This window comes from Ruegeria sp. CDSC081, assembly GCF_059610485.1.
Genome location: NZ_JBXWNS010000008.1, coordinates 1 through 185,774 on the forward strand (window position 1 = coordinate 1; position 185,774 = coordinate 185,774).

The 185,774-nt window shown below is 58.0% G+C and carries 195 protein-coding genes and 1 pseudogene; 88 read left to right on the forward strand and 108 right to left on the reverse strand.

What is annotated here, in order from left to right:
• Positions 1–306: 306 nt before the first annotated feature.
• From AC2FH9_RS14935 to AC2FH9_RS14955, 5 genes are read left to right on the forward strand one after another with little or no spacing between them, the layout of a single operon-like run.
• Complete coding sequence (locus AC2FH9_RS14935; protein WP_142640087.1) at positions 307–957, forward strand: histidine phosphatase family protein; 651 nt, start codon at positions 307–309, stop codon at positions 955–957.
• Positions 958–978: 21 nt separating this feature from the next.
• On the forward strand, positions 979–1,593 hold the full coding sequence (locus AC2FH9_RS14940) for a glutathione S-transferase family protein (RefSeq protein WP_496872054.1): 615 nt from the start codon (positions 979–981) through the stop codon (positions 1,591–1,593).
• Between the two features lie 15 nt (positions 1,594–1,608).
• Positions 1,609–2,655: a saccharopine dehydrogenase gene (locus tag AC2FH9_RS14945; RefSeq protein WP_496697714.1), complete on the forward strand. Its 1,047-nt coding sequence runs from the start codon at positions 1,609–1,611 to the stop codon at positions 2,653–2,655.
• A 12-nt stretch (positions 2,656–2,667) separates the two neighbouring features.
• Positions 2,668–2,916, forward strand: coding sequence for a SemiSWEET family sugar transporter (locus tag AC2FH9_RS14950; protein WP_142640081.1), 249 nt, complete (start codon positions 2,668–2,670; stop codon positions 2,914–2,916).
• 22 nt (positions 2,917–2,938) lie between these two features.
• The gene (locus AC2FH9_RS14955; protein WP_496697717.1) at positions 2,939–4,081 is read left to right on the forward strand and encodes a saccharopine dehydrogenase family protein; all 1,143 of its coding nucleotides are present in this window, start codon (positions 2,939–2,941) and stop codon (positions 4,079–4,081) included.
• Positions 4,082–4,122: 41 nt separating this feature from the next.
• Here the strand turns inward: AC2FH9_RS14955 and AC2FH9_RS14960 are convergent, their stop codons facing one another.
• The 3 genes from AC2FH9_RS14960 to AC2FH9_RS14970 all read right to left on the reverse strand — a co-directional run bounded on the left by AC2FH9_RS14960 (position 4,123) and on the right by AC2FH9_RS14970 (position 6,501).
• Entirely contained in the window at positions 4,123–5,070 is a 948-nt protein-coding gene (locus AC2FH9_RS14960) for a tetratricopeptide repeat protein (protein WP_496872055.1), read from the reverse strand.
• A 257-nt stretch (positions 5,071–5,327) separates the two neighbouring features.
• Positions 5,328–5,645, reverse strand: a complete 318-nt coding sequence (locus AC2FH9_RS14965; protein WP_142640076.1) for a DUF3775 domain-containing protein — start codon at positions 5,643–5,645, stop codon at positions 5,328–5,330.
• Between the two features lie 79 nt (positions 5,646–5,724).
• On the reverse strand, positions 5,725–6,501 hold the full coding sequence (locus AC2FH9_RS14970; protein WP_496697720.1) for a DUF1365 domain-containing protein: 777 nt from the start codon (positions 6,499–6,501) through the stop codon (positions 5,725–5,727).
• A 147-nt stretch (positions 6,502–6,648) separates the two neighbouring features.
• Here AC2FH9_RS14970 and AC2FH9_RS14975 point away from each other — a divergent pair, with 147 nt between their 5' ends.
• Entirely contained in the window at positions 6,649–7,305 is a 657-nt protein-coding gene (locus AC2FH9_RS14975; protein WP_496697722.1) for a sigma-70 family RNA polymerase sigma factor, read from the forward strand.
• A 10-nt stretch (positions 7,306–7,315) separates the two neighbouring features.
• On the forward strand, positions 7,316–7,966 hold the full coding sequence (locus tag AC2FH9_RS14980) for a ChrR family anti-sigma-E factor (RefSeq protein WP_496697724.1): 651 nt from the start codon (positions 7,316–7,318) through the stop codon (positions 7,964–7,966).
• A 60-nt stretch (positions 7,967–8,026) separates the two neighbouring features.
• Here the strand turns inward: AC2FH9_RS14980 and AC2FH9_RS14985 are convergent, their stop codons facing one another.
• The 6 genes from AC2FH9_RS14985 to AC2FH9_RS15010 all read right to left on the reverse strand — a co-directional run bounded on the left by AC2FH9_RS14985 (position 8,027) and on the right by AC2FH9_RS15010 (position 15,338).
• A complete protein-coding gene (locus tag AC2FH9_RS14985) occupies positions 8,027–9,256 on the reverse strand; it encodes a DNA recombination protein RmuC (protein ID WP_496697726.1) in 1,230 nt (409 codons plus the stop codon).
• A gap of 52 nt (positions 9,257–9,308) precedes the next feature.
• On the reverse strand, positions 9,309–11,159 hold the full coding sequence (mutL, locus tag AC2FH9_RS14990) for a DNA mismatch repair endonuclease MutL (RefSeq protein WP_496750589.1): 1,851 nt from the start codon (positions 11,157–11,159) through the stop codon (positions 9,309–9,311).
• Positions 11,160–11,442: 283 nt separating this feature from the next.
• Positions 11,443–12,372 carry a metal ABC transporter permease gene (locus tag AC2FH9_RS14995; RefSeq protein WP_496693034.1) on the reverse strand — a complete coding sequence of 310 codons (930 nt, stop codon included), beginning with the start codon at positions 12,370–12,372 and terminating at the stop codon, positions 11,443–11,445.
• A complete protein-coding gene (locus tag AC2FH9_RS15000; RefSeq protein WP_496697731.1) occupies positions 12,369–13,574 on the reverse strand; it encodes a metal ABC transporter permease in 1,206 nt (401 codons plus the stop codon). Before AC2FH9_RS15000 ends, AC2FH9_RS14995 begins: the two co-directional genes overlap by 4 nt.
• 3 nt (positions 13,575–13,577) lie before the next feature.
• Positions 13,578–14,381: a metal ABC transporter ATP-binding protein gene (locus AC2FH9_RS15005; protein ID WP_282022375.1), complete on the reverse strand. Its 804-nt coding sequence runs from the start codon at positions 14,379–14,381 to the stop codon at positions 13,578–13,580.
• Between the two features lie 3 nt (positions 14,382–14,384).
• Complete coding sequence (locus AC2FH9_RS15010) at positions 14,385–15,338, reverse strand: metal ABC transporter solute-binding protein, Zn/Mn family (RefSeq protein ID WP_496872060.1); 954 nt, start codon at positions 15,336–15,338, stop codon at positions 14,385–14,387.
• 198 nt (positions 15,339–15,536) lie between these two features.
• Here AC2FH9_RS15010 and deoC point away from each other — a divergent pair, with 198 nt between their 5' ends.
• The 3 genes from deoC (at position 15,537) to AC2FH9_RS15025 (ending at position 19,789) form a co-directional block, all read left to right on the forward strand.
• Positions 15,537–16,535: a deoxyribose-phosphate aldolase gene (gene deoC / locus AC2FH9_RS15015; RefSeq protein WP_281973768.1), complete on the forward strand. Its 999-nt coding sequence runs from the start codon at positions 15,537–15,539 to the stop codon at positions 16,533–16,535.
• Between the two features lie 11 nt (positions 16,536–16,546).
• Positions 16,547–18,880 carry an aldehyde dehydrogenase family protein gene (locus tag AC2FH9_RS15020; RefSeq protein WP_496872062.1) on the forward strand — a complete coding sequence of 778 codons (2,334 nt, stop codon included), beginning with the start codon at positions 16,547–16,549 and terminating at the stop codon, positions 18,878–18,880.
• A gap of 177 nt (positions 18,881–19,057) precedes the next feature.
• Positions 19,058–19,789: a Crp/Fnr family transcriptional regulator gene (locus AC2FH9_RS15025; RefSeq protein WP_281996041.1), complete on the forward strand. Its 732-nt coding sequence runs from the start codon at positions 19,058–19,060 to the stop codon at positions 19,787–19,789.
• 3 nt (positions 19,790–19,792) lie between these two features.
• Here the strand turns inward: AC2FH9_RS15025 and AC2FH9_RS15030 are convergent, their stop codons facing one another.
• From AC2FH9_RS15030 to AC2FH9_RS15060, 7 genes are all read right to left on the reverse strand, one after another.
• A complete protein-coding gene (locus AC2FH9_RS15030) occupies positions 19,793–21,097 on the reverse strand; it encodes a M16 family metallopeptidase (protein ID WP_496872063.1) in 1,305 nt (434 codons plus the stop codon).
• Positions 21,094–22,434, reverse strand: coding sequence for a M16 family metallopeptidase (locus tag AC2FH9_RS15035; RefSeq protein WP_496872065.1), 1,341 nt, complete (start codon positions 22,432–22,434; stop codon positions 21,094–21,096). Before AC2FH9_RS15035 ends, AC2FH9_RS15030 begins: the two co-directional genes overlap by 4 nt.
• Positions 22,435–22,515: 81 nt before the next feature.
• Positions 22,516–23,034, reverse strand: coding sequence for a DUF3035 domain-containing protein (locus AC2FH9_RS15040; RefSeq protein ID WP_271952136.1), 519 nt, complete (start codon positions 23,032–23,034; stop codon positions 22,516–22,518).
• A 50-nt stretch (positions 23,035–23,084) separates the two neighbouring features.
• Positions 23,085–23,555 (reverse strand): signal peptidase II, encoded by a 471-nt coding sequence (gene lspA / locus AC2FH9_RS15045; protein WP_496709475.1) that lies wholly within the window; start codon positions 23,553–23,555, stop codon positions 23,085–23,087.
• Positions 23,555–25,144, reverse strand: a complete 1,590-nt coding sequence (gene purH, locus AC2FH9_RS15050; protein ID WP_496872067.1) for a bifunctional phosphoribosylaminoimidazolecarboxamide formyltransferase/IMP cyclohydrolase — start codon at positions 25,142–25,144, stop codon at positions 23,555–23,557. Before purH ends, lspA begins: the two co-directional genes overlap by 1 nt.
• Before the next feature lie 22 nt (positions 25,145–25,166).
• Positions 25,167–26,906, reverse strand: coding sequence for a heparinase II/III family protein (locus AC2FH9_RS15055; protein WP_496693042.1), 1,740 nt, complete (start codon positions 26,904–26,906; stop codon positions 25,167–25,169).
• A gap of 90 nt (positions 26,907–26,996) precedes the next feature.
• Positions 26,997–28,253 carry an RsmB/NOP family class I SAM-dependent RNA methyltransferase gene (locus AC2FH9_RS15060; protein WP_496872069.1) on the reverse strand — a complete coding sequence of 419 codons (1,257 nt, stop codon included), beginning with the start codon at positions 28,251–28,253 and terminating at the stop codon, positions 26,997–26,999.
• Positions 28,254–28,342: 89 nt separating this feature from the next.
• On the opposite strand from AC2FH9_RS15060, the gene AC2FH9_RS15065 reads away from it, so the two are divergent.
• Complete coding sequence (locus AC2FH9_RS15065; protein WP_271952127.1) at positions 28,343–28,525, forward strand: DUF1674 domain-containing protein; 183 nt, start codon at positions 28,343–28,345, stop codon at positions 28,523–28,525.
• Here AC2FH9_RS15065 and AC2FH9_RS15070 read toward each other — a convergent pair whose 3' ends face one another.
• Positions 28,526–29,383 (reverse strand): LysR family transcriptional regulator, encoded by an 858-nt coding sequence (locus AC2FH9_RS15070; protein WP_496872071.1) that lies wholly within the window; start codon positions 29,381–29,383, stop codon positions 28,526–28,528. It abuts the gene before it with no gap.
• 98 nt (positions 29,384–29,481) lie between these two features.
• Between AC2FH9_RS15070 and tmpA the strand changes: the two genes are divergently transcribed.
• Genes tmpA through AC2FH9_RS15085 form a run of 3 tightly spaced genes read left to right on the forward strand, consistent with a single transcriptional unit; the run spans position 29,482 to position 31,870 of the window.
• Positions 29,482–30,618: a 2-trimethylaminoethylphosphonate dioxygenase gene (gene tmpA, locus AC2FH9_RS15075; RefSeq protein ID WP_282022384.1), complete on the forward strand. Its 1,137-nt coding sequence runs from the start codon at positions 29,482–29,484 to the stop codon at positions 30,616–30,618.
• On the forward strand, positions 30,615–31,205 hold the full coding sequence (tmpB, locus tag AC2FH9_RS15080; protein ID WP_496709473.1) for a (R)-1-hydroxy-2-trimethylaminoethylphosphonate oxygenase: 591 nt from the start codon (positions 30,615–30,617) through the stop codon (positions 31,203–31,205). The genes tmpA and tmpB overlap by 4 nt, the downstream gene beginning before the upstream one ends.
• The gene (locus tag AC2FH9_RS15085; RefSeq protein WP_496872073.1) at positions 31,202–31,870 is read left to right on the forward strand and encodes an ureidoglycolate lyase; all 669 of its coding nucleotides are present in this window, start codon (positions 31,202–31,204) and stop codon (positions 31,868–31,870) included. Before tmpB ends, AC2FH9_RS15085 begins: the two co-directional genes overlap by 4 nt.
• 25 nt (positions 31,871–31,895) lie before the next feature.
• On the opposite strand, the gene dapB is transcribed toward AC2FH9_RS15085, so the two are convergent.
• Entirely contained in the window at positions 31,896–32,705 is an 810-nt protein-coding gene (gene dapB, locus AC2FH9_RS15090; RefSeq protein ID WP_142640026.1) for a 4-hydroxy-tetrahydrodipicolinate reductase, read from the reverse strand.
• A 91-nt stretch (positions 32,706–32,796) separates the two neighbouring features.
• On the opposite strand from dapB, the gene rbfA reads away from it, so the two are divergent.
• From rbfA to AC2FH9_RS15160, 14 genes are all read left to right on the forward strand, one after another.
• A complete protein-coding gene (gene rbfA / locus AC2FH9_RS15095) occupies positions 32,797–33,192 on the forward strand; it encodes a 30S ribosome-binding factor RbfA (RefSeq protein WP_142640024.1) in 396 nt (131 codons plus the stop codon).
• Positions 33,189–33,926, forward strand: a complete 738-nt coding sequence (locus tag AC2FH9_RS15100; RefSeq protein WP_496703547.1) for a phosphodiester glycosidase family protein — start codon at positions 33,189–33,191, stop codon at positions 33,924–33,926. Before rbfA ends, AC2FH9_RS15100 begins: the two co-directional genes overlap by 4 nt.
• Before the next feature lie 60 nt (positions 33,927–33,986).
• Complete coding sequence (gene truB / locus AC2FH9_RS15105) at positions 33,987–34,892, forward strand: tRNA pseudouridine(55) synthase TruB (RefSeq protein WP_496707056.1); 906 nt, start codon at positions 33,987–33,989, stop codon at positions 34,890–34,892.
• A gap of 21 nt (positions 34,893–34,913) precedes the next feature.
• Complete coding sequence (locus tag AC2FH9_RS15110; RefSeq protein ID WP_271952111.1) at positions 34,914–35,417, forward strand: DUF1643 domain-containing protein; 504 nt, start codon at positions 34,914–34,916, stop codon at positions 35,415–35,417.
• A 94-nt stretch (positions 35,418–35,511) separates the two neighbouring features.
• Positions 35,512–36,525, forward strand: coding sequence for a calcium-binding protein (locus tag AC2FH9_RS15115; RefSeq protein ID WP_496872076.1), 1,014 nt, complete (start codon positions 35,512–35,514; stop codon positions 36,523–36,525).
• A 145-nt stretch (positions 36,526–36,670) separates the two neighbouring features.
• Positions 36,671–36,940, forward strand: coding sequence for a 30S ribosomal protein S15 (gene rpsO, locus AC2FH9_RS15120; RefSeq protein ID WP_142640015.1), 270 nt, complete (start codon positions 36,671–36,673; stop codon positions 36,938–36,940).
• A gap of 689 nt (positions 36,941–37,629) precedes the next feature.
• Positions 37,630–37,839 carry a hypothetical protein gene (locus tag AC2FH9_RS15125; protein ID WP_142640013.1) on the forward strand — a complete coding sequence of 70 codons (210 nt, stop codon included), beginning with the start codon at positions 37,630–37,632 and terminating at the stop codon, positions 37,837–37,839.
• Between the two features lie 315 nt (positions 37,840–38,154).
• Complete coding sequence (locus AC2FH9_RS15130; protein ID WP_142640011.1) at positions 38,155–38,508, forward strand: ArsR/SmtB family transcription factor; 354 nt, start codon at positions 38,155–38,157, stop codon at positions 38,506–38,508.
• The gene (locus AC2FH9_RS15135; RefSeq protein ID WP_496786989.1) at positions 38,489–38,911 is read left to right on the forward strand and encodes an SRPBCC family protein; all 423 of its coding nucleotides are present in this window, start codon (positions 38,489–38,491) and stop codon (positions 38,909–38,911) included. The genes AC2FH9_RS15130 and AC2FH9_RS15135 overlap by 20 nt, the downstream gene beginning before the upstream one ends.
• Positions 38,908–39,276 carry a DUF1761 family protein gene (locus AC2FH9_RS15140; RefSeq protein WP_496872078.1) on the forward strand — a complete coding sequence of 123 codons (369 nt, stop codon included), beginning with the start codon at positions 38,908–38,910 and terminating at the stop codon, positions 39,274–39,276. Before AC2FH9_RS15135 ends, AC2FH9_RS15140 begins: the two co-directional genes overlap by 4 nt.
• Positions 39,277–39,512: 236 nt before the next feature.
• Positions 39,513–41,663 (forward strand): polyribonucleotide nucleotidyltransferase, encoded by a 2,151-nt coding sequence (gene pnp, locus AC2FH9_RS15145; protein ID WP_281973783.1) that lies wholly within the window; start codon positions 39,513–39,515, stop codon positions 41,661–41,663.
• A gap of 174 nt (positions 41,664–41,837) precedes the next feature.
• Positions 41,838–42,110: a PepSY domain-containing protein gene (locus tag AC2FH9_RS15150; RefSeq protein WP_496872080.1), complete on the forward strand. Its 273-nt coding sequence runs from the start codon at positions 41,838–41,840 to the stop codon at positions 42,108–42,110.
• Positions 42,111–42,133: 23 nt separating this feature from the next.
• Positions 42,134–42,664, forward strand: coding sequence for a helix-turn-helix transcriptional regulator (locus tag AC2FH9_RS15155; RefSeq protein ID WP_496750608.1), 531 nt, complete (start codon positions 42,134–42,136; stop codon positions 42,662–42,664).
• 48 nt (positions 42,665–42,712) lie between these two features.
• Positions 42,713–43,444: a glycosyltransferase family 25 protein gene (locus AC2FH9_RS15160; RefSeq protein ID WP_496872083.1), complete on the forward strand. Its 732-nt coding sequence runs from the start codon at positions 42,713–42,715 to the stop codon at positions 43,442–43,444.
• Positions 43,445–43,515: 71 nt separating this feature from the next.
• On the opposite strand, the gene AC2FH9_RS15165 is transcribed toward AC2FH9_RS15160, so the two are convergent.
• The gene (locus AC2FH9_RS15165; RefSeq protein ID WP_142639998.1) at positions 43,516–44,166 is read right to left on the reverse strand and encodes a peroxiredoxin; all 651 of its coding nucleotides are present in this window, start codon (positions 44,164–44,166) and stop codon (positions 43,516–43,518) included.
• A gap of 207 nt (positions 44,167–44,373) precedes the next feature.
• Here AC2FH9_RS15165 and AC2FH9_RS15170 point away from each other — a divergent pair, with 207 nt between their 5' ends.
• Entirely contained in the window at positions 44,374–45,813 is a 1,440-nt protein-coding gene (locus AC2FH9_RS15170) for an aldehyde dehydrogenase family protein (RefSeq protein WP_496872084.1), read from the forward strand.
• Between the two features lie 12 nt (positions 45,814–45,825).
• Here AC2FH9_RS15170 and AC2FH9_RS15175 read toward each other — a convergent pair whose 3' ends face one another.
• The 3 genes from AC2FH9_RS15175 to AC2FH9_RS15185 form a co-directional block, all read right to left on the reverse strand.
• Entirely contained in the window at positions 45,826–46,725 is a 900-nt protein-coding gene (locus AC2FH9_RS15175; protein WP_142639994.1) for a cation diffusion facilitator family transporter, read from the reverse strand.
• A 76-nt stretch (positions 46,726–46,801) separates the two neighbouring features.
• Positions 46,802–47,653 carry a bifunctional helix-turn-helix domain-containing protein/methylated-DNA--[protein]-cysteine S-methyltransferase gene (locus AC2FH9_RS15180; RefSeq protein ID WP_496697774.1) on the reverse strand — a complete coding sequence of 284 codons (852 nt, stop codon included), beginning with the start codon at positions 47,651–47,653 and terminating at the stop codon, positions 46,802–46,804.
• Between the two features lie 77 nt (positions 47,654–47,730).
• Positions 47,731–48,774, reverse strand: coding sequence for a heme-binding protein (locus AC2FH9_RS15185; RefSeq protein WP_142639991.1), 1,044 nt, complete (start codon positions 48,772–48,774; stop codon positions 47,731–47,733).
• Positions 48,775–48,984: 210 nt separating this feature from the next.
• Between AC2FH9_RS15185 and nth the strand changes: the two genes are divergently transcribed.
• Together nth and AC2FH9_RS15195 are read left to right on the forward strand one after the other, a co-directional pair.
• Positions 48,985–49,629 carry an endonuclease III gene (nth, locus tag AC2FH9_RS15190; RefSeq protein ID WP_271952085.1) on the forward strand — a complete coding sequence of 215 codons (645 nt, stop codon included), beginning with the start codon at positions 48,985–48,987 and terminating at the stop codon, positions 49,627–49,629.
• Positions 49,626–50,615, forward strand: a complete 990-nt coding sequence (locus AC2FH9_RS15195; protein ID WP_496709465.1) for an adenosine kinase — start codon at positions 49,626–49,628, stop codon at positions 50,613–50,615. Before nth ends, AC2FH9_RS15195 begins: the two co-directional genes overlap by 4 nt.
• Before the next feature lie 49 nt (positions 50,616–50,664).
• Here AC2FH9_RS15195 and trhA read toward each other — a convergent pair whose 3' ends face one another.
• The gene (gene trhA, locus AC2FH9_RS15200; RefSeq protein WP_496872086.1) at positions 50,665–51,318 is read right to left on the reverse strand and encodes a PAQR family membrane homeostasis protein TrhA; all 654 of its coding nucleotides are present in this window, start codon (positions 51,316–51,318) and stop codon (positions 50,665–50,667) included.
• Position 51,319: 1 nt separating this feature from the next.
• The gene (locus tag AC2FH9_RS15205; protein WP_496872087.1) at positions 51,320–51,805 is read right to left on the reverse strand and encodes an RNA pyrophosphohydrolase; all 486 of its coding nucleotides are present in this window, start codon (positions 51,803–51,805) and stop codon (positions 51,320–51,322) included.
• 138 nt (positions 51,806–51,943) lie between these two features.
• Between AC2FH9_RS15205 and AC2FH9_RS15210 the strand changes: the two genes are divergently transcribed.
• Complete coding sequence (locus tag AC2FH9_RS15210; protein ID WP_496872088.1) at positions 51,944–53,971, forward strand: FAD-dependent oxidoreductase; 2,028 nt, start codon at positions 51,944–51,946, stop codon at positions 53,969–53,971.
• A gap of 51 nt (positions 53,972–54,022) precedes the next feature.
• Here AC2FH9_RS15210 and AC2FH9_RS15215 read toward each other — a convergent pair whose 3' ends face one another.
• Entirely contained in the window at positions 54,023–54,631 is a 609-nt protein-coding gene (locus AC2FH9_RS15215) for a LysE family translocator (RefSeq protein ID WP_496697784.1), read from the reverse strand.
• 127 nt (positions 54,632–54,758) lie between these two features.
• Positions 54,759–55,199, reverse strand: coding sequence for a DUF4399 domain-containing protein (locus tag AC2FH9_RS15220; protein ID WP_281973795.1), 441 nt, complete (start codon positions 55,197–55,199; stop codon positions 54,759–54,761).
• Between the two features lie 228 nt (positions 55,200–55,427).
• Here AC2FH9_RS15220 and AC2FH9_RS15225 point away from each other — a divergent pair, with 228 nt between their 5' ends.
• Complete coding sequence (locus tag AC2FH9_RS15225; RefSeq protein WP_142639975.1) at positions 55,428–56,333, forward strand: LysR family transcriptional regulator; 906 nt, start codon at positions 55,428–55,430, stop codon at positions 56,331–56,333.
• Between the two features lie 57 nt (positions 56,334–56,390).
• On the opposite strand, the gene AC2FH9_RS15230 is transcribed toward AC2FH9_RS15225, so the two are convergent.
• Positions 56,391–57,308 carry a hydrogen peroxide-inducible genes activator gene (locus AC2FH9_RS15230; protein ID WP_496697788.1) on the reverse strand — a complete coding sequence of 306 codons (918 nt, stop codon included), beginning with the start codon at positions 57,306–57,308 and terminating at the stop codon, positions 56,391–56,393.
• 97 nt (positions 57,309–57,405) lie between these two features.
• On the opposite strand from AC2FH9_RS15230, the gene AC2FH9_RS15235 reads away from it, so the two are divergent.
• The gene (locus tag AC2FH9_RS15235) at positions 57,406–58,368 is read left to right on the forward strand and encodes a sodium-dependent bicarbonate transport family permease (RefSeq protein WP_496872089.1); all 963 of its coding nucleotides are present in this window, start codon (positions 57,406–57,408) and stop codon (positions 58,366–58,368) included.
• Between the two features lie 3 nt (positions 58,369–58,371).
• Here AC2FH9_RS15235 and AC2FH9_RS15240 read toward each other — a convergent pair whose 3' ends face one another.
• Genes AC2FH9_RS15240 through AC2FH9_RS15255 form a run of 4 tightly spaced genes read right to left on the reverse strand, consistent with a single transcriptional unit; the run spans position 58,372 to position 61,287 of the window.
• Entirely contained in the window at positions 58,372–59,274 is a 903-nt protein-coding gene (locus tag AC2FH9_RS15240) for an OmpA family protein (RefSeq protein ID WP_496872090.1), read from the reverse strand.
• Positions 59,271–59,843: a peroxidase-related enzyme gene (locus tag AC2FH9_RS15245; RefSeq protein WP_496694607.1), complete on the reverse strand. Its 573-nt coding sequence runs from the start codon at positions 59,841–59,843 to the stop codon at positions 59,271–59,273. Before AC2FH9_RS15245 ends, AC2FH9_RS15240 begins: the two co-directional genes overlap by 4 nt.
• Positions 59,840–60,568 (reverse strand): GNAT family N-acetyltransferase, encoded by a 729-nt coding sequence (locus AC2FH9_RS15250; RefSeq protein WP_496872091.1) that lies wholly within the window; start codon positions 60,566–60,568, stop codon positions 59,840–59,842. Before AC2FH9_RS15250 ends, AC2FH9_RS15245 begins: the two co-directional genes overlap by 4 nt.
• The gene (locus tag AC2FH9_RS15255; RefSeq protein ID WP_496709460.1) at positions 60,565–61,287 is read right to left on the reverse strand and encodes a competence/damage-inducible protein A; all 723 of its coding nucleotides are present in this window, start codon (positions 61,285–61,287) and stop codon (positions 60,565–60,567) included. Before AC2FH9_RS15255 ends, AC2FH9_RS15250 begins: the two co-directional genes overlap by 4 nt.
• Positions 61,288–61,336: 49 nt before the next feature.
• Between AC2FH9_RS15255 and sfsA the strand changes: the two genes are divergently transcribed.
• Positions 61,337–62,053, forward strand: a complete 717-nt coding sequence (sfsA, locus tag AC2FH9_RS15260; RefSeq protein ID WP_496872092.1) for a DNA/RNA nuclease SfsA — start codon at positions 61,337–61,339, stop codon at positions 62,051–62,053.
• Here sfsA and AC2FH9_RS15265 read toward each other — a convergent pair.
• The 4 genes from AC2FH9_RS15265 to AC2FH9_RS15280 form a co-directional block, all read right to left on the reverse strand.
• Entirely contained in the window at positions 61,978–62,280 is a 303-nt protein-coding gene (locus AC2FH9_RS15265) for a GFA family protein (protein WP_496697802.1), read from the reverse strand. The two genes, sfsA and AC2FH9_RS15265, sit on opposite strands and share 76 nt — an antisense overlap.
• 64 nt (positions 62,281–62,344) lie before the next feature.
• Positions 62,345–62,881, reverse strand: coding sequence for a GNAT family N-acetyltransferase (locus AC2FH9_RS15270; protein WP_496872093.1), 537 nt, complete (start codon positions 62,879–62,881; stop codon positions 62,345–62,347).
• Positions 62,826–63,284 (reverse strand): DUF6632 domain-containing protein, encoded by a 459-nt coding sequence (locus AC2FH9_RS15275; RefSeq protein WP_496872095.1) that lies wholly within the window; start codon positions 63,282–63,284, stop codon positions 62,826–62,828. Before AC2FH9_RS15275 ends, AC2FH9_RS15270 begins: the two co-directional genes overlap by 56 nt.
• The gene (locus AC2FH9_RS15280; RefSeq protein ID WP_496702550.1) at positions 63,281–63,841 is read right to left on the reverse strand and encodes a carboxymuconolactone decarboxylase family protein; all 561 of its coding nucleotides are present in this window, start codon (positions 63,839–63,841) and stop codon (positions 63,281–63,283) included. The genes AC2FH9_RS15275 and AC2FH9_RS15280 overlap by 4 nt, the downstream gene beginning before the upstream one ends.
• A 145-nt stretch (positions 63,842–63,986) precedes the next feature.
• Here AC2FH9_RS15280 and AC2FH9_RS15285 point away from each other — a divergent pair, with 145 nt between their 5' ends.
• Positions 63,987–64,688 carry a winged helix-turn-helix transcriptional regulator gene (locus AC2FH9_RS15285; protein ID WP_496872097.1) on the forward strand — a complete coding sequence of 234 codons (702 nt, stop codon included), beginning with the start codon at positions 63,987–63,989 and terminating at the stop codon, positions 64,686–64,688.
• Here AC2FH9_RS15285 and AC2FH9_RS15290 read toward each other — a convergent pair.
• From AC2FH9_RS15290 to AC2FH9_RS15315, 6 genes are all read right to left on the reverse strand, one after another.
• The gene (locus tag AC2FH9_RS15290; RefSeq protein ID WP_496872098.1) at positions 64,685–65,692 is read right to left on the reverse strand and encodes an NAD(P)H-dependent flavin oxidoreductase; all 1,008 of its coding nucleotides are present in this window, start codon (positions 65,690–65,692) and stop codon (positions 64,685–64,687) included. The two genes, AC2FH9_RS15285 and AC2FH9_RS15290, sit on opposite strands and share 4 nt — an antisense overlap.
• 12 nt (positions 65,693–65,704) lie before the next feature.
• Positions 65,705–66,940: an NAD(P)-binding domain-containing protein gene (locus AC2FH9_RS15295; RefSeq protein ID WP_496872099.1), complete on the reverse strand. Its 1,236-nt coding sequence runs from the start codon at positions 66,938–66,940 to the stop codon at positions 65,705–65,707.
• A 27-nt stretch (positions 66,941–66,967) separates the two neighbouring features.
• Positions 66,968–67,534 carry an OsmC family protein gene (locus AC2FH9_RS15300; protein WP_496692757.1) on the reverse strand — a complete coding sequence of 189 codons (567 nt, stop codon included), beginning with the start codon at positions 67,532–67,534 and terminating at the stop codon, positions 66,968–66,970.
• Between the two features lie 882 nt (positions 67,535–68,416).
• Positions 68,417–69,334: a tetratricopeptide repeat protein gene (locus AC2FH9_RS15305; protein ID WP_496872101.1), complete on the reverse strand. Its 918-nt coding sequence runs from the start codon at positions 69,332–69,334 to the stop codon at positions 68,417–68,419.
• Between the two features lie 264 nt (positions 69,335–69,598).
• Positions 69,599–70,369, reverse strand: a complete 771-nt coding sequence (locus AC2FH9_RS15310; protein ID WP_496750457.1) for a 3-methyl-2-oxobutanoate hydroxymethyltransferase — start codon at positions 70,367–70,369, stop codon at positions 69,599–69,601.
• A gap of 10 nt (positions 70,370–70,379) precedes the next feature.
• Positions 70,380–71,366, reverse strand: coding sequence for a sterol desaturase family protein (locus tag AC2FH9_RS15315; protein WP_496872102.1), 987 nt, complete (start codon positions 71,364–71,366; stop codon positions 70,380–70,382).
• A 101-nt stretch (positions 71,367–71,467) separates the two neighbouring features.
• Here AC2FH9_RS15315 and AC2FH9_RS15320 point away from each other — a divergent pair, with 101 nt between their 5' ends.
• Together AC2FH9_RS15320 and map are read left to right on the forward strand one after the other, a co-directional pair.
• Positions 71,468–72,391 carry a LysR family transcriptional regulator gene (locus AC2FH9_RS15320; RefSeq protein WP_496698153.1) on the forward strand — a complete coding sequence of 308 codons (924 nt, stop codon included), beginning with the start codon at positions 71,468–71,470 and terminating at the stop codon, positions 72,389–72,391.
• 246 nt (positions 72,392–72,637) lie between these two features.
• On the forward strand, positions 72,638–73,450 hold the full coding sequence (gene map, locus AC2FH9_RS15325) for a type I methionyl aminopeptidase (RefSeq protein ID WP_271952408.1): 813 nt from the start codon (positions 72,638–72,640) through the stop codon (positions 73,448–73,450).
• Here the strand turns inward: map and AC2FH9_RS15330 are convergent.
• Genes AC2FH9_RS15330 through AC2FH9_RS15345 form a run of 4 tightly spaced genes read right to left on the reverse strand, consistent with a single transcriptional unit; the run spans position 73,438 to position 76,038 of the window.
• A complete protein-coding gene (locus tag AC2FH9_RS15330; RefSeq protein ID WP_496697820.1) occupies positions 73,438–73,617 on the reverse strand; it encodes a hypothetical protein in 180 nt (59 codons plus the stop codon). The two genes, map and AC2FH9_RS15330, sit on opposite strands and share 13 nt — an antisense overlap.
• 24 nt (positions 73,618–73,641) lie before the next feature.
• Positions 73,642–74,289: an HAD family hydrolase gene (locus AC2FH9_RS15335; protein WP_496872104.1), complete on the reverse strand. Its 648-nt coding sequence runs from the start codon at positions 74,287–74,289 to the stop codon at positions 73,642–73,644.
• Entirely contained in the window at positions 74,270–74,830 is a 561-nt protein-coding gene (rsmD, locus tag AC2FH9_RS15340; RefSeq protein WP_496690247.1) for a 16S rRNA (guanine(966)-N(2))-methyltransferase RsmD, read from the reverse strand. The genes AC2FH9_RS15335 and rsmD overlap by 20 nt, the downstream gene beginning before the upstream one ends.
• On the reverse strand, positions 74,827–76,038 hold the full coding sequence (locus AC2FH9_RS15345) for an NAD(P)/FAD-dependent oxidoreductase (RefSeq protein ID WP_496872106.1): 1,212 nt from the start codon (positions 76,036–76,038) through the stop codon (positions 74,827–74,829). The genes rsmD and AC2FH9_RS15345 overlap by 4 nt, the downstream gene beginning before the upstream one ends.
• Before the next feature lie 99 nt (positions 76,039–76,137).
• Between AC2FH9_RS15345 and AC2FH9_RS15350 the strand changes: the two genes are divergently transcribed.
• The 4 genes from AC2FH9_RS15350 (at position 76,138) to AC2FH9_RS15365 (ending at position 77,672) form a co-directional block, all read left to right on the forward strand.
• Positions 76,138–76,623, forward strand: a complete 486-nt coding sequence (locus AC2FH9_RS15350) for a peroxiredoxin (RefSeq protein ID WP_142638675.1) — start codon at positions 76,138–76,140, stop codon at positions 76,621–76,623.
• 102 nt (positions 76,624–76,725) lie between these two features.
• Complete coding sequence (locus tag AC2FH9_RS15355; RefSeq protein ID WP_271952399.1) at positions 76,726–76,971, forward strand: glycine zipper 2TM domain-containing protein; 246 nt, start codon at positions 76,726–76,728, stop codon at positions 76,969–76,971.
• An 11-nt stretch (positions 76,972–76,982) separates the two neighbouring features.
• Positions 76,983–77,327 (forward strand): EF-hand domain-containing protein, encoded by a 345-nt coding sequence (locus tag AC2FH9_RS15360; RefSeq protein ID WP_496678396.1) that lies wholly within the window; start codon positions 76,983–76,985, stop codon positions 77,325–77,327.
• A gap of 33 nt (positions 77,328–77,360) precedes the next feature.
• Positions 77,361–77,672, forward strand: a complete 312-nt coding sequence (locus AC2FH9_RS15365) for a hypothetical protein (protein WP_496750635.1) — start codon at positions 77,361–77,363, stop codon at positions 77,670–77,672.
• Here the strand turns inward: AC2FH9_RS15365 and AC2FH9_RS15370 are convergent.
• From AC2FH9_RS15370 to AC2FH9_RS15385, 4 genes are read right to left on the reverse strand one after another with little or no spacing between them, the layout of a single operon-like run.
• On the reverse strand, positions 77,669–77,962 hold the full coding sequence (locus tag AC2FH9_RS15370) for a 4a-hydroxytetrahydrobiopterin dehydratase (protein WP_142638667.1): 294 nt from the start codon (positions 77,960–77,962) through the stop codon (positions 77,669–77,671). The genes AC2FH9_RS15365 and AC2FH9_RS15370 overlap by 4 nt on opposite strands.
• Positions 77,959–79,146, reverse strand: a complete 1,188-nt coding sequence (locus AC2FH9_RS15375; protein ID WP_496690250.1) for a GNAT family N-acetyltransferase — start codon at positions 79,144–79,146, stop codon at positions 77,959–77,961. The genes AC2FH9_RS15370 and AC2FH9_RS15375 overlap by 4 nt, the downstream gene beginning before the upstream one ends.
• A 45-nt stretch (positions 79,147–79,191) precedes the next feature.
• Positions 79,192–79,959 carry a glycerophosphodiester phosphodiesterase family protein gene (locus tag AC2FH9_RS15380; RefSeq protein ID WP_496692766.1) on the reverse strand — a complete coding sequence of 256 codons (768 nt, stop codon included), beginning with the start codon at positions 79,957–79,959 and terminating at the stop codon, positions 79,192–79,194.
• Complete coding sequence (locus AC2FH9_RS15385) at positions 79,956–80,411, reverse strand: RidA family protein (RefSeq protein WP_142638661.1); 456 nt, start codon at positions 80,409–80,411, stop codon at positions 79,956–79,958. Before AC2FH9_RS15385 ends, AC2FH9_RS15380 begins: the two co-directional genes overlap by 4 nt.
• Before the next feature lie 345 nt (positions 80,412–80,756).
• Here AC2FH9_RS15385 and AC2FH9_RS15390 point away from each other — a divergent pair, with 345 nt between their 5' ends.
• Together AC2FH9_RS15390 and AC2FH9_RS15395 are read left to right on the forward strand one after the other, a co-directional pair.
• Positions 80,757–81,527, forward strand: a complete 771-nt coding sequence (locus AC2FH9_RS15390) for an MlaA family lipoprotein (RefSeq protein WP_142638706.1) — start codon at positions 80,757–80,759, stop codon at positions 81,525–81,527.
• Positions 81,517–82,125, forward strand: coding sequence for an MlaC/ttg2D family ABC transporter substrate-binding protein (locus AC2FH9_RS15395; RefSeq protein ID WP_496692767.1), 609 nt, complete (start codon positions 81,517–81,519; stop codon positions 82,123–82,125). The genes AC2FH9_RS15390 and AC2FH9_RS15395 overlap by 11 nt, the downstream gene beginning before the upstream one ends.
• Before the next feature lie 2 nt (positions 82,126–82,127).
• On the opposite strand, the gene AC2FH9_RS15400 is transcribed toward AC2FH9_RS15395, so the two are convergent.
• From AC2FH9_RS15400 to AC2FH9_RS15420, 5 genes are all read right to left on the reverse strand, one after another.
• Entirely contained in the window at positions 82,128–82,460 is a 333-nt protein-coding gene (locus AC2FH9_RS15400; RefSeq protein ID WP_496872110.1) for a putative quinol monooxygenase, read from the reverse strand.
• A 92-nt stretch (positions 82,461–82,552) separates the two neighbouring features.
• Positions 82,553–83,650, reverse strand: coding sequence for an ABC transporter ATP-binding protein (locus AC2FH9_RS15405; RefSeq protein WP_496872112.1), 1,098 nt, complete (start codon positions 83,648–83,650; stop codon positions 82,553–82,555).
• A gap of 4 nt (positions 83,651–83,654) precedes the next feature.
• Positions 83,655–84,554, reverse strand: a complete 900-nt coding sequence (locus tag AC2FH9_RS15410; RefSeq protein WP_271952391.1) for a carbohydrate ABC transporter permease — start codon at positions 84,552–84,554, stop codon at positions 83,655–83,657.
• Positions 84,547–85,419 (reverse strand): carbohydrate ABC transporter permease, encoded by an 873-nt coding sequence (locus AC2FH9_RS15415; protein WP_142638652.1) that lies wholly within the window; start codon positions 85,417–85,419, stop codon positions 84,547–84,549. The genes AC2FH9_RS15410 and AC2FH9_RS15415 overlap by 8 nt, the downstream gene beginning before the upstream one ends.
• 56 nt (positions 85,420–85,475) lie before the next feature.
• Positions 85,476–86,720: an ABC transporter substrate-binding protein gene (locus AC2FH9_RS15420; protein WP_271952389.1), complete on the reverse strand. Its 1,245-nt coding sequence runs from the start codon at positions 86,718–86,720 to the stop codon at positions 85,476–85,478.
• A 214-nt stretch (positions 86,721–86,934) separates the two neighbouring features.
• Here AC2FH9_RS15420 and AC2FH9_RS15425 point away from each other — a divergent pair, with 214 nt between their 5' ends.
• Positions 86,935–87,672: a response regulator transcription factor gene (locus AC2FH9_RS15425; RefSeq protein ID WP_496872114.1), complete on the forward strand. Its 738-nt coding sequence runs from the start codon at positions 86,935–86,937 to the stop codon at positions 87,670–87,672.
• Positions 87,669–89,120, forward strand: coding sequence for a sensor histidine kinase (locus AC2FH9_RS15430; RefSeq protein WP_496791230.1), 1,452 nt, complete (start codon positions 87,669–87,671; stop codon positions 89,118–89,120). The genes AC2FH9_RS15425 and AC2FH9_RS15430 overlap by 4 nt, the downstream gene beginning before the upstream one ends.
• A 4-nt stretch (positions 89,121–89,124) precedes the next feature.
• Here the strand turns inward: AC2FH9_RS15430 and fliP are convergent, their stop codons facing one another.
• Genes fliP through fliF form a run of 4 tightly spaced genes read right to left on the reverse strand, consistent with a single transcriptional unit; the run spans position 89,125 to position 92,315 of the window.
• A complete protein-coding gene (gene fliP / locus AC2FH9_RS15435; RefSeq protein WP_496692770.1) occupies positions 89,125–89,853 on the reverse strand; it encodes a flagellar type III secretion system pore protein FliP in 729 nt (242 codons plus the stop codon).
• Positions 89,853–90,140 (reverse strand): FliM/FliN family flagellar motor switch protein, encoded by a 288-nt coding sequence (locus tag AC2FH9_RS15440; protein ID WP_271952383.1) that lies wholly within the window; start codon positions 90,138–90,140, stop codon positions 89,853–89,855. Before AC2FH9_RS15440 ends, fliP begins: the two co-directional genes overlap by 1 nt.
• The gene (locus AC2FH9_RS15445) at positions 90,133–90,729 is read right to left on the reverse strand and encodes a FliH/SctL family protein (protein ID WP_281995695.1); all 597 of its coding nucleotides are present in this window, start codon (positions 90,727–90,729) and stop codon (positions 90,133–90,135) included. Before AC2FH9_RS15445 ends, AC2FH9_RS15440 begins: the two co-directional genes overlap by 8 nt.
• A complete protein-coding gene (gene fliF, locus AC2FH9_RS15450; RefSeq protein ID WP_496872117.1) occupies positions 90,729–92,315 on the reverse strand; it encodes a flagellar basal-body MS-ring/collar protein FliF in 1,587 nt (528 codons plus the stop codon). Before fliF ends, AC2FH9_RS15445 begins: the two co-directional genes overlap by 1 nt.
• Before the next feature lie 119 nt (positions 92,316–92,434).
• Between fliF and AC2FH9_RS15455 the strand changes: the two genes are divergently transcribed.
• From AC2FH9_RS15455 to AC2FH9_RS15475, 5 genes are read left to right on the forward strand one after another with little or no spacing between them, the layout of a single operon-like run.
• Positions 92,435–92,932, forward strand: a complete 498-nt coding sequence (locus tag AC2FH9_RS15455) for a flagellar basal body-associated FliL family protein (protein WP_496697845.1) — start codon at positions 92,435–92,437, stop codon at positions 92,930–92,932.
• A gap of 9 nt (positions 92,933–92,941) precedes the next feature.
• Complete coding sequence (locus tag AC2FH9_RS15460; protein WP_496697847.1) at positions 92,942–93,448, forward strand: hypothetical protein; 507 nt, start codon at positions 92,942–92,944, stop codon at positions 93,446–93,448.
• On the forward strand, positions 93,445–94,020 hold the full coding sequence (locus tag AC2FH9_RS15465; RefSeq protein ID WP_496872119.1) for a MotE family protein: 576 nt from the start codon (positions 93,445–93,447) through the stop codon (positions 94,018–94,020). The genes AC2FH9_RS15460 and AC2FH9_RS15465 overlap by 4 nt, the downstream gene beginning before the upstream one ends.
• Before the next feature lie 46 nt (positions 94,021–94,066).
• Positions 94,067–94,936 (forward strand): flagellar motor stator protein MotA, encoded by an 870-nt coding sequence (motA, locus tag AC2FH9_RS15470; protein ID WP_496872120.1) that lies wholly within the window; start codon positions 94,067–94,069, stop codon positions 94,934–94,936.
• Positions 94,933–97,068 carry a hypothetical protein gene (locus AC2FH9_RS15475; RefSeq protein ID WP_496697850.1) on the forward strand — a complete coding sequence of 712 codons (2,136 nt, stop codon included), beginning with the start codon at positions 94,933–94,935 and terminating at the stop codon, positions 97,066–97,068. The genes motA and AC2FH9_RS15475 overlap by 4 nt, the downstream gene beginning before the upstream one ends.
• A gap of 122 nt (positions 97,069–97,190) precedes the next feature.
• Here AC2FH9_RS15475 and betB read toward each other — a convergent pair whose 3' ends face one another.
• On the reverse strand, positions 97,191–98,645 hold the full coding sequence (gene betB, locus AC2FH9_RS15480; RefSeq protein ID WP_496872123.1) for a betaine-aldehyde dehydrogenase: 1,455 nt from the start codon (positions 98,643–98,645) through the stop codon (positions 97,191–97,193).
• 166 nt (positions 98,646–98,811) lie between these two features.
• Here betB and AC2FH9_RS15485 point away from each other — a divergent pair, with 166 nt between their 5' ends.
• Entirely contained in the window at positions 98,812–99,141 is a 330-nt protein-coding gene (locus AC2FH9_RS15485; protein WP_496690257.1) for a hypothetical protein, read from the forward strand.
• Between the two features lie 13 nt (positions 99,142–99,154).
• Here AC2FH9_RS15485 and AC2FH9_RS15490 read toward each other — a convergent pair whose 3' ends face one another.
• Positions 99,155–99,658: a potassium channel family protein gene (locus AC2FH9_RS15490; RefSeq protein WP_281973307.1), complete on the reverse strand. Its 504-nt coding sequence runs from the start codon at positions 99,656–99,658 to the stop codon at positions 99,155–99,157.
• Between the two features lie 73 nt (positions 99,659–99,731).
• Positions 99,732–100,637, reverse strand: coding sequence for an oxygen-dependent tRNA uridine(34) hydroxylase TrhO (gene trhO, locus AC2FH9_RS15495; protein WP_496750647.1), 906 nt, complete (start codon positions 100,635–100,637; stop codon positions 99,732–99,734).
• Positions 100,638–100,733: 96 nt separating this feature from the next.
• On the opposite strand from trhO, the gene pncA reads away from it, so the two are divergent.
• Positions 100,734–101,327, forward strand: a complete 594-nt coding sequence (gene pncA / locus AC2FH9_RS15500) for a bifunctional nicotinamidase/pyrazinamidase (RefSeq protein WP_496697857.1) — start codon at positions 100,734–100,736, stop codon at positions 101,325–101,327.
• Here pncA and AC2FH9_RS15505 read toward each other — a convergent pair.
• On the reverse strand, positions 101,324–101,857 hold the full coding sequence (locus AC2FH9_RS15505; RefSeq protein ID WP_281973310.1) for a hypothetical protein: 534 nt from the start codon (positions 101,855–101,857) through the stop codon (positions 101,324–101,326). The genes pncA and AC2FH9_RS15505 overlap by 4 nt on opposite strands.
• A gap of 165 nt (positions 101,858–102,022) precedes the next feature.
• On the opposite strand from AC2FH9_RS15505, the gene pncB reads away from it, so the two are divergent.
• Positions 102,023–103,315, forward strand: a complete 1,293-nt coding sequence (pncB, locus tag AC2FH9_RS15510; protein ID WP_142638615.1) for a nicotinate phosphoribosyltransferase — start codon at positions 102,023–102,025, stop codon at positions 103,313–103,315.
• 3 nt (positions 103,316–103,318) lie between these two features.
• On the opposite strand, the gene AC2FH9_RS15515 is transcribed toward pncB, so the two are convergent.
• The 6 genes from AC2FH9_RS15515 to AC2FH9_RS15540 are packed head-to-tail and all read right to left on the reverse strand — an operon-like array spanning position 103,319 to position 110,732.
• Positions 103,319–104,770 carry an aldehyde dehydrogenase family protein gene (locus AC2FH9_RS15515; RefSeq protein ID WP_496678430.1) on the reverse strand — a complete coding sequence of 484 codons (1,452 nt, stop codon included), beginning with the start codon at positions 104,768–104,770 and terminating at the stop codon, positions 103,319–103,321.
• A 32-nt stretch (positions 104,771–104,802) separates the two neighbouring features.
• The gene (locus AC2FH9_RS15520; protein ID WP_496872129.1) at positions 104,803–106,401 is read right to left on the reverse strand and encodes an ABC transporter ATP-binding protein; all 1,599 of its coding nucleotides are present in this window, start codon (positions 106,399–106,401) and stop codon (positions 104,803–104,805) included.
• Complete coding sequence (locus AC2FH9_RS15525) at positions 106,398–107,213, reverse strand: ABC transporter permease (protein WP_496750651.1); 816 nt, start codon at positions 107,211–107,213, stop codon at positions 106,398–106,400. Before AC2FH9_RS15525 ends, AC2FH9_RS15520 begins: the two co-directional genes overlap by 4 nt.
• Positions 107,210–108,157, reverse strand: a complete 948-nt coding sequence (locus AC2FH9_RS15530; RefSeq protein ID WP_281973312.1) for an ABC transporter permease — start codon at positions 108,155–108,157, stop codon at positions 107,210–107,212. The genes AC2FH9_RS15525 and AC2FH9_RS15530 overlap by 4 nt, the downstream gene beginning before the upstream one ends.
• Before the next feature lie 40 nt (positions 108,158–108,197).
• On the reverse strand, positions 108,198–109,217 hold the full coding sequence (locus AC2FH9_RS15535; RefSeq protein ID WP_496872131.1) for a hypothetical protein: 1,020 nt from the start codon (positions 109,215–109,217) through the stop codon (positions 108,198–108,200).
• A gap of 27 nt (positions 109,218–109,244) precedes the next feature.
• Positions 109,245–110,732 carry an ABC transporter substrate-binding protein gene (locus tag AC2FH9_RS15540; protein ID WP_142638604.1) on the reverse strand — a complete coding sequence of 496 codons (1,488 nt, stop codon included), beginning with the start codon at positions 110,730–110,732 and terminating at the stop codon, positions 109,245–109,247.
• A 170-nt stretch (positions 110,733–110,902) separates the two neighbouring features.
• Between AC2FH9_RS15540 and panB the strand changes: the two genes are divergently transcribed.
• The 3 genes from panB (at position 110,903) to glpK (ending at position 114,130) form a co-directional block, all read left to right on the forward strand.
• Positions 110,903–111,742, forward strand: a complete 840-nt coding sequence (panB, locus tag AC2FH9_RS15545) for a 3-methyl-2-oxobutanoate hydroxymethyltransferase (RefSeq protein ID WP_496872132.1) — start codon at positions 110,903–110,905, stop codon at positions 111,740–111,742.
• Positions 111,739–112,581: a pantoate--beta-alanine ligase gene (gene panC / locus AC2FH9_RS15550; protein WP_496750654.1), complete on the forward strand. Its 843-nt coding sequence runs from the start codon at positions 111,739–111,741 to the stop codon at positions 112,579–112,581. The genes panB and panC overlap by 4 nt, the downstream gene beginning before the upstream one ends.
• Before the next feature lie 70 nt (positions 112,582–112,651).
• Positions 112,652–114,130 carry a glycerol kinase GlpK gene (gene glpK / locus AC2FH9_RS15555; RefSeq protein WP_496872134.1) on the forward strand — a complete coding sequence of 493 codons (1,479 nt, stop codon included), beginning with the start codon at positions 112,652–112,654 and terminating at the stop codon, positions 114,128–114,130.
• 135 nt (positions 114,131–114,265) lie between these two features.
• On the opposite strand, the gene AC2FH9_RS15560 is transcribed toward glpK, so the two are convergent.
• From AC2FH9_RS15560 to AC2FH9_RS15610, 11 genes are all read right to left on the reverse strand, one after another.
• A complete protein-coding gene (locus AC2FH9_RS15560) occupies positions 114,266–114,754 on the reverse strand; it encodes a hypothetical protein (RefSeq protein WP_496872136.1) in 489 nt (162 codons plus the stop codon).
• A gap of 163 nt (positions 114,755–114,917) precedes the next feature.
• Positions 114,918–115,394 carry an SsrA-binding protein SmpB gene (gene smpB / locus AC2FH9_RS15565; protein WP_271951849.1) on the reverse strand — a complete coding sequence of 159 codons (477 nt, stop codon included), beginning with the start codon at positions 115,392–115,394 and terminating at the stop codon, positions 114,918–114,920.
• A 46-nt stretch (positions 115,395–115,440) separates the two neighbouring features.
• Positions 115,441–115,983, reverse strand: a complete 543-nt coding sequence (idi, locus tag AC2FH9_RS15570; protein WP_496697875.1) for an isopentenyl-diphosphate Delta-isomerase — start codon at positions 115,981–115,983, stop codon at positions 115,441–115,443.
• 207 nt (positions 115,984–116,190) lie between these two features.
• Positions 116,191–116,604 (reverse strand): c-type cytochrome, encoded by a 414-nt coding sequence (locus tag AC2FH9_RS15575; RefSeq protein ID WP_496786938.1) that lies wholly within the window; start codon positions 116,602–116,604, stop codon positions 116,191–116,193.
• 113 nt (positions 116,605–116,717) lie between these two features.
• Complete coding sequence (locus AC2FH9_RS15580; RefSeq protein ID WP_496786937.1) at positions 116,718–117,734, reverse strand: P1 family peptidase; 1,017 nt, start codon at positions 117,732–117,734, stop codon at positions 116,718–116,720.
• A gap of 82 nt (positions 117,735–117,816) precedes the next feature.
• Complete coding sequence (locus AC2FH9_RS15585) at positions 117,817–118,563, reverse strand: SDR family oxidoreductase (RefSeq protein WP_496872140.1); 747 nt, start codon at positions 118,561–118,563, stop codon at positions 117,817–117,819.
• 59 nt (positions 118,564–118,622) lie between these two features.
• Positions 118,623–119,042: an alternative ribosome rescue aminoacyl-tRNA hydrolase ArfB gene (arfB, locus tag AC2FH9_RS15590; RefSeq protein ID WP_281973320.1), complete on the reverse strand. Its 420-nt coding sequence runs from the start codon at positions 119,040–119,042 to the stop codon at positions 118,623–118,625.
• Positions 119,043–119,304: 262 nt separating this feature from the next.
• The gene (locus tag AC2FH9_RS15595) at positions 119,305–119,949 is read right to left on the reverse strand and encodes a queuosine precursor transporter (RefSeq protein WP_281973321.1); all 645 of its coding nucleotides are present in this window, start codon (positions 119,947–119,949) and stop codon (positions 119,305–119,307) included.
• A 91-nt stretch (positions 119,950–120,040) separates the two neighbouring features.
• Positions 120,041–120,925 carry an esterase-like activity of phytase family protein gene (locus AC2FH9_RS15600; protein ID WP_496872142.1) on the reverse strand — a complete coding sequence of 295 codons (885 nt, stop codon included), beginning with the start codon at positions 120,923–120,925 and terminating at the stop codon, positions 120,041–120,043.
• Positions 120,898–121,761 (reverse strand): penicillin-insensitive murein endopeptidase, encoded by an 864-nt coding sequence (gene mepA, locus AC2FH9_RS15605; protein WP_271951836.1) that lies wholly within the window; start codon positions 121,759–121,761, stop codon positions 120,898–120,900. Before mepA ends, AC2FH9_RS15600 begins: the two co-directional genes overlap by 28 nt.
• On the reverse strand, positions 121,758–123,125 hold the full coding sequence (locus AC2FH9_RS15610; RefSeq protein ID WP_496709436.1) for an MFS transporter: 1,368 nt from the start codon (positions 123,123–123,125) through the stop codon (positions 121,758–121,760). Before AC2FH9_RS15610 ends, mepA begins: the two co-directional genes overlap by 4 nt.
• Positions 123,126–123,257: 132 nt before the next feature.
• On the opposite strand from AC2FH9_RS15610, the gene AC2FH9_RS15615 reads away from it, so the two are divergent.
• The 3 genes from AC2FH9_RS15615 (at position 123,258) to yaaA (ending at position 126,488) form a co-directional block, all read left to right on the forward strand.
• Positions 123,258–123,545 (forward strand): YggT family protein, encoded by a 288-nt coding sequence (locus AC2FH9_RS15615; RefSeq protein ID WP_271951835.1) that lies wholly within the window; start codon positions 123,258–123,260, stop codon positions 123,543–123,545.
• A 78-nt stretch (positions 123,546–123,623) separates the two neighbouring features.
• Complete coding sequence (recQ, locus tag AC2FH9_RS15620; protein WP_496872145.1) at positions 123,624–125,663, forward strand: DNA helicase RecQ; 2,040 nt, start codon at positions 123,624–123,626, stop codon at positions 125,661–125,663.
• Between the two features lie 33 nt (positions 125,664–125,696).
• Positions 125,697–126,488, forward strand: a complete 792-nt coding sequence (gene yaaA / locus AC2FH9_RS15625; protein WP_496872147.1) for a peroxide stress protein YaaA — start codon at positions 125,697–125,699, stop codon at positions 126,486–126,488.
• On the opposite strand, the gene AC2FH9_RS15630 is transcribed toward yaaA, so the two are convergent.
• From AC2FH9_RS15630 to AC2FH9_RS15655, 6 genes are all read right to left on the reverse strand, one after another.
• Positions 126,458–126,919, reverse strand: coding sequence for a VOC family protein (locus AC2FH9_RS15630; protein ID WP_496750664.1), 462 nt, complete (start codon positions 126,917–126,919; stop codon positions 126,458–126,460). The two genes, yaaA and AC2FH9_RS15630, sit on opposite strands and share 31 nt — an antisense overlap.
• Before the next feature lie 18 nt (positions 126,920–126,937).
• Entirely contained in the window at positions 126,938–129,145 is a 2,208-nt protein-coding gene (locus AC2FH9_RS15635) for a response regulator (protein WP_496872150.1), read from the reverse strand.
• Between the two features lie 313 nt (positions 129,146–129,458).
• Positions 129,459–131,501, reverse strand: coding sequence for a hypothetical protein (locus tag AC2FH9_RS15640; RefSeq protein ID WP_496872151.1), 2,043 nt, complete (start codon positions 131,499–131,501; stop codon positions 129,459–129,461).
• Positions 131,498–134,260, reverse strand: a complete 2,763-nt coding sequence (locus AC2FH9_RS15645; RefSeq protein ID WP_496750669.1) for a DUF4159 domain-containing protein — start codon at positions 134,258–134,260, stop codon at positions 131,498–131,500. The genes AC2FH9_RS15640 and AC2FH9_RS15645 overlap by 4 nt, the downstream gene beginning before the upstream one ends.
• Positions 134,257–135,132, reverse strand: coding sequence for a DUF58 domain-containing protein (locus tag AC2FH9_RS15650; protein WP_496694308.1), 876 nt, complete (start codon positions 135,130–135,132; stop codon positions 134,257–134,259). Before AC2FH9_RS15650 ends, AC2FH9_RS15645 begins: the two co-directional genes overlap by 4 nt.
• A complete protein-coding gene (locus AC2FH9_RS15655) occupies positions 135,129–136,136 on the reverse strand; it encodes an AAA family ATPase (RefSeq protein ID WP_271951824.1) in 1,008 nt (335 codons plus the stop codon). The genes AC2FH9_RS15650 and AC2FH9_RS15655 overlap by 4 nt, the downstream gene beginning before the upstream one ends.
• 64 nt (positions 136,137–136,200) lie before the next feature.
• Between AC2FH9_RS15655 and AC2FH9_RS15660 the strand changes: the two genes are divergently transcribed.
• Positions 136,201–136,776, forward strand: a complete 576-nt coding sequence (locus AC2FH9_RS15660; protein WP_281995727.1) for a DUF1285 domain-containing protein — start codon at positions 136,201–136,203, stop codon at positions 136,774–136,776.
• Here the strand turns inward: AC2FH9_RS15660 and AC2FH9_RS15665 are convergent.
• A complete protein-coding gene (locus tag AC2FH9_RS15665) occupies positions 136,759–137,703 on the reverse strand; it encodes a DMT family transporter (RefSeq protein WP_496697908.1) in 945 nt (314 codons plus the stop codon). The genes AC2FH9_RS15660 and AC2FH9_RS15665 overlap by 18 nt on opposite strands.
• 178 nt (positions 137,704–137,881) lie before the next feature.
• Here AC2FH9_RS15665 and AC2FH9_RS15670 point away from each other — a divergent pair, with 178 nt between their 5' ends.
• Together AC2FH9_RS15670 and AC2FH9_RS15675 are read left to right on the forward strand one after the other, a co-directional pair.
• Positions 137,882–138,637, forward strand: a complete 756-nt coding sequence (locus AC2FH9_RS15670) for a hydroxypyruvate isomerase family protein (protein ID WP_496872153.1) — start codon at positions 137,882–137,884, stop codon at positions 138,635–138,637.
• A 71-nt stretch (positions 138,638–138,708) separates the two neighbouring features.
• A complete protein-coding gene (locus AC2FH9_RS15675) occupies positions 138,709–138,939 on the forward strand; it encodes a DUF2798 domain-containing protein (protein ID WP_496786918.1) in 231 nt (76 codons plus the stop codon).
• Between the two features lie 42 nt (positions 138,940–138,981).
• Here the strand turns inward: AC2FH9_RS15675 and polA are convergent, their stop codons facing one another.
• The 3 genes from polA to AC2FH9_RS15690 all read right to left on the reverse strand — a co-directional run bounded on the left by polA (position 138,982) and on the right by AC2FH9_RS15690 (position 142,909).
• Positions 138,982–141,780 carry a DNA polymerase I gene (gene polA / locus AC2FH9_RS15680; RefSeq protein ID WP_496872154.1) on the reverse strand — a complete coding sequence of 933 codons (2,799 nt, stop codon included), beginning with the start codon at positions 141,778–141,780 and terminating at the stop codon, positions 138,982–138,984.
• Between the two features lie 70 nt (positions 141,781–141,850).
• Positions 141,851–142,318: a hypothetical protein gene (locus AC2FH9_RS15685; protein ID WP_496872156.1), complete on the reverse strand. Its 468-nt coding sequence runs from the start codon at positions 142,316–142,318 to the stop codon at positions 141,851–141,853.
• A gap of 411 nt (positions 142,319–142,729) precedes the next feature.
• Positions 142,730–142,909: a zinc-finger domain-containing protein gene (locus AC2FH9_RS15690; protein ID WP_496872159.1), complete on the reverse strand. Its 180-nt coding sequence runs from the start codon at positions 142,907–142,909 to the stop codon at positions 142,730–142,732.
• An 87-nt stretch (positions 142,910–142,996) separates the two neighbouring features.
• Here AC2FH9_RS15690 and AC2FH9_RS15695 point away from each other — a divergent pair, with 87 nt between their 5' ends.
• The gene (locus AC2FH9_RS15695) at positions 142,997–143,989 is read left to right on the forward strand and encodes an ABC transporter ATP-binding protein (protein WP_496872188.1); all 993 of its coding nucleotides are present in this window, start codon (positions 142,997–142,999) and stop codon (positions 143,987–143,989) included.
• Here AC2FH9_RS15695 and AC2FH9_RS15700 read toward each other — a convergent pair.
• Positions 143,986–144,453, reverse strand: a complete 468-nt coding sequence (locus AC2FH9_RS15700) for a DUF1203 domain-containing protein (RefSeq protein ID WP_496872160.1) — start codon at positions 144,451–144,453, stop codon at positions 143,986–143,988. The two genes, AC2FH9_RS15695 and AC2FH9_RS15700, sit on opposite strands and share 4 nt — an antisense overlap.
• A gap of 234 nt (positions 144,454–144,687) precedes the next feature.
• Between AC2FH9_RS15700 and AC2FH9_RS15705 the strand changes: the two genes are divergently transcribed.
• Both AC2FH9_RS15705 and AC2FH9_RS15710 read left to right on the forward strand, forming a co-directional pair.
• Entirely contained in the window at positions 144,688–145,050 is a 363-nt protein-coding gene (locus AC2FH9_RS15705) for a group III truncated hemoglobin (RefSeq protein ID WP_246097259.1), read from the forward strand.
• A 112-nt stretch (positions 145,051–145,162) separates the two neighbouring features.
• Complete coding sequence (locus tag AC2FH9_RS15710) at positions 145,163–146,101, forward strand: DMT family transporter (RefSeq protein ID WP_496690284.1); 939 nt, start codon at positions 145,163–145,165, stop codon at positions 146,099–146,101.
• 53 nt (positions 146,102–146,154) lie between these two features.
• Here AC2FH9_RS15710 and AC2FH9_RS15715 read toward each other — a convergent pair whose 3' ends face one another.
• Complete coding sequence (locus AC2FH9_RS15715; protein WP_496697919.1) at positions 146,155–147,267, reverse strand: S-(hydroxymethyl)glutathione dehydrogenase/class III alcohol dehydrogenase; 1,113 nt, start codon at positions 147,265–147,267, stop codon at positions 146,155–146,157.
• 130 nt (positions 147,268–147,397) lie between these two features.
• Between AC2FH9_RS15715 and AC2FH9_RS15720 the strand changes: the two genes are divergently transcribed.
• Positions 147,398–147,685 carry an I78 family peptidase inhibitor gene (locus AC2FH9_RS15720; protein ID WP_142638533.1) on the forward strand — a complete coding sequence of 96 codons (288 nt, stop codon included), beginning with the start codon at positions 147,398–147,400 and terminating at the stop codon, positions 147,683–147,685.
• Positions 147,686–147,719: 34 nt separating this feature from the next.
• Here the strand turns inward: AC2FH9_RS15720 and AC2FH9_RS15725 are convergent, their stop codons facing one another.
• On the reverse strand, positions 147,720–148,445 hold the full coding sequence (locus tag AC2FH9_RS15725; RefSeq protein ID WP_142638532.1) for an SDR family NAD(P)-dependent oxidoreductase: 726 nt from the start codon (positions 148,443–148,445) through the stop codon (positions 147,720–147,722).
• A 177-nt stretch (positions 148,446–148,622) separates the two neighbouring features.
• Between AC2FH9_RS15725 and AC2FH9_RS15730 the strand changes: the two genes are divergently transcribed.
• From AC2FH9_RS15730 to AC2FH9_RS15750, 5 genes are read left to right on the forward strand one after another with little or no spacing between them, the layout of a single operon-like run.
• Positions 148,623–149,957: an NAD(P)/FAD-dependent oxidoreductase gene (locus AC2FH9_RS15730; RefSeq protein ID WP_142638530.1), complete on the forward strand. Its 1,335-nt coding sequence runs from the start codon at positions 148,623–148,625 to the stop codon at positions 149,955–149,957.
• The gene (locus tag AC2FH9_RS15735) at positions 149,908–150,453 is read left to right on the forward strand and encodes a hypothetical protein (protein WP_246097258.1); all 546 of its coding nucleotides are present in this window, start codon (positions 149,908–149,910) and stop codon (positions 150,451–150,453) included. Before AC2FH9_RS15730 ends, AC2FH9_RS15735 begins: the two co-directional genes overlap by 50 nt.
• A complete protein-coding gene (locus AC2FH9_RS15740; RefSeq protein WP_496750676.1) occupies positions 150,453–151,676 on the forward strand; it encodes an MFS transporter in 1,224 nt (407 codons plus the stop codon). Before AC2FH9_RS15735 ends, AC2FH9_RS15740 begins: the two co-directional genes overlap by 1 nt.
• Positions 151,673–152,290 carry a DUF3833 domain-containing protein gene (locus AC2FH9_RS15745; protein WP_496692817.1) on the forward strand — a complete coding sequence of 206 codons (618 nt, stop codon included), beginning with the start codon at positions 151,673–151,675 and terminating at the stop codon, positions 152,288–152,290. The genes AC2FH9_RS15740 and AC2FH9_RS15745 overlap by 4 nt, the downstream gene beginning before the upstream one ends.
• Positions 152,287–152,829 carry a DUF3833 domain-containing protein gene (locus tag AC2FH9_RS15750; protein ID WP_496697927.1) on the forward strand — a complete coding sequence of 181 codons (543 nt, stop codon included), beginning with the start codon at positions 152,287–152,289 and terminating at the stop codon, positions 152,827–152,829. The genes AC2FH9_RS15745 and AC2FH9_RS15750 overlap by 4 nt, the downstream gene beginning before the upstream one ends.
• A gap of 60 nt (positions 152,830–152,889) precedes the next feature.
• Here AC2FH9_RS15750 and AC2FH9_RS15755 read toward each other — a convergent pair whose 3' ends face one another.
• From AC2FH9_RS15755 to AC2FH9_RS15780, 6 genes are all read right to left on the reverse strand, one after another.
• Complete coding sequence (locus AC2FH9_RS15755) at positions 152,890–153,897, reverse strand: porin (protein ID WP_496678480.1); 1,008 nt, start codon at positions 153,895–153,897, stop codon at positions 152,890–152,892.
• 442 nt (positions 153,898–154,339) lie between these two features.
• Positions 154,340–155,467, reverse strand: coding sequence for an energy transducer TonB family protein (locus AC2FH9_RS15760; protein ID WP_496872165.1), 1,128 nt, complete (start codon positions 155,465–155,467; stop codon positions 154,340–154,342).
• On the reverse strand, positions 155,464–155,841 hold the full coding sequence (locus AC2FH9_RS15765) for an ExbD/TolR family protein (RefSeq protein WP_496678484.1): 378 nt from the start codon (positions 155,839–155,841) through the stop codon (positions 155,464–155,466). The genes AC2FH9_RS15760 and AC2FH9_RS15765 overlap by 4 nt, the downstream gene beginning before the upstream one ends.
• Before the next feature lie 4 nt (positions 155,842–155,845).
• Positions 155,846–156,211: a biopolymer transporter ExbD gene (locus AC2FH9_RS15770; RefSeq protein WP_496697935.1), complete on the reverse strand. Its 366-nt coding sequence runs from the start codon at positions 156,209–156,211 to the stop codon at positions 155,846–155,848.
• Positions 156,204–156,869: a MotA/TolQ/ExbB proton channel family protein gene (locus tag AC2FH9_RS15775; RefSeq protein WP_496697937.1), complete on the reverse strand. Its 666-nt coding sequence runs from the start codon at positions 156,867–156,869 to the stop codon at positions 156,204–156,206. Before AC2FH9_RS15775 ends, AC2FH9_RS15770 begins: the two co-directional genes overlap by 8 nt.
• The gene (locus AC2FH9_RS15780) at positions 156,866–157,300 is read right to left on the reverse strand and encodes a hypothetical protein (protein ID WP_496697939.1); all 435 of its coding nucleotides are present in this window, start codon (positions 157,298–157,300) and stop codon (positions 156,866–156,868) included. Before AC2FH9_RS15780 ends, AC2FH9_RS15775 begins: the two co-directional genes overlap by 4 nt.
• 448 nt (positions 157,301–157,748) lie before the next feature.
• On the opposite strand from AC2FH9_RS15780, the gene AC2FH9_RS15785 reads away from it, so the two are divergent.
• The 6 genes from AC2FH9_RS15785 (at position 157,749) to AC2FH9_RS15810 (ending at position 166,440) form a co-directional block, all read left to right on the forward strand.
• Positions 157,749–160,952 carry an adenylate/guanylate cyclase domain-containing protein gene (locus tag AC2FH9_RS15785; protein WP_496872168.1) on the forward strand — a complete coding sequence of 1,068 codons (3,204 nt, stop codon included), beginning with the start codon at positions 157,749–157,751 and terminating at the stop codon, positions 160,950–160,952.
• Positions 160,953–161,005: 53 nt separating this feature from the next.
• Entirely contained in the window at positions 161,006–161,887 is an 882-nt protein-coding gene (locus tag AC2FH9_RS15790) for an encapsulin (protein ID WP_496697942.1), read from the forward strand.
• Between the two features lie 14 nt (positions 161,888–161,901).
• The gene (locus AC2FH9_RS15795; protein ID WP_496750682.1) at positions 161,902–162,729 is read left to right on the forward strand and encodes a DUF3237 domain-containing protein; all 828 of its coding nucleotides are present in this window, start codon (positions 161,902–161,904) and stop codon (positions 162,727–162,729) included.
• The gene (locus tag AC2FH9_RS15800) at positions 162,722–164,770 is read left to right on the forward strand and encodes a hydroxysqualene dehydroxylase (RefSeq protein ID WP_496678489.1); all 2,049 of its coding nucleotides are present in this window, start codon (positions 162,722–162,724) and stop codon (positions 164,768–164,770) included. Before AC2FH9_RS15795 ends, AC2FH9_RS15800 begins: the two co-directional genes overlap by 8 nt.
• A gap of 3 nt (positions 164,771–164,773) precedes the next feature.
• Entirely contained in the window at positions 164,774–165,844 is a 1,071-nt protein-coding gene (locus AC2FH9_RS15805; protein ID WP_496868898.1) for a polyprenyl synthetase family protein, read from the forward strand.
• Between the two features lie 131 nt (positions 165,845–165,975).
• Entirely contained in the window at positions 165,976–166,440 is a 465-nt protein-coding gene (locus AC2FH9_RS15810) for a hypothetical protein (protein WP_281973354.1), read from the forward strand.
• 511 nt (positions 166,441–166,951) lie between these two features.
• On the opposite strand, the gene AC2FH9_RS15815 is transcribed toward AC2FH9_RS15810, so the two are convergent.
• Positions 166,952–167,848, reverse strand: coding sequence for an alpha/beta fold hydrolase (locus AC2FH9_RS15815; RefSeq protein WP_496697950.1), 897 nt, complete (start codon positions 167,846–167,848; stop codon positions 166,952–166,954).
• A gap of 23 nt (positions 167,849–167,871) precedes the next feature.
• Entirely contained in the window at positions 167,872–169,122 is a 1,251-nt protein-coding gene (locus tag AC2FH9_RS15820) for an MFS transporter (RefSeq protein WP_496697952.1), read from the reverse strand.
• Between the two features lie 70 nt (positions 169,123–169,192).
• Between AC2FH9_RS15820 and AC2FH9_RS15825 the strand changes: the two genes are divergently transcribed.
• The gene (locus tag AC2FH9_RS15825) at positions 169,193–169,609 is read left to right on the forward strand and encodes a helix-turn-helix domain-containing protein (RefSeq protein WP_142638500.1); all 417 of its coding nucleotides are present in this window, start codon (positions 169,193–169,195) and stop codon (positions 169,607–169,609) included.
• Positions 169,610–169,704: 95 nt separating this feature from the next.
• Here AC2FH9_RS15825 and AC2FH9_RS15830 read toward each other — a convergent pair whose 3' ends face one another.
• Positions 169,705–170,727 carry an alpha/beta hydrolase family protein gene (locus tag AC2FH9_RS15830; RefSeq protein WP_496872172.1) on the reverse strand — a complete coding sequence of 341 codons (1,023 nt, stop codon included), beginning with the start codon at positions 170,725–170,727 and terminating at the stop codon, positions 169,705–169,707.
• Positions 170,728–170,864: 137 nt separating this feature from the next.
• Here AC2FH9_RS15830 and AC2FH9_RS15835 point away from each other — a divergent pair, with 137 nt between their 5' ends.
• Together AC2FH9_RS15835 and AC2FH9_RS15840 are read left to right on the forward strand one after the other, a co-directional pair.
• Positions 170,865–171,887, forward strand: coding sequence for a helix-turn-helix domain-containing protein (locus AC2FH9_RS15835; RefSeq protein ID WP_496750688.1), 1,023 nt, complete (start codon positions 170,865–170,867; stop codon positions 171,885–171,887).
• Positions 171,888–172,115: 228 nt separating this feature from the next.
• Positions 172,116–172,772, forward strand: a complete 657-nt coding sequence (locus tag AC2FH9_RS15840; protein ID WP_185956716.1) for a helix-turn-helix domain-containing protein — start codon at positions 172,116–172,118, stop codon at positions 172,770–172,772.
• Here AC2FH9_RS15840 and AC2FH9_RS15845 read toward each other — a convergent pair.
• Genes AC2FH9_RS15845 through AC2FH9_RS15865 form a run of 5 tightly spaced genes read right to left on the reverse strand, consistent with a single transcriptional unit; the run spans position 172,750 to position 177,112 of the window.
• Complete coding sequence (locus AC2FH9_RS15845; protein ID WP_496872174.1) at positions 172,750–173,247, reverse strand: GNAT family N-acetyltransferase; 498 nt, start codon at positions 173,245–173,247, stop codon at positions 172,750–172,752. The genes AC2FH9_RS15840 and AC2FH9_RS15845 overlap by 23 nt on opposite strands.
• Before the next feature lie 28 nt (positions 173,248–173,275).
• The gene (locus AC2FH9_RS15850; RefSeq protein WP_496872176.1) at positions 173,276–174,343 is read right to left on the reverse strand and encodes a heme-dependent oxidative N-demethylase family protein; all 1,068 of its coding nucleotides are present in this window, start codon (positions 174,341–174,343) and stop codon (positions 173,276–173,278) included.
• Between the two features lie 13 nt (positions 174,344–174,356).
• Positions 174,357–175,319: a PDR/VanB family oxidoreductase gene (locus tag AC2FH9_RS15855; RefSeq protein WP_496872178.1), complete on the reverse strand. Its 963-nt coding sequence runs from the start codon at positions 175,317–175,319 to the stop codon at positions 174,357–174,359.
• A complete protein-coding gene (locus AC2FH9_RS15860; protein ID WP_496872181.1) occupies positions 175,316–175,912 on the reverse strand; it encodes a dimethylamine monooxygenase subunit DmmA family protein in 597 nt (198 codons plus the stop codon). The genes AC2FH9_RS15855 and AC2FH9_RS15860 overlap by 4 nt, the downstream gene beginning before the upstream one ends.
• A 54-nt stretch (positions 175,913–175,966) precedes the next feature.
• Positions 175,967–177,112 carry an aminomethyl transferase family protein gene (locus tag AC2FH9_RS15865; protein WP_142638484.1) on the reverse strand — a complete coding sequence of 382 codons (1,146 nt, stop codon included), beginning with the start codon at positions 177,110–177,112 and terminating at the stop codon, positions 175,967–175,969.
• Between the two features lie 339 nt (positions 177,113–177,451).
• On the opposite strand from AC2FH9_RS15865, the gene AC2FH9_RS15870 reads away from it, so the two are divergent.
• From AC2FH9_RS15870 to glnT, 6 genes are all read left to right on the forward strand, one after another.
• Positions 177,452–178,825 (forward strand): ammonium transporter, encoded by a 1,374-nt coding sequence (locus AC2FH9_RS15870; RefSeq protein WP_271951763.1) that lies wholly within the window; start codon positions 177,452–177,454, stop codon positions 178,823–178,825.
• 11 nt (positions 178,826–178,836) lie between these two features.
• Positions 178,837–179,052: a hypothetical protein gene (locus tag AC2FH9_RS15875; protein WP_142638480.1), complete on the forward strand. Its 216-nt coding sequence runs from the start codon at positions 178,837–178,839 to the stop codon at positions 179,050–179,052.
• Between the two features lie 148 nt (positions 179,053–179,200).
• On the forward strand, positions 179,201–180,130 hold the full coding sequence (locus AC2FH9_RS15880; protein WP_142638478.1) for a class II glutamine amidotransferase: 930 nt from the start codon (positions 179,201–179,203) through the stop codon (positions 180,128–180,130).
• Between the two features lies 1 nt (position 180,131).
• The gene (locus AC2FH9_RS15885) at positions 180,132–180,815 is read left to right on the forward strand and encodes a protein GlxC (RefSeq protein WP_496678512.1); all 684 of its coding nucleotides are present in this window, start codon (positions 180,132–180,134) and stop codon (positions 180,813–180,815) included.
• A 20-nt stretch (positions 180,816–180,835) separates the two neighbouring features.
• Positions 180,836–182,164 (forward strand): FMN-binding glutamate synthase family protein, encoded by a 1,329-nt coding sequence (locus AC2FH9_RS15890; RefSeq protein WP_142638687.1) that lies wholly within the window; start codon positions 180,836–180,838, stop codon positions 182,162–182,164.
• Between the two features lie 80 nt (positions 182,165–182,244).
• Complete coding sequence (glnT, locus tag AC2FH9_RS15895) at positions 182,245–183,573, forward strand: type III glutamate--ammonia ligase (protein ID WP_142638474.1); 1,329 nt, start codon at positions 182,245–182,247, stop codon at positions 183,571–183,573.
• A gap of 431 nt (positions 183,574–184,004) precedes the next feature.
• Here glnT and AC2FH9_RS15900 read toward each other — a convergent pair whose 3' ends face one another.
• The gene (locus tag AC2FH9_RS15900) at positions 184,005–184,439 is read right to left on the reverse strand and encodes a group II truncated hemoglobin (RefSeq protein ID WP_496872183.1); all 435 of its coding nucleotides are present in this window, start codon (positions 184,437–184,439) and stop codon (positions 184,005–184,007) included.
• 139 nt (positions 184,440–184,578) lie between these two features.
• On the opposite strand from AC2FH9_RS15900, the gene AC2FH9_RS15905 reads away from it, so the two are divergent.
• Positions 184,579–185,424 (forward strand): EamA family transporter, encoded by an 846-nt coding sequence (locus AC2FH9_RS15905; RefSeq protein ID WP_496872185.1) that lies wholly within the window; start codon positions 184,579–184,581, stop codon positions 185,422–185,424.
• Between the two features lie 248 nt (positions 185,425–185,672).
• On the opposite strand, the pseudogene AC2FH9_RS15910 reads toward AC2FH9_RS15905, so the two are convergent.
• Positions 185,673–185,774, reverse strand: a pseudogene (locus tag AC2FH9_RS15910) (bifunctional methylenetetrahydrofolate dehydrogenase/methenyltetrahydrofolate cyclohydrolase); the annotation flags it as partial.

The following is a 185,774-nucleotide window of genomic DNA, read 5'->3' on the forward strand; positions in this document are numbered from 1 at the left end:
CAGCCCGCAAAATCAACCAACTTCCCACCCAACTCAACATGCAAACCATGCAAAGGCGTGCGCTTAATATCCGTCATAAATAAACCCTTTCCCAAGCCAGTTTTCCGAGGTCATCGAATAGCTTGCAACGATGAATTTGCAGGACAGTCTGATATCACCAAGGTTCCTGTGGACGGTCTTGCGAGTCAACAACAATACCGCCCGGCCAGATTCGGGGGTGAGCGAGAATAATTTCCAAACCGCAACGAACGGCTCTGGCCCCGGACCTAGACCTGTCCTAAGACTTGCCACGCAAGAGGGACCGACATGTCACATATCACACTGGTGCGTCACGGGCAGGCCAACACCACCGCGCGCGACGAAAAGAACTATGACAAGCTCAGCGATCTGGGACATCAGCAGGCCCGCTGGCTGGGGGCGCATTTGCAGGACACACGCAGCCATTTTCCCCGGGTCTATTGCGGCACCCTGATCCGCCACGCCGAGACCACCGCCAGCATGGGGCTGACTGATCCGATCCGCGATCCGCGGCTGAACGAGATCGAGTATTTCACCATCGCGCAGCTGTTCGAGGAACAGCACGGAGTGAAAGTGCCCACTGATCGCGAAGGTTTTGTCGAGCATCTGCCCCGCACCTTTGCCGCCTGGGCCGATGGCGCCATCAAAAACACACCGGAAACCTTCGAGGAATTCGAAACCCGGGTGCGCGACGCGCTGACCGATATCGGAACCGAAGGCGGCCCTGCCATTGTTGTGACCTCGGGCGGGTTGATTTCGATGGTTGTCCGGCAGGCGATGGGCCTGGATATCCCGGCCATGGCGCGGGTGGCTCTTGCCATCATGAACACGTCAATGCACCGTTTATACCCGATAGGTACTCAGCTCAGCCCGGTTCTGTTCAATGCCGTTCCGCATCTGGAAGCACCAGACCGGCAGTTTGCACAGACCCACCTGTAACCCCAAACCAGAGGCTTTGTGATGCAACTTTACTATGCCCCTCGCACGATTTCGGTCGCCGTTGCGATTGCACTGGAAGAGGCCGGGCTGGACTATGAAGCGATCCAACTGGGCTTTGCCGGTGGAGAGCAAACCAAATCCGCCTACAAGCAGATCAACCCAAAAGGCCGGGTTCCGGCGCTGGTGGTAAACGGTGGGATTTTGACCGAAACCGGGGCACTTTTGGAGTTCATCGCAGCAATGGCTCCGAAGGCCGGGCTGGTGCCTGCGGACCCGATCATGGCCGCCCGGATGCGCGAGGTGATGTATTACCTTGCCTCGACCATGCATGTGAACCACGCCCATAAGCTGCGCGGCGCACGGTGGGCCGACAAGAAATCCAGCTGGAAGGATATGACGGCAAAAGTCGCGCAGACCATGGCAGCGTCCTGCGACTATATCTGTTCGAACGGTCTGCGTGGACCGTTTGTGCTGGGCGAGGCGTTCTCACTGGCCGATGCCTATTTGTATGTGGTTTGCAGTTGGTTGGAAGGCGACGGCGTCGACGTCGCAGCCTACCCCAAGATCGTCGCCTTTCGTGAGGCGGCAGAGGCGCGCGCTTCGCTGAAAGCCGTACGTGCCGCCGGAATGCTCTGATAAAGGGGACAAAATATGACGCATCTATGGGTCCGGGCCGAACAGCGCCCGAACGAAGAACGGGTCGGGCTGACCCCTGAAGGCGCTTTGGCGCTGATCGCTGCTGGCATCCGCGTAACGGTCGAGGAAAGCCATGTTCGCGCCATCCCCATCGACGGTTACAAGGCTGCTGGCTGCGAGATCGCGCCCGAGAATTCCTGGCCAGATGCACCTAAGGACGCGATCATCTTTGGCCTCAAGGAACTGCCCGAGGATGGCACGCCCCTGCCCCACCGCCACATCATGTTCGGCCATGCCTATAAGGGTCAGCATTCCGGCCGGGCGCTGCTAGAACGGTTCAAGGCCGGGGGCGGAACGCTGTATGATCTGGAATATCTTGTCGAGGAAAACGGCCGCCGGGTCGCCGCCTTTGGCTATTGGGCCGGCTATGCCGGGGCTGCGGTGACACTCAAGACTTGGGCCGCGCAGCAGCGGGGCGCGGAATGCCCTCCGGTTGGTGTTTATCCCAGCAAGGACGCGTTGAATACCGAGCTTCTGGCTGAACTAGATGCCATCGAGGCCAATAAACCAAGGGCCATCGTCATCGGTGCTCTTGGCCGCGTGGGTACCGGCGCCAGCGACCTTTGCACGGCGATGGATGTCAGTGTCACCAAGTGGGACATGGCCGAAACCGCCGGCGGTGGGCCGTTCCCTGAAATCCTGGACCACGACCTGTTCCTGAACTGTATCTTCGCGCGCCCAGGTACGCCGATTTTTGTCCCACATGAGGCACTGGCCGCTGACCGCAAGCTGACCGCCATCGGCGATGTCGCTTGTGACCCCGACAGCGATTATAACCCTGTTCCGGTTTATGACCGAGCAACAACTTGGGACGCACCTGCCCTGCGCGTGGCGACCAATCCGGTTCTTGATGTAGTTGCAATCGACAATCTGCCGTCGATGCTACCGGTCGAAAGCTCGGAAGATTATGCAGCACAGCTTCTGCCTTCTCTGTTGACCCTGACCGATCTGGACAGCGGCGTCTGGGGCCGGGCCCGCGATACGTTCGACAACCATGTCTAGGAGTAGCCACGCATGGAACACCTGATCGGAGGCGCGGCAGCAGTTCTAGGCACTGTATGTTGGCTTCCTCAAACCCTAAAGACCTGGCGCTCCCGCGAGACCAAGGATCTGTCTATGCCGGCGAACCTGTTGATTCTGGCCACGTTGAGCCTGTGGCTGATTTACGGAGTGATGATTGCGGCATGGCCGCTGATATTGGGTAATGTGATCTCGATCCTGCTTGTCAGCGCGATCGTGATTGCAAAACTGAGGTTTGGCTGAACAGCCGTAAAGGAGTTTTCACATGACGATTCACTGGTGTGGCACCGGCCTGTCGGCCATTCCCGGCTTACGCCGCCTGATCGAAGGCGGGCAAAAGGTCACGGTCTGGAACCGGACAATCGAAAAGGCCAAGGCCGAAGTTGGTGACCTGACCAGCGATATCCGCGTTTTTGACATCGACGCCTTGGCGGCGGTGCTGGAACAGGACGATGTCATCGTTTCGATGTTGCCCGGCGATTGGCACGTGCCCTTGGCCGAGCTTGCAATCGCGAAACAGGCGAATTTCGTCTCATCCTCCTATATCGCGCCCGAGATGCGCGCATTGGACGACGCGGCCCGCGAAGCCGGGGTGGCGCTGGTCAACGAGGTCGGGCTGGACCCGGGCATCGATCACTTGATGGCTCATGCACTGATCGACGACTATCGCGCTTCGGACGCGTTCGACCCGCAGAACCACCTGAGTTTCATCTCTTATTGCGGTGGTATCCCCAGGCATCCGAACCCGTTCCGGTACAAGTTCAGCTGGTCACCGCTGGGTGTGCTCAAGGCGTTGCGTTCACCATCGAAATCAATTCGCAATTATGCTCCGCTGGACGTGGCGCGCCCATGGGATGCGATTACCAGCTATATCGCACCCCTGCCCACACCCGAAAGCTTTGAGGTCTACCCGAACCGCGACTCGATCCCGTTCATGGCGCAGTACCATTTCGAGGATCACTGGCCGGTCAAGGAATTCGTCCGCGGTACGCTGCGTCTGAATGGCTGGGCCGATGCGTGGTCAGATGTGTTTGCCGAAATCGAAACCCTGTCAGGGCCCGAAGGCGATGCACGCCTGAAGGAGATGTCGGACCAGTTCTGGGCCGAAAACGCCTATGACGAGGGCGAGCCGGACCGTGTGGTTCTGTGTGTGGGCCTGAAGGCGGAAAAAGACGGCGTTCCGGTCTGGCACAAAACCTATGTGATGGATGCCTGGGGTGACGACCGCGGCACGGCAATGGCGCGGCTGGTTTCGGTCCCCGTTTCACTGGCTGTCGAAGCCGTCTTGAACCGCGCTATCCCGGCAGGCGTTCATGCGGCCCCCAATGATCCAAAGCTGGTGCAGAGTTGGATGGCTGAAATTGACCGGCTGGCGCAGCATCTGCAGGTGGTGGATCACGCGGGCTGAAAACTAAGCCCGCACCAACCTGGATTGGCCGGGTTGGTACATCAATTCAGATGCGTATACGCGAGATCGACAAGGTTTCTACGCAATTCCGGTCCAAACAAGTGTTCAGCTGCATAGCGGTATTCTTCGGAGCCCTTATCCGAGCCCGAAAAGTAATATTCGCCACCCGAAACACACTCAAACATGGCGCTGTCTACTATCAACCTATTTGCATATTCTTTTGACGCAGTCTGCTCGAATCCGATTGCTGTGCCGAGGTAAACAACCTGCACCAGGACCTTTGCACGCCAATCACCTTGGTCGATCAGGTCATACGGCGTATCAAAACCAGCTCCGCTGTGAAAACCTGGATATTGCTCTGCAAATTGCAATGCAATGTCTTCGCAGCTAAGCTCAGCATAGCTCGCGCGTTTTTCAGGAAACAGAGGCGGGCAATCTGGGCCAGCAAGTCGGCAGGCCTCAAGGAACTTGCGGCGATCATATGCATTGTGTGGATCGGCATGTAATGCTTCGGAAAAGGCCAAAGCCGAAGGTCTATACTCCTTTGCCCGCAATCTGAAATAGCCAGCATAGCTCCAGGCCCACGGGCCCACTTTATGGTTGGCTATGGCGTCTTCAACCAGAGGCTCAACCTCTGACAACCGATCCATCCGGCGCAAGAGTTTGGCTTTTGTCTCTAGCGAATAGTCATTACCCGGGGCAATCTCCAGCGCTGCCTCAATTGCCTCCATCGCCGCTGGGTATTCTTCGGCGCGGGCGTGGGCCAGCGCCTTCCACTGCCACGGCACGCGGCTTTCAGGGTCTTCTGCAATAGCCAGATCAGCCTCGCTTTGGGCAGCCTCCCAGTCTCTATTCCACATATGTGCCCGCATCTTGTGTCGATGGATCAGCGACCGGGTTGACGGGTTATATGCCGCCCATATCAACAACGTATCACAGGCGGCCAACTTGTCTTCCAAGTCAGCCTTACTGAAGTTGCAGGTAGCCATCAGCTTTTTACGTTCTTGGCCTAGCACCAAAACCCCAACGATTGCGATCAAGACAATACCCGTTAGAACACGGGCGAGCTTCGATTTTCTGTGTCGCAAAGAAGCTGGGGTATCGGATGTCATTCATTCAACCAAAAGTAGTTCACCCGAACCTAAATCAAACCTGGCTGAAATTGTCCACGACCATCCCTTTATCCGATTAAAACGCCAGACAAGAAGGTGTGGAAAACTCTGTCCTCGATCCGTTGCGCAATCGCCTACATCAGATCGTTTTCCACATCTTCCGCCGATACCCCCAGCGCATCCAAACCATTTTCCAGATGATCTGACATGTGCGGCGTGCCGATCAGGTAATCAGCGCAGGGGGTTGAGGCTTCGGCCCTTGCGGTGGCGATGGCTTCGACCAGATCCTCGGCGAAGAAGCTTTCACGCCCGATCCACATGATAGCCACCAGTTCGGCCTGTTCGTCCTCGCTCATGTGATCAATGAACGCGCGCAACTCGCCCTCGGCCCGATTCAGCTCGCGCCCCATCAGCGCAACCTGAGCAACTTTTCTTGCTGAAATTTCCAACATGACCCGACTCCTGTGTTCGCGGCTTTCGAATGAAACAACCACTAGGCAGAGCCCGAGTCTTTGATCTTGAACAAACGCGTTAGCGCAGGCGCACACGCGAAACCGGCTGATCCGGCACCGGTGCGGTTCTGAACGGGCGAAAGGTGGCTTTTTTCACCCAAAGTTTAAGTGCCTGCCAGATGATCAGCGCAAAGGTCCGCCGCGCACCAAATGGGCGGCGCAGCAGCGACCACAGGATCACCCGGTTGGTCAGCGGACGGCGTGTCCCGGTCAGGGTGGCGATCAATCCGCCCTCGGGGCGGGTATAGTCGATCCAAACGCCAACACGTTCGGGGCGGTAGTCGAACCGGAAGGTGTAACTTCCTTCGATTTTCTGGAAGGGCGAGACATGCAGCAGCTTGTCAGCCACCATCCTGTCGGTTGCCTTGATGGGTGAAAAGCCGGGATTGTGGCACAGATAGCTGTGGCGCGTGCCATAGGTATTGGTCACCTCGGCCACAACCGCATAGAGCGCACCCTGCCCATCGAAACAGAACCAGAAGCTGACCGGGTTGAAGACATGACCCAAAACCCGGGGCTGGGTCAGCAACATCAGGCGCGCCGGTTGCGCCACCTGCATCTGATCGAACTGGGCGCGCAGCCATACGGCAGCGCCGCCTTGGCCCGGCGCCCCCCCGTGGTCCTGCGACCGCCAGTTGGTAACGTTGGCCCGGTTCACCGAAAACAGCACTGGTGTAGTCAGATCACATTCGGGGTTGAGAAGAATGTAGTCGACCGAATAGCGGAAGGCGTTTTCGATCGCCCCCTTGCGCCCGTGAAAAGTATGGCCCGCAACGTGATCAACGGTCTGTGTCATTCGATATGGTCCGACCCGCTTGTAACCGCCCGGAGGGGCGTGGTTTTCTGAAGGTTTCTGTTACTTAGAATACGGCATCCAGCCAGGATTGGATCAAAAATATCGCTTCAGAGTGATCCGGCTTGGGACACCAACCGTATTGTGGTTATGTTTACCGAGATAGACACCGTGACCTTGGACGAGCCGGCGGCTACACCCGCCGTCCTCAAGCCATGGCGCGCAAGAAAACGCATCAAGGGTAAACAGGTGAACGGAACACAAAGCAGTTGCGACACCAGGATTGAGTGGGTGGACCATGTCAGGCGCATTCGGGATGCGCAGGATCAGGCGGCTTTTGCCGAGCTGTTCCAGCATTTTGCGCCGCGTATCAAGGCGTTCCTGATGAAGTCAGGCTCGGACGCGACCATGTCCGAGGAATGTGCGCAAGAGGTGATGGCGACCTTGTGGCACAAGGCCCATCTGTTCGATCCGACCCGGGCAACGGTGGCCACATGGGTGTTCACCATCGCACGGAACAAACGCATCGACGCCCTGCGCAAGCAACGGCGCCCCGAACCGGAAGAACTGGGATGGGGCCCCGAGTCCGAACCTGATCAGGACGACGTGATCGTCTTGCAACAAGAAACCGCGCAGCTGCGCACTGCCTTGAAGGCGTTGCCTGACGCGCAAAGAGACTTGATCGAAAAGGCCTATTTCGGAGACCTGAGTCACCGGGAAATTGCGTCTCAGACTGGATTGCCTCTGGGAACGATCAAATCAAGAATTAGGCTGGCGCTGGATCGCCTGCGCCACGCAATGAACTGAGACAGAGACGATGAGCAAACAGATTAAGCATCACCTGACGGAAGATCTGCTGATGGCATATGCCGCCGGCAGCCTGCCCGAAGCGTTCGATCTGATGGTCGCGACCCATCTGTCGCTGTGTGACCATTGCCGCGCGCAGGCTGAAAGCTTTGATGCGGTTGGCGGACAGATACTGGACGAGCTGCCCTATCCTGCCCAAATGAGCGACAGCGCGCTGGCTGCGACGATGGCGCTGATCGCCCAAGGCGCACCGACCCCCAAGCCCGTGAACAAGGGCTGCGCCGTGCTACCTGCCCCCCTGCAGGACTACGTCGGCGGCACTGTCAATGACATCCGATGGCGGCCCATCGGAATGGGCGTCAGACAAGCTATCTTGCCGACGAGCGGCGACGCTTCGGCACGTCTGCTGTTCATTCCGGCCGGAACCGCAGTTCCGGATCACAGCCATAACGGTATGGAATTGACCATGGTTCTGCAGGGTGCTTTCTCGGATGAGGTTGATCACTTTGCACGCGGCGATGTCGAGATTGCCGATGAAGATCTGCATCACACCCCGACCGCAGACATTACCGCAGATTGCATCTGTCTGGCCGTTACCGACGCGCCGCTAAAATTCACCAAGCTCATGCCCCGCTTGTTCCAGCCCTTCCTGCGTATCTGATCTCTGGGACCTGACGCGGTGCGCTGGCCAAATCCGGCCAATGTCGCATCGAACAGCTTGTCAGATTTCGTGCCGCGCCAGCGGTACAACGCCCGGCGTGTCGTCAGGTGCGATCTCTTCGAAATCGAAATTGTCCAGTCGCTGCGCCCGGCGCCCTGCCTTTTCAGCGCTGATCTTGATTTCCGAGATATCCTTGGCCGCCTGCCCGAAATGACGGTCCAGATTGGAAACCCGATCGCCCAGGCGATCTACATCCTTGTGCAGCAGACCCAGCTCTTTGCGGATAGCACCCGCCTGTTCCCGCATCCTTGCGTCCTTCAGGATCGCGCGCATCGTGTTCAGCGTTGCCATGCAGGTGGTGGGCGAGACGATCCAAACGCGTTTGGTAAAGCTCTCCTGCACCAATTCGGGAAACTTGGCGTGCAACTCGGCATAAACCGCTTCAGAAGGTAGGAACATCAACGCGCCATCGGCGGTTTCCCCGTCCAGAATGTATTTCTCGGAGATGTCGTTGATATGCTTGCGCACAGTTGTTCGGAACATCTGCACCGCTGCTTTCAGCTCCGCATCATTGGTCGACCCGATCAGCGCCTCATACGCTTCCAACGGGAATTTGCTGTCGATCACAATGGGGCCTGGTGGGTTGGGCAGGTGGATCAGGCAATCTGCCCGACGCCCGTTCGACAAGGTCGCCTGCAGTTTGAAACTGTCCGAGGGCAACGCCTTGGAGACGATATCGTTCAACTGAATCTCTCCGAACGCACCGCGCGTCTGTTTGTTCGACAGAATATCCTGAAGCGACAGCACATCGCCCGACAGTTTGGTGATGTTATCCTGCGCCTTGTCGATGGCCGCCAGACGCTCCTGCAACTGGGTCAGTGACGTCGCCGTCTGTTTCGACGAGCCGTGAAGCGATTCCTTCATCCGCTCCTGCATCTCGGCCAGCGCACGCGCGGATTTCATCGCATTATCTGCCAGCCGATCGTTCATCTGCTGCTGCACCGAAGACAGGCGGGATTCAACCGTCTGGATCACCTGCAGCTGCGCATTGGCCTGCGTGTCCGAGACATGCTGCAGACCACCGCGCAGCTGCTCTTGTCCTTGTCCCAACTGCTGAACATGCTGACCCAGATGCGCCATTTGCCGCGACAGTGGCTCGGCCATCCTGGCTGACCGGTTGGCCGCTCGCAAAGACAGGAACAGCAGCAACAGGATCAATGCCACCACCCCGCCAACGACCAAGATCACGGGGTCGTTCAAGGCAAATTGGGTTCCTGCAATCTCGATCATATCGCCTCGGGTGTTCTTGTTTTATTCTTCATAGCCCGCGCACCCCGCGGGATCAACTGCGTCCGAACAAACGTTCGATATCGGTCAGCTTCAGTTCCACATAAGTTGGCCGCCCGTGGTTGCACTGGCCGGAATGAGGCGTTGCCTCCATCTCGCGCAGCAGGGCGTTCATCTCTTCGGCCCGCATTCGGCGGCCCGAGCGGATCGAACCGTGACAGGCGACACGACTGAGGATCGCCTCAATCCGCGCCTGCACCATCTGGCTTTCACCCTGATCGGACAGCTCATCCAGAATATCCAGAATCATTGCGCGGGCGTTGACCTCACCCAGAATGGCCGGGGTTTCACGCACGGCAACCGCACCGCCGCCGAAGGGCTCGAGCGTCAGGCCAAAGCGCGAAAGGTCATCTGCCACCGCCATAAGTCGCGCGCAGTCGCTTTCAGACAACTCTACGATCTCGGGGATCAGCAGCGCCTGCGCCGCCACGCCGTTCGCCGCCATCTGGGTTTTGAGCTTTTCATAGACCAGCCGCTCATGCGCGGCGTGCTGATCGACGATCACCATGCCATCAGCGGTCTGGGCGATGATGTAGTTTTCATGCACCTGCCCGCGCGCGGCCCCCAAAGGCAGGTCTTCGGTCGGCGCCTCGGAAGCGGGCTCCGCGACCGGCTCGACCACGCTGCCGCTGTAATCGCGGGTCAGTTCAGCAAAGCCCGGCGCCTGCGCCTGATAAGCCATCTGGCGCGCGGCGGGTGAGGGGCGATCCATCTGATACACCCGCGCCGGGGTGGAGTGAGACGGCTCGGGTCGCATCGCGCCAAGCGTCGCGTTTGCGACGGTCGAGGACGCCCGGTGCCCCGCTTCGGCCAGTGCGTGCCGCAGGGCCGAGACGATCAGCCCGCGTGCGACGCCGGGATCGCAGAACCGGACCTCGGATTTCGCGGGGTGCACGTTCACATCCACCAGCGTCGGATCACAGTCGATGAACAGAGCCGCCGCCGGATGCCGATCACGGCTGAGAAAGTCGAAATAGGCCGCCCGCAATGCACCGGTCAGCATCTTGTCACGCACAGGCCGTCCATTGACGAACAGGTACTGCGCCACCGCTGCGCCCCGAGAATAGGTCGGCAGAGCGGCATAGCCATACAGCCGGATACCCTCACGCGTGGCGTCAATTTGCAACGCGTTCTCGGCAAACTCGCGCCCGATCACGCGGGCCAGTCGGGCATGCAACGCGTTAAACAGATCACCATTCTCGCGGTCAGCACGGAAGGTTACGCGCCCCTCGCCGCCGCCCGAGACATCGCGCAGGGTAAAGGTGACCGAGGGCTCGGCCATGGCCAGACGTTTGACCGTATCGGCGATGGCCTGTGTCTCGGCGCGGTCGGTACGCATGAATTTCAGACGCGCAGGCGTGGCAAAGAACAGATCGCGCAACTCGACCACGGTACCCGCGCGCAGAGCCGCGGGTTTCACCGCGGACATTGTGCCACCAGCGACCTGAATCTGCGCCGCATCCGCCCCCGGAACACGACTGGTTATGGTCAAACGCCCGACCGCGCCCAGCGACGGCAACGCCTCACCGCGAAATCCGAAAGTATGAATGTTCAGCAGATCCGACCCGTCGATTTTCGAGGTTGCGTGGCGGGACAAAGCCAACGGCAAGTCCGTCGCCGCAATACCACAGCCGTCATCGGTGACGCGAATCAGCGTCTTACCCCCATCGGCGATCTCTATCGCAACCCGCGTGGCACCTGCATCAATGGCGTTCTCGATCAATTCCTTGACCGCAGAGGCCGGTCGCTCAACCACTTCGCCGGCTGCGATCCGGTTGATTGCAGCATCGTCCAACTGCCGAATTACCGGTCGAAACTCGTTGATATTGGGGTTTGCCTGCTCCATACCCCTAGACCTAGCACATGCGCACACGATTCTGCCACCGCTATGGTATTCAGATTTTGTGCAAGAGGGGGGGCGTTCGGACAATCGCGCCATGTCGGCCTGCAAGGCGACGACCTTGATCACGATTGCCCGAACAAGCCGGGGTGAGTGGTGGTCAGTTGCTTAACAATACAACAACCTTAGCACGATCTGCAGATTAAGGCTCATTAACTCTGGCCGCGCTGTTCGCGTTGGCAAAGTTCAGCCGAAATACGGCATCAGCCAACAGCAGGAATTTGCCGGATCAGACAGTGCCTGGAGCGCCCGCGCGGGTCCGGCAGGGGCCGAAAACAGCCGCAAGCGCCAGAATCACACCCGATACCGTTGCGATCATTCCGGCGGCACTCACGGCATCGCGGGCACCCAGCCATAATGGGCCATAGCCCGCCAGAACATAGCCCATCACGGCCGAAACAACGGCAAATACAACGCTCCATGCGATTTGAGTTTCCAATCGGTTGGTCATCAACCGCGCCGCAGCGGGGGGGCAGATGAACATGGCGATCACGATGATCGAGCCAACCGCGTCGAAGGCTGCGACGGCAGCTATCGCCGCTGTGATCACCAGCGCAAACCCCAAAGGACCAGTCCGAATACCAATCGTGCTGGCAAAACCTTCGTCAAAGGTCGAAATCTTCAATGGTCGCCAGAATACCCAGGTAAACAGCGAAACCCCTGCAAGTGTCAGCGCGATACGCGGCAATTCCGGGGGCAACCCTGCAAGCGCTGCCGGGTCCCACAGCGAGACCCATCCCGTTGCGTCCAGCCAGATCAGACTTTCGAGATTGCCATACAGCGCGTGTTCCACATCCAGATGCACGGTCGAAGTGTCCGTCTGCTCCAACAAAAGAACACCCGCCGCAAATAGGGTAGTAAAGACCACGCCCATTGCCGCACCGGGTTCGATCTGACCCAGCCTGCGGATCGCCTCGATCATCACCACAGCAACCACGGCAGCACCCGCCGCGCCCAGCATCATTGGCCAGGTCGAGATCGCGCCGGTCAGAAGAAAGGCAACCACGATACCCGGCAGCACCACATGGCTGATGGCATCCCCGATCAGCGCCTGTTTGCGCAGAACCAGAAAGTTCCCCGGAAGGGCGCAGGCGATGGCCGCAAATGTCCCGATCAGCAGCGGTGTCAGTGACAGGGGAACGAATTCTTCGCCGCTCATGGTGCTATCCCCTGCGGGCCGCCGATCTGGCGGTCGATCTCGGTAATCTGGTCGCGGGTCAGCGCGGTTTCGATATCGCGCAGCCCATCATACAACGCCGCTGTTGCTTCGTGGGCCTGGTCCGTGCGAACGACCTCCCACCGCTTTTCGTCGCGCAGGGCTTTGGCGGCGCGGGCCTTGCCAGCCTCGGTTGCCACGCCGTCGGGGCGGGCCAACCCGGCCCGGCGTAACAAACGCAGGGTCAGCGGCTCATAGATTTTCTGCCCTTGTGCCAACGCAAGCAAGCCCTGCCGGATATGAACCCGACGCTGGAATTGCAGGTGCCGCAACACCGCCGCCAGAACACCGCGAACCGGCGCCAACAGCAACGACAGGACAAACACGGCAAAACTGACAAGAACGATAAGCGGACCCGTCGGCAGATTGGGAGCCGCCGCCGACAGCGCCGCACCGATATAGCCCGAGACGCCCCCGATCAGACCCGCCAGCAACACTACTCTTTCGGACCGCTCAGTCCAAAACCGGGCTGTCACCGGCGGAATGATCAAAAGCGCAACGATCAGGATCAACCCGACAACTTTCAGGCCAACCACTGTGACGGCCATTACCAGACCCATCATTGCAAGGTCGATGCGATGCACCGGCAGGCCCCTGGCTGCGGCAAATTCAGGGTCAAAGGCCACGATCGTCATTGGACGGCGGATAATCATGACAAGCGCCAGCGTTGCCGCGCCTCCGATCGCAATGATCATCGCATCTGCCCAAAGCATCCCAGCGGTCGAGCCCAGCAGAAACCCTTCAAGCCCCGCCTGTCGGCCCACACCCATGGTCTGGATCACCGTCAGCAGCACAATGCCGAAACCAAAGAATACAGATAGGACCGCTCCGATCGCGGCATCCTCGGCCAGCCGCGTGTGCCGCGTCAGCCAGTTCATACATAAAAGGCCGATCCAAGCGGATATTGCCGACCCAACGAGCAGGCCGATCAGGTTTCTGCCGTCCCCACCGAGGGCCACAAGCACCATAAAGGCCAGACACACACCCGGCAATGTCGCATGGCTGATCGCATCGCTGACCAGTGCACGTTTGCGCAAGAACAGAAATGTGCCGGTTACCCCGGCGGAAATGCCCAGCAGGCTTGCGCCGATTGCGACAAGCGTGGCGTTATAGCCAAGCTGAAGGGTCAGAGCATCCCAATGCATGACTCACCCCAGCGCGCGTGAGATCTGGTCGATCTGCGCAGTAGCCAGACGGCCGCCATAGGCAGATTGCAATGTCTTGGCCGTAAATGCCTCGGCCACGGGCCCCTCGGCGACTTTGCGCGTGTTGATCAGGAAAACATGGTCGAAATAGTCGGTGACGGTCGCCAGGTCATGATGCACCGCAACCACGGTCTTGCCCGCCTCTTTCAGCGATTTCAGGACGGAAATGATGGCCTTTTCCGTTGCCGCATCAACCCCGGCAAAAGGTTCGTCCAGCAGATACAGATCGGCGGCCTGGGCCAAGGCGCGCGCCAGAAAGACCCTCTGCTGCTGGCCGCCTGACAACTGGCCGATCTGCCGGTCGGCAAAGTCACGCATCCCTACACGGTGCAGACAATCCATCGCCTGCGCCTTATGCCGGGCGCGCACCCGCCCCAACAGCCCCAGTTCGCGCGACAAGCCCATCAGAACCACGTCAATCACGCGCGTCGGGAAGTCCCAGTCCACGCTGGCCCGCTGCGGCACATATGCGATCCGGGACCGCTGTCGATCCAGCCGATCGCCAAACACCGTCACCTGACCGGACAGGGGTGAGACAATCCCCAAAGCCGCCTTCAACAGGGTCGATTTACCTGCACCGTTTGGCCCGATGATCGCTGTCATGGCACCCGGTTGCACGGTCATATCAACCGAGAAAACCGCCGGCTTCTGCCCGTACGAGACGGTCAGGCCACGAATGGCCAGCGGACTTTCTCCAATGTCGTTTTCCGAAAGGGGGATGCCCTGATGTGCCGCCAGTTCCAGCATCTCCTAAAACCCCGCCGACAAATTGCCGCTCATGCCGGTTTTGGGAATATCAGCCCCCAGAGCGCCTGCAATTACAGTGATATTGTGATCCAGCATCCCGATGTAGGTACCCTCATAGGTGCCGGGCTCGCCCATCGCGTCCGAATAAAGCTGTCCACCGACTTCAACCTGATGTCCCCTGGCCGCTGCGCCCTCGATCAGCGCACGCATCGACCGATCCGAGACCGAGCTTTCCACGAAAACTGCCGTCAGTTGCCGGTCAACCAGCGTATCGACCAATTCGCTAATCCGGTTCAGCCCCGCCTCGGATTGGGTTGAAATACCCTGAATTCCAAGCACATCGTACCCGTATTCAGCACCGAAATACCCAAAGGCATCATGTGCCGTCACCAGAACACGGTTGTTTTCCGGGACCGCTGCAAGCACTTGCTTGCCATAAGCCTCCAGTTCCGCGATCTGCGCAAGAAAGGCCTCTGTGTTTGCCGCAAAGATGTCCGCGGCCTCGGGGCGCGCCTGAGTCAGGGCTTTTTGCACTTCGATTACGACATCACGCCACAGGGTCGGGCTCATCCAAAGATGGGGATCGTATTTGTCAGCATAATTGTCATGCGCGTGCAGCTTTGACTTATCAACGCCTTCGGCTACCGCAACAACCATGCGTTTACGCCCAAGGTCATGGAAGAACTCTTCCATCTGCGCCTCAAGATACAGACCATGCCACAGGATCAGATCGGACCTGGTCATAGCGACGATATCACTGCGGGTCTGACGATAGGCATGCGGGTCGACACCGGGGCCCATAAGGCCCTTCACCTCGACCTGATCACCTCCGACCTGACGAGCGGCATCGGCAATCATACCGGTCGTGGCCACCACTTTCAGCGGCGCATCGGCCCAGGCCGAGAATGGGAATACAGCGGCGAATGCCAGCGCTGCAAGGAAACTACGACGAATCATGTCAGGCCCCAGAATTGGTATCTTGCTAAGATGAATATGAGAACCGCTCGCAACTAAGTCAATGCTATTGAGAATTATTCGCAAGAAAACGCCTATTTTGTCCATTTGGTCAAAAAATTTACCCTTCCAATGCCGGATGGCCTTCCATTTGCATCTTACCCGTGCGAATTTGATACAAACCTCCCAAAGGATGTGAAAATGGAAACGCAGAGCTCAGAAAGCCCCGTGCGCACCGCGCATCTGCCGCAAGTGACCGAGCCCCGGAACCCTGGAATGGAGCTTGATCTGGATTGGGTGCGGGCCGTACAGGTCAACACCTCGGCCGTTGAGCGCCGCGCAGCCACCCTGCCGGGTCGGCGCTCGGTGAAAAAGGACTACCAGGCGGCGTGGCTGCTCAAGGCGATCACCCTGATCGACCTGACCACCCTATCGGGAGACGATACCGTCGGCCGTGTCCGGCGCCTGTGCGCCAAAGCGCGGCAACCCGTGGCTTCTGCAACACTTCAGGCGTTGGACATGCCACCGATCACCACCGGCGCGGTCTGTGTCTATCACGACATGATCGAAACCGCTGTGGATGCGCTGAAGGGCACCGGGATTCCGGTGGCCGCCGTATCGACCGGATTCCCTGCAGGCTTGTCCCCGTTCCACCTGCGCGTGGCCGAGATCGAAGAAAGCGTCAAAGCCGGAGCCGAGGAAATCGACATCGTAATCTCTCGGCGTCATGTGCTGTCGGGCGACTGGCAGGCCTTGTATGACGAGATGAAAGCGTTCCGCGTGGCTTGTGGCGACGCGCATGTCAAAGCCATCCTTGCAACCGGCGAACTGGGCAGCCTACGCAACGTGGCGCGCGCCTCGCTGGTCTGCATGATGGCGGGGGCGGATTTCATCAAGACTTCGACCGGTAAGGAAAGCGTCAACGCCACGCTGCCCGTGTCGCTGGTGATGATCCGGGCGATCCGCGATTACTATGACCGCACCGGGTATCGTGTCGGATATAAACCCGCAGGCGGGATTTCCAAAGCCAAGGACGCACTAGTTTACCTGTCGCTGATCAAGGATGAGTTGGGCGACCGTTGGCTGGAGCCGGACCTGTTTCGCTTTGGCGCGTCGTCGCTGTTGGGCGATATCGAACGGCAGCTAGAACATTTCGTAACGGGTGCTTATTCCGCCGGTTACAGGCACTCGATGGGCTGAGGACGAAAACAATGACAGTCAAAGAGATTTTCGAGACCATGGATTACGGCCCTGCCCCTGAAAGCTCAGCCGAAGCGCTGGCCTGGCTGGTCGATCAGGGTGACAAGTTTGGTCACTATATCGACGGGGCCTTCACCAAACCGGGCAAGGGGTTCGACAGCCGCAACCCGGCGACCGGAGAGGTTTTGGCCAAGCTGACCCAGGCCAGGCAAGCCGATGTCGACGCCGCCGTATCCGCCGCCCGCAAGGCGCAGCCAAAATGGGAGAAGATGGGCGGTGCGGGTCGTGCGCGCTACCTCTATGCCGTCGCGCGCCTGCTGCAGAAGCACTCGCGTCTGTTTGCAGTGCTGGAAAGCTTGGATAACGGCAAGCCGATCCGTGAATCGCGCGACATCGACATCCCTCTGGTACAGCGCCATTTTTACTACCACGCCGGCATGGCGCAGTTGATGGAAAGCGAACTACCCAACGCCGAAGCGCTGGGAGTGTGTGGACAAATCGTTCCTTGGAACTTCCCGCTGCTGATGCTGGCTTGGAAGATTGCTCCGGCGCTGGCCATGGGTAACACGGTCGTTCTGAAACCTGCCGAATATACCTCTCTGACCGCGCTGCTGTTTGCCGATATCTGCTCACAAGCCGGGCTGCCCAAGGGTGTGGTCAACATCGTCACGGGCGATGGCGCGGTGGGTGAGATGATCGTGGCCTCGGACGTGGACAAGATCGCCTTTACCGGCTCAACCGCAGTGGGTCGGCGCATCCGTGAGGCGACCGCCGGTTCGGGTAAGGCGCTGACTTTGGAGCTGGGCGGCAAGTCCGCCTATATCGTCTTTGACGACGCCGATATCGATTCCGCCATCGAAGGGCTGGTCGACGCGATCTGGTTCAATCAGGGTCAGGTTTGTTGCGCAGGTTCGCGTCTGTTGGTTCAGGAAGGCATCGCCGATCGGTTCCACGAGAAACTGCGCGCCCGAATGGACACTCTGCGCATCGGTGATCCGTTGGACAAATGCATCGACGTGGGTGCTGTGGTCGACCCGGTCCAGTTGCAGACCATCAAGAGCATGGTCGACAACAACACCGCGGGTCACGTTTATCAGGCGGCTGGCGCGCTGCCCGAAAATGGCTGTTTCTACCCGCCAACGCTGATCTCGGGCCTCGAAACCTCTGATCTACTGATGCAGGAGGAGATTTTCGGTCCGGTGCTGGTGTCCTCGACCTTCCGTACTCCGGAAGAGGCGGTTGAGCTGGCCAACAACACCCGTTACGGGCTGGCGGCGACGGTATGGACCGAGAACGTGAACCTTGCACTGGATATCGCACCGAAGCTGGTCGCGGGCGTTGTCTGGGTGAATGCCACCAATCTGTTCGATGCCGCAGCCGGGTTCGGCGGTGTGCGCGAAAGCGGCTTTGGCCGCGAAGGTGGCTGGGAAGGTCTGACCGCTTACACCAAGCATAAAGGCAAAGGCAAGCCATTGGCCAAGGCCGAGGCCGCGATGGGCGAAGGTGCCCCGGTCGATCCGATTGACCGTACTGCCAAAATGTATGTCGGCGGCAAACAGGCCCGTCCTGACAGCGGATATTCGAAACCCGTCTGGGGCAAGTCTGGACTGCTGGGCCATGTGGGTCTGGCCAACCGCAAAGACGTCCGCAACGCGGTCGAGGCCGCAGCGGGGGCCAAGGGTTGGTCCAAGACCACCGGCCATCTGCGGGCACAGATCCTGTATTACATCGGCGAAAACCTCTCGGCCCGCGCGGGTGAATTCGCTGCGCGCCTTGATGCCATGACCGGCAGGAAAGACGGCGCGAAAGAGGTCGAAGCCTCGATCCAGCGCCTGTTCACCGCCGCTGCCTGGGCCGACAAGTATGACGGCCAGGTGCACGGCGTTCCGATCCGGGGCGTGGCCATTGCCATGAAAGAACCTGTCGGCGTGATCGGCGCGCTCTGTGCTGACGAGGCGCCGCTGCTGGGTCTGGTCTCGGCCATGGCGCCTGCGGTTGCGATGGGCAACCGGGTGGTTCTTGCGGCAAGCGAGCCTTACCCGCTGGCGGCGACGGATTTCTACCAAATCCTCGAAACCTCGGACGTGCCCGCTGGCGTGGTCAACATCCTGACTGGCAGTCACACGGAACTGGCGAAGCCGCTGGCTTCGCATCTGAATGTGGATGCGATCTGGTCATTCTCGTCTACCGATCTGTCGGCCGAGATCGAGCGGGCTTCGGCCGGGAACCTGAAACGGAGTTGGGTTAATAACGCCATGGCAACCGACTGGCACGAGGATCAGACTCGCCGCTTCCTGCAGGCTGCGACCGAGGTTAAAAACATCTGGGTGCCCTACGGCGAGTAGGGCCCCAGCCCCGGAAAACCCAGGGGTGCAAACAGTTTGTTCGGGTACAGATGGCGCGCTGCTGCATAGAGTGATCATTGAATGAACATAACGATGATTAACATGTGACATTGTTCATATACAGCGCCGCCACTATCCCTCAGCTTGGACCCAGTCTTAACAAGGTTGGATCGGTCCATGCTGAGTTTTCCATACGAGTTTCCTGAACTGGTTCAGGTCGCCACGATGATCGGCGTCTTTGGCGCGGGCCTCTACATCACCAGCTATTTTCTGCTGCAGATGGGGATCATCCGGGGCAACGGCAGCCTCTACCCCCTGCTTGTGATCGCCGCAGCCGGATGTGTTCTGTTCAGCATGTCGGAAGAATTCAACCTCGCGGGCTCGATCATTCAGCTGGCCTATATCTCGATCTCGATCCTGGGCCTGCTGCGCGGGTTTCTGTCCCGGCATCTGCTTCGGTTTTCAGATGACGAACGTCAGTTCATTGCCCTGCACCTTGAATCGCTGAAACCCCACCAAGCCCGGAAACTGTTGAACACCGCCGCCGTCAAGACCTATGAAAACGGTGACATCCTGATCGAAGAAGGCAAGACAACCGACTTTTTGGGCTTTGTCTTAAAGGGGCGGACCACGATCCTGAAAAACGGCCGGGTCATCAACCAATGTGGAGAAGATGAGATTTTGGGAGAGCTGACCTTTGGCCTTGGGCTGCCTGCCACAGCCACGGTAATAGCCACCGAACCCACCAAATGCCTGGTCTTCGACAATATCAGCCTGATGCGCTTGCTGCGGCGGAGCCGCCATATCGACGATGCATTGAAAGCAGCGCATTTCCGACATACACGGCAAAAGCTGTTGAACAGCAACAAGCACACGCTGCAGGCCCAGAGAAGACCTGCAGCGGCCTAAGGGTCAGCCGTCCAGACCTTCGGGTTTGCCAACGATGGTAAAGTGTAAACCATCTGGGTCCAGCAGTTCGGAGGCCACCCGGTTCACATCCTCAAGCGTCACTGCATTCACCTTGTCATTGCGTGTGGCGATATAGTCGATAGGCAAATCCTCCATCTGCATACCCACCATGATCCCAGCGATCTGGCTGTTGCCATCAAAGCGCAGTGGATAGGCACCGGTCAGATAGGTCTTGGCGTCGTCCAACTCCTTCTGAGTGACCCCTTCGGATGCGGCGAGCGCCCATTCGTTGCGGATCACATCAACGGCTTCGGCAATACGGTCATTGGCAGAGGACACCGACCCAAGATACACAGAGGCCAGATCCTTTGGCACCAGATAGGTCGCCACGCCATAGGTCAGACCGCGTTTTTCGCGCACTTCCTGCATCAGGCGGCTTTCGAAACCCCCGCCGCCAAGAATATGGTTCAACAGATAGGCGGAAAAGAAATCCGGGTCGTCGCGGTCGATCCCGGCATGGCCGAACAGAGCCACCGATTGCGGCGTATCGAACTCGATCACGCTCACTCCGCCAGTGATCGTCACATCGGCCCGCTTAGGGATCGGTTTGCCGGTATCCGGCAGATCAAGCAAGAGCTCGTCCAGCACCGCGCCCAGTTCCTCTGGGGTGATATCGCCGACCGCGCCTACATACAGACGATCCTTGGTAAACACGTTCTCATATGCCGTGACCACATCATCGCGGGTCAAGGCGCTGACACTCTCGATCGTGCCCTTGCCTTCGGAGCCGTAGGGGTGATCGCCATAGGCCATTTCCGCAAAGCTGCGCCCGGCAATGTCACTGGGGCTGGTCTGATCTGACCGCAGACCCGACAGAACCTGAGCGCGAACACGGTCTACTGCATCCTGATCGAAACGCGGTTCGTGAATCGTGGTCCGCAGCAGGTCAATCACCTCATCCCTGTTTTCGGTCAGAAACTGTGCCGAGATCGACACTGAATCGTCCGAGGCGCTATACCCGAACGACGCGGCCAGAGATTCCAGCTCGCGCGCATAGGTACGGGCATCCATTTCGCCAGCGCCTTCTTCGATCAGGCCGCTCATCAGATACACCGCGCCGCGCTTTGTCGGGTCGTCCAGCGACGTGCCACCGCGGAACCGCAGCTCCAGGGCGGTGAAGGGGATCGAGTGATCCTCGACCAGCCATGCGGTGATGCCACCCGGCGAGGTGACTTCTTCAATCTCGATCTCGGCCCATGCAGGAACTGCGATGACCAAAGCAATCAGAGTTATAAATATCCGCTTCATTGCGTTACCTCTTCGTCTCGCATCAGCCAGCCCGTGACCGAGGTTTCAGGCTGCAGCACCTCGCGCGCGGCGGCGATGATCTGATCACCGGTCACCGCCTGCAGGACATCAGGCCAAGCCTGTACATCTTCGACCGTCAGCCCGCTGGTCAGGGCACGGCCATAGCGATTGCCGATCCCGTCCACATTGTCACGCGCATAGGTCTGCGCGGCGCGCAGCTGCATCTTGATCCGATCCAGATCCTCTTCGTTCACACCTTCGGCGATGAAATCGGTCACGGCCTGATCCATCGCATCCTCGGCCTCTTGCAGCGACACGCCTTCGGCCGGAACAACCAGCAGATCAAATGTGGTATCGTCAAGCGACACGCCTCGGTAGAACGCACCGGTATAGACGACCTTTTGCTGCTCGAACTGCAGTTTTTCATTCAGGTACGACGTCGTGCTGCCTCCCAGTAATTCAGCCAGAAGGAACAGGGCGGCGGCTTTTTCCTGCGCACCTGCGTCCCGTTCGGGTGCAAGATAGCTGCGCTGAACATAGGGCTGCGATACGCGCGCATCCTTAAAGGTCAGACGGCGTTCAGCGGTTTGTGGCGGCTCCTGTGATCGCACCCGTTCGGGCAGGTCCGGGTTTGCCGGGATTACCCCGTAATATTGCTCGGCCAGGGATTTGACCTCGTCTGGCTCAACATCGCCGGTCACCACCAGGATGGCGTTATTTGGCGAATAGTGGATCTGATAGAAGGACAGTGCATCGTCCAGGTCCAGCGTTTCCATCTCATGTTTCCAACCGATAACGGGGACACCATAGCGGTGGTTGAGGTATTGCGCCGCGCTGACCTGTTCACCGAACAGGGCGCGCGGGTTGTTTTCGGTACGCTGGTTACGCTCTTCCAGGATCACGTCGCGCTCGGTGGCGATGTCGTCATCGGACAGGCGGATATTGCGCATCCTGTCTGACTCCATCCGCATCATCAACTCAAGCCGGTCGGCAGCAACACGCTGAAAATAGGCGGTGTAATCATACGAGGTGAACGCGTTGTCATTGCCGCCATTGGCCGCGACGGTGGCAGAAAACTCGCCCGCCTCCAGCGTGTCGGTGGCCTTGAACAACAGGTGTTCCAGAAAATGCGCCACACCGGACGAACCAACCGGCTCATCCGCCGATCCGGCGCGATACCAGACCATGTGCTGCACGACTGGGGCGCGGTGATCCTCGATCACGACAACGTCCATACCGTTATCCAGCGTAAAGGTGGTGACCGCCTCGTGCCCATCTTCGGCAAAAACCGGGGTGGCGGCGATCAGAGCAGCCGACAGTGCCAGAGCCCGAACCATGGGGCATCCTCCGTTTCGTTTCTGGTGTTCAAACTACGGTGGTGCCGCGCGGGTTCAACCCCGATGACGGAAAGTTAAGAATTATTCATTGACCGGCGGCGCCGATGGCGTTTCGATCCCAGCGTTTCGCGCAGCCTGGGTTTGCTTGTTCGGGTCGATAGCCCAGCGACGGTAAACCTGCGAATATCGGTCTACGTTGAACAGCCGCAGACGGGTCCAACGCCCCTGACGCTTGCGGAAATCCGCATCTTCTTGGTTGACGACTTGCCGTGTATTTGACGGAACGCCATATCGGCTGGAGGCCGTGACAAGCGCGCCATCAGAGGCAGGCACAGCGGTATTTGGATTCGAAGCAGCCGGATTCCCACCCAGCGCGGCAATAGCATCCCCTGTGGGATTGGCATCGGTCAGGTTGGTGCCACCCGGTGTCGGTGCGGGCAAGGAGTTGTAGTTCTCGGGCTGGGTCAGAGGTTTGACCGGCAAAATCGCAAACTCGTCCGGGCCCGGGCCCGGCGGCTCGAGGTGGCGCAGACCGATATCCGAACATCCCGCAACCGCAAGACTCATAGTCACAACAAATATGGAACGCGGCAACCGCATGAAAGTCTCCAGCCTGTTTCAGGCGCTTTTATCGTATTTCCAAACCCGCGTCACGAGGGCTTTTTCCTATCAAACAGCACCAACCCGAACGCACCTGCGAATATGAATACATCGGCCAGATTGAACACATAGGGGTTGTCGAAACCACAGCAGGACATGTTCAGAAAATCCAGCACATATCCGTACAACACGCGGTCCACCACATTGCCAAGCGCACCGCCGATCAGCAGGCCGCCACAGACCAACATGAGCTTTGAGGGGGCCGAGCGCATCAACCAAATCAACACGCCCACTGAAATCACCAGTGAAACTCCGATCAGAGCCCAGCGCGCGGCGTCGCCATTGCCCTGAAACAGGCCGAAATTGATGCCGCGATTCTCGCCATATCTGAACACCAGAAAGGGCGGTAGAACGCTGATCGGCCCTTCGGCCACGCGCATCACATGAACGACCAGGTACTTGCTGATCTGGTCGATCAGAAACGCGGTCAGCGCCGCCCAGAGGAGCAATCGGGCACGCATCAGTGACGGAAATGCCGCATGCCGGTAAAGACCATGGCCAGACCGGCCTCATCTGCGGCGGCGATCACGTCGTCATCTCGCATCGAGCCGCCAGGCTGAATCACGCAGGTGGCCCCGGCCTCTGCGGCCTCCATCAAACCGTCGGGAAAGGGGAAGAACGCGTCCGAAGCCACCGCTGAGCCGATGGTCAGCGGCTGTGGCAGGCCCAGAACATCGGCCATGCGCTCGGCCTTTTTGGCCGCGATCAGGGCCGAATCCACGCGGCTCATCTGGCCAGCGCCGACACCCACGGTCGCGCCGTCCTTAACATAGACGATGGCGTTGGATTTCACGTGCTTTGCCACCTTCCAGGCAAACAGAAGGTCGCGCATCTGTTCATCCGTCGGGGCCTTCTTGGTGACAACCGTCAGGTCATCCATGCCGACGAAACCGTTATCCTTGTCTTGCACCAACAGACCGCCCGCGACCTGACGCACGGTTTTGCCACCGGCGGTCACATCCGGCAGGCCTTCGGTCGTCAGAAGGCGCAGGTTTTTCTTGGCGGCAAAGATCGCCTTGGCCTCATCTGAGGCGCCAGGCGCGATCACAACCTCGGTGAAAATCCCTGTGATTTCCTGCGCGGTTTCAGCATCCAGCGGCTGATTCAGGGCCACGATCCCGCCAAAGGCCGAGGTACGATCACAGTCGAACGCGGCCTTATAGGCGTCCAGCAGCGTGCCTCCTGTCGCAACGCCACACGGGTTGGCATGCTTAATGATGGCACAGGCCGCACTCTTGACGGGATCGAATTCCGCCACCAGCTCAAACGCCGCATCGGTGTCGTTAATGTTGTTATAGCTCAGTTCCTTGCCCTGATGCTGAAGGGCGGTCGCCACACCGGGTCGGTTGGTACCGTCGGTATAAAATGCAGCGGTCTGATGGCTGTTCTCGCCATAGCGCAGTGTCTGTTTCAACTCGCCAGCAAAAGCGCGGCGTCTGGGGGCCTCAAGCTGCAGCGCATCGGCCATCCAGTTCGACACGGCGGTATCGTAAGCAGCGGTGCGGGCATAGGCCTTTTGGGCCAACCACTGACGGAAACCATATGCGGTCTTGCCGTAATTCTCGTCCAGCTGATCCAACAGCGACGAGTAATCCTCGACATCGACCACGACATTGACGAACGCGTGGTTCTTGGACGCGGCACGGATCATCGCTGGGCCGCCGATGTCGATATTCTCGATACATTCGTCATAGCCAGCGCCTTTAGCCACGGTCGCCTCGAACGGATAGAGGTTCACTACCAGCAGGTCGATCGCGTCGATGCCGTGTTCGTTCATCGCGGCGACATGGGTGTCATTGTCACGCAAGGCCAGCAAGCCGCCATGCACCATCGGGTGCAGCGTTTTGACCCGGCCATCCATCATCTCGGGGAAACCGGTGATCTCGCTGACATCCTTCACCTCCAACCCCGCATCGCGCAACGCTTTTGCTGTGCCGCCGGTCGACAACAGCTCGACCCCGCGGTCGGCCAGCGCCTTACCCAGCTCGATCAGCCCGGTCTTGTCGGATACGGAAAGCAACGCGCGGCGCACGGGGTGAAGATCGGTCATGGGTCCAAAGGTCCTTTTGGCGTCAGTCAAACTCGGGCTCGTCCCGGTGCAGGTCGCGCACGGCAAAGGCTGTATCCTGCGCCTTGCTCAACGTCCACCGGATGCGCGTCGCATACTCCATTGCGCGGCCAGATAGAACGATCTGTTTTGTCGCGCGTGGCTTCAAACGGCCCTTTTCAAGGTAAACACTTGGCTCGATTGACAATTTCCCCACACCATCATGGCGGAACACCCAAATCTCACCGCTTTTGAGCGCCATGGACACCGCCGCACCGCCCAAATCTATCGCCGCATCCACGTCCGGATGCAGATGGAACCGTATGTCAAAGCCGATACCAGTCAGGTTCGACGCATCCAGCGCCTTGTCAAATTGCCGCTTGGCCCTGTCACTTGTGGTAAGCAGAATATCTTCGCCGGTCAGCTCCCGCCCGTCAAAGCGCAGCTCGAACGTTCGGGCGTGGGTCAGGCCGAACACTTTGGTATAGCCATCGTGCCCGGCCATGAACCGGGTTCCCTCGAACGCGTCTTCGAACTCGACCGGAACATCCTTTGGCGCGTCGACCAGCCCTTCACGTTCCGTACCAGGAACAGCTGAGGTCAGACGCGCACTTGAAAAGCCGTCAAGACAAAGTGTCGAATGCGACGGCGTGGCGCGCCCGGCCCGACGCCATTCCAGCCCAAAGGTTTCCCCAGACCCACAATTCACAATCAGAGGTCGGCGGCCCGAGGTCAGCTCGAACGCCAAGGTCGACGCATGTGCGTTATATGACGCATCCCCTTTGGGCGGCGAACTGGCGTCAATTATCACACTGGTCCGTGCCGCATAGAGACGGGCAAATCCCATGGACAGGCCGTTCTCGCTCTGCGGTCTGACGCCGCTTTGCGCCAGAGCCTGATCCAGACGACCCTCGACCCCGCGCCCGCCCCCGTGGAAACGGGCCAGTGCACCATCCGAATGACGCAGATTACGCATGGTCGGGGCCATCCGTTTAATCGCATTCGCCTGCGCCCCAGGTGTACCCCGCCCCAAATCGCTAAGTGCTGCCGATGTCCAGGCGAGCAGCGTGAAGACTTCCAGCAGCTCCTCGGGGTTGCGCGTGGAGATACCACCTTTTTGATCTATCTGACTGTCACATTCCCGCGCCAGAGCGCGCAGGGCGGGCTCTGCCATCTGCTCAAGCCCTTCCAAAGCCAAACCAGCCTGCACCAGACCGGCTAGCGCCTCGAACCGGGGCAGGCCAGGCGTCGCAGCATGCCAGCGTTTCGACAGGAACCAGGCCTGCTGAGATAGCGAACTGAAAAAGACCTTGCTTTGTTGCTCATCCACACCGCGCAGCAAAAAGATCGCGTGATTGATCCAACGCATCACTCGCCGGCCTGTCAGATCAGGTGCCCAACCGGGCCCGTGCCCGCGCCCATGTGCTTCGATCCAGCCCCAGACCCAGCGTTGCGCCTTTTCGCGCGCCCGGATGTCGCCAACAGCCGCCAGATCATCCAGCCAGGCAAAACCGTGGCGTTCATCATCGAATCCGGTGCTGGGCGCGGTGACATCCCATAAGCCTGTATCCTGCGCCTCAACCAGATAGCCCGAGAACAGCAGGTTCCCAGCCACCAACTGACGCCCGCGCGCAAATGATCCAACCGTGCGTGGTTCCGGATCGCCCACAAATCCGGTAACGGCCTTGCGCCGCTGACTGAGCCGCGCATAAAGCCGGTTCTGAAACCGCGACCATCGGTTTGCCATGGTGTCCGAATTTGACATGACGCTCGTTACTCTGCCCCTTGCGCTCTGCTGGCGCCTGAGACCCAACGATAGACCGGAGCAATCGTCAAGTCATCGAAAAGCGTGCCTTTAGGTCGATTTCGTCAGACAGGCGATATAGAACCCGTCCATGCCGCCCGTGCCCGGCCAATAGTCAGGCCGCAGACGCAAACCGCCCTCTTCCGTGATCCAGCTGGTTTCGATCCCTGCGACCTGCAAAGCGGCCCGGTCCACCTGCATGTCCGGATACATCTGCAGCGCCTCTTCGACCTGCACCTCGCCCTCATCCGGCAGCAGGGAACAGGTGCAGTATACCAGCCGCCCGCCGGGTTTCAGCAAGGTCCAGGCATGGGCAAGCATCTGCGTTTGCAGCTCGATCAGTGCGCCGAATTCCGACCCGTCCTTGGCAAAGGGCAGATCAGGATGGCGGCGGATCGTGCCGGTGGCGGAACAGGGCGCATCCAGCAGGATGGCGTCATACTGGCCCTGGTGTTCCAGCGCGTCGCCTGCGATGACTTCGCCCTTCAGCCCGGTGCGCGTCAGGTTCTCGCGCACCCGTTCCAGCCGCGATTCCGAGATATCGAGTGCGGTTACATCCGCCCCCGCAGCCGCCAGCTGCAGCGTCTTGCCGCCGGGCGCGGCGCATAGGTCCAGAATTTTCTCTCCGGCCTTGGGTGCCAGAACACGGGCGGGCAGCGCGGCGGCGGCATCCTGAACCCACCAATCGCCGCGATCATATCCCGGCAGGGCCGAAACCTGCCCGGCATCCTTTATCCGCATTGATCCGGTCGGCAGTTCCTCACCCGGCGCAGTTGCCCCTGGCTTGACCGAAAGATCCAGCGGCGCGCCCTCGAAATGCGCCAGCTCCATGCCGGTCACGGCCTCGGCACCCCAGGCCATGATCAACGGATCGCGCAGCCACTCGGGTAGGCGAGGCACGCGCATTTTCGGCCAAGCCTCTGGCCCTTCCGCCGCGACCTTGCGCAGAACCGCGTTCACCAACCCCTTGAGCCGCCCATGCTTGCGCGAGCGACCGACAATCTCAACCATGGAATTTACGACGCCATGCGCTGCCTCGCCATGGCACAGCTCAACCGCTCCCAGACGCAGGGCATTATGCACGGTCAGGGCGGGGGTGCGGTTCAGGTGATTGTCCAACAGACGGTCGGCGCGTTCGAGCCCACGCAGCGTTTGCAACGCCAGCCGCTGTGCCCGCGCCCGGTCTTCTGGTGCCAATCGCTCCAGCGCACCTGCAGCCAGACATTCTGACATCAGCCGCCCCTCACCCAAGATCTGATCCAGAAGGTAGATTGCGCTGCGTCGCGCGGCCGTTGCGTTATCGGACATTGAATCGCCTTTGATGTGACCCTCGTCCGCATTGCCAAGGGCGGACGGGGGCGTATATCAAGCCAATGCACTGAAAGGAACCCGATGTCATGAATGACGAGCCCAAAGACCTGCCGCCTGCCGCCCAACGCGCGCTGGCCGAGGCGGAGGACCGCCGCCGCAAGGCCGAAGCCGACGCAAAAGCGCAACCCAAAGAGCTGGGCGGACGCGACGGCCCCGATCCTGCACGTTATGGCGATTGGGAAAAGAAAGGCATCGCGATAGATTTCTGATCAATCCCCGCGCAGTGCCTGCAGAAAATCCGCGATGAGCACCCGTTGCTTATTGGATTTCGCACGCTCTTCGGGCCAGGTCAGCCAATAGCCATCTTTTGCGTTCAATTCGGGCAAATCCAGTCGACGCAACCGCCCCGCTCGCAAGTCCGATTGCGCCAAGGGCATGGATCCCAACACAACGCCCAAACCCTGCCGAGCCGCCGAAATCGCATGTTCCATCGAATCGAAGCTCATTTTCGAGGGCGGCAGGTCGGTCTGAGTGGTGTTTTTCGCCCAATCACGCCAGCCGGGCCTTTCACCGCGCAGATCAATCAAGGGCGCGGACCAATCCACACCCGGCGCTGCCATCGGCACTAGCACTTCGGCCGCAATCAGTTCGGCATCTCGCCCGGGCCACGCCCCACGCCCATAGCGGATTTGAAGCCAAGTCCTTTCTTCATCCAACGAAGACCGTCGCGCCACAGAATCTGTCAGCACCCGAACTTTGGGGCGCAGGTCGTGAAAACGTGCAAGAGCGGGTATGACGAGGGCTTTAATATGGGACGACAGGCCAGCCACCCGCAATTCGCGCGGGGATTTTCCGAAAAGGTCTTCGGTATTGCGCTCGAGCGCCTGCAAGCTGTCCTGAACCAGCGGCAGATAGCTTTCGCCCTCGACTGTCAGCGATACACCGCGCGCCTCGCGCACAAACAGCGTGCGGCCCAACCAGGCCTCAAGGTTGCCGATGCGCTGACTGACGGCAGCCTGCGTTAGACCGAACTCGCGCGCCGCTGCCGAGAATCCACCCAACCGCCCCGCCGCTTCGAATACGCGCAACCAGTCCAGAGGGGGCAAGCCGATCTTCTTTTTATCCATAAGTTTTTCCAGGCCTCAGCAGTAACAAGGATTAATTGTCGTAATGCCACAGGGGGCGTATATCCTCAAGCAAAGCCCGCGCGAACAGGAGAAACCCCATGCTGCGCTCTGCCACCCATACTCCGTCAATCGTCACCGTGGAATTCGATACAGGCCCAAGTGCCCGCTTTCACGCCATCTGGCTACGCGACAACGCGCTTGATCCTGACACACGGGCACCGGGCAACGGACAGCGCCTGATCACCATTGGCGATATCCCCGCCGATACCATGGTCAGCGCTGCCTCAGTGGCCAACGGCGACCTCACTGTCACATTTCAACCCGAAAACAAGACTGTCACTTTCCCCGCCGATTGGCTGGCTGCGCATAGCTATGACCAAGAGGACAGCCGCACCTTTGGCCGCACCGCGCCCGGGATCACCACCTGGGAGCAAGGGCTCGACGCGCCCAGCGCCGACTGGAGCGACGTCCACGCCAACCCCGCAGCCAAGCGCGGCTGGCTGGCAATGGTCGCCGAATACGGGTTTGCCAAACTGACCAGTGGCCCGACCGAACCGGAATCCCTGTTGAAGGTGGCTGATCTGTTCGGATACGTCCGTCAGACCAACTATGGCCCCTATTTCGAGGTTCGAACCGAGGTGAACCCGACCAACCTGGCCTTTACAGGGCTTGGCCTGCAGGCGCACACGGACAACCCTTATCGCGACCCGGTACCGACATTGCAGATCCTGTACTGCCTGGAGAACAGCGCCGAGGGTGGCGATTCCATTGTTGTGGACGGGTTCCGGGCGGCGGAAAAACTGCGCGATCAGAACCCCGATGGATTTGCGCTGTTGGCAGGTTTCCCGGCGCGGTTCGAATACAAGGGCTCGGACGGGGTCTGCCTGCGGTCGCGCCGCCCAATGATTGAGCTATCGCCCGATGGCGAGTTGATCGGTATCCGCTTTAACAACCGCTCGTCGGCTCCGTTTGTGGACATCCCTTTCGATCTGATGGAGGCCTATTACGCCGCCTATCGCCAGTTGGGTGAGATAATCGACGATCCGGCCATGGGCGTGTCGTTCAAGCTGGAGCCGGGTGAAAGCTTCATCGTTGACAACACCCGCGTCCTGCACGCGCGTCTGGGCTATTCCGGCGCCGGATCGCGGTGGTTGCAAGGCTGCTACGCCGACAAGGACGGCTTACTGTCAACCCTGGCGGCGATGGAACTGGCGACACTGGAGGCGGCGGAATGAAACCTGATTTCTCGACCCTGACCCCCGACAATATCGTGGCCTTCATCGGGGATATCTTTGACCGCCGCGGCGGCGAGGAATATCTGGGCGAACCCGTCACCATGGCAGAACACATGCTGCAGGGCGCGACCATTGCCGAACAGAACGGCATGCCCGAAGAGATCATCGTAGGGGCATTGCTGCATGATATCGGTCATTTCACATCCGAATTCGGCACGTACCACCCCGACGACACCGAAGACCGCCATCACGAAGATGCAGGCGCCGAGGTGCTGGAACAGTTCTTTCCGTCAGTTATCACCGATTGCTGCCGCTATCACGTGGCGGCCAAACGGTATCTTTGCGCTACCAAGCCCGAATATTTCAACCGCCTGTCCACGGCTTCGGTTCATACACTGGAACTGCAAGGCGGGCCGATGAGTGCCAGAGAAGTTGCCGAATTCGAGCAGAACCCGAACCTGAAAGAGATCATTCAGGTGCGTTATCTGGACGAAGCAGGTAAACGTGCAGACATGGAAACCCCCGATTTCAACCATTTTGCGCCGATGGTGCAGCGAATGGTCGAAAAATATCAGGAGTTCACATGAACGCCCCAGAATACATTTTTGAGGCCAACACCAAACCCTCCCTGCCTTGGCACGAGGTCCCCTTGATCCGTGCTACAGACCAGTCGGTCAAGGACTATGGCTGTCTGGTCGACGACCCCGAAGAATTCGAAATTGAAATCGTCCGTTGGCCGCAACAGGGTTGGCGGTCCATCGACGAAGGTACCGGCGATGAGGCCGGTTGGGTCGAAGGCACATTTCATGGTGAGTGGAAAGGGGACGTCCTTTACGGCGAGAACGAAGCGGTCAACGGCCACAATGTCCTCGGCTGGTCCACTGATCCGCAACAGGCCAACGCCAACCGGCAAACTGCTCCGCGCGATCAGGTTCTGCTTTGGCACATGAACTATCACCCCGATGGCGGACAGATGTTCTGGCCGATCGACAACAAGCCTTTCATCATCCCTGCCGCATTGCCGGGCGACAATCTGACACCGGAAAAGGTGGTGGCCTTTTGGTGTGATGGGTCACGCGGGCTGTATATCCATCCTGGCATCTGGCACGAGGGGATATTCCCGGTTGAGGACAATCAGCGTTTTCTGGATCGGCAGGGCAAGGTTCACGCGCGGGTCAGTGCGGATATCGGCAAAGAATTCGGCGTCTATCTCGCCTGCCCTTTGCGCGCAGATAAGATCCGAGAGTTGTAGTCGGTCTGTCGGCTCCCGGGCGGTGTCAAAGCCCCAGAACGTCCACCATGTCATATTGGCCAGGCGCTTTACCCTGCCCCCAAAGTGCGGCTTTCAGGGCGCCGCGCGCGAAAATGGCGCGGTCAGTGGCCAGGTGGCGCAGCACGATGCGTTCGCCCGGTGCTGCGAATAGCACGTCATGCTCACCCACGATGTCGCCGCCGCGAATGGCATGGAACCCGATATCGCCCCGTTTGCGCGCGCCGGTCATACCATCGCGGCCCCGATCGGACACCTCAGCCAGATCTACACCACGCCCTTCGGCAGCGGCCTCGCCCAGCATCAGCGCGGTGCCCGAGGGCGCATCGACCTTGTGGTGGTGATGCCCTTCGATCACCTCGATATCGAAATCTTCATCCAACGCGGCAGCGACCTTTTTGGTCAGCTGTACCAGCAGGTTCACACCCAGGCTCATATTTCCCGCCCGCACGATCACCGCATGACGTGAGGCCGGCTCCAAAGCGGCAATCTGCTCGTCACTCATCCCGGTAGTGCCGATCACATGCACACAGCGCGCCTGCGCCGCCAACGCGGCGAATTCCAGCGTCGCCTCGGGTGCGGTGAAATCAATCACGGCCTGCGCCTGGGCAAAGGCCTCCAGCGGATCGTCGGTCACCGTAACGCCCAGCGCTGCACCGCCCATGGCCACGCCCACATCCTGCCCAACCCAATCATGACCCGTGCGCTCGACCACGCCGACCAGGCGGGCCTGATCACTGTCGGTCACGGTCCTGATCAACATCTGACCCATACGGCCCGAAGCCCCTGTGATGACGATCCCCGGAATATGGGTCATTGCGCTGGTCCTTTCGCATTGATTGGCTCAAAGCCTCCTACCCGGTTCGCACCCGCTTGGCAAAGCCCCGCTTTGCGCTTAGATCGGGGATATGGCTAAGAACAAATTCCACGATGGCCCCGGCCCGTCCCAACGACAGCTGCGTGTCGGCGAACTGATCCGCCGCACCCTGTCCGAGGTTCTGGCGCGCGGAGATGTCCACGATCCCGACCTGAATCGCATGTCAATCACCGTGGGTGAGGTGCGCACCTCACCCGATCTGAAGATCGCCACCGCCTTTGTGCTGCCCCTGGGCGGCAAAGGGCAGGAGGATGTAATCGAACTGCTGGCCCGCAACAAACACGAGCTGCGGCGCATGGTTGGTAAAAAGGTCGGGCTAAAATTCTCCCCCGATCTGCGATTCCGGCTGGATGACACATTCGACCGTTTGGATGACACCCGCCGCATGTTCGATCAGGACGCGGTGCGCCGCGATCTCGACGAGTGATCCGGGCATTTGTCACTTTGGGCGCTTTCCTGTGGGCGGCACAAACCGGGGCAGTGACATGCGAAAAGGTCACGCATAGTAACAAACGCTACACTGTCTGCGAGGTGGATGCCGCGAATGAGGACATGCGCTTGTTCCTCAATGACGAGAATGGCGACCTGCTAGGGCATTTCTCGGCGGTGAATGAGGCGCTGGAGCCCGTTGGCAAGCGTCTGGCCTTTGCGATGAACGCAGGCATGTATCACGACGACCGCTCGCCCGTCGGCCATTATGTCGAGGACGGGCAGGAGCAGATGCGTGTGATCCCGAACCCCGGTCCCGGAAACTTCGGCCTTCTGCCCAACGGGGTGTTCTGCATCCGTGAGGGCCGCGCCGACGTGTATGAGACGCTCGAGTTTATTGATCAGGCCCTCGAATGTCGCTTTGCCAGCCAATCCGGCCCGATGCTTGTCATCGACGGAGAGCTGCACCCAAGGTTCCTGCCTGATTCGACGTCGGTTTATGTGCGCAATGGCGTGGGCACCAGCGCCGATGGCACTCGCGCGGTGTTCGCCATTTCCGAGGATTACGTCACCTTCCACCAATTCGGCAGCCTGTTCCGCGATGTGCTGGAAACGCCGAATGCGCTGTTCTTTGATGGCAATATCTCTCGCATGTATGACCGGGCGAACAGCCGATCCGATGTCGGGTTCTCGCTGGGGCCGATTGTCGGTGTGGTTGAAGACACGCCCTGAAATTGACAGGGCCAGACCGATCCGCTAACTCGCGCGCCTCGGCATAGAACAAGGTGCACAATGGGACGCAAACGCAAGGGTCGCGACATTTCCGGTTGGCTGGTGGTGGACAAGCCCGCGGGCATGACCTCGACCGCCGTGGTCAACAAGGTGCGCTGGGCAATGGACGCAAAGAAGGCGGGCCATGCGGGCACGCTGGACCCCGAGGCCACCGGCGTTCTGGCCGTGGCTTTGGGTGAGGCGACCAAAACCGTTCCCTATATCACCGACGCACTCAAGGCCTATACCTTCACCGTGCGACTGGGTCAGGCCACCAATACCGATGACGCCGAGGGCGAGGTAATCGCAAGCAGCGATGCGCGCCCTTCGGATGATGACATCAAAGAGGCCCTCGCGCCCTTTATTGGTGAAATCATGCAAGTCCCGCCGAAATTCTCGGCGGTGAAGATCGACGGGCAACGTGCCTATAAGCTGGCCCGCGATGGCGAGGATGTGGAACTCGCTGCGCGCCCTCTGTGGGTCGAGGAACTGGTTCTGGTTGATCGCCCAGATGCCGACCACGTCATGCTGGAAATGACCTGCGGCAAGGGTGGTTATGTCCGATCGATCGCGCGTGATCTGGGCGCGGCGCTGGGATGCTACGGCCATGTCCGCGAGCTGCGCCGTATCTGGTCCGGCCCGTTCGAGACCAAAGACGGACTGAGCATTGAACAGATCGACGAGATGGCCAAAACCACCGCGCTGGATGATTTCCTGCACCCGCTGGAAACTGGCCTATCGGACCTGCCCGAACTGAAATGCACCCCCGAAGGTGCGACCCGTCTGCGTAACGGCAACCCTGGTATGGTTCTGGCGTCCGATGTGGAATACGGGGATGAGGCCTGGGCCTCGCTGGATGGTCAGGCGGTGGCGGTCGGCATCTATAAATCCGGCGAATTGCATCCCAGCCGGGTGTTCGTCACGTAATCTGCGTGCTAGTCGAAACCCATGATCACGCGCACACATACCAAGGGCGACGCGCCCTCGACCGCTGTTTATTCGGATTGCGAGAGATACCGCTATAGCCTGACGCGCATCTGGGATCCGGCCGGGCGCAAGGCGCTGTTTGTGATGCTGAATCCCTCCACCGCGACCGAGGTGCAGAACGATCCCACAGTTGAACGCTGCGAACGCCGGGCGCGCGCGTTGGGGTTCGGCGCGTTTCAGGTCACCAATATCTTTGCATGGCGCGATACTGATCCACGCAAGATGCGGGCCGCCGCCGATCCGGTGGGGCCTGAGAATGACATGGCCATTCTGAATGGCGTGGACTGGGCCGATCAGGTCATCGCTGCCTGGGGCACCCATGGCGCGCATTTGGATCGAGGTACCGCCGTCGAAACCCTGCTGCGCGGCACCGGTCAGCCGATGTACCACCTTGGGCTTACCAAGGACGGCCACCCCAAGCATCCGCTCTATATCGCTTACACGCAAAACCCCGAACCCTGGTGACAAAGGGTTAACCACAAGCTCAGCTAGGCTTTGACCAAAGCCCTGATTGCATGAGACATTTCACCCTCGAAGCAATGCGTTCAAGGAGGTTGTCATGTTTCTGATCGGATTGCTGAGTCTGGCGGCTGTCGGCGGGGCCGCCTATGCCATCGGCGATGTCTTTGACATAGATGAAGATCCCGGTGAGGACGATGTCGTCGACGACCAGCCTCCTGCGGTCGAAACAGGCGAATTCCTTGACGTCGGTGAGAATGTCGAGGAACCCGAAGCGCCCGAGATTTCGACCGGGACCATCATATCCGAAATCGAGGGCGACATGATCATCGCAGGTACCGAGGATCTGGACATCCTGACCGGTCTGGAAGGCGACGATCAGATCAATGGATATGCGGGCGATGACACGATTTATGGTGGCGAAGGCGATGACACCCTGCATGGGGGAGAAGGCGCTGATACGATCTTTGGCGGCACTGGCCAGGATGTCCTTCACGGAGGGGCGGGCGACGATCAAATCTCGGGCGATGAGGGGGATGATGCACTTTACGGGCATTTCGGCGCAGATCACCTGGACGGCGGGATGGGCGAGGATGAGCTGTATGGCGGGCAGGATGACGACATTCTGATCGGCGGTGAGGGCGATGACGCACTGCATGGCGGGTTTGGTGATGACCGGTTGTGCGGTGGCGAAGGCGAGGACGTGCTGTTCGGCGGTGATGGCGACGATATTCTGGACGGTCAGGATGGAGAGCACCCCGACGCGGTGGATTTCCTGAACGGTGGCGCCGGGGATGATACGATCATTGCTGAAAGCGGGGATATCGTAACCGGAGGCGAAGGCGATGATGACATCGCTGTTTCGCCCGAACCGGATGACGACGCCGTAACCGTCATGGATTTTCAGCCCGGTCAAGACAAGCTGCTGATCTCATGGGAAGGTCAGGAAAACCCCGACATTCAGATCAAGACAGACACCGAAGACGAGAACCTGACCCAAGTAATTGTCGACGGGCAGAACGTGGTGCAGCTGATCGGGGCAGACGGAGTCAGCGCCGATGACATTCAACTGATATCCTCAGGCGACCTGGCGCAGCTCAGCGCGCTGGGCTGAATTTCCAGAATCCCTTTGCCATTGACCGCAAATGCGCCTATACGCGCGCATCCGTGTCGGAATCGATGCGGTTTTCTCCATGGGCCTGCGCTGGACGACATCCCGGCCTGTGCCATCAACCCTAACCTTTTCAAAGGAGACCCCGATGTCGATTACTGCCGCTGAAAAAGATCGCGTCATGAAAGAATTCGCAACCAAGGACGGCGACACCGGTTCGCCAGAAGTCCAGGTTGCCATCCTGACCTCGCGCATCACCACCCTGACCGAGCACTTCAAGACCCACAAGAAAGACAACCACGGTCGCCGTGGTCTTCTGAAGATGGTTGCCCAGCGCCGTAAGCTGCTGGACTATCTGAAAGGCAAAGAAGAAGCACGGTACCAGGACCTGATCAAAAAGCTGGGCATCCGCCGCTAAGCGCGCGCTGCTGTTTTTGATACAGAGGCTGAAAAGCCTATAGATCATGATACGCTCGCCATTCGGCGGGCGTATTTGGTTTTGGGGTTCTCTCCGACCTTGAAGCAAAGCCTTTCGCTGCCTTCTCGATGACCGATCACGACAACATCTCGGACGATGGAAACTTTTTTCGCGCCGTGTGATCCACTTCACCGACAAGCTGCTCAAATCGCTGCAGTCTAGGAACTGTAGTGAGTAGGCGCTTATTTTTTTTCGAGCGTTAGGTTTTTCATAGTCCTCCCTTTTCAAGGCGCGCCCACAATGGGCGCGCCCGTTTTTATTGGGAGCCACGGTTCCGCCTGCTTGCACGATAGAATCGCCTCTAAAGACGGCCGCTTTTTTGCCTTCAGGACCGTTGAATTTGCCCGTGATGAACAGGTGTCAAATTGTGACGTTGCGTCGCAGAATCTCAGCGCTGGTTTAGAAAGTTGACGTAAACGTAAGCAACGTCGTGTTTTTTTATCAGAGAGTCAAAAAATGACGCGAAAGGCCAATATCTTCCCCCTTTGCACAGGATCGGTCGGTTCCTAAATGCCGCCTGTCGCTGCGGGTACACACTCACGGCAAACGGTCTTTGAGCCCTCCCACCCTCGTGGTTCGGACTGGCCCGCAGCGACAGTGTCTGACGACTATTTTACTGGAGTTAAACAATGCCTCTAAAATCAGTTTTGAACCGCGTTTTTGCAGCAAACCTTTCCCAGGCTCCTAAATCAGAAAAAAAGTCAACAATGGTCTCTGGCACAGATGGCATCGTAAAAAGAATGTCCGAGGTGGAAACTGCCGCAATCCTCCGCGGCATATTGAAAGAAGAAGAATTGGGGTCTCCCCAACCGCGTAGCAAAGAAGATTCGTTGCAATAGGCCCAGACCCGCTTTGATCCCGGATATATGAAATCCGCTTTCTGCACGATCATAATAGAATGGATCATCTTCTTTAAGCTGGAGACGCGGCCAATACGGTCCGATCTCACCTGTAGTCAGTGGCTCCACCAAAATCGTTTGCCACACATGTCCTCCCCAAATTTTACCTGACTCAGACTGTATTCGGCCACATCTGCACCGATCAGGGCCAAACCCTTATCCAAAGGGTGCATTTGGCGACTGGTCAATCAGGGTTTCAACATGTTATTCACCCAAATGGTTGACTGAAGCAGAATAAGGTTGTAATTCATCCAAATGGTTGAACGAGAGAGTCGATATGACCTCAATGCAATATTGAAGGCCGCGTCCGACCCGACCCGCCGCGCAATTCTGACGATGCTTGCGCAGCAGGGGCCATTGCGGGTGACGGACATTGCGCGGCAATTCGATATGAGCCTCAACTCGGTCTCCAAGCACATCAAGGTGCTGGAAAACGCCGAGCTGGTGCAGCGCCGGACCGAATGGCGCGAACATCTGATCGAGGTTCAGATGGCTCCTTTATCAGCCGTTGATTCTTGGTTTGCCGGGTTGCGTTCGATTTGGGCGCTTCGGCTGGACGCCTTGGAAACTGCTTTGGAGGACCCAGAAGATGACGGACCTGTCACTTGAAATAACGCGCGCCATTCCACATCCACCCGAAAAGGTGTTTGATGCCTGGCTCAACCCCGAGATGCTGGCAAAATTCATGCTGCCGGCACCGGGCATGACCGTGCCCGAAGCGCATTCCGACGCCAAGGTCGGCGGCCGGTTCAAAATCATCATGCGCGCGCCCGAGGCTGGCGATTTGCCGCATGAGGGCGAATACAAGGTCATCGACCGCCCCAACCGGCTGCAATTCACCTGGAATTCGCCCTACAGCCAAGACGATTCCACGGTCACACTGGATTTCACACCCACCGAAAAGGGTACCGAGCTGCGGCTGCACCACATCCGCTTTCCCACGCAGGAAAGCCGGGACAATCACGAGGGCGGCTGGTCCGCTATCCTTGCGGCGCTGGAGACGGCACTATGATCAACTGGCTGGCCCTCGGTGCAGGGGTGGCCGCTGCCTTTTTGTTGGGCTGGCTGGTCTACGGCCCTATGGGCTTTCAGAAACGCTGGGCCGAGGGCACCCGCATCGACCCGACGCCGCCCGAAACCCTGCCATTGGGCGCGATGGCCACACAGATCGTGTTCCTGATCCTGCTGGCTGCGGTAATCACGGTGACCGAGACCACCAATAGCCTGGGCGTCGCCCTGCTTGCGATCCTTGCGGTGGCGGCGCAGACAGCCTCGGTCGGGACATGGGCGCAAAAAAGCGGCTTCGCCATTGCGGTCGACACCGGCTATGCGCTGGGCTGTGGTATCGTCATGATCCTGGCCCACGCGATCCTGTAGGATCGCAGCGCATGCCCGACCCTCGATGGATCGGGCATGCGCCCTTTATACCCTTACTCTTCCTCGGAACTCCTGCCTTTCCAAAGCCCCCAAACTGCTGTATGGGCGGTCCATCTGAGACGTTGTGCCCTGACCCCGGCACTCGAATGGAAGATAAAGTGGGGTCGGCGGCAATGGGGCCGCCACGCAAACGGGAGACCCGCAGGGGCGGGAGTGCTCCCTTCTAGGATACGCAAATGTTTGATGTAACAAAGAAATCAATTCAGTGGGGCGAAGAGACGCTGACACTGGAAACCGGCAAGGTTGCCCGTCAGGCGGACGGCAGTGTGATTGCCACGCTGGGCGAGACCAGCGTGATGGCAAACGTGACCTTTGCGCGGAAGCAAAAACCCGGTCAGGACTTTTTCCCGCTGACCGTCCACTACCAAGAGAAATATTATGCCGCCGGTAAAGTTCCGGGTGGCTTTTTCAAGCGCGAGGCGCGCCCGACTGAAAAAGAGACGCTGACCGCGCGTCTGATCGACCGGCCGATCCGCCCGCTGTTTGTTGACGGCTTCAAAAACGAAGTTCTGGTGATGTGCACCGTGCTGAGCCACGATCTGGTCAACGACCCTGACATGGTGGCGATGATCGCAGCCTCTGCCGCGCTGACCATTTCCGGCGCACCGTTCAGAGGCCCGATTGCTGGTTGCCGCGTTGGTTTCGAGGATGGCGAATACATTCTGAACCCGACTGTGGACGACATGCAGGACCTGCGCCTGAACCCTGAACAGCGACTGGATCTGGTTGTTGCCGGCACCAAAGACGCCGTGATGATGGTTGAATCGGAGGCTTACGAACTGTCCGAAGCCGAGATGCTGGGTGCGGTCAAATTCGCACACGAGCAGATTCAGCCGGTGATCGACCTGATCATTTCACTGGCCGAAGACGCGGCAAAAGAGCCGTTTGATTTCCAGGCGCCCGATTATTCTGAGCTTTCCGCTGCCGTTAAGGCCGCAGGTGAAGAGCAGATGCGCGCAGCCTTCGCGATCACCGACAAGCAAGAGCGCACTGCCGCTGTTTCCGCTGCCCGCGACGCAATCAAGGAAGCCCTGACCGAGGAACAGCTGGAAGACGCGAACCTTGGCTCGGCGATGAAAAAGCTGGAAGCAGGCATCCTGCGCGGCGACGTCGTCAAAGGCGGCAAGCGGATCGACGGTCGTTCGACCACCGATATCCGTTCGATCGTTGCAGAAACCTCGATGCTGCCGCGGACACACGGCTCGGCCCTGTTCACCCGTGGTGAAACACAGGCGCTGGCTGTAACCACGCTGGGCACCGGTGATGATGAGCAGTTCATCGACGCCCTGCACGGCAACTTCAAATCGAACTTCCTGCTGCATTACAACTTCCCTCCTTATTCGGTTGGTGAAGCGGGTCGCGTGGGCCCTCCGGGACGTCGTGAGATTGGTCACGGCAAACTGGCATGGCGCGCGTTGCAGGCGGTTCTGCCTGCGGCAACCGACTTCCCCTACACGATCCGCATCGTGTCCGAGATCACCGAATCCAACGGATCAAGCTCGATGGCTTCTGTTTGCGGCGGTTCGCTGTCGATGATGGATGCGGGCGTTCCGCTGAAAGCACCGGTTGCCGGTGTTGCCATGGGTCTGATCCTGGAAGATGACGGCGATTACGCGATCCTGTCGGACATTCTGGGTGACGAAGACCACCTGGGCGACATGGACTTCAAGGTTGCGGGTACCGAAAACGGCATCACCTCTCTGCAGATGGACATCAAGGTTGCGGGCATCACGCCCGAGATCATGGAGAAAGCCCTGGCGCAAGCCAAGGACGGCCGGATGCACATCCTGGGCGAGATGGGCAAAGCCCTGTCCGAGACCAATGATTTCTCGGTCCATGCACCGCGCATCGAAACCATGAACATCCCGACCGACAAGATCCGTGAAGTGATCGGTTCCGGCGGCAAGGTCATCCGCGAAATCGTCGAAGTTTCGGGTGCCAAGGTCGACATCAACGACGATGGCGTGATCAAGATCGCCTCGCCCGATGGTGAATCGATCAAGAAGGCATACGAGATGATCCATTCGATCGTTGCCGAACCCGAAGAAGGCCAGATCTACACCGGTAAAGTGGTCAAGATCGTCGACTTTGGTGCTTTCGTGAACTTCTTTGGCAAGCGCGACGGTCTGGTCCATGTGTCCCAGATCGAAAACCGTCGCCTGAACCATCCGTCGGATGTTCTGAAGGAAGGCCAGGAAGTGAAGGTCAAGCTGCTGGGCTTTGACGACCGCGGCAAAGTGCGCCTGTCGATGAAAATCGTCGATCAGGAAACCGGCGAAGAGATCGCACCTGAGAAGAAAGAAAAGAAAGAGGAAGGCGCAGAATAATCTGCTCGCCCCTCTGATTTCTCGAAAGACCCCGGCTTTGTCCGGGGTCTTTTTTTTGTTCAGTCAGCATAAACCTTGGACCAATTCCGCCCAATTCAACCGAAATCCAATCGCACCACCGGCCAGGCGAACCCACGTCTCCTAAATCGACGCAACAAATCTAGGAGATGCGAAATGGAGACTTTCAAAATGCTGACTCTGGCCGGACTGATCGCGACCGCCCCGGTGCTGGCTTTTGCCAACGTGACAGTCGGGGACAAGCTGGGCACCACCGAGACCGATATCCGCACCACTCTCGAGGCGCAGGGATACCAGATCGAAGAGATCGAATTCGAAGATGGCGAGATCGAGGTTGAACTCGTCAAGGATGGCGTGGAAACTGAACTGGTCCTGAACAAGACCGATGGCGTTGTCACCGCGATCGAGCTTGAAGAGGACGACGACTGACCAGACAATCTTAAAGGAGCGCTATGAAGATTTCACAGACGTCTTTACTCTGGCTCCTTCTGGTGGTGCAGGCTGTCTGCGCCACCTTTTTCCTAACCGATGCGGCGCTAGATTGGTTTGGCGGCGAAACTGCCGGGTTTCGGCATTTGCACCAGTTCGAATTGTTCCTGTCCCTGGCTCTGATCGGTGGTTTGGTGGCGACAATCACCCTGATCCGGGCTCAGGGCTTGCGCGTGCAGGACATGCAGCGTCAACTGGGCGTGGCGCAGGGCGCCTTTTCACAGGTCATCGAAAATCAATTCACGCAGTGGCAGCTCAGCAATGCGGAACGCGATGTCGCAATATTGTCCATCAAGGGTTTGTCGATCGCAGAAATCGCCGAGCTGAGACAGACGAAAGAAGGGACTATCAAGGCACAAAGCGCTGCGATTTACCGCAAGGCGGGTGTCTCGGGACGGCTTCAACTACTCAGCTTTTTTGTCGAAGAGCTTTTGTCCGAACCTCTGGTCAACACGTCCTCGTCGTCAGAACCCGCCGACCAGGACCAGGCTTAATCCACGGTTGCTCTTTCCCCGCCTGACGCGGTGTTCTATGCACGGGGCATGCGATCCTTTGTCATCCATATGTCCTCGAGCACCGCGCGCCGTCCCAATGCTGATCAGCTCTGCGCGGCCCTGCCCAATGCTGAACTGTTTGAGGCCGTAAATGGCCGCGACCCTGACCAGATTTCCGGTGTCGAACTGCATTCCGGAAATCTGCACCGCCCGCATTACCCATTCCCCTTGCGACCCGCAGAAATCGGCGTGTTCGAAAGCCATCGACGCATCTGGCGCAAGCTGGTCGAGGACGATATCGACCTGGCCATCATCACCGAGGATGACCTGCGCATAGATCGGGCGCGAATGGAACAGGCGCTTGGGTTGCTGGCCTCAATCGCCACCCCCGATCACTATATCCGCATCCCCGTAAAACAGCGCGAAGTACCGGCAGAGGTCCTGGCAGAACAAGATGGCCTGCGGCTGATCCTACCCAAGGTGATCGGCCTGCAATGCGTATGTCAGATAGTGGGGAAAAACGCCGCCGAACGCCTTTTAGCGACCACCGACCAAATCGACCGCCCTGTCGATACCTTCTTGCAGATGCACTGGCTGACAGACCAGCCGGTTCACGCCTTGCAAGGCAGCGGAAATCAAGAAGTGGCCCAGGAAATCGGCGGCTCGACCATTCAGACAAAACCGCCCCTGTCAGACAAATTAACCCGAGAGTTCAAGCGCGCAGCCTACCGCGCCAAGCTGCACCTGCACCCGCAGCGCCCGCCTGCTTCATCTGGCTGAAAATACCTTCCGGGGGGAATCGCGCCACGAGGCGCGATGGGGGGCAGACAGCCCCCCTGACCTGGGCCGTCTTACGACGGCGCCTTGGTCTTGCGCAGATAGGGGAAGATGGTCTCGAACTCGCCAAACTTTGCTTTGGCGTCGTCGTTTGAGACAGCAGGCGGAATGATTACGTCTTCGCCAGGCACCCAGTTCGCCGGGGTAGCCACGCCTTTCGACGACATCTGCAACCCGTCCAGTGCACGCAGAATCTCGGCAAAGTTACGTCCCACAGTCATAGGATAGGTCATCGACAGCTTCAGTTGCTTATCTGGCCCGATGATAAAGACCGACCGCACGGTCGCGCTGTCGGCCGGGGTACGCCCGTCCGGCAAATAGGCCTCGGCGGGCAGCATGTCGAAGGCCTTTGAAACGGCCAGACCATCATCGGCAATGATTGGAAAACCGGGATGCGCGTTGCCATAGGCCTCGATATCCTTTTTCCACTTCTTGTGGTCTTCGACGCCGTCAACCGAAACGCCCAGGACCTTGGTGTTGCGCGCGGCCCACTCATCGCTTAGCTGCGCGACGGCCGAAAACTCGGTGGTGCAGACAGGAGTGAAATCCTTGGGGTGCGAGAACAGAATGGCCCAGCTATCCCCAATCCAGTCGTGGAACTGAATGGTGCCCTGATCCGTTTCTGCAGTGAAATTGGGGACTGTGTCGTTGATGCGCAAACCCATGAAGCATCTCCTTTGCTAATTACAAAACCGAGTCGGTTGTCCAGAACCTAATCACTTTGCGCCGATGTTAAACAGTCAGCAAGTCACTTTAGCCCTAGGCCAGACCTCAAAATTCCATTTGATCAAATCGCGCTTGCCGGTTTCCTGAAGGCCTGACACAGTGGCGCCGAACCAAGAATCCCCGTCGCATGGTCAGGAGGATGCACCATGATCGAGAAACGCAATTTTTACATCAACGGTCAGTGGGTTGCCCCATCGGTTACGCATGATTTTCAGGTCATCAACCCCTCGACCGAAGAACCATGTGCCGTGATTTCACTGGGCGATCAGGCCGATACGGACGCGGCTGTTGCAGCGGCCAAGGCGGCGTTGCCCGGCTGGATGGAAACCCCGGCGGAAACCCGCATCGCGATGGTCGAAAAGCTGATCGAGCTTTATGCCGAACGGTCCGAGGATCTGGCCCAGGCAATGTCGTTGGAGATGGGCGCCCCGATCGACATGGCGCGTAGCCAGCAAGTCGGAGCAGGAAGTTGGCACCTGGCAAATTTCATCCGCGCTGCCAAAGCGTTTCCTTTCGAGCGGCCGCTGGGCGATCACGCTCCCAACGACCAGATCATCTATGAGGCCGTCGGTGTCGCCGCCCTGATCACACCGTGGAATTGGCCAATGAACCAGGTCACGCTGAAGGTCGGTGCGGCTGCGATTGCGGGCTGCACAATGGTTCTGAAACCCTCGGAGCAAAGCCCGCTGAACGCGATGATCTTTGCCGAGCTGATGGATGAGGCCGGATTCCCACCCGGTGTCTTCAACCTTGTCAACGGTGACGGGGTTGGCGTCGGATCTCAGCTGTCCACGCACCCCGATGTGGATATGGTCAGCTTTACGGGATCCACCCGCGCGGGCACGGCTATTTCCAAAGCCGCAGCCGATACACTGAAGAAGGTGCATTTGGAACTGGGCGGCAAGGGTGCAAACGTGGTCTTTGCCGATGCGGATGAAAAGGCCGTCAAACGTGGCGTGCTGCACATGATGAACAACACCGGTCAAAGCTGTAACGCCCCTAGCCGGATGCTGGTTCAGCGTCCCATCTATGACGCGGCGGTGGAAACCGCAGCTGAGATTGCCAAAGGTGTCACCGTTGGCCCGGCGATGGAAGAAGGCCGCCATATCGGCCCGGTTGTGAACGAGCTGCAATGGGGCAAGATTCAGGACCTGATCCAAAAGGGTATCGACGAAGGCGCGCGCCTTGTCGCTGGTGGCACTGGCAGGCCCGAAGGGCTGAACAAGGGCTATTACGTGCGGCCCACGGTCTTTGCCGACGTCAACAACCAGATGACCGTCGCCCGCGAAGAGATCTTTGGACCGGTTCTGACCATGATCCCCTTCGATACCGAGGAAGACGCCATCGAAATCGCCAATGACACACCTTATGGGCTGACCAACTATGTCCAGACGCAGGATAACGTCCGTGCCAACCGCATGGCCCGCGCTCTGCGGTCGGGTATGGTCGAGATGAATGGCAAATCCCGCAGCGCGGGTTCCCCGTTCGGCGGCATGAAACAATCCGGCAACGGGCGCGAAGGCGGCGTCTGGGGGCTGGAGGATTTCCTTGAGGTCAAGGCCGTCGGCGGCTGGGCTGCCGAGTAACCCACCTGCCGTCTAACCTGTTTTCGGGGCCCGCGCGCTATCTGCGCCGGGCCCTTTAGACTCTGAATCCGGCTCGAGATGAATCACAAAAACCGATCCGGGGAACTGATCGGTCAAAGCGTCTTCGATATCGTCACAGATATCATGGGCCGTCGCCACGCTCATGCCACCGTCAACGACCAGATGGAACTCGACAAAGATCATGCTGGCGGATCGACGGCCCCGCAGGTCGTGATATTCCAGAGCCCGGCCCAGATTTGCATCGATGATGCTCCGCACCTCATCCAGTTCGGGATCAGTAAGGGACACGTCCATCAGACCGTCAATCGACTTGCGAATGACCTTCCATCCCTCCCACAGAATGTTCAGGGCGACCAGAATGGCCAGGATCGGGTCCAGGATCAGCCAGCCGGTGGCAAGGGCCAACACCAATCCGATGACAACGCCCACCGAGGTGAACACATCGGTAAAGATATGCTTTGCGCTGGCCTCAAGCGCCGGAGAGGCGTACTGCCGCCCGACCCGCAGCAACATATAGGCCCAGGCACCGTTCAGAGCGGTTGCCAGCACATTGATTGCCACCCCGGTCAGCGGGGCCTGGTCCAGATGCGACGATGACAGCGCGGCAACGGCCTCTCGCAGGATTAGAAGTGCCGCCAGCACGATCAGCACACCTTCGACAACAGCAGACAGGTATTCGGCTTTCTTGTGCCCAAAGGGGTGATTATCGTCAGGAGGTTTGCCGCCGATCGAAACCGCAAAGAACGCCAGCAAGGCCGCGACCACATTGACCACGGATTCCATCGCATCGGACAACAAGGCGACTGATCCCGTCAACCACCAGGCCAACAGTTTCAAGGCCAGAACCGCGATGGAAATCGGGATCGACCACAGGGCAAATTTCTGGATCATCGCATTGGTGTCCTGCAACCTTGGGACAGGTCTATCACTTTGTTCGATGATCCCTATGGCTTTTTCTGATCAGAAATCAAGCGTCTGCTTGTGCCGCCTCATAGGCCAGCATGGCGCGTTTCACCGGCAGGCCCCAATGATACCCACCCAGCCCCCCGGATTTTCGCAGCGCGCGGTGGCAAGGGATCAGCCAACTGACCGGGTTTCGACCCACGGCCGTCCCGACGGCGCGCACAGCTTGCGGTGATCCCACCCGTTGCGCGATCTCGGAATAGGTTGTGACCTGGCCCGAAGGGATATGCATCAGCGCTTCCCACACTTTGATCTGCAGGGGCGAGCCTATCAGATACAGAGGAGTTGGTTCCAATCGGTCGCTCATCGCGCCAAATGCACTGAGCGCCCAGGGCCGCAGGCGCATCGGGTCCTCGACGAAATTGGCATTGGGCCAACGCGACAACATATCCGCCATGGCATTTTCTTCGCCGGTTTCGGCCCCAAAGGCCATTCCGCAGATGCCCTTGTCGGTGCCCATCACCAAAGCAGGACCAAAAGGACATTCAAACCATCCCCAATAGATGGTCAAACCGGCACCCCTACGGGCATATTCGCCGGGGCTCATGGATTCCCATTTCAGGAACAGATCATGCAGGCGACCGCTGCCGGACAGGCCAACATTCAGAGCGGTTTCCAGTGTCGTGAACCGCTCGCGCAGCAACGCCTTGGCATGGCCCAGCGTCAGATATTGCTGATACCGCTTGGGCGATACCCCGGTCCAACGTGAGAACAGGCGCTGGAAATGCGCGGGGCTCATATCCATCTGCTGTGCCAGTTCCTCAAGACTCAGGGCCTCTCCGCCCTGATCAATCAGGTCAATCGCCCGGCGCATGACATTATAATGATAGCCGCTTTCTGGGGTCTGGACATTCATGGTCGCACTCCTTCGATAGACAGAAGATGGCCTGTTACCGACCAGAGTGCGACCCGATTCTTGCGCTATCTGCGCCCTCAGACCTGCGGGATAACGGTATAGGGTGCCGCCTCTTCCGGGGGTGCAACCTTTTCCATGACGTTGATGCTGACATGCGGCCAGCGGATCAGACCGGGTTTCCCGTCAAAGCGTGGGAAGAAATCCAGACCGACATTCTGCAGATACATCATCAGCAGCTTGGGTTCACCGCCAATTCCCGGCTCGTCCAGTTCCATGATCCAAAAGATCGAATCCATCACCGCCGCGTTGGCTTGTTTGACAACAAACGGAATGTTGACGATCCCGGCATCCTCAAGCGCGGTGTTGAACGGCAATATCGTGGTTTTTTTCACATTGTTCGGTATTCCAGCTGCCAGCAACAGATGCGGGTGCACAGGATCGAAGCCTGGGAACCCCGGGGCGGTCACAACGCCGTTGAACGGATTATCGTGATAATGTTTGTAGGGCGAAAGATATCCGCTGTTCAGGTCCTTTGTGGCCCCTTCGGGCAGCCCGTCGACCACCGGAATCGTTGGCGGTCCATCGATCTCGCTCGCTTCTCCAAGACCTAACAGCGAGTCGCCATGTGGCACCGTTCCCAAACGTGCAACGTTCAGATTGTTTGTGGTCAGATTGGTCATATGCAGGAACAGACCGGGCTCGTGATGGATGGCCAGATCGGCAGGTCCCGCCAGTCCGCTGTCGGGGCGATCTTCAGCCGAGAGCTGCGCGATGGACTGCTGATAATCCAGCGTGACCACAAACTGATCGGTGTTAATGGTCGGGTCTCCTGAGGCCGGGTTCGGACGCTCAATCCCGCGGTTTGGTACCGCTTTGTCAACGGTCGTGAATTGAAGCGTTTCCTCGAATTGATTAACCAGCAGACGATAGTTGAGACGGCTGCCAGGCTCGGTCGCAAACGGAAGCGCGATCATGTTCCAGCCACGTCCGCGCGTGCTGTCGCCGTTCTTCCAAACTCCGGGCAGTAATTTCAGGGGGCCGAGGTCTTCGTCGCCTTGATGGGCCAGCTCAACAGACCGATAACGGGACTGCAGTTTTGCGGCAAGATCTGGGTTCGCCATGGATCAACCTTTCAATAATTAAATAAAATATCCGCCAATGCGGGAAAAATGCGCTGAAATAAGAATTGGCTGCGCATCGCGAGAATAACACGAATCAGGCTTACCCTACGTAATCCAAAACCCACAGCTATCCGCTAAGCAGATTCTTGCTTGTGTGGTTACCCGAGCCATCGGCTTGCCCTGCGCCGCAATACGTGCATACGTCGCCGCATGGCCAAGCAACTTGATTACCACACTATCCGAGAGATTTTTACCCGCTTTCAGCAGGCTGACCCGGAACCTGAGGGTGAGCTAGAGCATGTGAATGTCTATACTCTGGTCGTAGCGGTGGCGCTGTCTGCACAGGCCACCGATGTCGGCGTCAACAAGGCTACGCGCGCCCTTTTCAAAACCGCCGACACCCCGCAAAAGATGCTGGACCTGGGCGAGGATGGCCTAATCGAGCATATCAAAACCATCGGTCTATTCCGCCAAAAGGCAAAGAACGTTATCAAGCTCAGCCGTATTCTGGTCGAAGAGTATGACGGCGAAGTTCCCAATTCCCGCGCCGCGTTGCAATCGCTGCCGGGCGTCGGGCGTAAGACCGCCAATGTGGTGTTGAACATGTGGTGGCGCTATCCGGCGCAGGCCGTGGATACGCATATTTTTCGTGTCGGAAACCGAACAGGCATCTGCCCGGGAAAACATGTGGATGCGGTTGAACGCGCAATCGAAGATAACATCCCGACCGATTTCCAACTGCACGCACATCACTGGCTTATCTTGCATGGCCGGTATCACTGCAAAGCACGCAAACCTATGTGCGGAACCTGTATCATCCGCGATCTCTGCCAATTCGAGGACAAGAACCTATGAAAACCTACCAGCTCACCGGTATTGGAAACGCCGTTGTGGACGTGATCTCTCAGGCCGATGACAGTTTTCTGGAACTGATGGGCATCGAGAAGGGCATCATGCAGCTGATAGAACAGGAGCGGGGTGAACTTCTTTACGCCGCTATGGAAGGCCGCGTGCAAACGCCGGGCGGATCCGTTGCGAACACGATTGCCGGTGCCGGCGCACTGGGCCTGAGCGCAGCCTTTATCGGACGCGTACATGATGATGCGTTGGGACGATTCTACGCAGAGGCAATGCACGAGGACGGTGTGGATTTCGTGAACCCGCCCGTACCGGGTGGAGAGCTTCCGACTTCGCGCTCGATGATTTTTGTCTCACCCGACGGCGAACGGTCGATGAACACCTATCTGGGGATTTCCTCGGAGCTTTCCTCGGCGGATGTGTCAGCCGAGGTCGCGGGTAACAGCCAGATCATGTTCCTTGAAGGCTATTTGTTCGACAAGGAAAAAGGCAAAGCTGCGTTCCTTCAGGCCGCACGGGATTGCCACAAGGGCGGCGGCAAGGCCGGGATCGCCATTTCTGACCCGTTCTGCGTTGAACGGCACCGGGTCGATTTCCTGCTGCTGATCGAAAATGAACTGGATTTTGTGATCGGCAACGAGGCCGAGATCAAATCCCTGTTCGAAACCGACGATCTTGAGGATGCACTGGCGAAAACCGCCGATATCTGCCCTCTGGTGGTCTGCACCCGGTCAGGCGACGGGGTAACTGTGCTTAATGAAGGTCAGCGCTTTGACATTCCGGTGGAAAAAATCGTTCCCGTCGACGCCACCGGCGCAGGCGACCAATTCGCGGCCGGGTTCCTGTTTGGCATGGCCACCGGGCGCGACTATGAGACCTGCGCCAAGATGGGCAATGTCTGCGCCCGTGAGGTGATCAGCCATATCGGCCCGCGCCCCAAGGCGGACATGATCGATTTGCTCAAGCAGGGCGGCTTGCTCTAATCGGATCAGGACTGGCCTATAGTTTGTGGGAGGGGCAGAGCCCCTCCCCTCACGGGTATCCCTGCACGAACAGGGCGATCCAGATGCCTACAAACATGAATATGCCGCCAAGATTGACCCAAGCGTGCCAAATCGCATAGCGGAAAGGCAGTGTCTTGCGGGAATAAAAGACCGTGCCGATCACATAGCTTGCCGCCCCGGCCAGAATGCACCACAGGACTGAAACGGGGACATCTTTCAGATCGGGTATGGCGCACAGCCCCAGCGCGCCCAGACCCAGATAGGATGCTGTTGACCATCGGGACTTGACCGTCTTGTTGGCGATCTTGTTCCAGATGGCCACCACAGTCAGCCCCCAGCACAACCAGAGCAAAGTCATGGTCCAGCCGGTACCGGCCAGCAGGAAAAAGGGTGTGAAGGTGCCGCAGATACTGGAATAGATTGCGGCATGGTCTATGCGTCGCAGCAGCTGCCGACGCTGGTGCCAGCGGGAAAAGTGATAAAAACACGAGGCCAGATTAGAGCCCAACGCACAGGCTACATAAACCAGAACCGCAAGAATAAGCCCGCTGTCGAGCATCAGGTACGATTTGCGGATCAGCGCTCCGCCAGCGGTCAAAATCAACGCCAGACCGATAAGATGCACGACCAGATCGGCGTGGCGGTGGCATGGGTCCGGACTGGGATAGGTCTGTGGGATCATGTCAGTTCAGGTGATCCGAAAACGCTGCAACCACGTGTTCATACACGTCGCGTTTGAACGGCACGATTTCGGCAACCAGCTGTTCCGGTTCCTGCCATTTCCAGCGGGTGAATTCGGGATGCTCAGTCTGAATGTCGATCTGATCGTCGCGGCCAGAGAACCGCATCAGATACCATTTCTGCTCTTGACCCCGATACCGACCTTTCCAGATCTTCGGCACGATGTCATGCGGCAGATCATAGGGCAACCACCCCTCGGTCTCGGCGATGATCTCGACCAGATCTGCCGTGACGCCGGTTTCTTCCCACAGCTCGCGCAGCGCCGCATCGCGCGGGTCTTCACCCTGGTCCACACCACCCTGAGGCATCTGCCAGGCGTCCTTGTGGCGGTCGTTGCGCTGGCCGACGAATATCTTACCCTCGGCATTCATCAACATCAGCCCGACGCAGGGGCGGTAGGGCAGTTTAGCAATCTCTTCGGGGGTCATACGCGGCCTCGTGAACATGCTTTGGAGCGTCTGTAACAAGCAGCGGGCCCAAGGCAAAGGGTATGACGTTAGGTTTCGCGTGACAAAGATGACGCGAAGGTCAATCTGGCAGCCAAATTCTATAAGGGAGAGTTCTGGATGACTGCATACCCAAACATGCTGGCCCCGCTGGATCTGGGCTTTACCACGCTGAAGAACCGCGTGCTGATGGGCTCGATGCATACCGGGCTTGAGGAGACCGGCGATTGGAATCGGGTGGCCGAGTTCTATGCCGACCGCGCGCGCGGTGGCGTGGCGCTGATGGTGACTGGTGGAATCGGACCAAATCTTGAAGGTTCGGTACTGCCGGGGGCATCAATGATGACCAACGACAAAGAAGTGGCAAACCACTCCATCGTCACCCAACGGGTGCATGAGGCCGGTGGCAAGATCGCGATGCAGATCCTGCATGCGGGGCGCTATGCCTATGGGCCGAAATGTGTCGCACCCAGCCCTGTGAAATCTCCGATCTCTCCGTTCCCGCCGACCGAACTGGACGAAGAGGGTATCGAGAAACAGATCAGCGATATCGTGAACGCCGCGGTCCTGGCCCAGAAAGCGGGCTATGACGGGGTCGAGATAATGGGGTCCGAAGGGTATTTCCTCAACCAGTTTCTGGTGACTCACACCAACAAGCGCGAGGACCGTTGGGGTGGCTCTTACGAGAACCGGATGCGCTTGCCGATCGAAGTTGTCCGCCGCACGCGCGAGGCCGTCGGCACGGAATTCATCATCATCTACCGCTTGTCGATGATTGACCTGGTTCCCAACGGATCTACTCATGATGAGGTTGTGGAACTGGCGCAGCGGATCGAACAGGCCGGCGCCACGATCATCAACACCGGCATCGGCTGGCACGAGGCGCGGATTCCCACCATTGCCACCAGCGTTCCGCGCGCGGCCTTTGCTTGGGTGACCAAAAAGCTGATGGGCAAGGTCTCGATCCCGGTCATCACGTCGAACCGGATTAACACGCCGGAGGTCGCCGAAGAAGTTCTTGCCACGGGGTGCGCCGACATGGTTTCGCTGGCCCGCCCGATGCTGGCAGATGCGGATTTCGTCAACAAAGCCATCGCTGCTGAGGCGGCGACGATTGCACCCTGCATCGCTTGCAACCAGGCCTGTCTGGATCACACATTCCAGGGCAAACTGACCTCGTGCCTGGTAAACCCGCGCGCTTGTCACGAAACCGAATTGGTGATCACACAGGCCGACAGCGTCAAGAAAATCGCCATCGTAGGGGCGGGCCCGGCAGGCCTGTCCACCGCATTGACCGCCGCGCAACGCGGCCATGACGTTACCATTTTTGACCGTGCCCGTGAGATCGGCGGTCAGTTGAACATGGCCAAGCAGGTTCCGGGCAAAGAGGAGTTCTGGGGACTGGTCGACTGGTACCGCGCCATGATTGCTGATCTGGGCATCAAGGTCGAGCTTGAGCGTGAAGTGGGCGCCGATGATCTGGCAGGCTATGACGAGGTGGTAATCGCAACCGGCGTCGTCCCGCGTGATCCGAAAATCCCCGGTCAGGACCGCGACAATGTCGTCGACTATATCGACGTCCTGCGCCACAAAACCCCGGTTGGCCAATCGGTTGCCGTGATCGGAGCGGGCGGTATCGGCTTTGACGTGTCCGAATTCCTTCTGGAAGAAGGCCACAGCATCACCACCGACCTGCCCGCCTGGATGAAGGAATGGGGGGTGACCGACCCGGCCGAGCACCGCTCAGGCCTGGCACCTGAAGGGCCACAACCTGCCGCCCCCGCGCGCCAGGTGACTTTGCTGCAGCGCAAGGCGCAAGCCCATGGCAAAGGGTTGGGCAAGACCACCGGCTGGATTCATCGCGCAACGCTGAAGATGAAAAACGTCAATTTCGTCGGTGGCGTGAATTATGAGCGGATCGACGATGACGGGCTGCATGTGAGTTTCGGCGAAGCACGCGAGAACCCGACAGTAATTGCGGTGGATACGATTGTTCTGTGCTCGGGCCAGATCTCGGACCGCAGCCTGGCCGATACGTTGATCGAACGTGGCATCACCCCACATGTGATCGGCGGCGCGGATGTTGCAGCCGAATTGGACGCCAAACGGGCCATCAATCAGGGCACGCGGCTGGCAACCACTTTCTGATATGCCTTGGCCCGGTCCAGAACCGGGCCAATCACTCTGCTGGTACTGGGGTCAGTCGGCCAGCGCCAGCTTTGCACCCAATGCCCCAAAGGCGCCGGCGAAACAGCGCCTGACCCAAGCCATGACAGTGGGCCGCTGGATCACATAGTCGCGTGCCACCGCCGCGAAAGCGCCATAGCCAACAAAGACGACAAAGGTCATGGCCATGAAGGACAAGGCCAACTTGATCAGCTCTGCTTCGGCGGCACCTGTACCGGCAGGAATGAATTGCGGCAGAAAGGCCAGAAAGAACAAAGATAGCTTGGGGTTCAACACATTGATCAAGGTGCCCGTGATTGCAATCTTCACATACCCTTTTGCGGGTTTCTGGCTCTGTACATCCAATGCTCCGCCTTGCCGGACGATCCCCCAGGCCATGTAAAACAGATACAGCACCCCAAGGTATTTTAGCACCAGAAAGGCCAGCGCGCTGGTATGCAGCAGGGCCGCAAGACCGACGATACTGGCCAGCGCAGCAGGTATGATCCCTATGGTACAGCCAATCGCCGCCGCAAAACTGGCCCAAAAGCCGCGCCCCAACCCAACCGCAAGCGTATAGATCACGCCGGTGCCCGGTAAAAGCACAACGATCAGAGACGTCAGTAGAAACTCTGTCGACATCCTAGCCCTCCCTTTCCTAGCACGCAGAATTTCCGGTTCGAAAAGAAAAGTAAACGCCATACATCACTGTGGCCCGGCGACATTCCTGAAAGCCCACCGGATACCAACGGCAGACATCTCTTATCGCTTATTCAACGGTTATCGTAATCACCTCGGACACGATGGGCGTGGAATGCGGCACATGACCTGCATCGCCCAGAACCAGCTGAAGCGTATGTTCGCCTGCAGCCATTTCCAGCGTCACCTCGGTCTGACCGCCGCCAAAATGGATATGATTGTCATCCGCGGGCAGACCATAAGACAACTCATCCGCACCGTCCTCTCCCTGCCCCAAAGGCGGTCGGTCGATCAGCAGATGATGATGCCCGGTGTTTTCCTTTTCAGTACCCGCCGGCGCGACCCCCATGCCGCTGAGGCCAAAGACCACGGTGACCGGAGATTGGACAACGTCGCCGTCAGACAATTTCACAAAATAGACCTGCGCTTCGGGGTTTGATGGTGTTTCACCCCCGGCCAGAGCAAATGTCGCCGACAGGCAGGTTGCGGCAATAGCTAAAACAGCTTTCATAATCTTCTCCGTTGTCACAAATTTGCCATCCTCATGGTAGCATGTTTCGGCCCGAAATCGAGGATACCCGTTGTCAAAAGGCTTGTGGCCCATATGGAAACCACTGTTTCAGAGTTTCCCAAGCGCAAACGATCCGATTCAAATCCCTGATATTATCCCATGTCCGCCCTGTTTCCGCCCAGATTTGACGTAAAGATCAGCTAAAGAACCTACACCTGGGGAACAAGAATGGACCGACTGACCGAAATGGAAGCCTTCGCCAACGTGGTGGACCAAGGCGGTTTCACCGACGCGGCCAAGAAAATGGGCATCTCAAAATCGGCTGTGTCCAAGCACGTTTCCAGCCTGGAAGCACGCCTGGGCGCAAGACTGCTGAACCGCACGACGCGCCGCGTGTCACCAACCGAAATCGGGCTGGCCTATTATGACCGGGCCCGCCGCGTTCTGAATGACGCGGGCGAGGCTGATGCGCTGGTCACCTCGATGCAATCTGCCCCCTCTGGTCTGCTGCGGATCAGTGTGGCGACAGATTTCGGCGTGAATCACCTGTCTCCGGTTCTGTCGGGATTTCTAGCTGCCTATCCCGACATCACGGTGAATATGGTGCTGAACAATCGCTATGTTGAGCTGATCTCGGAAGGGTTCGACGTTGCCGTGCGGATTGGTGAGCTGGAAGACAGCACATTGCGCGCCCGCAAGCTGACCGAAACCGTCAAGCGGATGGTCGCCGCGCCCACCTATATCGAGAAATTCGGGCGTCCGCAAAAGATCGACGACCTGAACGAACACAAGCTGTTACATTATTCCAGCCAGTCTTCGGGCAATGTGTGGAAACTGACCGCACCTTCGGGTGAAAAACGTCAGGTCCGCACCGCCGGGTGGCTCAGCGTGAATGATGGGCAATCCTTGTTGAACGCTGCGGTCTCGGGGCTTGGGATCGCGCATCTGCCCAGCTATCTCTATTCCGACGCGCTGAAGTCGGGCGAAGTTGTCGACGCAATGCCGTCGCTGCCCGATGAAGTGCAAGGCGTTTATGCCGTCTACCCGCCCGGTCGCTTTACGCAGCCCAAGGTGCGGGCATTCATTGATTTCCTCGTCGATGCCTTCAACGAAAAAGGTCCGATGGACTGGTAATTCTAATTTCTCCCGGTGGAAACTGAACGGCCCGCACATGTTGTGTGGGCCATTTTTTTAGTCGCTGATCACGGCCAGCCCCATACTCTGCGCGACCGTACGCAAGGATTGGATCAGGATATTCTGTCCGGGCAGATCAGCTTCTTTTCTGCGGGAAAGAAGCGCGATATCGCGGTTGGCATTTGCGATTGTCAGCGGGCGCAGACGGACCTCATCGCGGTAAATGCCCTGACGCCTTGCATAGAGGTCCGGCAATACTGCGACCCCAACCCCCGAAGCCGCCATCAGCACGATGGAATCAAGCGTGGTGCCCTCGTATTCATCCGACACCACCCCGCCGCATTCCGCCGCAAGCGCATAGACGATCCGGGACAGACGGTGGCTTTGGTCCAGGGTCAGGATCAGCCGGTCTCGCAAATCCTGGGCGGTGACACCTTGCGTATCACCCGCCAGCACATCATCTACAGCGACCCCGATCCACAGGGATTCGTTGAACAGGCGCTGCTGGATTGTGTTCGGATGGTCCTCGGGCGTGGACAGGATCAGATCGAACCGACCGGATTTCAGCCCTTGTTCCAGATCACGGGTGTTTTCCTCGCGCACGACAACGCGCAGACCGGGGCGATCCTGATGGACCTTTTTGATGACCTGAGGCAGCAGATACGGCCCGATTGAGGGCAACACGCCCAGCCTTAACCGTCCCGAAACCGGTGTCTCGCTGCTCATCGCGTGGCGCAGATCCCGGACATCGGCAAGGATCTTCTGGGCGCGTTCGATGAACTCTTGGCCTTTGGCCGTGACCTGAACACCGCCCCGGTTGCGATCAAAGATGCGCAGGCCAAGCTCTTGTTCTACAGACGCAATTTGTGCCGAGAGGCTAGGCTGGCTGACATTCAGAACCTCGGCCGCCAATCCAAACCGGCCCAGTCGGCTAACCGTAACGATATATTCCAGCTGTCTTAATGTTGGGCGCATTTCATAGCTTCTAACTATCCTAAATTTAGAAAGATAGTATTGGGATAACAAAAATAGGCAAGGCACTTAGCCCGCACTACCGGGACAGGAGCCAAAAATGCCCAGCGTGATCGAAACCCTTTCCAGCAACCTGCTGGTGCCGACCATCCTATTCTTCGTCCTCGGGCTGCTCGCGGCTTTTGCCCGCAGCGATCTGTCGATCCCCGGTGGGGCAGCCAAGTTCATGTCGCTGTATCTGCTGCTGGCCATCGGCTTCAAAGGCGGCAGCAGCCTGGCCGAGCATGGCATCCACATGGATCTGTTCCTGACTTTGCTAGGCGGTGTGGCGTTATCTTTTGTCATCCCCTTAGTGGCATTCGGCCTGCTCCGGGTCATGACGCGGCTGGACGCGTTGAATGCGGCGGCTGTTGCCGGGCATTATGGATCAATCTCAATCGTGACCTTCGTCACCGCAACCAGCCTGCTGGATCTGGTGGGTCTTGATCATGACGGCTTCATGGTTGCTGTCGCCGCCGCGATGGAGGTTCCAGCCATCCTGTCGGCCCTGTGGCTGGCGCATAAAACCAGCAGCAATGGCGTCAAGGACAAGGGGCTGTGGCGCGATCTGTTGGCAAACGGGTCGATTGTCCTGTTGACCGGGGCCTTTCTAATTGGCGCTGTTACGGGTGGCGAAGGGATGCAGATGATTGCGCCGTTCATCGTCACACCCTTCACCGGCATCCTGTGCCTTTTCCTGCTGGATATGGGCATTTCCGCAGGGCGCAGCCTGATCAATAATCGCGATAAACTCTCGCTGGGTCTGTTTGCCTTTGGTATGCTGATGCCCCTGATCGGCGCTGCGATGGCTTGGGCGGTCGGGGCGGTGATCGGCCTACCTGACGGCAGCCTGTTCCTGTTCATGGTCCTGTCCGCATCGGCCTCGTATATCGCTGTGCCCGCGGCGATGAAGATCGCGCTGCCAAAGGCCGAGGCCGGGATCTATCTGACCCTGTCGCTGGGCGTGTCCTTCCCGTTCAACATCACGATCGGGCTGCCGCTGTACCTGTGGTGGGTGATGTAGGGATCAGTTGATCAGCAGAACCGCCTCGACCCGGCGGTTCAGTTCGCGACCTTCGGGCGTTGCATTCGAGGTGATCGGGGCCAGATAGCCGATCCCCCGCGCCTCGACCCGATCGGCGGCCACGCCGTATTTCTCGATCAGCCGGGCGCGCACGGTTTGCGCCCGGCCCGTGCTGACCGAAATATTGGCCTCGAGTGCGCCGGTATCATCCGTGTGCCCGACCAGAGCCAGCCGCGTTCCGGGATTGTCCGACAAATACTGCGCAACCTTGTTCAGAGAGCCGAAAGGCCCCTCACCCAGGGTTATTTCGCCCGTGCGGAAATGCAGATCGCCCAGAATCACGTGGCCCTCTTGCGCAAGCTCTGCCAACAGCCCCTGCGCCTGATCGACCTCTTCTTCGATCACCAGCGGAGGCGCGGCCTCGGCCCCCTCAGGTGACACGCGGATCATCTGCACATAGCCATCGGGCGGGTTTCGGCTGACCAAAAGGCTCAGGACTTCGTCGCCCTTGGCAGCGGACAAAAAGCGATAGTCCTGGATGGCCACATACATGTCAGGCGTCGGGACAACCTCGGTTCCAAAGCGAAAATCGAAGCCACCGCAACTGCGGGCGTCGCAGTCAAAGAGAACCTCATACCCCTGGGCTTTGATCTGTTCCCGCAACGGGGCGAGCAGCTGCAAAGTGGTGCTGGACCCGGCCTGCAGCCGCCAGGTATAGCGCTCGACCCGCCCTTCGACCCGGCGCGCTGGGACTGCTCCGTCGACGTAGGGGCCGGTGGGCAGGTCATAGCTGTCGAGCGGGCTTGTGCGGTCGCTGACCAGACGCGCGCCCGAAGGCAGCGTCAGCTCTTGGCCGACAACGGGCGACGCAATGAGCAACAGGAATATGGCGAGGCGGCGGATCATCGGGATTGGGCGTGATACTCGGGGTTGGGGGCCATCGCGGTCGCGCTTGCAACACGGTTCGACATGTTGAAAAAGCCGGTCACATTGGCAATGTCCCAGATATCGCGGTCGCTAAACCCGGCATCGCGCAAAGCCTGTCGGTCGGGCTCTTCGATCTTGGTGCTTTCGGTGGTCATTTTAGCCGCGAAATCCAGCATGGCACGCTGCCGCTGATCCAAAGGCGCAACCCGGTAGTTCATGATCAACATTTCACCCAGCTGCGGATCACCGGACAACTGCCTGACAGCCGCACCATGTGCGACAAGGCAATAGAAACACTTGTTTATTGCCGACACGACCACCGCGATCATCTCACGCTCGAGCTTGGACAGCCCGCTATCGGCCAGCATCAGATCGTTATACATCGCGGTGAACGCGTTCAGCTTGTCGATATCAAAGGCATAGGCCCGCAGGACATTGGGCACAAACCCCAGCTTTTCGACGCAAATGTCGAAGTATTTCTGCGTCTCGGGCGGCAGCGGATCAGCCATCGGAAGGTTCAGCGCGGTGGGCAGGGCAAGATCGGTCACTTTGGGTTCTCTCCTTCAACCAGCTGACGGTAATGGTATTCTCCGGCAAGCTCCATCCCAAGCGCGCGATAAAGGCCATTGGCCCCCGCATTCGCCTTGGTGCAAATCACGCTGAGCGTCCCGGCGCCCTGATCCTGTGCCCAGAGCGCAGCCGCGCGCATCGCCCATTGGCCCAGGCCCTGACGGCGATGAGCGGGCAAAATCTCAAGTGCGTGGACCATGGCCACGTCCCCGTGCATCGCAACAAACCCGGTACCAGCAGGTTGGTCATTATGGCGAAGCAGCAGGCCGGTCTTTGGACCCGGGGCTCGCTCCATCACGGCCAGCCGCTCTGGTCCAATCCCGCCCTCGGCCCAGATCTCACGCATGATTGCCAGCGGCTCCCATATCGAGAACACCGTTACGCGGGGGAGCGGAAGATCAGTCAGATGCTCAACCGGGCAGGTGTAAATATTGACCGGATCCAACACGGAATAGCCCCGGCCTTCAAGCTGCGCATCCAGCGCCTCGTCCCCTGGCCACAGGCAAAAGATGCGCTTTTGCCCCAGTGCCTGCATCGCGACCTCGGCCGCCGCGATATCGTCATCCAAGACCGGCCCCAGCGCATTGGCTGCACTCACCCGCGATCCGCCGCCCAGACCCTGACGCACCCAAAACGGCCCCTTCCTGTCGCGATGCGCAGATGGCCAAGTGCCATCGACGACATCAGGCCAGACAACGCTCACAGACCAAGCTCTTTCGCCAACCGAGTTGAGGCTGCATCAATCTGGGCGCCCTCGGTTCCGCGGATGACAACATTGGCACCAAACACACCATTGATCTGAAACGGATAACACCCGATGGACAGATCCTGAAAATCCGCTGCGAGTGCCGCAAGGGGGGCTGCGATATCGCCTTCGCCGCGATCCACCCGCAAGGTTTGGGACAGCAGAGGAACACCGCCGGTCAGACCCGGCAATACACTCGCCACCATCGCCTGAAAGACCGAGGGCACCCCAGCCATCACATGAACATTGCCGATGGTAAAGCCTGGCGCAGTCGACACCGGATTGTCGATCAGCGTGGCACCATCGGGGATGCGCGCCATGCGCAAACGGGCAGCGTTCAGTTCCAGCCCGGATTTCTCGTAATGCGCTTCAAGCAAAGCGCGAGCATCGTCGCGGATGTCGATATGCGCGCCAAAGGCACGGGCGATGCAATCGGCGGTGATATCATCATGGGTCGGTCCAATCCCACCGCTGGTGAAGACATGATCAAAATTTGCCGACAACGCCTGAACGGCGGCTTCGATTGCAGCGGCGTCATCGCTGACCACACGGACCTCTTTCAGGTCGATCCCCTGCTTGGTCAGCTCCTGCGCGAGATAATGCATGTTTGCGTCGCGGGTGCGACCCGACAGGATTTCATCCCCGATCACCAGCATGGCTGCGGTTGGATTTTGCATGGCCTGCGCCCCCTTGATCGACCCTTTCCGCAGGTATAGGCCCTGAAGCATGCGATTTGAAACCCCTCTTGTCCCCGCCCACCTGATCCGCCGCTATAAACGCTTTCTAGCCGATTGCAGGCTTGAGGACGGGCGCGAGGTGACAGCGCATTGCGCCAATCCCGGCTCGATGATGGGACTGGCCGAACCGGGCGAGAAAATATGGTTGGAGCCCAATGACGACCCGAAGAAAAAGCTGAAATATGGCTGGCGGCTGGTCGATCACGAAAACGGGCATTTCACCGGCGTGGATACATCCGTCCCGAACCGGGCGTTGCGCGCGGCATTGATCGCGCGGGAGATCCCCGAACTGGCAATGTATGAAACTGTACGCCCCGAGGTGAAATACGGCGAGAACAGCCGCGTTGATTTCCTGCTGACCCAGCCGGGCCTTCAGGACGTTTATGTCGAGGTCAAATGCGTGACCCTGTCTCGCGAACCTGGTCTGGCCGAATTCCCCGACAGCGTCACAGCGCGCGGAACCAAACATCTAGGGGAACTGACAGCTATGGTGGACGAGGGGCATCGCGCAATCCTGCTGTATCTGGTCCAGCGCACCGATTGTGAGCGAATTGCATTGGCCGCAGATATCGACCCGACCTATGCAGCGGCGTTCGAGGCGGCCCAAGCTAGGGGTGTCGAGAAACTGGTCTACGGCACACGGATATCGCCTGAAGGGGTTTGGGTAAACGTGACCGAAAGCCAATCGTTCATGCAGAAGCGTTGAAAAGGCCCTTTGATCCCATCCTGTGAATTCGACCTTCTAGCAACGTGGGATTCTCTGCGTGAGCAAGAAAACCGGGGCGCTGGCCCTCCCTGATCTGAACACCCATTGTCTGCCGTAAGAAGTGGGATTGCGGCGAATGCGCTGCCTGTTTGCCGCTGGCACATCCGGCAATGACAACAATGTACGATCATTGGGTCAGCAGTCACGACCAGGCAGATATCTTCCATGAGTATCTGAGGAATGCTTCATTACACGCAGTGCTTTTATAATCAGTCCCCAACCTTGATCCAGTCATTGTGGGTCGAGTTGCAGGACCATGAAGGTTAGCCAATCCGCCATTTCCTCGCTGACATCATAATAGGGTTTGATCGGCTTAAAACCGAGCTTTTGATACAATCCTCGTGCCTCGATTTGTTCTGGGCCGGTATCAAGATACATTCTCGAGCACCCAAATTCGCGGGCACGGTGGGTAAGATGCGTTGCAAGAGCCTGACCTACGCCTTGCCCGTGAAATTTCGGAACGACGAACATGCGCTTCATTTCGCAATATTCTGTATCGAGTGCGCGCAGTCCGACACACCCAACGAATTCCTTATCAATGGTTGCGATTAACAGCGTTCCTGTGGGCGCTCCATATATGCAACGCAGGTCTGAGAGCTCTCGTTCAAATTCAACCGGGTCGAAATAGCGAGCGACAAGATCGCGATAGGCGTGATGGCGCACGAACAACCAATCAACCAAGGCGCGCATCATGTTTTGTATGGCGGCGATTTCAGCGGGTGTCTGGGCGGTCTTGACGACCACGCGCTGCAGAGCTGCGGTTTTCATTGGGTGTTCCTTCGCTGGTTCTGGGTGTCTCTGATCGGCGTGGCGACAGATACCAAAGCACCGCAGCCATAATGATCAGGGCTGGGATATCGCCCACCAAATGACCGATCTCCATATGGTCCCGGCTGACTTGAGCGGCCATAATCGCTGCGTGGACGATACTGGACCAAATGGTAAAACTGATCAGGCTCTTGTGGTTCTGCGGGGCTGAGGATGCCCCGATCAGGAACCATCCCAGAACCGCGTAAATACCGCAGATCATCTGGAAATAGTGCTGACCTCCGCCACCATGCCAGACCCACCCCGAAGGCCAGATAACGGCCAGTGGATAGATCAGAAAACAGATGGTCCCAAACAGGGCCAAGGCGATCTTTAATCCCTTTGCGCGGCTTTCGGGGCTCATGCTGCGTCTGCCTTAGGAGTCCATGCATAGGGCGCAAATTCCGCGTCTAGCGGCAGGTCCAGTAAGTTGGCTGTCATGTTGCTTAGCGTCTTGTTTGCAACGCCTATGATTACCTCCAGCGCCTGCTCTGGGTGATAACCTGCCGCTAAAAATCCCGCGTATTCTTCGGTGCAGTCACGACCACGGTCTGTTGTGAGTTTCCGGGCAAACCGTGCCAGAGCACCAAGACGATCGTCTTCAGGGTCGCGCCCCGCACGCATCGCTTGAACATGGCTGTCACTCAGTTTGGCATCAGCAGCAAAAGCTGTGTGACCTGCGACGCAGTAGCGGCACTTGTTGGCCACGCTAACCGCAAGTTGGATCACTTCGCGTTCGGCGGGCGACAGGCTGCTGTTCCCAAAGGCGCCGGTCAGCCCGGCAAACCCGGTCATCGCATCAGGAAGACCGCCATAGACGGCATAAACGTTAGGAACAAAGCCACGTGCCTGCGTGATCGCGTTGAATATCGGACGTGATTGTGGGGCAGCTGTCTGGGGCGTGTGTATGGATAGGGTCATAAGCACTCTCTGTTTTGCAGATCCGCAGTTGGGCTGCTTGATGTCATGAGATCTATCTGACGGCGTCCCTACGCGATGCTTTACAGATTGGAGCAAAGCACTATACCGATTGGAGTGCCTTACTACACTTTCTGGAGTAACTTTGATGTCGCACAGCTATGGCCAATGGTGCCCCATCGCCAAATCAACTGAAATCTTGGGCGAAAAATGGACCATGCTGATTGTACGCGAACTGTTGATGGGCAGCACACGTTTTTCAGAGCTCCAGCGTGGGTTGGGCGCGATCTCTCCCACGCTTTTGACGCGCAGATTGGTCACGCTCGAGGAGTATGACCTTGTCTATAAGCGTCGTATTCAAGGCGGTCGAGGGCACGAATACCTACCAACCGCAAGCTGCCGGCAGCTGCAGCCAATCCTACTGGCACTTGGAAGTTGGGGCATGGAATGGTCAAAGGCGTTTATGAGCGACGCGGATTACGACGTCGAGCTTTTGATGCTTTATCTTCAACGAAGTATTGTTCCCGAGAACCTGCCCGGCAGCAGAACGGTCGTATTGTTCCAGTTTACGGATTTCGCTGAGCAACCGAAATGGTGGATCACAGTTGAAGGTGGCAATGTTGATGTCTGCACAACCGACCCCGGTCTGGACGTGGACGTATTCATCACAACCAAGGTGCGCGCGATGGCGGATGCATGGTTGGGTCACACGACCTATAAGGCTGCCAAAGCCTCTGGCGCGATGGAGATCATCGGACCGGCGGCTCTGACACGTAATATATCAAGCTGGCTTTCCGATTGCGTTTTTGCAAGCTTGCCGAATGCCGAAGAGATTTTGGCAACACGTTAGGACAATCTTAGCGCAGCGCCGGCCTGTGCCATAATACTGTCGATAATCGTTCCAGCGGGTTCAGTGCTGTTCACCAGGCCAACGCTTTGACCTGCCCACATCGATAACGCCTCAATCTCACCGGTCATCGAATGATGGGGTGTCGTGGATTGATAGGCCTTGATTGGGGCGATGCCACGCATTGCAACCGTTTCACCGGACCGATGGCGTGTATTATTGCCGGGACGACCTTCTGCAAGCCAACGATCCGCTACCGCGTTACGCAGCACACGATGAGCGGCATTTGACCAGCCAACATTGTACAGATCGGTCTCGTAGAGTGTGTCTGAATGCTGGGCTGCAATAAGTTGCGCGATGTATTCCGAATGCGCCGCACTTTCTGCGGTTGCCAGAAAACGAGTTCCCATGACAACGCCGCTGGCCCCCAAACAGAGGACCGCAGCCAACCCGCGCCCGTCCGAGATACCTCCGGCCGCCAGAACTGGCACCGATCCTGCCACATCCACGACGGCCGGGATCAGCGGCAGGGTCGCAACGGTCCCACGAACATGCCCTCCTGCTTCCCAACCCTGTGCGACCAATACATCAACGCCCGCATCAACGGCGCATTTAGCCTCATTCGCAGACGAGACGGTTTGGATTACCAATGCCTCGCTGGCATGCACTTGTTTTACGAAGGGCGCTGCATCCCCCCAGAAGAAATGCACAGCATGAGGGCGATGCGATAGGCAAAGCTCTAATCGGGCTTCTTGCGGCATGTCAAGGCAAAGGTTTACGGCAAATGGCGCACCGGTCTTTGCCCGCAGGTTTGTAAGTTCAGCCTCAATAGTCTCTCTGCTGCTCCACGAGAAGGGCATGATCGGATAGCCGCCTGCATTGCCAACAGCAGCAGCCAAGTCGCTTTCCACGGCGCCGGCCATGGGGGCCAGCGCGATAGGGTGATCAACCGCAACCAGATCTGTAAACGCCGTCGAAATTGCGCGGGTTTTGATCGCCTTGCTCATGATTGAACTCCTTCAAGCCGCGTGGCGGTTTCGATTGGCAATAAGGTGATCGGAAACGGCCTGCGCATCACCGCCCACGCCATCAATCAGCGCCGACTTCCGACGCCGCATGAAGGGCAATCCCAGGACGTATAGACCGGGTGCAACGATGCCCTGATCGTGGACCAAAATGCTTTTCCGGTCGAACACAGGAAGCTTCAGCCAACTGAATTCGGGGGAATAACCCGTTGCCCAGATGATGGTGCAGATCGCTCCGTTTCTCAGATTGGACATGAGGTGTGGCGGGTTGGACAATAACGTCGGGGGCAACAGCTGCGCCTCGGGAAGGCCTGTAATGTTCACGCGTTCGGCCCAGTCGTCGAAATGCTTAAGAAGGCGGCCGATCTTCAAGTCCGACATGGCACAGTGATTGGCAACTGAGCCGGAAAACTGCGCCATACCGTTTTGAATGCCGACCAGTCGACCCGTTACTGCAACCCCCATCGCCTGAAGCGTATTCAGGTCAATGGAGCCTATTCCAGAATCACCCATCAGTTGGAACGAGGGCAAGCGGCGGGCGCGTTCGATATCGTCCACATCCTTGACGCGGACGTCCAGAATGCCGCTACGATCCATCCACCATTGAATATCCCGCCCACGATAACGCCGCGGCGCACGGATATGCTCCCCAACGGCAAGGGTCACAGCATGCCCCGCTTTGCAGAGTTCAGCGGCAATCTGCACGCCGCTGGCTGACCCTCCAACCACCAGCACACCGCCCTTTGCAACTTGATCAGGCGATTTATACGTTCCGAGCGACAGCTGCGTGACGCCTTCCGGAACAGCGCCCGCCAACTGAGGCAGTTTAGGCCGTGCGCAAGCCCCACTGGCGACAACGACATGGTCGCAGATCCAATCGCCCTTGTTGGTGCGAACCAGATAGTTGTTCCCGTGAGAGGTCACAGAATGAACAGCTGTGTGCTCTTCGACCGGGGCATCGATCGCATGGGCATAGTCACGCAGATAACCAGTGATCTGGGGCATGTTCATATACCCGTCCGGATCAGGTCCTTTATACCTATACCCCGGCAACCTTGACTGCCAATTTGGAGTAAGCAGCCGCAGGCTGTCCCACCTGTCTTTCATCCAGGACTGCGCCACCTCGCCCCGCTCCACCACAACATGCGCAACGGAACGGTCCGAAAGACACTTGCTCATTGCAAGCCCGGCTTGCCCGGCGCCAATGATGACAGTCGAAATATGTCGCATGACGCTCGCTCCTGTAGCAATCGCGGCCTAGGCGACGACCACATGTACGTTGGTCGGATTGGTCATAAGATCAAAAACAGTGGATCGTTTTTGTGACTGTGCGACCAAAGCGCGAATGTCATCGTCGCTTGCGTCAGCATCGATATCAAAGGTCACACGGACTGCACTGAAGCCGTTGCGAATGTCGGGGTCCATGCCCAATATCCCGCGCATATCCATATCACCCTCGACAACGCATTGTACGTCATGCAGTTGGATGCCCCGATGTTGCGCAACTGCAGCGATGCCACCGGTCAGGCAGCTCGCCAATGCGGACAATGCGATTTCCGGGGGGGTCGGCGCGCTGTCACGAGCAGCGAAAACTTCTGGATGGTCCGAGCAAATTGAAAAAGTTTCTTTGCGTGTGTGTTCTTCACCCAGGCCAAAATAGCCATTGATGGTGTTGCGGCTTTCACTGCCGTCGACCCAGTCGCAAGTGCTGCGGAATGTGAAGGACGCAGCTTTTGGCATCTCGGCAAATGCGCCCCGTGCCCCGATCAGGGCCTCGGTATTTACGCCATTTGAAACGGGCTTGTCTTGGGGTTGCGTGGTCATTGTGTTGTTCCTTTAGAAGTGTGTTGAGCTGTCTGTGCGGCTCGATACGACGACTTCTAGGGAACACGCGCTCTGCGAGATACTTCACGGTCGAAAGCAATCCACTACATATTTGATAGTAAGAAAAAGAAGCTAACGCCGCTAGCATTGCGAAGGATGGATCTGGCGAAATTGGCTATTTGCCTAGGCCGATTTGTTCTGTGCCTTTTTGCCTGTCTTGGTAGGCCGCTCCCCATGTTGTCCGGCAGTACCGTTGAGCGCTTGATGCCAAGCAGGCTTCTTGACAGGGTTCGCACCCGGGCGCCTCGCCTTGGGCTTTTTGGATTTAGGCATTGGGTGTCCTCTCTTGGTTGCAGGCAGGCATATTAGGTTTGCGACCGGATTGATACCACCGAGTTCAGGCTTGGACATGATGTTAGGCAACTGGAATCAAATCAATCCGATCGTACCCTTAAGTAGAAACTCATCAGGGATTGATTTGCCCCAACAACAAAACTGATCCTTTGTGAATGCTGCGCCATGTATCAACGGCGGCAATGGCGGGCTGCACCGCAGCATGACAGGGCCGGATCGAGTGGCTGCTCTAGGCCGTCCTCATCCAAGTAAATGTGACTGAACCCCGAATTTCCTTCTGCCTCCGAGGTCTGGTCCAGCCCTACAAAGTCGAAAGCAATTTCTATACTTAAGTTCAACTGGGCAAACCGGCTGCGCGTAGGCCAGCAGCAAGGTGTTCGAAATCATCTGGTTGCCGCTACATCGTCTGAAACCCATGAGCGAGAGTGGAAACGGTTTCTTCATTCACTCGGATACCTCGGCTCATGAGTTCGTCGCGACGCTCGGCTGTAAAATTCAACGAGGGCTGCTTCGGCCTCTGCCTGACGATCAAGCTTTGCGTAGAAGGCCGCCACGAATGCTGTCACAAGGAATTGAGCCAAGCCTCTCCCATAATCCAATCGATGGCCGGGGGGGGTGCAAAGGATCCAACTGCATTGCCTCAGATACGACGTCACGCGCCTTCTCATGCCTCCCGAGCAAAAGAAAGGCGTATCCGCACCAAGCCATGGACTCTGCCTCGTTTTCGATCAAAGACAGCGTTTTTTCAAACTGGGTCTCAGCCTCTTGCCAAAGGCCTGCGCACAAATAGGCGAAACCGAGTTGGTCCTGGATGTAGACATCCCGGTTGTCCAGTGCCGCCCTCTTTTTTGCAATGTGCAATAGATGGTTGGTCGCTTCGGTAACCGCTAACTCTAGCCAAATATCAATGACATAGGTATCTGAAAGGTACATGAACGATCGCGCGATTCTTGGGTCGAGGGCTACTGCCCGTTCTAGCAGGGCCCGTGCCTTTGCCGTATCTCGGGCATTCAGGCCCTCGCGAAGGGCTTTGCCCTTTAGCATTAGCTCGTAAGCCTTCATTTCATTTTCTGGCTTTCGGGTCGAACGATGGTCAACATCGTGCTGATCCCGCCCGGGGAGGACCGCCACGATGCTTCGTGTCACATCGTCTTGAACCTCCAAAATATCCTCTAATTCACGATCATTTCGATCCGACCACAACTGCAATCCCGAAATTGAGTCGGAGAGCTGCACCGAAACTCTGACCCGGCTCCCTGCTTTTCGTACACTACCTTCGACAAGATAGTCCGCGCCCAAGGTCGCCGCAATTTCAGCTGGATCGGCTTCCTTGCCTCTGAAGCGAAAAGAGGCGTTCCTTGAGACCAACTGAAGCGTGCAAAAGCGCGACAATCCTGTGATGATGTCTTCTGTAATACCATCACTGAAAAAACTGTTCTGGATCATCGCTCAGGTTGTGGAATGGCAAAACGGCGATTGTGGACGAATTGCCATGGCCGCAGATATCGACCCGACCTATGCAACGGCGTTCGAGGCGGCGCAGCTAGGGGTGTCGAGAAACTGGTCTACGGCACGCGGGTTTCGGCTGAGGGGGTCTGGGTGAACTTAGCCGAAAAACTATCGTTCATGCAGAAGCGTTGAAGGGGTAGTTTGAGCCCAAACTTCAAAATGATGCGCGGCAAATGAATGGCCGCTTTGAAGCATTCGAGTTTACGTCTCCAAGACTTTCGCGAGTGTCTCATCGTCAATGTTCACGATTTGGTTGGCGTTAGGAAACCCTCCGTTCGTGACGTCTGCGATATATTCACGGTAGGCGGCGACACGTTCATCTTGCAGCCTGTCCCTCTCCGCGGCGAAGTTACGGTAGGTTTTGGCATGGCGCGGGATATGGCCACGGTTTTCGCCCAACAGATCAGCCGAGAACAGATATTGCACATCACATCCACCGCCCGAACCCAGCGACATCGTGAGCATTGATGTGCGTTTGGTGATCTCGGTTGCAAGACCTGCGGCCACGATCTCCATTTCTACGGCGAACGCACCGGCGTTCTCGAACTCCTGAACTTGCGTCCAGATCATCTTGGCTTGTTCCAGTGTCTTGCCGACAGCTTTTAAGCCGCCTGTCCATGTGGCTTTGGGTGGCACAAGTCCGACGTGGCAAATGACGGGAATACCTTCGCGAACAAGTGCCTCGACTATCCGCGGGCTGTAGCCGCAATAGACCGACTGCGCACCTGCCATCATTGCGTCCATAGCATCGCGCAAAGCCTCTGTCGCATCTGCATGTTTGCCCCATGGCAGGCCAAATTGGAAATGCGTTTCAGGCACAGCTTTGGCGAATTGGGACCGCTCTGACACAAAGGCTGTGCCAATCATGTCCATGCTTGCCTGCGCCGCCGCAATCGCTTCTTCCTCACGGGCAACTTGCACATATGCAATTGTGCGTTTGCCTTTAGCGTCCAGTAGGTCCTTAACCGTCATGCCACCCGTATCATTTGGCCCCGTTTGTAAATTTCTTGCGGCGTTCGCGGATTTTCGCGTCAGATTCGACAGTGCCATCATGGAACGAGCCAAACCACTTGTCCCACGGCAGTTCGAGCGATCCGTAGTTACATTCAAAATAACGGTGGTGCATCTGGTGATGGAACGTCCCCAACTTCAGGCGGTTCTTGTCCTTTACCAGCATGCCTTCAAAGCCCGTATGTGTTGTCGCAGCCGTCAGCGCGTAGTATTGCAGGTGAAACAGGATGTGGAGCGGGTGTGCGGCAACCACAAAATGGATCAACACTGACCCAAGGAAAATCAGGTGTTCGACGGGATGCATCGCCATGCCTGACCATGGGCCGACGTTGATGTTACGGTGGTGCAACGCGTGCACGTGCTTGTACAAGAACGGGATGTGCAGAAACCGGTGAATCCAGTAGAAATAAAAGCTTTCCCAGACCGGTATCAGCAGGAACAGGGCAATGAACCAGATCGGGTGCGCGGCCCATGTCAGCATAGGGGCATAGCCATTGGCCATCGCCCAAAACATCAGCACCTCATAGAATGTCCAAATTGTCACGCCACTGGCGATGGTCCAGAACATGTTGTCGCGGATTTGCCCGCCTAGCGTGAACTGCCGCCCATTTTTCATCAGGGGGCGCGGGTCGTACTTCAGCTTCTGCCCCTGTTTGGTGAAGGTGTAGAAATAAAGATGCAATCCTCCGGCCACGAGAGTCATCAACGCAACATTGCGGATGAACATCTGTGCAACCCACCCGAAGGCAAGCGTTTGCGTTTCTTCTAACGGTGGCTGAAACCAATAGAACGATATGAAGGCGATCGCGACCACGATCAATCGTTCGGTGATGAAGAACCAAGAGTTCCAGAACCACTTCACCATCGCCATTGGGCGCTGCGGCCAACTGAAAAAGGGTGACACTTGAAGCGGCACGTTTGGCGTGTGGTTCCAGCCTTTGAGTGGTGCGTCAGACATCAGTCGCCTCCGATATTAACAGCACGTATATTTTTGCACGATTTGTTTCGACGGAAAAATAGTATTAAAAGATCATCATTATCACAAATTCAGAGATAGAAATGCCACTGACCCTTAAAGCAATGGAGTATTTCACGACTGCCCTGCGTCATGGGAGCATCGTAAAAGCGGCGGCGGAGCTGAACATCGCGGCCTCCGCAGTTTCCAGCGCGATTGATCAGGTCGAAGCGGAATTCGATCTGACCCTTGTGATCCGCCAGCGCGCGCGAGGAATCCAGGCGAATGCGGCTGGGCGAGATGTGGCGCGAAAATGCGAACACCTATTGGAGGACTATCGGTCTCTTCTGATTGAAGGAACGGAGCTGAAACAGTCGCAAAGCGGAACGTTGAAGATTGGTTACTATGCTCCCATCGCGCCCGCGTTCCTCCCGCAAGTTTTTGATGCGCTCTTGCCAAACCGAGCTGATATCACCCTTGAGCTGGAAGAATGTAACAATGATGAGGCACAGGATGGGCTGCTCAAGGGGAGATATGATGCCATTTTGTTTGTGGCTGAAGGTGTTCGGCCTTCCATCGAATTTGACACTTTGATTGCGGCACCCCCGTATTGCTTGCTGCCAGAGTCCCATCCATTGGCAGGCCAGGATGCAGTCACGATGGCTCAGATTGCAAAGGAACCCTTGATCGTGCTGAACCGTCCCGTGGCCGCCTCCTATTACGAAGGTCTGTTTCAATCTGGAACACGGCAAGCGCCCGTCTCGGCCTATGCGAACTCGACCGAAATGGTACGCTGCCTTGTCGCCGCAGGCAGGGGGTGCGCCATCCTGAACATGCTGCCGCTGACATCCGAAACCTACGGAGGCTCGCCCGTCGTCGCCCGTCCGATTTCAGATACCTTGCCACCATTGACGCTGGCCCTCGGTTACGACCGCGCGCGCCCAAGGCGGATCGTTAAAGAATTCGCGCAAGCCTGCCGCGATCACTTCACTGCATCTGGGCCAACTCGATGTGTTATTTCGAGCTAGTCCGAGATAAGCGGCCATTGGGGCGCATGCAGCGAAATGGTGCTATGTCCCGCCAAGCCGACATTAGCACCCCCTCTGACTGGGCAATGTGCTCAGAAAAAGCACGCGCCCAACAAAGGCGATCCGACCAATCCTTGAAGCCACGGCATTGATCCCCATCTTAACCCGCGACCGTGCGCCCTCTGGTACTTTCTGCACAAGCAGCGTAAAAAGGGTGCTGCGCGAAATATTTGGAGCCTCGCATCGATGAAAGAACATCGTGGCCGTCTGACCAAGGACGGTATCCGTATCTATGAACAGGGTGACTTTGCCGGCATGCAGGCGGCAGGGGCTTTGGCTGCGCGGATATTGGATGATATTGCCGATCATGTGTTTGTCGGCCAGACCACTGGCGCGATTGACGGGCTCATCACGCAGATGGTCGAGGATGCGGGCGCAACATCGGCCACGATTGGCTATAAGGGCTATCAGCATGCCAGCTGTATCAGCGTCAATCACGTGGTCTGCCACGGCATTCCCGGCGACAAAAAGCTGAAGGATGGCGATATCCTGAATATCGACGTGACCGTTATTGTCGACGGCTGGTTCGGGGATACCTCGCGCATGTATGTAGCGGGAAAGCTGCCGCGCAAAGCCGAACGGTTGATCCAGATCACTCATGATGCTCTGTTCAAGGGCATCGAGATGGTCAAACCCGGCAACACGTTCGGCGATATCGGCCACGCGATTCAATCATTTGTCGAGGCACACCGGATGAGCGTAGTCCGCGATTTTTGCGGCCACGGGCTGGGCCGGGTCTTCCATGCACCGCCAAACGTTCTGCACTATGGCCGTCCGGGCACTGGTGCGGTTCTGGAAGAGGGCATGTTCTTTACCATCGAACCGATGGTCAATCTGGGCCGCCCCGAGACCAAGACGCTGGCCGATGACTGGACCGCCGTGACGCGCGACAAATCACTGTCGGCACAGTTTGAACACTCGGTCGGTGTAACGGCAGATGGGGTCGAGATCTTTACCCTGTCGCCAGGCGGTAAGTACCACCCGACTTATTCTTCCTGATCCGCGGCCTGTTCCCGTAGCAGCTTTAGCAGCAAGGTTTCCGGCCCCCATGGCGTGACCGCATCATGGATGAAAACCGGCGCGCGCAGAGGTGTGCGCTGGGGATCGGTTGCGGTGTCAGCCTCTTGCGGAAGTGACCAATTCGACGGGGTCAGTGCACGGTCCATGCCCCGCAGGGTAACATGACAGGGTCAAATCCCCAAAAGCGCCGGGACCTGCGCCATGTCAGAGAAGACTTCGCCCCCCGCAGCGGCCAGTTTTTCACCGCCACCATGCGGCGCATAGGCCAAACAGCGCATATGTGCCCTGCTTGCTGCGGTCAGGCCGCTGAGGCTGTCCTCGATCACCACGGGGTTTACGGCGTTGAAACGCTCAGCCGCTGTCAGAAACAATGTCGGGTCCGGCTTGGCCGTTCCCAGGACATGGGCCGAAAAGGCGACATCGCGAAACCGATCCCATAACCCGTTCTGACCCAAAGTGATCTGCATCTTGTCCGGGCTGCCGTTCGAGGCGACACAGAAAGGCAACCCGTTTGCTTCGAGAACCGCCAGCAGGTCCGCCACGCCGGGCATCAGCTGAACGCCAAGGCGGAGCCGGTCATAGGTTTCCGCATAGACCTCATCAACCCAGCCTGTGGGCAGCTCCGCGCCCAGCGCCCTTGCCTTGTCCCGCACCCCGGTCATGGTGCCCCCAACGAACAGCTTCATACTGTCTTCGATTGTCAGGTTCAGGCCATAACGGGCAAGATTGTCGACCAGTACCTGATTGGACAGCGGCTCACTGTCGACCAGGACTCCGTCGCAATCGAAGATCACCAGATCATGCATCCGGATCGCCATTCCACATCAGGGTGATATGCGTATCGCCATATTTGCGGCTGTTTTGCAGGACGAATCCTTCGGGCGGCTGCATGGGCGCGTTTTCCTCCCAGACCACAAGGGCGCCTTGTGCGAACCAGTCCTCTGACAGGGCAGCAATCGCCTTTTGCCCAAGGGATTTACCATAGGGCGGGTCCAGGAAGATCAGGTCATAAGGCGCTGCAGGATTGGCTCCCAACCGCGTGGCGTCGCGACGGATCAACTCGGTACAGTCAGAGCTGCGGGTCAGGTCGATATTCTTGCGGATCAGGCCCTGTGACACGCGGCCATCATCGACAAAGCTCACATGTGCCGCACCGCGCGACAAGGCCTCAAGCCCCAGCGCACCGGTGCCTGCGAACAGGTCCAACACGCGCAGCCCGTCAAAATCAATCTGATGGGCCAGTACGTTGAACAGGCTTTCGCGTACCCGGTCTGTGGTCGGGCGCAGATGCGCGCCGGCGTCCCCCTTGCCGACCGAGGCCAAAGCCCGACCTCGGAAGGCTCCGGCGATGATCCTCACGCTCTGAGCAGCGGTTTCAGGTCCGCATCCGGGTCGGCCACAATAGCAGGATCAGCTGTTTTTCCGCTTTCAATCAGACGCTTACCAACCATATAGGCACGCGGATCGTTCATCGCGTCGACCGCGATCAGCTGATCGCCCTTATAGTACCAGAAGGACACGGTCTGCCCGTCACCATTGCGGGTCACCACCCGGTCATACCCGGTGTTCAAGCCCGCGATCTGCAGTTTGACGTCATACTGATCCGACCAGAACCACGGGGTCGCAGTATAATCCTTTGCCGCGCCCAACATGTTCTGGGCAACAATCTCGGCCTGATCAATCGCGTTTGGCACGCTTTCCAGACGGATACGCCCGCCAGCATGCGGGAATGAGGCGCAATCGCCCGCCGCCCAGATCGACGGATCAGAGGTGCGCCCATGCCCATCGGTCTTGATGCCATTGTCCAGCTCAAGCCCGGCCATCTCGGCCAGTTGGGTTGCAGGAGCGATGCCAACGCCGACAACAACGAAATCGACCGCCAGTTCTGTTCCATCGGTCAGCACCGCGCCGGTGACCTTGCCGTTTTCACCCAGCAGTCGCTCCAACCCGACACCTTCGCGGATATCGGCGCCATATTCGGAATGCAGCGTTCTGAAATAGTCACTGGTTTCGGGGGCGGCGACCCGTTGCAAAATGCGGTCGGCCATTTCGACCAGGGTCACCTTGACCCCGCGCTTGGCGCAAACGGCTGCGGCCTCAAGCCCGATGTATCCCCCACCCACGATCAGCGCACGCGCGCCTTCGGACACATAGGGTTCCATTTCGTCCACATGGGACAGATCACGCACCACATGCACCCCTTCCAAATCGCCGCCAATAGCGGCTGGAAGGCGGCGCGGATCCGATCCAGTGGTCAGGGCCAGCTCATCATAAGAAACAACCTCATCACCCAGCGTCACCGTCTTGGCCTGCGGGTCAATACCGGTCACACGCTGACCAAGGCGCAGGGTGATATTGTTATCGGTATAGAAGTTTTCGGGGCGCAGGAAGAGGCGCTCTAGCCCCATCTCACCCAGAAGATAGGCCTTGGACAAAGGCGGTCTCTGATAGGGCAAATGCGGCTCTGCGCCAATCAGAGTAATCTCGCCGTCGAACCCATCTTTGCGCAGCCGGGCGACAAGCGAAGCACCTGCCTGGCCGGCGCCAATCACGACAATATGGCTCATATTCCCCTCACCCTGTCGAATTCCCGTGGTCACTTTTGTTAGCTCACCTATATTGCGGCTAGGCCCGACTCTGCAAATCCAAATGACAGGAGCGAAAAAATGATTTCAACAGGTGACACTCTGCCCGACGCGACATTGACCCAAATGGGGGCAAATGGCCCTGAAGAGGTCCGCGTTTCGGACAAGACCAAAGGCCGCAAGGTTGTCATTTTCGCCGTGCCCGGCGCCTATACCGGCACGTGCACAACAGCGCATGTTCCAAGCTTTATGCGTACCAAAGACCAGTTCGATGCAAAAGGCGTGGAAGAAATCATCTGCATCTCGGTCAACGATCCCTTTGTCATGAGCGCCTGGGGCGAGTCCACCGGCGCAACTGCGACTGGCCTAACCATGTTGGCCGATGCGGCGTCTGAATTCACCAAAGCCATCGGGATGGATTTCGACGCCCCGCCCGTTGGTCTGATCGGCAGGTCCAAGCGCTATGCGATGCTGGTCGAAGACGGCAAAGTGGTCGCCATGAACCTGGAGGAAAATCCCGGCGTCTGCGAGATATCCGCAGGTGAAGGGCTGTTAGAGGTTATCTGACCTGATCTGGCCCCAGTGCCGCTGGGGCCATTTTCGCAATTTAACTTGCGACACTCTTATGATGGGCGAATACTTGGTACATATTCATCAGGGAGTTTATTTATGAACCTAAAGACATTTACCTTTCTTTTAGGTCTGACCGGTGCACTTGGCGCTTGTGGACCGGCCCCTACCCCGCAGCAACAGGCCGCACGACAGCATGAGATCGCTTGCCTGAGCGGCACAGTGGGTGGTGCCTTGCTGGGCGGCGTCATCGGCAATCAGTTTGGCGGCGGTTCCGGGAAAACCATCCTGACGGCAGCGGGTGCTGCGGTCGGCGGCGTTGAAGGTCAGAGGTTCGCATGTTGAGAGGGATGAAGATGAAAACCGCAATCGTCCTGTCGATGTTGTCCCTGGCGGGTGCCGCAACGGCCGAAACCGTGGCAGAGCTGCATGAGAATGAGCTTAAGGCCATCGACACCAATAATGACGGCTTCCTGTCGAAAGATGAGTTCGACGCCTTTTCCGACTATGCGTTCCAGACGATGGATGAGGACAAGAACGGCACATTGGGCCTGGATGAAGCCAAGCCGTTTCTGGATATAAAGCAATTCCAAAAGGTTGACCGGGACCGGGATAATAATATTTCAAGAACGGAATACGATCAGCATATGACCGAAGATTTTATTTCTGCTGATCAGAACAGCAACGGTCAACTGGACTAGGCTCTGCGGCCTTGGGCCAGACAGGAGTATGCAATGACCAAATGGAGTGCTCTTTTTGCGTTGGGGTTGCTTGCTGCATGTGATGTGCCGCAGGCCCCTATTGTGACCGGCCCTGATGGCCAATCGAGGATTGAGATCAGCGCCACTGGCCTGACCTGCTATGACCGGCGTTGTCTCGACATCAACCCCGCAGCACGGTCCGTGCGCATGATCGGCAACAGAACTACCCGGATACCTGCCGAAATCGACGTTAGTGACAACCTGGTCACCCCAGCTGAGTTCAAGCGGCTGGGTCAGGTTGCCAGCCTTGCCGGTGGTGTCGGATCACGCGGTGACAGCGGTTAGACCAGGCTGTCCATCTTGCGGGCCAGTTTGGCGTCAAGCGCCGAAAGCCCGCCGACATCATGGGTGGACAGCGTCACCTCGACCGTGCGGTAGACATTGAACCATTCGGGATGATGGTTCCATTTCTCGGCAAACATAGACACTTGGGTCATCCAACCAAAGGCGTGGACGAAGTCCTCGAACATAAAGGTCTTGGTGATCGCATCCCGGTCCTTGACCATGGTCCAGCCGCTTTTGAACAGCGGGTCCAGCAAGGGGCCACGGGTCTCGGTCGACAGAAGTTCAGTCATTGGTGTTCCTCCGGGTTCGACTTTCTGAACGGGCCATAATCAGTCAGAATCTCGATTTCTTCTCCCACTGCTTGGGCCTCGGCGTCCAGATATTTTTTGATCGCATCGGCAAAGCTGGGGTCATTGACCCAGTGCAGGCTGTGCGTGCGCGTGGGAAGATAGCCGCGCGCCAGCTTGTGTTCGCCCTGCGCCCCAGCCTCGACCCGAGCCAGGCCTTGCGCAATGGCAAAGTCGATTGCCCTATAATAGCACAGTTCGAAATGCAGGCAGGCATGATGTTCGACGCAGCCCCAGTAACGGCCATAAAGCGTTTCGCGCCCGATAAAGTTCAGCGCCCCCGCAATCGGATACCCGCCGCGCTCGGCCAGCACCAATGCCATGTCATCCGCCATGGTTTCTTGCGCAATATCAAAGAACTGCCGCGTCAGATAGGGCACGCCCCATTTCCGAGCGCCGGTATCCTGATAGAACTCCCAGAACGCGTCCCAATGTTCGGGGCGCAGGTCATCACCGGTCAACGCGCGGATTTCGCCGCCAAAGGCGCAGGCCTGCGCGCGTTCCTTGCGGATGTTCTTGCGTTTGCGCGAGGACAAAGCGGCCAGAAATCCATCGAAATCCGCATACCCGTCGTTTAGCCAGTGAAATTGCTGGGAATGGCGCAGCATCAGGCCCATCTGTTCGCCCGCCAACGCCTCATCTTCAGTGCAAAAGGTCGTATGGACCGACGATACCTGATTATCCGCGGCCAGCTGCACCGCCCCCTGTACCAAGGCGGACATGCCCACCGCCTGATATCCCGGCCGCAGCAGAAAGCGGCGCCCGGTGGCCGGGGTGAACGGCACGGCAATCTGCAGTTTGGGATAATACCGCCCGCCGGCGTTTTCATAGGCATGCGCCCAGTTGTGGTCGAAAATATATTCGCCCTGACTATGCGATTTGGCGTACATCGGGGCGGCCCCGATCAACATTCCGTCCAGATAAACCGTCAGGTATTGCGGCTGCCAACCGGTACCCGGCCCGACCGACCCGCTTTCCTCCAAAGCCAAAAGAAAGCGATGAGTGGTAAAGGGATCAAGCGGACGGCCCCCATCCGCAGCCTCGGGGCAGGCACAGCTGTCCCACTCTGCCGCAGTAATCTGCGAGAGCGATCCAAGTACCCGAACCTCGATTTGTGCCTGATCCATGTGCCCTCTGCGTTTGATCTTTATCTGTGACGGAAGGGGCGCGGTTCAACCCGGATGCGCGGCTAAGTACCCTTCGAAAGTCACATTATCGGCAATCTTGCGAGCCTCGGCCTCTTGCGCAGCCGAGCGAACGGTCCAGCACAGGACCGGAACACCCTGCGCCTTCAGCTCGGCAACCCTTGGGCGGGACAAGTCTTCGGCTTCGTGGCTGATGAAACTGGCCCCGACCCTTGCGAAATCCGGGATGTCCCGCAGGTAATCGCACACCGCCGCAGGCAAAAGTTCGACTTTGGGCTGATACGAACAGGTCGTGATCCCCCTGGGCAAATGCGGCGCCAACCGCGCCAGTTCAGCCACCGAATTGGGGTTGAACGACATCAGCGCCACCGGACCTTCATAACCCTCAAGGGCTCGTACAGTATCACGCTCGAGCGGGCCCACATTCAGGCCCATCACACCGTCCTGATCCTTAAGCTCGATCAGCAGGGGTACCTTGCCCGCCACGATTTCCAGCACATCATCCAGTGTCGGAATGCCGTCATCAGCGTGCAACAGCTGTGTCTCGGACGCTACCTGCGCCGAAATCTGCCGAACTGGCCCCGGTCGCCCGGTCAGTCGCCCCAGGTCATAGTCGTGAAAGACCAAAGCCCGGTTGTCGGCGCTCAACTGCAGATCAATCTCAATCCCGTAACCGGCCATAACAGCGGCACGAACCGCCGCCCGGCTGTTTTCCGGGCGGTTGTCCAATTTGTCGTGCAGGGCCCGATGCGTGATCGGGGCCTGTAGGAACGTAGCGGGCAGTACCGGGGTCATGCGATCTCGAAGATGCCTTCGATCTCAACCGCGACGCCCAACGGCAACGACGCTGCACTCACGGCCGAGCGCGAATGGCGACCAGCCTCGCCCAGCGCCTCGACCAGAAAGTCCGACGCACCATTGATCACCTGCGGCTGGTCGGTGAAATCGGCGGTTGAATTCACAAACCCTGTCAGTTTGATCACACGCACCAGCTTTTCTATATCGCCACCGCAAGCAGCCTTGACCTGCGCCAGAAGATTGATCGCGCAGACCTTGGCAGCCGCAGCACCGGCTGCAACATCCATGTTATCACCCAGCTTGCCGGTGATCAGTTCCGCATCCTTGGAAATCTGTCCTGAAACGTAGACGATATTGCCGACCCGCACGAAAGGCACATAGTTGGCGGCGGGCGCCGGCCCGTCCGGCAGACTGATTCCCAGGCTTTCCAGTTTTGCTGCGATACTCATCTGTTGATCCTCACCTGATATAGACTCGGCCGGACGCTATCCGGGATCGTTCGGCTGGAAAAGTGTGAAACCAGTAAAACTGCGGTCAGTGGCGTATTAAGCGTAACTTCTCTTATCCCGAGGTGTTGAACTTGTGTCACTTTACCAGATGCAGTCGGCCGGGTTAAACGCGAACTGTTTCAAAATGGGCCCAAAACCTTTATGTGACGACAGATTGAGCCGCAAAATGGCCGCAGGCATTATTGATTGAGCGTCCAGCCCCACTCACAAAACGGCTGGCGCGTTTGGAGTTGAAATACCGTGTTGAGCAAGATCAGATTCAAGCCCCTGATTGTCGTGACCCTGATGACCGTTCTTGGCGCTTGTGCGTCCCAACCCGCCGATCAGGCCGCGCGCGGCGATACTTTCGATCCCTACGAGAATACAAACCGCGGCATTCACAAGTTCAATCTGGGCGTCGACCGGTTCCTGTTCCGTCCGGCCTCGAAGGGCTATGTGAAAATCGTGCCCGATCCGATGGTGACCAGTTTCAACCATTTTGCCGAAAACCTGACTATGCCGGGTCAGGCTCTGGATTATCTGCTGCAGGGCAATCTGAAGCAGTCGGGCAATGCCCTGCTGCGGTTCCTCATCAATACGACCGTTGGTGGCGCGGGTCTGTCTGACCCGGCCAGCGAATTGAACCTGCCGCCCGTGGATACCGATTTCGGTGAAACCCTGCACGTCTGGGGTTTTGGCGAAGGCGCCTATGTGGAATTGCCCTTCTATGGCCCCTCAACATCCAGGGATGCGGTCGGCGTCGTCGTCAACCTGTTTTCGAACCCGATCAACTTCACACCGGTGCGCCCGGTCGAGAATATTGGCGTCTACGCCGAAATCGTAAGGCGGATGGGCGACCGTGGACGGTTCTCGGACACAGTCGATTCCATCCTCTATGAAAGTGCTGACAGCTATAAGCAGGCACAAACAATTTACCTGCAAAATCGACGTTTCGAACTGGCACGCGATGATGAGGACGCCTATCTGGGATTGTATGACGATCCCTATGCAGATATCGGGACCGACCCTGTCAGAGACCCCTACCTTGACCCCTACGAGGATCCATATGCCGAGTAATTATTTGAAGAGAAGAGAGTTTATTGCATCTGGCATCGCCGGCCTGGCGCTAGCCACCCTCCCCTTGCCAGGCTTTGCCCAGACAGAGGCCAGTGCAAAAGCGTTGGTCGTTAGCGTTGTGGATGACATCAATCGCGTCATCAGTTCGGGAAAATCCGAAAAGAGCATGATCCGCGATTTTGAGAAGATTTTCGTGCAATATGCCGATGTTCCGATCATGGCGCGCTATGTGTTGGGGGCCGATGGCCGCTCGGCCAGTGCGTCGCAGATCAGGCAGTTCACTGACGCGTTTCAGGGCTATATCTCCAGCAAATACGGGCGTCGCTTTCGCGAGTTTATTGGCGGCCAGGTGACCGTTCGCAATGCGCGCAAGATCAAAGCGGGATACGAGGTCCGCACCTCGGTCAAGCTGCAGGGATCTTCCCCGTTCGAGGTGACCTTCCTGGTGTCCGACAAATCCGGCCGCGACAAGTTCTTCAACATGTTCATCGAAGGCGTGAACATGCTGCTGACCGAACGTACCGAGATTGGCGCCATGCTGGACGCGCGCGGCGGTGATCTGAACCGTCTGATCAAGGATATGAAGCGAACCGGGTGAATTCACAGCGATTTGCTGCAGTCAAAACTTTCAAATCCGCTCGTAGTTTCGACCAGTTCGGCCTCATAGTGTGCGATCATTGGCATTGCAATGGGTTCGATCTGGTCATTCCAGACCGCCTCACCATAGAAGCTGTCCTTTTTCCTGTCGCGTTCTTCCAACGAAGAAAACGCGCGCATCCAATGCACTTTGTCAGGATTTTCCAGGTCTCTGAGCGGCCCAAACACAAGCATTCCTGCATCCCGCAACGCAGCGCGATTGTGTTTCTCAAAGAATTCTATGAACGCTTCTCGGCGGCCCGGTTTTAGTGTGTAATGTCGAATTTCCAGTATCATCGATATTCCCCGGGCAATCTCGTTGGCCTGACATGGCGTCAGTACTTGGCGAAATTGCCCGAGTTTAGCAAGAACAAGTCCTGCGCAGTGCGCTAGTTCAACCGCTCGCCGGTTTCCTTGGCAAAATAGGACACTTTGCTCATGTCAAAGGCCAGGTTCAGCTCTTGTCCGGCCTGGGCGCTGGTTTCCGCGTGCAGGCGCGCAGTGACCTGTTTGCCGCCCAGTTCGGACACAACATAGGTGTCAGCTCCGGCAGGTTCGACCATGTCGACCATGCAAACCGCTTCCTGCACGCCGTCCCCGGCGCGGAAACCGGCTTCGGCGATATCCTCGGGGCGCAGGCCCAGAATGACATCCTGCGGCAGTGACAGATCACGGGCATCCTTCAGGACTAGCGTTTCACCCGATGACCGCTCGATGGCAATTTCGGTGCCTGTGCCGTTCTTGGTTGCCTTTGCAGGGATCAGGTTCATCGCGGGTGAGCCCATGAAATCAGCCACGAACAGGTTGGCAGGGTTGTTATAGATCTCGGCCGGGCTGCCGATCTGCTGCACGATCCCGCCTTTCAGAACCACAATCTTGGTGGCCAGCGTCATCGCCTCGATCTGGTCGTGGGTCACATAAACGATAGAGGCATCCAGAGTCTGGTGCAGCTTCTTGATTTCTGTCCGCATCTCGACCCGCAGCTTGGCGTCGAGATTCGACAGCGGCTCGTCAAACAGGAACAGTTTGGGGTCGCGCACCAGCGCCCGTCCCATCGCCACCCGCTGACGTTGACCACCGGACAGCTGGCTGGGACGGCGGTTCAGCAGCGGTTCGATTTGCAGCAGCGCGGCCACATCCTTTAGCTTAGCGCCCATCGTAGCCTGATCCACGCCGCGCACTTTCATGCCAAAGGTAATGTTCTTGGCCACCGACATGGTCGGGTACAAAGCGTAGGACTGAAACACCATGGCGATGTCCCGGTCCTTAGGGCTGACATGGGTCATGTCTTTGCCACCAATGGCCAGCGTACCGCCGGTGATCGGTTCCAGCCCGGCAATGCAGTTCAGCAAGGTGGATTTACCACAGCCCGATGGGCCGACCAGCACCAGAAAGTCGCCCGGTTCGATCGAGATGTTGATATCCTTCAGGATCTCGGTTGCGCCGTAGTTCTTGTACAGCTTGTTGATATCAAGGATGGGAGCCATCATTCTATCCCTTCACAGAGCCAGCGGTCAGGCCGCGGATGAAATACTTACCGGCAACGACATAGACGAGCAGCGTCGGCAGACCCGCGATGATCGCGGCGGCCATGTCGACATTGTATTCTTTGACACCGGTGGTGGAGTTTACGATGTTGTTAAGCGCCACAGTCACAGGCTGTGTGCCCGCCTGGCTGAACGACACGCCGAACAAGAAATCATTCCAGATCTGCGTGAATTGCCAGATCACGGTTACCACGATGATCGGCAGTGACAGTGGCAGGAAGATCGACCAGAAAATCCGCAGGAACCCGGCCCCATCGACGCGAGCGGCCTTGGTCAGCTCGGCCGGGATAGAGACATAGTAGTTGCGGAAAAACAGCGTGGTGAAGCCAAGACCATAGATTACGTGGACAAAAATCAGACCCGGAATGGTTCCGGCAATACCCATCATGCCCAGAAGGCGCGCCATCGGCAGCAGGACGACCTGAAACGGAATGAAGCAACCAAACAGCATCAGCGAGAAGATGATGTTAGCCCCTTTGAACCGCCACTGCGCGACAACGTAACCATTCAGAGCACCCAGCAGGGTCGAGATGGCCACCGCAGGCACCGCAATCAGGACCGAGTTCCAGAAGTAAGGCCGCAGACCTTCGCATTGGATACCCGTGCAGGCGCCCGACCAAGCGGTTTTCCAGGCCTCGAAACTCACCTCACGCGGTAACGATATCAGACTACCGGTACGGATTTCCTCAAGACTTTTCAACGATGTCGTCAACATCACAAATAATGGCATCAGGTAATACAGCGCGAACAGGCACAGCACCACGTAAAGCAGCCAGCGCAGGGCGATTTTGCTCATGTTACTTTGACTGCGGGTTTGGGTGTGGGGCATCGACAGATCAGTCATTTTTAGCCCTCAATTCTGAGTAGAGATAAGGAACCACGATGGCAAAGACGACCAGCATCATGATCATTGCAGAAGACGCCGCCTGACCGATATCGCCGCGCGAAAAGGCCATCGCATACATGTAGGTGGCGGGCAGATCGGTCGCATAGCCCGGACCGCCTCCGGTCAGGGCGATGACAAGGTCAAAGCTCTTGATTGCCAGATGCGCCAACACGATGAAAGCCGACAAGAAAATCGGGGCCATCGACGGGATGATGATCGCGGTATAAATACGCCAGGTTGGAATACCATCGACCTGTGCGGCCTTGATGATCTCGCCATCGACCGAGCGCAGACCGGCCAGAAACAACGCCATCACAAAGCCCGAGCTTTGCCAGAGTGCGGCAATGACGATGGTGTAGATCGCGTAATCGGGATTCACAAGCCAATCGAATTCGAAGTTGGGAAAGCCCCAACCCTGCACCATGGACTCAATCCCCAGACCGGGGTTCAGGATCCACTTCCACGCCGTGCCCGTGACGATCATCGACAGCGCCATGGGGTAGAGATAGATTGTTCGGATCGCTCCTTCGACGCGGATTTTCTGATCCAGCAGGATGGCCAGCAGCAGGCCCAGCAGCATCGCGATCACGATGAACAGAGTACCAAAGATATACAGGTTGCCAATCGCCGTATCCCAGCGCGGAGAGTCGAACAGGCGCTCATACTGGATGAAGCCATGGATCTCGTATTTCGGCAGCAGTTTTGAGCGTGTAAGCGACACCCATGCGGTCCATCCGATAAATCCGTAGACAAAGATCAATACGGCGATGAACGACGGTGCCAGCACCACCTTGGGCAGGTGGTTTTCCAGCCATTCGGACATGTTTTCCTCCGGGGAAAGATGCTCTGCCCCACATCTTGGGGGCAGAGCGTATTGGATCAGTAGCTGTTGGCCACCGCGTCCGCCAGTTGCTGAACCGCGTCAGCCGAGGACATATCCGAGTTGAAATGCGCGGTCACAACATCTGTGATCGCACCAGCCTGCGACCCGCGCAGCGCCATGCCATGGGCATAAGACGGCAGCAGTGAACCACCTGCCGAGGTCGAGCCCATGTCTTCGGCCGAGATTTGCGCGCAGATGTCAAAGGCATCCAGCGACACATCGGTCCGGGCCGGGATCGAACCTTTGTTCAGGTTGAACACTTCCTGAAAGTTCGGTGCAACAATCAGCTTGGCCAGCAATTCCTGACCGGCGCGATTGTCGTCGCCCTCAACCTCGAACATGGCAAAACTGTCGACGTTATACAGATATCCATCGCCGGGGGTCGAGGCGCACAGGAAATCCTCACCAGGCTTCTTGCCCGCTGCAAGGAATTCGCCCTTGGCCCAGTCACCCATGATCTGAAAGGCCGCTTCGCCGTTCATCACCATCGCGGTGGCAAGGTTCCAGTCGCGACCCGAGAAATTCTCGTCCACATAACCACGCAGGGTGCGCATCTGGTCAAAGACCTGGATCATTGTGTCCGAGGTCAACGCCTCGGGGTCCAGATCGACCAGGGCTTTCTGATAGAATTCCGGTCCGCCAAGACCCAGCGCGACGGCTTCGAAAACCGTAGCGTCCTGCCAGGCCTGACCGCCATGCGCCAGCGGGATCACACCGGCGGCCTGCAGTTTTTCGGCTGCGGCGTTGAACTCGTCCCATGTGGTGGGCATCTCAATTCCGTTTGCGGCCAGCACATCGGCATTGGCCCAAATCCAGTCAATGCGGTGAACGTTCACCGGTGCCGCGCACCAGGTGCCCTCGCACATCATGTGACCGGCGATCGACGCGGGCAGAACCTCGGCCCAGCCCTCGGCGGCGGCCACGTTCGAGATATCGGCCAGTACGCCCTCTTCATACCATTCCTGAATCGCCGGGCCTTTCAGCTGAACCGCTGTCGGCGCGTTGCCTGCCAGAACCCGCGCCCGCAGCGCTGTCATGGCCGCATCACCGCCGCCGCCTGCGACAGGCATATCGGTCCATGTGCCCCCGTTCGAGGCAAACTCTTCCTGAAGCACGGCCACCGATTTGGCCTCGCCACCGGATGTCCACCAATGCAAGACCTCCGCCTGTGGTTCGGCCACCACAGATGATCCGGCTGCGACGGCCAATGCGGACACAGTCGCAAAAGAAAATCGTTTCATGTTTTCTCCTCCCTGAGAATTCGGTGCCAGTCAAAATGGCAATGCCGCAATACTGTGTCCCTATCTGAGTCTGACAACGCTAAATCCGGGCCAATACCCGGGAATGGCGCAAATTTTCACCGCTTTTGTTACAGCGTGTTACGTTAGCATTGAATCTGTTTCCGTTCGTTACAATGGACGAAGTTTGGGGCCAGAGAACAGGAGGACGAACACTGTGAGCATTCCGCGGCTGTTGGTGGTGGATGACGACCCTGAAATGCGGTCGATGATGACCCAGTTCCTGCAACAGAATGGCTTCATTGCGCTGCCCGCCAGTTCCGAAAGCGAAATCCGCGCCCATCTCAAGTCGGGTCGGATCGACCTGATTCTGTTAGATGTGATGCTGGGGGATGAAAACGGCGTTGATATCTGTGCCCGCCTGCGGGCCGAACAGGACGTGCCGATCATTCTGGTCTCGGCCTTGTCCGCCGATCATCAACGCATGGCCGGGTATGAGGTGGGCGCCGACGATTACATCGCCAAGCCTTTTAATCCGCAACTGATGCTGGCTCGCGTACGCGCCGTCATGCAACGGGCGCGTCGTACACCTTCGCTTGCCTATCGCCGCCGCACCCGCTCCTTTAGGTTTGACGGCTGGCTCTATGACGGCAAACGGGACGAAGTGCATTCGCCCGACGGATATCTGGTATCCCTGTCGCAGCGAGAAACAGCAATGCTCAAGGTTTTTCTGGCCAACCCGCATATTCCCCTGACCCGGGATGAAATCGCCGCGGCCCTGGATGTAACAGGCGCTAATGACAAGAGCGAAGGCCAGGGACGCGCCATCGACATGCTGGTCGGGCGGCTGCGATCCAAGATCGAAGCCAACCCCAAAAACCCGCAAATGCTGAAGACCGAACGCGGTGTGGGCTATATCTTTGCCGCAGAGGTGTCTGTGGACGAAACCGCATGACCGTCCGCGCCACGCGCCTGCGCAGCCTGGGCTGGATCTGGACCTGCGCCGCTTTTACCTCGGGGTTGCTGGCCGCAGGCCTTTGGTTCGCCTCGGCCCGGGCATGGCAGGAATTCCAGACCCGTGCATATGTTGCCGGGTTCGCTATTTACGAGGATTTGCGCATCGGTAAATCCCCACCGCCAGGCATCTCCATCGTACCATTGCCGCCCAAAGCAGCCAGCCTGGCGGATGCCGGGCAGTTTGAGCAACTTCCCGGGTTTTCGGATCGCAGCTTTGTCACCAACCTGTCGATCCTGACTGACAGCTCAGCACCCGTTTCAGGCCGAGAGCTGACGCTGGCTGTGATGTCAGACCGGCTAGTTTACCCGGTGTCCGACATCCTCTCCGGCATCGACCAGACCGGCCCTGAGAAAATGGGCAACCTGACCCGGCTTTTGGCGACCTATTGCAGCGAACCCATACTGATCGCCCGCTATGGGCGCGGCGCATGGCAACAGGTGGACGGGACAGATATCTGGGGATGCCGTGCAGCCCCAACTGACCTGCGTCTGCCCACAATTCTGGTCGCCATTGTCGCGCTGGCGGTGATCCTGACTTCGGTCGGCAATGTATCGGACAGTTTCACCCGGTTTTCGACTGCCCTGCGCGACCGCAAAAGGCGGGGCGGGCCGAACAGTTATGAGGCCGATGGCCCGGCCGAACTGCGCGACATCGTCTCTGCCGTGAACGAGCATCTGGACGCAGAGCGCATGCAACTGGAAAAGCGCGCCACTGTTTTATCGGGTGTCAGCCACGATCTGGGCACCCCGGCCACCCGCGTCCGGCTGCGCGCCGCATTGATCCCGGATGCCGAGCTGCGCGAAAAGCTTGAGGCCGATGTCGATCAGATGACCGGCATGATCGAAAGCGTTCTGACCTACACAAGGTCCGAGCTGAGCATAGAGGAACCGCGGCAGATTTCACTGACGTCGCTGGTCGAGGCTCTGGTCGCGGACTATCAGGATATGGGACTGCCGGTGACCCTGAAAAAGCTGGCCCCAGTGGCGGTACAGGGCGGCACGTCCGTTTTCATGTCGCGCCGAGGGCATGGATCCCTGCCCGAGACCCGGAGAATGCTGGTCGTCGGCAGGCCAATTTCGCTGAAGCGCGCCCTGACCAACCTGATCGACAATGCGCTGAAATATGGGCGCCATGCCGAGGTTCAGCTGGAAACCGATGCCAAAATAGCAACCATCACCGTTGAGGACAAAGGGGCCGATCTGTCCGTCTCGGATATCGAAGCCCTGATGGCCCCGTTCCGGCGCGGGTCAAACACCGGGTCTTCGGATGGGTTTGGTCTGGGTCTGACAATCGCGGCGACAATCGCAGAACAGCATGGCGGCACCCTCAGTTTCGAAGCCGGAGAGCAAGGCCTGCGCGCACGTCTGCAGATCACCAGGCAGTGACGATTCATGTCATATAGCTACGCACCAGCGCGCTTGCGATCAGCGACCAGCCGTCGGCGATGACAAAGAAGGCTAGTTTGAACGGCAGCGACACTGTTGCAGGCGGAACCATCATCATCCCCATCGACATCAGCACAGCGGCCACCACAAGATCAATGATCAGAAACGGCAGGAAGATCAGAAACCCGATCTGAAAGGCCCGCGCTATCTCAGAGAGCATGAAAGACGGCATCAAGATCGACAAGGGTGCCTCGGCCGACAAGGAAACCGTATCACCCCCGGGTCGCAATGCTGCCATGGCGTGGAAAGTATCCGGATCAACTCGCCCTGCCATAAAGGCACGAAACGGCTGCAACGCGCGCTCCAACGCTGGTTCGACCTCCATCGTTTCTTCGACCATGGGGCGAATACCTGTGGTCCAGGCCTCCGAAAAGACCGGCTCCATGATGAAATAGGTCAGAAACAGTGCGAGGCTGACGATCAGCATGTTGGGGGGGGATTGCTGCAATCCGATCCCTTGCCGCAAGATGGCCAGAACGGTGATCAGGAACGGGAAACAGGTGATCATTATCGCCAGCCCAGGCGCGAGGCTGAGCACGGTAATAAGCAAAATCAACTGAATGGTGCGCGCGGAAATCGACCCGCCTTCGCCCAGTGACAGCGACACCTCTTGCGCGGCGGCCAGAGACGGCGTCAGCGTCAGCAGCACCGCCACCCAAAACAGGAAACGCATTACCCGATCCCGTTCTGCAGATCCGCGATTTCGGTTAGGCGCACGGCCAGTTGCCCGGCTTGATCACCCTCCATCTCTTCCAGCAGACCGCGCGCCACCAGTTGATCGCCAACATATAGGTCCACAGGATCTTCGATCCGTTTGTCCAGGGTGAGAACAGCGTTTTCCCCCATATTCAGCAGATCTCGGATTAGCGGGCGCGCCCGACCGACTGACACGGTTACCTCGATCGGAACGGAATCAAACGGGCTGGCTTTTTCGGGTTTGGGGGATTGCGGGTCACTCATTGTTCAATGCCTCTTTTGCCTCATACACGTAAGCGTCAAATGCTGAACGGATTGTCTCTAGCAAGGCGCTGCTATCCACCTCTCGCTGCGAGGTACCAACCTGCAGACGTGCCTGACCGGCCCCAAGAGACGGGTCCTCGACAACGCGGGTCGGGGTGGCCAATTCGGGGGGCAACAGCCCTTCGACAACACTCACGAACCCCGAAGGCACAAAGATTTGCATCGGTTGGCCAATCTGTTCACCGGCCATTTCTGTAAGCTGTTCGACCAGCCGCGTGGCCTGCCCCCGATCCAGGGTGTTCGGCAACACCAGATTGACGAGGCTCTGGAACATGGGCTCCAACGACATTGTCATCCGGCTCGTTGCCTCATGATAAGTAAAGGACATATCCTCGAGCGCGCGGGCAAGGTTGTCTGATACCTTTCCACGACCCTGTTCCTGGGCCTGAAGGGCATCGTCCCATCCGGCGCTATAGCCGTGTTCGAAGGCACCAAGCCGCTGTTCTTCCAGCGCCTCTTCGTCCAGTAAATGAACTTTGCCGCCGCCTGCCTGTACAGTGAAATCCTCAAGAAGATGAGCTATCGACATCACGCACGCTCCTCACTTTCTTCAAGCCAGCTGCGCAGAATTTCCACGGTTTCCTCCTGCTTGTCGCCGATCATGGCGCGCAGCCGATCAACCGGATCAGCGCCTGGATTTGCCGCCAATGCCGGCACGTCTGCTGGGGCGTACCCCGGAATGGCGGCGAATTGCCCGCCCTCTTCGGTCGCGATCTCACCGGTCAGAACCGCCTCGGGCTCTGGCGGTGTTCCCGCCGGCAAAAGGGCGGGGGCAAGGGCCGGTTTCATCAGGATCGGGCGGATCACGAACAATCCCAGAACCAGCATCACGATCGCCAGAACGGCCATTTGGACCAGTGACATCGCGTCAAAATGAACCTGCTGCCAGATCGAAGACGAAACCACAGTTCCGCCAGGCTCTACTGCGGGCAGATCCAGCGATTTCAGGGTGATGACGTCGCCACGTTCGGCATCGAACCCAACGGCCGAGGCCACAAGCTCTCCCAATGCGTCAAGCTCGGTCTGGGGCAATGGCGCAAAGCTTTCTGCACCCGAGGCATCAACCGAGCGCGTTCCATTTACCAGAACCGCAACGGTCAGACGCTTGATCGCCCCGGGTGCGGTATGAACCTCTAACTCAGTCTCGGATACTTCATAGTTGACCCGCTCCCGCGTCTGTGTGGCATTTGAATTGGTTGCGTCCCCGCCTGCGCCGTCGCCATCGGGCAGGTTCGACGCCACCGTGACATCGGACGGTTGGTTCCGGGCGCTGTCAGACCGTTCCTCGACATCGGTGCTGATGGCCACGCGCCCCTTAGGATCAAAGCGCCTTTCACGGATGGATTCGGTTTTAGTGACCGTATCAACACTGACCTCAACGACTGCATTTCCGGTACCTACTCGGGCCTCAATCAGACGCAGGACCCGTTCGCGCAGCTGGCGCGACTTGTCATCCGCGGTATCTGCTGCCACCGCAGTCTCTTTTGCGCCAATGACCGCACCATTGGAATCAATCACCGCCACATTCTCGGGTGCGAGGCCGCTGACGGCAGAAGAGACCAGAAAACGGATCGCCTTGGCCTGATCCGAAGTGATATCCGCACCCGAGGACACCAGATAGACCGAAGCCGTCGGCGCGACACTGCGCTGAAACGGATTCGTCGACCCGTTGGCAATATGCACGCGCGCCTGACTTATGTGAGGGCTGCCGACAATCGTGCGTGCAAGCTCACCCTCTTTCGCACGCCAATAGGCCGCATCGAACATTTGCGAGGTGGTGCCAAAGCCGCTGAGTGAATCCAAAAGCTCATACCCTCGGTTTCCGTTCGCAGGCAGGCCTTCGCTGGCCAACGTCATACGCAATTCGTCCCGCTGCGAGCCGGGCACGTAAATCGAACCGCCCCGAATCTCATACTGTACGCCGCGCTGATCCAGTGATCGAACGATATCCCCCGCCGCGCCGCTTTCCAGCCCGGCATAGAGTAGGGTCATCGACGGCGCCGTCGCCAACCGCGACATCGCAAGGACCCCCAAAAAGACCAGCACGACTGCACCGGCGACAATGATTTGCTTTCGCCTGTCCAAACTTGCCCAGACAGTTCCGATCTGCTGCACGCTCACCTCCGACTCGCCGACATTCTGCCCGGCGCATCCCCTGTTTGGACGATTGCCCTTAACAATCGGTTAGTCCCTGCCGGGTTATGACATCCCCAGACTGAATGAATGAGGACGTCATGACTGACGCGACTGCAGAACAGGCAGAAGCCCCGGAAAAATCGGGGAAAAAGGGACTGATCATAGGGGTGATTCTGGCCGTTGCCGGGGCTGCGGGCGGGTATTTCCTGACCACTTCTGGACTGCTGCCATTTGGCGGCCAACCAGCCGCGGAAGACGCCAAGGAAAAAGACAAAGGGACCGAGGTTAAAACCCTGCCCGAGGTTGGTTTTATCGACCTGCCGGCGGTGATCGTCTCGGTCAATGCCGGCGATTCGCGGCATCTGAAATTCCACGCCCAGCTTGAGGTGAACAGCAACTACGTCTCGGATGTCGAGAAGATGAAGCCTCGAATCATGGATGTTCTGAACGGGTATCTGCGGGCGGTCGAAGTGTCGGATCTGGAGGATTCGCTCGCACTGATGCGCATTCGCGGTCACCTTTTGCGTCGCATTGGAATCGTCGTCGGGGAAGGGCGCGTGCGCGATGTCCTCGTGATGGAATTCGTATTGAATTAGGAGGCCGAGATGGAGCTGATTGCAGATATTTTGCTGGTCGCAGGTGCGCTGGGCGCGGGTCTTTACTGTTTTGTGCTGTCCCGTCGGTTAAAGCGGTTCACTAATCTGGAACAAGGTGTCGGTGGCGCGGTCGCTGTCCTGTCATCCCAGGCGGATGAGCTGAAGAAATCGCTTGATTCGGCACGAACTGCTTCGGACCAGTCGGGCCTTGTACTTGAGGCACTGACCCAAAGGGCGGAATCGGTTGCTCAGCGGCTCGAACTGATGATGGCTTCGATGCATGATGTCATTCCGGCCGAAGAACCCGCCAATGACATCAAGGTTGAAGATCCCAAGCCGCAAGAACCCAAGGCCGAGGAACCAACGACCGATCCTGAGCCTGAAGAGGTTCCAATCGAGGCGGTGGAAAAGCCAGAGGATCCTACGGCGTCCAAATTTGAGGACACTCAGGAAAAACGCCCGGGCGGGCTGATGTTTTTCCGCCACGACCGCAATAGCGGAGAGGCCGCGACATGAGCGGACACATTGAAGAGAAACGACCAAGAAGCGGTGTCCTGACAGTTATTTCACTGTTGATGCTTGGGTCAGCCGCGATTCGGCTGGGGTTTGAGGCTGCACCAGCCCTGGCAAAAGGGGCCGAGCAGGCAGAAGCAAAGTCGAAAGAGACCCCAGCAGAGCTGCCCGGAGCCCGGATACTGCTGACCGAATTGCTGCGGCGCGAAGAAGCGTTGAAAAAACGCGAAGCCACAGCCATTGATCGGGAAAAGGCGCTCGCCATTGCCGATGAGGCCATTGAGACCCGCCTGGCCGCCCTGCAGCAGGCCGAAGAGGCGCTGCGTGAGACGCTGGCCATTGCAGAAAAAGCGGCTGAGACAGACCTGACGCGCCTGACGGATGTCTATCAGAACATGAAGCCGAAAGACGCGGCCGCCCTGTTTGAAACGATGGACCCGACCTTTGCCGCCGGATTCCTGTCACGGATGCCGCCCGATGCCGCAGCCGGTGTTTTGGCAGGCCTGAACCCCGGGGCTGCCTATACAATCAGCGTGATTATGGCCGGGCGAAACGCTTCGGCTCCGCAGGAGTAACCCCCATGATTTTCAACCCTGCATCGGAATTCGCCGGAGACCTCTTATGATCGGAATTGTCGGAATTGTTGTTATTTTCGTCATGGTGTTCGGCGGCTATTTGGCGGCTGGCGGGAAAATGACCATCATCATGAAATCCCTGCCGTTCGAAATGATGATGATTGGTGGCGCTGCGGTCGGCGCATTTATGATCAGCAATGACCTAAGCGCCGTGAAGCACACGATCAAGGATATGGCAAAAGTATTCAAAGGGCCGAAATGGAAACCGGATGACTACCGTGACCTGCTGTGCCTGTTGTTTTCGCTGATCCGTATCGCCAAGGCCAACCCGGTCGAGGTTGAACAGCATATCGAAGACCCTGAAAACTCGCCTCTGTTTTCGACTTATCCGAAAATTCAGGCCGACAAAGAAGCCGTCGATTTGATCAGCGACACGATGCGGGCTGCCTCTTTGAATTATGACGATCCCCACCAGGTCGAAGAGGTGCTGGAAAAGCGGATGGAGGCGAATTTTCACCACGCCATGCACTCTAGCCACGCGCTACAGACTGTTGCTGACGGCCTGCCCGCACTTGGAATTGTTGCGGCAGTTCTGGGCGTTATCAAAACGATGGGCTCGATTGATCAACCCCCAGAAGTGTTGGGAAAGCTGATCGGTGGCGCTTTGGTCGGGACGTTCCTGGGGGTCTTTCTGGCTTATGGGCTGGTCGGCCCATTTGCAGGAAAACTCAAATCCGTGGTGGAAGAAGACAATCACTTCTATCAGTTGATCAAAGAGGTTCTGGTTGCCAACCTGCACAACCACAACCCAGCCATGTGCATCGAAGTCGGACGGCAGAACACTCCCACCCATAACAGGCCGGGTTTCTCAGAACTTGAAGAGGCCTTGAAAGAGCTAAAGCAGGCAGCGGCATGATCCGATACGCCCTAATGGTTTCAGCGGCGCTTACGGCCGCTGGACAGGCTGGCGCGCGCGACATTTCTGTGCGATCGGGCGAGCATGACGGATATACGCGTCTTGTTGTGCAGGTGCCCCCGGGTACGGAATGGGGTCTGAAGCAAACGAAGAATGGCGCAAGACTCGACATAGCGCTTTTTGATGTCGAATTTCAGACCGGGGCAGTGTTTCAGCGGCTGTCGCAGAACCGTCTGTCTGCGATCTCACAGACCAACCCGGGTGATGCGTTAGAGATGGAATTCGGCTGCGACTGCTTTGCCACCGCATTTCTGCATCAAAACACGATGATCGTTGTGGATATTGCGCCGGGGGCAGCCCTTCCACCGATCAGCAGCGACATTCCACCCCCAACGCTGCCCAAAGCCGCTGTGGTAAACGCCCCGCTGCCCGGGCCACAGGCGCTTGATCCTCTGGTATTGCCGCTTTTGAATCTCAATGCGCAGGTATTTGAGGACCAGCTATCGACGCGATTGTTGCAGGGCGCTGACCGAGATCTGGTTGATCTTGAACTATCTCAGATTGGGCCCAGGAACTCGAATGGCAATCAATCGCTCGACATGCCACCGCGTATGGACCTGAACATCGCAGTTACGTCGGTACTGGACGATCTGGATGGCTTGCTGGGACCATCCATTCCACAACTGGAAAAGAAACCAGCCTGCTTTTCCAGCGCCGAGCTAGGCTTTGACAGCTGGTCCGATGGGCGCCTGTTCCCCGAACAGGTGGCAGAGCTGCGCACTGGCCTGTTTCAGGAGTTCGATCGCGTTGACAAAGAACGGGCCATGAAGCTTGCCAAGCTCTATGCGTATTTCGGCTTCGGTGCCGAGGCGGTTCGCAGCCTTGGCTGGATGGGTGAAGAGACGCCGGAAACGAACCGGATTTCTGCGATTGCCGCTGTTCTGGACAACCGGCCACTGAAAGGGTCAAATCCATTCCGCGACCTACAGCGTTGCGAAAGTGACGCCGCAATCTGGGCCGCTCTGACCGAGGGTAAGCTCGCCGAAGATGCCCAGATAAGGGTTATGGAACAATCGTTTGCGCGACTACCGGATCATCTGCGTCGGCAAGTCGGACCTATGCTGTCCGACATTTTCGTTGCAGCCCAAAAACTTGAAGCCGCGCGGCGCGTCTTGCGGGCTGTTGATCGCATCGAAACCAAACCCAGCCCCGGCGCGATTCAGGCCGAGGCCGGTGTTGCAAAGGCCGAAGGTAATCAGGAAAAATCCGAAACCTTGCTGAAAGACGTGGTGGGCAGCTCGGAAGCGGGGCTCGAAGCGCCTCTGGCACTGGCGCGACTGATTGAACAGCGGTGGGCGGAACGCGGGTCAGCCTCCGCCCGGGAGCTCGAACTTGCCGCATCTTATACGGTCGAATTGCGCCGATCTGAGATCGGCCCACTTATGCAACGTACATATGCGCTGGCGCTGAGTTTGGGCCAAGAGTTCGACCAATCTTTTGATCTGTTAGAAGATATTCCGAATTCAGCTGAAACGCTGGACCGGGCCGTTCAAGTACTGACTGCGCGCGCCGACGACGATACCTTTTTGCGGCGCATCTTCAACCTGCCCGAACCGATGGCACAATCGCTGACAACCGAAACCGCAATCTCCATTGCCGAAAGGTTGGCATCGCTGGGGTTTGCCCGTCCAACGCTATTTTGGTCCAACCGACCTCAGGACACTATCAGGCGAAAGGACCGAGCCCTTTTGCGCGCGCAGGCGGCATTGTTGTCCGGCCAGCCACACAAAGCCTTGCTGGAGTTAGGGGATGACCCCTCGGACAAGGCCATGTCACTGCGGGCCCAGGCCGATCTGGATATAGGTGAGTTTGAAAATGCAGGGCGGGTATTGTTGCAGTTTGACAGGGTGAACGAAGCAGAAAGATTGTTCTGGCTTTCTGATATGGAAGACGTCCCGCAGCCTGAGGCCGACCAAAAATTTGGACAGGTCAGGCGGGCGACTCTGGCATTAGCAGAACCTGTAACCAGGATTGAAGAACGACCATTGGCGGATGCAACTGCCCTGCTTGAAAACAGCGCCAACGCCCGAGAGAAAATCGCTCAGCTTCTCGCACTTGTGAGGGCGGACTGAAACGTCTGGGAAAAACTCAGGGTGGCCACTGAGTCAGGGCTGATCTCCTGACGAACCGCGGCATCCAATGCTCTGTTCCAGAGGGAAAACCCCATGAACAGAGCCTGAATTTTTGGATTTAGTCAGTAAGGTGCCTCGACGTCATTCATCGAGACATAGACCGTTTTCATCTCGCTGAAATGATTGATTGCCAATTTCGAGTTTTCCCGCCCGACCCCAGACATTTTTGACCCTCCAAACGGGGCTTCAACCGGTGCGAGGTTGTAAGTGTTGATATAGCAGGTGCCGGCCTCGAAAGCGGCCACAATACGATGGGCTCGGGTCAGATCTTTGGTGAACACACCGGCTGCCAGACCGAATTCGGTGTTATTGGCGCGGGCCATCACCTCTTCCTCGGTTTCGAAATCCAACACTGACATAACCGGGCCGAAGATTTCCTCGCGCGCGATGGCCATTTCATCGGTCACATCGGCAAAGACGGCGGGCTGAATGTAGAACCCGTCGCCTTCGATACGCGCACCGCCATAGACCAAACGCGCACCTTCTGCCTTGCCTTTTTCAACATAACCCAGAGCGATATTCATCTGGTTTTCGCTAACCATCGGACCGAAATTAACCTCTTCATCCATCGGGTCGCCGATTTTCACATTCGCCAGACGCTGGGACAGGCGATCGAGGAAGGCTTCTTTGATGCCTTTGTGTACAAAAACACGGGTGCCGTTGGAACAGACCTGACCCGAGGAGTAGAAATTCCCCAAAATGGCGCCAGACACGGCGTTTTCGATATCCGCATCGTCGAACACGATCATGGGGGACTTGCCGCCCAGTTCCATCGTGACATGCTTCATGCCATCGGCTGCTGCGGCATAAACCTTGCGCCCTGTCGGTACCGATCCGGTCAGCGAGACCTTGGCAACACGGGGGTCCGTCACAAGTGATGCGCCCACATCGCCATAACCCTGAATTACGTTATAGACACCCTTTGGTGCCCCGGCCACGACCAGGATTTCGGCCACTTGCAGAGCAGACAAGGGCGTGGTCTCGGAAGGCTTGAATACCATCGTGTTGCCGCAGGCCAAAGCAGGCGCGCCTTTCCAGCAGGCAATCTGGGTTGGATAGTTCCACGCGCCGATTCCGACGCAAACCCCAAGCGCCTCACGGATCGTATAGACGAAATCCCCACCACCCAGCGGGATATGCTCGCCGGTCAGCGAGGCCGCCAGACCTCCGAAATATTCCAACGCATCGGCTCCGCTAGTAGCGTCGGCAACCAACGTTTCCTGCAGCGGTTTTCCAGTATCGTGGGTTTCGATGATCGACAGATCACGATTGCGTTCGCGCATGATGTCCGCGGCGCGGCGCAGAACACGGCCCCTTTCGGTCCCAGACATCGCGGCCCAGTCTGCCTGTGCCGATTTTGCGTTGTTTAGAGCCTGATCTATGATCTGCGGAGTAGCAGAATGCAGCCGTGCGATCACTTCCCCTGTTGCAGGGTAGATCACGTCTATGGGTGCTCCGGTCGTATCGTCGACATATTCACCGTTGATGAAATGGCTCGCCTTGGGCTGAAATCTCATTGTGGGGATTCCCTGATCAGAAGCTGTTTCCTCCGCATCTATATTTTATTGACTCAGCAGTCAATAAAACTGATCCAAAGCGATTTCCTGCCAATTCCAACAGGCCGCGGCTTGAAATTTTCGGTTAATGTTCTATTTATGTTCTACATAGTCAGAGGATCAACCGTTGGCCCATTCATTGCGAAACGCCGCCCCGCACGGCCCGACAAACGACTATCACCTGCTGCCCGCCACCGATCGGCAGATACGCTATGCCCGCGCCATCGCGGAGCAAACTGCACTTGAGATCCCGGTCGAGGCACAGCGCGACCGTCAGTCCATGTCTGCCTGGATTTCCAAACACAAACCTGATGATCCCTCGCCATTTGCAAATTACCCGACCGGCAAGCAGGTTGCCTTTGCCGAACGTATCTCGCGCAGCAAACGCCGCCCAATCCCGTCGGAGTGTTTTCGCGACAAACAGATGATGTCGCGTTGGATAGATCAAAACAAATAGGCGAAATCAGAGCCTAATCCGGACTATGATTGCGGGCATACAACGCCACCGCCGCCGCGACGAACAGGCCCAGTAGGATATAGCCGGTCACCGCCTCGGCCACGGCCAGGGCGCGGCACAGCCCGGTTGGGGACATATCGCCGTACCCAACGGTGGTGAAGGTAACATAAGAAAAATACAGGATATCAGCGGGCCCTTGCGCCCCGATGACGCAATTATCCTGGTAGCCGAATGCGCCATAGGCAGCGGCGAACAGGAACGGAACGACCTGTATAAAGGACACACCCATCAAAAACAGAATGCGGCGCGGTGATTTCACCTGAGTCATATAAAACCAGGATTGAGACACCATCCACACAACCAGCCCCACAGAGGCGATCGTACCGATCGTGTCGCCTGCGGTGCCCTCGCTCAGACGGGACAGACCGAACCATGCGAGGAAACTGGCAACCACCATTGCGGCTGCCGCCAGCAGCGTTGATTTCCATTCTTCCAAGGTCGTGGGTTTTCGGGACATGGAACCTCCAACGCGCTGAAATCTCCGGGATTATCCGGTGGACTGTCCTGCGTGGCAACCAGATTTCAGAAAATCAGTCCGTGCCCAGATGTTCCTGTCCCCGCTGACGTGCCAGCAGGATCTGTTTTTGACGTTCCCGGAACCGGGTTTTGTCGACCTCAGAGGTTTCCTCTATGCATTGATGGCAGGATACGCCGTGTTCGTATTCGGCACGTTTCACATCCTCAGGCAGGATCGGGCGACGGCAGCCATGGCACAGGTTGTGCGGCCCTTCGACCAGCCCATGCCCAACGGATACGCGGTTGTCGAACACAAAGCATTCGCCCTGCCAGGTGCTGTTCTCGACGGGCATTTCCTCGAGATACCGCAGGATGCCACCTTTCAGGTGATAGACATCCTCGACCCCCTGACCCAACAGGTAATTGGTGGATTTCTCACACCGGATGCCACCCGTGCAGAACATCGCCACACGCTTATTGTGGAACCGGTCTTTGTTTTCTTCCCACCAGGTGGGGAATTCACGAAAACTGCTTGTTTCAGGGTCTAACGCGCCCTCAAACGTACCGATTGCCACCTCGTAATCATTTCGGGTGTCGATCACCACCACATCATCCGAGCGGATCAGATCATTCCAGTCTTCGGGCTCGACATAATTGCCGACACGGGCTTGCGGATCGATATCCGGTTGGCCCATGGTCACGATCTCTTTTTTCAGGCGTACCTTGATCTTGCCAAATGGCGGTTGGTCAGACGTGGCCTCTTTCAACTCCAGATCAGCACAGCCGGGCAGCGCACGGATATGGGCCAGAACCGCGTCAATGCCAGCCCGGGGTCCGGCAATAGTGCCATTGATCCCTTCCTGTGCCAGCAAGAGCGTCCCTTTGACCGATTGTGCGCGGCACAGCTCAAGCAAGGGCGCACGAAGGGCTTCGTGGTTGGCGAACCGGGTGAAATGATAGAGAGCAGCGATCGTATACATGCGGGCGGTCTAAACCCGCGCGGACAGAGTCGCAAGAGACCGGATTGACGCCCCTTGTCGCGCCCACTACCGATAACGCAACCGAAGGAGGTCCCCATGACCCATGCCCTTATTGTGATCGATGTTCAGAACGATTTCTGTCCCGGCGGTGCGTTGGCGGTTCCCGGCGGGGATGAGATCGTGGCTCCGATCAACGCGATGATGCCAGATTTTGACACGGTGATCCTGACTCAAGACTGGCACCCTGCGGGGCATTCGTCCTTTGCCAGCAGCGATGCGGGCAAAAACCCCTATGACATGACCGAGATGCCTTATGGGCCTCAGGTTTTGTGGCCAGATCACTGCGTGCAGGGAACAAATGGGGCAGCATTTCATGCGAACCTGCGTACGGATGGCGATCTGATCCTGCGCAAAGGGTTCCGCAGCAACATCGATAGCTATTCGGCGTTCTTTGAGAACGACCAGACCACGCCCACCGGGTTGGAAGGGTATCTGCGCACCCGTGAAATCGAGAGACTGACACTCGTCGGACTGGCCACGGATTTCTGCGTCTACTACTCTGCGGTTGACGCAGCGCGGCTGGGTTTCGACGTGTCAGTTCAGATGAGAGCCTGCCGGGCAATTAACCTGGATGGGTCATTGGCCTCGGCAGAGACCGCGATGAAAGATGCTGGCGTTCGGCTGATTTAAGGGGTTGCCCCCGCAGCCGCCAGATATTTGAGCAGCGCAAAGATAATCACCGCCAACCCCAAAGCAAACCCAACCCGGCCTGGTACAGTTCGGCGATTTGGTCCGGCCGATTCCGCCTGCTGTGGCCTGGGTTTCCACATTGGAACCTCTTTGGGCAACCCGGCGCGCGGCTTGGCGGCTTTTACATCGTTCATGAACTTCAGGAAATCAAACTCGCCGCAATATTCGCCTTTGACTCCCGTCGTCCGGATATTGTGAAACAAGGCTCGCAGAATGCGATCCCTGTCCGCCGTATCCTGTGGACGGTAATATCCATGGGTAATCTCGCTGCGCGTCGAATCCAGACCAAAACCGGCATCATGAAAAATTTTGCGTATTTTGGGTGACGCTGCCCGCAATGCATCGGCTGTTTTCACATTCCGAAACAGCGCACGCACTTTGCGTCCGTTTTGCGCCCCTGACGGGGTCGCCTCCGGATCGTTTTCCCCCGAAGCGATCGTTACAATATCAAAGTCGTACTCGAGAACCATTCACTAACTAAACCTCGACTATCCATCCCCCTCTTTCCACTAACCGGTGAAAAGACCCCACAATATGCTCGCATTGTGACTTGACCTTGTCATTGTCATCAATTTAGCGACTCTTGCCATTCCACGCACCTATTGATCTAACAACGGAAATCGCAGGAGTTCCCAATGGTCGATATTGCGACGCGAGTATACAATCACAAATGGAAGATTGACCCGATTGTCCGGTCTTTAATCGACACAGACTTCTACAAACTGCTGATGTGCCAGTCAGTGTTTCGAAATAAGCCCCAAACGGATGTGGTGTTTTCACTTATCAACCGGTCGAATCACATTCCATTGGCTGAATTGATTGATGAGGGAGAGCTGCGCGAACAACTGGACCACATTCGGTCACTCAGCCTGAGCCGGGGGGAAAGCACTTGGCTGCGCGGCAATACCTTCTATGGCAAACGTCAGATGTTCCGTTCGGATTTCATGGGGTGGTTCGAGAACCTGCGACTGCCGCCCTATCACCTTGAACGCAAAGGTGATCAGTACGAATTGACCTTTGAAGGCAAATGGCACGAGGTCATGCTGTGGGAAATTCCCGCATTGGCAGTCCTGATGGAGCTGCGATCCCGCTCGGTGCTGAATGCGATGCGGCGGTTCGAGCTACAAATTCTCTATGCTCGTGCGATGACCCGTGTATGGGAGAAAATCGAACATCTACGAGGGATTCAGGGGCTGGGCATCGCCGATTTCGGCACCAGACGGCGGCATTCCTTTCTATGGCAGGACTGGTGCGTCCAAGCCATGATCGAAGGTCTGGGCCCTGCATTTACCGGCACCTCGAACTGCCTGATCGCCATGCGGCGCGAGGTCGAGGCCATCGGCACCAATGCCCACGAGTTGCCCATGGTTTACTCTGCGCTGGCTGATACTGATGAGAAACTGGCGCAGGCACCCTATGACGTGCTTAGCGATTGGCACGAGGAACATGACGGCAACCTACGGATCATCCTGCCTGATACCTATGGCACCAAGGGTTTTCTGGACGACGCGCCAGATTGGTTGGCGGGATGGACCGGCATCAGAATCGACAGCGGTGATCCGGCAACCGGTGCAGAAACTGCGATCAAATGGTGGCAATCGCGCGGTGAGGATCCCAAACAGAAACGCGTGATCTTTTCTGACGGTCTGGATGTCGGCAAAATCCGCGAACTGCAAAGTCAGTTTGCAGGCCGCACCAAAGTATCCTTCGGCTGGGGCACGCTGCTGACCAATGATTTCAGAGGGCTGGTTCCCGATGACGCGCTGGCACCCTTCTCGTTGGTCTGCAAGGCGGTTTCGGCCAATGGTCGCCCGACGGTCAAACTGTCGGACAACCCGGAAAAAGCGATGGGTCCGGCAGATCAGATTGAGCGCTACAAGCGTGTCTTCGGCGTCGGGGTGCAACAGCCAATCGAGGTCATCGTTTAGGCCCTAACCATGGAACGCAGCTACCGTTTTCACCTGTGAGAACCCGTACAGCGCTTCGAACCCTTTTTCGCGACCATGGCCAGATTTCCCGACACCGCCAAAGGGCAGCTCCACACCGCCGCCAGCGCCGTAATTGTTGATAAACACCTGCCCCGACCGCAACTTCTTTGCCAGCCGCATCTGCCGCGCGCCATCGCGTGTCCAAATGCTGGCAACCAGCCCGTAATCGGTGGAGTTGGCGATCTGCAGGGCCTCTTCCTCGGTCTCAAAGGGGATCAGCACTTGGACTGGGCCGAAAATCTCATCCTGTGCCAAAACATGATCAGAGGGTACGTCGGCAAACAAGGTCGGTTGCACATAGGCGCCAGTCTCGGGTGCGTGACCAACAATCGGCCCCTGGCCCACGATATTCAGATCTGCGCCTTTGTCGATAAATCCGGTCACGATGTCCTTCTGACGTGCTGAAATCAGGGGCCCCAGGCGCAAATCTTCGGACGCGGGCCCAACAGTCAACTCGGAGTAGGCCGAGGCCATGCGCGATTTGACCTGCTCATACACTCCGCGTTGCACCAGAACGCGGGAGGAGGCCGAACAGGTCTGCCCTGCGTTCTGAACGCCCGCATTCACCAGAAACGGCAGGGCCGCATCCAGATCTGCATCGTCGAACACCAGCTGCGGGGATTTCCCGCCCAGCTCCAGCGTCACTGGCACCACGTTATGCCCAGCGGCCTGTTGCACCAACGCGCCGGTGGCAACGGAGCCGGTGAAGGACACATGCTGAATCCCCGGATGCGCCGACAGCGCCGCCCCGGCCTCGGCCCCCAGCCCCGGAACCACGTTCAAAGCACCCGCCGGCAACCCGGCCTGCTGCGCCAGATGGGCAAAGGCAAGCGCGGTCAAACAGGCCTCTTCCGCTGGTTTCAGCACACAGGCATTGCCCATTGCCAGCGCCGCCCCGACAGAGCGGCCGATGATCTGCATAGGATAATTCCACGGCACAATGTGGCCCGTCACACCATGCGGTTCACGCAGGGTATAGACGGTATAGCCATCCAGATAAGGGATCGTTTCGCCCATCACCTTATCCGCCGCGCCTCCGTAAAACTCACAATACCGCGCCAGTGCCACCGCATCGGCGCGCGCTTGTGTCAGGGGTTTGCCGACATCCATCGCCTCCAACGCAGCCAGATCATCGACACGTTCCAGCACCATCTGGCCCAATCGGGTCAGAATGCGGCCCCTCTCCAGTGCGGTTTTGCGGCCCCAGTCCCCATCCAGCGCCTTTTGCGCCGCGTTCACCGCAGCATCGATGTCATCAGCATCCCCGCGCGCGATCCGACATAGCTCGGACCCGTCCGACGGGTTGATCAGCGGCAAATCGGCCTGAGACGCAGGCCGCTGCCACGCGCCGCCAATCAGGCACAAGCTGGGATCGAACCACAGGGGATTGGTCATGTCAGGCTCCATTTCGTCTCTAACATTGAAGTTTATGCTACATCCTGACCGATATCCGGCAGGGTCGGTGCGGCGGCGATCAGGGTTTGGGTATAGGGGTGCTGCGGGTTGGAAAAGACCTGTTCGGTCTCACCCTGTTCGACAATCTGCCCCGCCTGCATCACCAAAACCCGGTCGGTAATGGTGCGCACGACGCTTAGGTCGTGGCTGATGAACAGATAAGTCAGGTCATAGGCGCCGCAGAGCTCGGCCAGCAGATCAAGGATCTGCGCTCGGACAGAAACATCAAGGGCCGAGACCGCCTCATCAAACAAGATCAGTTCGGGCCGGATGATCAGGGCACGGGCGATGGCGATACGCTGCCTCTGCCCGCCCGAGAACTCGTGAATGTACCGACCCGCGTCATCGGGGCTGAGACCTACGGCCGTCAGAATCTCGGCGATCCGATCCTGCCGCTCGGACCCGGTTGGGGGATGTTCGAGCAGGTGAAACGGCTCGGTGATCAGGCGCGTGACCCGGTGTCGGGGGTTGAAGCTGCCATAGGGGTCCTGGAACACAACCTGCATCTTACGCCGGACGGCCAGATTGGGATTGTGCCCGGTGAATACTGGTTGCCCGTCCAGCAGAATCTGGCCGCTCTGCACCTCTTCCAGCCCCAGGATAGCCCGTGTTAGGGTCGATTTTCCGCACCCGGACTCTCCGACCAGGCCCAAGCGCTCGCCTTTGTTCAGTGTAAAGCTGACCCCAGCCACAGCCCTGTGGTGTCGCGGCGCATCAAACAAGCCCTTTCGGGGCAAACGGTAATCCCGGACCACCTGTGCAACCTCAAGCAAAGGCTGTGCCGGTTTGAGTTCCGGCAGGTCGACCTGATGGCCCGAAGCCCGGAACAGCATGCGTGTATAGGGGTGCTGCATGTTCCGCAGCAAGGGTTCGGTGGCGCCGGCCTCGACGACTTCGCCATAGCGCATGACGATGATCCGGTCGGCCATATCGGCCACAACCGCCAGATCATGGGTGATCATTAGCAATCCCATGTCGTATTCGCGCACCAACCCCGTGAGCAGGTCTAAAATCTGCGCCTGCGTAGTGACGTCCAGCGCCGTCGTAGGTTCGTCCGCGATCAGCAACCTTGGGCGCAACGCGATGGCCATGGCGATCACCACGCGCTGACGCTGACCACCGGACAGCTCATGCGGATACCGGGACAGAGGGAACCTTTCGGGCGGAAGGCCGACGCGCGTCAGCACTTCTTCGGCACGGGACCGGGCCTGTGCAGTAGGCATGGCCTTGTGGATCAGGATTGTCTCCATCACCTGATCCCCGATGGTTTTGACCGGGTTCAGCGCAGTCATGGGTTCCTGAAACACCATCCCTACCGAGGCGCCACGCAGCGCGCACATCTCATCCTCGGAACAGTTCAGCAGGTCCAGCCCGTCCAACCGGATCGCGCCCGCGGCATCCGCACCGTTTGGCAGCAGTTGCATCACCGCCAACGCCGTCATGGACTTGCCCGAACCGCTTTCACCGGTGACGGCGACGATCTCACCCAACGCAACAGACAGGCTGACCTGTTTGAGAATGTCCATGCCATGAATCGACAGGTTGAGATTTTCGATTTCCAGCAAGCTCATGCGCGCGCCACCCGTATTCGGGGGTCCAGCCAATCCCGCAAACCGTCGCCCAGCAGGTTCAGCCCCAAAACAGTGACAATGATTGCGAGCCCCGGAATCAGAGCCAAATGCGGGGCAAAACTGACCATCGTCTGCGCATCTGCCAACATCCGGCCCCAACTGGGCGTAGGCGGTTGCGCACCCAACCCGACATAGGACAGGCCTGCCTCGGCAAGAATGCCAAGGCTGAACTGGATGGTGCCCTGTACGATCAGCAAGTTCGCCACATTAGGCAGGATATGTTCCGCCGATATCCGCGCCGCGCTCTTGCCCGAGACCCGGGCGGCCAGGATGAACTCTCGCTCCCACAGCGACAGCGCAGCGCCACGGGTGATACGGGCAAAGACCGGAATGTTGAAGATACCGATGGCAATGATGGCGTTGACTGCCCCGGCACCGAAAACGGCAGTGATCAGGATGGCGATGACCAACGACGGGAAAGCAAAAACCAGATCGTTGCCGCGCATGATCACCTCATCCAGCCACGTGCCTTTTCGCGCCGCTGCAGCCAGACCAAGTGGCACGCCCAATGTCATGCCGATCCCCACCGCCACCAAGGCCACAGCGATTGAAGTGCGCGCGCCCACCATGATCATTGAGAACATGTCCCGCCCAAAATGATCGGTGCCAAACCAGTGCTGCGCATTGGGTGGTTGCAGCTTGGCGGGAATATTCAGCGCGGCGTGCGCATAGGGCGTCCAGACAAAGGAAAGTGCCGCCGCCAAGACCACCAGCGAGGAGAGTACTGCACCAAGGATGAGGTTACGGCTCATGTCCTGCTCCTCAGACGGGGGTCAACGGCGGCATAGGCGAGGTCAACTAGAAAATTCACCGTGATCACTGCAAAAACCAGCAGCATGACCACCGATTCCACCACGATCAGATCGCGGGCCGAGATCGCCTGAAACACCAACCGTCCGAGGCCGGGCAGGTAAAACACCTGTTCGATAATGATGGACCCGGCCAGAAGAAAGGAAAACTGCAGCCCGATGATAGTCAGCACCGGGATCAGCGCATTGCGCACCCCGTGACGCCACAGCGCCTGTCGGCGGGACAGCCCCTTGGCCCGTGCGGTGCGCATGAAATCCTCACCCAGAATATCCAACAGGGCCGACCGCATGACCCTTGCAAGAATCGCCGCCTGTGGCAGAGCCAGCGCTATGGCTGGCAGGGTCAGCGAGTGCAGACCGGTCCAAAACCCGCCGTCCCAGCCTGCGAACCCTCCAGCGTTGAACCAGCGCAGATTGATGGCAAAGACCAGCACCAGCATCATGGCGAACCAGAAATTGGGCACGGCGATGCCGAGCTGTGTGGCCCCCATGACCGCCACATCGCCCGGCCGCCCCCGGCGCGCAGCAGCGTAAATCCCTGCGGGAAAGGCGATCAGGGTCGATAGGGTCAGTGCATAAAGCGCCAGCGGCAGCGACACCCAAAGTCGGTCCGCAATCATCTGAGACACCGGCGTGCGATAGGTGTATGAAGTGCCGAAATCCCCGACCAGCATTCCGCTGACCCAGTTGAAATAGCGCTGCGGTTTGGACACATCCAACCCCAGCTCGGCCCGCAGCGCGGCTAGCGTGTCCGCCTGCGCGTTGACGCCAAGCATGAAGGATGCCGGATCGCCCGGCGCGACCTCGATCACTGCAAAAATGACCACCGAGGCGATAGCCAGGCTGATCACCAGCGAAATCAGACGTTTGAGGGCATAGCGTAGCATTACAAACAGGTTACGGGTGCGAGCCGCGCATACGCAACAGCTACTTGTAGGACTGCTGCTCTTGCCGGACCAAATCAGTCGCGCAGGTCGAAAGCTTCGCCGCGGGTGCGCTGTCCACCAGCGTTTCCAGATTTGTCTCGGTCCGGGCCAGTGCCGCCCGACGAAGGACCATCAGGCGCGCGCGAGGACTGTCCAGAAACTGCTCCTGCGGGATGAGCGTTTCCAGCGGGCTGTCGATGCGGATGACCTCGAAATAGCCGCCAAACAGGGCAAGGAAGGCGAAGGCGCAGTTTGGTGCCTCGGCCCCGCATTGGTCAGAACAGAGCTGCGCGATGGGGCGGGTCGACTGGGATGTCATCAACCAGTTTTCCACCGCCGGGCGCCAGCTATTGTCCACTGACAGATCGCCATATCCCAGCCCCAGGGCCAGCAATCCCGCCATGCCCAGCGCCTGATCGGAATTCATGTCAACTGGATCAGGCTGAATGTGGCGCAGCGCGGCCAGACCGTCGCCGCGCGGCTCGGGATCGACCATCAGATAACTCAGGTAAGGTTTGAGGTCCTGCATCAGCTGCCCATCCGCCAACAGATCGCCGCGCATTTCTGGATCGCCATAGAGCGCCACAATTCGCGTCGGGTAGTCCGTAGCTTGATGTTCTCCCAACGCATTGAGCTGTGCAATCAGCTTCGGGTCTGGTGTGGGGCGTTTGGCATCCAACAGCGCTTGGGCAAGCTCATTTCCACCTTTCGCCTCAACCAACAGCCAGGATCGGCCAAAGGCCGTCAGGTCTTTTTGACGAAACAGCTTGCGCGAACCCATTCGGCCCAGCGATTGGCGGAACGGAGATGGTCCAAGATCGGCGGTTTCAATTCGCCCCAACAGCAGACGAGCCTGCGCGTTGCCATCAGCCGCCAGCTCCGCCAGCAGTGGCAGAGCGCGTTCATCATCGCCTTCCAGCCACAGTGTCACCGCCTGTTCAAGCGGCGTATCCCCTTTAGCGACCGGCGCAATCACGGCTAAAACCGCGATCATCAACGCAACGAGGGTTGATCTTCTCATGCGCCGGTCTCCTCTCTGGAACTGGTCTTATTCCGCCCAACTGATGGCGGTCAGGTCGATGGCCGCTGTGGGTGCGTTTTCCCAAAGGCCCTGAACGCCAGCCTTGGCAACGCCAAGCTTGGCCAGCTGGAACAGATACCCGTTGACGTAATCATTTGCGATCAGACGCTGCGCTTCGCCCAACAGGCGCGTACGCTCATCTGGGTCGGTGGTGGCGTTCAACGTCTCCATCAGCGTCTGAAAGTCGATGCTGTCATACTGGAAATAATAGTCGGGTCGCGCATAGATGCCGATATCCATCGGCTCGGTATGGCTGACGATAGTCAAACCAAAATCCTTGCCCTTGAACACCGATTCCAGCCACTGCGCCCATTCGACATTGATGATTTCAGCCTCGATCCCGACCTCGGCCAGTTGTGCGGCGATGATCTCGCCTCCGCGGCGAGCGTAAGAAGGCGGCGGCAGGTGCAGAGTGGTCTTGAACCCTTCGGCATAGCCCGCATCGGCCAGCAACTGCGCGGCCTTCTTGGGGTCATACGCCGAATTGCCGGTCAGATCGACATAGGCGGGGTTGTGCGGGGCAAAATGCGTTCCGATGGGCGTGCCATAGCCGAACATCGCGCCGTCAATAATTGCCTGACGGTCGATGGCATGGGCCAACGCCTGCCGCACCCGGATGTCGTCAAAGGGCGGCTGTTTGTTGTTGGTGGACAGAATCGTCTCACCCTCGGTCGAGCCGACAAGCACCTGAAAGCGCGGATCAGCCTCGAACTGCGGCATGTTCTCAGGCGCCGGGAAAATGTCGAACACATCCACATCCTCGGCCATCATGGCGGCAAAGGCGGCGGTCGGGTCCGAGATGAACTTGAATGTAGCAGACTCTAACGCGGGCTGATCACCCCAATAGTCGGGATTTCGCGTCAGCGTGATGCTGTCCCCCTGCACCCAGTCCCCAAAGGCAAATGCGCCGGTGCCGACCGGGTTGGTCTTGATCGCCTCTATGCTTTCGGGGGCGACAATCACCGCATCCCCCCAGGCCATATTGAACAGGAAATTCCCGTTTGGTCCTGACAGGGTGACCTTGACGGTCAGCGGATCCACGACCTCAACGCTTTCGATCCCGGCAAACAGGGCCTTTTGTGCATTGGCGCTGTCTTCAGCGCGGGCCCGGTCAAGGCTGAATTTGACGTCCTCGGCATCCATGGTGGTGCCATCGTGGAAGGTCACACCATCGCGCAGCTTAAAGGTATAGACGGTGCCGTCGTCTGAAATCTCCCAGCTTTCCGCCAGCCCGGGCACGACCGATCCGTCGCCCATGAACCGGGTCAGACCTTCGAAGATATTGGTATAGACAACCGAATCGATGGCCTGTGCCGCAGCGCTGGTTGGGTCCAGATGCGGCGGCTCAAGCTGCATTGCGATGGTGATGTCGGATTTGGCCAGGGCCTGGGTGGCTATCAAACTGGCTCCAATCGCCAGCGCCGATGCAAAAGACCGAAACATCTGCTTTGTCATATCGTTGTCTCCCCACTGAAACTGTGTGGTCCTGCATGTCGCGGACCGGTCTGCGGACCAATGTCCCTTTAAACCTTAGGTCAATCAAGGAAATGTTCGCGCAACCGGGCTATCTTTGGCCCGGCCCAATCTGCTATGCCGCACCGCAACATGAACCGCGAGGAGCGAGCATGAGCGCCACCGCCCGCAAAAGAGCCCCGAATGCCGTGGATATTCGCGCCCGAAAAGGTGGCGAGCCACTGGTCAGTCTGACCGCATATACAACTCCGATGGCCCGACTGATGGATGATCATTGCGACTTTGTTCTGGTCGGTGACAGTGTCGGCATGGTGCTACACGGGTTGGAATCCACCCTTGGCGTGACGATGGAGATGATGATCCTGCATGGTCAGGCTGTTGCTCGCGGGCTGGACAAGGCGATGATGGTCATCGACATGCCCTTTGCCAGTTACGAGGAAAGCACCTCACAGGCGTTCCGCAATGCCGCCCGCCTGATGGCGGAAACCGGTGCCGGTGCCGTCAAGCTTGAGGGCGGTGTCGAAATGGCCGAGACCATCCGCTTTCTGGTCAAGCGCGGCATCCCGGTGATGGCGCATATCGGCCTGACCCCACAGTCGATCAACACGCTAGGTGGATATAAGGTGCAGGGCCGTGATGATCAGGCACAGACGGTACTGGCCGATGCCCATGCCGTGGCTGATGCAGGCGCCTTTTCCCTTGTGTTAGAGAAGGTCCCGCAGAGTCTAGCCAACCAAATCACTGCCGAGGTCGCCATCCCTACTATCGGCATTGGCGCGTCCGCCGGATGTGACGGGCAAATACTGGTGGTGGACGACATGGTCGGCTTTTTCACCGCTTTCAAACCGAAATTCGTCAAACGCTATGCCGAGCTGGGGCCACAGGCCGAGGCCGCCATCGCCGAGTACGCCGCCGAAGTGCGCGCACGCGCTTTCCCCGCCGATGAACATGTCTTTGCCGATCAGGCTCCGTCACAGGGCTCAGCTAAATGACCGCTCCGATCCTGCGTCGCTTCTCCGATCTGCGCGCCTTGACCGCCAACTGGCGCAAGAAAGGTGAGGCAATCGGCGTCGTCCCAACTATGGGCGCGTTGCATCCGGGGCATCTGTCTCTGGTTGAGGCGGCCAAAAATGGCACCGACCGAGTTATCGTGACGATTTTCGTGAACCCAAAGCAGTTTAACAACCCCGAGGATCTGGCCAATTATCCGCGCACCGAAATCGAAGATGCTCAGAAACTGGCGCCCTATGGCGTTGATGCGATTTATGTGCCGGACCCGGACGAGATCTACCCGCAAGGCTTTGCCACCACCGTATCTGTAACTGGCCTGACAAATGTGATGGAGGGCGAATTCCGCCCCGGTCATTTCGATGGCGTCGCCACTGTGGTCGCCAAACTGTTCCTGCAAACCCAGGCAGACAGAGCCTATTTTGGGGAAAAAGACTATCAACAGCTGCTTGTCGTGCACCGCATGGCGCGTGATCTGGATATCCCGATCGAGGTGATCGGCTGCCCCACGGTGCGTGAACCTTCGGGTCTGGCCATGTCCTCACGCAATCAGCGCCTCTCGCCCGAGGGAATGGAGATTGCAGCGCACAAACACCGCATCATGCTGGATCTTGCCAACGCGCTAAAGAACGGCGCCCCGTTCGACACACTGGCAGCACAGGCCAGTACCGATCTTTTGGCCGCAGGTTTTACACAAGTGGAATATATCCAACTGCGCTGTGCGGAATCTCTGAACCCGCTGACACATGCCGACCGACCCGCCCGCCTGTTTGCCGCGGCCTGGGCGGATGGAGTGCGTCTAATCGACAATATTCCCGTCTGAACACTCTGGTACGCAACCGACTGTTTGCGCTAAAGTCTCGCAAAACCAAATGCGAAGGGGGGGCGCAGGCGTGACCTATATTCTTGCCATTGATCAGGGCACCACATCATCACGGGCCATTCTGTTCGACGCGGACATGCAACGGGCAGGCACCGCGCAGCATGAATTTACGCAGTATTTCCCACAAGAAGGCTGGGTCGAACACGATCCCGAGGAAATCTGGGACAGCGTCCTGCGTGTCTGCCGCGAAGTGATGCAGAGCGTTGGCGCAACCCCCGATCAGATCGCCGGTATCGGCATCACCAACCAGCGTGAAACAACCGTGGTCTGGGATAAACAGACCGGCGAGCCGATCCACAACGCAATCGTCTGGCAGGATCGACGCACTGCCGATATCTGCGCCCGCTACAAGCAGGCCGGGTGCGAGGATGACGTGACCCAGCAGACCGGGCTGTTGCTGGACCCGTATTTTTCTGGAACCAAAGTCAAATGGCTACTGGACAATGTCCCCGGCGCCCGCGACCGCGCCGAGGCAGGCGAGCTACTGTTCGGCACCATCGACAGTTTCCTGATCTGGCGCCTGACCGAAGGCCGCAACCATGTGACAGACGCCACCAACGCTGCCCGCACACTGCTGTTCGACATCCACAAAGGCTGTTGGAGCACCGAGATCTGCGATCTGTTGGATGTGCCCATGTCCATGCTGCCCGAGGTACAGGATTGCGCCTCGGACTTCGGAGAAACGACTCTGATTGGGGGAAATATCCCGATTCTGGGTGTTGCGGGCGATCAGCAGGCCGCGACCATCGGGCAGGCCTGTTTCCAGCCCGGCATGATGAAATCGACCTATGGGACGGGGTGTTTTGCGCTGTTGAATACCGGGCCTCAGCCGGTCGCCTCGAAGAACCGCCTGCTGACAACGATTGCCTATCAGTTGGACGGGCAAAAAACCTATGCGCTTGAGGGGTCGATCTTTGTCGCAGGGGCTGCGGTGCAATGGCTGCGCGATGCGCTGCAGATCATCGAAACCGCCCCGGAAAGTGGCGAGCTGGCGCAGCAGGCCGACCCCAACCAGCATGTTGTGCTGGTGCCCGCATTTACCGGATTGGGCGCGCCCTATTGGAAACCAGATTGTCGGGGCGCGGTCTTTGGCTTGACCCGCAATTCCGGGCGGGCAGAATTTGCCAAGGCAACACTGGAAAGCATCGCCTATCAGACCCGTGACCTTTGGCATGCCATGCAGGGCGACTGGGGTGCAGATACCGATGTCATCTTACGCGTCGACGGCGGTGCCAGCGCATCTGATTGGGCGATGCAAGGCCTGTCGGATTACCTCGGCGCCGAGGTCGACCGACCCGTGATGCAGGAAACCACTGCTCTGGGCGCGGCCTGGCTGGCGGGTATGCGCGCGGGCATCTATCCCGATCAACAGCAATTCGCAGAAACCTGGGCGCTGGATCGCCGGTTCGAACCCAAACTCTCCACAGAGGAACGCGACGCCGCCTATGACCGCTGGCAACGCGCTGTTCAGGCGGCCATGGCGTTCTGATCGGTGCCGCATTTGGGCTCTGCTTTGTTCAAAGTTGGGTTCTTATGGGGCCACCTGTGCGAACGGTGAATTTCTACGGCAAGTCAGTGCTGTGAGTAAGGCTGATGGTCAATGTCGGCTATGCGGACTTAGCCGTCATTCGGCTTTTTTGATTTGGTCTTCGAGCTCTTGCAAAAACTCGTCTCGTTCTTCACTAGAGAACTTGTCCAAATTATAGTGTAACCATCCCCAACATGACGGAATGGCATATCTTAGTGTCGAAGGGTATTCAGGCGGGCGAACCAAACCCAAAACAACGTTGGCGTTTGTTACAAAGCCGTAAATATCAAATGCTTCCGGCTCCGCACCTAGCTCGTCACCTGTCGACTCCTTGTCCAAGCATGTTCTAACGGAAAACTGTTCTGCACCAACTCCATACAAGTATTGAGCATCGGAATACCTCGCATTCCAGCACAGCTCATAGTCGGAAGATTCAATTTCAAATGTCTTGACGTTGGCTGTGACCAGCAAAATCTCCTGCGAGAAAATGTCATCGTAAGCAAAATTCGGATCAGGACTGCAGGCCAACGCAACTGAGCCTAAAGACAAGATAAACAAGAGGAAGCTTCGAAACCAAACAATCATTCAATAGGGAGTAGCAGTTGTTTTAGCCTTCGAAAAGTTTGATGTTAGGTCTGAAGCTCTGTCGCTTTGGGCTCGAACCGGACTTCTGCCGTATCTGTAGCCCCGGTAGCCTGATTGAGAACGCGAGGATCAAATCCATCTGACAACCGAAGTTCGAGCGCCTTTAGCTGTGATCTTTCAGCAAGCGTTGCTTTTGCCGTGACCAGTCGCGCTTGGCCTGGGTTTCGCGCTTGTCGTGGTTTTTCTTACCCTTGGCGATGCCGATCTTAATCTTGGCCAGGCCCTTGTGGTTGAAATACAGGACCAGCGGCACAAGCGTCATGCCTTTGCGTTGGGTCGCGTTCCACAGATTTGACAGCTCTTTGCGCGACACCAACAGCTTACGGCGACGACGTTCTTCGTGTTTGAAGACCTTGGCCTGTTCGTAGGGGGCGACATAGCTGTTGACCAACCACAGCTCTCCGTCATCAACCGTGGCATAGCTTTCGGCGATGTTCGACCCGCCTGCCCGCAGGGATTTGACCTCGGACCCGTGCAGAATGATGCCGCACTCGATATCCTCTTCGATCGCGTAATCGAAGCGGGCGCGCCGGTTTTCGGCGATGACTTTGTAATTCGGGTCTGTCTTCTGCTTGGCCATGACGGGTTGATTTATGCCCCTTGGACGGACCTTGCAAGCCGGTGCATCAGGATTTGGCCGAGATAATCAGATCGGGGCCGAAAATCGTGTCGGCGTGGTTGTGCAGATAGATTTTCAGCCAAGGCGTAAACCGGTCAGGATGGCGCTGCACCTCGGCCAGCAGATCGTGGTAGTCGATCCAGCGGATATCCATCACTTCATCTGGGTTCGGCTCGATCTTCAGTGGTCCTCGAACATGGGCCAGGAATACGTCTACCACCTCATGCTCGATCAGCGAATTGCCGACATCGGCGTGATATTCCAAACGGTGACGATATTCGGGGTACAACCCGGTGATTCCCAGTTCCTCGCGCAGGCGGCGGACGGCACAGACCGAGGGCATTTCACCCCAGTCAGGATGGGTACAACAGGTATTCGCCCACAGGCCGGGCGTGTGGTATTTGCCCATTGCCCGGCGCTGCAGCAAAATCTCGGTGCCGCGCACAACAAAGACCGACACCGCCTTGTGCCGCAGACCCTTTTCATGGGCCTCAAGCTTTTCAACGGGGGTCAATTCACCATCAACCCAGGCCGGGATCATGATTCCCATTTGTCGTCTCCTGCTGCCGATCCGCCTATGCGACCGGGATTCCGGAAGGGCTGTGACCCGAAAGGCGTGGCTGTCTGGTGCAAAGCGTGAAACAGATGAGGTGCCGCACGGTTCCAAATTGGCGTCTATTGATCTGGTTATCAACCGCACGAAAGGCCGCAGGGGCTGCGGCCTTTTCTGATCTTTCCGACTGCCGGACTTCAGGAGTTATTCGCCCGAAACACTGACGATATAGGCGTAAACGTCCTCGGCGCCCTTTTTCAGCTTGAAGGTCATTTTGGACTTGGCCCCGGTCTGATCCAGATAGGATTGCAGGAAGGCTTTGGGGTCTTGGGCATATTCGACAAAAGTTGCCTCGTCCCAGATCAAACCGTTTTCACCAGCTTCGACAATGCTGTCACCGTATTTAAACCCTTCAACCGTCCCAGCAGTACGGCCAGCAACCCCATAGAGGTTCGGGCCGGTTTTTCCGCCTTTCACGATCACCTCGCCATCGGGATCGGCGATCAGATGACAGGATTTGCATTTGTTGAAGGCCTTCTTGCCAGCGTCGGCGTCACCTTCTGCGTAAACGGGAAGGGCCAACAGGCCGGCGATTGCGGTAGCGAGGATGCGATTCATGGCTTTGCTCCGATATAGGTTTGTTGCGCCGAAAGGACCTTCAGCACCGGTAAGAGTCAATGCGCGGATTGCCGCGCGATGGCACCATGTCACAGATTTGATCCCGCCACGCCTTAACCAAAATCATGTACATCCGACCAGCACGGCAACAAATCGCCCGCTGCCGGAGAGGCAGAAAACACCGCGCGCGCGATGGCACGTGACAGGCACAAAGACGCCACATGCCCGATCGTGCCCAACTCGGATTCGCTCTGCAGCGGGCGCGCACCTGTGCTGACGGCAAAGACCAGATCACCATCTCCGGGGGTATGGGCGGGCAGAATGGCCCGCGCAATCCCGTCATGCGCCGCCACAGCAACGCGCTGACATTGCGGTTTTGTCAGGCAAGCATCGGTGGCGACAATGGCAAGCGTGGTATTTGTCTGATCGGGTCGGGCGGGGCGCATCGCCAGTGCTTTGCGGCTTGGGCGCATCTGGCTTTGATCGGGCGACATATCCGGGCCCAATCCGCCAAATTCCGCACCATGTTCGAATGGGGCCGCCCAGAAATGTCGATCTCCGGGCGTTGTCACACTACCGAGCGGGTTTGCCGCGACAAGCGCTCCGACAGTAATACCGCTGGGCAACACAAATGAGGCCGAGCCAAGCCCGCCCTTATGCATTGCAGCCAATGCCCCGGTGCCCGCCCCGGCGGTGCCAAGTTCGAATTGCGTTGATGCGTTTTGATAAGCGGCACGCCCCAGCACTCGATAGGGGTTTTCAGCCCAGCCTTTTTCGCCTCCGTTAAGAAGGTCAAACAGGATCGCGCCCGGTATGATCGGAACAATCGCCTGACCGACCGGAAAACCGCGTCCATCGGCCCGCATCGCGTCTGAAACACCCGAGCAGGCATCCAGCCCAAAAGCAGACCCGCCCGAAAGGACGATAGCATCAACACGGTCCACCGATTTGTCGGGGGCCAGCAGGTCGGTTTCCCGCGTTCCGGGTGCGCCACCCATGACGTGAACCGACGCAATGAAAGGAGATTCCGCTGTCAAAACAGTGGCACCAGATTTCAGGACATCATCTTGCGCGTTGCCGACCTTGAGGCCGGGGATATCAGTGATAAGGTTTCTGAGTCCTGGGGTCATGTCTACCTCAAGCGTTGGGTAGGAGAGCACGCTGTCGCGCGCTGCCTCCGGCGGAGGTATTTATGGCCAGATGAAGAGCGGATCAGATGCATCGACCACCATCCACTTCCAGGGCTGTGCCGGTGATCATGCTGGCCTCGTCCGAGCACAGGAAGAGGGCCGCGTTGGCCATGTCTTCGGGTGTTGAAAAGCGACCAATCGGGATGGTCGACAAGAATTTGGCGCGAATCTCGGGGGTGTCTTCGCCCATGAAGGATTTCAGCAATGGGGTTTCGCCCGCAACGGGGCAGATCGCGTTGACACGCACGCCGGACGGAGCAAGTTCTACCGCCATGGTCTTGGTTGCGGTGATCATCCAACCCTTGGACGCGTTATACCAGTTCAGGTTGGGGCGTGGGGACAGCCCGGCGGTTGAGGCGACGTTCAGGATCGCCCCGGTTCCGCGTGCCTTCATCATCGGCACAAAGGCGCGGGCAGTCAGATAGACGGATTTCATGTTCACGTTGAAGACACGGTCGAAATCCTCTTCGGAGACGTCCTCCAGCGGGGTCGGCAGATGGGTTACTCCGGCATTGTTGACCAGGATGTCGAGCCCGCCAAAGGCGTCGTGGGCGGTGTCCGCCATTTCCTGAACCGATGCCGTGCTGGCCACATCAACCTGCTGCGCGATAGCCTGCGCGCCCAGCGTTTCTGCCATTTCGCGGGCCGCAGCGCCGTTGATATCCGCGATCATCACGCGTGCGCCCTCTGCAATAATCTTCTGCGCGATACCGGCCCCGAACCCGGACGCGCCGCCGGTTACGATTGCGGTTTTTCCCTCCAACCTCATGGCTTTGCCTCCTTGTCGCCTGTCAGGGCAGAGTAGCAAGGCGCAAAGAAGTTACCAGATCAATCTTCGTCGACCCTGCCGCGCAGAGATTTGACATCCGAACGGGCCTTTTTGGCGGCCAATCGACGTTTGACCGAGCCAAAGGTGGGCTTGGTGGCGATACGCCGTTTGGGTTTGACCAGCGCGCGGGTGATCAGTTCAGCCAATCGCACCCGCGCAATCTCGCGGTTGCGGGCCTGGCTACGCGTTTCCTCGCACTGGATGATGATCGCGCCCTCTTTGGTCCAGCGCCGCCCAGCCAACCGTTTCAGCCGCGCCTTGACCGGATCAGGCAGTGAGGGCGAGCGCGCCGCTTCGAACCGCAGCTCAACCGCGGTTGAAACCTTGTTCACGTTCTGCCCGCCAGGGCCGGAAGAGCGCACAAAGCTTTCGGTCATTTCCCAGTCTTGCAGGGTGATATCGTCATTGATCCGCAACATGGGGCGGACCTTACAAGTGCTGTGCGGAAACAAAAAGGGCCGCCCTAGCAGGACGGCCCTTCGAAAGTTCAGGAGGTTGGGTCGGTTAGATCAATCGACCAGCCGGAGCGAGCGCTCCGCCAAGGGCTGCCCTAACGGGCGATCCCCCCGGTTGTTCCAACACCTCTCTCCAATCTCTTTCTCGACACTGGATCACCTCCTTTTCTATCTGTTGCGGTTAACAAGGATGGTGACACAAGCTGTGCCATTCTCAAAGCGTTTTTTACACGGGCTGCGCGGTCAGGCGCGCAACGATCACCTTGAAGGGGATCAGCGCAATCAGTGCCAGCGACAACTTTACCAGCCAGTCCGCAAAGGCCAGCGTGACCCACAGGGGTGCCATCGGGCCAGACAGCATGAAGGGAACAGGCTCCCACGCCCAGCTGATCGCAGCGTCGGCATTGGCGCCGAAGATCGCGATCGAGGCAGAAAAGGCGATAGTGAAGAACAATGCTGTATCCAGCGCCGAACCCACTAGGGTCGAGACCAGCGGTGCGCGCCACCAGCGACCCCCGCGCATTGCATTGAACACGGTGACATCGGTCAGCTGGGCGATCAGGAAAGCAGTGCCAGAGGCAACAGCGATCCGCAGCGGCACAGCGGCATAGGTGAACCCGTCGCCCTGCAGCATGATCTGGCTGCCGATCAGCGAGCAGACGATGCCGGTGACGAACCCGGCAAACACGACCTTGCGGGCGGTGGCCACGCCATAGACGCGGTTCATGATGTCGGTGACCAGAAAGGCCAGTGGATAGGTGAAAGCACCCCAAGTCAACAGCCCGTCAAGGATCAGGAACTGGACCAGAATGTTCGAAGCCACAACGATGGTGGCCATGGCAAGAATGCCGGGAATAAAAGCGCGTTGCATGTTTTGATGCCCGTTTTGACAAGGTAGCGGCGACTTGGCCAAGGGACTGTCCCAAGGCAAGCCGTGCGTTTAGACCTTTGTTTCAAGCCTGTCAATCGGGCAGCAGATATTCCACCAGTTCCGTCCGCTGAATGGCCAGAAAATTGTCATCCGAAATCATCGTAACCCGCAACCTTCCCTGATCGTCACGCCAGACCGACAGGCCTTCGAGGTTGTCATGCGTCCCACGCGCGGTTTGCAGCAAGATCTCTTCGGATTGCGGTGTGTCACCATTCAGTTCCCAACGCCTGAGCTGCGACCGAAAGCCTGTCAGGGACACCGATCGTTCCAGCACATAGAACCGCCCGTCGGGGCCAAAATCCGCCGCCACTGGCAGGAACTTGCCCCGTTGCGGCAGGACAAAAGGTGTCGACCAGGCCTGACCATCCCAACGATACACCGGTATGTCCCCCGATACGGTACGGCTCTTTTCGGTCAGGGTGTACAGCCGCCCAAGCCCGTCAATGGCCAGCCCCTCGAACGAGCCGTTATGGTCAAGAACCTCAAAGGCTTTGGGGCGTGGCAGGACCTGCGCCGGGCCTGTCGGGTTGGGGTAATAGGCCACCCGGTGCACCCCCTCGAATGAGATATAGACCCCACCGTCAGGGGCGATTGCCAGGCCTTCGGAATCGCCCGCTGTGCCCACCAGAACCTTGCCGGTGCTGGACAGGATGGGCCAGTGCCGCTGGATCTCGATGCCAGTAATCTCATTCTCGTTTCGATCAATACGAGCGTCCAACATCGTTGCGCGATCACTCAGCGCGATCATACGGGTCCCACCGTCAAAGATGTGAATGCCCGAATATCCGCCGAACCAATCCGCCTGATGTCGCCAGGCAAAATTGTTCAGCAAAGCGGCAGGCTTTACCCCCTCCGCCCAGACCATACCTGTCAGCAGCAGCGCCGCGATCAGTTGGATTGCAAGACGTTTGTGCATTGCTTGGGCAGATCGGCCAGCCGGTATTCGCGTCGTTTCTTGGGTGCTGGCGCGTTTGGATCGGGCGGCGGCGGGTTGAGGATGTTGTTCACCCATTGCTGTGCTTCGGCGCAACCATCACCCTTGGGCGGCGGATCCTGGTTCACGCAGCCGCTTGATCCCCTTGGACAGGCCAGCCGCACGTGGAAATGATAGTGATGGCCCCACCACGGCCGGATTTTACGCAGGTAAGCGCGGTTTCCCTTTTCGTCATTGCACATCTGCACCTTGGCACCGGGAAAGACGAATATCCGCGCCACGCGCTTGTCTTTTGCCGCTGCACGCAGCACTGCGTGATGCTGTTTGGTCCAGTTGCCGTTGACGAAGGCACCGTTCGAGCGGCGCAGGGAAATCGAAGAGATATTCTCGCGCGCCTTGCGGGAAAGACGCATGTTGTCACCGGGCAGCATCCAGATATCGATGTCCAGACCCAGCTGGTGGCTGCGGTGGCCCGATGTCATCGGCCCGCCGCGCGGCTGGCTGATATCGCCTATATAGAGACCATTCCATCCTGACTGCTTGGCCGCAAACCGGCTCAGATCCTGGACATAGTCGATCGCCTGCGGATGGCCCCAGTTGCGGTTGCGTGACAGACGCATGGCCTGCCATGTGGGTCCGGTTTCGGGCAGTTGCACCGCCCCCGCCGCACAGCCGCGCGAATAACTGCCGAAAGCGGCCGGTTTTTGTTGTGAACTTTGCTTTTGGCCTCCGAATAACTGCTTGGCCAGCGGCTCGGAACCTGCGGTACCGGCGAATGTTATTGCGGCAATGACAGCGAAAAAACGTAATAAAATCATCTGCTCTGATCCCCTTCCGGTTTGACCCAGCGCATTAGGAACAGTCCCAGAATAAACAACAGAACTATGGGTGACACCCCCAGTCGCGCACTACCGGTCAGGGTTGTGGCAATCCCGATCAACAACGGGGCCGCAAATGCGGTGGCGCGGCCGGACAAGCCATACAGGCCAAAGCTCTCGACCGGGGCGACGGGATCGGTGTGGCGCACCATCAGAGAACGGCTGGCCGATTGTAGGATACCCCCCATGCCGCCGATCAGAACACCACAACCAAAGAACACCAGATCCGGCAGGCCCGACCCTTCGGGCAGGGTGATGCCGTAGATCTGGGTCCGGTCCATCATCACGACGGTGATACAGACAAAGATCAGCACCCAGATCGCAACCAGAATGACAGGTTTGGGGCCGTATTTCTTGTCCAGCTTGCCGCCAAGCCAGGCAAAGGCTGCCGCAGCCAGAACGCTGACAATCCCGAATACGCCGATCTTGATCAGATCCCATTCCAGCACCAGCCGCGCATAAACGCCGCCAAAGGTATACAGACCGTTCAGCGCATCGCGATAGAACATGGACGAGCCCAGATAGCTGGCCAGACTGACGCGATTGCGCAGGTTAGAGACTGATTTGACCAGCAGCTGCAGCGCCTCTTTGACGCTGCCTTTCTTTTCGACATCTGGATCGTCGCGCACCCACAGGAAATAGGGGATCATGAACAGAATGAACCACACGGCGGTGAACGGCCCGACAAAACGCGTGCCTTCGCGTGCTGCGGCGTCCAGACCAAAAACAGGATCCATGCCGATCAGGGTCTTGCCATTACCCTGCTCAACAAACAGGGCCAGCATGATTGCCAGCGAGATAAGCCCGCCGAAATAGCCAAAGGCAAAACCCGAACCCGATATCTCGCCCACCTCACTGTCATCACCCAGATCGGGCAGCTGAGAATTGGCGAAGATCAGCGCGTATTCCGCCCCGACAAAACCCAGGCCAAAGGCCGACAGCATCAGCCACATGTTTGACCCGTCCGGCAACGTGTACCACAGCGCAGCAGAGCCCACCGCGTACATGATGGAAAAGCCGAATATCCATGGTATACGACGGCCCGAAACATCCGCCATCGCCCCCATCAGCGGGGCACCAAAGGCGATGATCAGCCCCACGATGGTCATGCAGTTCGCCCACACCGTCTGCGCCCGTGCATCTGCGGCATCGGCACCCAGCCCGGCGTTCAGATAATACTCGGCGGCTACTCCGGCAAAATAGGGCCCAAAAACAAAGGTCACCAACAGCGTGTGATAGGGCTGACTTGCCCAGTCGAAGAACCACCAGCCCCAGATGCGTTTGCGCTTGGAAATTTCTGCCATACCTGCCCCGTTTTTTATTGTTGGCGTCATAAGACGGGGCTTTGGCCCAATTCGCAAGCGTTCTGTTGGCGCGGACTTGCTCTTTTGTGCAGGGGCGCTTAGGTCTCAGCAGATGTGAAATCCGGAGGCCCCATGCTGTCGTTGATCCAAATTCTGCTGCTGATTCTGGACATTGTCTGGTTCATCATTCTGGCCCATGTCATCATGAGCTGGCTGATCAATTTCCAGGTGCTGAACCTGCATCAACAGTTGGTTGCGCAGATCTGGTACGGGCTGAACCGCCTGTTAGAGCCGATTTACGGCCCGATCCGACGCGTTCTGCCTGCAATGGGCGGGCTTGACCTGACGCCCCTGGTGGTTCTGATCGGCGTCTATGCGCTGCGTATTATCCTGATCAACAATATGGTCTATTTTGTCTGACCTCTTGTTCAGTGAATCTTAGTATGTGATTGTCCTGTCTTAAGAGCAGATAAACCTTAAAACAGGGCACCCCCGCACATGTTTGACGCCGCGCCTTTGCTGCGAGATGTCTTTGGATTCGACGACTTCCGCCCCGGTCAGGAAGAGATCGTCGATGCCGTCACGCTGGGCGAAAACGTGCTAGCCATCATGCCCACGGGTGGCGGTAAATCCCTGTGTTTCCAGCTGCCTGCGCTGATCCGTGAAGGGGTCACGGTGGTGATCTCTCCGCTGATTGCCCTGATGCGTGATCAGGTTCGCGGCTTGCAGGAAGCAGGCGTCGAGGCCGGCGCGCTAACATCCGGCAATACCCCCGAAGAAACCGATGCCGTGTGGGAAGCGTTGGAGGCCGGACGGCTCAAGCTGCTGTACATGGCTCCCGAACGTCTGGCCGCCGGATCGGCGCTGGGCATGTTGCGGCGGATCAATGTCAGCCTGATTGCGGTGGACGAGGCGCATTGCGTCAGTCAATGGGGCCATGATTTCCGCCCCGACTACCTTCGGATCGGAGAGCTGCGGCGTGCGCTGGATGTGCCTTTGGCCGCTTTCACCGCCACAGCAGATGCGGAAACGCAGGACGAGATTGTCGAAAAGCTGTTTGACGGTACGGCCCCGCGCAAATTTCTGCGCGGGTTCGACCGGCCCAACATCCACCTGGCCTTTGCCGCCAAGGATGGGCCCCGCAAACAGGTCCTGGATTTTGCCGCCGCGCGCAAAACCCAATCCGGCATTGTCTATTGCGGCACCCGTAACAAGACCGAGGTTCTGGCACAGGCCCTGCGTGCCGAAGGCCACACCGCCTGTCACTATCACGGCGGCATGGATCCCGAGGATCGCCGCATCGTCGAGACCCGCTTTGCGCGCGAGGATGGTCTGATCGTGGTGGCCACGGTTGCCTTTGGCATGGGCATAGACAAGCCCGATATCCGCTGGGTCGCCCATGCGGACCTGCCCAAATCCATCGAAGCTTATTATCAGGAAATCGGCCGCGCCGGGCGTGATGGCGCCCGGGCAGAAACTCTGACCCTGTTTGGGGCAGATGACATTCGCCTGCGCCGGTCACAGATAGACGAGGGGCTTGCTCCCTCTGACCGGCGGATGGCCGATCACGCGCGGTTGAACGCCCTGCTAGGCTTGGCCGAGGCGCTGGCCTGCCGCCGTCAGACTTTGCTGGGTTATTTCGGTGAACAGACCGAACCCTGTGGCAAATGCGATCTGTGTGACAGCCCGCCGGAAGTGTTCGATGGCACCACCCCGGTTCGTATGGCCCTGTCCGCGATCCTGCGCACCGAGGAATGGTTCGGCGCTGGCCATCTGATCGACATCCTGCTGGGCAACGAGACCGACAAGATCCGCGCCCGCCGCCATGATGCGCTGTCCACCTATGGTATCGGCAAGGACTGGTCGCGCCCGCAATGGCAGGCGATCTTTCGGCAGATGATGGGCCATGATCTGGTCCGTCCTGATCCCGACCGCCACGGTGCGCTGCGCATGACTGAGGCCGCCATGCCGATCCTGAAAGGCGAGGCGCAGATCAACCTGCGTAAGGACACGATCCGCAAAGCAACCCGTCGGCCTGCAGTCAAAGAGATGGTATCCGAAGAAGACGCACCGCTGCTGAGCGCACTGAAGGCGAAACGCCGTGCGCTGGCCGAATCCGCGCGGGTCCCGGCCTATGTTATTTTTCCCGATCGCACCCTGATCGAAATGGCGGAAACCCGCCCTGCAACACTGGATGATATGGCCCGGATCAGCGGGATCGGTGCTAAGAAACTGGAACGATACGGGGCCACGTTTCTGGAGGTTCTGACCGGCGCGGTCGAAGAACTGCACCCGGCCCGTCGCAAACTGGCCGGGCGCGATCAGGGTGAGATTTACGACCGCCTGCTCGAAGTTCAGTCGCAACTGTCGCGCGGCCCTGATGGAATCGACAAGCCTCTGACCTGTACCGCCTCGCAACTGGCAAAGGTGGCGCAGTTGCGATCAGACGACCCGCGCGCCATCGAACAGGTTCTGGGTGACCGCCGTCACGAAAGGTTTGGCGCCGCCTTTCTGGACGTGCTGCGTATGGCAAGCTAGATACCCATCAACAGGCAAGAAACGAGGGCGACTATGCTGGTAGTGATTTCCCCGGCCAAACGGCTGGATTGGGCAGAACGGAATGTTGAGGTCACGCAGCCCGACTTTCAGGATGACGCGATCCGCCTGTCGAAAACCGCCCGCAATCTGACGCTGGGCGACCTGAAAAAGCTGATGGATCTGAGCGATGATCTGGCCCGCCTGAACCGCGACCGTTATCGCGCCTTTTCGGACGCCCCCGATGCTGTGGCGACACGCCCGGCAGCACTGGCCTTTGCCGGAGACACCTATCAGGGGCTCGAAGCGACTTCGCTGGATGCGGAAGAGATGGCCTGGGCCCAGGATCACCTGCGTATCCTGTCCGGACTGTATGGCATATTGCGTCCGCTGGACGCCATTCAGCCCTATCGGCTTGAGATGGGCAGTAGGCTGAAGACCCGGCGCGGCAAGAACCTGTACGATTATTGGCGCGACCAACTAAGCAAGGCGCTAAACGCTCAGGCAGCCGGGATCGGTAGCGACGTGCTGTTGAATTGCGCCAGTCAGGAATATTTCGGTGCAGTAGACCCCAAAGCGCTGAAATTACGGGTCATCACGCCGGTCTTCATGGAAGACAAGAGCGGCACGCCAAAGATCGTCAGCTTCTTTGCCAAAAAGGCACGCGGGGCGATGGCACGCTATGTCATTCAACACCGTCTGTCCGATCCCGCCAGCCTGACAGAGTTCGACTCGGGCGGCTATGAATACCGCCCCGACTTGTCAGAGGACGACAAGCCAGTCTTTATCCGGCCCTATCAGGCCTCAGCCAGCATCGACGGGTCGTAAGAGACCAGTTCAACTGTGTTGCCTTCCGGGTCTTCGGTGAAAATTCCGCGCCAACCAACCCATCCGAACAGCTCGATGCGATAGGGTTGGCCGATCTTGTCATACCAACTTATGACCGCCGCCTGCTCGTCGAAGGGCAGCGACAATGCGATATGATGCAGCGACGATCCCGCTCCTGTTACGGGATCTTCGGCACCGGCCCGATGTTGCCCCGGTCGTGGCGCGGTGCTGTGGTGAAACAGGGCCAGAACTTGCGTATGGCCGCCAAACCCCTCGGCTATCCGGAAGAAGGTTATAGCGCTGTCATGGTCACCGCTCAGACGCTGCAGGCCGATCACCTGTTCATAGAACTGCACCATAGCGGCCATATCTGCGCAGCGAATGGCAATCTCGCCCAGCGCGCGGGGGTGAAATCCACGGTCATCAGTCATGTCGGCAGCCTAGATCGCTCAGGTTTCGTCATCAAGAACCGGTTGCGTTCCGTCTGGCCGATGGTCAAGGATCATCTGGTGGATTTTCTGTTTTTGCAGCGGTTTGGTCAGGTAGTAGTCCAATCCAGCCGATAAAATACTTTGGTCATCTCCGCTCATTGCATGTGCGGTCAGGGCTACGATCGGGACGTGCTGATTGGTTTCAACCTCGCGGCGGCGGATTTCACCTGTAGCCTGTTTACCGTCCATTCCGGGCATCGAGATATCCATGAATATCAAATCCGGGTCGAATTCCAGATGGGCGGCGACCGCCTCAAGCCCGTTGCCGGCAAAGCGAAGATCAATGTTCAGATCCTTGACCATCTTGCGAAGGATCAGCTGGTTGGTCTTGTTGTCCTCAGCAGCCAGAACCCGCATGAGCCTTTGATCCTCGGCAATCGGTCTGACCTGCGCAACCGTTGGGTTTTGCGTGTCGGAACCATTCGATATCGAATTCGCTGATCGTCCCAGAGCGGTCAGACGTGCATATAATTCTGAACGAGGGATCGGCTTTTGCAACACTCCGTCAATAAGCTCGCAGGCCGGATGAGCATGAATCACGCCGGGATTGGCCGACATGACCACGACAGAGGTATCCGTCCACCCCCGACCCTTTATCGTGGCCGCCAAATCCAGCCCATCCATGTCCGGCAGATCGTGATCGCACAGCACCAGATCTACCGTGTCATCAAGCGTAGCCAGCGCCTCGGTTCCGGTGGTACATTCGGTAACCTTGGCACCTAGGCGACCAAGTTGCTTTGACAGGATCGCTCGATTGACAGCCAGACCTTCAACCACGACCACATGGCGCAGACATCCTTCCAGATTCGGGGGGGCGGGTTGCGGACCTTCGACCGTCGGCAGCGTTATCCGAAATCCAAAACAGGACCCCTGGCCCGGCTCGCTTTCGACCCAGATGGCACCGTCCATCAATTTGATCAGTCGTTTGGTGATGGCCAGACCCAACCCGGTCCCTTCAAACTGTCGGTTTTGTTCATCCTCGACCTGATTGAATTCACCAAAGATATGCGCCGCTTTATCCTCGGCGATACCGATACCCGTATCTTCTATGGCAACATGAATATCACAGGCCTGGGCCTCCGCGCGGGGGACCCCCGTGACGCGGATCAAGACATGCCCTTCCGCCGTGAACTTGACCGCGTTGCCAACCAGATTGGTCAAGACCTGACGCACCCGGCCCGGATCGCCCACGAACAGGGTTGGCAAAAACAGGTCATAGTCGACTAAAAGGCTTAAACCCTTGTCACGAACACAGGGCTGCAGCAGCATCGCCACCTCAAGGATACAGCGTTCGAAATCGAACTGTTCGGGGTGCAGGACCAGCTTATCCGCCTCAATCTTCGAGTAATCCAGAACATCGTTGATGATCACCAGCAAGGCTTCACCGGAATTGCGGATCGTGTTGAGATAGAGCCGTTGTTCTTCATCCAGCGCGGTTTCGGTCATCAACTCGGTCATGCCGACAATACCGTTCATGGGCGTGCGGATTTCATGGCTCATATTGGCCAGGAATGCAGATTTCGCGCGGTTTGCAGCCTCGGCCCGTTCGCGCGCAGCGGTCAGTTCGGCCTGATGCCGGACCGAGGCGGTTATATCAAGCGCAAGGCTGACCACATCGCCACCTCCACCGCGTTGATCAATCAGCTTGATATAGAGCCCGTTCCACAGCTTGACGATTTCAGACGGCGGGTTGGACAACTTCCAACGGGCCAACATCCTGGCGCGCCAATCATCCTGAGCCTCGTCCACGGTATCAATCAGACCCTCCTGCGTGAGGGTTTCCAGAATTCTGCCATAGCTGATGCCGGGCGCTACTTCATCCAGCCCCTCAAACAGGCTGAAATATGAGGCATTTGCCCCGATCAACCGGCTCTCTTCGTCGAAGAATGCAAACCCGTCTGGGAAGGTCTGGATCGAATGCCATAGCCGCCGTTCGGCCACTTCGATCTTGGCATTGGCCAATGTCAGGTCCGATTTAACTTTTTCATTTTCATCGCGCACCGTCTCAACCTCGGCCCGCGTTTCACCAATGCGTTTGGTCAGAGCCATCGCGTGCAGGCCCAATTTCCGGTTGGCCGCTGATAGCTCGGCTTGTTTCATCTCAAGCAGACGTTCAGCGGCAAGCCGTGCGCGTCTTTCCTGTGCCAGTTTGGTTGCAAGACTCATCAAAGGTGATCCCGGTACAATCTGCCCACAGCATCCCGACAGAGCGTGAAAAAGTGTTTAAGCCGTTACCTGTTGCCACAGACCAATGGCAGGCTCAGAGGCCGCAAACGTCCAAAACAGCCAGCCTCGCCGGTACCTGCCTTTTCCTACTCAACGCAAAATCTGCTGTTTCTGAATGCGCTACAGGCGCTCAGATCAAAGAAATTGTGTGGGATTACACGACAAACCTGACGCAGCAAAGCCGGTTCAAACGGTGCTTTACCAAGACTGATGCTGGTGGTTGGGGCCACAATCAGCGTTGTGGTCGAATGACCTAACGTCGACCTTCACGCAGCCAACCCGCCAGAAGGAAACCGCCGGCCAGCAAAAGCACCAGCCAGGGCGGTAGAACACCAGCCTGTGTTACAGAGCTGGTCTGGTAGGCATCGCGCGGGGTCAGCCCGATCCAACCGCGCCCCGATGCTGGCCGCCCAGCGCGGACATTTCGGATCGAAGGCAAACCGTCCTCGACCCGGATCACACCGCCGCGCAATTCGGCCAGAACCGGCTCAAGGATCTGATCAGTAGCAATCGTGCGCTCAAATTCTTTGGGGGCCGCAGGGCCCAACCCAATTACCGCCGAATGTTCACCCTCTTGCAGCCGATAGAGGCCAATCTCGGGGCCGAAGATCTGAGCTTCGAACCGCCCCGGAGAAACTTCGTTCAGCGTCACCTCAAGTGTCTCGCCATTGGGCTGCGTGATGGTAACTGTTCCGACGTCATCCCCCAGGGTTTGACGGATGACGCGCATGATTTGACCATTTGCTTCGGCCCACAGAGCCTCTTCCTCAAGCTCGGGTTCTTTCATCATCCAATGTGCCAATCGCCGCAGCAGTTCAAGCTGCGGACCACCGCCGTCGAAGCCACGGCTCCAGAGCCAGGCGTGGTCAGAGGCCAGCATTGCCACGCGCCCCTCTCCGACCCGGTCTAGCACCAGCAGCGGCCGGTCATCGACGCCGGTCATCAGCGTTTCACCTGATCGGAACAGGACATCAACCTGGCGCAACCATGCTCCCCAATGCTCGGAATCGCCCAGATCCGTCGTCACCGGGTGCCGGTGCCCCATATCTGTAACTGTGGGGACAAAGCGTTCTTCGATGACCCGCGCGGTGGGTTGGGCCGGAAGAATCGGCGCCAGCGGCGAGCGGAAGATACTGTCGGCACTGGCAAAATCAGGGCCAGCCGCAATCAGAACCGCACCACCATCATTGATGTAATTGGTGACATTCTCCAGATAGACCGCAGGCAGAATACCGCGCCGCTTATAGCGATCAAAGATGATCAGATCGAAATCGTTGATCTTTTCCAGAAACAGTTCTCGAGTCGGAAAAGCGATCAAAGACAACTCGTCCACAGGCACACCATCCTGCTTTTCAGGCGGTCGCAGGATCGTGAAATGCACCAGATCAACCGAGCTGTCGGATTTCAGAAGGTTCCGCCAGGTCCGTCCACCTGGATGCGGTTCACCCGAAACCAACAGCACCCGCAGACGGTCGCGCACACCGTTCATCTGAATCAGAGCGGTGTTGTTGCGATCGGTCAACTCTCCTTCGACGCCGGGTACGGTAAACTGGATGACATTCCGCCCGCCATGGGACAGCTTGACCGGTAGCTCGACATCGACACCGATTGGAATGGTGAAATGCTCTGGCGCATTGCCATCAACCGAAATTTCCAAAGGCGCATTCGCAGCCGCAACAGGAACTGCGCCGCTATCCTCAACCCGCAACGTCAGCGTGACCGGCTCTCCGATAATGGCAAAAGCCGGTGCATTGCGGACGATCAGACGGCGGTCCCAGTCGCTGGCCCGCCCAGTCTGCAACAGGTGCATCGGTGCAGGCAGGTCAGGGGCCTGATCAACGTCATGCACGATCCCATCCGAAACCACGAGGATCCCCGCAATGCGCGCACGGGGTTCCTCGGCCAGGACTTTGTTCAGCGCAGCCATGACCTGTGTGCCCTCATCCCCATCGCTGTCACCCACCCGGATCCGGCGCAGCTCGGTATTGTCGCGCGCGTCAATCTCGGCCGCCAGTTCGGCAGCGGCCTGTGCGGTCTGTTCCGCGCGATCGGACAGGGTCTGGCTGGCGCTTTCATCTTCGATCATCACCACGATGTCGGTCAGCGGAGTGCGATCTTCGATCTGATAGACAGGCCCCGCCATGGCCGCGATCACGACCAGGGCGGCCAACCCGCGCAAGGCCCAGCCAGACAGGCCCCGCCACAGAGCTAGAACAACGCCTGATATGGCAATCGCGGCAACGACCATCAGAACGGGCCACGGAATCAGAGGGTCAAATATAACGGTTCCGGTCATTGTCCCAACCTGTCCAGCAGCGCAGGCACATGGACCTGATCCGATTTGTAATTCCCGGTCAGCACATGCATCACCAGATTGACGCCAAACCGATTGGCCAATTCCCGCTGCCGCTCACCGGCATATCCGCGCCCGACCGGCAACAAGGCCTGCCCGTTTCGGTCGACGGCCCAGGCTCCGGCCCAGTCATTCCCGCCGATCACTACCGGGGTCACATTGTCGTTGAGGTTGCGGAACGGCATGCCGTCGATTTGTTCCGCATCCGGCGGGGCGGCTTCGACCCAAATCTCGGTACCGGCATATCGGCCCGGGAAATCCTGCAGCAAATAGAAGGCCCGCGTCAGAACATGGTCATCCGGAACAGGCTCTAACGAAGGGATATTCAGCGGGGCGGCCAGTTGTTGCAGCTTGCGGCCGTTGGGGCTGGCTGCACCGAAACGCGCCACATCCGCGTCGCGCGTGTCGAACAGGATCATGCCGCCCGAGCGGAGATAGGCATTCAGCTTGGCATAGGCTTCGTCCGAGGGTTGCGGCTGTTCCGGCGTGATCGGCCAGTACAGCAGCGGGAAAAACGCCAGCTCGTCCCGTTCCAGATCAACGCCGATGGGCTCTGCCGGCTCGACCGAAGTGCGGAAGAACAAAGTTTGCGCCAAGCCACGCATCCCGGCGCCCGCGATATCGTCAACCTGCGCGTTTCCGGTCATGACATGAGCCAGTACCAGCTCTTGCGTTGCCATCAGGGCAAAATCGGTTTCCTCGGGCGTCTGAGCCTGAAGGTCAGGTGCAATCAGCAACGCACCCAGCGCCATCGCCGCGGCCCGGGCCAGCCCAAGTCGCCCCGACAACAGAAGTGACGCAATGACGTCCACCGTCAGCAAGATCAGCGCGAGGCTAAGCAAAATGCCCCCGACCGGCGTTTCGGCGCTGATTTCCTGCCCTTTGATCGGCACATCAGATGGCCAGATGGCTGGCGTCAGCACCGTATCCGCATCCAGTACATTCAGCGCCAGTTTTTGCTTGCCGCTTTCATACAGGCCCGGCCGCAGGTCCGGCCCGATTGCGCCCGAGGCCAGATCAACCCCATCGACACCGGCCAGGTTATCCGCATCCGACAAACCTCCGAACCCATCCATGACCTGCAGCGGTTCCCAGGTCGTGCCCTGTAGTTGCGATTCTTCCCGGGATTTCGCAGCCGACGCAACGGCGAGCCGGTCCAGCATCTCGACAAACAGGCCCGAGAGGGGAAGGCTGGACCATTCGGCATCGGCGGTGACATGGAACAGCACCACCTGCCCCAGCCCCAGCGCCTTGCGCGTGACCAGAGGCGTGCCATCCGACAGCGATGCAATCACCCGATCCGCCAAATTAGGGTCTGGTTGTGCCATGACCTGCGTGGTGACCGATACATCCGGCGGCACGCGCAGCCCGTAGAACGGAGAGGTTTCGGGGAACGGAGCCAGACCTTTGGCCTCACCCCAGCTCATCGCGCCGCCGACCGAACGGCCACCGCTGCGCAGGCGCACCGGCAGCAAGGTATCCTCGACATCCCGCCCCAGATCGCTAGCGGCCATGCGCGGCCCGGCAAAGCGCAGCAGCAGCCCGCCCTGTTCGACCCATTCGGTCACCGCCAGTTGTTCCGCTTCGGCCAATTTCGCCACATCCGCCAGAACAATCACATCCGGATTGGCGGGCAACACATCCATCAACCCGCCCTCGACAAAATCCGCGGTCGGGACCAAAACCTGCGTCAGATAATGTAGCGGCGACAACAGCTCTAACCCTTCACGGTTCAAACTGCCCGCAAGCAGGGCCACCTCACGCCTGCGCAGGCTGTCATCGGTCAGCGTTACGGCACCCGCCGACCGCTGGCCCTGAATCTCGAACCGGGTGATTCTGGCCCGTAGTTCCGAGGGCAGCGCCAGCTCCACCTGAGCAAGCGTTTCACCTTCAGCAAAGACGACATTGGCGGATTGCAGAACCCGCATTGCGCCCGCCGGATCGCGCCCCTGTGCCAAAATGGTCAGGATGTTTTCCGGACCAGCAGTGGCGCGTTGGGCCGTCAGTTGAATGACACCATCCTGATAGGCGGCGGGCAGAATCGCATAAACAGGCGAGCCTGACTGGTACACGGTCACTTCCCCGCGCGATTGCAACGCAGCCAGAACCGTTTCCCGACCCGCAAATCCCAGACCGTCGCTGAACCAATATGTATCAAAACCACCATCAAGCTGATCCAGCACATCGAGCACCTGATCCATCTGCAGCTGAGTTGGTTGCCAGGGCATCGGAGTCACCCCCGGAAGCCGACCCCGCCACGCTTCGGCGGCCTGAAAGACCGGGGCTTCTGGCTCCGTCAAGTTGAGCAAGGCCACCGTGCGTCCGGCGCGTCCGGCCTCGGTCAGCTGCGTATCAAGCTGGTCCTGAAGCGATGGCCAGCCGCTTGCACCTGCCCAGCTGGCATCCAGCACCAACAACAGCGGCCCCGAACCCACCTGATCCCGCGAGGGATTCAAAACCGGCCCGGCCAGACCGATAATGATCGCCGCCGCCGCCAGCATTCGCAACAGCAGCAGCCACCATGGTGTCCGATCCGAAACACTCTCGTCGTCCTTCAGCCCCAGCAGCAGCGTTACGGCCGGAAACATTCGCCGGATCGGCGCAGGCGGAACAGCGCGCAGGACCAGCCACAGGATGGGCAGGGTCAACAGTCCCAGCAACACCCAGGGCGCGGTAAAGCCTATCCCAGCCAAAACCGTCATACTCTGCCCCCGTCCAAAGCGCGATACAGCCACAACAGAGCCGCCTGTGCGCTGTCGCCAGTGTGGTGCAGCCCCAGTTGCCATCCCGTCACCCGACACAAGCGCATCAAGGCATCCTTTCGTTCGGCAAGGCGCGCAAGATACCGGTCACGAAGATCAGAAGCCTTGAGCGTTTCATGCCGGGCCGAGCCGCCCACGCTTTCGAAAATGGTGCGCCCGCGATAGGGGAAATTCTCTTCACCGGGATCCAGCACCTGCAGGACCACCCCGCGCACGCCACGATCCGCAGCTTTGGACAGTGCCAGTTCAACCTCTTCCATCGGGCCAAGAAAATCAGAGATGAACACCGCCCGCGCATGGGGGATCATGGCGCGGTGCTCGGGTGGCGCATAGTCGGCTTGATCATCCTCGGACCAGGCCTGCGCAAGCCGGATGATCTGGGCATTGCCGCGCCGGGGCGGCAGGGTTGTGCCCGTCAGGCCCACACGCTCACCACCACGCGCCAGCAAGATCGAAGTTGCCAGCCCCAGCAAACGCGCGCGATCCGCCTTGGTGGGCAGCGAAGCGTCCGAGGCAAAGCGCATCGACGCGCCCTGATCCACCCACAGCATCACCGATTGGGCAATCTGCCATTCGCGTTCGCGCACAAATTGTTGATCGCCACGGGCCGAGCGGCGGTGGTCAATCATCCGGCGGCTGTCGCCAACCTGTGCCGGGCGGTATTGCCAGAAATCATCGCCCATCCCGGATCGGCGACGCCCATGGTCACCCAGCAGGACGGTTCCGGCCAGGTGTTCCGCCCGCGCCAACAGGGGCGGCAACCGAGATGCCTCGGCCTCGGATCTTTCACGAAGGGTCAGCCCGGCATTCACGCCGCAGCCTCGGTTCGGATCAACCCAAGTGCAGTCGAGTCAATCAGATCGGCCAGACTGTCACCGCGCGCCCGTGCCGCAAAGTTCAGCGCCATACGATGGCTGAGGACCGGGCGGGCCATCTCAAGAACATCTTCGGCGTTGGGGGCCAGTCGCCCCTGCAACATGGCGTTGGCACGCACCGTCATCATCAACGCCTGCGCCGCGCGGGGGCCAGGGCCCCAGGCCACGGTTTCGGCCACACGATCGGACACGCCTGCTTCGCCGGGGCGGAATGCGCGGACCAGATCCAGAATCAGTTCGACCACAGACTCGCCAACCGGCATCCGGCGCAACAGAAGCTGCGCCGCCAGCAATTCCTCTTTGGTGAAAATCTGATGGGCGTCGTCTTCTTCGACACCGGTCGTGGCCAGAAGGATATCCCGCTCGGTCTGACGATCCGGGTATTCTACGTCAATCTGCACCAAAAAGCGGTCCAACTGCGCCTCGGGCAGCGGATAGGTGCCTTCTTGTTCAATCGGGTTTTGCGTGGCCAGCACGTGAAACGGCTCATCCAGCGCACGATCCTCGCCCGCAACGGTGACGGTGCGTTCCTGCATCGCTTGCAGCAAGGCCGACTGTGTGCGCGGGCTGGCGCGGTTGATCTCATCCGCCATCAGCAATTCGCAGAAGATCGGTCCGGGAATGAACCGGAAGTGGCGACTGCCATCCTCGGCCGTATCCAGAACCTCGGACCCCAGAATATCAGCCGGCATCAGATCCGGCGTGAACTGGATACGGTTGCCATGCAGGCCCATCACGGTCGACAAAGTCTCAACCAGCCGGGTCTTGCCCAGCCCTGGCAATCCGATCAGCAATGCGTGCCCGCCGCATAACAGCGCGGCCAGCGTCAGATCCACGACCCGCTCTTGCCCGATAAAGCGTCGGGTGATCGAGGCCTTGGCCTCTTGCAGTTTAGTTTCCAGCGCTTCGATCTCGGATACGAGGTCGGCAGGTTCGCTCATGACTTTCCCTTCCGTGGACGAGTATGGTTGAAGTGTATCGCGCGAAAAGGAAATGGCAAAAGTAATGAGCGGACAAATCCCTGTGACACCTTCTCCTGATGGCATTGCGGCATCAGTCAAAGCCGCGAAAACACGGGATTTACCCCCTGTTCACCTGTGGAATCCCCCGTTTTGTGGCGATCTGGACATCAGGATCGCAAAAGATGGTTCTTGGAGTTATTTAGGCTCGCCCATCAACAGGTTCGAGCTTGTGAAGCTTTTTTCCTCAATTCTTAAGAAAGAAGAGGGCAAATATTATCTGGTGACCCCGGTCGAAAAGGTGGGAATCACGGTTGAGGATGTCCCGTTCGTCGCTGTCGACTTTGATGCCACAGGCTCAGGCGCAGCGCAGATTTTGACTTTCAGCACCCATGTGGGTGACACGGCCAAGGCCGGACCGGATCACCCGATCCGTGTTGAGTTTGATCCGAAGACCCAGGAACCCTCACCCTATATTCTGATCCGCGCCAATCTTGAGGCGCGCATCGACCGCAAAAGCTTTTACCGGCTGGTCGAGATCGGCACCGATCATGAAGACTGGTTCGGGGTGTGGTCGGGCGGTCAGTTCTTTCCGCTGATCCGCTCAGCCGATCTGGGCTGAGCGCGGCCTGCGATCCTGCGCCAGAACAACGGCGACCGCCACGATGCCCGCGCCCAGCGCGCGGGTTGAATTCCACTCATCTCCCAGCACAATCATGATCAGCATCACGTAAAATGGCGCGATGTTCATATGGAATGAGGCCAGCGCCACGCCCAGCTTTCCAACCGAAGCAACGAACAGGATCTGGCTCAGCCCCAGCGAAATCAGCGCATAGATCCCCAGCATCCCGATCTGCTGCCCGTCAATGGCAACCTCGGGGATCACCTCCATGCCCATCAGGCCAGCGGCAAAGCACAAGATCACAGCCATGGCAAAGCCCCCGATCAACGTGATCGTCGCGCGCCCGGTCTGGCTGAGTTCGGGGAAATCGCGCGCTGTGGTCATGCTGCCCCAGCTGAAAAAGACGACCGACACGACCGCGCATAAGGCCCCAAGGCCCAGCTGCGCCGGGGCGACGGCGCTGGTGGCGATCAGCCCGCCGATAATTGAAACCAGAACGCCTAGGCCAAAATTCCAGCTCAGCCGACGTGTGCCCGCCTTAAGCTCCAGTAGGGTTGCGATTAGTGGCGCGCAAGAGGCGATGATGACGACGGTTACCGGATCGGTCAGCTTTTGCGCCAGGATCAGCAGGAACATCGGGCAGCCAAAGCCAAACGCTCCGACGATCATGGCCCATCCCCATCTGGCCCTTAGAATACGGCTGGGACCGTCCAGCATCAGCCAGATCGGCAGCAGCACCAGAACCGCCAGACCCAGACGTGCCGCCAGCAAGCCCACCGGCGACCAGCTTTGCAACAAGACCTCTGCCGCCGGAAAGCCTGCGGCCCATGCCAGCATTGAGGCAACCGCCAACCCATTGCCAGACAAGGCGGAGTTGCGGTCGGCGGACATAGAAATAGCGGTCCCGCGCACGGGGTCAGGGCTCATTGCCATGGGTCATACCTCTGGTCAAAGCGGCGCCAGAAATGATTCGCCGCGTTGCCCCGACGGTCACTGATTTGAACCGGGTGATCTGGCCGATTTTCGACAATCTGTCGTTTTCAGTCCCTTTCGCTGAAATCACCCGACCGATATGGTCCGGCGAACAGACACGCAAAGGCCATCCATGCCCAAATTCGCTGCAAATATCTCACTGCTCTTTGCCGAACTGCCCTATCTCGACCGGTTTCAGGCCGCCGCGCAGGCCGGGTTCAAGGCGGTTGAGGTTCTGTTTCCCTATGATCTGGCTACCAAGGAAACCTGCCGTGCTCTGCTGGCTAATGGGCTCGACCTGGTGCTGATCAACGCGCCGCCACCCAACTATACCGGCGGCACTCCCGGATATGCCGCCGTTCCAGGCGGTGAGGCGCGGTTCCAGTCCGACATCCGCCGCGTTCTACGCTATGCTCAGGCGCTGCGGCCCGAAAAAATCCACATCATGTCCGGATATTCCTCGGGCGCGGATGCTATGGATTGCTTTGTTCAAAACCTGCAATGGGCAGCAGACCACGCGCCCCAACAGCCGTTCACGATCGAACCGCTCAACCCGGTGTCACAGCCTGAATATTTCCTGAACTCTTACGATCTGGCCGCCGAGGTTTTGGATCGCGTGAACCGGCCCAATGTTGGCCTGCAATATGACAGTTTTCACGCCCAGATGATCCATGGCAACGCGTTGCAGGTCTGGCAGCAGTTCCAAACCCGCATCGTGCATGCCCAGATTGGAGCGGCACCGGATCGCTCAGAACCCGGTCGAGGTGAGATGAATTTTGCCGAGTTGTTCCGAGCGATTGATGACAGCGGCTACACCGGCTGGGTCAGTGCCGAATATCAGCCCTCGATCCAACGTACCGCCGAGACGCTCGGCTGGATGCACCTTTGATTGTCCGCTCGCACTGGTATTACCCGGAAAAATGGCGCAGATCATTGCTACCTCACACCAAGGATGTCCGGATGATCCCTGCCCGCTATGCCCGCGCCCTGTTCAGCCTGATCATGTCAGGCATGATGTCCTGCATCGTCACCGGTATCGCCACGGCCAAGGCCGTCGGCTTCGGTCCCGCGACGCTGGGCGACTGGATGGGCTCATGGGCTTTCTCCTGGCCCATCGCGTTCACAGTTATCCTACTGCTGGGCCCCAGCGTGCAACGAATGGTCAACCGCATGATCAGACCACAGGGCTGACCCGCCGCGAAGAGGGCCCGCAGGGCTTGATGAACGGCGGCGCTAGTGCGCCTCGGCCCAATTCGCGCCCTGTCCCGCATCAACGCTGAGTTTCACATCCAGTTTCACCGCTGGGTCCGAGGCCCCCTCCATCACGTCGCGCGCCGCGTCGATCAGCGGGTCAACGGCGTCCTCGGATACTTCGAACAGCAATTCGTCATGCACTTGCAGCAACATTTTCGCGGGCAACCCATGGATCGCATCCGGCATCCGCACCATCGCGCGGCGGATCACGTCGGCCGCGGTGCCTTGAATCGGAGCGTTGATCGCTGCCCGACGCGAAAATCCGGCATGCGGCCCCTTGGCATTGATCTCAGGCGTATGGATTTTGCGCCCGAATAGGGTCTGCACATAGCCATTCTCTTTGGCAAAGGCGACGGTGTCGTCCATATAGGTCCGAATGCCGGGGAAGCGTTCGAAATAGCGGTCGATGAAGCCCTGCGCCTCGGCCCGTGGAATGCGCAGGTTGCGCGCCAGACCAAAACCCGAGATGCCATAGATCACACCGAAGTTGATCGCCTTGGCCTGACGGCGAATATCCGGCGTCATCTCATCCAGCGGCACGTCGAACATTTCCGACGCAGTCATGGCGTGAATGTCCAGCCCATCGGTAAACGCCTGCTTCAAGGCCGGAATATCGGCAATATGCGCCAGAATGCGCAGCTCGATCTGGCTATAATCCAGGCTGACCAGCACATTTCCCGGCTCGGCAATAAATGCTTCACGGATACGGCGGCCTTCTTCGGTGCGCACGGGGATGTTCTGCAGGTTCGGATCGGTCGAGGCCAAACGACCCGTATTGGCCCCGGTGATCGAATAGGATGTATGCACCCGGCCTGTATCGGGGTTGATATGGGTCTGCAGCGCATCCGTGTAGGTCGATTTCAGTTTCGACAGCTGACGCCAATCCAGCACCCGACGCGGCAATTCATGCTCGGTCGCCAGATCCTCAAGGATATCGGCCCCGGTTGAATATTTACCGGTCTTGCCCTTCTTGCCGCCTTCCAGACTCATCTTGTCGAACAGAATCTCGCCCAGCTGAGCGGGGGAGCCGACATTGAAGCTTTCACCAGCCAATTCGTGGATTTCAGCCTCTAACCCGGCCATATTCTGGGCAAACGCGTTGGACATGCGGCTGAGAACATCGCGGTCAACCTTGATGCCATGCATCTCCATTTCGGCCAGAACCGGCACCAGAGGGCGCTCCAGCGTTTCATAGACGGTCGTTACCTGAACCTGATGCAGCTGAGGTTTGAACAGTCTCCACAGGCGCAGGGTGATATCAGCGTCCTCGGCCGCATAGGCGGTCGCTTCATCAATCGGAACCTTGTCGAAGGTGATCGCGGATTTGCCGGATCCCAGCAGCGGTTTGATCGGAATCGGCGTGTGGTTCAGATAACGCTCGGACAGGGTGTCCATGCCATGCCCATGCTCGCCGCCATGCATCGCATAGGACATCAACATCGTGTCATCAATCGGCGCCACATCCACGCCATAGCGGGCAAAAATCTTGGCATCGTATTTCATGTTTTGCCCGATCTTGAGGATCGACGGGTCCTCTAACATCGGTTTTATCAGTGTTAGAGCCTGTTCAATCGGCATTTGCCCCTCGGCCAGCGCGTCCGAGCCGAACAGATCGTCGGTGGCGCTTTGACGATGGATCAATGGGATATAGCAGGCCTCGCCCGCCTCGATGCAGAGCGAAATGCCAACCAAATCTGCGATCATCTCGTTCAGCCCGGTGGTCTCGGTGTCCACTGCAACCCAGCCACGCTCATAGGCCTGGTCTATCCATTTCTGCAAAGCCCCCGCGTCGCGGACGCATTCATACTTCGACGCGTCGAATGGAATGTCTTCAGCCTCGGCCACATCTGCAACGGGCGCAGGCGCGTCTGCAATCACCGGTGCCTCGGCCCCCAGCTTGTCCGCTATGCGCTTGGTGAGGGTGCGGAACTCCATCTCAGCCAGAAAGCCCAGCAGAGTGTCCGGTTCAGGGTCTTGCACCTCAAGATCGTCTAAGGTGAAATCCAGCGGCGTGTTCTCATCCAACTGCACCAGTCTTTTCGACAGCTCAATCTGGTCGCGTTTGTCGATCAGGGTCTGGCGGCGTTTGGGTTGTTTGATCTCTTCGGCGCGGTCCAGCAGGGTTTCCAGATCCCCAAATTCATTGATCAAAAGCGCCGCCGTCTTGATCCCAATGCCCGGGGCCCCCGGCACATTGTCCACGCTGTCCCCGGCCAGCGCCTGCACGTCCACCACACGTTCCGGCCCGACGCCGAATTTCTCGAACACACCATCGCGGTCGATGCGCTTGTTCTTCATCGCATCCAGCATTTCGACCCCATCGCCGACCAGCTGCATCAGGTCCTTGTCGGAACTGACGATCGTGACGCGACCACCGGCCTCACGCGCCTGTATGGCAAGGGTGGCAATGATGTCGTCGGCCTCATAGCCCTCAAGCTCTTTGCAGGCGATATTGAAGGCGCGGGTCGCCTCGCGGGTCAGCGGCATCTGAGGGCGCAGATCCTCGGGCATGGCCTCGCGATTGGCCTTGTAAAGGTCATACATATCGTTGCGGAACGTATGAGAGCCCTTGTCAAAGATCACCGCCACATGGGTCGGCGCGTCTGGCCCAGTGTTCCCCTCGACATATTTCTGCAGCATGTTGCAGAACCCAGACACGGCCCCAATCGGCAACCCATCCGACTTCCGCGTCAGCGGCGGCAGCGCGTGATAGGCCCTGAAGATAAAGGCCGATCCGTCAATAAGATGAAGGTGACACCCTTTTCCGAAATTGCTCATGCGCGCGCTCCCTGTCGGTCAGGGATGGTTCTGCCACAGGGGCGCACGGGTGACCAGTACAGAAGGTGAACTATCCGCCGAACAGGCCGCCAAATACATCCGAAAAGCTGTTGAGCAGCGCCATGATGACCAGCACACCGAGGAAAGCGAAAAACGCAAAAGCAAAGAACTGAAACAGGATTGCGCCGATGCCGATTGCGATACCCGCAATGGCCGGCCGCAGTTTTTCGTGGCGCAGAATGCCTATGGCCGACAGGACAATGGCCAACCCACCCAAGAGGGCGACGCCGATTTGCAGATAGTCATCCAGGTCCCGGACCCGGGCCACCGGCTCGGGTTGGTCCAGCCCGGCGGCCGAGCGCAGGGTGGATTTTCCAAGCTCGGCTGCAAGCTCTCCCAAAGACACGCCAGTCGATTGTTGCGGTGCGAATGGCCCGGCCCAGAACAGGAACAGGGCGCCCAACAGGGCCATCGCGGAAACACTAAAACCAATCCATCCGAAGACCGGTTGGTTGGTATTTTGGATACTGGCGTCCATCAACACACTTCCTCCATTGAGCCGGCGCAAAGCTATCGTCAGAACACGACATTAGTTGGGCAGGTTAGACCTTGCCTGATTGGTTTATCAAGCAGGACAAAGTGATCGAGTAAGGCAATGGCACCCATGTGCCGAAGTCTTCATTCGCGGACCACAGCACCTCACCGGCCCAGACATGGCAGGTTCGCAGCGCGTTGAAACACCCTTTGGCCTTAAAACTGATTGTGGTTGGAAAAACCCGGCAGCCAGGAGGCCTGTAGATCGGCCCGCTGACCAGGCGATTTCGATCGTATCATCGCCCTGCGCCCGATTTCCCGATCCGGTTAGAAGCATTCCGATAGCGGCGGCCAGAAAATAGCCAACAGCTCCAATGATCAGGCAGAGGCCAAACCTGCCCGCGGCTTTGCACAATCAGGCGCTGGCCTCGTGCCCTTTTAAGACAAATTTGCAGTCGCAATAGGGGCACTCGACCCAGCCGGTGTCTTCGGGGATCTGTAACCAAATACGTGGGTGGCCCAATGCACCTTCGCCGCCATCACAGGCGACACGAGAGGTTTCGACGATCTTGGTTTCCGGCGCTTCGATTGTCACGGCTGGCGATCCTTCACTGGTTGTCGGCCTCGCGGGCATGCATTAGGTGCGTTTATGAGCGATGAGCAAACCGGGGGCAAGAGCCACATGGACAATGCGGCAATCAGGATCGAAGGGCTGCGCAAGACCTATCGCGGCAGCAAGGGCCAGCCTGAAAAGCAGGCGCTGAGGGGCATCGACCTGACAATCCCGCGCGGTTCAGTCTTTGGATTGCTGGGGCCGAACGGGGCTGGGAAATCGACCCTGATCAACATTCTGGCCGGGTTGGTGGTGAAATCTGCAGGCCATGTGTCGATCTGGGGTCATGACCAAGACCGCAACCCGCGCCAATCTCGCGCTGCCATCGGCGTTATGCCGCAAGAGCTGAACCTGGACCCTTTCTTTACCCCGCGCGGTGCTTTGGAGGTTCAAGCTGGCCTATATGGTGTACCAAAGGCGCAGCGGCGCAGTGATGAAATCCTCGAACTGGTTGGCCTCAGCGACAAGGCCGAGGCCTATGCCCGCACCCTGTCCGGCGGGATGCGGCGCCGGTTGCTGTTGGCCAAGGCTTTGGTGCATAACCCCAAAGTGCTGGTTCTGGACGAACCCACAGCGGGCGTGGATATCGAGCTGCGCCAAATGCTCTGGGCCAACGTGCGCAAGCTGAACCAGCAGGGCATGACCATCATCCTGACGACGCATTACCTGGAAGAAGCACAGGAGATGTGCGACCAGATCGCCATCATCAATCATGGCGAAAAGATCGCACAGGACAGCACGGCAGACCTGCTGGGCCGCATGGATGGTCGGACGATGGTAATTATTCCGGATGGCCCCGTCACTGAACTGCCTGCGACCGAGGGAGTCGAGGCCACACTGCGCGACGATGGCAGCCTGGTGCTGCGCTATCGCAGCGCTCAGACCAGTGCGGAACAGGTTTTGGAATCCGTCAGGGCCGTGGGCATCCGCATCCGCGACGTCCGCACCGAAGAGGCGGATCTTGAGGATGTGTTCCTGGCCCTGACCTCATCCCGGGCGGGCGACACCCCGGCCGACGATCAGGATCAGCCGCGCCGGGGATTGCACCGGGTCAAGCTTTAGGCGCGGTCGATCCGCGCGTGATAGCAGTTATTCAACGCCGACCGGATGTGGATATAGGCGACATCCGCGCGGGCAAAGATATCCCCAGCAGCGTTTTGCAATTCCGCCTGCGGCGTAATGATCCCGGTGCCGTAAACAATCCTGTCGTCCGATCCGTACCCTTTAATCAGATAATTGGGTGAGGCGGTCAGCGCCTCGGGCAGGTTGGTGAGATCCTCATAGCGCTGACAAGGCTCTACACAAAGGTAAATCGGCCCGGTTTCAGCAAAAGGTTGTGTCGCTGGAAAGGGCCGGTGGGCCAGCACCAGCATTTCCTTTCCCTTGGGAATATAGGTCAAGCAATGACGGCAGGGGTTTCCTTCCCCGTTCGATATCGCCCGTTCGGGCGGGTTGCCATAACCATCAGGCGCACCTTGGCGATAGGCCTGAACCTGCGCGGTGGGGAGGGCGGATATTTTGTGCATGTTAGGTCTCCTTCTTTGTACAAAAGATGCCTAACCCGGCGAGAGGAACCGACCCGTTTCCTGCGCAAACGCTTCTTTGAGTCAGCGCGACATATACGCGTCGTGGCTTGACAGCACGGGCTACAATCCGATCTGAACGGGACGCAATTCAGTTTCGGAACGCCCATTTCCAAACCTACCTCTCCTGCCCGCCCAGGAATTCCTCCGAGGTTTCCCGCCACCGCTGAACAGATCATGTCTCAGGTGAGCGCATTCTACGCCCGCGTCCGGCAGGACGAGGCACTGGCACCGGTCTTTGCAAACCATGTCAGCGACTGGCCTCCGCACGAGAACAAGATCGCCGCGTTCTGGCGCAACGCCATTCTGCATGAGCGTTGTTATGACGGAAATCCGCAGCGTATTCACATCGAAAGGCCTGATATCAGGCCCGAATTGTTCGATCATTGGCTGGACCTGTTCGAGGAGGTGGCCCATAGCACCCTGCCCGCAGAAACCGCGCTGCCCTGGGTGGCGCTGGCCCGGCGCATCGGCGTAGGGATGAAAGTGGGTGTACAATCCGCGCGCCAGCCAAAGGACGCGCCACCGATCCTGCGATGATCTCAGATCATGGCCGGTAGTCATGTTAGCGGTAAAATAAAGGCTATCAGACTCTGAAAAATGGGTTTATGCAACGGATGAACCCACCATTCCGCTGCCCAAGGTCAAACCCATGAGCACTCAAAACACCACCCTCAGGGGCCTTGGCTATGCGTTTCTGGGCTTTGCTGTCTTTGCCAGCCACGATGCTCTGATCAAGGTGCTGGGCGGAACCTATTCGGTGATGCAAATCATCTTTTTTGCCACGCTGTTTTCTTTTGTGCCGATGGCCGTGACAATCCTGACAGACCGCTCTACCGGCAACTTCCTTCCGCACCATCCCTGGCTGGTCCTGCTGCGGTCGGGGTTGATGGTCACAGGCATGTCCTGCGCATTTTATTCCTTTTCGGTCCTGCCTTTGGCCGAGGTATATTCACTCCTGTTCTCTTTCCCGCTGATCGTCACGGTCCTGTCGATCCCCATATTGGGCGAGGTGGTCCGCGCCCAGCGTTGGGCCGCGGTTGGCGTGGGCCTGATCGGCGTGTTGATCGTTCTGCGTCCGGGTACCACGGACATCACGCTAGGCCATCTGGCGGCGCTGACGGCCGCGTTCTGCAGCGCTTTCGCGTCAGTTCTGGTCCGTAAGATCGGCAATGAGGAACGCTCGGCCGTTCTGATCCTTTATCCGATGCTGCTGGCCATAGTGGTCATGAGCATCGCGCAACCGGCCGTTTATCAACCTCCGTCCCTGTTGCATCTGGCCATGATGGCACTGGTCGGAGTGTTTTCTGTCATTGCCCAACACCTGATTATTCTGGCTTATCGTGCCGCGCCAGCGGGGGTCATCGCCCCCAGCCAATACAGCCAGATCATCTGGGCCACGATCTTTGGCATGGCGTTTTTCGGCGAAAAGCCAGACGGCTGGGTTGCCGTCGGCGCCAGCATCATCATCGCATCTGGTGTCTTCGTCGTCTGGCGCGAGAGCCGGTCGAACACTACCTCAGCCAACACCCCGGTTCTGCGGGTTCGCTCACCGCGTTCGGATACAGGGGCGACGCGACCAGGGGAATGACAAACGGCGCGCCAGGAGCGCGCCGTAACAACTTTTCCGTCTGGATTAGAGCCTTAGTAAACCACAACCGAGCGGATGCTTTCGCCCTTATGCATCAGGTCGAACCCATGGTTGATGTCGTCCAGGCCCATGGTGTGGGTGATCATCGGGTCGATCTCGATCTTACCTTCCATGTACCAATCGACGATCTTGGGCACATCCGTGCGGCCACGGGCGCCGCCAAAGGCAGTACCGCGCCAGGAACGACCAGTGACCAGCTGGAACGGGCGGGTCGAGATCTCGGCCCCTGCAGGTGCCACGCCGATTATGATCGACTCGCCCCAGCCCTTATGTGCAGATTCCAGCGCCGTGCGCATCACGCCAACATTGCCGGTGGCGTCAAAGGTGTAATCCGCGCCGCCTTTGGTCAGGTTGACCAGATAGGGCACCAGATCGCCTTCAACCTCAGCCGGGTTGACGAAATCGGTCATACCGAACCGGGTGGCCATTTCCACCTTGGAGGGGTTCAGGTCGACGCCGACGATCTGGTCGGCCCCTGCCAATCGTAGACCTTGAATGACGTTCAGACCGATGCCACCCAGACCGAATACGATGGCGCGGCTGCCGATCTCGACCTTGGCGGTGTTGATCACGGCGCCGATGCCGGTGGTGACGCCACAGCCGATGTAGCAGATCTTGTCGAAAGGCGCGTCCGGGCGCACTTTGGCAAGCGCGATTTCCGGCAGGACCGTGTGGTTGGCAAAGGTCGAGCAGCCCATGTAATGCAGGATCGGATCACCATCCAGCGTCGAGAACCGCGAGGTGCCATCGGGCATCAACCCTTGGCCCTGCGTCGAACGGATCGCCTGACACAGGTTGGTTTTGGGATGCAGGCAGTATTCACATTCGCGACACTCAGGGGTGTAAAGCGGGATCACGTGATCGCCCGGCTTCAGGCTGGTCACGCCCGGGCCGACATCGACCACCACACCTGCGCCTTCATGGCCCAGAATGGCGGGGAACAGGCCTTCGGGGTCTGCACCCGACAGGGTGAATTCGTCGGTGTGGCAAATGCCGGTCGCCTTGATCTCGACCAGAACCTCGCCCGCCTTGGGGCCTTCGAGGTTCACATCCATCACTTCCAAAGGTTTGCCGGCCTGCACGGCGACGGCGGCACGGGTGCGCATGATGTACTTCTCCCAGTCAAATTTGGCCTGACCCTGCGTTAAATGCAGGATTTTTTCAACTGCGCTTTGATGGCAGCAATGCTAAATATTTGATATTACAGAAACGACATTGCCAGAAAGAGGAGCGCCAATGCGCCGTTTGACCCCTGTTTTGATTTTGCTGGTCGCATGTACGGAGTCGCCCGCTCCTGAGGACGCGCCACTGCCACTTGAACCCACCCCGGTAGATTTGGCCTTTTGCAAAGGAGAGCCAATTGCCGATGCGATTGGCAAGCCTGTATCGACCATTCAGTCGCAATTACCCGAACGGTCGCGCGTTTTAGGCCCCGATGACATCGCCACACAGGATTATCGCATCGACCGGCTGAACGTCTTTGTAAACGGCTCGGGGATCATACAGAGCCTGACCTGCGGTTAAGCCTGGCAGAAGCTCAAAACCCCAATGTTAGGGCCTATCTTCCGCGATATATCACCCAATCCGGCAAATAGCCTACAAGGCGGATCAGCCATGAAAACGGCGCTGGGAAGTCTGTGCGGAATCTGTGGCGGGACATTGCCCGAACCACATGCTGGGCCGCGCCCTGAGGCGTCATCAGCATCGGCATCCGGAAACTGTTCTTTTCGGTCAGGCGAGTCTTGATGAAGCCGGGATTTACGATCCGAACCGTGACGCCCGAACCCGCCAGATCATGCCGCATGGTTTCTGCCAGTGAAATCAAAGCCGCCTTGCTGGCACCATACCCGACTGCAGATGGCAGGCCATGATAGCCGGACAGCGACCCGATCAGCGTGATCTCCCCTTGCCCGGCCTTAACAAACCCAGGAAGTATTTCGCCCAGAACCCGCAAAGCGCCCTGAAAATTCACATCGGACATCCGAAGAGCAGCCTCAGTGTTCCACTCAGTGCTGCGCATCGGGTCATAAGCTCCGGCATTATAGATAAGGCCATCCACTTTTCCGGCAGCGGAAGCGGCACGTCGAACAGAGTCTAAATCAGCGACATCGCAACGAATGGCTTTTGAATTTGGCAGAATGCTGCAGATTTCATCCAGGCGTTTCGCGTTTCGCGCCGACAGGATCACCCGGGCGCCGCGATTGCTTAGAGCTTGCGCCAATGCACGACCCAGACCTTCGCTTGCGCCAACTATCCAATAAGTTTTCCCGTCAAAGCTGTTCATGCCGACCATTTCTGAATTGTGTTATTTCAATACGGTTACACGGCCAGTTTGGATCACCTTCGGTTGCTCGCGGTGAGGCCGCTAAATTGCAGCCGCACCTGAAAACCCATGTCTTGAATGATCCAATCCTGCCCCTACTGCGTATTCAATATCAAAACGTCACGTAACGAGGCTATCATGTTCGACGAAACCCAAAGGGGCAGGAAAAAAATCGCCATAGTTGGCGCAGGCATTTCAGGCCTTTCAGCGGCTTATTATCTTTCCGAAAACAATGACGTGACACTCTTTGAGGCTGAACCCAGGCTTGGCGGGCATGCCCGCACGGTCATGGCGGGCAAAAATGGCGATCAACCCGTCGATACCGGTTTTATCGTCTTCAACTATGCCACCTACCCTTACCTGACACGGTTGTTCGATACGCTGAACGTGCCTGTCGAAAAATCCGAGATGAGCTTTGGTGCGACCATCGACAACGGGCGCATCGAATACGGGCTGAACAACCTGCGCACTCTTACGGCGCAGAAACGCAACCTTGCGCGGCCGGCCTATTACAAGATGATCGCCGACATCCTGCGTTTTGGCAGAGAGGCCCCGGACGCAGCCAAGGACGATGACACAACGATCGGAGAGCTGGTTGATCAGCTGCGGTTGGGGCACTGGTTTCGGCACAATTACCTTATGCCCATGTGCGGGGCGATCTGGTCGACCCCGGTTGAATTTGTGGATCAATTCCCAGCGCGGTCGCTGGTGCAGTTCTTTCGCAATCACGCTCTGCTGGCCAATGGCCGCGCCAATCAGCACCAATGGTACACGGTCAAGGGCGGCAGCATTGAATATGTCCGCCGGATTGACGCCACCCTGCGTGCCCGCGGGGCCGAAATACGTCTGGCCAGCCCCGTTCAGAGGGTGCAGCGCAATGAGATAGGCGTGACCGTTCACAGCCAAGGCCAGTCGGATCAGTATGATGAGATCATTCTGGCCACCCACTCGGATCAATCCCTTGCCATTCTGGGCCAGGATGCCACCCCAGCCGAAGCAGCCGCGCTTGGCGCGATCCAGTATCAGCCCAACACGGCCATCCTGCATTGCGATCCGTCGCAGATGCCCAAACGCCGGGCCTGTTGGTCCAGCTGGACCTATCGCTCGCAGGCCGGGAATGTCGGGGTGACCTACTGGATGAACAGGCTGCAGAATATTCCCGACAGTGACCCGCTGTTTGTGACGCTGAACGCCTCATCCGAGATCGCCGCCGACAAGATCTATGATCAGGTCGAATTCGCCCATCCGGTTTTTGACAAGGCCGCACTTTGGGCACAGGGGCAAATCCGCGAGATGCAGGGACAGAACCGCACCTGGTTTGCGGGCGCCTATAACCGGCACGGGTTTCACGAAGACGGGATTGCCAGCGCCATGCATGTCGTCGAGCGGATCGCTGGCGGCCCGCAAACCATCGGAGCAGACAATGGCACCCCCGAACAGATCGCGGCCATCCCTGTTGCGGCCGATCTCTGAGCTGATGCGCCCGGCCATTCTGGCGCTGGCGATGGTGCTGCCCTGCGGTTTAGCGGCGTCACCTTTGGCTGAACGGTTGGACGATCCAAAAGTTCTGGGCAGCTCTACGTTCCGGTTCCTGGGTTTGCCGGTTTACGATGCCAGGCTTTATACGCCCGGCGGCGCACCGTTTGACTGGAATCAAGAGTTCGGACTGAAACTGACATACCGCAAATCCATCGCGCAGAAGGCTCTGATCAAGTCGACGCTTGGCGAAATGGTGCGACAGGGCAACCCGCCTCCAACCGCCGATCAGTTGCAGGCCTGTTTTCAGGCCGTCAGCAAAGGCGACAGCTATCTTGCAATCCCGGAGGGTCCGGACAAGATCGGGTTCTGGCGCAATGGCAGCAGAACCTGCACCTTGTCGAGCCCGGGCATCACGCGCGCATTCATGTCGATCTTTCTTGGCAGCAACACTAGATCGGCCAACTTTACCCGGCAGTTGAAGGGTCAGTGATGCTGTATCCCCGGGTCAGTCTCTATGCGTTGATGCTCGCCGCTGCAGGCATCCCGCTTTACATTCACCTGCCGCGTTTTGCGGCGGTCAATCTGGGCATTGGCCTTGGGGTGATCGGCGCCGTCCTGTTGCTGATCCGTTTGGTTGACCTTGTGCAGGATCCCCTGATTGGCTGGGCGATTGACCGGTGGCCTGGTGGCCAGCTTTTGTTTGCTGCCCTCGCCGCACTTGGGCTGGCGGTTGGCTTCCCGCTGCTGTTCACTCTGTCTGAGGGCGCGTCCGTTGCCAGTTTGGTGGCCATCCTTATCCTGCTGTTTTCAGCCTACAGCCTGGGAACCATCCTGCTCTATGGCCGCAGCGCCACGTTGGCCAAAACGCCCACCCCGTCCGAGCTGATGACACTCGCCGCCTATCGCGAGGGCGGGCAGCTAACCGGCGTGATACTTGCCGCAAGTGCCCCCGCGCTGTTTGTAGCCATTGGCGCGCAGGCGCAGGGCTATCCTGCGTTCGGGCTGTTTTTGGGCCTCATCGCCATTCTGGCCCTTGCCCTAACTATCCCGATCTGGCGGCGCGCGCCGATCACCGGACAGGCCCTGACCTTTGCAGGGCTGGGCGATGCCGGAGCCTTACGCCTGCTGGTTCTGGCGCTGATCAACAGCTTGCCGGTCGCCATCACCTCGACCCTGTTTCTATTCTTTGTCGAAGACCGGCTGCAACTGCCGGGCATGGCAGGACCGCTGTTGATCTTGTTCTTCCTCAGCGCGGGGGCAAGCGTGCCCCTTTGGGCGCGACTCAGCAATCGAATTGGCCCGAAACAGACCCTAATGATCGCCATGCCGCTGTCGATTGCGGCCTTTGTCAGCGCCGCGACGCTGTCAACCGGCAGCCTAGCCGGGTTCGCCCTGATCTGCATTGCATCGGGCGCCGCACTTGGGGCGGATATGGTGGTGCTGCCGGCCATGTTCTCGGTCGCTCTGACACGCGCAGGTCTGAACGCATCCGCCGCATTCGGCATCTGGTCATTCGCGGGCAAGCTGGGGCTGGCCCTGGCGGCCTTTTTCACCCTGCCATTGCTGGAACGCAGCGGATTCACTCCGGGACAGGCAAATTCAGCCGAGGCGCTGCAAACGCTCAACCTCGCCTATGCCATTTTGCCCTGCATCCTGAAACTCGGCGCGTTTGGAATGGTCCTGACGCTGCCAACTGAGGTCTCAGCCAAATGAAACTACTTGCTATAGCCCTGCTCATCATCTTCGCCCTGTCCATTGCAAAGGGGCGCTATCTTAGCTTTCGGGCCCAATCGCCTGAGGATTACAGCGGTACCGGCCCCGCCTTTGAGATGAAGGAAAACCTGAACGGGGAGATCCTGTCCGAAGGGCTGATCTATGGCCCCGACGGTAAGATGTCGAACAGCTTTGTCGCCCGTATGGTCGGGGAATGGGACGGCAACACAGGCACCCTGACCGAGAATTTCACCTATTCCAACGGCAAGAAGATGGCCCGCAAATGGTATCTGACTCTGGGCACAGGAAACACATTCATTGCGACAGCAGATGACATCGTGGGCGAAGGGCGCGGCACGGTCTCGGGCTCGACCGTAAAGCTGACCTACAAGATCATCCTGCCCGAGGACGCAGGGGGACACACGCTGGACGTAACCGACTGGATGTACCTGACGGAAAGTGGCGTGATCATGAACCGGTCCGAGATGCGAAAGTTCGGCATCAAAGTCGCCGAGCTGATAGCCACCATGCGCCCGGCGCCCTCCACCAAATCGGCCTATCTGGACCGGGCGAATGGCCATGACACCGCCGCTGAAACACGGGTGCTGCAATGAAACCACGTCGTGTTTTCATCGCTGGCCTTGCTGTTCTGGGGCTGACCGTTCTGGCTGCCTGCTCCGCGAAACCCCGAACCCCCAAGACCTTTTTGTCCGATCGGCAGTTGAACCTGGAAGAGTTCTTTGAGGGTCAGACTGTGGCCTATGGTCAATTTCAGGATGTTCTGGGCAATGTGCCACGCCGGTTCACTGTTGATATCAATGGTACATGGGATGGCGAGACGCTGACCCTGATCGAGGATTTCGTCTATGACGACGGCGCAACCGAGCAGCGCGTCTGGACCCTGACCAAAACCGGCAAGGATAGCTGGACCGGCACAGCCCCCGGCGTGCTGGGCACCGCCAGCGGGATCGAGCGTGGCGATACGTTCAACTGGACCTACAAGATCGACCTGCCCGTCAAGGATGGGACCATGCGGGTCGATTTCGATGACTGGATGTGGATGCTGAGCGATGACCGGCTGCTGAACCGGGCCTATGTCTCGCGCTATGGCATCCGGCTGGGTGAGGTCATTTTGTTCTTTGAAAAGAAATAGTCAGACAGAAAAAGGGCGAACCCAAAGGCCCGCCCTTAGATCAATCTGGTTCAGATCAGCTTAGAAGTTGAACTGAGCACCAAAGTCGGCACGGATCTTGCCGTCGTCGTCGCCGTCTTTGATCTCGCCAACTGCACCACGCAGCGATACACCGCCGCCCAGGTCATAGATGGCGCCAACACCGATGTTGCGGGTGTCGTCGTCAGCCGAACCGTCACCGTAAACCAGCTGCAGCGTGGTTGCCGCACCCAGATCATAGGCGACCGAGAAACCATAAGCGGTGCCGTCTTCGGCGTCGTTGTTGACGTCATCGTCAGCCACGAACAGGGTGCCGTAGAAATCGCCCAGTTCTGCACCCAGGGTCAGAACAGTCAGGCTTTCCTTGTCAACGCCTGCACCTTCATCAGTTTCACCATATGCCAGCGAGGCGGTGAAGTTATTGAAGGTGTAAGATGCGCTTACGTCCCAGCGGTCACGGTCGTCAGTGATGCCTGCGCCCAGGAATTTCGTGTCCTGGTCATAGGATGCCGAGAATGCCAGATCGCCAACGGTGTAGCGGAAGAACACAGCATTCGCGCCCGTGCCGGTTGAGCTGTATTCCAGGAAGGAATAGTTCACGCCCGAATACTGACCCAGGAATTCTTCCAGGCCCGGCTCGGTACCGAAGTAGTCATCCAGGTTGTCGAACGAACCCGAAACGTTACCGGCGTCAACACGCAGGCCGCCATAGATAACCGAGAAACGGGCGCCATTCAGGCCAGCTTCGTTCTGCTCGCCGGTGCTTGAATCGTCATCCGCCTGCAGACGAACACGGCCCTGGAATTCAACGCCGCCATCTGTTTCGGCACTGGCGTCGATGTTCAGACGAAAACGCGACACCAAAATGGTATCGTCGGTCGAGGCGTTGTTTGAATTGACCGCACCAGACGCGGTCGTTGTGGTGGTGGTTGCTGAACGGTCTTCTTCATAGCCCAGACCAAAGCGGCCATAGCCGCTGAATTTGACTTCCGCGGCAGCAACACTGGCGGTTGCAATCAGCGCGGTCGATGCGATGAGTACGTTTTTCATGGTTAATCCATAAGTTTTGAGAGGAGTAGTGCCACCGAAGCGGCGGCTAAATTGGTCGAATAATTTCAGCATGGGCACAATAGCGAGACGGGATTTTCCACGCCCTCTGCCTGCGACGGTGTTGCCACTTTGCACCGGGCAAAAAGGCCGCAGGGCGCAGATATTCAAGCTTTTCGAGCACTTTGTTCGCTCATTGGAAACGTTACAAAAATTTGAACGCAAAAAAGCCAGACCACCTCTTTAAACCGGGAATTATTGACAGGTCGCACGATTCAGGGATTCTCGGTCCCTACCCCTGTTGTGACTGCAGCCCAATTTCAGGTGAGTCGCAATCTGAGAGTCCGCATTCCGGGAATTGCCACGCCCAAGAGCACGCCCATTCACACGGCATAATGCCCAGCCGCGCCTCGGGTCGGATGCGATCCTGCTACGGCACCATATACTAGTTGCTGTTATAGAAAAATGACAGGCTGCGGCTGACACCGCCAGGGGGCAACGGGAAAGGCGACGCCGCGCGAACCTGCGCCTTGGCAGCACGGTCGACTTCGGGGGATCCAGAGCTGTCGACCACATCGACAAAGGCCAAGGTGCCATCCGGGTTGATCTGAAAAAAGACCTGAGCGAAACCGCGCGCCGAAACATAGACCAAAGGCGCCCGGTTCAGATGCATGAGCACACGGCCAGCATAGTTGGTTTTGGTGGAATTGCCTGGCCCCCTTCCCCCTGAACCGGCACTGGTGTTGCCGCGTGTGAACGGGTCAATTCCCGCGCGTTTGTACTGCGACAGCGGGGATTCGACTTCTTTCTCTGGGAACCGCAGATCACTGAAATCGTTGGAGCCCGGCAAGACGCCCTGCGGTTTGGAACTAGGCCGTTGATCCGGTAGCTTCGGACGCACCGAAGAGGTCAGTGCCGTCTCTGTCTCTTCCTCCGCCTCAGGTTCGGGTTCGGGCTCGACAAGTGGGATGTCGACGTCGGGAATGTCAGCTATCAGCGGTATGTCGGGAACCGGCGATGGCTCGGGCGTGGGAACTTCGGCCGGGGCCGGGTCAACCGCTGCCTGTTCTTCGGCTTGCACCGGGCTGGCCTCGGGCACTCCTTCGGGTGTTTCGGCCTGCTCACTGGGTTCGGCCAGAGGCGTGGCATCCGTGTCTTGGCTGGCGGCCTCATTCGTCTCCGAAGGTGTCTCAGACTCGGTTTCAGACGGCTCAACCGTTTCCGTCACCACGGGGCGCACAATTTCGGATTTGCCCAGATCGGGTGAAGGGACCTGCTGAGGGTTATCAGAGGCGACCAATGCTTCGCTGACCGGCACTTCTTCGGGTTCCGGTTCGGGCGCCAGCGGCTCTTCCGGTTCCAGTTCGGATTCTGGGGCAGGCTCGGGCTCAACCGGGTCCGCAACGACATCGGCAATCTCTTCGAACTCATTGCCCAGCGCGATGGCATCGGCCGAGCCTGCGGGTTCTGCGGTTTCCGTCAGATGGGGCGCCGTCACGCTCAACCCGACTAAGTGAATTAACAGGGACACCAGGACCGCAATAGTCGCAATGACAACCGAGCGTCTGATCATTCCAGCGCCTTTTCGGTCACGACAAAGACTGAGGTTGCCCCCAGCCGCCGCAAAGTGCCGGTCACCTCGATCAGGCGGTGGCCCGGTGCTTCACGGTCGGGCACGATGCGCACCGGCGCGGGGTCGCGGCCGGTCATATAGGCTTCGGGGGTCATCGGCTGGCCCCGAAAGCTGAGCAATCCGTTCTTGTGCAGAACCAACGCGTCGGGGGGCTCACTGCCCTCCAGTTCCGACGTATCCACAAGTTGCAGATCCGGATCCAGCGGCGGCGCTATCGTTCCGGTGATCAAAAAGAAGATCAGCATCAGAAACACGACATTGATCAAAGCAATGGTCGAATCGCGTTTGCGGCGGGGTCGAAGATTGCGGATCATCGCCTCACTCCAGCACCAGAACGCTCAACCCGTCACGGCCACGCAACCGCACCAGCAGATCCACCAGCCTTTGCGAAGTTGTATCCGGGTCAAGGCTGACCAATACCTGCCCGGTATCTACCTGCGCGACCAACTCGTCCAGTGTGACCGGCACGCCGTTCAGGATCAGGCGTTCCGACCCCAGCTGGAGAAATACCCGCTGACCCGTAACTTCGTCGGCAGAGGCGCCACCGGTGGCGCTGCTTAACTCGATCTCGGCATATTTCGAGAATGTCGAGGTCAGCATGAAGAAGAGCAACAAGAGGAATATGATGTCGATGAGCGGCGTCATCGACATTGGCCGTCGCACAAATGGTGCAGAATTACGCATGATCTGCTGTCGTTGGGACAGCGGCCACCTGGGCAGAGTCTGACGATCCCCGCCCCGGAACAAGAACGGTCCTCAAGGCCTTGTCGGCAAAAACCCGTTCGCGCGCAGTGCGACTTTCGAACCAGGACAGAACCATCGAGGTCGGCATCGCCACGGCCAGACCAACCGCTGTGGTGACCAGCGCTACCCAGATACCGCCCGCAAGCAGCGAGGGATCAACCGACGATCCGGCAGTCTGAAGGCTCTGGAACGCTTCGATCATGCCAAGGACGGTGCCGAACAGGCCCAGCAGAGGCGCCAGCTGTGCCACGGTGTCCAGCAGGCGAAAGCCGCGTTCAAGGCCCGCCAAGGCCAACCCGGCCTCGGCATCCAGCCTTTGGTCCAACCCAGGCATGATGGGCGCATCCATGGCAGTGCTGACCAGCGGCGCAAGATAGCTGCGGCTTTCTGCCAGCTTGGCCCTTGCGGCTTGCGTGTCACCGGCATCCCAGGCCGCAAGCGCCTGGGACAGGATCTTGTGCCGACCGACACCGGAAACGGTGAACTGCCAAAGCTTGTACAGCGTGACGGCCAGCGTCACGATCGACATGGCGATCAGGACCGCAACCACTGGCCCGCCAAGGGCAACAATTTCACGCAAAGCATCAAGCGGGCTCATCTGAGAAACTCCACATCTGTTCGGTTGTTTAGCGTAAGGGCTTCGTCGCAAAGATCGCTTTCGGCGCCTTCGACCGTACATGTATTGGATCCGTTGATCAGAATCCGGCCAACATCGCCGCAGCTCATGTCCGCGATGCTGAACTGCCGCACCCGCAGACGTCCCGCAGGAATATCGCGGAAATTATACAACGACAGGCTGACAACATTGCCCTCCGCGTTAAAGATAACGGTTTCAAAATTGGCGGCCTCAATCTCGGCACCGGTCTGATTTTGCAACAGAAATGACAGTCGGCAGTTGCCATCGACCTGTTGCAGATTGTTCAGTTCCATCAACAGCCCAGCGCTTGGGTCCTCGGCGGATTGCGCAAGGGACATGGTTGGAATGCCAAGACAAAGGATCGCTAGTTTCGCCAGGCGGAAAGACGTCACAGGTATTCTCCCGGTAATTCAATGAAGACATCGAAGGCCGGCGTTTCGGTGCTGGCGCGTTATTCTTTTATCCAAGAGCTATGGCCCGCGAAAGGGCTCGCGACGCATTTGTGACCAACCGGCATATTTACGGCCATCCGGTCAGGCCACTGGTTTCCGGCCGGATTAACCTGAACCCCTGAGGCCTTGTACCTGGTGCCAATTAACCTCGGACCGACCGAAATTGCCTCTGAGTGGTGCGACCACACCGGGCTGGTTCCGATTTGACAACAAAACCATTCATTTGGGAGGCTTGACCGCAATATCATAGCAATTCGGCCCGACATCTGCCACACTTGTTACCAAATTGGTCTGATACCACGTCAATCTTTTGGATTCGGCGCGATATTGACGCGAATGAGGCATGCAACGATGTGCCGAAGAAGTACCAGGGGGCAAGCGCTGATCAATGACGACTGTCATCGGGAAATCCACACGCCTTTCAACTATTCTGCAAAACGCCGATCTACATGACTTCAGCGCGCGGTTTCTCGAAGAGGGGATAGACGACGTAATATTGGACGAATTGACAGACCCGGAACTTCGAGATCTGGGTTTGACTGTCGGTCAAAGGAAACGTTTTCGGCAAACACAGGCAGAACTGAAGCTTCAGGAAGCGTCCGACAGACCCGCAATGTCCCGCGTGGCCGAACGGCGACAGCTGACGCTTGTATTCTGCGATCTGGTCGGGTCCACGCAATTAGCACAGCGGCATGATCCGGAAGAGCTGATGCAGATCATGAATCTGTATCTGGACACCGCCATCGGCACGATGAAACAACACGGATGCCACCTGGCTTATAAGCAGGGCGATGGCATCATGATGTATTTCGGATATCCGAAAGCCACTGAAGATGATACCGAGCGCGCGGTGCGTGCGGTTTTGGAAACCATCGAAGCGGTTCAGAATCTGGAAAACAAGTTCGGTGAAAACCTGGACCTGCGCGCGGGAATTGCAACCGGAGTTGTCGTTGTCGGGGTTGTTTCCTCTGCCAGCCTGGGAACACAGGATTTCATTGTTGGCGAAACGGCCAACCTTGCCTCACGCCTTCAGGGATTGGCCAATCCCGGTGAAGTTGTCGTCTCGTCCGAGACATGGCGCCTGACAAAAGGGGCCTTCAACTTTGAACCGCGCGGCAATCACGAATTGAAGGGATTTGATGGTGAGCTCTCGGTCTTCCGCGTTATTGACGAAAAGATCGCCGCCAGCCGGTTCGACGCGCGCACCGGCAAGTCGACGGTCAAATTGGTTGCCCGCGAAGACGACCTGACCAGCCTGACAGGGCTTTGGGATCATGTGCTGCGCGGATCGGGTCAGGTTGCGCTGGTTGGTGGCCCGGCCGGTATCGGGAAATCGCGCCTGATCAATTCCCTCAGCAAAACGCTGGGACAAAGGCCTATGACCCTGCAATGTGTCCCGCATCTTGCCAGTTTGCCCCTGCACCCGCTACGTGCCGAGCTTCGACGGTTTGCAGGGGATGAGACTGATACCGACAAGGTAACCGAGTCGATCAGGAAATACGCGAAAAACGCCTCTCGTTTGACCGAAGAAGATGCTGCGCTGCTTTTGGATTTGGCCGGGTTTGAAACCGACGCTCCGGTCGAACCCGATCCGATCAAGAAAGCCCGCAAATCTTTGGACTTGCTGATCCGCTGTGCCGGGAGCATCTGCGATGAACGCGGGTCATTGCTGTTGGTATTCGAAGATGTGCACTGGGCGGACGCAACCACGCTGGATGCCTTGGACGCGCTGATCGACGCCTTGGACCAATTGCCCATCCTTGTGGTTCTGACGCACCGCCCTGAATACGAGCCTCCGGAACATTTTGAAGGCCGCGCGTCAATCGTCGAATTGACACCTCTTTCGGTTCTCGAAGCGTCTGAACTGGTGCGCCGTGTTGCCGTACCGCGCAGCCTGCCGGTCACTTTGGTCAGACAGATTGTCGAAAAAGCCGATGGTGTACCGCTTTATATCGAAGAAATGACCAAGGCGGTTCTGGATCAACTGCCGCAGGACGTGCCCATCGACGCCGGGGTAATGGGAACCCTCAGTATCCCCGCAACTCTTCATGACTCGCTGATGTCGCGGCTGGACCGGATGGAAAATGCGCGACCTGTAGCGCAGTTGGGATCCGTGATTGGCCGCAGCTTCACGTCGGCGATGATCCATGCGGTAGCGCCCAAGGAAACGGATGTGGAATCGGCATTGATCCAACTGATCGGTGCAGGTCTGGTATCCATCACCAGCGAAGCCGGGGCGCCGACTTACACGTTCCACCATGCGCTGGTGCAGGACACAGCGTACCAGTCGCTTTTACTTGAAGACCGGGAACAGATTCACCTGAAAATCGCCAAAGAATTGCTGGCCGGTCACAAGGCTTTTGGTAACCCGACACCGGATACCGTGGCGCATCACTGCGATCTAGGCGGTCTTAAGGGCGAGGCTGTTACCCACTGGGTTCTGGCGGGTGAACAGGCCCTCAGCCGTCTTGCGAACCTACCGGCGATTGCCGCTTTTCAGGCCGCATTGCGCAATATCGAAACGATGCCCGGCGGTCCCGAACGAGATGGGGTAGAGCTTGGCGTTCAGATGAATGTGTTGCCTGCATTCATGGCGATACACGGTTGGTCATCCACACAGGTTGGGCAGACCGCAGCCCGTGCGATGCATCTTGCACAGGCGCTGGGTGCGGGCGAAACCCTGTTTGCCGCGACCTTCTGCCGATGGACGCATTTCTTTGTGTCGGGCCAGATGAACCGCGCACTTGAGATGGCGAAGGCCCTTGACGGCATGGCCAGCCTTGCACCGGATCCGGTTACAAACGTCCTTGCTGCTCGAGCGCTCAGCTATACTCATTATTTCCGCGGCGAGTTCGCCGATTGCGAAAGACAGCTTGAACGGGGCCTTGCCCTGATCACGCCCGAGCTTGACATGGCCATGATGCCGATGACCCAGTCCTCGACCAGCGCGTCGTTCTTTGCCATTCAGGGCTGTCTTCTGTGGCAGCTTGGCAAATTCGACGAGGCCGAAGAGGCCCGCCTGAAGTCGATCGAAATCAGCAAGCCGTTCGAACACGCCCCCAACCTTGTCTACATTATGGGCGCGTCGTCGATGTTCCTTCCGTATGCGGGCGAATGGGACTTGCTGGACGATACGATGAACGAAGCGCGTCGGATCGCGGACGAGGAAGGGTTCCTGTATCTTCACGCAATGCAGGATATCTATCTGGGTCTAGCTCAGGCGGGCAAAGGTGACGTGATCGGGGGGGCTGCTCGTGTCGGGACCTATATGGACCTTGTGTCCCAGGCTGGCGGCAACTTTACCTTCCCGCAAAACCAGATTGTCCTGTCCGAGCTGTTGATAGATCAGGGTCATATCGAGGATGCCCTGAACCGGCTTGAATATGTTTGCACGCCCGGGTGGGAGCGTGGAGAGATGTTGAACAAGCCGGAATATCACCGTGTGCGCGCCAAAGCATTGGCCGCCCGTGGCGACCTTGACCAAGCTGTCACCGAGGCAAATCAAGCCCTGCAGCTTGCACGTGACATCGGGGCAGTTGTTCAAGAGAAACGCGCTCTGGATTGCCTGAACAAATTTGCTAAAACGTTATGAAATTAGATAGCTGCCAGATTTAACCGCGCAGTGCCATCCAGAAGGGGGAGACGATGACCGAAGCACTTGAATTGGACCAGCAGCAGTGGGACGCCGTGAACAAGGCCGTCCACGATGAAGCGTTGCGCGCGCGTATTGCTGCCAGTTTTCTGCCGCTCTACGGCCCGCTACCGGCTGATACCCAATCGGTTCCTCTGAACAAGCTTGAACTGGTTCCCGAAGCGACCGGTCCAAAGATGCGCTTTGGCGTGAATGATTTTGATACGACGCGGCTGTCGACAGTGTCCGTGAACGTCCATGTCAAAGGCGCACAGCTTGCAGATCCCGAACTGGCCGCCGCGCTGATCATGTTCCGCCGGGCGGCTGCCATTGTCGCACGGGTCGAGGATGAGATCATTTTTAACGGTCAGGCCGGCACTGGTGAAGGCCCCCAACCCGCGCCCGGCGCACCCGTCACGCTGCCCCCGGTCTATACCGTCAGCGGTGGTGGAAAATACGAAGGCCTGCTGGAAGCGGGGGAGGCACAACCCATTTCCGGCGGTTCCAAGAAAAAGCCTACCGGCCCCGAGGTTTTCGAGGCCGTGGTTGCCGGGATCAGCCAGCTGGAATCCCTGGGACATCTTGGGCCCTATGCCTGTGTGATGGGTAACGGCCTGTTCCAGGCGGTCACGACACCGATGGAAAACTCGATGGTCCTGCCCCGCGACAGCATTCTGCCATTTCTGGACGGGCCGCTGCTGCGGTCTGGCGCATTTCCAGTGAACAAGGCCGTGCTGGTGTCTTTGCAGGGCGCACCGGTTGAGATTGTTGTGCCTTCTGACATTGCTGTCAAATATCTGCAGACCTCGGCAGATGGCGATCATATCTTCCGCGTTCAGCAGAAGTTCCGCCTCAGGATCAAAGAAGCTCAGGCTATCTCGACCATCACGTGCTGACCGGCGCGATGGGTATGCGGGAATTCAGCGACGGCGGGGTCACCCTGCGCTGGTCCGAGGCCGCCTTTCAAGCAGCCACCGGGGTACAGCGGGTTCTGGTTGAGGCCGGGCCTGCGATATCTCCGCATGACACGCTGCGCCTGTTCTATCGCGAAGGGGGCGGACCTGAACGGGCTGTCCGTGGGTGGCCACTGGGTCAGGATCCACAATCGGGGTTGCAACAATTTGCAGCGGCCCTGCCGGTTCCCGCTGTGGGAAAACAGATGACCTGGCGGCCGGTTCTGACCTCGGGCGGGCGCGATTATGACCCCGGAAACGCGGTCGCGCCGAAACCAGAAGATCGCGCGCCAAAACACGAGACATCCAGTCCGGTGCTGGATCATATCGCCCATTTTGAGGTGCCGTTTTCAGGCAACTTCAACCCATCGGGTGAAACTCCCGATGGCATATGGCTGCATTTTGCGATCAAAGAAGGCGGTACCGTGACCGGCCCGAAACTGAACGGAACGATCGAGCCGGTGGGCGGAGACTGGATGCGCGTGCGCCCTGATGGCGTGGGTATTCTGCATGCCAAGGCGCTGATCAATCCGACAACCGGCGGTGCCCCGGTCATGTTCGACGATACCGGGATCTGCGATTTCGGTACGGATGGCTATGCCGCCCTTGCCAAGGGCAAGCTGCCACCCAGTGCCCCGGTTCGGCTGGCACCCCGGTATCTGACCTCGAATCCGCGTTATATGTGGATCAACCGTCTGCAGGGTTTCGGGATCGGAGAGGCCAGCCTGTCCGACATCACCCTGCGATTTGACGTCTATTCCGCGAAAGGAACATCCGATGGCTGAAAAGGTGGTCATATTAGGCGGAGGCGTCGGCGGGATGAGCGCCGCGCATGAGCTGATCGAACGGGGTTTTGAAGTCGAAGTGTATGAGCGTCAGCTTATCGCCGGCGGCAAGGCACGCAGCATTCCCGTGCTTGAAGGTGAAGACGATCACGGTTCGAAAGAGGAACATATCAGAGCGCTGAAAGACTGGATCGGGATGCACGGCTATGACCTGCCACCCGGTGTCAAACGCCCCTGGTTGCCCGGTGAACATGGGTTCCGGTTCTTCCCCAACTTCTACCGGCACATCACCAATACGATGTCGCGCACGCCCTATTATGACAAAGGCACCTGCTACGACAATCTGGTTCCGACAACCCAGGTATTGGTCAGCCAGTTCGACCACCCCGGTATCATCGTACCCGAGCGGTTTCCACAATCGCTAAAAGAGGTCGCCAATGCGCTCAAGACCTTTGCCTATACAATCTCGCCGCGCAACGAAATCGACTTTGAGGATATCGAACATTTCATTGGTTGCATGTGGCGCATTGCGACCTCGTGCAAAGAGCGCCGGTTCGATGAGTATGAACGTATCGGCTGGTGGGAATTCATCGGCGCCGCGGAGCGGTCCGAAGCCTATCAGAAGTTTCTGGCAATCGGCCTGACCCGGTCACTGGTGGCGGCCAAAGCGACAACCGCAAGCACCAAGACCGTCGGCGATGTCGCCATTCAACTGCAGCTTGGGATCGCAACACCCGAGGCGACCAGCAACAGGCTGCTGAACGGGCCAACCAATCTGGTCTGGATTCAGCCTTGGCTGGAATATCTGAAAAGCCGGGGTGTGGTGTACCATTTCGATTCCAAGGTGACCGGGATTGAATGCCGAAACGGCCGAATTGCCAGCGCCACGGTTGAACAGGACGGCACGCAAAAGCAGGTCACCGGTGATTGGTTCATCAGCGCCTTGCCCATTGAACGCATTGCACCTTTGGTGACGCCGGCCATGACAAAGGTAGATCCGGGTCTGGCCAAGCTGCCATTGCTTGCCGAAGACGTGCAATGGATGAATGGCATACAGTTTTACCTGACCAAGGATGTTGAACTAGCCCATGGCCATGTGATCTTTATCGACAGCCCTTGGGCGCTGACGGCTGTTTCGCAAAAACAATTCTGGTCCCAGATAGATTTTGAAAACTGGGCCGATGGTAAGACCAAGGGATTACTCTCGGTCGATATTTCCGAATGGGACAAGCCGGGCACGAACGGAAAAACCGCGCGCGACAGCTCTCGTGAAGAAATCGCCAAAGAGGTCTGGGAACAGCTCAAACGCAGCCTGAACGTTGATGGCAACATCGTCCTCAGGGATGAAGAACTGCATTATTGGTTCCTGGATCCCGACATCGTTGAGGACCCCGATCATCCTGCCCGAGAAAGCAATGTCGAACCGCTGTTGGTAAACCGCATTAACAGCTGGCGGCTGCGGCCCGAAGCGGCGACGCTGATTCCGAACTTTATGCTTGCGTCCGACTACGTCCGGACCAACACCGACCTGGCCACCATGGAAGGCGCAAATGAGGCTGCCCGAAGAGCCGTCAATGCCATCCTACGGCGCAGTGGTTCTGAGGCGCAGCCCTGTGAAATCTGGGATCTGCATGAGCCCGACATCCTGCAACCCCTCCGGGCCTATGACTATGCCCGATATCAGGCGGGTGAGCCCTGGGATGAACGCTTTGCCATCGCTGTCGAGGCCGCTTTGCGCATGGGACAAGACGCCACCGGCACCAAACGTGGTGGGCAAGGACCGCTGGCCGCGATTGGTCCGCTGACGGCCGAATACTCCAAGCCCGGCGGAATTGTCGAAGACCCTGCGATCTCGGACGCGTTGCGCATGGTCGCGGCACCTCCTGAGCTCTATAATCTGATGGCCGCGCATCTGCCGGGCCGGGACACACCGATCCCCGGCGCGGACTTTGCCGAAGATCTGGCGATCGGCATTGTTGAGGCGACCTCACCGCCAACCGACACGTCCGGTCGCAAAGTCATCATCACACAGAAGGGCTGACAGGTGACTGTTCCCAAGGCGCAGCCGGCATCCGCGGCCACGCAAGGCTTCCTTGACCAACTGACGCGTTATGGCGATCAGGCGCGCAAGGTACTGTTGGACAAAATGCCAACGGGTGAGCCGCAAGCCTATCTCTATGGGCCTATGCGGGACTATATCGAAACCTCGGGCAAAGGGCTTAGACCTGCCCTTCTTTTGGCCACGTGTGAAGCATTCGGCGGAAAAGCCGAGGATGCCGAAATTGCTGCTGCGGTCATCGAATTGCTGCACAATGCATTTCTGGTTCATGACGATATCGAAGACCTCAGCGATTTCCGACGGGGTCGGGAATGTATGCACAAACGTCTTGGTGTGCCCTTGGCGATCAATATCGGCGACGGCATGCAATCTCTGGCGCTAAGCCTGCTGCGCCAGAACCTCGGCCCTCTGGGCCCGATGACCGGCGCGCGTGTGGTGGACGAATTTGATCACCTGCTGAAAGAGTCGATCGAGGGCCAAGCCCTTGAATTGGGATGGATAAAAGACAATCGCCTTGACCTCAGCCCGTCCGACTATCTGACCATGTGTCTGAAGAAAACCTGCTGGTACAGCTTCATTCACCCGATGCGTATAGGTGCCCTGATCGCGCGCCCGGACTATGTCGCCTCCGGGGCGCTGAATCTGGATGACTTCAACGCGTTCGGCTTTTTTCTGGGGGCCGCCTTTCAGATCCAGGATGACGTTCTGAATCTTGTGGGAAGCCAGGGTAAATACGGCAAAGAGATCGGTGGGGATATCTACGAAGGCAAACGCACGCTGATGCTGGGACGTCTTGGGGCGCAGGCGGATCGGCAGGAACAGTCCCGACTGTCAGAGTTTCTAGAAAAGCCAAGAACGGCCCGTTCGGAGCAAGAGGTCGAATGGGTATTGGCGCGGATGAACCACTATTCTTGCATTGAATATGCTCAGGCCGCAGCAAATGACCTGCTTGCGGCGGCCCGTCGGGAATTCGATGTTGTATTTGCAAATACCAACGCGGCGCCGCGCGCGTTTCTTGGTCAGTTCATGGATTATCTGGTGGCGCGTCAGGTCTAACACTCGCCCTATTTTTTTGTAGATATTCAATATCTTAAATTTCGAAATCCCGTGAATCCACCGCCGAATCCAATACGCATTCCTTTCAAGTTTGTCATTTACTAAACGCTGTAGGCTGTGCACATTGAGCTATGCCTTATTTCGAGCGAAAACCATTTGTCAGCGCTCTCCGCACGGCCACCAAGGCCGTACCGGAGCAGGAAACACTTCCGATATCTCAGATCGCACGGGGCATTCTGAATGCGGAAAACAGCACCACACAACAGCTGGACGGACCCTTTCACTGCCGCAAGCCCTGCAGGCCCGGTGAGACAGGAACCATTCTCTTGTCCTTTGCTGCACCTGCCGGAGCAGACGTTGTCGACTTGCAGTTCGAACCGGGCGACATGATCAGCCGCGACGGCAACGTGTTGCCAACCGACAAGATGAGCATCCAACCTTCCGCAGTCCGTATTCCCCCGGGACAGGCCGTCGACCTTGCCGTAAGCCTCACCATTCATGATCTGGCAGAACCCGGCCAGTATCAGGGGCGCGTATACACCAAAGGCAGCGAAAACACCGCCATCGTTGTCACCTTTGAGGTTGTGGCTGACTAAAGTGATCCTGCCCCGAAGGTAGGGTGCAGTATTGCCCGTGGTCGGAGTTTTCTATTTCGATTGCACATATGCAGAAAAATAGCTTCGAAAAATATTTCGATTTGTAATCATCTGCCTCATACGAAGCTGGCACCGGGCGAGGCTAAACATGCGCCTCATAGATAGCTTAACTATTCCTGCCATTGGGCTGTTAGGTGCCACAGCCAACGTGAACGCAGAGCAAGAACAAACAGCTTTTTAAATCGGGTGAGATGGGTCGCCTTGGCACAAAAATCGACCAAAAGATTACCGGGCAAACGATTTAAACTGTTGAGCAACATCGACGCGCGAAGCGAAACGACCAGCCAGAATTGTCCCCCGTCTCTCGCATACAGAATCGAAGGCGGTCAGGCATCGCGCTTTGCTTCAACCACCTCACGCAGCCAAAAAAATGACGATGCCCTGAACCCAAATTGCGCGCACTCGGAATTGCCGCGATTGTCCGATTTGAGAACGCGCTTCTGCTCGATACTCAACCGCTCAAATCATCTACGGCTTGGCGCACAGCAGCGATCATCTGCGGCGCCAACCCGTTGTGACCCAGTCTCTCAATCTCCTCAAATTGAAGCTTTCCAGCTTGGGCAAAGGCACGGGCAGGTTCAATCGGGCATATTAGGTCATCCTCTCCATGGATCAAACGATGTGGGAGTACGGCGATTGTATTTGGATCTCCGGGGCCGGTAGCAGGTAGGAAGAAATTATTAAGCCAGTACCAAAGGTACACGCGGGTGCGATTTATGTCGCTTTGGGTGACGGCTGCCGGAAGCCGCACAGTGCCAGGTTGCGGTCCATGAAACGCATCTTCAAGAGCCATCACACGGCGGGCTGCCTCACGTGCTTGCGCGTCATTGTCTTCCATACGGGCAAACCATGCTATGGCAGGATGGAGCTGTTCAGTCTCATCGAGAGGATCGAGAAACAGGCCGCGCGCAAGCTGCCCGGCTTCGAAACGCTTTGCCCTATCGCGCAACATCCACTGGTCCATTGAAGGACGGCAGATATGCGTGCTGCGCACGATCAATGCGCGTACCCGATCAGGATGAGCGGATGCGTAGGCCAATGCCAGTGCGCCACCCCATGAACCACCCAGCACTATCCAATCTTCATATCCCAGGGCCATCCGGATGGCCTCGGCATCGCGTAGGGTGTGCTGGGTCGTGTTTGCTGTGACCCGACCAGCTCTGCCCGACAACCCCGTTCCGCGTTGGTCAAAAAGAACTACCCGATGGCGGTCGGCGTCGAAATAGGCTGTGTGCTGCGGGTTGAGACCCGACCCTGGCCCCCCATGGAAAATGAGCGCGGGCGTATCACCATGCCCCCAAATCTGCACGTTCAAGCCGTCTATTGGGACAGGTTTAAAAGTGTTCATCGGTAGGTCTGCGACCTCCTCTATCATTGTCTCGCGACTGTCTTACTGGTGATGCTCTTCAACGAAGTTCGACGCGAAAGCCAATACGCCACGATGGCCAATACCCCGCAGATTACAAAGGTGAGCTGCATCCCGTTGGCAATCGCTTCAGCAGATGCTGCCTCGACGGTGCGGGCGCCGATCCCAAAGGAAAAGACCGTCCCCATGACAGAGGCGCCGAAAATAAGGCCCAGATTGCGCGACAAGCCAAGCAGCCCTGAAACTGTCCCCCGCTGATCTGCCCGAACCCCCACCATGATCATGGTGTTGTTGGCGGCCTGAAACAACTGGTATCCCGGTGTCAGGATGCTGATAGCGCCAATGTAGCCAATGACACCGAATGCGACTGGCAGGACCGCAAGCGCAAAGGTCCCGGTGGTCAGAGCAATGAGCCCAAGCGACAGAACACGCGCCGCCCCCCATGCATCCACAAGCCGACCCGATGGGACGCCGAGGAAGATCGATATGATTGGTCCGACCGACATGACAAGCCCCACTTTCGCCGCGCTCAGCCCAAGAGACTGCCCCAGAAAGAAGGGGCCTATCAGCAAAGTGGTCAACATCACATTTGCCACCAGAAAATTTGCTGCAAGGCCGGGGATAGCGCCGCTCTTTCGCAGTGCAGTTAGTCCGACCAGAGGTGTTATCCCAGAGGAAACACTTGCGGGCAAAAGCCGAACGGCCAAAATGGCCGTAGTCAGGCTCATCGGCACCAGGACAAAGAACACTCCTTGCCACCCGAGTTTTCCAATCAGCACCCCACCCAACGAAGGTCCCAGTGCAGTTCCGACCGCCGACATCGTGCCCAACAGGCCCATGGCTTGCCCGACACGCTCTGTTTCAAAAATATCGCGAACGAGTGCGACGGTCAGCACCATGAGGAATGCAGCGCCAATTCCCTGAAGAGACCGCGCGGCACTCAACACCTTAAGATTGGGCGCCAAGCCGCAAAACGCAGAGGCCAGCGCGAAAAGTATAAGCCCGAAGATCAGCATCTGCTGTCGTCCAAAGCGGTCCCCAAGTCGTCCAGCCAGCACAGAGAACAGCGTCAGTGTCGCGAGATATGCGATCACCACCCATTGCACTTGATGTACCGGCGCCTTCAGGTCCTGGGCGATTGCAGGCAAGGCGATATTGGCAATGCTGGTGCCCAATGAGGCCAGCAGCATGGACAGGGAGAAACACAACAAAGCGCCGGGTCTCGTTGTCTTCAATGCATTTGATTTGATGTGCACCACTATTTTCCTCTTGTCGGAATCGCTACAGAAAGCGACGTTACGAATTCAAGTCGACTTGAGGTCAAGCATGAAACTTTTGGATATAGGCGAGGTGTCGAAAAAGACCGGCACCCCAACTTCAACGCTGCGTTACTATGATGAGCTTGGCCTGATCTCGTCTGTTGCGCGGCACGGGCTTCGTCGGCAGTTCACGCCGGATGTCTTATTGCAACTTGCCCTGATCACGATGGGCAAATCTGCGGGGTTTTCACTTGAGGAAATCTCGGGGATGTTCGGCCTTGATGGAACTCCGAATATCCCCCGGCAAGAGTTTCACATTCGTGCGGATGCGCTGGATCGGCAAATCCGCGAGCTGACGGCGCTGCGCGATACCCTGCGACATGTGGCGGATTGCCCGGCGCCATCGCATTTGGAATGCCCAACATTCAGACGGCTCATCGACCTCGCCCATCACCGGGGCACGAAGAAAGCCAGTGGCAGGTAGCAGCAAGCCAACTACGAATTTTTGGTATACCGCTGAGGGGTATGGTCCGCCCGCACCATTGGATGCAATGCCGATATGTAAGTGTCCGAAATACACTAATTCAGATCGAAGTGAGCGGCCAAACTGTCAATTATCATGTCAAGAACTTGGGCGCGGTCCGTTCCCCCAGGATCAGTGCAAACAGGATCGTCCTGCTCTTCGATCAAAATCGCTTCACCGGCGGGCTTACATAATCCAAGCGCGGTGAAATGCGTTGCGGGCGCGATCGTCATCACCGCGGCCTGAGGAACCAGCGCCTCAAAATTGCTTCCCAGGGCGCTCGTGTCTGTTGCATTCAGCCTGTCGGCCCCGTCACCCAATCCAATCAGAAAAAGCGAGGCTGTCACGTCCCGCACATCCTTATGCGCAAGATCCCAAGTTAGTCCCGGATCAATGGCTGCGACGGCACTGACCCGTGGATCCTTGTAAGATGCCTCATATTTTTCCTGGTCGATTGCGGTTACATTGACGCCCTCTGCCGTCAGCTTTGCGCAAAATTGTGACCCTGCCCCTGCGGCCTCGCAATAATCGAAAAATCCGTCACGATTGCCCTGGACGCCCGCAAGCGAAAGGGCTGTCCAGCCACCATAAGAGAAACCCGTGGCGTAGATCCGTGAAGTGTCGATGAGGGGGGCGAAAACCGGGTCTTGCAGCGCGTGATCCAACGCGGTGGACATGTCCTGGGCGCGGGTCCAATGATTAAATGCGGTATCGAAATCCAAATCTAAGGTCGTGCTGCCTGGATGGTTTACTGCCACTACGATTGCACCTTGCGAGACCAACCCCGCACTAAGCCACGCCATTCGTGCATAATTGCCGCCCCATCCGTGTGAGAGAAGAACAACCGGATGTTGCCCTGGCACCGGCTTGGCGTTTTCGACTACTGCTGTTCCATAGAACACTGCATTTTCTGCAAACATAGTCTGGCGCTGACCTGCCGCAGGGAACATAACAGCCATTTGCATGTCCTGATCATGATGAGGTGCGGCAATCGTCAATTCGACGAGGCCGACATCTTGTGCAGCAATTTCCGTGCCCGCCGAAAGGGTCATGACGAGGGTAAGAAGAGGAAGTTTCATGGCGCGCCTTTTTTGTAGGGTGGCATTAGTGTCGGCCTACATTCAGACGCTGTCGGGATTTCATACGACCTGAATCCGGTTTAAGGTCGCGCAGATCAGGATTTAGGTCCTATGACAGACGAAAACGGACCCCCCTGATGCCAGTTCTACCGATCCCAATGATTACTGCCCTGCTGCTTTCGGGCTTTCTTTTACATCGCTTTCTGACCCGCAAAACCCATCCCACGCTTTTGGTCCTCATCGGATGTTGCGCAGCACAAAGTGCGGTTATCGCGCTTGTGCAATATTATGGCTTTACGGGTCTCAGGGTCGTTCAGCCCATTCTTGCGACCGTAATTGCCGCATCCGCGTGGCTGTCCTTTCGTCAGGCCTCGGTGGGTTATCTGCGCAGACAGGACTTGTATTTGCATGCGGTAGGTCCGGCCCTTGCGATAAGTTTTCTGGCAACCCGACCCGAAGCGCTGGACGTGTTGATCCCCTTTCTCTTTGCGGCATACGGTATCGCCATCGCGTTTATGCTCTTACGCGGCGAAGATAGTTTGCCCCATAGCCGCTTAGAAAACGGGCGCATGATTGTTTGGGTTTGGCGTGTTCTGGCCATCGCTTTGATCGCCTCAGCAGGCAGCGACATATTCATTGGAGTCCGCCTTGCATCCGGAGACACCGAGGTCTTGCTCTGGCTGCCAAGCCTGTTTTCCGCAATCACACTGCTCATATTAGGGGCGCTCAGCCTATCGCATGCAATCGAAAGTCAGAGCATTGGCTCTGACACGCGCGATGCGTATTCCAAGCAAGATAAAACCCGTGACACCGCTATTGTCGAAAAGCTCGACGCCTATATGGAAACACATAAGCCATATCTCGATCCCGATCTCACATTGGCCCGGTTGGCCCGAAAATTGCAGGTTCCAGAAAAGCAGCTTTCAAGCGCAATCAACAAAGGCAAAAGCGAGAATGTGTCTCGCTACATCAATAGGCATCGGATATCTCACGCTTGCACCGTAATGAAGACTGGAAAATCGGTGACCGAGGCGATGCTGGCCAGCGGGTTTAACACCAAGTCGAACTTCAACCGCGAGTTCTTAAGGGTGATCGGCGTCAATCCGCGTCGCTGGTTGAGGTCTCTTGTGAAAGTGCCCGATGAAAGGGTCAAAACCTAAGACGTTCTGGTGCACCAAGCATCCTTGCCACAGCTGCCGAACCTTGATTTAGGACATTGGCGTCAGAGCCGTCAAACAGTGAGAATCCGATCTCTATTCTGTTTTCTGTCAGCATGATTATATTACTATCAGGAAAAACTGATGCTATGGTAATCCGAATAGAATTGGGTATTGCGCCGCGCCTGCTTGCAGAACCGGTTTGGACACGTGTAGCAAGACGTTGAAAGAATGAAATTGAAAAAACGCGACAAAGAAATGGCAGCAAACCTGACGCAGGACCCACATTCCGTTCGTTCGGGTGACAGAGAGAAAGTTCTTGAAGTTGCCATCGGCCGCGAGGTTCGTGCCTTTCGCAAACAGCAGAACATAACGGTCGCAGAGCTGGCCCAGTTGACCGGCCTGTCGATTGGCATGCTGTCCAAGATCGAAAACGGAAATACGTCGCCGTCCTTGACGACTCTGCAATCGCTGGCGGATGCGCTTTCGGTTCCTTTGACAAGCTTTTTCCGACAGTTTGAAGAACGCCGCGAGGCGGTTCATACAAAAGCAGGAGAAGGCGTCGAACTGGAGCGTGAAGGAACACGTGCGAACCATCAGTATAACCTGTTGGGACATATTGGTGCCAACGGATCCGGCGTGATCGTCGAACCGTATCTGATTACCCTGACCGCTGAATCAGATGTGTTCCCAACTTTCCAACATGGCGGGATCGAAACGATTTACATGCTGGACGGTGAGGTGGATTACCGCCACGGGGACCAGATTTACCCGCTAAAACCCGGCGATACCCTGTTCTTTGATGCAGATGCTCCGCATGGGCCCGAACGGCTTGTCAGCCTGCCGGCGCGGTATATATCAGTTATCAGCTATCCGCAGACAAACTGATCGGTTTGCGCAATAAGAAATCTGTGGGTCTGTCATAGCCTTCGCGACTGCCCGTGCTTACGATCGTGAACCCCAGCCTCGAAAATACGCGATGGTTTTCAGTAAGTTCCACGCGTGTTTCCAGTTCCAGCGCAGGTAAGCCAAGCTCTGCTGCACGGCGTGCAGCATGATGCACTAACCTGCGGCCGATACCCTGACCCCGCAATCCATCCTTCACCGCAAGCTTTCCAAGGTACAAACTGTCTGGCTTGGGCGTCAGAAACATACACGCGAAAAGTGGTCGCCCAACGGCCCAGATTTCGCCGCCACCCTGACAATGCACCTGCATTCCTTCCACGTTCAGACTATGGATAGAAGACGGAGGGTCGATCCGGGCATCCATGTACTGAAATGACGCGCGAAACAGCGCAAGCACGTCATACAAAGCAAAATCGTCACTCGAGATGGGCCAAGGCGCTTCGCCCGGATCAATCATATGAGTTGAGAAATTTCGCAAGTCTCGCTTACTTAGACAAACGTGGTTCCGTTTCCAAATCCGGCCATATCCCCGGAGACGTGGGCAACCCGTCGTCAAACTGGCTGAGATAGTCCAACATCATGGGGCGGTTATCGATGAACCCTTTATAGGTTGCCAGCTCGACCGGCAGGTCCCGGATGACCCGATGCAGACGGCGGCCCCATTTGGGAACGGTCATCAGGTCCTGAAAACTACACAGGTAGCAGCGGATCGGGAATACCAGGGCGTTGGATCGCGGTAGACGGAAAAAGGTTTGCAACTCGACCCGCAGATACTGTTTGTGCGCTATGTTTTCAGGTGTCAGCGTCGTCTTCTGGATACCCCATTTGTGATAGTTCTCCGGGCTGGTATCCAGCAGCGGATTCACTGTCATAGTCCAATTCAGACGCCGTGCTGGGGCACCCTGTTGAATGTTCAGCAGGAATTTCAGGGCGCGTTGGAAAATGCCCATTTCATGGGCTTTGGGAACCGGCGCGTGCCATTCGAAAAAGTTCATTCCGATGTCAAAATCCAGACTCCAATCCGCTTGGGTCGTCACCATTCCCGCATCCATCCACAGCATCTCATCACGCTGATCCAGCACGGCGAAATCACCCTGTGCCTGACGGGTGATGTATTCCATCGGCCCGTACGGAAGCGTGGTTTCGTCCATGAAGGTAAAGCTGTGATCAATGCCCATCGGTTTGTTGACCCAGCGCCACTGGTTGCCATTGCGATGCAGTTCGAACAGATCGGGATAGTCTTCGGATTTGCTGACCATGATCAGCTCTAGCAAGTCCCAACCGGCCAAAGTCATATGCGGCAGTGACTGGCAGCGCAGCGGATCCTGATCCAATACCATGGCGCGGTCTTTCATCTCGGACACATAGTGTTCGTCGACGTCGAACCGCATCTCGTAGACCGATCCTTTGGGCCCGCCGCGATGCTGTTCCATGTTGACTGAATACATATAGCTGTCTTCGTGAAACGGAAACGGAAAGCGTTTGATCGCCCAGTCCGAGTTGTGAAACGTATAGTCATCGCGGAAGGATTCGTCGTTGAATTGAATGGTCATGTTGGGCCTCCTCTCAACGGTCCAGCACGAGGGACTTGCCCTCGAAACGCGATACACAGGGCATGATTTTCTTGCCCGCAGCCTTTTCTTCGCCGGTCAGCCAGTGATCGCGGTGAACGAAATTACCTTCATGGTCGAGCACAACGGTTTCGCACTGACCGCAGGCCCCTCCGCGGCACAGATATGGTGCGTCCACGCCTTCACGTTCGATGGCCTCCAGCAGGCTTTCGTTTTCACCCACATGAATGACCTTATCCGATGCCGCCAAGCGCACCTCGAACGGTTTACCGGGCTGAGGCGCCAGGAACTCTTCGTAGTGCACGCAATCTTCGGGCCAGCCTTCGGCGGCAGCCGTGTTTCGGACCCAGTCGATCATGCCCTTTGGACCACACACATACAGATGCGTTCCCAAGGGTTGCCCGCTGAGCAGATTTTTCAGATCAATCGCCTGGCTCTGATCGTCATAGTACAGATGGGTTTCGTTCGGATGTCTGTCTGTCAGTTGCTCAGCATAAGATGCCAAGGCAGTGTTTCGGCACGCGTAATGCAACTCCCAATGCCCGTGCAGCAGTTCCAACTGTTTGATCTGCGCCAGAAACGGGGTGATCCCGATGCCACCGGCCAGAAACAGATGCTTGCGGGCGCGCAAGTCCAGTGAAAACAAGTTGACCGGATAGCTGATGGTCATCTCGTCACCCAGCTTGACCTGGCGGTGCATGAACAGCGACCCCCCCCTGCCCTCATCATCACGTCGAACCGAAATTGTATAAGATGACTGATCAAACGGATCCGACATCAACGAATAGGGGTTAAGCCGTGTAATGGCACCATCCTGCATTTCGACCACAGTATGTGCCCCGCCCGAAAAGGTTGGTAATGGCGCGCCGTCGATACGTTCGAACCGGAACCGCGTCACCAATTCGTTCAGCGGAGTGATCTCGGTCACCTTGACCTGAATTTTCTCAGCACCGCTCATTCGTAAATCCCCTTCGACTCGGGCACATTACCATGATCCTCGGCGTCGATACGGACGCCCTGATAGGCGGCAAGACGGCGGGAGTAGTGATCGCGCACAAACAGGTTTAAGCCGCAATGTGAACAGACAAACGGGTCAATCTCGACGTCTTCGGTGATGCCCTTGCAATGCACGCATTGCATCCGACGGGCGACCGATCCGCGATGTTCGGTCTGGATCGCCGTGTGCGGCAGACCCAGAGCCATCACTTCATTCATGGCCTGCCCCATCATGCCTTCAGTGCCGGTCAGGTAGACCTGCAATCCCATATGCGCGTCCTCCAGAACCCGACGAATGCGCGGCAGAGACGCCTCGAAAGACGGGCCTTCATAGAACTGAGCAGGGTTCAATGCCCTTAGCTTTTCCGCGAAATCCGTGCCTTTCGGGATGTAGATCAGATGGGTTTTGGCCATCAGGCCAGGTGTTGCGATGTCGAGAATGGCTTCGGCCCCTTCGGCCTCGGCTATCATGAGATGATGTTCGCCCTGGCGAACCTCTAGCGTGCCCCAGACCGGGCGGCTTGCGATTGACTTGGGAAATTCGAACTTTGACATTGTGCCCCCAATAGGAAAAGGGCGCCACGGTGTGTCCGTCGCGCCCCCTGAAACTCAGCCCTTTGCGGTTCTGATCGATTTGTCCTGATCGTAGAACGGCATCTCTTCCGCAGTTGCCGTTATTTCTGTCCCATCGCCGTTGCGCACCGTCAGCTTGGTGCCGGGTGATGCACATGCGACCGGCATCCGCGCGATACCCACATTGTGACCATTGATATCAGAATACATGCCGAAGGTGACAACGCCGACTTTCTCGCCGTTTTGCAGCAGATCCGCGCCTTCATCCGCCGGGGTCGTGCCGTTCAGTTTGACGCCATAGATCTTGAACCGCTCTTTGCCTTGCGATGCATAGTGGTTCTCGGCGCCGATAAAGCCGGTTTTTCCAGGTGAGACAGTGAAATCCAGGCCCAGTTCCCACAGTGTATCGCCGCAGGTATCGCCATCGAACGGATAGGTTTCGGAATTGTCGCCGGGGTAAAACAGCAGGTAGCTTTCGGTCCGCAACAGGTCGAGCGTCGAGAACTGGACCGGGACGATGCCCATATCCTTGCCATCAGCCAGAATGCTGTCCCACAAGTGAACGGCGTGCTTAGCCTGACAGAATATCTCATACCCGCGCTCGCCGGTATAGCCGGTCCGCGAAATCATCACCGGGCAGCCATATAGCTTGGTCTGCATGATGCCGAAATAGGCCAGATCGCGAATTCCGGGGATGTGCTTAGCCAGGAAGTCTACAGCCACCGGGCCCTGCAGCGACATGTCATGCATGTCATCATCGAAGATGACCGAACAATTCTTACCCGCCGCCACGGATGTCAGCTGCTCCATTCCGGTGCCTGTGCCATGCACCACCAGCCACGTGTTCACCGACAGGCGATAGATGATGCAATCATCAACAAACTTGCCTTCGGCATTCAGGATTGAGGCATAGGTAGACCGCCCCGGCATGATCTTTTCGACGTTCCGCGTGGTGACACGATCAATGACATAGGCGGCATCCTCACCAACCACGTGAACCTTTTTCAAACCGGAAACATCCATAAGACCAGCTTTGGTCCGAATTGCTTCGTAGTCAGCTTTGGCGCGTTCAGGGCTTTGGTCATAGAACCAAGCAGTCCCCATCCCGTTCCAGTCTTCAAGCTCGCCGCCGATCTGGGCGTGGCGTTGCGCAAGGGCCGACGTCCTCCAAAGAATGGCCATGGTTCGGTTCTCCCGTTGATCGTTTTTGTTGCCCATATTGAGGCCGATGTTGGGTTGAAAATCAACACTTGTGTGCAGAATTTTTTCCTGTTGGGAATATTTGCCTGCAATTTTTGCACCCTAAGAACATCCGGGAATATTGATATTTCTTTTCTTTATCTGTGGCTTAGTGCGTTTTTTGACGTGTGAGGACATACATCAAGCACAGACCTTAAAGATGTTTGCCCCACATATCTATTGACAGGTCGCCAATGAGATTGTCCCCTTAGTATACAATTATTCCCAGCAGGAAATGCTTCGCAGAAAGACCTCCTGCTGCAACAACAGGGAGACTACGAAGTGGATGGCAATCTAAATGCACTTACGACGGTCTTTACCGAGTTTTATTACTGGGTAACGGTCGTCTTCATGTTCCTCATCCATGTGGGCTTTTGCATGTACGAAGTCGGCGCCAGCCGGGCCCGTAACCATATGCACACATTGATGAAAAACATCATGATCATCCCGCTGGTGACGGTCACGTTCTTCTTCTTTGGATGGTGGATCTACTGGGCGTTCCCGAACTTTCCGTTCTGGGGCGGTCTCGACACCGAAGCAGGTGCCGCAAATCTACCGTGGGCGAACACAATGGCAACCAATTTGGACGACAGAATCACGGGTGTCTTCTGGGCCGCGTTCCTTCTGTTCTCGTGGACAGCTGCCTCGATCGTTTCTGGTTCAGTGATCGAACGGATCAGGTCCTCGGCTTTGTGGGTCCATGCAGTCATGATCGGGTCCGTCTGGTGGATCATCGACGCTGCTTGGGGCTGGCACTATGGTGGCTGGATGGTGCGTATCTTGGGGTATCACGATGCTTATGCGTCAGGCGTTATCCATGCAATCGCAGGTGGTTACGCACTTGGTGTGATCATGGTACTGGGTCCACGACTTGGCAAGTTTGCCAAGGATGGAACGCCGCGGGATATTCCTCCGCATAATCCATGGTTGCTGACCATCGGTATTTTCCTGATCTATACCGGGTTCTGGGGTTTCTATGCGGCATGCAACGTGCCTGTGATCTCGCCCGAGGTTATCGACGGTCAGATCGTTGGCGCCACCTGGACTGCAACCAACATCTATCTGGCCCCGACCACGCTGTCGGCGATTACCTTTAACTTCCTGATGTCGCTGTCGGGTGGGTTGATGGCAGCCTATGTCGTCTCGAAGGGAGATGCCTTCTGGACCTTCTCGGGCGGTCTGGCCGGTATCATCACCGCGTCTGCTGGAAACGATTTGTATCACCCGATCCAAGCGATGATCATTGCCGCAATCGGCGTCGTGATCGTCTATAATCTGCACTACTGGGTAGAGCGTCGGTTCAAGCTGGATGATGCTGTCGGTGCTGTAGCCGTGCATGGCTATGCAGGTGTCGTCGGGCTGGTCATCGCGGGCTTTGTCCTGTGGGGCGTGCCTTCGTCACCATATGAAGGTTATGCAACCATCAACCCGATCGGTCAGATCACGGGTGCCGTCATCATGTTCTTTGTCCTTGGGTTCCTGCCAGGCTGGGCTCTGGCGAAAATGCAATCCGCTGCCGGCGTACTGCGCATCCCGGAAGAAGTTGAACTTCAGGGTCTCGATTACGCTGAACACCATGCCTATGAGGACGCCAAAGCTGCCATTATCGAAGCCGATAAAGAAGAACTGGCCGCCCGTGGCGTAGCAGCGAAATGAGGGAGTAAGATATGTCTACGAATGGTTATACAAACTGGGCCGTGGATCTGGCCGAAGTCGGGCCGGTCTATCCCTTCCAAGGTTACGAAGTTCTAATGGTCATCATTGGTGTCGTCTTCTGGGTTGGCTGGCATCGCATCCAATTCGTCCGCGAAGCTGAGCACCTGGAAAAGGCGCGCCACACCGGTGACGAAGAAAAGGTGAAAGCACAGTTGGAGCGATATTGATCCAGTCTTAAATGCTTGCAATGGGCGCGAAAAACACAGGTCGCGCCCATTGCCTCTTAGGAAAAAAACTTTCCTATGATTATTGATGTCCCACTGATTTGTTGGTACCGTCGAATCATAATGAAACACATAAGGAGATCTGCCAGCCATGTGCGGAATTGTTGGATTATTCCTCAAAGACCAGTCTCTTGCGCCCCAACTGGGCAATATGCTGACAGACATGCTGATCACGATGACAGATCGTGGCCCCGATAGTGCCGGTATTGCAATCTACGGCTCTGAGTCCGATGGCAAAACCAAGATTACAGTTCAGTCCCCCAACCCCGAAACGGACTTTGTCGACTTGGCTGATGAGCTAGGCAAAAGTCTTGGCGTGACGGTTGGTCAGGCAGACAATGATACACATGCCGTCTTGGAAATTCCCGCCCGTCAGTTCGAAGCCGCGCGCGCCGCGCTGGCTGAAATCCGGCCGACGGTTCGTATCATGAGTCGTGGCGAAAGCCTCGAAATCTACAAGGAAGTTGGCCTGCCCAAGGATGTTGCAGACCGCTTCAGCCTCAGCGGCATGAGCGGCACTCATGGCATTGGACACACACGCATGGCGACGGAATCCGCCGTGACAACAATGGGCGCACATCCGTTCAACACGGGGTCCGATCAATGTCTGGTTCACAACGGGTCGCTGTCCAACCACAACTCGTTGCGCCGCAAGTTGCGCCGCGAAGGCGTTACCATCCAGACAGAGAACGACACCGAAGTTGGTGCCGCATACCTGACCTGGAAAATGATGAATGGCGCCACTTTAGGTGAAGCTCTGGAATCCAGCATTGATGATCTGGACGGGTTTTTCACCTTTGTAGTAGGGACCAAAGACGGGTTTGGCGTCGTACGTGACCCAATCGCTTGCAAGCCTGCAGTGATGGCAGAAACGGATCAATATGTTGCCTTTGGCAGCGAATACCGCGCCTTGGTGAACCTGCCAGGAATCGAAGACGCCCGAGTTTGGGAACCTGAACCGGCCACCGTATATTTCTGGTCGCACAACGACAGTCCAACAACCCACGAAAAGGCCGCCTGAAATGCAGACCTATGATTTAGAGGCAGACGGACTGCGTGGATTGAACTCGTCCCTGCAGGCGCAAAACGCCGAGACCAACCAAACCAGCTGGGAAATTGTAAATCCAAAAGGCAGCCATGCGATTGCTGTCGGACTGGACGCGCCGATCGAAGTGACGGTCAAGGGGTCTACCGGGTACTATTGTGCCGGCATGAACCAACAGGCGACCATCAAGGTTCACGGCTCAGTTGGTCCGGGTGTGGCTGAGAATATGATGTCCGGCCAGGTCATCGTCGATGGCGACGCCAGCCAGTATGCCGGGGCCACAGGCCATGGTGGGTTGCTGGTCATCAAGGGCAACGCAAGCTCGCGCTGCGGTATTTCGATGAAAGGTATCGACATCGTGGTGCATGGCAATATCGGCCACATGTCCGCCTTCATGGCACAGGCAGGAAATCTGGTCGTCTGCGGAGATGCGGGCGATGCGCTGGGGGATTCACTCTACGAGGCACGGCTGTTCGTGCGTGGTTCGGTCAAAAGCCTCGGTGCTGATTGCATCGAGAAAGAAATGCGCCCTGAGCATCTGGATATTCTGAGGGATCTGCTGGACCGCGCTGGCAGCGACGCCAAGCCGGAAGAGTTCAAACGCTATGGCTCGGCTCGTCAGCTTTACAATTTCGACATCGACAATTCCGCAGCTTACTGAGGAAGAAGGGTATGAAAGATATGGACGATCAGATCCCCCGCACCCTGCCGATTCAGTCGGCGACATTTACCAATCCGATCAATGCTGAGATCCGTCGCGCCGCTGCGACAGGTATCTATGACATTCGTGGCGGTGGCGCCAAACGGAAAGTTCCTCATTTCGACGATCTACTCTTTCTGGGTGCGTCGGTGTCGCGCTATCCGTTGGAAGGCTATCGGGAACGCTGTGATACCTCAGTTACGCTGGGCACACGCTTTGCCAAGAAACCGATCGAACTGGACATTCCAATCACCATCGCTGGCATGAGCTTTGGGGCTCTGTCCGGGCCAGCGAAAGAAGCCTTGGGCCGCGGCGCATCTGCTGCGGGCACGTCAACAACCACCGGTGATGGCGGCATGACACCCGAGGAACGTGGCCACTCAACCAAGCTGGTGTATCAATACCTGCCCTCACGCTATGGTATGAATCCCAACGATCTGCGTAAGGCTGATGCGATTGAGATTGTGGTTGGCCAAGGCGCCAAACCCGGCGGGGGCGGTATGTTGTTAGGTCAAAAGATCAGTGACCGTGTGGCCGAGATGCGGACCCTGCCCAAAGGCATTGACCAACGGTCCGCTTGCCGCCATCCAGACTGGACAGGGCCGGACGACCTTGAGATCAAGATCCTCGAACTTCGGGAAATCACTGATTGGCAAGTGCCTATCTATGTGAAAGTTGGCGCCACGCGCCCCTACTACGACACTGCATTGGCAGTGAAAGCCGGGGCGGACGTTGTCGTCATGGATGGCATGCAGGGCGGCACCGCTGCGACGCAAGACGTATTCATTGAGCATGTCGGGTTGCCAACACTGTCATGCATCCGCCCTGCCGTTCAGGCATTGCAGGATCTGGGCGTACATCGTGAGGTTCAGTTGGTCATTTCGGGCGGCATTCGCACCGGGGCCGATGTGGCCAAGGCATTGGCACTGGGTGCAGATGCAGTTGCCATTGGCACGGCTGCTCTGGTGGCCCTTGGGGACAACGATCCCAAATGGGAATCCGAATACCAGAAGCTGGGCACAACCACTGGCGCTTATGACGATTGGCACGAAGGTCAGGACCCGGCAGGGATCACCACGCAAGACCCTGACCTGGCTGCGCGTCTTGACCCGGTTGCTGCGGGTCGCAGGCTGCGCAACTATTTGAAGGTGATGGCGCTTGAGGCCCAAACCATCGCGCGTGCATGTGGCCACAATCACCTGCACAATCTGGAACCTGAAGACCTGTGTGCCCTGACAATGGAGGCGGCCGCCATGGCGCGAGTCCCCTTGGCGGGCACCAGTTGGTACCCGGGCAAGGAAGGGTTCTGAACCGATGCTGCGCGGCTCCCTGATGGGGGCCGCGTTTTTGCTTTGAAAAACTAGAATTCAACAGGGAAAGGAAAGCAATCGTGACGACAGATCTCGCAGCTTTCGCAAAAGAAAAAGGCGTCAAATACTTCATGATCTCGTTCACCGACCTGTTCGGTGGACAACGGGCCAAGCTTGTGCCAGCGCAGGCGATTGCCGACATGCAGCAAGATGGTGCAGGTTTTGCCGGGTTCGCCACCTGGCTGGATATGACACCGGCTCATCCTGACATGCTGGCAGTTCCAGACCCCTCATCGGTCATTCAGCTGCCCTGGAAGCCCGAAGTGGCTTGGGTTGCTGGCAACTGCGTTATGGAAGGCAGCGATGTCGCGCAAGCCCCTCGTAACGTATTGCGCCGCCTGATCGACGAAGCTGCAAGCGAAGGCATGCATGTCAAAACCGGTATCGAAGCCGAGTTCTTCCTGATGACGCCGGACGGAGAGCAGATTAGCGATCCTTTCGATACAGCTGAAAAGCCTTGCTATGACCAACAGGCCGTGATGCGCCGGTATGATGTCGTGCGTGAAATCTGTGACTACATGCTGGAACTGGGCTGGGGACCTTATCAGAACGACCACGAGGACGCCAACGGCCAGTTCGAGATGAATTGGGAATTTGACGACGTTCTGCGCACTGCTGACAAACACTCTTTCTTCAAGTTCATGACCAAATCGGTTGCTGAAAAACATGGGCTGCGTGCGACATTCATGCCGAAACCCGTGGAAGGCCTGACCGGTAATGGCTGTCATGCGCATATCTCGGTCTGGGATGCGCCAGGCGATGCGGCCAAGACCAACGTGTTTGCAGGCGAGGGCGACGGCCCGACCGGTGAAGTTGGTCTGGGAGAGCGTGGCAAGCACTTCCTCGGTGGCATCATGAAGCACGCGTCAGCACTGGCCGCGATCACCAACCCCACGGTGAACAGCTACAAACGCATCAACGCGCCGCGGACGATGTCGGGTGCAACATGGGCGCCCAACACCGTGACATGGACGGGCAACAACCGGACTCACATGGTGCGTGTGCCCGGCCCCGGGCGGTTTGAATTGCGTCTGCCGGACGGAGCAACCAACCCCTACCTGCTTCAGGCCGTGATCATTGCGGCTGGACTGTCAGGTATCCGATCCAAAGCAGACCCTGGCAAGCGCTGGGATATCGATATGTATGCCGAAGGCCATAAAGTGCGCGGAGCACCAAAGCTGCCGTTGAACATGCTTGATGCACTGCGCGAATACGACAAAGACAAAGACCTGAAGGGCATGATGGGCGCCGAATTCTCGTCTGCTTTCCTGAAGATGAAGCATCAGGAGTGGAATTCCTTCGTGTCGCATTTCTCGCGCTGGGAAAAGGAAAACACGCTGGATATCTGATCCGGTAAAACTGGAAGACATCGAGGTTGCGGCCTGTACCGCGGCCTTGTTGTTCGTTAACCAACAACGATCACGCCGGGATGTTTTTCAGTCAACACGCGCCGGGCGAAGATCGAGGCGCGTCTTTTACACACATATCGTCAAACGGGGATTCCGTTGAAATTGTGCGCCTTTAAGACGGGAACCCAATCCCCGCATTGCACAGCTGCTTTGGGCAGCCCCTTGGTTGTCTGGGAAATCTGAACCATCCCTGGCTTGCGGCCGAAAAGCAGTCAATCAGGGCATGGGCTAAGGGTGCTGTGCAAAAGATGACACCTAAACGACGATATCGCGATCGAGCAAATCTTTATGACGTTCAACACTTGAGACCAGCTTCATCTAATCTGAACGGTCGGTTGTTTGACGACTGATTTCGAGGCCCTGCAAATAGCCTATTCTGGGACTTCTTGTCCTTTTTCCCTATCCACCTCGATGCGCCAGTCGGGAACGTCGTTAACAAGCATCAATGCCGCACGTCGCAGGGAGGTTCGCATCTTATCCACCGCCGGGCCGCGCAGTTCACAATCTTCCAAAGCGGCGTCAAAGGTTTCCAGCCAAAGCTCTGCATCGGCCTCGCGAATAGGCACATGGGCATGTATTTCCCGTAAATCCATGTGGCCAAATCGTTCCCGGTAATAAGCTCTCCCGCCCAAAAAACCGCTGAGGAACTCGAACTGCGCTTGCCTTGTATGGTTCAATCCGTGACCCCGAAAATGCAGCCGGTGCAAGGAATACACAGCCGGATCGGCCTCCATTCGATCATAAAATTGTTCGACAAGCGCGCGCAGGCTCTCTTCGCCTCCAAGTTGATCCAAAGCCGAGGACATGGTGGATTCTCCGGGTCTCCATTGCCTAAATTATTGCATAACAGGAATATTAGTTTATCAACAGTGACATCTTGGCGCTGTTGATATCTGGGACCAAACACATGCCAATATGGTCGACACTACAACAATCTTCCCTTACATGAGCGCCCTTGCACTCGGGTTGCTAGCTGCGTTGTGCTGGGGCATTCATGATCTCTCGGTCCGCTATATCAGCCAGTCCGTCAGCGTGGTCGCCTCGCTTATGTTTGTTTTGCTCTTTGGTGCCGTCCTGCAGATCGGGATGGTTGCAGCCTGGGGCGACATCAACTCCATATCGGGCAACGCGATGGCTTATGCGATTGCAGCAGGTTTTTTTTACCTCTTGGCCGGGCTAAGCATGTACGAGGCTTTTCATCGAGGGCCCGTGCGATTGGTTGCGCCGCTAGTTGCCAGCTATCCGGTCTTGTCCGTCACCGTCGCAATTTGGCGCGGCTCGATGGTCAGTGCGTGGCACTGGTTGGCCGTAATTGCAATCGGCCTCGGAGTATCCATCGTCGCAGCCCGCTCAGACAAAACCGAGACAACCTACCCTGCCCGTGGCCTAACCATTGTCTTGTCTTTGCTCGCCGCAACCGGGTTCGCCGCAGCATTTGCCCTGGGGCAATACGCGGCAGAGATCAGCAACGAATACACCGTGTCTCTAATCGGTCGACTCACGGCAATTCTGGTTCTGGCAGCGATAGCTTTTGCGTCTCGCAAGTCGATTTGGCCCGGCACAAAAGCACTGCCCCTTTTGTGCTTAATGGGTTTACTGGATGCCGTCGCAATTCTCAGTGTGGTCGCGGCTGGTAGGTTGCCCAATGCCCAATATGCATCCGTCGCGGCTTCGGTTTTTGGATTACTGACCGTTGTCCTTGCCTGGGCAATCTTGAAAGAGCGTATGTCACCAAGCCAGTGGCTTGGTTGTGTCGTCGCGTTTGCCGGAATCGGCTATCTCGCGCTCTGAGGACGGCCTTGCGAATTGACGTGCCTGATGGGCTGCAGCCGGGCTGTTTCGCAGGCACTCAATCTCGCCTGAGCGTGGCGGTCCGGATTCACACAACGCTCGTAGTAGGGGGATCGGAGGGAATTGGGAGGCGACACGCCAATGGATACGATCACCATGCACAAGTTACGACCTAAAAGGTCGCCAATACCTACCTAAATCAGAACGGAAAAAAGAACAGCCGCAGTTTGAACAGCGGCGGCCTCGTTTTAAGCCGTCAGGCCTTCTGGTTCGGGGAGTTTGTTTGCGCGGCATGCGGCGGTCAGGGTGTTGGCCAGCAGGCATGCGATTGTCATGGGGCCGACGCCACC

What these genes read in the sequence shown, in the direction of transcription:
- AC2FH9_RS14935 (WP_142640087.1), top strand. Translation starts at nt 307, where the DNA reads ATGTCACATATCACACTGGTGCGTCACGGGCAGGCCAACACCACCGCG.
- AC2FH9_RS14940 (WP_496872054.1), top strand. Translation starts at nt 979, where the DNA reads ATGCAACTTTACTATGCCCCTCGCACGATTTCGGTCGCCGTTGCGATT.
- AC2FH9_RS14945 (WP_496697714.1), top strand. Translation starts at nt 1,609, where the DNA reads ATGACGCATCTATGGGTCCGGGCCGAACAGCGCCCGAACGAAGAACGG.
- AC2FH9_RS14950 (WP_142640081.1), top strand. Translation starts at nt 2,668, where the DNA reads ATGGAACACCTGATCGGAGGCGCGGCAGCAGTTCTAGGCACTGTATGT.
- AC2FH9_RS14955 (WP_496697717.1), top strand. Translation starts at nt 2,939, where the DNA reads ATGACGATTCACTGGTGTGGCACCGGCCTGTCGGCCATTCCCGGCTTA.
- AC2FH9_RS14960 (WP_496872055.1), bottom strand. Translation starts at nt 5,070, where the DNA reads ATGGCTACCTGCAACTTCAGTAAGGCTGACTTGGAAGACAAGTTGGCC.
- AC2FH9_RS14965 (WP_142640076.1), bottom strand. Translation starts at nt 5,645, where the DNA reads ATGTTGGAAATTTCAGCAAGAAAAGTTGCTCAGGTTGCGCTGATGGGG.
- AC2FH9_RS14970 (WP_496697720.1), bottom strand. Translation starts at nt 6,501, where the DNA reads ATGACACAGACCGTTGATCACGTTGCGGGCCATACTTTTCACGGGCGC.
- AC2FH9_RS14975 (WP_496697722.1), top strand. Translation starts at nt 6,649, where the DNA reads ATGTTTACCGAGATAGACACCGTGACCTTGGACGAGCCGGCGGCTACA.
- AC2FH9_RS14980 (WP_496697724.1), top strand. Translation starts at nt 7,316, where the DNA reads ATGAGCAAACAGATTAAGCATCACCTGACGGAAGATCTGCTGATGGCA.
- AC2FH9_RS14985 (WP_496697726.1), bottom strand. Translation starts at nt 9,256, where the DNA reads ATGATCGAGATTGCAGGAACCCAATTTGCCTTGAACGACCCCGTGATC.
- mutL (WP_496750589.1), bottom strand. Translation starts at nt 11,159, where the DNA reads ATGGAGCAGGCAAACCCCAATATCAACGAGTTTCGACCGGTAATTCGG.
- AC2FH9_RS14995 (WP_496693034.1), bottom strand. Translation starts at nt 12,372, where the DNA reads ATGAGCGGCGAAGAATTCGTTCCCCTGTCACTGACACCGCTGCTGATC.
- AC2FH9_RS15000 (WP_496697731.1), bottom strand. Translation starts at nt 13,574, where the DNA reads ATGCATTGGGATGCTCTGACCCTTCAGCTTGGCTATAACGCCACGCTT.
- AC2FH9_RS15005 (WP_282022375.1), bottom strand. Translation starts at nt 14,381, where the DNA reads ATGCTGGAACTGGCGGCACATCAGGGCATCCCCCTTTCGGAAAACGAC.
- AC2FH9_RS15010 (WP_496872060.1), bottom strand. Translation starts at nt 15,338, where the DNA reads ATGATTCGTCGTAGTTTCCTTGCAGCGCTGGCATTCGCCGCTGTATTC.
- deoC (WP_281973768.1), top strand. Translation starts at nt 15,537, where the DNA reads ATGGAAACGCAGAGCTCAGAAAGCCCCGTGCGCACCGCGCATCTGCCG.
- AC2FH9_RS15020 (WP_496872062.1), top strand. Translation starts at nt 16,547, where the DNA reads ATGACAGTCAAAGAGATTTTCGAGACCATGGATTACGGCCCTGCCCCT.
- AC2FH9_RS15025 (WP_281996041.1), top strand. Translation starts at nt 19,058, where the DNA reads ATGCTGAGTTTTCCATACGAGTTTCCTGAACTGGTTCAGGTCGCCACG.
- AC2FH9_RS15030 (WP_496872063.1), bottom strand. Translation starts at nt 21,097, where the DNA reads ATGAAGCGGATATTTATAACTCTGATTGCTTTGGTCATCGCAGTTCCT.
- AC2FH9_RS15035 (WP_496872065.1), bottom strand. Translation starts at nt 22,434, where the DNA reads ATGGTTCGGGCTCTGGCACTGTCGGCTGCTCTGATCGCCGCCACCCCG.
- AC2FH9_RS15040 (WP_271952136.1), bottom strand. Translation starts at nt 23,034, where the DNA reads ATGCGGTTGCCGCGTTCCATATTTGTTGTGACTATGAGTCTTGCGGTT.
- lspA (WP_496709475.1), bottom strand. Translation starts at nt 23,555, where the DNA reads ATGCGTGCCCGATTGCTCCTCTGGGCGGCGCTGACCGCGTTTCTGATC.
- purH (WP_496872067.1), bottom strand. Translation starts at nt 25,144, where the DNA reads ATGACCGATCTTCACCCCGTGCGCCGCGCGTTGCTTTCCGTATCCGAC.
- AC2FH9_RS15055 (WP_496693042.1), bottom strand. Translation starts at nt 26,906, where the DNA reads ATGTCAAATTCGGACACCATGGCAAACCGATGGTCGCGGTTTCAGAAC.
- AC2FH9_RS15060 (WP_496872069.1), bottom strand. Translation starts at nt 28,253, where the DNA reads ATGTCCGATAACGCAACGGCCGCGCGACGCAGCGCAATCTACCTTCTG.
- AC2FH9_RS15065 (WP_271952127.1), top strand. Translation starts at nt 28,343, where the DNA reads ATGAATGACGAGCCCAAAGACCTGCCGCCTGCCGCCCAACGCGCGCTG.
- AC2FH9_RS15070 (WP_496872071.1), bottom strand. Translation starts at nt 29,383, where the DNA reads ATGGATAAAAAGAAGATCGGCTTGCCCCCTCTGGACTGGTTGCGCGTA.
- tmpA (WP_282022384.1), top strand. Translation starts at nt 29,482, where the DNA reads ATGCTGCGCTCTGCCACCCATACTCCGTCAATCGTCACCGTGGAATTC.
- tmpB (WP_496709473.1), top strand. Translation starts at nt 30,615, where the DNA reads ATGAAACCTGATTTCTCGACCCTGACCCCCGACAATATCGTGGCCTTC.
- AC2FH9_RS15085 (WP_496872073.1), top strand. Translation starts at nt 31,202, where the DNA reads ATGAACGCCCCAGAATACATTTTTGAGGCCAACACCAAACCCTCCCTG.
- dapB (WP_142640026.1), bottom strand. Translation starts at nt 32,705, where the DNA reads ATGACCCATATTCCGGGGATCGTCATCACAGGGGCTTCGGGCCGTATG.
- rbfA (WP_142640024.1), top strand. Translation starts at nt 32,797, where the DNA reads ATGGCTAAGAACAAATTCCACGATGGCCCCGGCCCGTCCCAACGACAG.
- truB (WP_496707056.1), top strand. Translation starts at nt 33,987, where the DNA reads ATGGGACGCAAACGCAAGGGTCGCGACATTTCCGGTTGGCTGGTGGTG.
- AC2FH9_RS15110 (WP_271952111.1), top strand. Translation starts at nt 34,914, where the DNA reads ATGATCACGCGCACACATACCAAGGGCGACGCGCCCTCGACCGCTGTT.
- AC2FH9_RS15115 (WP_496872076.1), top strand. Translation starts at nt 35,512, where the DNA reads ATGTTTCTGATCGGATTGCTGAGTCTGGCGGCTGTCGGCGGGGCCGCC.
- rpsO (WP_142640015.1), top strand. Translation starts at nt 36,671, where the DNA reads ATGTCGATTACTGCCGCTGAAAAAGATCGCGTCATGAAAGAATTCGCA.
- AC2FH9_RS15125 (WP_142640013.1), top strand. Translation starts at nt 37,630, where the DNA reads ATGCCTCTAAAATCAGTTTTGAACCGCGTTTTTGCAGCAAACCTTTCC.
- AC2FH9_RS15130 (WP_142640011.1), top strand. Translation starts at nt 38,155, where the DNA reads ATGGTTGAACGAGAGAGTCGATATGACCTCAATGCAATATTGAAGGCC.
- AC2FH9_RS15135 (WP_496786989.1), top strand. Translation starts at nt 38,489, where the DNA reads ATGACGGACCTGTCACTTGAAATAACGCGCGCCATTCCACATCCACCC.
- AC2FH9_RS15140 (WP_496872078.1), top strand. Translation starts at nt 38,908, where the DNA reads ATGATCAACTGGCTGGCCCTCGGTGCAGGGGTGGCCGCTGCCTTTTTG.
- pnp (WP_281973783.1), top strand. Translation starts at nt 39,513, where the DNA reads ATGTTTGATGTAACAAAGAAATCAATTCAGTGGGGCGAAGAGACGCTG.
- AC2FH9_RS15150 (WP_496872080.1), top strand. Translation starts at nt 41,838, where the DNA reads ATGGAGACTTTCAAAATGCTGACTCTGGCCGGACTGATCGCGACCGCC.
- AC2FH9_RS15155 (WP_496750608.1), top strand. Translation starts at nt 42,134, where the DNA reads ATGAAGATTTCACAGACGTCTTTACTCTGGCTCCTTCTGGTGGTGCAG.
- AC2FH9_RS15160 (WP_496872083.1), top strand. Translation starts at nt 42,713, where the DNA reads ATGCGATCCTTTGTCATCCATATGTCCTCGAGCACCGCGCGCCGTCCC.
- AC2FH9_RS15165 (WP_142639998.1), bottom strand. Translation starts at nt 44,166, where the DNA reads ATGGGTTTGCGCATCAACGACACAGTCCCCAATTTCACTGCAGAAACG.
- AC2FH9_RS15170 (WP_496872084.1), top strand. Translation starts at nt 44,374, where the DNA reads ATGATCGAGAAACGCAATTTTTACATCAACGGTCAGTGGGTTGCCCCA.
- AC2FH9_RS15175 (WP_142639994.1), bottom strand. Translation starts at nt 46,725, where the DNA reads ATGATCCAGAAATTTGCCCTGTGGTCGATCCCGATTTCCATCGCGGTT.
- AC2FH9_RS15180 (WP_496697774.1), bottom strand. Translation starts at nt 47,653, where the DNA reads ATGAATGTCCAGACCCCAGAAAGCGGCTATCATTATAATGTCATGCGC.
- AC2FH9_RS15185 (WP_142639991.1), bottom strand. Translation starts at nt 48,774, where the DNA reads ATGGCGAACCCAGATCTTGCCGCAAAACTGCAGTCCCGTTATCGGTCT.
- nth (WP_271952085.1), top strand. Translation starts at nt 48,985, where the DNA reads ATGGCCAAGCAACTTGATTACCACACTATCCGAGAGATTTTTACCCGC.
- AC2FH9_RS15195 (WP_496709465.1), top strand. Translation starts at nt 49,626, where the DNA reads ATGAAAACCTACCAGCTCACCGGTATTGGAAACGCCGTTGTGGACGTG.
- trhA (WP_496872086.1), bottom strand. Translation starts at nt 51,318, where the DNA reads ATGATCCCACAGACCTATCCCAGTCCGGACCCATGCCACCGCCACGCC.
- AC2FH9_RS15205 (WP_496872087.1), bottom strand. Translation starts at nt 51,805, where the DNA reads ATGACCCCCGAAGAGATTGCTAAACTGCCCTACCGCCCCTGCGTCGGG.
- AC2FH9_RS15210 (WP_496872088.1), top strand. Translation starts at nt 51,944, where the DNA reads ATGACTGCATACCCAAACATGCTGGCCCCGCTGGATCTGGGCTTTACC.
- AC2FH9_RS15215 (WP_496697784.1), bottom strand. Translation starts at nt 54,631, where the DNA reads ATGTCGACAGAGTTTCTACTGACGTCTCTGATCGTTGTGCTTTTACCG.
- AC2FH9_RS15220 (WP_281973795.1), bottom strand. Translation starts at nt 55,199, where the DNA reads ATGAAAGCTGTTTTAGCTATTGCCGCAACCTGCCTGTCGGCGACATTT.
- AC2FH9_RS15225 (WP_142639975.1), top strand. Translation starts at nt 55,428, where the DNA reads ATGGACCGACTGACCGAAATGGAAGCCTTCGCCAACGTGGTGGACCAA.
- AC2FH9_RS15230 (WP_496697788.1), bottom strand. Translation starts at nt 57,308, where the DNA reads ATGCGCCCAACATTAAGACAGCTGGAATATATCGTTACGGTTAGCCGA.
- AC2FH9_RS15235 (WP_496872089.1), top strand. Translation starts at nt 57,406, where the DNA reads ATGCCCAGCGTGATCGAAACCCTTTCCAGCAACCTGCTGGTGCCGACC.
- AC2FH9_RS15240 (WP_496872090.1), bottom strand. Translation starts at nt 59,274, where the DNA reads ATGATCCGCCGCCTCGCCATATTCCTGTTGCTCATTGCGTCGCCCGTT.
- AC2FH9_RS15255 (WP_496709460.1), bottom strand. Translation starts at nt 61,287, where the DNA reads ATGCAAAATCCAACCGCAGCCATGCTGGTGATCGGGGATGAAATCCTG.
- sfsA (WP_496872092.1), top strand. Translation starts at nt 61,337, where the DNA reads ATGCGATTTGAAACCCCTCTTGTCCCCGCCCACCTGATCCGCCGCTAT.
- AC2FH9_RS15265 (WP_496697802.1), bottom strand. Translation starts at nt 62,280, where the DNA reads ATGGAAGATATCTGCCTGGTCGTGACTGCTGACCCAATGATCGTACAT.
- AC2FH9_RS15270 (WP_496872093.1), bottom strand. Translation starts at nt 62,881, where the DNA reads ATGAAAACCGCAGCTCTGCAGCGCGTGGTCGTCAAGACCGCCCAGACA.
- AC2FH9_RS15275 (WP_496872095.1), bottom strand. Translation starts at nt 63,284, where the DNA reads ATGAGCCCCGAAAGCCGCGCAAAGGGATTAAAGATCGCCTTGGCCCTG.
- AC2FH9_RS15280 (WP_496702550.1), bottom strand. Translation starts at nt 63,841, where the DNA reads ATGACCCTATCCATACACACGCCCCAGACAGCTGCCCCACAATCACGT.
- AC2FH9_RS15285 (WP_496872097.1), top strand. Translation starts at nt 63,987, where the DNA reads ATGTCGCACAGCTATGGCCAATGGTGCCCCATCGCCAAATCAACTGAA.
- AC2FH9_RS15290 (WP_496872098.1), bottom strand. Translation starts at nt 65,692, where the DNA reads ATGAGCAAGGCGATCAAAACCCGCGCAATTTCGACGGCGTTTACAGAT.
- AC2FH9_RS15295 (WP_496872099.1), bottom strand. Translation starts at nt 66,940, where the DNA reads ATGCGACATATTTCGACTGTCATCATTGGCGCCGGGCAAGCCGGGCTT.
- AC2FH9_RS15300 (WP_496692757.1), bottom strand. Translation starts at nt 67,534, where the DNA reads ATGACCACGCAACCCCAAGACAAGCCCGTTTCAAATGGCGTAAATACC.
- AC2FH9_RS15305 (WP_496872101.1), bottom strand. Translation starts at nt 69,334, where the DNA reads ATGATCCAGAACAGTTTTTTCAGTGATGGTATTACAGAAGACATCATC.
- AC2FH9_RS15310 (WP_496750457.1), bottom strand. Translation starts at nt 70,369, where the DNA reads ATGACGGTTAAGGACCTACTGGACGCTAAAGGCAAACGCACAATTGCA.
- AC2FH9_RS15315 (WP_496872102.1), bottom strand. Translation starts at nt 71,366, where the DNA reads ATGTCTGACGCACCACTCAAAGGCTGGAACCACACGCCAAACGTGCCG.
- AC2FH9_RS15320 (WP_496698153.1), top strand. Translation starts at nt 71,468, where the DNA reads ATGCCACTGACCCTTAAAGCAATGGAGTATTTCACGACTGCCCTGCGT.
- map (WP_271952408.1), top strand. Translation starts at nt 72,638, where the DNA reads ATGAAAGAACATCGTGGCCGTCTGACCAAGGACGGTATCCGTATCTAT.
- AC2FH9_RS15330 (WP_496697820.1), bottom strand. Translation starts at nt 73,617, where the DNA reads ATGGACCGTGCACTGACCCCGTCGAATTGGTCACTTCCGCAAGAGGCT.
- AC2FH9_RS15335 (WP_496872104.1), bottom strand. Translation starts at nt 74,289, where the DNA reads ATGGCGATCCGGATGCATGATCTGGTGATCTTCGATTGCGACGGAGTC.
- AC2FH9_RS15345 (WP_496872106.1), bottom strand. Translation starts at nt 76,038, where the DNA reads ATGAGCCATATTGTCGTGATTGGCGCCGGCCAGGCAGGTGCTTCGCTT.
- AC2FH9_RS15350 (WP_142638675.1), top strand. Translation starts at nt 76,138, where the DNA reads ATGATTTCAACAGGTGACACTCTGCCCGACGCGACATTGACCCAAATG.
- AC2FH9_RS15355 (WP_271952399.1), top strand. Translation starts at nt 76,726, where the DNA reads ATGAACCTAAAGACATTTACCTTTCTTTTAGGTCTGACCGGTGCACTT.
- AC2FH9_RS15360 (WP_496678396.1), top strand. Translation starts at nt 76,983, where the DNA reads ATGAAAACCGCAATCGTCCTGTCGATGTTGTCCCTGGCGGGTGCCGCA.
- AC2FH9_RS15365 (WP_496750635.1), top strand. Translation starts at nt 77,361, where the DNA reads ATGACCAAATGGAGTGCTCTTTTTGCGTTGGGGTTGCTTGCTGCATGT.
- AC2FH9_RS15370 (WP_142638667.1), bottom strand. Translation starts at nt 77,962, where the DNA reads ATGACTGAACTTCTGTCGACCGAGACCCGTGGCCCCTTGCTGGACCCG.
- AC2FH9_RS15375 (WP_496690250.1), bottom strand. Translation starts at nt 79,146, where the DNA reads ATGGATCAGGCACAAATCGAGGTTCGGGTACTTGGATCGCTCTCGCAG.
- AC2FH9_RS15380 (WP_496692766.1), bottom strand. Translation starts at nt 79,959, where the DNA reads ATGACCCCGGTACTGCCCGCTACGTTCCTACAGGCCCCGATCACGCAT.
- AC2FH9_RS15385 (WP_142638661.1), bottom strand. Translation starts at nt 80,411, where the DNA reads ATGAGTATCGCAGCAAAACTGGAAAGCCTGGGAATCAGTCTGCCGGAC.
- AC2FH9_RS15390 (WP_142638706.1), top strand. Translation starts at nt 80,757, where the DNA reads ATGACCGTTCTTGGCGCTTGTGCGTCCCAACCCGCCGATCAGGCCGCG.
- AC2FH9_RS15395 (WP_496692767.1), top strand. Translation starts at nt 81,517, where the DNA reads ATGCCGAGTAATTATTTGAAGAGAAGAGAGTTTATTGCATCTGGCATC.
- AC2FH9_RS15400 (WP_496872110.1), bottom strand. Translation starts at nt 82,460, where the DNA reads ATGATACTGGAAATTCGACATTACACACTAAAACCGGGCCGCCGAGAA.
- AC2FH9_RS15405 (WP_496872112.1), bottom strand. Translation starts at nt 83,650, where the DNA reads ATGGCTCCCATCCTTGATATCAACAAGCTGTACAAGAACTACGGCGCA.
- AC2FH9_RS15410 (WP_271952391.1), bottom strand. Translation starts at nt 84,554, where the DNA reads ATGACTGATCTGTCGATGCCCCACACCCAAACCCGCAGTCAAAGTAAC.
- AC2FH9_RS15415 (WP_142638652.1), bottom strand. Translation starts at nt 85,419, where the DNA reads ATGTCCGAATGGCTGGAAAACCACCTGCCCAAGGTGGTGCTGGCACCG.
- AC2FH9_RS15420 (WP_271952389.1), bottom strand. Translation starts at nt 86,720, where the DNA reads ATGAAACGATTTTCTTTTGCGACTGTGTCCGCATTGGCCGTCGCAGCC.
- AC2FH9_RS15430 (WP_496791230.1), top strand. Translation starts at nt 87,669, where the DNA reads ATGACCGTCCGCGCCACGCGCCTGCGCAGCCTGGGCTGGATCTGGACC.
- fliP (WP_496692770.1), bottom strand. Translation starts at nt 89,853, where the DNA reads ATGCGTTTCCTGTTTTGGGTGGCGGTGCTGCTGACGCTGACGCCGTCT.
- AC2FH9_RS15440 (WP_271952383.1), bottom strand. Translation starts at nt 90,140, where the DNA reads ATGAGTGACCCGCAATCCCCCAAACCCGAAAAAGCCAGCCCGTTTGAT.
- AC2FH9_RS15445 (WP_281995695.1), bottom strand. Translation starts at nt 90,729, where the DNA reads ATGTCGATAGCTCATCTTCTTGAGGATTTCACTGTACAGGCAGGCGGC.
- AC2FH9_RS15455 (WP_496697845.1), top strand. Translation starts at nt 92,435, where the DNA reads ATGACTGACGCGACTGCAGAACAGGCAGAAGCCCCGGAAAAATCGGGG.
- AC2FH9_RS15460 (WP_496697847.1), top strand. Translation starts at nt 92,942, where the DNA reads ATGGAGCTGATTGCAGATATTTTGCTGGTCGCAGGTGCGCTGGGCGCG.
- AC2FH9_RS15465 (WP_496872119.1), top strand. Translation starts at nt 93,445, where the DNA reads ATGAGCGGACACATTGAAGAGAAACGACCAAGAAGCGGTGTCCTGACA.
- motA (WP_496872120.1), top strand. Translation starts at nt 94,067, where the DNA reads ATGATCGGAATTGTCGGAATTGTTGTTATTTTCGTCATGGTGTTCGGC.
- AC2FH9_RS15475 (WP_496697850.1), top strand. Translation starts at nt 94,933, where the DNA reads ATGATCCGATACGCCCTAATGGTTTCAGCGGCGCTTACGGCCGCTGGA.
- betB (WP_496872123.1), bottom strand. Translation starts at nt 98,645, where the DNA reads ATGAGATTTCAGCCCAAGGCGAGCCATTTCATCAACGGTGAATATGTC.
- AC2FH9_RS15490 (WP_281973307.1), bottom strand. Translation starts at nt 99,658, where the DNA reads ATGTCCCGAAAACCCACGACCTTGGAAGAATGGAAATCAACGCTGCTG.
- trhO (WP_496750647.1), bottom strand. Translation starts at nt 100,637, where the DNA reads ATGTATACGATCGCTGCTCTCTATCATTTCACCCGGTTCGCCAACCAC.
- pncA (WP_496697857.1), top strand. Translation starts at nt 100,734, where the DNA reads ATGACCCATGCCCTTATTGTGATCGATGTTCAGAACGATTTCTGTCCC.
- AC2FH9_RS15505 (WP_281973310.1), bottom strand. Translation starts at nt 101,857, where the DNA reads ATGGTTCTCGAGTACGACTTTGATATTGTAACGATCGCTTCGGGGGAA.
- pncB (WP_142638615.1), top strand. Translation starts at nt 102,023, where the DNA reads ATGGTCGATATTGCGACGCGAGTATACAATCACAAATGGAAGATTGAC.
- AC2FH9_RS15515 (WP_496678430.1), bottom strand. Translation starts at nt 104,770, where the DNA reads ATGACCAATCCCCTGTGGTTCGATCCCAGCTTGTGCCTGATTGGCGGC.
- AC2FH9_RS15520 (WP_496872129.1), bottom strand. Translation starts at nt 106,401, where the DNA reads ATGAGCTTGCTGGAAATCGAAAATCTCAACCTGTCGATTCATGGCATG.
- AC2FH9_RS15525 (WP_496750651.1), bottom strand. Translation starts at nt 107,213, where the DNA reads ATGAGCCGTAACCTCATCCTTGGTGCAGTACTCTCCTCGCTGGTGGTC.
- AC2FH9_RS15530 (WP_281973312.1), bottom strand. Translation starts at nt 108,157, where the DNA reads ATGCTACGCTATGCCCTCAAACGTCTGATTTCGCTGGTGATCAGCCTG.
- AC2FH9_RS15535 (WP_496872131.1), bottom strand. Translation starts at nt 109,217, where the DNA reads ATGAGAAGATCAACCCTCGTTGCGTTGATGATCGCGGTTTTAGCCGTG.
- AC2FH9_RS15540 (WP_142638604.1), bottom strand. Translation starts at nt 110,732, where the DNA reads ATGACAAAGCAGATGTTTCGGTCTTTTGCATCGGCGCTGGCGATTGGA.
- panB (WP_496872132.1), top strand. Translation starts at nt 110,903, where the DNA reads ATGAGCGCCACCGCCCGCAAAAGAGCCCCGAATGCCGTGGATATTCGC.
- panC (WP_496750654.1), top strand. Translation starts at nt 111,739, where the DNA reads ATGACCGCTCCGATCCTGCGTCGCTTCTCCGATCTGCGCGCCTTGACC.
- AC2FH9_RS15560 (WP_496872136.1), bottom strand. Translation starts at nt 114,754, where the DNA reads ATGATTGTTTGGTTTCGAAGCTTCCTCTTGTTTATCTTGTCTTTAGGC.
- smpB (WP_271951849.1), bottom strand. Translation starts at nt 115,394, where the DNA reads ATGGCCAAGCAGAAGACAGACCCGAATTACAAAGTCATCGCCGAAAAC.
- idi (WP_496697875.1), bottom strand. Translation starts at nt 115,983, where the DNA reads ATGGGAATCATGATCCCGGCCTGGGTTGATGGTGAATTGACCCCCGTT.
- AC2FH9_RS15575 (WP_496786938.1), bottom strand. Translation starts at nt 116,604, where the DNA reads ATGAATCGCATCCTCGCTACCGCAATCGCCGGCCTGTTGGCCCTTCCC.
- AC2FH9_RS15580 (WP_496786937.1), bottom strand. Translation starts at nt 117,734, where the DNA reads ATGACCCCAGGACTCAGAAACCTTATCACTGATATCCCCGGCCTCAAG.
- AC2FH9_RS15585 (WP_496872140.1), bottom strand. Translation starts at nt 118,563, where the DNA reads ATGAGGTTGGAGGGAAAAACCGCAATCGTAACCGGCGGCGCGTCCGGG.
- arfB (WP_281973320.1), bottom strand. Translation starts at nt 119,042, where the DNA reads ATGTTGCGGATCAATGACGATATCACCCTGCAAGACTGGGAAATGACC.
- AC2FH9_RS15595 (WP_281973321.1), bottom strand. Translation starts at nt 119,949, where the DNA reads ATGCAACGCGCTTTTATTCCCGGCATTCTTGCCATGGCCACCATCGTT.
- AC2FH9_RS15600 (WP_496872142.1), bottom strand. Translation starts at nt 120,925, where the DNA reads ATGCACAAACGTCTTGCAATCCAACTGATCGCGGCGCTGCTGCTGACA.
- mepA (WP_271951836.1), bottom strand. Translation starts at nt 121,761, where the DNA reads ATGATTTTATTACGTTTTTTCGCTGTCATTGCCGCAATAACATTCGCC.
- AC2FH9_RS15610 (WP_496709436.1), bottom strand. Translation starts at nt 123,125, where the DNA reads ATGGCAGAAATTTCCAAGCGCAAACGCATCTGGGGCTGGTGGTTCTTC.
- AC2FH9_RS15615 (WP_271951835.1), top strand. Translation starts at nt 123,258, where the DNA reads ATGCTGTCGTTGATCCAAATTCTGCTGCTGATTCTGGACATTGTCTGG.
- recQ (WP_496872145.1), top strand. Translation starts at nt 123,624, where the DNA reads ATGTTTGACGCCGCGCCTTTGCTGCGAGATGTCTTTGGATTCGACGAC.
- yaaA (WP_496872147.1), top strand. Translation starts at nt 125,697, where the DNA reads ATGCTGGTAGTGATTTCCCCGGCCAAACGGCTGGATTGGGCAGAACGG.
- AC2FH9_RS15630 (WP_496750664.1), bottom strand. Translation starts at nt 126,919, where the DNA reads ATGACTGATGACCGTGGATTTCACCCCCGCGCGCTGGGCGAGATTGCC.
- AC2FH9_RS15635 (WP_496872150.1), bottom strand. Translation starts at nt 129,145, where the DNA reads ATGAGTCTTGCAACCAAACTGGCACAGGAAAGACGCGCACGGCTTGCC.
- AC2FH9_RS15640 (WP_496872151.1), bottom strand. Translation starts at nt 131,501, where the DNA reads ATGACCGGAACCGTTATATTTGACCCTCTGATTCCGTGGCCCGTTCTG.
- AC2FH9_RS15645 (WP_496750669.1), bottom strand. Translation starts at nt 134,260, where the DNA reads ATGACGGTTTTGGCTGGGATAGGCTTTACCGCGCCCTGGGTGTTGCTG.
- AC2FH9_RS15655 (WP_271951824.1), bottom strand. Translation starts at nt 136,136, where the DNA reads ATGAGCGAACCTGCCGACCTCGTATCCGAGATCGAAGCGCTGGAAACT.
- AC2FH9_RS15660 (WP_281995727.1), top strand. Translation starts at nt 136,201, where the DNA reads ATGAGCGGACAAATCCCTGTGACACCTTCTCCTGATGGCATTGCGGCA.
- AC2FH9_RS15665 (WP_496697908.1), bottom strand. Translation starts at nt 137,703, where the DNA reads ATGAGCCCTGACCCCGTGCGCGGGACCGCTATTTCTATGTCCGCCGAC.
- AC2FH9_RS15670 (WP_496872153.1), top strand. Translation starts at nt 137,882, where the DNA reads ATGCCCAAATTCGCTGCAAATATCTCACTGCTCTTTGCCGAACTGCCC.
- AC2FH9_RS15675 (WP_496786918.1), top strand. Translation starts at nt 138,709, where the DNA reads ATGATCCCTGCCCGCTATGCCCGCGCCCTGTTCAGCCTGATCATGTCA.
- polA (WP_496872154.1), bottom strand. Translation starts at nt 141,780, where the DNA reads ATGAGCAATTTCGGAAAAGGGTGTCACCTTCATCTTATTGACGGATCG.
- AC2FH9_RS15685 (WP_496872156.1), bottom strand. Translation starts at nt 142,318, where the DNA reads ATGGACGCCAGTATCCAAAATACCAACCAACCGGTCTTCGGATGGATT.
- AC2FH9_RS15695 (WP_496872188.1), top strand. Translation starts at nt 142,997, where the DNA reads ATGGACAATGCGGCAATCAGGATCGAAGGGCTGCGCAAGACCTATCGC.
- AC2FH9_RS15700 (WP_496872160.1), bottom strand. Translation starts at nt 144,453, where the DNA reads ATGCACAAAATATCCGCCCTCCCCACCGCGCAGGTTCAGGCCTATCGC.
- AC2FH9_RS15705 (WP_246097259.1), top strand. Translation starts at nt 144,688, where the DNA reads ATGTCTCAGGTGAGCGCATTCTACGCCCGCGTCCGGCAGGACGAGGCA.
- AC2FH9_RS15710 (WP_496690284.1), top strand. Translation starts at nt 145,163, where the DNA reads ATGAGCACTCAAAACACCACCCTCAGGGGCCTTGGCTATGCGTTTCTG.
- AC2FH9_RS15715 (WP_496697919.1), bottom strand. Translation starts at nt 147,267, where the DNA reads ATGCGCACCCGTGCCGCCGTCGCCGTGCAGGCCGGCAAACCTTTGGAA.
- AC2FH9_RS15720 (WP_142638533.1), top strand. Translation starts at nt 147,398, where the DNA reads ATGCGCCGTTTGACCCCTGTTTTGATTTTGCTGGTCGCATGTACGGAG.
- AC2FH9_RS15725 (WP_142638532.1), bottom strand. Translation starts at nt 148,445, where the DNA reads ATGAACAGCTTTGACGGGAAAACTTATTGGATAGTTGGCGCAAGCGAA.
- AC2FH9_RS15730 (WP_142638530.1), top strand. Translation starts at nt 148,623, where the DNA reads ATGTTCGACGAAACCCAAAGGGGCAGGAAAAAAATCGCCATAGTTGGC.
- AC2FH9_RS15735 (WP_246097258.1), top strand. Translation starts at nt 149,908, where the DNA reads ATGGCACCCCCGAACAGATCGCGGCCATCCCTGTTGCGGCCGATCTCT.
- AC2FH9_RS15740 (WP_496750676.1), top strand. Translation starts at nt 150,453, where the DNA reads ATGCTGTATCCCCGGGTCAGTCTCTATGCGTTGATGCTCGCCGCTGCA.
- AC2FH9_RS15745 (WP_496692817.1), top strand. Translation starts at nt 151,673, where the DNA reads ATGAAACTACTTGCTATAGCCCTGCTCATCATCTTCGCCCTGTCCATT.
- AC2FH9_RS15750 (WP_496697927.1), top strand. Translation starts at nt 152,287, where the DNA reads ATGAAACCACGTCGTGTTTTCATCGCTGGCCTTGCTGTTCTGGGGCTG.
- AC2FH9_RS15755 (WP_496678480.1), bottom strand. Translation starts at nt 153,897, where the DNA reads ATGAAAAACGTACTCATCGCATCGACCGCGCTGATTGCAACCGCCAGT.
- AC2FH9_RS15760 (WP_496872165.1), bottom strand. Translation starts at nt 155,467, where the DNA reads ATGATCAGACGCTCGGTTGTCATTGCGACTATTGCGGTCCTGGTGTCC.
- AC2FH9_RS15765 (WP_496678484.1), bottom strand. Translation starts at nt 155,841, where the DNA reads ATGATCCGCAATCTTCGACCCCGCCGCAAACGCGATTCGACCATTGCT.
- AC2FH9_RS15770 (WP_496697935.1), bottom strand. Translation starts at nt 156,211, where the DNA reads ATGCGTAATTCTGCACCATTTGTGCGACGGCCAATGTCGATGACGCCG.
- AC2FH9_RS15775 (WP_496697937.1), bottom strand. Translation starts at nt 156,869, where the DNA reads ATGAGCCCGCTTGATGCTTTGCGTGAAATTGTTGCCCTTGGCGGGCCA.
- AC2FH9_RS15785 (WP_496872168.1), top strand. Translation starts at nt 157,749, where the DNA reads ATGACGACTGTCATCGGGAAATCCACACGCCTTTCAACTATTCTGCAA.
- AC2FH9_RS15790 (WP_496697942.1), top strand. Translation starts at nt 161,006, where the DNA reads ATGACCGAAGCACTTGAATTGGACCAGCAGCAGTGGGACGCCGTGAAC.
- AC2FH9_RS15795 (WP_496750682.1), top strand. Translation starts at nt 161,902, where the DNA reads ATGCGGGAATTCAGCGACGGCGGGGTCACCCTGCGCTGGTCCGAGGCC.
- AC2FH9_RS15800 (WP_496678489.1), top strand. Translation starts at nt 162,722, where the DNA reads ATGGCTGAAAAGGTGGTCATATTAGGCGGAGGCGTCGGCGGGATGAGC.
- AC2FH9_RS15810 (WP_281973354.1), top strand. Translation starts at nt 165,976, where the DNA reads ATGCCTTATTTCGAGCGAAAACCATTTGTCAGCGCTCTCCGCACGGCC.
- AC2FH9_RS15815 (WP_496697950.1), bottom strand. Translation starts at nt 167,848, where the DNA reads ATGAACACTTTTAAACCTGTCCCAATAGACGGCTTGAACGTGCAGATT.
- AC2FH9_RS15825 (WP_142638500.1), top strand. Translation starts at nt 169,193, where the DNA reads ATGAAACTTTTGGATATAGGCGAGGTGTCGAAAAAGACCGGCACCCCA.
- AC2FH9_RS15830 (WP_496872172.1), bottom strand. Translation starts at nt 170,727, where the DNA reads ATGAAACTTCCTCTTCTTACCCTCGTCATGACCCTTTCGGCGGGCACG.
- AC2FH9_RS15835 (WP_496750688.1), top strand. Translation starts at nt 170,865, where the DNA reads ATGCCAGTTCTACCGATCCCAATGATTACTGCCCTGCTGCTTTCGGGC.
- AC2FH9_RS15840 (WP_185956716.1), top strand. Translation starts at nt 172,116, where the DNA reads ATGAAATTGAAAAAACGCGACAAAGAAATGGCAGCAAACCTGACGCAG.
- AC2FH9_RS15845 (WP_496872174.1), bottom strand. Translation starts at nt 173,247, where the DNA reads ATGATTGATCCGGGCGAAGCGCCTTGGCCCATCTCGAGTGACGATTTT.
- AC2FH9_RS15850 (WP_496872176.1), bottom strand. Translation starts at nt 174,343, where the DNA reads ATGACCATTCAATTCAACGACGAATCCTTCCGCGATGACTATACGTTT.
- AC2FH9_RS15855 (WP_496872178.1), bottom strand. Translation starts at nt 175,319, where the DNA reads ATGAGCGGTGCTGAGAAAATTCAGGTCAAGGTGACCGAGATCACTCCG.
- AC2FH9_RS15860 (WP_496872181.1), bottom strand. Translation starts at nt 175,912, where the DNA reads ATGTCAAAGTTCGAATTTCCCAAGTCAATCGCAAGCCGCCCGGTCTGG.
- AC2FH9_RS15865 (WP_142638484.1), bottom strand. Translation starts at nt 177,112, where the DNA reads ATGGCCATTCTTTGGAGGACGTCGGCCCTTGCGCAACGCCACGCCCAG.
- AC2FH9_RS15875 (WP_142638480.1), top strand. Translation starts at nt 178,837, where the DNA reads ATGTCTACGAATGGTTATACAAACTGGGCCGTGGATCTGGCCGAAGTC.
- AC2FH9_RS15880 (WP_142638478.1), top strand. Translation starts at nt 179,201, where the DNA reads ATGTGCGGAATTGTTGGATTATTCCTCAAAGACCAGTCTCTTGCGCCC.
- AC2FH9_RS15885 (WP_496678512.1), top strand. Translation starts at nt 180,132, where the DNA reads ATGCAGACCTATGATTTAGAGGCAGACGGACTGCGTGGATTGAACTCG.
- AC2FH9_RS15890 (WP_142638687.1), top strand. Translation starts at nt 180,836, where the DNA reads ATGGACGATCAGATCCCCCGCACCCTGCCGATTCAGTCGGCGACATTT.
- AC2FH9_RS15900 (WP_496872183.1), bottom strand. Translation starts at nt 184,439, where the DNA reads ATGTCCTCGGCTTTGGATCAACTTGGAGGCGAAGAGAGCCTGCGCGCG.
- AC2FH9_RS15905 (WP_496872185.1), top strand. Translation starts at nt 184,579, where the DNA reads ATGAGCGCCCTTGCACTCGGGTTGCTAGCTGCGTTGTGCTGGGGCATT.